118 protein-coding genes, 1 other RNA gene and 1 pseudogene (1 of these 120 cut by a window edge) are annotated in these 230,686 nt (G+C 67.5%); 66 read left to right on the forward strand and 54 right to left on the reverse strand.

Annotation, left to right across the window (positions count from 1 at the left end):
- The 4 genes from KEG57_RS16705 to KEG57_RS16720 form a co-directional block, all read right to left on the reverse strand.
- Positions 1–617, reverse strand: a 617-nt coding sequence (locus KEG57_RS16705; protein WP_272420524.1) for an AMP-binding protein, incomplete at its 3' end; no start/stop codon positions are given.
- A gap of 52 nt (positions 618–669) precedes the next feature.
- Positions 670–1,236, reverse strand: coding sequence for a YcjF family protein (locus KEG57_RS16710; protein ID WP_272420526.1), 567 nt, complete (start codon positions 1,234–1,236; stop codon positions 670–672).
- A 2-nt stretch (positions 1,237–1,238) separates the two neighbouring features.
- The gene (locus KEG57_RS16715; RefSeq protein ID WP_272458599.1) at positions 1,239–2,000 is read right to left on the reverse strand and encodes a thioesterase II family protein; all 762 of its coding nucleotides are present in this window, start codon (positions 1,998–2,000) and stop codon (positions 1,239–1,241) included.
- A gap of 10 nt (positions 2,001–2,010) precedes the next feature.
- On the reverse strand, positions 2,011–2,244 hold the full coding sequence (locus KEG57_RS16720) for an MbtH family protein (RefSeq protein ID WP_272420530.1): 234 nt from the start codon (positions 2,242–2,244) through the stop codon (positions 2,011–2,013).
- Between the two features lie 666 nt (positions 2,245–2,910).
- Between KEG57_RS16720 and KEG57_RS16725 the strand changes: the two genes are divergently transcribed.
- On the forward strand, positions 2,911–4,764 hold the full coding sequence (locus tag KEG57_RS16725; RefSeq protein ID WP_272420532.1) for a multicopper oxidase family protein: 1,854 nt from the start codon (positions 2,911–2,913) through the stop codon (positions 4,762–4,764).
- 11 nt (positions 4,765–4,775) lie between these two features.
- On the opposite strand, the gene KEG57_RS16730 is transcribed toward KEG57_RS16725, so the two are convergent.
- Together KEG57_RS16730 and KEG57_RS16735 are read right to left on the reverse strand one after the other, a co-directional pair.
- The gene (locus KEG57_RS16730; protein ID WP_272458600.1) at positions 4,776–6,224 is read right to left on the reverse strand and encodes an FHA and sigma-54 interaction domain-containing protein; all 1,449 of its coding nucleotides are present in this window, start codon (positions 6,222–6,224) and stop codon (positions 4,776–4,778) included.
- 41 nt (positions 6,225–6,265) lie between these two features.
- The gene (locus tag KEG57_RS16735) at positions 6,266–10,879 is read right to left on the reverse strand and encodes an nSTAND1 domain-containing NTPase (RefSeq protein WP_272458601.1); all 4,614 of its coding nucleotides are present in this window, start codon (positions 10,877–10,879) and stop codon (positions 6,266–6,268) included.
- A gap of 341 nt (positions 10,880–11,220) precedes the next feature.
- Here KEG57_RS16735 and KEG57_RS16740 point away from each other — a divergent pair, with 341 nt between their 5' ends.
- Positions 11,221–11,769 carry a hypothetical protein gene (locus KEG57_RS16740; protein ID WP_272420539.1) on the forward strand — a complete coding sequence of 183 codons (549 nt, stop codon included), beginning with the start codon at positions 11,221–11,223 and terminating at the stop codon, positions 11,767–11,769.
- 19 nt (positions 11,770–11,788) lie between these two features.
- Here KEG57_RS16740 and KEG57_RS16745 read toward each other — a convergent pair whose 3' ends face one another.
- The 5 genes from KEG57_RS16745 to KEG57_RS16765 all read right to left on the reverse strand — a co-directional run bounded on the left by KEG57_RS16745 (position 11,789) and on the right by KEG57_RS16765 (position 24,040).
- Complete coding sequence (locus KEG57_RS16745; protein ID WP_272420540.1) at positions 11,789–14,545, reverse strand: M16 family metallopeptidase; 2,757 nt, start codon at positions 14,543–14,545, stop codon at positions 11,789–11,791.
- A 122-nt stretch (positions 14,546–14,667) separates the two neighbouring features.
- Entirely contained in the window at positions 14,668–15,507 is an 840-nt protein-coding gene (locus tag KEG57_RS16750; RefSeq protein WP_272420542.1) for a CBS domain-containing protein, read from the reverse strand.
- Positions 15,508–15,509: 2 nt separating this feature from the next.
- Positions 15,510–17,879 (reverse strand): nitric-oxide reductase large subunit, encoded by a 2,370-nt coding sequence (locus KEG57_RS16755; protein WP_272420544.1) that lies wholly within the window; start codon positions 17,877–17,879, stop codon positions 15,510–15,512.
- A gap of 270 nt (positions 17,880–18,149) precedes the next feature.
- A complete protein-coding gene (locus tag KEG57_RS16760) occupies positions 18,150–18,530 on the reverse strand; it encodes a response regulator (RefSeq protein WP_272420545.1) in 381 nt (126 codons plus the stop codon).
- Positions 18,527–24,040, reverse strand: coding sequence for an AAA family ATPase (locus KEG57_RS16765; RefSeq protein WP_272420546.1), 5,514 nt, complete (start codon positions 24,038–24,040; stop codon positions 18,527–18,529). Before KEG57_RS16765 ends, KEG57_RS16760 begins: the two co-directional genes overlap by 4 nt.
- 452 nt (positions 24,041–24,492) lie before the next feature.
- On the opposite strand from KEG57_RS16765, the gene KEG57_RS16770 reads away from it, so the two are divergent.
- Positions 24,493–25,074 (forward strand): hypothetical protein, encoded by a 582-nt coding sequence (locus KEG57_RS16770; RefSeq protein WP_272420548.1) that lies wholly within the window; start codon positions 24,493–24,495, stop codon positions 25,072–25,074.
- A 321-nt stretch (positions 25,075–25,395) separates the two neighbouring features.
- On the opposite strand, the gene KEG57_RS16775 is transcribed toward KEG57_RS16770, so the two are convergent.
- The 3 genes from KEG57_RS16775 to KEG57_RS16785 all read right to left on the reverse strand — a co-directional run bounded on the left by KEG57_RS16775 (position 25,396) and on the right by KEG57_RS16785 (position 27,617).
- The gene (locus KEG57_RS16775; RefSeq protein ID WP_272458602.1) at positions 25,396–26,691 is read right to left on the reverse strand and encodes a serine hydrolase; all 1,296 of its coding nucleotides are present in this window, start codon (positions 26,689–26,691) and stop codon (positions 25,396–25,398) included.
- A 130-nt stretch (positions 26,692–26,821) separates the two neighbouring features.
- Positions 26,822–26,980, reverse strand: coding sequence for a hypothetical protein (locus KEG57_RS16780; protein WP_272420552.1), 159 nt, complete (start codon positions 26,978–26,980; stop codon positions 26,822–26,824).
- A 133-nt stretch (positions 26,981–27,113) separates the two neighbouring features.
- Positions 27,114–27,617 (reverse strand): substrate binding domain-containing protein, encoded by a 504-nt coding sequence (locus KEG57_RS16785; RefSeq protein ID WP_272420553.1) that lies wholly within the window; start codon positions 27,615–27,617, stop codon positions 27,114–27,116.
- On the opposite strand from KEG57_RS16785, the gene KEG57_RS16790 reads away from it, so the two are divergent.
- Together KEG57_RS16790 and KEG57_RS55600 are read left to right on the forward strand one after the other, a co-directional pair.
- Positions 27,610–27,936, forward strand: coding sequence for a zinc-binding dehydrogenase (locus KEG57_RS16790; protein WP_272420555.1), 327 nt, complete (start codon positions 27,610–27,612; stop codon positions 27,934–27,936). The two genes, KEG57_RS16785 and KEG57_RS16790, sit on opposite strands and share 8 nt — an antisense overlap.
- The gene (locus tag KEG57_RS55600) at positions 27,933–28,187 is read left to right on the forward strand and encodes a zinc-binding dehydrogenase (RefSeq protein WP_272420557.1); all 255 of its coding nucleotides are present in this window, start codon (positions 27,933–27,935) and stop codon (positions 28,185–28,187) included. Before KEG57_RS16790 ends, KEG57_RS55600 begins: the two co-directional genes overlap by 4 nt.
- A 17-nt stretch (positions 28,188–28,204) precedes the next feature.
- On the opposite strand, the gene pdxR is transcribed toward KEG57_RS55600, so the two are convergent.
- Entirely contained in the window at positions 28,205–29,704 is a 1,500-nt protein-coding gene (gene pdxR / locus KEG57_RS16800; protein ID WP_272458603.1) for a MocR-like pyridoxine biosynthesis transcription factor PdxR, read from the reverse strand.
- Positions 29,705–29,791: 87 nt separating this feature from the next.
- On the opposite strand from pdxR, the gene KEG57_RS16805 reads away from it, so the two are divergent.
- Both KEG57_RS16805 and KEG57_RS16810 read left to right on the forward strand, forming a co-directional pair.
- Positions 29,792–30,250, forward strand: coding sequence for a carboxymuconolactone decarboxylase family protein (locus KEG57_RS16805; protein ID WP_272420561.1), 459 nt, complete (start codon positions 29,792–29,794; stop codon positions 30,248–30,250).
- Positions 30,247–31,050, forward strand: a complete 804-nt coding sequence (locus tag KEG57_RS16810) for an isocitrate lyase/PEP mutase family protein (protein WP_272420562.1) — start codon at positions 30,247–30,249, stop codon at positions 31,048–31,050. The genes KEG57_RS16805 and KEG57_RS16810 overlap by 4 nt, the downstream gene beginning before the upstream one ends.
- 241 nt (positions 31,051–31,291) lie before the next feature.
- On the opposite strand, the gene htpX is transcribed toward KEG57_RS16810, so the two are convergent.
- Complete coding sequence (htpX, locus tag KEG57_RS16815) at positions 31,292–32,251, reverse strand: protease HtpX (RefSeq protein ID WP_272420564.1); 960 nt, start codon at positions 32,249–32,251, stop codon at positions 31,292–31,294.
- Between the two features lie 393 nt (positions 32,252–32,644).
- Between htpX and KEG57_RS16820 the strand changes: the two genes are divergently transcribed.
- Both KEG57_RS16820 and KEG57_RS16825 read left to right on the forward strand, forming a co-directional pair.
- Entirely contained in the window at positions 32,645–34,165 is a 1,521-nt protein-coding gene (locus tag KEG57_RS16820; RefSeq protein ID WP_272458604.1) for a serine/threonine-protein kinase, read from the forward strand.
- Between the two features lie 58 nt (positions 34,166–34,223).
- Positions 34,224–35,546: a PEGA domain-containing protein gene (locus KEG57_RS16825; protein WP_272458605.1), complete on the forward strand. Its 1,323-nt coding sequence runs from the start codon at positions 34,224–34,226 to the stop codon at positions 35,544–35,546.
- A 247-nt stretch (positions 35,547–35,793) separates the two neighbouring features.
- Here KEG57_RS16825 and KEG57_RS16830 read toward each other — a convergent pair whose 3' ends face one another.
- From KEG57_RS16830 to KEG57_RS16860, 7 genes are all read right to left on the reverse strand, one after another.
- Positions 35,794–36,957 (reverse strand): TIGR02281 family clan AA aspartic protease, encoded by a 1,164-nt coding sequence (locus KEG57_RS16830; RefSeq protein ID WP_272458606.1) that lies wholly within the window; start codon positions 36,955–36,957, stop codon positions 35,794–35,796.
- A 70-nt stretch (positions 36,958–37,027) separates the two neighbouring features.
- Complete coding sequence (locus tag KEG57_RS16835) at positions 37,028–39,439, reverse strand: ABC transporter permease (protein ID WP_272458607.1); 2,412 nt, start codon at positions 39,437–39,439, stop codon at positions 37,028–37,030.
- A 44-nt stretch (positions 39,440–39,483) separates the two neighbouring features.
- Positions 39,484–40,230, reverse strand: coding sequence for an ABC transporter ATP-binding protein (locus KEG57_RS16840; protein WP_272420572.1), 747 nt, complete (start codon positions 40,228–40,230; stop codon positions 39,484–39,486).
- 33 nt (positions 40,231–40,263) lie between these two features.
- Positions 40,264–43,365, reverse strand: a complete 3,102-nt coding sequence (locus tag KEG57_RS16845; protein WP_272458608.1) for a type 2 lanthipeptide synthetase LanM family protein — start codon at positions 43,363–43,365, stop codon at positions 40,264–40,266.
- A gap of 119 nt (positions 43,366–43,484) precedes the next feature.
- The gene (locus tag KEG57_RS16850) at positions 43,485–43,688 is read right to left on the reverse strand and encodes a hypothetical protein (RefSeq protein WP_272420576.1); all 204 of its coding nucleotides are present in this window, start codon (positions 43,686–43,688) and stop codon (positions 43,485–43,487) included.
- 654 nt (positions 43,689–44,342) lie between these two features.
- Positions 44,343–44,687 carry a hypothetical protein gene (locus tag KEG57_RS16855; protein ID WP_272420578.1) on the reverse strand — a complete coding sequence of 115 codons (345 nt, stop codon included), beginning with the start codon at positions 44,685–44,687 and terminating at the stop codon, positions 44,343–44,345.
- 213 nt (positions 44,688–44,900) lie between these two features.
- Positions 44,901–46,532: a DEAD/DEAH box helicase gene (locus tag KEG57_RS16860; RefSeq protein ID WP_272420580.1), complete on the reverse strand. Its 1,632-nt coding sequence runs from the start codon at positions 46,530–46,532 to the stop codon at positions 44,901–44,903.
- Positions 46,533–46,808: 276 nt separating this feature from the next.
- Here KEG57_RS16860 and KEG57_RS16865 point away from each other — a divergent pair, with 276 nt between their 5' ends.
- Complete coding sequence (locus tag KEG57_RS16865; protein ID WP_272458609.1) at positions 46,809–47,918, forward strand: AgmX/PglI C-terminal domain-containing protein; 1,110 nt, start codon at positions 46,809–46,811, stop codon at positions 47,916–47,918.
- A gap of 6 nt (positions 47,919–47,924) precedes the next feature.
- Here the strand turns inward: KEG57_RS16865 and KEG57_RS16870 are convergent, their stop codons facing one another.
- From KEG57_RS16870 to KEG57_RS55605, 14 genes and pseudogenes are all read right to left on the reverse strand, one after another.
- Positions 47,925–49,877: an acyl CoA:acetate/3-ketoacid CoA transferase gene (locus tag KEG57_RS16870; RefSeq protein WP_272458610.1), complete on the reverse strand. Its 1,953-nt coding sequence runs from the start codon at positions 49,875–49,877 to the stop codon at positions 47,925–47,927.
- 24 nt (positions 49,878–49,901) lie between these two features.
- Positions 49,902–51,485: a hypothetical protein gene (locus tag KEG57_RS16875; protein ID WP_272458611.1), complete on the reverse strand. Its 1,584-nt coding sequence runs from the start codon at positions 51,483–51,485 to the stop codon at positions 49,902–49,904.
- 56 nt (positions 51,486–51,541) lie between these two features.
- A complete protein-coding gene (locus KEG57_RS16880) occupies positions 51,542–52,891 on the reverse strand; it encodes a GntP family permease (RefSeq protein ID WP_272458612.1) in 1,350 nt (449 codons plus the stop codon).
- A gap of 980 nt (positions 52,892–53,871) precedes the next feature.
- Positions 53,872–54,624 carry a hypothetical protein gene (locus KEG57_RS16885; RefSeq protein WP_272458613.1) on the reverse strand — a complete coding sequence of 251 codons (753 nt, stop codon included), beginning with the start codon at positions 54,622–54,624 and terminating at the stop codon, positions 53,872–53,874.
- Positions 54,625–54,836: 212 nt separating this feature from the next.
- Positions 54,837–55,070, reverse strand: a complete 234-nt coding sequence (locus KEG57_RS16890; RefSeq protein WP_272458614.1) for a hypothetical protein — start codon at positions 55,068–55,070, stop codon at positions 54,837–54,839.
- 52 nt (positions 55,071–55,122) lie between these two features.
- Positions 55,123–55,500, reverse strand: coding sequence for a hypothetical protein (locus tag KEG57_RS16895; RefSeq protein WP_272458615.1), 378 nt, complete (start codon positions 55,498–55,500; stop codon positions 55,123–55,125).
- Positions 55,501–55,553: 53 nt separating this feature from the next.
- Positions 55,554–55,799, reverse strand: a pseudogene (locus KEG57_RS56410) (DUF7668 domain-containing protein); the annotation flags it as partial.
- A gap of 236 nt (positions 55,800–56,035) precedes the next feature.
- On the reverse strand, positions 56,036–56,398 hold the full coding sequence (locus KEG57_RS16900) for a DUF2019 domain-containing protein (protein ID WP_272458616.1): 363 nt from the start codon (positions 56,396–56,398) through the stop codon (positions 56,036–56,038).
- Between the two features lie 120 nt (positions 56,399–56,518).
- Positions 56,519–56,914 (reverse strand): Imm1 family immunity protein, encoded by a 396-nt coding sequence (locus KEG57_RS16905; RefSeq protein ID WP_272458617.1) that lies wholly within the window; start codon positions 56,912–56,914, stop codon positions 56,519–56,521.
- A complete protein-coding gene (locus KEG57_RS16910; RefSeq protein WP_272458618.1) occupies positions 56,911–63,483 on the reverse strand; it encodes an RHS repeat-associated core domain-containing protein in 6,573 nt (2,190 codons plus the stop codon). The genes KEG57_RS16905 and KEG57_RS16910 overlap by 4 nt, the downstream gene beginning before the upstream one ends.
- A gap of 339 nt (positions 63,484–63,822) precedes the next feature.
- Positions 63,823–66,948: an AAA family ATPase gene (locus KEG57_RS16915; RefSeq protein ID WP_272458619.1), complete on the reverse strand. Its 3,126-nt coding sequence runs from the start codon at positions 66,946–66,948 to the stop codon at positions 63,823–63,825.
- A gap of 151 nt (positions 66,949–67,099) precedes the next feature.
- Entirely contained in the window at positions 67,100–68,791 is a 1,692-nt protein-coding gene (locus KEG57_RS16920) for a hypothetical protein (RefSeq protein ID WP_272458620.1), read from the reverse strand.
- Positions 68,792–68,876: 85 nt separating this feature from the next.
- Entirely contained in the window at positions 68,877–72,107 is a 3,231-nt protein-coding gene (locus KEG57_RS16925; RefSeq protein ID WP_272420599.1) for a serine/threonine-protein kinase, read from the reverse strand.
- 78 nt (positions 72,108–72,185) lie between these two features.
- Positions 72,186–74,024 carry a sigma 54-interacting transcriptional regulator gene (locus KEG57_RS55605; protein WP_272458621.1) on the reverse strand — a complete coding sequence of 613 codons (1,839 nt, stop codon included), beginning with the start codon at positions 74,022–74,024 and terminating at the stop codon, positions 72,186–72,188.
- Positions 74,025–74,237: 213 nt separating this feature from the next.
- Between KEG57_RS55605 and KEG57_RS16935 the strand changes: the two genes are divergently transcribed.
- From KEG57_RS16935 to KEG57_RS16975, 9 genes are read left to right on the forward strand one after another with little or no spacing between them, the layout of a single operon-like run.
- On the forward strand, positions 74,238–79,325 hold the full coding sequence (locus KEG57_RS16935) for a non-ribosomal peptide synthetase (protein WP_272458622.1): 5,088 nt from the start codon (positions 74,238–74,240) through the stop codon (positions 79,323–79,325).
- The gene (locus tag KEG57_RS16940) at positions 79,322–81,418 is read left to right on the forward strand and encodes a RiPP maturation radical SAM C-methyltransferase (protein ID WP_272420604.1); all 2,097 of its coding nucleotides are present in this window, start codon (positions 79,322–79,324) and stop codon (positions 81,416–81,418) included. The genes KEG57_RS16935 and KEG57_RS16940 overlap by 4 nt, the downstream gene beginning before the upstream one ends.
- Positions 81,419–81,437: 19 nt before the next feature.
- Positions 81,438–84,923: a non-ribosomal peptide synthetase gene (locus KEG57_RS16945; protein ID WP_272420605.1), complete on the forward strand. Its 3,486-nt coding sequence runs from the start codon at positions 81,438–81,440 to the stop codon at positions 84,921–84,923.
- Entirely contained in the window at positions 84,920–93,526 is an 8,607-nt protein-coding gene (locus KEG57_RS16950; protein WP_272458623.1) for a non-ribosomal peptide synthetase, read from the forward strand. Before KEG57_RS16945 ends, KEG57_RS16950 begins: the two co-directional genes overlap by 4 nt.
- Positions 93,527–93,552: 26 nt before the next feature.
- The gene (locus tag KEG57_RS16955; RefSeq protein ID WP_272420608.1) at positions 93,553–95,289 is read left to right on the forward strand and encodes a carbamoyltransferase family protein; all 1,737 of its coding nucleotides are present in this window, start codon (positions 93,553–93,555) and stop codon (positions 95,287–95,289) included.
- Positions 95,286–97,013 (forward strand): cyclic peptide export ABC transporter, encoded by a 1,728-nt coding sequence (locus KEG57_RS16960; RefSeq protein WP_272458624.1) that lies wholly within the window; start codon positions 95,286–95,288, stop codon positions 97,011–97,013. The genes KEG57_RS16955 and KEG57_RS16960 overlap by 4 nt, the downstream gene beginning before the upstream one ends.
- Positions 97,014–97,015: 2 nt before the next feature.
- On the forward strand, positions 97,016–97,612 hold the full coding sequence (locus tag KEG57_RS16965; protein ID WP_272458625.1) for a YcjF family protein: 597 nt from the start codon (positions 97,016–97,018) through the stop codon (positions 97,610–97,612).
- A gap of 7 nt (positions 97,613–97,619) precedes the next feature.
- Positions 97,620–97,808: a hypothetical protein gene (locus KEG57_RS16970; protein WP_272458626.1), complete on the forward strand. Its 189-nt coding sequence runs from the start codon at positions 97,620–97,622 to the stop codon at positions 97,806–97,808.
- Entirely contained in the window at positions 97,805–98,839 is a 1,035-nt protein-coding gene (locus KEG57_RS16975) for a prohibitin family protein (protein WP_272458627.1), read from the forward strand. Before KEG57_RS16970 ends, KEG57_RS16975 begins: the two co-directional genes overlap by 4 nt.
- Before the next feature lie 346 nt (positions 98,840–99,185).
- Here KEG57_RS16975 and KEG57_RS16980 read toward each other — a convergent pair whose 3' ends face one another.
- From KEG57_RS16980 to KEG57_RS17005, 6 genes are all read right to left on the reverse strand, one after another.
- The gene (locus tag KEG57_RS16980) at positions 99,186–100,679 is read right to left on the reverse strand and encodes a substrate-binding domain-containing protein (RefSeq protein WP_272458628.1); all 1,494 of its coding nucleotides are present in this window, start codon (positions 100,677–100,679) and stop codon (positions 99,186–99,188) included.
- 10 nt (positions 100,680–100,689) lie between these two features.
- The gene (locus tag KEG57_RS16985; RefSeq protein ID WP_272458629.1) at positions 100,690–101,547 is read right to left on the reverse strand and encodes a 50S ribosomal protein L11 methyltransferase; all 858 of its coding nucleotides are present in this window, start codon (positions 101,545–101,547) and stop codon (positions 100,690–100,692) included.
- 10 nt (positions 101,548–101,557) lie between these two features.
- Positions 101,558–103,057: a flavin monoamine oxidase family protein gene (locus KEG57_RS16990; RefSeq protein WP_272458630.1), complete on the reverse strand. Its 1,500-nt coding sequence runs from the start codon at positions 103,055–103,057 to the stop codon at positions 101,558–101,560.
- 45 nt (positions 103,058–103,102) lie between these two features.
- Positions 103,103–104,929, reverse strand: coding sequence for an ABC1 kinase family protein (locus KEG57_RS16995; protein ID WP_272420619.1), 1,827 nt, complete (start codon positions 104,927–104,929; stop codon positions 103,103–103,105).
- A 139-nt stretch (positions 104,930–105,068) separates the two neighbouring features.
- Positions 105,069–105,344, reverse strand: coding sequence for a DUF6200 domain-containing protein (locus tag KEG57_RS17000; protein WP_272420621.1), 276 nt, complete (start codon positions 105,342–105,344; stop codon positions 105,069–105,071).
- A 31-nt stretch (positions 105,345–105,375) separates the two neighbouring features.
- Positions 105,376–105,696, reverse strand: coding sequence for a DUF6312 domain-containing protein (locus KEG57_RS17005; RefSeq protein ID WP_272420622.1), 321 nt, complete (start codon positions 105,694–105,696; stop codon positions 105,376–105,378).
- A 738-nt stretch (positions 105,697–106,434) separates the two neighbouring features.
- Between KEG57_RS17005 and KEG57_RS17010 the strand changes: the two genes are divergently transcribed.
- Genes KEG57_RS17010 through KEG57_RS17025 form a run of 4 tightly spaced genes read left to right on the forward strand, consistent with a single transcriptional unit; the run spans position 106,435 to position 149,807 of the window.
- Positions 106,435–114,171, forward strand: a complete 7,737-nt coding sequence (locus KEG57_RS17010; RefSeq protein WP_272420624.1) for a type I polyketide synthase — start codon at positions 106,435–106,437, stop codon at positions 114,169–114,171.
- Between the two features lie 6 nt (positions 114,172–114,177).
- On the forward strand, positions 114,178–117,624 hold the full coding sequence (locus KEG57_RS17015; RefSeq protein ID WP_272420626.1) for a non-ribosomal peptide synthetase: 3,447 nt from the start codon (positions 114,178–114,180) through the stop codon (positions 117,622–117,624).
- A gap of 15 nt (positions 117,625–117,639) precedes the next feature.
- Positions 117,640–139,248, forward strand: a complete 21,609-nt coding sequence (locus KEG57_RS17020) for a type I polyketide synthase (RefSeq protein WP_272420628.1) — start codon at positions 117,640–117,642, stop codon at positions 139,246–139,248.
- A 14-nt stretch (positions 139,249–139,262) separates the two neighbouring features.
- The gene (locus KEG57_RS17025; protein WP_272420630.1) at positions 139,263–149,807 is read left to right on the forward strand and encodes a non-ribosomal peptide synthetase/type I polyketide synthase; all 10,545 of its coding nucleotides are present in this window, start codon (positions 139,263–139,265) and stop codon (positions 149,805–149,807) included.
- A 30-nt stretch (positions 149,808–149,837) separates the two neighbouring features.
- Here KEG57_RS17025 and KEG57_RS17030 read toward each other — a convergent pair whose 3' ends face one another.
- Together KEG57_RS17030 and KEG57_RS17035 are read right to left on the reverse strand one after the other, a co-directional pair.
- On the reverse strand, positions 149,838–150,716 hold the full coding sequence (locus KEG57_RS17030) for an alpha/beta fold hydrolase (protein WP_272420632.1): 879 nt from the start codon (positions 150,714–150,716) through the stop codon (positions 149,838–149,840).
- 398 nt (positions 150,717–151,114) lie between these two features.
- A complete protein-coding gene (locus tag KEG57_RS17035; protein WP_272420634.1) occupies positions 151,115–151,390 on the reverse strand; it encodes a hypothetical protein in 276 nt (91 codons plus the stop codon).
- Between the two features lie 610 nt (positions 151,391–152,000).
- On the opposite strand from KEG57_RS17035, the gene KEG57_RS17040 reads away from it, so the two are divergent.
- The 32 genes from KEG57_RS17040 (at position 152,001) to KEG57_RS17195 (ending at position 210,687) form a co-directional block, all read left to right on the forward strand.
- Positions 152,001–153,014, forward strand: a complete 1,014-nt coding sequence (locus KEG57_RS17040) for a DUF2169 family type VI secretion system accessory protein (protein ID WP_272420635.1) — start codon at positions 152,001–152,003, stop codon at positions 153,012–153,014.
- Positions 153,004–153,564, forward strand: a complete 561-nt coding sequence (locus tag KEG57_RS17045) for a hypothetical protein (protein ID WP_272420637.1) — start codon at positions 153,004–153,006, stop codon at positions 153,562–153,564. Before KEG57_RS17040 ends, KEG57_RS17045 begins: the two co-directional genes overlap by 11 nt.
- On the forward strand, positions 153,561–155,750 hold the full coding sequence (locus KEG57_RS17050; RefSeq protein WP_272420639.1) for a type VI secretion system Vgr family protein: 2,190 nt from the start codon (positions 153,561–153,563) through the stop codon (positions 155,748–155,750). The genes KEG57_RS17045 and KEG57_RS17050 overlap by 4 nt, the downstream gene beginning before the upstream one ends.
- Entirely contained in the window at positions 155,750–157,945 is a 2,196-nt protein-coding gene (locus KEG57_RS17055) for a type VI secretion system Vgr family protein (RefSeq protein WP_272420641.1), read from the forward strand. The genes KEG57_RS17050 and KEG57_RS17055 overlap by 1 nt, the downstream gene beginning before the upstream one ends.
- On the forward strand, positions 157,942–158,433 hold the full coding sequence (locus KEG57_RS17060; protein WP_272420643.1) for a hypothetical protein: 492 nt from the start codon (positions 157,942–157,944) through the stop codon (positions 158,431–158,433). The genes KEG57_RS17055 and KEG57_RS17060 overlap by 4 nt, the downstream gene beginning before the upstream one ends.
- A gap of 2 nt (positions 158,434–158,435) precedes the next feature.
- Entirely contained in the window at positions 158,436–162,446 is a 4,011-nt protein-coding gene (locus tag KEG57_RS17065) for an RHS repeat-associated core domain-containing protein (protein ID WP_272420645.1), read from the forward strand.
- A 107-nt stretch (positions 162,447–162,553) separates the two neighbouring features.
- Positions 162,554–164,029, forward strand: a complete 1,476-nt coding sequence (locus KEG57_RS17070; protein ID WP_272458631.1) for a hypothetical protein — start codon at positions 162,554–162,556, stop codon at positions 164,027–164,029.
- The gene (gene tssI / locus KEG57_RS17075; protein WP_272420650.1) at positions 164,026–166,563 is read left to right on the forward strand and encodes a type VI secretion system tip protein TssI/VgrG; all 2,538 of its coding nucleotides are present in this window, start codon (positions 164,026–164,028) and stop codon (positions 166,561–166,563) included. The genes KEG57_RS17070 and tssI overlap by 4 nt, the downstream gene beginning before the upstream one ends.
- Positions 166,560–167,579, forward strand: a complete 1,020-nt coding sequence (locus tag KEG57_RS17080) for a hypothetical protein (protein ID WP_272420652.1) — start codon at positions 166,560–166,562, stop codon at positions 167,577–167,579. The genes tssI and KEG57_RS17080 overlap by 4 nt, the downstream gene beginning before the upstream one ends.
- Positions 167,580–167,632: 53 nt before the next feature.
- Positions 167,633–168,904, forward strand: a complete 1,272-nt coding sequence (locus KEG57_RS17085; RefSeq protein WP_272420654.1) for a hypothetical protein — start codon at positions 167,633–167,635, stop codon at positions 168,902–168,904.
- A 16-nt stretch (positions 168,905–168,920) separates the two neighbouring features.
- Positions 168,921–170,267 (forward strand): hypothetical protein, encoded by a 1,347-nt coding sequence (locus KEG57_RS17090; protein ID WP_272420655.1) that lies wholly within the window; start codon positions 168,921–168,923, stop codon positions 170,265–170,267.
- A 1,811-nt stretch (positions 170,268–172,078) separates the two neighbouring features.
- On the forward strand, positions 172,079–172,699 hold the full coding sequence (locus KEG57_RS17095; protein WP_272420657.1) for a Pvc16 family protein: 621 nt from the start codon (positions 172,079–172,081) through the stop codon (positions 172,697–172,699).
- Complete coding sequence (locus KEG57_RS17100) at positions 172,696–173,466, forward strand: hypothetical protein (RefSeq protein ID WP_272420658.1); 771 nt, start codon at positions 172,696–172,698, stop codon at positions 173,464–173,466. The genes KEG57_RS17095 and KEG57_RS17100 overlap by 4 nt, the downstream gene beginning before the upstream one ends.
- Positions 173,467–173,490: 24 nt before the next feature.
- A complete protein-coding gene (locus tag KEG57_RS55610) occupies positions 173,491–175,854 on the forward strand; it encodes a phage tail sheath family protein (RefSeq protein WP_272420661.1) in 2,364 nt (787 codons plus the stop codon).
- A gap of 20 nt (positions 175,855–175,874) precedes the next feature.
- Positions 175,875–176,333: a phage tail protein gene (locus tag KEG57_RS17110; RefSeq protein WP_271926574.1), complete on the forward strand. Its 459-nt coding sequence runs from the start codon at positions 175,875–175,877 to the stop codon at positions 176,331–176,333.
- Positions 176,334–176,410: 77 nt separating this feature from the next.
- Positions 176,411–177,949: a phage tail sheath C-terminal domain-containing protein gene (locus tag KEG57_RS17115; RefSeq protein WP_272420663.1), complete on the forward strand. Its 1,539-nt coding sequence runs from the start codon at positions 176,411–176,413 to the stop codon at positions 177,947–177,949.
- The gene (locus KEG57_RS17120) at positions 177,946–178,437 is read left to right on the forward strand and encodes a phage tail protein (protein ID WP_272420665.1); all 492 of its coding nucleotides are present in this window, start codon (positions 177,946–177,948) and stop codon (positions 178,435–178,437) included. The genes KEG57_RS17115 and KEG57_RS17120 overlap by 4 nt, the downstream gene beginning before the upstream one ends.
- Complete coding sequence (locus KEG57_RS17125; protein WP_272420667.1) at positions 178,434–179,774, forward strand: CIS tube protein; 1,341 nt, start codon at positions 178,434–178,436, stop codon at positions 179,772–179,774. The genes KEG57_RS17120 and KEG57_RS17125 overlap by 4 nt, the downstream gene beginning before the upstream one ends.
- A 2-nt stretch (positions 179,775–179,776) precedes the next feature.
- The gene (locus KEG57_RS17130; protein ID WP_272420669.1) at positions 179,777–179,965 is read left to right on the forward strand and encodes a hypothetical protein; all 189 of its coding nucleotides are present in this window, start codon (positions 179,777–179,779) and stop codon (positions 179,963–179,965) included.
- A 27-nt stretch (positions 179,966–179,992) separates the two neighbouring features.
- Positions 179,993–181,078: a phage late control D family protein gene (locus tag KEG57_RS17135; RefSeq protein ID WP_272420671.1), complete on the forward strand. Its 1,086-nt coding sequence runs from the start codon at positions 179,993–179,995 to the stop codon at positions 181,076–181,078.
- Complete coding sequence (locus KEG57_RS17140) at positions 181,078–181,773, forward strand: phage baseplate assembly protein V (protein ID WP_272420673.1); 696 nt, start codon at positions 181,078–181,080, stop codon at positions 181,771–181,773. Before KEG57_RS17135 ends, KEG57_RS17140 begins: the two co-directional genes overlap by 1 nt.
- Positions 181,767–183,386, forward strand: coding sequence for a hypothetical protein (locus KEG57_RS17145; protein WP_272420675.1), 1,620 nt, complete (start codon positions 181,767–181,769; stop codon positions 183,384–183,386). Before KEG57_RS17140 ends, KEG57_RS17145 begins: the two co-directional genes overlap by 7 nt.
- Complete coding sequence (locus KEG57_RS17150; protein ID WP_272420677.1) at positions 183,383–183,784, forward strand: GPW/gp25 family protein; 402 nt, start codon at positions 183,383–183,385, stop codon at positions 183,782–183,784. Before KEG57_RS17145 ends, KEG57_RS17150 begins: the two co-directional genes overlap by 4 nt.
- A 1-nt stretch (position 183,785) precedes the next feature.
- Positions 183,786–186,152: a putative baseplate assembly protein gene (locus KEG57_RS17155; RefSeq protein ID WP_272420679.1), complete on the forward strand. Its 2,367-nt coding sequence runs from the start codon at positions 183,786–183,788 to the stop codon at positions 186,150–186,152.
- 1 nt (position 186,153) lies between these two features.
- Positions 186,154–188,613: a phage tail protein gene (locus tag KEG57_RS17160; RefSeq protein WP_272420681.1), complete on the forward strand. Its 2,460-nt coding sequence runs from the start codon at positions 186,154–186,156 to the stop codon at positions 188,611–188,613.
- A complete protein-coding gene (locus KEG57_RS17165) occupies positions 188,610–189,560 on the forward strand; it encodes a hypothetical protein (RefSeq protein ID WP_272420682.1) in 951 nt (316 codons plus the stop codon). The genes KEG57_RS17160 and KEG57_RS17165 overlap by 4 nt, the downstream gene beginning before the upstream one ends.
- 21 nt (positions 189,561–189,581) lie before the next feature.
- Positions 189,582–190,871, forward strand: coding sequence for a hypothetical protein (locus KEG57_RS17170; RefSeq protein WP_272420684.1), 1,290 nt, complete (start codon positions 189,582–189,584; stop codon positions 190,869–190,871).
- A gap of 49 nt (positions 190,872–190,920) precedes the next feature.
- Positions 190,921–192,768 carry a hypothetical protein gene (locus KEG57_RS17175; RefSeq protein WP_272420686.1) on the forward strand — a complete coding sequence of 616 codons (1,848 nt, stop codon included), beginning with the start codon at positions 190,921–190,923 and terminating at the stop codon, positions 192,766–192,768.
- 23 nt (positions 192,769–192,791) lie between these two features.
- Positions 192,792–197,240 (forward strand): hypothetical protein, encoded by a 4,449-nt coding sequence (locus KEG57_RS17180; protein ID WP_272420688.1) that lies wholly within the window; start codon positions 192,792–192,794, stop codon positions 197,238–197,240.
- Positions 197,237–198,931 (forward strand): hypothetical protein, encoded by a 1,695-nt coding sequence (locus tag KEG57_RS17185; protein WP_272420690.1) that lies wholly within the window; start codon positions 197,237–197,239, stop codon positions 198,929–198,931. The genes KEG57_RS17180 and KEG57_RS17185 overlap by 4 nt, the downstream gene beginning before the upstream one ends.
- Before the next feature lie 18 nt (positions 198,932–198,949).
- Positions 198,950–209,698, forward strand: a complete 10,749-nt coding sequence (locus KEG57_RS17190; RefSeq protein WP_272420692.1) for a hypothetical protein — start codon at positions 198,950–198,952, stop codon at positions 209,696–209,698.
- Positions 209,677–210,687, forward strand: coding sequence for a hypothetical protein (locus KEG57_RS17195; RefSeq protein ID WP_272420694.1), 1,011 nt, complete (start codon positions 209,677–209,679; stop codon positions 210,685–210,687). Before KEG57_RS17190 ends, KEG57_RS17195 begins: the two co-directional genes overlap by 22 nt.
- A 29-nt stretch (positions 210,688–210,716) precedes the next feature.
- Here the strand turns inward: KEG57_RS17195 and KEG57_RS17200 are convergent, their stop codons facing one another.
- Entirely contained in the window at positions 210,717–211,637 is a 921-nt protein-coding gene (locus KEG57_RS17200) for a pentapeptide repeat-containing protein (RefSeq protein ID WP_272420697.1), read from the reverse strand.
- A 69-nt stretch (positions 211,638–211,706) separates the two neighbouring features.
- On the opposite strand from KEG57_RS17200, the gene KEG57_RS17205 reads away from it, so the two are divergent.
- Positions 211,707–212,663, forward strand: coding sequence for a hypothetical protein (locus KEG57_RS17205; RefSeq protein WP_272420698.1), 957 nt, complete (start codon positions 211,707–211,709; stop codon positions 212,661–212,663).
- Positions 212,664–212,683: 20 nt separating this feature from the next.
- Positions 212,684–214,675 carry an ATP-binding protein gene (locus tag KEG57_RS17210; RefSeq protein ID WP_272420700.1) on the forward strand — a complete coding sequence of 664 codons (1,992 nt, stop codon included), beginning with the start codon at positions 212,684–212,686 and terminating at the stop codon, positions 214,673–214,675.
- Between the two features lie 50 nt (positions 214,676–214,725).
- Here KEG57_RS17210 and KEG57_RS17215 read toward each other — a convergent pair whose 3' ends face one another.
- Positions 214,726–215,139 carry a DUF7478 domain-containing protein gene (locus KEG57_RS17215; protein WP_272420702.1) on the reverse strand — a complete coding sequence of 138 codons (414 nt, stop codon included), beginning with the start codon at positions 215,137–215,139 and terminating at the stop codon, positions 214,726–214,728.
- Between the two features lie 319 nt (positions 215,140–215,458).
- Between KEG57_RS17215 and KEG57_RS17220 the strand changes: the two genes are divergently transcribed.
- Positions 215,459–216,310, forward strand: a complete 852-nt coding sequence (locus KEG57_RS17220; RefSeq protein WP_308215630.1) for a tyrosine-type recombinase/integrase — start codon at positions 215,459–215,461, stop codon at positions 216,308–216,310.
- 20 nt (positions 216,311–216,330) lie between these two features.
- Here KEG57_RS17220 and ssrA read toward each other — a convergent pair.
- Positions 216,331–216,678: a transfer-messenger RNA gene (ssrA, locus tag KEG57_RS17225) on the reverse strand.
- Between the two features lie 308 nt (positions 216,679–216,986).
- Here ssrA and KEG57_RS17230 point away from each other — a divergent pair.
- Entirely contained in the window at positions 216,987–217,262 is a 276-nt protein-coding gene (locus KEG57_RS17230; protein ID WP_272420704.1) for an oxidative damage protection protein, read from the forward strand.
- 22 nt (positions 217,263–217,284) lie between these two features.
- On the opposite strand, the gene KEG57_RS17235 is transcribed toward KEG57_RS17230, so the two are convergent.
- From KEG57_RS17235 to KEG57_RS17245, 3 genes are all read right to left on the reverse strand, one after another.
- Positions 217,285–220,512: a DUF4215 domain-containing protein gene (locus KEG57_RS17235; protein ID WP_272420706.1), complete on the reverse strand. Its 3,228-nt coding sequence runs from the start codon at positions 220,510–220,512 to the stop codon at positions 217,285–217,287.
- Positions 220,513–220,608: 96 nt separating this feature from the next.
- Positions 220,609–221,076 carry a hypothetical protein gene (locus KEG57_RS17240; protein WP_272420707.1) on the reverse strand — a complete coding sequence of 156 codons (468 nt, stop codon included), beginning with the start codon at positions 221,074–221,076 and terminating at the stop codon, positions 220,609–220,611.
- Positions 221,077–221,096: 20 nt separating this feature from the next.
- Complete coding sequence (locus KEG57_RS17245) at positions 221,097–221,870, reverse strand: hypothetical protein (RefSeq protein WP_272420710.1); 774 nt, start codon at positions 221,868–221,870, stop codon at positions 221,097–221,099.
- A 163-nt stretch (positions 221,871–222,033) separates the two neighbouring features.
- On the opposite strand from KEG57_RS17245, the gene KEG57_RS17250 reads away from it, so the two are divergent.
- From KEG57_RS17250 to KEG57_RS17275, 6 genes are all read left to right on the forward strand, one after another.
- Complete coding sequence (locus KEG57_RS17250; protein WP_272420712.1) at positions 222,034–223,161, forward strand: esterase/lipase family protein; 1,128 nt, start codon at positions 222,034–222,036, stop codon at positions 223,159–223,161.
- Positions 223,162–223,477: 316 nt separating this feature from the next.
- Positions 223,478–224,485 carry an STAS domain-containing protein gene (locus KEG57_RS17255; protein ID WP_272458632.1) on the forward strand — a complete coding sequence of 336 codons (1,008 nt, stop codon included), beginning with the start codon at positions 223,478–223,480 and terminating at the stop codon, positions 224,483–224,485.
- Positions 224,476–224,904: an STAS domain-containing protein gene (locus tag KEG57_RS17260; protein WP_272458633.1), complete on the forward strand. Its 429-nt coding sequence runs from the start codon at positions 224,476–224,478 to the stop codon at positions 224,902–224,904. Before KEG57_RS17255 ends, KEG57_RS17260 begins: the two co-directional genes overlap by 10 nt.
- 43 nt (positions 224,905–224,947) lie before the next feature.
- Positions 224,948–225,628, forward strand: a complete 681-nt coding sequence (locus KEG57_RS17265; RefSeq protein WP_272420717.1) for an anti-sigma regulatory factor — start codon at positions 224,948–224,950, stop codon at positions 225,626–225,628.
- 3 nt (positions 225,629–225,631) lie between these two features.
- On the forward strand, positions 225,632–226,201 hold the full coding sequence (locus KEG57_RS17270) for a SpoIIE family protein phosphatase (protein WP_272420719.1): 570 nt from the start codon (positions 225,632–225,634) through the stop codon (positions 226,199–226,201).
- Entirely contained in the window at positions 226,201–226,710 is a 510-nt protein-coding gene (locus KEG57_RS17275; RefSeq protein ID WP_272420720.1) for an ATP-binding protein, read from the forward strand. Before KEG57_RS17270 ends, KEG57_RS17275 begins: the two co-directional genes overlap by 1 nt.
- Positions 226,711–226,715: 5 nt before the next feature.
- Here KEG57_RS17275 and KEG57_RS17280 read toward each other — a convergent pair whose 3' ends face one another.
- Both KEG57_RS17280 and KEG57_RS17285 read right to left on the reverse strand, forming a co-directional pair.
- Positions 226,716–228,413, reverse strand: coding sequence for an SGNH/GDSL hydrolase family protein (locus tag KEG57_RS17280; RefSeq protein WP_272420722.1), 1,698 nt, complete (start codon positions 228,411–228,413; stop codon positions 226,716–226,718).
- 10 nt (positions 228,414–228,423) lie between these two features.
- Positions 228,424–229,932, reverse strand: a complete 1,509-nt coding sequence (locus tag KEG57_RS17285) for an FHA domain-containing protein (RefSeq protein ID WP_272420723.1) — start codon at positions 229,930–229,932, stop codon at positions 228,424–228,426.
- Between the two features lie 48 nt (positions 229,933–229,980).
- Here KEG57_RS17285 and KEG57_RS17290 point away from each other — a divergent pair, with 48 nt between their 5' ends.
- Entirely contained in the window at positions 229,981–230,106 is a 126-nt protein-coding gene (locus tag KEG57_RS17290) for a hypothetical protein (RefSeq protein WP_272420725.1), read from the forward strand.
- On the opposite strand, the gene KEG57_RS17295 is transcribed toward KEG57_RS17290, so the two are convergent.
- On the reverse strand, positions 230,087–230,686 hold the 3' portion of the coding sequence (locus KEG57_RS17295; RefSeq protein WP_272420727.1) for a TIGR00266 family protein. The gene runs 90 nt beyond the window's last position; the window shows 600 of its 690 coding nt (coding positions 91–690); its start codon lies off the right edge, out of view; it ends in the stop codon at positions 230,087–230,089. The two genes, KEG57_RS17290 and KEG57_RS17295, sit on opposite strands and share 20 nt — an antisense overlap.

Here is a 230,686-nt window from a genome sequence, read left to right on the forward strand (position 1 = left end):
GGCGCAACCTGCACGTCGGGGGGCGTGAGCGGTTGCTCGTGCCAAGGAGGCGCGCCGGCATCGAGGTAAACCGTGACAAACTCGTGCGGGGGAAGTCTGCCGTCGAGGCGCTGCTGGGTGAGGAGCACGGCGGGCCGCGCGTCCGTGAGCATGAAGGCGAGCCGCTCGCGGGGATAGCCTGGGTCGAGCGGTACGTACGCGCCGCCCGCCTTGAGAATGGCGAGCAGGCCGACCACCATCTCGAGCGACCGCTCGACGCATAACCCGACGCGTACCTCCGGACCCACGCCGAGCGCGCGCAGGTGGTGGGCCAGCTGATTGGAGCGCTGGTCGAGTTCCCGGTAGGTGAGCTCTTGCTCGGCGAACACCAATGCCACGGCGTCGGGCGTCCGCGCGGCCTGCTCCTCGAAGAGCTCGTGAATGCACTTGCAATCGGGGTACGCCACCGCGGTGTCGTTCCACGCCGCCTGCTGGCGCAGCTCGTCCGGGATGGGCGAGGGCAGGCGCAGATGCGGGTGCACCGGGTCGGCGTGCGTCTCGTTCCACCGCGCCACGAGCCCGCCGTGGCTGCCTGCGTCGTGCTCCCGAAGGTCTCTGCTCTCGTCGTGCATGCTCATCGTAGATTGATTCTCTTGGTATCCATCCGAGCCCGAGGGTCGGCAGGCAGGCCTACGGCTCCTGCTGCATCGCAGCGACCGTCTCCTTGGCCTTCTCCAGCTCCGACCTGAAATGCGACCGCATGGCGTTCGGATCGAAATTGAGAAACGTACCGCCGGTTTCGAAATGCATCACGAATACCTTGCCGAGCGCATGGGTGGTCGCGCCCGCGATGAGCGGCGTGGAGAGGAGCCCGAGAGCCGAGCCGACCACGGGCACGAATTTCGCGAACCCGTATCCGAGTGTGGCTCCCACACCCACGCTCCAGGTGCTCGAGACGAGGGAGCCAAGCAGCGCCTTCGCGACGTCACGGGTGAACTTCACCTCATAGAGGTCGGCGAGCTCCTTCAGCATCTTGAGCTGAATACCTTTGATTGCAACGAGGTCGACGGCGGGCACGGGGAGGACGCCCGCCACGAGCGCCCAGAGGACGTTCCGCCGGAGGATCGCCTCCGCGCGGCGTTCGCGCGCACGCACGTCGTTCGACGGGACCTCCGATTTCGCTTCGACGCCGTCCGCCATGGGCTCGTGCTTGGTGGACGTCTCGGTTCGTTCGTCCTTCGTTGCCTCGCCTGCCATTGTCACGCTCTATGTGCTCCACTCCCCTCGAATGCCTGCACGACCACGCGCAGCACAGCGGCCTCGGAGGAATGAAGGAAGAAGTGGTCTCCCTCGAAGATGCGGAGCGCAAACGGACCTTTCGTGTGTTCGCGCCATCCTTCGAGCTGCGCAGGCTGCACCGTGTCGTCCTTCATGCCCCCGAGCGCGGTCAGCGGAGCATCGAGAGGCTCTGTGGGGACGTGGCGGTAGGACCGGAGGAGCTCGAGGTCCGCCCGGAAAACGGGCAGGACGAGCTCCATGAGCTCCGGCTCGCCGAGGACGCTCGCGGGCGTTCCGCCATGACGTCGGATGCAGGAGAGGATGTAATCGTCGGTCAGCTCGCCGGTGGGTGGGTCGGAATCCGGGCACTGCGCCGCGCGGCGGCCGGAGATGAAGAGGTGCATCGGCGCCCGATAGCCGCGTGCGCGCAGCCAGTGGCAAAGCGCAAATGCGACGAGCCCGCCCATGCTGTGCCCGAACATCACAAAAGGTATGCGACCAGGGGCGAGCGCCTGCCCGAGCGCCTCCACCAGGGGCTCGAGCCTCGTTAGGGGCGCCTCTCGGATTCGCGGCCCTCGACCTGGGAGCTGCGCGGCGACGAGCTCCACGTCGGGCGGCAGCTCCGCGACCCAGGTCCGGAAGACCATTGCATTCGCCCCTGCGTAGGGGAAGCAAAATAGCCGCGCCCGCGGCAACGCCACGGGCCTGGGCCTCCAGAACCACGCGCCCGGGATCGGATCCATTGTCGGTGATTCAGGCTTGCGGCTTGGCTGCGGCAAGAGCCGCGTCCATCTGCTTGCGCAGGCCGAGCGGCCGCATGTCGGTCCAGACCTCCTCGATATACTGGAGGCACTCCGCGCGTTTCCCACGCTTCCCTGCCAGGCGCCAGCCCGCAGGAATCTCCCGGCCAGCGGGCCAGATGGAGTATTGCTCCTCGTGGTTCACGACCACCTCGAAGTAGGCATCTGCGTCGTCGAAGACACTCATCGTGGGTCCTCTTGCTACCCCGGCGTCGCCGAACAGGGCGGTTCACATTGCCGCTGACGGCGAACGTTTGTCTTGCCGCACGCTCGGTTCTGCGGTACCGTCGGCGAGCAGGATCCGGGGGGCGCGTATTTCTATCTAAGCTCTCTTGGGATAGACGTTACGCCCGCGACGTAGCAAGCGAGGTGCCAGCCATGATACGTCTTGCTTGCGTCGGAGATCGGCCTGGCCGCGCGAGGTATTCTGTCCGGACGCACGCTGGCGCGACCGCTGTACCTGTACCTGTAACAGGACCCTGTTACAGGTACAGGTACAGGTACAGTACGCTTCCGTCGGCGACGCTCGGCCGGTAGCCGCCTCCTTCGTGCGCGCACGCTCACCGGCGGGATTGTGTTCTCGTTGGGACAGGTGGCCTGAGCGTTGCAAGGCGTACGCTCGGAGCAGCCACGACGGATCCTCGAGGTGTCCCGCGGCTCGCCATCTCCGATAGATGCCGCTCGTGATTCATGGTCCCCCGGAGTTTCCTCGGGGCATCGTCGACCCTCCGGAGCGCAAACGACGAACCCACAGGGTGAATTCGTGACGTCCCAGAACAAACCTTCATCTTATGAAAATCGGGCCCGTGCCACGCTCACGTTGGATCGGCGCGGCTTTTTGAGCTTGGGCGCCATGTTCGGCGCTGGCCTCTTGCTGCCCGATACCATCGGGTGCAGCTCCGACGACAAGCCACAGACGCCGCAGCCGACGCCGAGCCGAGAGCTCTTCAATCCTGCCACGGTCCGAGCCAAGGACGGCCTTCTCGATATCGAGATGACCATCACCGAGATCCAGGTGACGGTGGGCCAATATACGTTCATGACCCGCGCGTACACGGGCCTCAAAGTCAATGCAGGAGAGGCGAATTTCGAAGGAACGTATACGGGCACGATCCCAGGCCCGAGCATCGAGCTGAGCCCGGGTGATAAGTTCAAGCTCAAGCTCATCAACGGCCTTCCGGACGACGACAGCGCCGTGGACCCCGGCGAGTGTGGCATGACCACCACCGGCGGGCATGGCGGGCACGGCCCGGGCATGCAGAACAACACGACCAACTTCCACACGCACGGTCTGCACGTCGACCCCGGGCCGCCCGGCGATGACGTCTTCTTGGAGATTGGTCCTGGCCAAAGCTACGACTTCGTCTTCGACATCCCCAAGGAACTCGTCATGCCGGATGGGACGATGGCCGATCATCCGGCCGGGACCTACTGGTACCACCCGCACTTCCACGGAGCGACGGCCATCCAGGTGGCAGGCGGCATGGTGGGGGCCCTCATCATCCGCGACGAATGGCAAGACGATCTCGACAAGATGTTTTCTCCCGAGCCCAAGCCGGGGCAGGGCAAGGAGCAGCTCCTGGTCGTCGGCGAGCTCATGCTCCAGACCAAGGATGCATGCACTGGGAAAACCCGCCTCGCGACGTACAAGGAAATGGGCGCGGGCGGCCCATTGCCTGACACCGTCGAGGATTTCTTCTACGTCAACGGCCAGATCAACCCGATCCTTCGCATGCGCCCGAGTGAGGTGCAGCGTCTCCGGGTCCTTCACACGGGCTTCCGTGCTCCGCTGGACATCGCCTTCCTCCGCGTACCGGACGATCAGGTGGACGCCGCGACGTCGTTGCCGAAGCCCGGCTATGATCCTTTCGGCTATTCTTGCGCGAGCAACAATGGGCCGCCCATGCTCAACCGGGACGCGTTGCGGGCGAAGTCGGCCCCCTATTACCAGGTCGCGACGGACGGGATCACCTACGCTGCGCCCCTGAAGATGCCGATGGCCGACGCCGTTTCGGAGATCGAATACGTCGTCCCGCCGGGGGGCCGCGTGGATCTGCTCACCCAATTCGAAGCGGGCACCTACCAGATGGTGGCGCTCGGCTACCTCGACTTCGTCTGCTGGGCGCCGCAGGTCCTCGCCACCGTGATCGTCTCGGGGGAGCCGGACAAGAGCCTCGAGATCCCGCAGGCGCTCACGCCGCCCGCGCTTTACCCGTCATTCGACGACATGGCGAAGCCTGGCAACCAGGTCGAGAATACACGGACGCTCGAGTTCGCCGTGGCCCTCGATGGGCAGGGAGGAGCACACTTCACCATCGACGGCAGGACGTTCTGCGAGACCCGTATCGACCAGTGCATGGCTTTGGGCGCCGTGGAGGAATGGACGATCAAAAACAAGTGGGACATGATGGCAGGAGAGACGGTCCATCCCTTCCACATCCACGTCAACTCGTTCCTCGTGACGTCCATCAACGGGAAGAAACCGGCACAGCCCATCTGGCGCGATACGGTTCTCATCCCCACGAGTGGCATGCAGGGCGTCGACGGTTCCCTCAAGTTCCAGTCGCGCTTCCTGCATTACGAGGGCAAGTACGTGCTGCACTGTCACATCCTGGAGCACGAGGATGAAGGCATGATGCAGCTCCTAGAGGTGAAGAAGGACGCGGCATGCGAGCCGTCGATGGTCGATACGTGCCCGATGCCGTGAATGGGCCACGATCACGCGCGATACGCGTCGATGTCGATCGAGAACCTCTGGATCCAGCGGTGAACTTGGACGCGCGACTTGCCCATGTCGCGCGCCACCCCGCTCACGTTGCCCCTGTGCTTCTCGAGGAGCGCCAGGATGCGCCCGCGCAGCTCGTCCGGCGCCGTGCCCCTCTCCTCCTCGGGCTCGGGCGGCGCGATGGTCTCGTGGCTCGGCGCGAGGAGGTGCGCGCTCTCGAGGTGCGCGCTTTCGAGGTGCACGCTCTCGAGGTGCGCGCTCTCGATGAGCGGCCCGTCCGCGAGCGCGGCCGCGACCCCGAGGGTCTGCGACAGCTCGCGGATGTTGAGCGGCCACCGCTGCTGCACGAGCAACTTGCCGGCCTCCACGGTGAAGCCGAGCTCAGGCGCGCCCGGCACCTTGGAGCGCCGTAGCAGATCGCGGACCAGGATGCCCATGTCCTCGATCCGGTCCCGGAGCGGCGTGAGCATGTGCCGGTGCCCGGAGAGCCGCGCCAGCAAGTCGACCCGGAGCTCGCCCCGGATGGCCATCTTGTCGAGCGGCTTGTGTGTCGCCGCGACGACGCGCAGATCGACCTTGATGGGGCTCGTTCCGCCGACGGGCACGACCTCGCTCTCCTCGAGCACGCGCAAGAGCGCGGCTTGTGCAGGCATCGGGAGATCGCCCACCTCGTCGAGGAAGAGCGTGCCGCCGTTCGCCCTGCGCACGTACCCCGGCTCGTCTCGGATGGCCCCCGTGAACGCGCCCTTGACATGACCAAAGAGCTGGCTCTCGAGCAGCGACGCCGTGAGCGCCCCGCAATTCACGGCGACGAGCGGCCCTGTCCGCCCCGAGAGCGCGTGGACGCCTCCCGCGAGCACCTCTTTGCCCGTGCCCGACTCGCCGAGGAGGAGCACCGGGATGGGCGCGCGCGCGATGCGCATCAGCGTGTCGAGCTCGTCCGCGAGCGGCGGGACGAGCGTGGAGAACCCCCCGACCGCCGGGCTCTCGAGGTCGAGATCCCCAGCGGAGGCAGGCGACGACGGCAAGCCCGCGCGGTAGCGCAGGATGACGTTGCCGAGCTCGATGAAATCACCGTCCTCGAGCGCGACCGTCCGGACGCGTTTGTCATTGACGAACGAGCCGTTCCTCGAGCCCGCGTCCTCGAAGGTCCACCCGTGACCACTCCTGACGAGGCGCGCCTGGGTCTTCGAGATGGTCCCGTCGGGCAACCGCAGGTCGAGCCGCCGCGTGTTCGCCTCGCGGACGCGCGAGGCGACGCGCTCGGGGCCGCGGCCGATGTCGACGACGTCGATCTCCGAGAGGCAATACCGCGCGCCGCCGAGCGCCGGCTGGTCACAATGGAGCACGACGAACAGGAAGGGACGCGCGAGGGGCTGCGCCCTCCGCTCTTCGCGCACGGGGTCCTGGGTGGTACCGAGCGAGATCGGCTTCCGCGTCATGGGTGTGACAGCCTATCACGAGACGGCGGGCGGCCTGGTTTTCACTCGGCGGCGCGCGCCTCCGCGACGCGGCGCTCGCACGCTTGCTGATCCCTCCGGGCCTCGGATTCGGTGACCTGGAGCAGTTCTCTCCGAATCGGCACGGGAATACAATACGAGGTCGCTCTCCAGAGTCGGGCGTCATCAGGGCCGGTGAAGGGCTCCACGGCGCGCCATACCCGGATGACCTTCTCCTCGGAGAGTTGCGCGATGTACTTGCCGTCGGGGCTCCAGTCGGCGCGCACGACGGCGAGGGGAGAGCCCCCGAGCACGAAGGGCTGCCCGGACCCGTCGGCATGAAAGACGCGCACGGTGGTGTCCGCCGACGCGGTGGCGATGTGTGTCCCGTCGGGGCTCATGCTCGCCCACGAAACTGTATCCCCATGCCCGTGGAGGACCCATGGTTGCCCGGAGCCATCGGCGCTCCATACACGCGCGGTCCCGTCGCTGGAGGTCGTGACGACCCGCGCGCCGTCAGACGACCATGAAGCGGAGGTGACGTTCGATTCGTGTCCCCGAAGCGCGAGCGGGGGCGCCGCGGCGTCACGCACGTTCCATATTCGCGCGGCGCTGTCCACGAATGAGGTGATGATGCGCGAGCCGTCCGGGCTCCATTGCACGTCCGGGCTCCAATGCGTGGGGTCGAACCTCGCGCCCTGCTGGCCCAGCAGGACGAGCTCCCCCTCATCGTCGACGTTCCAGAGGTAGACGTTCCCGGTCCCGTCCGTCACGACGATCCGCGTGCCCCCGGGATCGAACGACGCCTGGACGACGCTCTTGGGTTCGAGCGGGGTCCTCGTCTCCGCCAGGAGCGCAGAGCCGTCGCTCGCCCACAAGCGCAGCGTTCCATCGAGGGAAGCGGTGACGATACGGTCGCCCGGCGCGCTCCAATCGACGGTCCAGACCTTTTCCGGGTGGCAGTCGAGGACGACGGGCGAAGAAGGATCGTCGAGGCGCCATACCCGCGCGGTCCCGTCCCGCGACACCGTGACGATTCGCGTGCCGTCGGGACTCCACTTCGCACTCTGGACCTCCTTGGCATGACCGCGCAGGACGACCGGGCTCCCCTCGCCATCCGCGCGCCACACCCGCGCGGTCTCGTCCCGCGAAACCGTGACGATCCGCGCGCCGTCGGGGCTCCACGCCATCGCATTGACGACCTCCGTGTGGCCCTCGAGCACCCTCGGCGCGACGACCTCGTCGAGATCCCAGTACCGAAGCGTCCTGTCGAGCGACGCCGTGAGGAGGTAGCGGCCATCTGGGCTGAAATCCGCCGTGTAAACCCAGTGCTTGTGGCCACGCAATACGATGGGTTGCCCCGCGCCGTCGGCATTCCAGATGCGCGCGGTCTTGTCCTTCGACGCCGAGGCAATGTGCTTGCCGTCGCGGCTCCACGCGACGCTCATGACCTTGTCCTCGTGGCCGTGCAGCGTGAGGCGCTCGGCGCCGCCTGCGGCATCCCAGACGCGCACCGTGGCGTCCTTGCCCGCGGTGGCGATGCGCGCGCCGTCCGGGCTCCAGGACGCCGCGACAACCTCGTCCGTGTGCCCGCGGAGCAGCAGCGGCGCGCCCCAGCCGTCCGCGCTCCACACGCGCACGAGCCCATCCACCGAGGTCGTCACGATGCGCTTGCCATTCGGGCTGAACCGGGCGCTCGTGACGGTTGCCTCGTGCTCGAGCAGGGCGATTTGCCTCCCGTCCGCAGCGCGGAACACCCTCGCGGTCCCGTCCTCCGAAGCCGTCACGACGCGCTGCCCATCCGGGCTCATCTGCACGGAAGTGAGCGCGTCGCCGTGTCCCCGCAACACGAGCGGCTCCCGGGAGCCGTCCGCGTTCCAGATCCGGGCCGTCTTGTCCCCGGACGCCGTGACGATGCGCGTGCCATCCGGGCTCCAAGCGGCGAACATGACGAACGCGTCGTGGCCGCGCAGCGTGGCGAGCCCTTGGGAATCGCCGACAGCCAAAATCTGCGCCGTCTTGTCCCCGGACGCCGTGACGATGCGTGCGCCATCCGGGCTGATGGCCGCCGTGTAGATCGGCTCGCCCCCGTGGAGGCCCGAGACCTCGTCCCGCGCGACGCCGGAGGAGAGCGCATCGCTCACGATCTCGGCCCACTCCTTGGGGATGTCCTCGGGCTCGACCTCGCGTGCGAGCGCGAGCACCAGCGTGGGATCGTCCATCCGCTTGCGCGCCGCGAGCATCCGCGTGGCATTGCGGCCACGCAGCGCCTGGAGCGCGAGCTCGGCGTTCTGCTCCTTGACACGTGCGGCCTCGGCGTCCGCGCGCCGGGCCTGGGCCTGGGCGCGCATGGCCAGGAAAAACACGAGCACCGATACGGTGCCGAGAATCACGAACGCCCCGGCAATCGAGCGCTGACGCCTCCGACGCGCGCGCTCCTGGAGGTCGATCACGGCGAGGAGGTACCGCTCTTCCGCGCGGCCGAGCGGCAAGCCGCGCTCCGCCTCGGGATTCGCGCGCCTTCGTTCATACCATGTCCGCGCCTCCTCGGCGGCGCGGTCCCGCCACAGCAAGCCGGACGCCTCTCCGCCCGCCTGCCATTGCGAGGTGGCGGCACGCAACCGGGCCATGAACTGGGCGTCGGCTGTGCTCTCGTCGAGCCATCCAGCGAGCCTCGGCCAGCGCTCGATCAGCGACTCGTGGACGATCTCCACCGTCACGGCGCCCGGACGGCCGCCGACCTCGAGGAGCAAGAGCCTCGCGCCGCAGAGGTGCTGGACGAGCGCCTCCACCGCGGTGGGATCGTCGGCGAGGGAGGCGAGCTCGGACAAACTCACGATCGCGCGCGTCCGCTCGGGCGTGACGAGGCGCAAAAAGACCGCCTGACAGAGGCGCTGGCTCGGCAGCGAGAGCGCGGCGAAGACGGCGTCGGCGTGGGTCGAAAGCGACCCGATTACCCCGCCGAGCCGCTCGTAGCTCGCTCGCGTCAAGGTCTTCGCCTCCCGATCACGCGCCTCCCAGAGCTCCGCGGCCGCGAACTGCAGGAGCGGGAGTGGCGTCTTGGCGCGCGACAGTTCGCCCAGGATCTCGGCGATCATCGCCTCGTCCTCGAAGCGATGCGCGGCCGCCTCCACCGGGCGCATCAGGGCCTCCCGCAAGCCCTCGCGCCCCATGGGCGGCAGGAGGAAGAGGGCCTGGGTCACCTCGGCCAGGAAATGGGGATCCTCGGCGACGCGGTCGAGGAAATCCGAGCGAATCGTCACGATGACCCGCAGCGGCGACGAGGCGTCGTCCGCCACGCCGAGAAGGCATTGAAGGAACGCGGATCGCTCGCCCGGATCGGAGACGAGCGTATAAAGCTCTTCGAATTGGTCGACGAAAACGAGCGCGCGGCTCCCTGGCCCCCGCGCGCGGCAATGGGCGCGCAGGCGGGCGCCGAGCAGGCCCGGCTCGGCGCGGAGATGGCTGGAGGCCGCGGGGCCGTCCGTTCCGCCTTCGGCGAGCACCTCGGCGAGGGCCTCGCCGAGCGCCGACACGGGGGCGCGGCCCGGGCGCAGGACGAGGACGTCCCAATCCTCGCCGGAATGCTTCAAGGCCGGAATCACGCCGGCGCGCAGAAACGACGATTTCCCAGCGCCGGAGGGGCCCACCACCGTGACGAGCCGCTGACGACGGAGCCGCCCCACGACGGCCGCGATGGCCCGCTCGCGGCCGAAAAAACGGCCCGCGTCCGCCTCCTGGAACGCCGAGAGCCCCGCGAACGGCAGCTCCCCCTCGGCGAGCGCGAGGGGTTTTCCCCCTTCACGCAAGGGCATGAGCGCGGCGAGCAGCTCGTCGGCCGACGCGAATCGCTCCTCCTTTTGCTTGCGCAAGCAGCGGTCGACGACGTCCGAGAGCGCCGAAAGCTCGGGCAGGACGTCGCGGAGCCTGGGCATGGGCGCATTCACGTCGGCGACGCTTTCGAGCCGCTCCCGCGTGAGCGGCGCGAGCGGATGCGCGCCAGAGAGCAGCTCGTACAAGAGGACGCCGACCGCCCAGAGATCGGCGCGCGCGTCGACCTTCTCGCCGCGCCATTGCTCGGGCGCCATGTACGCGAGCGTGCCGCCGTCGCTCGGTTCCAGGCCGTCCCCGCGCCTCGCCAGCCCGAAATCCAGCACTTTGACCCCCCCGGCGTCGAGGATCATGATGTTCTCGGGCTTGAGATCGCGGTGGACGACGTCGCGCTCGTGCGCGGCGACGAGCGCGCGGAGGACCGACATCACGATGTCGAGGGCGAGCCCCTTGGGGAGCACACGGCTCGATCCTCGGGCGCCCGAGGACAGGACGTCCCGCAGCGTGCGGCCCTCGAGGTATTCGAGGACCATGTACGGATGCCCGTCGGTCTCGTCGACATCGTAGATGACCACGATGTTTTCGTGCTTGCAGAGCGCCGTGGCTCGGGCCTCGGCGAGCAAGCGCGAAGTCGCCTGTCCGCGGTCCTGGAGGAGCTTGATGGCGACGAGGCGTCCGAGCTTGGTGTCCCGCGCGAGCAGCACGACCCCCATGCCGCCTTCGCCGAGCTTGCGGATGATCTCGTAGTGCTTGAGGAAGCCGTCGGGCAGAGAGGAGGCCTCGGTGGGCGCGTCTCGCTCGGTGAGCGTGGCGGATGACGCGGCCATCTGCCGCGGGGGCAAGGTCCTCTCGACACGAGCGAAGTCCGCGGTGACGCTCGCTGCCGTCAGGGGACGGGGGCCGCGTTCTACCTCGTCAGGGACCACGGGGCGCATCGGTCGGTCTAGCTAGGTGGCAGCGTGCGCATGACGTGTGTCGCAGCCGTCGTCGGTTCCTTGACGGATCTCGTCTCGGCTATCACTGCTCCGGAGCGTGATCAACTGCCTTGCCGATGGCAGCCTGCGAGCGGAGATGTCGAGTGTACGCCTGCCAGCCGTGATGCTGGACGAATCCAGATGGCGTTGGCCGGTGCGCCAGGGTAGGAAGGCCGCCCAGAGGAGCACGGGATATGAGTCGTGACAAAACGGACGAAGTCGTCGAGCATCTCCGCCGCAATGGTGGGCGCGCCAAGCTTTGGTTTGGCGAGTTCCGGGATCCGAAGCCGCTCGACGCCTCGGCTCTCTCGTCGCTCACGCTGCCCGACGGCCGTCCGCTGCCGCCGAGCCTCTCGACCTGGCTCGCCTACGACGCGACCTGGTTCGGCCTTTTGCCAGGCTCGCCGCCGCGGCTCGCCGCGAAGCCCTTGCGCGACATTCTCATGGACTGGGCGATCGCGAGCGCGCGCGCGATGCCCGAGGGCTACGAAGACCCTTATCCCATGACCAACGAGCAGGTGGTCGAGTCCTGGATCGAGCTCCTGCCCGACCCGGCGATGGCGGACGCGCTCGCCATCGAGCTTCCCGGGGGGGACCAGGACCACATCCTGCTTTTCCACCGCGCCCATCGCGACGGCGAATATCCGATCCTCGGCTGCCACAAGCGTTTCGAGTTCTGGTTCAAATACGAAAGCTTCGGCGACTTCCTGGCGCATTACTTCGGCCTCACGGACCCTGCGTGACGGGCGCGAAAGCGCACGCTTACGGAAAAGCCCCCGCTGCGGCGGCGCGCGTCGGGGCTTCGTCGCCCACGAGCGAGAGGGTCGGGCTCCCCGCGGCGCAGCGCCGGAAGCCTTCCTTGACGTCGTCAGGCGTGACCGACGCGAGCGCGCTTCCATATTGGTCGACCACGCCGAGCGAGACCCCCGTGTGCCGCGCGTCGAGCACGGCCTCCACAATCGCGTCGTTCGTCACATGCGAAAGCACGCGCTGCCGGGCCAGCTTGAGGCGCGCCGCGTCGAGCTCTCCCGGGGCGAGCTTGCCCTCTTCGAGCTCGCGCAGGACGTCGCGTAGCACCACGAGCGCCTCGCCGAGCCGCCCTTGATCCGCGTCCGCGCGAATCGACAAGTGCGCGGCGCCGCCCCAGAGCGTGGCCGCGAAGCCATTCGCCACGTATGTCATGCCCAGGCGGCGCCGCAAGACCGCGTGCAGCCGCGCCTCGGCGAGCTGGGCCATGAGCTCGTAACGCGCCGGCGAGTGGCCTTGCAACGGCGGCAAGAGGCAACCGAAATGGAGCGTGGCACGGGTGGCGCCGGGCCGGTTCGTCACGAAGATCTGTGGCTGCTTTGCGCGTGTTTCGCCGATCTTTGGCAATGCGGGCAGCTTTTGCGCCGGGGCATCGTCCGCCCAGTCCCCGAAGACCTCCTCGATGGCCTTCTCCACCTCCGAGGGAACGACGTCGCCCACCACGGCCAGCACCGCGTTGCGCGGCGCGTGGTGCTGCGTCAGCCACGCCTCGGCCCCTTCGCGCTCCACGCGCAGAAGATCGGCCGGGAGGACGCTATGCGCGAACGGATGAGGCCCGTACAGGCCCTTCCAGAAGTCGATCTCGCCGCGCTTGGCAGGATTGGCGCGGTTATGCTCGAGGTCCGTGGCTGCCGCGCGTGCCTTCAAAAGGAAACTCGAGGGCGGGATCTGCATGGATCGCACGGACCACGCGAGGGCCTGCAGCATGCTGGCCGTGTTGCCCGTGGCCGCGTCGAGCACGTATTCGACTCTCTCCGAGCCGATGCGGCGGCGCAGCGACCCGCCAAACGCGGTCCACGGCTCCGAGGCGGCTTGGCCTGTTTGCATGGCGACATGCGCCTCCGCAGGCGAGGCGGACGTCCGCGGACTGCCGCGCAGGAGCAGCCCCGCGGTGACCACGGGTTTGGAAGAACGAACCCCAATGATCACTTCCAAACCGTTTGGCAAGACATACTGCCGGTAGCCTGCGAACCCCGGCGCACGCGCGATCCGGCGGATTCGCTCCGCGTCCACTTGCACGGGCGTCCGCTCGTCGTCGCGCCCCACTGCGTCGCTACGCGAGGCGGGCGCGGGCCCCGGCGCGCCGCCTTTGGCGGGCACCACGTAGACGGCGCGCGCACGCTTGCGCCCCAGGTATTCCGCGCCGAGCCCGGCGATCTGCCCCTGCTCGGCGCCCGCGAGGTCATTGATGGAGCGCAGATACCACGAGGAAGTGCCCGCGAAATGCGTGCTCCGCGCCATCTCGAGGGCGTGCCCGGCAGGGTGCTCCATTTCGAGCAGCGCGCCGAGGATCGCCTTTCTCTGCTGATTGACGAAGGCGCGCTCCCAGTACGCGGCCTGCACCGTCTGGGGTAGGGGGGCCACCATCTGATCCACCTCGCCGAGGATGCGCCCGAGGCTCGCGGCCGGGTCCGACGCGTTGCGGAGCGGGACCGAGACCAGCAACATCGACGCGTCGCGGCCCTCGATGAGGAGCGTGCCGATGCTCCCGAATTCGTGCACTTCCCTGAAGGTGCGGTCCAGGTACTCGTCGAGCGCGCGTTTGAGCAGCCGGAGCTGCTGCCGCCCGGCGAAGAGGGCACTCGGCAGCGACCAGCCGATCCAGAGCTCGGGCATGGAGACCGGGGCCTCGATCTGCGGGAGCGCGGCGGAGCGCGGCGGCGGCGCGGGCGGCACGGCGGGCTTCGCGGCCTGCGCGCGCGAAGGCGCCCCCGAAGCCGGCGCGGCCGTGAGCTCGCGGGGCAAGATCGTGTGCACGGCCTGCTCGACCTCCTTCAAAGCAACGTCGCCGACGATGACCATCGTGGTGTCATGGGGGCGGTAATGCTGGCGCACGAAGCCTTTGGCGTCGTCGAGGGTCAGGGAGGCGAGGCTCTCCAGGGTGCCGATCGGGGGGCGTGCGTAGGGGTGATCCGCGGGGAAGAGGGCGACCTGCATGGCGCCGAAGACGCGGCCGGCGGGGCCTAGCTCGCTGCGGTCACGCAGCTCCGCGCGCACGATCTCGAGCTCGACCTGGATATCGTCGGGCAAGAGCCCCTCTGTCGGCGCGATCATCCTCGCCCCGGCGAGCCGGAGGAGATCGGGCAACGCATCTGCGGGCCCCATCTCGTAATAGGCGGTGGCATCCAAACTGGTCATCCCGTTCCAGCGCGCCGCGCCGGCCTGCTCGAGCAGCCCTTCGAACGTCGCTTTGCCGTAGGGTCTGGCGCGGTAGGCGAGGTGCTCGACGAAATGGGCGAGGCCCTCCTTTCCCTTCGGATCGCTGCTCGCGCCTGCGCCGATGAAGGTGAATACTCCAACGAACGGCGCGCGCGTGTCCCGCTCGACGAGGACCCGTAGGCCCGAGGGCAGCATGATCTCCACGCCCTCCATCGGAACGGGCGGGATGTGGAGGTTCGCGTGTTCCGGGACGACGGAGGGCCGCTGCTCCACGCAGGCCGGAAGAAGTGCCAGCGCGGCCGCGACGAACCCGGTGCGGAGGAGGTTGTGCATCGGAGGGACAGACTATACGAAAGCTGCCCCTCCTTGAAGCAGGGCGATACGCCCCCCTTCGTTCTCTCGACCCCCCGACCGCCCCGACGAGAACATCCGGTCCCGGCAATGACCGGTCGATGCTAGGCCTTCCGGCCGACGAGCACCGCGAGGACGTCGACGTAGGTGACGATTCCGACGATTCGTTCGGACGTATCCAGGACGCAGATCGCCGTCTGTCGCTCGTCGAGGATCTTGTCGGCGATCTCGAGCACCGAGGCGTCTTGAGGGACGGTCACGACGCCGGTCCGCATGACGGAGCCGACGGTTTTTCCTTCCAGATCGGCCGCGCCGTCTTGGTTCAGCATCGTCGCCGCGTCGCCCACCGAGGCGCGTAGCTCTCGACTGCTGAACATCCCGACGGCACGCCCGACCGCATTGACGACGGGCAGATATCGTAGCTCCGATCGTACGAGGATCTGGATGGCCTCCCGGAGCGCCAGGTCCGTGCTTATCGTCATCACGCGGCGATGCATGATGTCGCGCGCGAGCGGAATGCCGCTCGGGCCTGCCGTGCCCTTGTGCGCCAGGCGCCCGCGTTCGGCGAGGATATCCATGCTCGTCAGGATGCCGACGAGATGTTCGCGCTCGTCGAGGACGGGCAGGCAATCGATGCGGCGAGCCACCATGCGGGCGCTCGCCTCTTCCACGCTCGCCTCCGGGCGCGTCGTCTCGACCGGGGAGGTCATCACGTCGCGCACGACCATGTCGAGCAGGGGCCCGTCCTTCAATCCGAGGATGTCACGATCGCTCAGGATGCCGACGAGCGTTGCGCCGCGCATGACGGGCAGGTGCCGAACGCTCCCCTGGTACATGAGCTGTGCCGCCACGGCCACGCTTTCGGTATCCTGGACCGTCAGCAGCGTGCGCGTCATCAGCTCTTGCACGGGTTTGCCCTCGAATCGCCTTGCTCGTGGCTGCATCGTCAATTCCCTCCCGCGAGCGGCGGCAGGGTAGCGGGCGTGCCGGACAGCTCTTCGGGGTTTTCCGGAGGGGGCGGCAAGCTCGGGGTGGCCGTGGTCTCTTGTGGCGACAGCGACCAACCGGTCCGGAGACCGAGCAAGAAGTATCCGAGGGCGACGATCCCCGCGGCGAAGATCGTATCCCCGAGGACGCGCGACCAGCGGAAGCCGTCCATGAGGGGCGTCTGGAGAAACTCGGCCGAGCGCGCGTACCACATGCCCTTCTCCACGCTGGCGATCGATTGCATGATGCCTACGGGCAAGAGGCTCACGAAGGCCATTGCGGCGAGCCCGATGTTGATGGCCCAGAAAGCGAAGGAGAGCGCGCCTGTCCTCCACACGAACCGCGCCGAAACGCCGCGCAGGCAGAAGAGCATGAGCCCGAACCCGAGCATGCCGTACACCCCGAACATCGCGGTATGCCCGTGCACGGGCGTCGTGTTCAGGCCCTGCATGTAATACAGCGCGATCGGCGGGTTGATCAGGAAGCCGAAGAGGCCCGCGCCGACGAGGTTCCAGAACGCCACGGCCACGAAGAAGTAGATGGGCCATTTGTAGCTCGTGACCCAGGGACGGAGCCCGATCAGGCGGAGATTGCCGTACGCCTCGAATCCAATGAGCGAGAGCGGCACGACCTCGAGCGCGCTGAACACGGCGCCGAGCGCGAGGACGGGCATGGGCGTGCCCGTGAAATAGAGGTGGTGGAAGGTCCCGATCACGCCGCCGCTGAGGAAGACGATGGTCGAGAACAGCACCGCGCGGCTCGCGGAGCCCGGCCGGAGCAGGCCGAGGCGGACGAGGAGGAAGGCGATGATGACGGTCGCGAAGACCTCGAAGAAGCCCTCGACCCAGAGGTGCACCACCCACCAGCGCCAGTATTCGACCATCGAGAGGTGGGAGTGGCGCCCCCACATGAGCCCAGCGGCATAAAACATCGCAATGCCGAGGGACGAGAGCAGGAACAACCCGACCAGGGTCCGCTGTTCGTCACGCCGCGCGAGCGCCGGACGCAGGGCGCGGACCATGAGCACGAGCCAAAGGACGAGCCCCACGAAGAGGAAGATCTGCCAGAATCGGCCGATATCCGTGTATTCGAGGCCCTGGTGCCCGAACCAGAAGCTCGCGTCGAGCCCCATGCGCTGCCGGGTCGAATACCACGTCCCGAAGAGCGAGCCGACGACGATGACGAGGAGGCAGGTGAAGAGAAAATTCACGCCTGCGCGCTGAAAACGTGGCTCCACACCGCCCACGGCCGGCGCCACGAAGAGCCCGGTCGCGAGCCAGGTCGTGGCGATCCAGAAGATGGCGAGCTGGACGTGCCACGTCCGCGTGACGGAATAAGGCAGGATCTCGGCGAGCGGGATGCCATAAAAGCCGGAGCCCTCCACGCCGTAATGCGCGCTCACCGCGCCGAGCCCGACCTGCGCCATGCACAGCGCGGCGGCGACCCAGAAGAACTTGACCGTGGCCCGCATGGAAGGCGTCGGTTCGAGCTGGAGGAGGGGATCCTTGCGGGGGAGGAGCGACGGCGGCGCTTCCTCCTCGTGCCCCTTCGCGGCAAAGTACCAGGACAAACCGCCGATGCCCGCGAGGAGCAGGACGAAGCTCACGATCGACCAGACCACGATCGGCGCGGTCACGCGGTTGCCTACGAGCTCGTCCGGCGGCCAGTTGTTCGTGTAGGAGACGGGCTCGCCGGCGCGCTCGGTCACGCAGGACCAGGAGGCCCAGAAGAAGAAGGCGTTCATCATGCGCCGGCGCTCGGGATCGGGCACGCTGCGAGGCGGGATCGCATAGGCCTCGCGCAGGGAGCCGAGCGTCGGGTCGTCGCCGAACAGGCCATCGTAATGGCTGGCCGTGGCCCGAATGGCGGCGGCGCGGCGGGACGAGACGCGTAGGTCGCCGGTCGCAGGGTCGTACGTGTTCTTTCGTATCTCGGCCTGCACGAGCGCCTCGGTGGCGGCCCGCTTCGGGGCGTCGAGCGCTTCGAAGCTTTGGCCATACTCCGCGCGAGCGATGGACTCGGCCAGGGACGTGCCTTCGCGATGAAGCCAATCCGCGGACCAATCGGGGGCCACGTAACCCCCGTGCCCCCAGATCGAGCCCACTTCCTGGCCCCCCATCGACTGCCAGACGCTCTTGCCGTCCTGGATGTCGTCCAGCGTGAAGAGCACGACGCCATCCTCGGTGATGACGCGTTGTGGCAATGGGGGCGCCTTTTGATGAATCTGCCAACCGAAGAATCCTAGGACCGCGAACGACGCCACGATGACGATCGTGAGCGAGATCCACAACCCTCGGAGGGTGCCCTTCGTGCTTCTTCCTGTTCCCATGCTCGCTTGCTGCCCTCTCCCCCTCCCGACCCGGATGGAATCGTGCCGCTTGCCGAGCAAGGACCATGCTCACGCGTCGGATCCCGGCAAACCATGCGTCCGTCCGCGGGAGCGTCGGGACCCCATCCCATCGAAGGGGCGCGGCGCCCGGGCGCGTGGCGCACGGTTTGCGCGTGTGCGGCAGGGTTTGCGCCACGCGGTGCCTCACGAGGGTCGCGCTGGGCCAAGGCGCTGCCTGTGGCCGTGGAACGCTTTGCTCGCGTCCCGCGGCTATCGCCATTGCGTCATGATTTCCACCAGACGCTCGAGATTGTACGGCTTCTGCAGCACGGGCCGGTCGCGATCGGACTCGCGCAGCCCTGCTTTCCCGTATCCGGTCATGAAGACGAACGGGAGACCCCGCTCGGCGAGGATGTCGGCCACGGCATAGACCTTCTCGCCGGCGATGTTGACGTCCAGCCCCGCCCCATCGATCGCCTCCTCGCGGGCCAACCGAAGCGCGTCCTTCAGGTTCAATGCCGGGCCGATCACCTCGCAGCCGAGGTCGGTCAGGGCGTCTTCGAGGTACGAGGCGATCATGGCTTCATCCTCGACGATGAGGATGCGGAGTCCCTGCAGCACACCCGCGTTCTTGGGATCCAGGTTCGTCATACGGCCACGCGCTCCAGGGGCAGGTCCATCACGCAACGCACGCCCTCGGGCAGGAATTCGAGGTGCACCGCGCTGGCAAGCTGGCGCCCGAGGTCGCGTTCGATCAGGCGCGACCCGAATCCCTTGCGGCGCGGCTCCCGCACCGGCGGCCCGTGCATCTCCTGCCATTCCAGGTGGATCCGCCGCTCGTCCGCGCAGGTGGTCAGGTTCCACGTGACCTTCACGTGGCCGGACGGCAGCGATAATGCTCCGTACTTGGCCGCATTGGTCGACAGTTCGTGGAAGACCATGCCGAGCGTCACCGCCGCCTCCGGGCGGAGGTGCACCTCCTCACCGGTCAGGCTGAAGCGGCCGGCGTCGCCATTGGCGTGCGGCGCCAGCTCGGCGCATACGATGTCGCGGAGGCTGGCGCCCTGCCAGGAGGTCTCGTTCAAGAGGTTGTGCGTCTGGGACAGGGCCAGGAGCCGGGCCACGAAGGCTTCCGTGAAGGCTTTGGGCGACTCTGCCATGCGCAGCGTCTGCCCGGCGATCGCCTGCACGATCACCAGCGTGTTCTTCACCCGATGGTTCAGCTCGTTCAGCAAGATCTTCTGGCGCTCTTCCGCCTGCTTGCGCTCGGTCAAATCGAGGAAAAACGCGACTCCCTCGCTCTCCGACCCCTCGAATCGTGCACCGCCGAGCAGCACCGGGACGCGGCTACCGTCTTTTCGGAAAAACTCTTTCTCGAAAGGCTTGAACTGGCCCGTCAAGCGTATTTCCTCGAGCGCCCGTTCGGTGGCCGCATGAGATTCCGGAGGTGTCATCTTCGCCCAGTCGAGGCTTCCGGAGACCAGATCCTCCCGGCTATAGCCAACGAAGCGCAGAAATGCGTCGTTCGCGTACGTGATCCCGCCATTCAGATCCCAGAACGCGATCCCGATGATGTTGGAGTCCACCAGGCGCCGGATCCGCGCTTCTCTTTCCCGCAGCGCCTGCTCCGCCCGCTTGCGTTCGCTGTTTTCTTGCTGCAGCTGGGTATAGAGGCGGGCATTCTCCAGGGAAATGGCCGACTGGGAGGCCAAAAGCTCCAGCATCGTGATCCGATCGGCGGTGAAGACACGCGGGGTCAGGTTGTTCTCCAGATAGAGCACGCCCACCAGGGTTCCTTGCTTCACGAGGGCGAGGCAAAGCACGGAGCGGGGGCGCCGCTCGCGCACATAGGCGTCGTCCGAGAAGAGGTTGGGCGCGGCAGCGTCGTCGAGGATCACGGTCTCCCGCGTGCGGATCACGTAATGCAGAATGGACGTGGGGAGATCGGCCGGGGTGATGGGCGCCTGGCGCAGCGTGACCTCGACCCGGTCGCGCACGGTGACGACTTCGGCCTCGATGTCGCATTCGGCGCCACGGGGGTGGATCAAAAGGCCCCGCTCGGCGCCCGCGTGTTCGACCGCGATCGACAGCAACGTCTCGAGGAGCCGGTCGAGAACGAGCTCGCCGGAGACGGCCTGCGAGGCCTTGAGCACGGTGGCGAAGTCGATCTCCGAGCACGAGGCGTCGAACCAGGCGGGAGGCTCCGGCGCGCCCCGGTCCTGCTGGCACGGCTGGCATGGATTGCGCCGGTCTGGCGGCTCGGCCTGCAGAGCCGCACCCCAGCGCTCAGGGGATGGGCGGGCGGGCTGCCGGCGCGTCGCCTCGCGCTGGAGGAGCTGCGGGAAGTCTCTCTCCAGGCGCTCCGTGACCCGAAAGGCGCCCCAGCGGGCGTACAGGCGATGCGCCTCGGTCATGTAAGCGCACGCCAGGAATTCCCTGCCGCGGTCGAGGTAATGGCGGGCGCAGAGCTCGCTGGCAAGCGCCGCATCATGCAGGAAACGCCCCTCCCGCGCGGCGGCGATCCCGCTATCGTACAGGGTGCCCGTGCCTTCGCGCCCCTCGACCCGGGCGAGCTCTGCCTGCAGGATCAAGTTGCGGTGGCGGAAGCTCGCTGGGCCGAATTGCGCCCAGAGCTCCACCTTGCGCGCGCATTCCCCGAGCCTCGCGAGGTAAACTTCCCTGAGCGCTGGGGCGGCCGTCTCGGCGGCACGCGAGAAAGAAAGCCCGCCATAAAAATAATAGCACGGGAACACGTGCCATGCCGTCAGCATTCCCAGGCTCTTCGGGTCGGTCGAGTTCCAGATCTCCGCCACCTCCTCGTACGCGCCCTGGAAGATGCCGGCGAGGACGTCGAAGACCTTCACGAAGTAGAGGGACGCCTGGTTGTTGATCCTGCGGGCCTCCTCGGTGACGGCGTCGATGTCCACCCAGCCCCCCGCGTGCGTCCGCTCGCCCTCGGCCGGCGTGCCGAGCTCCTCGGCGACCTGCGCGGCGGCCCCGACCAACCACGTGATCGTATTGAATTTGTCGAGCTTGCAGAGCGGCAGGTACAGCTTCGCCTCCTCGACGATATCGCGCAGGTGCGCCCCGCGGAGCAGGCTGTTCTGGATCGCGTTGCACGTGTTGTAGAACGCCCAGATGTATTGCCCCGTCTCGATGCCGGAGTGGATGCCCTTGCGCAGAGAAGCCTTCGAGTTCTCGTAGGTGTCCTTCCAGTGCTGGACCCACGCGCCCCACATGTTGCACAACATGGACTCGGACTTCTTGTCCGGATGGATCTCGTTGAGGCGGACCGCCGCCCGTCCGAACTCGTACCCCTTGTCGATATCGAGCCTGGCGCACAGGAACGTCCCGAAATTCACGTACGCGTAGATCGAATTCTTCGAGACGCCATGCTCGAGCGTATTCTGCAGGATCCGCATCACCGTGATCCCGAAATTGTTCGTGCCGAGCTGATAGGTGGGCGAGAACATCTCCTGCAGGACATCTTGCAGGACGGCGATCTCGGGATCGTTCAGCGCGGGCAGGTCGACGAGAGATGCAATGGGGCGGTCGCCGATCATGGCGATCGTCCGATCGAACTCGGCGGCGAGCATGCTGTCATCGGGGTAGGGCGGCAAATGGATGTCGAAGGCCTGCAGGGCCGCGAGCCCCTCTTCCAGGGCAGCGGGCAGATCATTCTTGAGGATCTGCACGTTCATTTTCAGGCGCCGCACCTCTGTCCTGTGACGGCGTCCCTTCGCATGATCGAAGCAGCCCGCGAGGGTCGCGAGAGCGTCGTCGTGCCGCTCGCAGAGCGACTCCATCATTCCTTTTTTCGTGTGATAGAGGAATGTCAGCTCGTAATCGGAGGTCCACGCATCCTCGGGCAGCATGGCCATGCCGTGCTCCAGGTACTTCAAAGCCGCGGTGAAGGCCGCCGACTCCTCGGCTCGCCCGGCAGCCTCGAGGTTGAGCTTGGCCGATTGCATGCGCTCTTGCGGGGCTTGGATCAGGTCGCCTGCACTGTTCATGTGATTGACGATGTCGAACAGATTGCGACCCGCGTCGGAATCCAGCTTGCCGAGCAGGAGCTTCGCGATCCGGTAGTGGAACGCCGGTCGGTCTCCCACCGGAATCAGCGAGTACGCTGCCTCCTGGATCTTGTCGTGCGCGAAGCGGTATCGTTCGTCTGCGCTCACGATCAATCCTTCTCCGAGGGCTCTGTCGAGGCTCCCGTACGTCTCTTCGGGAGGGCGCTCGCTGACGGTGTTCAGGACGTCGAGCTCGAACATGTTGCCGATCGCCGAGGCCAGCCGCAGCACCTCCTGCGTCGCCTGCGACAGGCGCCGAATGGTCTCCGCCATGAGGCTGAGGACGTTGTCGGTGTACTCCAGCCTCGCGATTTGTGGCAGGTCCCAGCCCCAGCCCGCATGGGGATCGAAGACGAGCACCTTCGTCTCGTAAAGGTGCCTCATGAACTGCTTCACGAAGAACGGGTTGCCTCCGGTCTTCTTCAGAACCGCGTTCGCGAGCGCGGCTCCATCGGTGGTCTGCAGGCTGTCCTTGATGAGCTCGATCAGGTGGACCAGCCGGAGGGGTTCGAGAACGATGTTCACCACCTCGAGGCCGCTCTTTTGAAGCTCGTCCAGCGCGACGATGAAGGGATGCGTCGGGCTCACTTCGTTGTCGCGATAAGCACCACAAAAGAAGAGCGATTCCATCTCGTCGTTCGCGAGAATGGTCGTGATCAGGCTGAGGCTGGCCGAATCCACCCATTGCAGGTCGTCGATGAACATGGCCAGCGGGTGGGCGTGTCTGGCAAAGACCGACACGAAATTTTGGAAATAACGATTGAATCGATTTTGTGCCTCGAGCGGACCAAGCGCGGGGACGGGCGGTTGCTCGCCGATGATGTGCTTCAAGAACGGGAGCACGTCGCAGATGACCTGCCCGTTGCTCCCGAGGGCGTTCCGGATGGCGTCCCGCCATTTCGTGATTCTATCCTCGCTCTCGGAGAGGAGCTGCTTGATGAGCGAGTCGAATGCCTGCACGATGGCGCTGTAGGGCGTGTCGCGGTTGTGCTGGTCGTATTTCCCGCTGATGTAGTAGCCCTTCTCGCGCGCTAGCGGCTTCAGGATCTCCTGGACGAGCGACGATTTGCCGATGCCCGAATAGCCCGAAACGAGGACGATCGCGCGCTTCCCTTGGAGCACGGCGTCAAACGACTCGATGAGCTTCCGGATGTCCCCTTCACGGCCATAGAGCTTCTGGTGGATCTGGAAGATATCTCTCCTGTCGCGCTGGCCAGGGCCGAACGACCCGATCCTGCCGCTCTGCTCCCATTGCCACCGGCACTCTTCCAGATCGGCCTTCAGACCCTCGGCGCTGTGGTAGCGGTCTTCAGCGTTCTTGCTGAGGAGCTTCATCGTGATGGCCGAGAGCGCGTCGGGCACCTCCGGGTTGATTTCCGAGGGGGGAATCGGCTTCACGGCGATGTGAGCGTGCATCAACTCGAGCGGGTCCATCGCCTCGAACGGCTTTCGCCCGGCGAGCATCTCGTAGAATACGACCCCGAGCGAGTACATGTCGGTGCGGTAATCAACGCTGCGGTTCATGCGACCGGTCTGCTCGGGCGAGGTGTAGGGGAGCACCTCCGAGAGGACGCGGGGGCTGTAGATCTCCTCTTTCTCACGCGTCACGATGGAATCGACACCGAATCCCGTAAGCTTCACCTGTCCTCCCTCGCCGAGCAGGATGTTCGGAGGCCTCACGTCGCCGTGGGTGAGACCGCGCCGGTGGATGTCGGCCAGGGCTTCGGCCATCGAGACGGCGGCGTCGAGGAACGCGCGGATGTCGAGCTTGCCGGGCGTCTTTGCGGACAGCGCCGTGCCCGGGAAATACTCGGTGATGAGCATCAGCCCGTCACCGTGCTCCTCGACATCGTGTACCTTGACGACCCTCTCCGAATCGATGCGCTTGATGATGCCGTAGGTGTGCTTGAAGCGCGTGATGTCGGCGAGCCGTGTGTAATCGGTGTGCAGCATCTTCATCGCCACCTCGACCCCGTCGGCCTCGCGGTAGGCTCGATACGTGGCGGAGCCTGCGCTCTCGCCGGTCTTCGCGGTGACGCGATACCCTTTGAGATGAACCGCCCCTGGTTCCGTCGGAAGGCGTGTCATGGGTATGCCCTCCGCATGCCTGACATCGAGCAGGCGCCACCGCACGCGCGCGGCGGATCGGGCAGGCTCTGGAGAGCTTCGCCACGATGTTCGGAGGCAACCATCCGAGCAGAAGCTGCACGTCGACAGGGGAGGGGAACGGCGAGGCTTGCGAACAACCCGAGCCGCACGGCGCTCGAGACCGTCGCGGCGAGGGCCTGGGGCAGGACCGAACCGGCAATCTGCGGCGCGAGCGCTCTCGGCCGTAGGTGCGACAGTCGGGGCAGATCGGCCGCGACTTCGGATCTCCGAAGTTCCCCCATATAACATGCCTACGAGCGTCCCTCCGCCCTGTCAACGTGATCCCGCGGGTGGGGAAAATCGAGCGATTGCGCCACCTCTGCCGGACGAGTTCGTGAAGTAGGGTCGAAACCCGGACGTCGCAGGCTGCCGGTAATGGTATAAGCGAGTGGATGACTCGCCTGACCATGCTTGCTTTCTTCGCGCTCGCCTTCGGGGCGGGCATCTCCTCTGTGCAAGCCGCGGAGCCACCTCCGGCTCCAGCGGCGTCGCCCGCCGTGCGCGCCGCGCCGACCCCGACACGGATCCGGCGCTGGTATGGGTGGCAAACCCTGATCGGCATCGGCGCGGCCGACACCGTTGCCTTCCCCTTGTCGTGGGTCAAGCTCGCGCTCTTCGGGCCCATCACCTTGGGCTTGCGGGCCTTCGTGCCGCCGATCGTGCACTGGTCACACGGTCACATCGGCAAGGGCTTCGGCAGCCTCGCGCTGAACCTCTGCCTCCCCGCGGCCACGGCCGGGATTGGCTTTGCGCTGGGGCTTAAGTGGGCCGATTATAGTCCGGGCGTCTCGTGGATCTCCGGCGGCTTCATTGGCATTCTGGCCGCTCCTACGATCGATATGGCCGTGCTCTCCACGGAGGAGGTCGAGGTGCCTGCCAAAAGGGCCTCGTCCCCCCTCCTCCCCCGCGTGATGGCCGTCGTGCCCATGGTCGCCGCGGATCGCGTCGGCCTCACCCTGATCGGCCAGCTCTGAAATCGGCGCTCGGCCCCGGAGACGCCGGCCGCCCACGTCGGAGAGACAACCGTCTGGTTTCTGGACGGTCCTGAAACGAGAAGGACTTCGTGTCCTTCGATCTCGTCGTGTGGCCTGGTTCGCCCGTTGCTCCATCCCGGTTCTTCGAAGCGCTCGAGCACCAGCATCCAAGCGGGATGCCGCCCCTCCCGCGGGAGCACCTCCTCACCGCAATCACGTCGGCGAGCGAGGACAGCCCACCTTCTTTTCCACGCTGGTCCATCCACTTCGCCGACCCGGCGAGGTCATGCAACGCGCCGGTCGGCGGCTCCTCGAGCTTCTTCATCGCCCCTGGCGCTCGGCCCGCGCGCCTGCGAGCAGCGCTCGGTAGAGCTCGTAAAAGCGTGCCTCGTCGAGCGGCTCGGTGTGGTTCCACGTCGCGACGATGCAATGGCGGCGTCCGCCTCGTTCTGCCCACGTCGAGAGGTTCAGGATGCCCGGCTCCGAGCCGCCCTTGTAGGCGATCACGTCCCATTCCTTCGGCGAAGCGAGACCGGGATTGAGCCGCGCGACGGGCAGGTCCTTCGTCTTTTCGAGCAGCGTGCACAGGTCGCGCGCCGTGAACATCCATTCGACGTCGAGGGCGCGCGGCCCATCGTGCGCGTAGGCCTCGAGCGACGGCAGGGGGGTCTTCCGGAGCTCGTCCCGCATGGCGCGCCGACCGGCCGGATCGGCCGCGCGGAAGCGCTCGAGCAGCGCGGCGTTTTGCTGTGTCTTGAGCACGAATAGCTCGCGCGTCGTCAGGAGCGGCGTGTTGCCCGGCGCGTGTCTTTCGACCGCGGCGCGGCCGAGCAGGTGGATGAGCGCGTCGGTCGCGGTGTTGTCGCTCTGCGCGATCATCAGCGCGGCGAGCGTGTGCACCGTGAGAGGCGCGCCGTCGGGAAAGCTCTGCAAGATTCCCGTGGGGAGGCTCTTGTCCTCCGGGCGGAGCGTGACGACGCGGTCCCAAGCGAGCTTCTTTCCGTCGATTTGCTCACGCAAAGCGGCGAGCACCGCGAGCTTGAACGCGGAGCCCACCGCGAGCGGCGCGTCCGCTGCGTGCTCGGCCGCGGTCTTGCCGTCCGTCAGGACGAGGACGGACGTTTTCCCGGGAAGCCGGCGTATTTGCGCGAGCGTGGCGTCGAGCGGAGGCGCGACGGTGAGCTCGGGCGCACTGAACCAGAGCGAGGTGATCCGCCCGGACGCGTCGATCGTGATCTTCGTAGGCACCCGGCCCTTCTCGAAGATGGCGACGAAGCCGCCTTCGGTCTTTTCGAGGCCCGTGAGCGCGCCGAGCGACGCTCGCATTTGCGCGACGATCGCGTCGAGCTTCGAGGCCGGCACGGCGTCGGCGAACGACTTCGCGAGCCAGGCCTTGTCCGTCCTCTCCGCGCGGAGGAGCCTCAACAGCGCCTCCTCGGGGGTCTTCGCACCCGTTTCGGCGTTCACAGGCGCCCCGTCGGGATCCGCAGCCGCGACACGTGGCGTGGGCGGCGACGCAGCCTGCACCTCCGGCTCGGGGCAGGTGACGGGTGGCGCCGCGCTCGCGCAGCCGGCGAGCGCGACGGAGACGAGCCAGACGCACCTTCGGAGCACCATGATCACAGGGAAGCATCCCAAGAGCCGATGGGATTGCAAGGGGACATCGCGCGTGTCTCAGGCTGTGAGCGTCGCGTCGGCAGACAGGGCGAGCATCTCCGCGCTCGCTCCGCCTCGCCGCGGCTCATGCTCAGACCTCGATGGTATAGCTGTCGAACCGATACGTGTTCGGCGCTTGGGCTTCGACCTCGCGCGCGGTCTTCGTTCCGAGCTCTTCCTGTTGCTCGTGCTCGTCGAGCTCCTTGCCATCGGTACGTCGAACGAACAAGGCGGGACCAAACGCGGTCATGTGCAGAGCGGTAATCGAGCCGGTCACCGCTCGCAAGGAGACTTTCGCTCATCGCGTCGACCCAGGTGCTCGTCCTCGACGAATGCCGAGAAACGCCCTCATCGAGCTTCGCGAGTTCTTTTTATCGGACGCTTCATTTACGAAAGGACGACGCGACGGTATGCCCCCCCGACCGCCCGGCAGGCGCGAAGAGCTTGGTGACGAACTCGAGGAGGACGGCGACCTTCGGCAGAAGGTGACGGCTTTTCGGGTAGAGGGCGTGAATCGGCCATGTCGTGCCGGGGTGCTTTTCGAGGACGAACACGAGGTCCCCACGCGCGACGGCGTCGTGCGCGAGGAAATCGAAGAGCGCGACGATACCCTTTCCCGCGATCGCAAGCTCGCGGAGCGCTTCCGCGTCGTTCGCGTGGAACGGGCCTCGGATGTCCGCGTTGACCGTACCTTCGTCGGAGGTGAACTGGAAGGGGGCGGGCCGCCCGTCGCGGAGGTATCCGACGCAGTCGTGCCGGGCGAGATCACGCGGGCTCTTGGGGGCGCCGCGCCTCTTCACGTACGACGGCGCGGCGACGTGGACGATCCGGCTCGCGCCGAGCTTCTTCGCGATGAGGTTCGATTCGCCGAGCCGCCCGATGCGCACGAGGACGTCGAGAGAAGGCGGCGTGCGGCCGAAGCTCGGCGCGACCGTGCTCGTCCAGGGCACCGGCGGGGTTTCGCTCTTCGCCGCGCAACTCGCGCTCGCCGAGGGCCTACGCGTCATCGCGACGACGTCGAGCCCCGAAAAAGCCGAGCGCCTGAAGAAACTCGGTGTCACGGACATCATCGACTATCGACAGAACCCGGCGTGGCACGAAGACGTGCTTCGTCTCACCGGCGGCGAAGGTGCCGATCACATCGTCGAGGTCGGCGGTCCCGGGACGCTCTCCCAATCGCTTCAAGCCGTCGCGGAGGCACGGTGAGCCTCATCGGCGTCCTCACCGGTTTTGCCGGCCCGATCGATCCGATGCCCGTGCTCTTCCGCGCCTCGCGCCTCGAAGGTGTGCTCGTCGGCTCGGTGCACACGTTCGAAACGATGAACCGCGCGTTCGAGGCGAAGAAGCTGAGGCCCGTCATCGACGACGTTTTCACGCTCGACCGCGCTTCCGTTGCCCTCGCCAAGATGAAAGCGGCGACCCACTTCGGAAAGATCGTCGTTCGTGTCAACGGATGAAGCGTGAGCGAGCAGCGTCAGGCGCGCCCTCGATCGCGCAAGAGCGGCGCGAGAGCCGCGCTCATGGCCACGACAGCCGCGCGAAGTCTCGCAGGCTTGAACGCGGCGAAACCGAGCAGGAGCCCGCCGCGCTGGAGCGGGCGTATCGCGAGCGCCGAGAGCGGCGTGGCGACCACCGAATGGGCAGCGATCGCAGAGGCAGCGGCGCGGTCGTCCACGCCGGGAGGTAGCCACACGCAGAGAGCGAGGCCGGCATTCGAGCCAATCACCTCGATGGCGCCCCCGAGCTCGGACGTGATCGCCTCGAGCAGCGCGGCGCGTCGTTCGGCATAAAGCTCGCGCATTCGTCGGAGGTGCGATACGAAGTGTCCCTCGCTGATGAACTCGGCGAGCGCCGTTTGCGCGAGCGGCGGCGTGAAGCGATCGAGTACGCTCTTCGCCGTGACGAAGCGGTCGAGCAGCGCGTCCGGCACGATGACATAAGCGAGCCGCAGCGCGGGGGACATCGTTTTGCTGAAGCTCCCCGCGTGAATGACGACCCCCGCGTCATCGAGCCCCTGGAGCGCCGCGAGCGGACGGCCCTCGTAACGGTACTCGCTGTCGTAATCGTCCTCGAAGATCCACGCGCCGTGCGCCGCAGCCCAATCGAGCAGCGCGAGGCGGCGCTCGATGGAAAGCGTGACGCCGAGCGGCGCCTGGTGCGCCGGCGTGACGTACGCGAGGCGCGCGTCCGGCGCACGCTCGATGCCGGCGGCGACGTCGAGCCCGTCTTCGTCGATGGGCAGCGGGACGATCTCCGCACCCAGGCATTCGAGCAGGGGGCGCACGCCCACGTAGCCGGGATCTTCCATCCAGACGCGATCGCCTGGATCGAGGACGAGCCGCGCGGTGATGTCGAGCGCCTGCTGCACGCTGGGCATGACGATCACCTGCTCGGCCGAGCACGAGACGCCCCGCGCGACGCGCAGGTGCTCTGCGATGGCCTCGCGCAGCACGCGCACGCCACGGATGTCGATGTCGGCGAGGCGTGTGCCCACCGCGCGCCGCGCGGCGCGGGTCACCATCCGGCTCCAAGCCTCGTGGGGGAAGACGTCGAGGGCCGGGAGGTGCGCGCGGAAGGGACGGAGCGTGCCGGAACGGCCGAACGGGTTTTTCGATGCGTCGAGCCCTGCACCCCAGCGCGACAGGTGCGGCGCGCGCGGCCGAGCGCGTCGCTTCGCGCCCGGGGGTTTTACCTGGAGCCATGCGTCCGGTAGATCGCTGCTGACGAAGGTGCCGGAGCCATGCCGGCCCACGATGTAGCCCTCCGCCGCGAGCTGCCCGAACGCCGCGACGACCGTGCCGCGCGCGACCCCGAGCTGCTCTGCGAGATCACGCGTCGAGGGCAAGCGGGCGCCGGGCCGGAGGCGTCCTTCGAGGATCGCACCACGAAGCGCGTCGTAGGCTGCGCGGTGCATGGGGACACCGTGCTCGCGAAGGGGGATCGGCAGTTCGGGGACACGCGTGCGGCGGCTCATGGGGGGCGAAGTGGTCCAGCCCGTGGTGGGCAAAGTGGAGCTTCCACGTGGACCACTCCAACGCTACACCCTCGCCAAGGAGAAATCATGAAGCAACGCATCGCCTACCAAGACGTCGCCCCGAAAGCCTTTCGTGCGCTCCTCGCCCTCGCGCAGCACGTGCGTACTTCCGGCCTCGACCACAAGCTCGTCGAGCTCGTCAATCTGCGGGTCTCCCAGATGAACGGATGCGCGTTCTGCATCGACATGCATACGAAGGAGCTTCGCGCTGCCGGGGAGACGGAGCAGCGGCTTTATCTCCTCTCGGCATACCGGGAAGCACCCTTCTATTCCGACCGAGAGCGCGCCGCGCTCGCGTGGGCCGAGGCCGTGACCGAGCTCGGCAAAGACGGCGTGTCGGATGCGGTCTACGAGGAGGCGCGACGACATTTCGGGGAGGCGGAGCTCGTCGAGCTGACGGTGGCCGTGATCCACATCAATGCGTGGAATCGCATGAACGTTCCCTTCCGGATGCCCGCGGGCACCTACACGCCGAGTGCCCGATGAGGCCCCGCGAGAGTGCCGAACGATTCCGCGCCCTGCACGCGGAAGGCCATCTCCTCGTTCTGGCGAACGTCTGGGACGCGGCCTCGGCGCGCGTCGTGGAGGCCGCGGGCGCCGAGGCGATCGCGACGAGCAGCGCCTCGCTTGCCTGGGCGCATGGCTACCCGGACGGCGAACGCCTGCCGCTCGACGCGCTCGTCGCGGCCGTGCGCGAGATTGCCGCGGTCGTGTCGGTGCCGATGACGGTCGATCTCGAGCGTGGCTACTCCGACGATCCCGCCGCTGTCGTCGAGGCGGTGGCGCGGATCGCGGATGCGGGTGCCGTCGGCGTGAACCTCGAAGATCGGTTTGGGCCGCCCGACGTCCTCGCGAACAAGATCCGTGCGTGCAAGCGCGAGGCAAGGATCGCGGACGTGTTCATCAACGCGCGCATCGACGTGTTCATGGGCCGCGGGGCGCCGCCCGAGAACGCGCAGGGCGAGGCGCTTGCGCGCGGGCGTACCTACGCGGACGCGGGAGCGGACGGCCTGTTCGTTCCGAAGGTCACGGCGCCTTCGGCGATCGAAGCCCTGGCGCGCAGCACGCCGCTGCCCCTCAACGTCATGGCCTTGCCGGGACTGCCGAGCGTGCGCGAGCTCAAGGCGTACGGGGTCCGGCGTCTCAGCGCCGGACCCTGGCTGGGCCTCGCGGCGCTCAGCGCGGCACGCCGGGCCTGCGTCGACCTCTTCGAGCACGGCTCGTACGAGAAGCTCTTCGACGCCGACCTCTCCTTCCCGGCGCTGAACGATCTGCTCGCGAGGTGACCTTGGGAGGTCGAGGGACCTGCGCGAACGGTTTCAAGCTCGACCCGGGAGGTCCCGGGACCTGCTTGAACGGAGCGCAACATCGAGCCGGAGGTCCCGGGACCTGCTTCTTCGGGGTCGAAGACCGATGACGGAGGTCGAGGGATCTGTCCGCGCGGCGGAGAGGGGGAAAGGCGCTGGATCGAGCCGGAAACTCCCCCCTCTCAGGTCGGCGCGGCCCGCGCGGAGCTGCTTTGCCCGTTCACACGACGCGGGATCGCCGGGCGTAGGGCTTCTGGTGCTCGCCGCGGGCGCTTCCTTCCGCGGAGAGGAGCCTCTCGATGCGGTCCTCGAGGGGCGGGTGGCTCGAGAAGAGGGCAACCATGCGGCCGCCGCGGATACCGAACGCCTGCATGCTGGTGGGCAAGAGGCTCGGCTCGCCTTGTTGCATGCGGAGCGTGTTCAAGGCGCCGGCCATGGGCTGCTTGCCGACGAGCTCGGCACCGCCATCATCCGCGCGGAACTCGCGACGCCGGCTGAACCAGGCGACGATCAAGCTCGCGAGGATGCCGAACACGATCTGCAAGATGATGCTGCTCACGAAGTAGGCGATGCCTGGACCTCGCTCCTCGCCGTCCTCGGAGCGGCTCAAGAATCGGTCGATGAGGAAGCCCACGACGCGACTCAGGAAGATGACGAACGTGTTCAGCACGCCCTGCAAGAGCGTGAGCGTCACCATGTCTCCGTTGGCGACGTGCGCGATCTCGTGACCGAGCACGGCCTCGACTTCCTTTTGCGGCATGTTCCGCAAGAGGCCCGTGGAGACGGCGACGAGGGCCTTGTCGCGCCGCGCGCCCGTGGCGAAAGCATTCATCTCCGGGCTGTCGTAGACGGCGACCTCGGGCATCCCGATGCCTGCCTCGCGCGCGAGCCTCGCGACGGTCTGCAAAAGCCAGGTTTCCTCGGCGTTACGGGGGACGCCGAGGACCTGCGCGCCGGTGCTCCATTTGGCCATGGTCTTCGACAGGAGGAGCGAGATCAGCGAGCCGCCGAAGCCGATCAGCGCGGCCGTGACGAGCAGCCCTGGCAGGTTGATCCGCACCCCTTGCTGCACGAGGAAGCGCTCGAGGCCGAAAACCTGGGCGAGGATGGCGAGCATGGCCACGACCGCCAGGTTGGTCAATACGAACAGGGCGATCCGGCTGATGAATTTGCCTTTCATTCGTGATCTCCACAATCCGAAAGGACGGGCACGGTAAACCTGTGACGCGTCCGTCCCGGTGCAAGAGGCAAACCGGCGAAGCGCGCCGAAGCTTCCGTGAATGAGACATCGGAAAAACCGTGGTGGGGGCCTTTCACGACCTCCCTCCGGCCATTCGAATCCGGAGTATCGACGGCAATGGCCGGACGCTTGCGTCCCACCAAAGTCAGCGCGCGGCCGCCATGGCCGGGGTATCAACCACGTTCAGGATTTGGTTGTTTGGCAAACAACCATGCGTTCAGTCGTGGCCGTGGCATCGGGCGCTCCCTGCGCAACGAAAATAGCCGGACGACCTGGACATGTGGTACTCGTTGGTACATGGGGCTTGGTCCCGGATACGCGGTTTCGAAGCACGTGAGACTCGTGCGCCTGCTCGGACGGGGCGGCATGGGAAGCGTGTGGATCGCGGACCACCTCGGGTTGAAGACGCAGGTCGCGGTCAAGTTCGTGGCGGACGTGCACGCCAGCGACCCGGCGACCCGAATGCGCTTCCAGCGCGAGGCCACGAGCGCGGCCCAGATCGGGAGCCCGCACATTGTAAATATCCATGATCACGGTGTCACCGGCGACGGGATCCCGTACATGGTCATGGAGCTGCTCGATGGGGAGGACCTGTCGTCGTGCATCAAACGAACAGGCCCGCTGCCTCTCGAGGACGTCGCCAGGATCGTCTCGCAGACCAGCAAGGCGCTCGGCAAGGCCCACCGGCTCGGGATCGTGCATCGCGACATCAAGCCGAGCAACATCTTCCTCCTCGACACGGAGGGCGACATCTTCGTCAAAGTGCTCGACTTCGGCATTGCAAAGCCGGGCGGCGGCGAATCGAGCGACGTGACGAGCACCGGGATGATCGTCGGGACCATCCTCTACGCGAGCCCCGAGCAGCTTCTCAACGCCAAGAGCGTTGATTTCCGCGCGGATCTCTGGTCCCTGGGGGTCGTCGCCTACCGCGCGATGACAGGCAAGCTGCCATTTTCCGACGAGAATGGGATCGGCGCGCTGTTCCTGGCCATGCAAGCGGGGAAGTTCGTTCCGCCGAGCCAGATCGTGAGCACCATCCCGCCCGAGGTCGACGAATGGTGCAAGCGCGCCCTCGCACATGACCCCGCGGCGCGGTTCGCCTCGGCCAGGGAGATGGCGGACGCGCTCTACACCGCCCTCGGCAGGATATCGTCTCCGTCCCTCACGCGTGCTCCCCACAACGGGGCCAGCTCGTCTTCGCGCCACGTCTCCCGTGGAGAATCGACCGGGGCTCCATCCGTCGTCGGAGGCATCGGACGGCGGGACGAGAAGGTAACGGTCGTCGAACACAGCTACAGGCCGTTTTCGTCGGACGGCGAAGCGTCACAAGATTCCTCCGTCCACTCCGTGGCTTCCTCCGCGCATATCGACAAGGATGCGAGCTCCCGTGACGCGGCAAAGGAGCCGAGCTCCCTCGGTGGGCCCGCGTCCGCGATGACGTACGTCGGTGAGGCGGGGACCCGCGGATCGGGGGCGCCCGGACCGGGTCGACGTTGGCCCATGATCGCCGCGGCGGTGGTGAGCCTCCTCGGGGCAGGCGCGCTCGGGTTTGCCTATCTGAAGCCCCCCACGAAGCCGCTCGGCGGGCCGTCGACGCCGGTCATCGAGAATGAACCTTCCGTGACCGCGGCCCCGTCCGCGAGCCCGACCCCAGAGGACAACAAGGCGCCGCCTGTCGTCGAGCCGGCCTCGAGCCGCATGGACATCGCCCCGAATCCGCCTGCGCCAAGCGAGTCCATGTCCAGTGCCTCCGCTCCGAGTGCGTCCGCGCCGGCGGCACGTCCGAAGCCGTCGGCGAGGCCAGGCGGCCCTGAGCGAAGCAATCCGCTACCCGAGAAGGATTATGGTTTCTGAACGGTCGGTGATTTCGCGACGTATCACAAAGGTTCGTGTTTCGAGGGGGGTCGCGTGGTTGTCTCGTGTCGCGGCATTGCTGGTCACCGCGACGCTCCTCGCGCCTTCCCTCGCGCTCGCGGCTGAGCCTTCCTCGGCGGACAAGGAGACGGCGCGCAACCTCATGAAAGAGGGTGACGCGAAGTTTGCCTCGAAGGACTACGCAGGCGCCCTCAAGGCTTATCAGGCGGCGCATGCGATCATGCAGGTTCCGAGCACGGGCCTGCCGCTCGCCAGAGCCCAGATCGAGCGCGGGCTGCTCGTCGAGGCGCGCGATACCTTGTTGCAAGTTTCGCGTCACCCGAAGGACGCGAACGAGCCGGCGGCATTCGTGAAGGCTCGTGAAGAGGCCGCGGATCTCGCGCAAAAGCTCGCGACCCGTATCCCGTCGCTGGTGATCGTCGTGGAGGGCGCTTCGAGCGACGTTGCCGCCGTGGCCGTGGACGGGGCGTCGATTCCCTCCGCGGCGCTCTCCGCGCCACGCAAGGTCAATCCGGGCTCGCATACGGTCACCGCCTCCGCGAGCGGATTTCACGCGGCGAGCGCGACCATCAACGTGAAGGAAGGGGCAAACGAGAAGGTCACGCTCAAGCTCGTCCCGGCCGATGGCAGCAAGCCGCCGCCGGCGCCGAGCTCGCCTGCTCCGGCGATCCAGGGCGGAGGGAAGCTCCGGATCGAGAGCTCCGCACACGAGGGGAACGTCTTCATCGACGGGAAAGCCGTGGGCGCGACGCCGCTGGAGGTGCCGGTCACGGCGGGCGTGCACGAGGTCGAGATCCAATACCCGGGCGGCACGAACGAAAAAAAGCAGGCGACCGTCGACGCCGGCCAGACCGAGCGCGTGGAGTTTCGACCTTCCCCGATGGATGAAGTGGCGCGGTACCGGAAGGGCCTCCATTTCGGCGGGTCGTTCAGTCCCGCGATGGCGGTGTATACCGAAGGCGGCGCGATCATGTTCGGCGCGGCTGCGGGTTTCGTGATGAACATCGGCATCACCCCGATGTTCGATTTCCGGACGGGCGGGACGCTGACGGTCGTGCACCGATTCAACGAGAATCCGGAGTATCAGGCGACCCAGATCTCCGTGGTCGTCCCGGCCATGCTCCGTGTCAACTGGAGCCCGTGGTTCTCGTCGGCTGCGGGGCTCTCGGCTGGATTCGTGGCGGATCTGCAGACGGACCCGGTGCTTTACGGCGCCTCCGTGGGCCCGGAATGGTCGCTCCTGTCCATGTGCGCCGGCGACCGGCGTCAATACGAGATTTCCTTCAGCCAGGGGCTACGGTTCGGCCAGGCCCGAAGAGATTTTCATCAGCTGGTCACGTTCACGTATCTCTCGTTGTGAACGACGACTCGATCCCAAGCTGGTCGCCCTGCTAGAACATCGATCGGTTTGACAACCGCTCGATGTTCTAGCCTTTTCGTCCCGAGGGGGACGCCTCGCGTCCCCCTCTCGTCCGGGCAAAGCCCGGCCGATTCACCCCCCGAGGCGAAAACCGCTTCGCGATCTCGCAGAGCGCCGAACAGTTCGGCGCTCTAGCAGGGCTCAGGGCTCATGCCTCAAGCGAAAACACGCGGACCCTGCGGGCGCCTCAGGGCGTCGGCACCGCGATTTCGATCACCCCATCCGCCTGCTTGAGCTCGAAACGCGACAGGAAGCTCAACCCCAGAAGCCCCTCGACGCCCGCGCCGAGATCGTCGACCACCACCGCCGGCACGCGCTTCGCCGCGAGTTTGTCCACCGCGATGGAGCCAACCAGGATGAAGAGCCCATCCTTTTGCCCGTTCGCCGTCTGCAGCACGACCTTCGGTGCCCCGGCGAGGTGGAGGCCCAGCTTTTCCGCGAGCGCTCGCGGCAGCGTCACGTAGCTCGCCCCGGTATCCACCACGAAGGACGCGGTCTCCTTGTCGTCGAGGCGAACCTTGGCGCGAATCTGGAGCTGGCCCGGCTCCATACGCAGCGCCGCGCGGCCCTCGCCCACGACCGAGCAGCCCCCTTTTTGCAGGAGATCGGCGATGCGCGTCCGGATGCCTGGCGTCCAGGGCGCACGCGAGTGGTGAAAGACGAGTTGCTGCAACGGAAAAGCCGCCTCGCAGGGCTTGCCTTGTTTCTCGTAGACCGTCGCCAGGTTGAGCGGGATGTCGGAAAGCTTCGGGTGGAGCAGGAGCGCCTGGCGGAAATCCTCCGCCGCGCGGTCGAGGTCGCCCTTTTCCTGGTACACCACGCCGCGCCACGCACGATAATGGACTTGATAAGGGTCGGAATTCACGAGCTCCGTCAGATCGGCCGCCGCCGCATCCGCCTCGCCCAGGCGCTGGTGCGCGCGGTAGGTGATGCGCCTCGTCTGGACGTATTCGCCGCATGCGGCGGTAAACGTGGCGGCCCGCGCCACCACCCCGCGGCTGTCGCCGGCCGCGAGCATCGTTTCGAGGAGCTCGAGCGTCTTCGGGCGGTCGCAAGGCTCCTTCTGAAGCTCGCTTTCGAGCTTGTGTACCGTGTTCGAGGCGGCCCCGTAGTCGTAGCGCGGCTGGTAGGTGCGGTAGGCCCAGTAGCCACCGCCCCCGAGCCCGCCCAGCACGACGAGGGCCACGAGGGCGCGTACGAGCGGCGCACGGCGCTGCTTGCGCTTGCAATTGGGGCAAAGGGCCTGCATGCCGTCGAACTGCCGGCAGACCGCGCAGAGGGCCACGAAGCACTGGCTGCACGAGGCCACCGCGGAGCTCCCGGGGTGGGCTTGGCAAACGGGGCGCTGCATGATGCCGTTTTACCGCGAAGACCTTCCGCCGAGCAAGCGTTCGTCGAGCCTATTTCGTCTCGAAGCCCCGCTATTCGTCGACCAGACCCTCGGCCGGGGCAATGCGTGCGGCACGGCGGGAGGGGAACACGCTCGCCAGCATTCCGGCCAGTACCACGAGCGCGGTGACGGCGAGCAGGTTCCACCATGGGATGTCGGTGACGAGGGCAGCTCGTCGACCCACCACGGCGGCGATTCCGAGCAGTCCGTAGGGCAGGCCGATCACGGCGCCCAGCGCGGCACCAAGGAGGGAGATCCCTGCGGCTTCCAGAAGGAGCATCGTGCGTACACCGGCGCGTCGCATGCCGAGCGCTCTCAGCAGGGAGATCTCCCTGGTTCGCTCCAGGACCGAGAGCCGGAGCATGTTGGCCAGGCCGATGACCGCGATCAGGACCGTGACCAGCAGCATTGCGACCGACATGTTGACCAGGATGGAGAGGATATTCGCGATGTCGCCTCGCTCGCTGAGCGCGCCCGAGACCGTGATCGACGGGTCCATGGCCGCGATCGTGTTGGCGCCGGACTGCAGGGCATCACGATCGGCAGACGGAGCCGCGATGGCCCAGACGGTCCGCTGCGTGGACGTGCGCGAGATCGAGGACAGGATGTCCGCTCGCACAATCCCGATGGTCGGGCCGGTGGTATCGGCCCATTTCGAGGCGTATGCGACGAACTCATGGCGCGCCCCGTCCACCACAGCCGTTACGGTGGCTCCCTCGGAGAGGCCGGCTGCCGCGAGGTATCGTCCGGGGAGGAGCATGGCAGGTGGACGGTCGGGCGTGACGGTCGAGAGTTGCGTCATGCCTGCCTCGCGGATTACCTCGCTCGGCGCCCCGAGCAATGTGGTGATCTCCTGTCCGGCGGCGGGAGGTAGCTCGACGGCTGTCTCCGGCAGGGCTGCGGTGATCGAAAGGCCAGGAAGCGACGCGATCGCTCGCACGGTCTCGGCAGAGATGACCGGGGCGTCGGTACGTACGCTGAGGTCCACGGGATAGCGGGTTTGCAGGTCCGCATCGACGGTGGCCTGGCCGCTCTTGGCAGCCACCCCCAAGGCGACGATGAGCGCCGTGCCGAGAACCAGGGCCGTGACGGCGGACCCGGTGCGTTCGGGATTGCAACGAAGATTCGAGCCGGCGATCTCGGCGGCGACACCCAGTCGGTCGAATCCGCGTTCCACCACGGGCAGGAGCAGCATCACCACCCGTCGAAGAGCCGTCAGGATCCCTACCGCCGAGACAAACCCGCCGACCACCACAGGCGCGACGGCGACGGTGCGGATTCCCGCTGCTGCGACCGCCGCTCCGATGATGACCAGGGTCGACGCGAGCACGAACACGACCCGACGGGACTGCCGGGACGGCATGGCATCGGGCGCGGTGCGTAATGCCTGCGCAGGGGGGACGCGGATGGCATGCCGGGCCGGGAACCACGCGGCGATGACCGTGGAGGCCACCCCGATCGCATTGCACGCGAGGAGGGCGAGCGTGTTGATCTGCAGCCCGCCGGCGGCGAGTTTTTGGTACGAGGCTCCGGCGAATCCGAGCAGGACCCCCAATGCCGTGCCGACCACGGAGCCAATCGTGCCGACGATGGTGGCCTCGGCGAGGATCAGGTTTCGGACCTGATTGCGATGCGCACCCAAAAGACGCAGCAGAGCGGTTTGCCTCCTGCGTTGGGTCAGAAGGATGGAGAACGTGTTGGCAATGACCAGGACGGCGGCCAGCAGAGAGAGCAGAGCGAAAGCCAGCATGATGAACGTCAGGGCGTTGGACCCTCCCACGAACCGTCCCGCTGCGGCCGCTGATTGCTCCCGGGCGCTCGACACCTCAACCGGTCCGGGCAAGGCGTTCTCGAGACGTTGGATCGTGGCCTGGAGCTTTGATGGGTCTCGCACGAGGGCCAGGGCAACCGTGGGTGTATCGCCGGCAAAAAAGGCTTCGGCCGCGTAGAAGCGATAGGAGACGCCGACGAGTGGCTGGAATCCGAGCTCCGCAACCCCGGTGATCTTCACGTTCTGCATGGGGGATGCCTTCGAACGCAGCCGGACGGTGTCACCCACGTGGACCCCGAGCTCTGCCAGGGTTTTGTCGTCCGCGACGACCTCAGCGGGCCCGGAGGGCCATCGACCTCCTTCTCGGAGGCGGAACCAGCGAGCCTGTGGGTTCTCCGGCAAGCTCAGCACGTTGGCTGTTCCACGTTGCCTTTGGCCAAACGCTTCCACCGTTCGCGCATAAACCGGATCGACGGTCGCAATGTTGGGCTCGCGGCTGACCTCCCGAAACCAGGACGGGTCCTTGGTTGGGGCCTTGTTTTCGAGGTAAATGTCCGCCTTGGTCAGCGGTGCAGCCGCGGTCAACTGGAGCCCGATGGTCGTTGTCGAGGCAAAGACCGAGGTCGCGACGAGAAACCCGACCCCGAGCGCAATGGCGACGACCACCGCCATGACGCGGGACGGATACGATCGGAGCTGGGCCCATGCGTCAGCGATCAAGGCGTGACCTCCTCGCTCAAGCTCTTCATGGCGGTCAGCACGCTGTCCTGCGCGGGTTTTATGATCTCGTAGCGTAAGTGACCGTCCGCCATGAACAGGACACGGTCCGCGTAGGTTGCGGCCACCGGGTCGTGGGTCACCATGACAATGGTTTGTCCAAGGGTGCGACAGGCGTCTCGCAACCCTGTTAGCAGGGCTCGGCCGGTGGCCAGATCGAGCGCGCCTGTGGGTTCGTCCGCGAAGATGACGGCGGGTCGCGTGAGCAGCGCCCTGGCCACGGCGACCCGCTGTTGCTGTCCGCCGGAGAGCTCACCTGGACGGTGGGACAGTCTGTCCGACAGCCCCAGGGAGCTCACGATCTGATCCAGGAACGGTCGGTCTGGTCTGCGCCCGGAGAGCTTGAGCGGGAGCAGGATGTTCTGCTCGGCGGTCAGGGTCGGCAGCAGGTTGAATGCCTGGAAGATGAAACCTATCCGATCTCGCCGAAGATCCGTGAGCTCTCGGTCGCCGAGGGCTGTGATGTCCCGGCCATCGATTTCCACCTTGCCGCGGGTCGGGGTGTCCAGGCCGGCGAGCAGATGCAGGAGGGTGGTTTTTCCCGATCCCGAGGGGCCCATGATGGCGGTGAACTGCGCCCGCTCGAACCGGGCAGACACGGCGTTCACGGCGTGAACCGCCGTCTCGCCGTTGCCATAGACCTTCGACAGGTTGAAACACTCCATTGCGGCTCGTTCGACGCGCATGACATGCCTCATGGGACAGGTCCTTTTGAAGGATTAGCGACGGGGAGGTTCCAGGAGGAGCACGTGAGGAATTTCCTCCGGCGCAATCATCTGACACAGCGTGAGAAGCGTTCCGGACCATCCGAGCATGAGGCCGGGCACCGTTTGAATTCCCTCCGGCAAACCCGGAGCGTCGCCGACCGTGTGGATGCGCTGCAGCGCGGATTCCCCGAAGCTGTGAGCCAATGGTCGCAGGTCGTCTTCGATGAGGGAGGCCTGGTGCAGCGTCACCCAGTTGCCCAGGGAGCCGTGACAGAGGGAATCATTCGGGGGCAAACCGGCGTCGTGAACGGTCCGAGCGGCCCTCAAGCCAGATCTGCGCAGCTCGTCATCCTTCAGGAGTTTCGAGGCGGCCAGGCGGGCGAGCCCGATCCCGCTCACGCCATGGCACCAGTGAATGGGATACTGGTACCCGTCTCGTCCACGCATCTCCGGCCGGGCGTCAGCCCACCGGTCGAGCCGTGGGTCGAAGAGCCGGTCGTCGAACGCGAGGGCCTCCCGTGCCGCCTGAAGGACCTCCACGTCGTCGAGGAAGGCGCCCGCCCTGGCAAGGGCCCACCCGATTCCGGTCGCTCCGTGGGAGAACCCGCCGAGGAGGACTCGTTCGTCGCCGAAGGCCCAGGCCCGGGAGCCGTCCGAGAGATGCAGGCTGTTCGCGAGCAGGTGCTCCGCCGCCGCGCGTACGCACGCGGAGATGTCCGCATCGTTCTCGAGCGCGGGATGACTGGCCAGGACGGCGCAGACGCCAGCGGAACCGGTGGTGACATCCAGGTACCGGTCGTCGCAGATGCTCCTTTTGAGCTTGCGTATGGCCGCTCTGCACGTGGCTTCCCACGCACGGTCACCGGTGACGGCCGCATAATGGGTCAGCGCATAAAGGAAGCCGGCCACCCCGCTGAACCCGCCCACGGGCAGGGGCGCGGTCCCGACCAGCCAGTCATTGAGGTGATGGTGCACGGGGGTGAGGGCCCTCCGTGCGTACTCCGCCACCCAGGCGTCGGGGACCAGGGTGCTGGCGTAGGTGAGTGCGAGTCCAACGCCCGCAAGGCCGTCGTAGAGTGTGGTGCCCAGGGGGCGGTATTCGAGGCCCTCATTCGTCACGTCGGTCGTCACGCCGATCCAGGTGACGTCTTTTTCACCGACGATCGCGTCTCGGCGTGCCCGCTGAAGCAGGCGCTCGAGCATCCTTCGGGGATTCATCGGGCCGAGCGGAGCAGGGACGCTCGTCCGTGTCGTCGGCCGCTCCTCGGCGGAGGTGGGCCCGGCTGTCGCAGCGGCTATCGATTCGAGGACCATTCGCTCCTGGAATTCGAGGTCTTGCCGAGACAGGTTTGTGATCCGGCTCGACAGGGCGTCGCGGCCGCTGGTCGCAAAGTAGCCCCTCCGGACCTCACGGCCGGCGGAAAGCAGCGATGTGCCGTCCAGCTCTGCGTAGAACAGTGGGATGTCGTGGTCGTGCAGTGCAGACAGCTCGACGGCAATGGCGTCTGCGTCCTCGGGACGTTCTCTGGCCAGGCGCCACAGGCGATTGAGGAGGTTGTCCCGGGAAACACCAGATCGCGCGTACGCGGGCTGGGTCATCTCCTGGAGCAGGAGGGAATAGCTGCGTGTCGGTCGCAGGAGATGGCGGAAGGAGAAGTTCTCCGCTCGGGCGATGACGCGGAGGAGGTCGTCGCGGCGCTCGAGGGCGGCCGCATAAACCGTGCGAAAGCCCTCGGACACGATCTTGGCATTCTTGCGGGCAAACTCCAGCGTCATGCCAGGAGGCTGGTTCCGGGACTTTCCCACCTGTTGCCGCTGGTATTCGATGCGCATGTGGGCCGTGAAGGCGCCGACGATCCGCAGGACGTCCCGGTACACCGCCGGAGCGAGGCCGCCGGTCAGGACACTGACGTCGATCGGCCCCTGATTCTCGATGCAAATGCGCACGGGAAGATACCCCGACCCGAGGACGCTGCCGTTCAGCCTGGCGATGGCATGATCGTTTGCTGTGCTCGAAGATGTTCGAGCATGATTCTGAATGGCGGTTTCGAGGTCCACCGGGACCGGGCATGTCGAGGTGGCAATGACGTTCTCGAGATGGAGGTCGGAGCTGCCGAGGAGGTAAGCGACGCCGGCGCTCGCACCGAGGTTCCGAAGATAGGTTTCGAGGTCTGTTTCGCCGGCCTCGGCATGCGGAATGAATTCCACCCATCCGTAGGAATCCCTGGCGAGGACATTCGGGGCTCGCAGGGTGATGGTGTCGGCGACGGCTGGCGCGAGGCACTCGACGAATTGCTGGTAGAACCGGTAGATCCGGGTGTCTCGGGGCTTGTAGACCACACGCTGCGTGTTCTCGAACTCGAGCAGGACCACCGTCTTCCCGCCGTCGTGGTGGTCGCCGGCGCCCAGCGTGACCCGCGTGATGCGGCCTGGGGCGGGATCCAGCAGGCCGACCCTGGTGAGCTGCGGGAGATCGTCTCGAAGTCTCTTGGTGAGCAGAGTGATCGAATTCGACCACATGCGTCCGATCCGGACGAAATCGCGAGCCAGCAAAGGGTAACGCTCCAGGATTTCTTTTCGGATCGTGCGGGATCTCAGGGCGGAGTCGAAGCGCTCGTACCCTTCCCATCTGGAGAGCTCGGCGAGCAGGCATCGAATGGCCACAGACCCGAGCCTTTGGGCCAGCGCGCTCAACATCTGCGCGCGCGCCGCGTCGGTGAACAGCTCGGCTCCCGCCAGGTCCCGCAGGTGCGCGGAGTGATGGGCCACGACGTCGGCCAGCAGGCCGGCAAATGGCAGCTCGCCAAGCTGCGTGTTCTCAATGACGAGCTCGTCGAGGGGTGGCGGCGATTCGTGGGTCGAGGGGGTATCAAAGAGCAGGGCCATGGCATCGGGGAGCCATGCCAGGGATGCGTGATGAGGTTTGAATGGCCCCCCGTCGAGGATCGAGGCCAGTTCCTGCTCGTGCATACCGATCCTGGCCAGGTAGGAGTGGAACGTGGAATCGTCCAAGAGGTGATTTCCTCGCCACTTCTCGAGCAAGTCCGGACGTCCGGTGCGAGATGCTCCGGCATCGACCGGTCGGCGCTCGACGACGGTAAGCGCCTGTGCCATGGCAACGTGGTCTAGATGTGCCCCCGGGTTCACGTATCTGCTCCTCTGTCCCGATGAATCCCTAAAAGGGTGGGGTGCCCGACCCGGGTCGGCGTCGGACACCCCACGTCACTGCTTCGTCAGCGGCAGGCGCAAACAAGGGTGCCGCACTCGATCGTGAGCGTACAGACCCACCCGCTGCTGCCCGCGTAGGGCTTCGCCGATTGCTCGAACTCCGCGTCGATCTGCGCTTGCAGGGACGGCCCTGCCTTGTCGTCCCATTGCGCTTCGACATCCCAGCGGGGGCTCTTCGCAACGATCACCTTGCCAAACGTTTCGTTCATGATTCTATCCTCCATTCCTTTCTCGGTTGGTGCGTGTGGCATTCCGTGCTCCTCGCGAAATCGCGACATTTCGTGAGGGGCATGGAATGAGGCGCGACGTGGAGCGGCGCATCGGCGAGCAGACCGAGCTCGCGGCTCGTCGCTCATGGCTCGCCTTCTGGCGGCCTCTCGTCCGCTCGCAGCGGCTCCGTAGGCGCACCTCGAAGGTCGAGCTTTGCTGTCGGCGTCGCGCTTCACGCCCACGCAACGCTGGTGCCACGCGGGGGGAGACACCGCGCGCTGGGCCCGCACGTTCACGAAGGTCCGCGAGCGCCACCGACGGCGGCCCCGTGGATCACCGTGGCTTTCGTCGAACCCGGCGCGCCGTCCCAGCGGAAAACGGGGCCCGCGGTAGTCGGATGGGCTGCGCCGGGCACGCTCTGGCGTGCGGGCTCCTTCGAGCAAGGAGTTGCGTCGTCGCGCAAGCTCGTGCCTATGACGCGTGAAGTACCACCCGTATTGTGGGGGGCTTCAGGAAGGCCCCTGAGAGGGTGTTCCCCAGGCTGCTGCGCGGCTCGATGCGTCGGTCGACCTCGAGCCGCTCGCGACGCCTGTGGAACACCCTCTGAGGGGCTTTCTCGTACGACGGAGGCCCGGCGAGGTGCCGGAGGCCGATCAGGCCGGGACGATTTCGGCGACGGGAGGGGTCGACGTATCGTTCGGCATGAGCCGGTAGCGCTTGCCACCGGAGGTGAACGAGCCGTCGTCTGCCGCTGTCGCCTGACGAAGCACATCGAAGGTTTCGTGCGCGATGAGGTACGACGTCGTGCCCGGCGGGACGATGCCCAGCGTCCACTCCGCGTTCGAGATCATGAACTTCTGCTCGGGAGGCCGGAGGCCCTTGGTCACCAGCGCGCCGAGTTCAACGGTGCCGGAGGAGTCGCGCATAAGGACGCGGAGTCTCAGGGTGGCAATGGTTGTGAGGAGTTCTTGGCGCACTGCCGGTGAGGAGACTGTCATATCGCCGATGATGGCATGACCTCCCCGGCAAGTTGAAGAGGATCGAGCACGCGGCGCGAAGGTGCCGCAGCGGGCAAGAGGGCGATGACATAGCTGGATATCACAATTTTAAGGTTTCCATGTGTCGAGGACGTTATCGTATCGACCACGTCGGCAGCGTCCTCGGCCACATCTTCGCCCCCAGTTGGCTGCGTCCTCACCGAAAGAGCCTCGCTAACTTCGCACGACTCGTAAAAATACCTCGAGCCGTAGCGCGTCCGCCCGCGTCCTTGCCCGGGATCCCGCCGGTGCCGGCGCGCTCCGCCAGGCCGCGCCCGCGAGCGCCGAGGCCTGCGACGCGCGACCCATCCGCTGCACCTCGTAATCGACCGCCTCCACCGCCTCCTCGAGACGGCTGAAGCGGGCCATGCTCTCACCGTCGACGAGCACCTCCCAGCGCTTGCCGCGCGCGCCGCGGCACACGACGAGCGCCTCTGCGAGTGTTCCCGATCGACGCTCGAAATGCAGAACGAGCCCGTATTTGCCGAGAGACGCCCATGCGTTGTCGGAGATCGCGCGGACCTCGTCAGAGAGCCCGAGCCCCAGCGGATCGAAGCGCGCGGCGCGGTCCTGGATCTCGCTGAGCGTGATCGCGCCCGCCTCCAGGTCGAATCCTGGATGATCGAAGGCGATGCGCTCCCAGGTGCGCCTCGCCGCGGAGGCGTCGCGGCCCTCGAGGTCCAGGTCCCGCGGCATGCCGAAGAGAGATGGAAGCGTGCAGAGATCCAGGGCGGAAAGATCCACAAAATCGAGGATCAAGCAATCGGTTTTTCCAGGAAATAGACGCGTCCCGCGCCCCACGCATTGCGCGTAGAGCCCCTCGTTCCGCGTGGGGCGGGCCATTGCGACGCAGCTCACGCCAGGATCGTCGAAGCCCTCGGTCAAGACCCCGACGTTGGTGAGCACGATCGTCCGGCCTTTTCGGAAGTCCTCGAGCGCTCTCGCGCGGTCTTCGGGCTTCATGGTGCCGTGGACGATGCCGGCGGGGACACCGAGGGCGTTGAGCGCGTAGCAGAGGTTTCGCGCGTGGCTCACGGTCACGCAGAAGGCGATGGTGCGCCGGTCGCGCGCGAGCTCCTGGATCGCGCGGGCCACGAGAGCGTTGCGTTCCTCGATGTCCACGGCGAGCGCGAGCTCGTCCTCGGCGAAGTCGAGACCCTCGCCCGAGAGGCGCGAGAGGTCGGCGGTGGTGGCGATGCGATAGCCGGAGAGCCGCACGAGATAACCTTGCTCGATGAGCTCCGGCAATGTCTTCGCATAAACGATGCGCTCGAAGACCGTGTCGAGGCCCTGGCCGTCGCCGCGGGTGGTGGTGGCCGTGAAGCCGAGCAAGGTGCCATTCCAGTCGGAATCGAATGCTCCGAGGCGGCGGAGGACGCGGAGGTTGTCGTCGGCGGCGGCGTGGTGGCATTCGTCGTAGATGACGAGCCCGAGGTCGCGGCCGGCGAGGAGGTTGGAAAGGCGCGCGTCGTGAAGCGAGCGGATCGAGGCGACGATGACCTTGGCATCACGCGGCGCGCGGCGCGTGGCTTGCTCCACGGCGACGATGGCCTCGCCGGCGAGGGCGCGGTGGATCTTGTCGCGGGCCTGCTCGACGAGCTCTTCCCGATGCGCGAGCACGAGGACGCCGCGGCGCGCGAGGCGAGAAAGTTCGGCGAAGATGACGGTTTTACCGGCGCCGGTCGGGAGGCAGACGACCATGCGGCGCAGGCCCGCGCGCCGGGCGGAGAGGACGGCGCTCACCGCTTCGCGCTGGTAGGGGCGGAGCGAGGGCGCAGGCGATGTCGCGGGCGGGGGAGGGGTCATGCGCAAGGCGGCGAGTGTAAAAGAATTTTTCGCGAAAGGTCTCGGGATCGGCCCGTTTTCCGTCTTGCCAGCAAGCCGCACATAAGGAACCCTGCGCGAGCCTTGCGGATCGAGATCATGAAGTCCACGAACATCGTTTGCCGCTCGAGGGGGCGGGCCTCGAGCCTACCGTGGTTCGCAGCGCTCGCATGTGCCGCATCGGTCGCCAGTTGCACGCAGGCACCGCCGCAGACGCGGCAGGAGGCGGTGTCTCCTTCACCCGCACCCGCGAACGTTGTGGCACCACCACCCACCGTTCCCGAGGTTCACGTCGATGGTCCGCGTATCCGCGTCGCCCTGAAGGAGATCCGCCTGGACGACGCGACCATTCCTTGGGACCCCGCGCTCTTCCGCGACCGGCTGCACAAGATCGACCCGCTCTTCGAGACCCTGCGAGAGCTTCGCAAGACCGAGCTCGACCGGCAAACGCCAGGTGAATGCGTTTTCGAGGCAGAACCCGATGTCCCTTTCATGGCGGTGGCCAGTGCCATTTTGACGAGCGCATTTGCTGGCTGTTCCGTGGCTTGGGTATCGACCGACGCGGGGTGGCTGAAGCTGCGGACGCCCATTCCACAGCCTCCCGGTGCGCCCTCGACCCCCGAGAGCAGGGTTCCCTCGCGCCGGCAGATCGCGCTGCACCTCGGCTCCGCGCAGCTCGAGCTCACCATCTTCGCTGTCGTGCCGCCCGCCTCGGGCACAGGCCGAGAGCAGCTCGAGCAAGTGCTGAGCCGGAAGGTATCACGAGGGACGTCGGAAGCCCGTGAGCTCGGCAGCGCGCTCGTCGGGGCCTGCCAGGAGGGCCCGCGTCCATGTCCAGCAGGCCTGTGGTTGACCGCAGACGCGGACGTGCTCTTTCGCGGCGCTGCGGGCGCACTCGGGGCGATCGTCAATGCGCAAAAAGGAGCACCCGCCGGCGATGGCGGGGCCGCGGAGGTCTTGGTGAGCTTTCGCCCCCATGGCGCTGGGCCCCTCGATCAGCGCCCGCCTGCCATCCGGCTTGGAGCCACCGAGGTATCCGGCCGTCTCGCGCCGGAAGAGATCCAGCGCGTCGTTCGCGGCAGCTTCGGCGGATTCCGGGCCTGCTACGAGGAGGGGTTGAAGCGCAATCCCAATCTGGAGGGGCTTGTGAACGTGCGTTTCGTGATCGGAAAGGACGGTCGCGTCACGCAAGCGGCTTCCTCCCCAGCGTCTCCCGCGACCCCGGAAGGCCAGGCGCCGCCCTCGCGGATGCCTGACGAGAAGGTCGTCGCTTGCATTGTCGGAGCGTTCGAGAAGCTTGTTTTTCCTGCGCCGGAAGGGGGGATCGTGACCGTGATGTATCCCATCAACTTCTCCCCGGGGAACTGAGCGCGCTCAGCGCGGCGCCTTCTGCTCCGCCTCCAGGAACTGGCTGGCTTCATCGCGGGTCTCGAAGATGTGCGGCGCGACGCCACGCCGGGTCAGCGCATCCCCGAGCTTCATGCGCAGAAACACGCTCGTCGTGTAGCGCGAGACGGTGTTGTAATAGCGGTCCATCAGATAGCGGACCATCCGCGCGTAGTCGTCCGCGACGTCCTCCGGCATCTCGAACGTATCGTAGTTGACGATGACATCCACCCGCCGGCCGATGGTCCTGCAGCGCCGCTCCACGCTCTGCCGCACCACCTCGACGTCCCTCCGGCTGCGTACCTGCATGCCGGCGAAGTTCAAGAACAACGTCCCGCGTTTGTCGTCGTAATGGATCCGCTCCTCCATGCTGAGGTGCAGGAACTCGGCGCGGAGGGCGAGGGGCTCCGCCTGGAAGATGCGCTCGTCCATGAGCGCTGGCCCCTCCGGCGGCAGGAGCGGTCGGAAGGCCATGTGCGCCAGGATATCGTCCTCCAGGTCCACGCCCGGCGCGATCTCTGTGAGCAAAAGGCCATCGTCGGTCAAGCGCAGCACGCAGCGCTCCGTCACGTAAAGCACCTGCTGCCCTCGCTTGGCCCCATAGGGTCCGCTGAAGGTCACCTGCTCCACGTGCTCCAGGAGCTTCTTGTGCCGACCCTCGCGCAGGATACGCAGCACGCCATTGCCGACGGCCACCTCCAGCCCGTCGCTCGTGAACGTCCCCAGGAAGACAACCTTGCGCGCATTCTGGCTGATGTTGATGAACCCACCCGCCCCGGCCAGCCGCCCATTGAAGCGGCTCACGTTCACGTTGCCTTGCCGATCGCATTGCGCCATGCCGAGAAATGCGACGTCCAGGCCCCCGCCATCATAAAAGTCGAATTGCTGGTGCTGCTGGATCAACGCCTGCGTGTTCACGGCCGCGCCGAAATCCAGCCCGCTCGCCGGGATCCCGCCGATCACCCCCGGCTCCGTCGTCAGCGTGACCAGCTCGAGCACCCGCTCCTCGTGCGCCACCGATGCCACGCCCTCCGGCATGCCGATTCCCAGGTTCACCACCGAGCCCACCGAGAGCTCGAACGCAGCGCGGCGCGCGATGACCTTGCGCGCATCGAGCGGCATGCTCACCACGGCGTCCGGCGGGACGCGCAGCTCGGACGCGAAGGCCGGGCTATAGGCGGTGGCGTAGGTCTGCATGTGGTTCTGCGGCGCGGCCACCACGACGCAATCGACCAGGATGCCTGGGATTTGCACCTGCCGCGGGTGCAGCGTGCCCGAGGCGGCCACCCGCTCGACCTGCACGATGACGATGCCGCCACTGTTCTTCGCCGCCATGGCCATGGAGAGGCCGTCGAGCACGAGCGACTCGCGCTCCATCGTGATATTGCCCTCGGGATCGGCCGTGGTGCCGCGCAGGAAGGCGACGTGGATGGGGAATGACTTGTAGTGAAGCCACTCCTCGCCGTTCAGCGTGATGAGCTCGACGAGGTCCTCGACGGTTCGCGGGTTGATCTTGCCGCCCGATTGCCGGGGATCCACGAACGTCGACAGCCCGACCTTGCTGAATACGCCCGGCCGCTTGCCGGCGATCTCGCGATAAAGCTGCGAGATACAGCCCTGGGGAAGGTTGTAGGCCTCGATCTTGTCGTGCAAGGCCAGGCGGCTGAGCTTCGGCACGAGGCCCCAGTGGCCACCGATCACGCGGCGCAAGAGCCCCTCGTGCCCCAGGCGGTTCAGCCCGCGCTCCTTGCCGTCACCCTGGCCGGCGGCGAAGACGAGGGTCAGATCACGCGGCGCGGAGGTGGCGAGGAAACGCCGCTCCAGGGCCGCGAGTAGCTCGTCGGGCGTGCCGTTTCCCACGAAACCCGCGTTGGCCAGGGTGTCCCCGTCACGGAGCAGGGTCGCAGCTTCATCAGCGGATACGATCTTGTTCTTTGTCATGGCGCATCCCCGCGTATCCAGCGGCTAAAAGAAGAGAAAGCCCGTGAGCTGTGCCGCTTCGTTGCTGGCCTTCACCCCGTCGGCGTATACGTCATCGATATGCGCGTAGTCCAGGCCAAAGCGCACCGCCGGCGAGGGGTCGACGAAGAAGCCGACCTCGTAGAAGCTCTCGTGATCGCGCACCTTGGCGGGGTTCGGATAGGAGCCGGCGTCGTGCAGCTGCGAGCGCGAGACGTTGGCGAAGAGCGCCACGCGGCCGCCCATGAAGGGCGGGTAATACTCCACGCCCACGAGAAACGTGGTCCAGCGCGGCAGGCGTAGCTCCCCGTTCGCGTCATAGACGGCCAATCCCGCGTCCACCGTCGAGGTATACACCGGCGCCGGCGTCGCCCCGGTGGGGTTCGGCAGCGCGGCGTGGCTCACGCCCCCGTTCAGGCCGGTGTACATGTCGTTGATCGAGCGACCGGTGACGAACTCGCCGACCAGAGAGAGGGAGTTGTCCTTCTTGTCCTTTTTTGCCGGGACGATGGGTAGATAAGCGCTGGCGGCGAAGCCCATCCCCGTCGCGGTGCGCGAGCCGAGGGGTTTTTCTGCAAATTCCGGCACGCGGAAATAGCGGAGATCTCCCGAGAGCCCAATGGAGGCGGCGGTCAGGGCGGTGGACGTCAGATAACCCGTGTGCCAGCCGGTCCATTTGTTGAATACCAGCCGCACGCCAGCCTGGCCCTCTGGGACGGCGCTGTCGCGCGCCGGTGGCCGCACGGCTGCGGCGGCGATCTCGACGTTGACGGGCTCGGTCTTGAACGTGTGCGAGAGGCGGAGCTGTATCGTGCGGGAGAAGAGCTCGCCCACGAGGCCGGGCCATTGCACGATGGCGGGGAAATAGTGCGGCTGCCAGCCGAAGAGATCCCAGTAGTGCCCGAACATGACGTCGACGATCGGCGTCTCCATCTTCAGGAAGGCGTGGCGGATGCGCAGGTTCGCATTGACGTAGAAGCCGTTTTCCGAGATCGTCGAGCCCACCGTGCCCGTGGGACCCAGGAAATCGGTCTCGATCACGCCGCTCACGCGCAGGTTCGGCAGCGGCGGCGCCTGGATGCGCAGGCCAATGCGGGTGTCGCGAATGGTGGCCTGAAAGCGTCCGTGCTGGCCGGCGTAGGTATCGGGGCGGGCCACCGGGAAGTTGCTGCTGAAGTCGGGGAAGCTCTGGGTCGAGTGGTACATCATGTCGGCCTGGACGTACCCGTAGAGGGTCGTCTTCCAGCCGGCGAACGTAATGGTGGGGCTGCTTTCGGCGCGCGCGGCCGCGAGGTCATTGAGATCCTTCTTCGCAGCCTCGTATTCCTGGGGCGAGATGAGGCCTTTGTCGGCCAGGATGCGCAGGGTGGTGAGGCCGAAGACCGGCTTGGGCGCGGGCCTCGGCGCGGGCGCCTGTGACGGCGGCGCGGGGACGAGCTTCGTCGGGACACTCGCCGGATTCGTATCCACCACGCCGCCCGGGGGCGCGGGCGGCGCGGGCGCGGGCGCGGAAGCCGCGGCCAGGGCGTCCCGGCCGAGCGTGGCGAGGACGCAAAGGGTGAGGAAATGCAGACCGGTCGCGATGCGCATGGCAAGACGCTCCTTCGAGGGGTCCGAGGGGGGCGCAGCGCGCGCCCGGCGGTCCATCAGTAGATGTGAAACGTGTAATAGAAGGCGATGACCACGAAGACGGCCGCGGTCTTGATGAGGGTCATGGCGAAGATGTCGCCGTAGGATTGGCGGTGGCTCAGTCCGGTGACGGCGAGCAGCGTGATGACCGCGCCGTTGTGCGGAAGCGTATCCATCCCGCCGCTGGCCATGGAGGCGACGCGGTGCAGGACCTCGGGAGGGATCCCCATTTGCGTGGCCTGCTCCAGGTATTGCTTGCCCATGGCCGCCAGGGCGATACCCATGCCGCCGGACGCCGAGCCGGTGATGCCGGCGAGGGTGGTGGTGGTGATGGCCTCGTTGAGCAGGGGATTGTGGATGGCCTGCGCCATGGCCCCGCTGATGGCGCGGAAGCCCGGCAATGCGGCGATGACCCCGCCGAAGCCATACTCGGAGGCGGTGTTGAAGGCCGCCAAAAGCGCGCCGCCCACGGCCACGGTGGCCGCCTTGGCAAAGGGCTCGCGCACGCGGGCGAACGCGGTGATGACGATGGCGCCGATGCCGACGAGCAACGCGCCCTCGACGGCCCACAGCGCGATGAGCTTGGAGGTATCGAGCGCCGCGACGTCCTTCACGCCGACGGCCGCGAAATCGAAGCTCGGCCCGTAGACGTTCGGCAAGAGGCGCGTGAAGACGAGATTGAGCACACCCACCAGCACGAGCGGCAGGAACGCGACCAGCGGATGGATCGATTTCTCGTCGGCCTTCGCGGGCTCGCCCTCCTCCGCGCCGAAGCCCTCCCCGCGGTCCTGGGCCTTCTTGCGCTGGTAGGTCAGGTAAGCCATGCCCGCGGTGAAGACGAAGATCGCGCCGACCAGGCCGAGCCAGGGGGCGGCCCAGGTCGTGGTCTTGAAGAAGCTGGTGGGGATGATGTTCTGGATCTGCGGCGAGCCGGGCAGGGCATCCATGGTGAAGGTGAAGGAGCCCAGCGCGATGGTGCCCGGAATGAGGCGCTTGGGAATGTTGGCGGCCTTGAACAGCTCCAAAGCGAAGGGATACACCGCGAATGCGGCCACGAAGAGAGAGACGCCGCCGTACGTCAAGAGGGCGCAGACGACGACCACGGCGAGGATGGCGTTGTTCTTGCCAATGAGGCGGGTGACGCGCTGGGTGATGGCCCGCGCGAAACCTGAGATTTCGATGAGCTTGCCGAACAGAGCCCCCAGGAGAAAAACAGGGAAGTAGGGCTTGAGAAACCCCGCCAGCTTCTCCATGTAGATGCCCGAGAAGAAGGCCGGGACGAGGGACGGGCTCACGCAGACGACGGCCAGCAAGGCGGCGACGGGCGCGAACAGGATCACGCTGAAGCCGCGGTAGGCCACGAACATGAGGAAACACAGGGCAGCAAGGGTCGTGAGGACGTCCATCGAGTGACCTCCGCGAGGGCCGCGTCCCCACGGGCAAGGGGGGCGTCGCGGGCTGCATGTTCGGCGATGGGGCCCCGGTGACCAAGTGACACCGACTTATTTGGCGGACCGCGGCGAGAGGGCGCGCCGAAAAAACAACTTACATGTGCAGGTAAGATCCGACCGCGCGCCAAAGGGCGTTCATCATCAGAGAAGGGGCTTCGCCCCCTCCGCATGACGGCGGAGAAGCTTTGCAGGCGTTTGAGGTGGCTTCCGCATCATCGCCGAGAGCGCTTGCAGGTGCTCGAGTCGACGCCGGCATGACGTTCGGTCGGTCTTGCCGCTCCATGGGTGCTCGCCCCGACGCCGCGGAGCCCCTTCTCTCAGAGGGTGTTCCACAGACGTCGCCGGCCCCAGAACCTCACCCCCCCGACCCCCTCTCCGCGCGGCGGCTGACCATTGGCCTCATCTGGCGCCTCTGTCAGGGACGGCTGGGAGGCGGTCGAACCTCGCAGAGCCTCGGGCGCATCCCATCGCGCCCTCGGCGAGGTCCGTTTTGGCCGAGCCGGGCCTCGCCGAGGCTCCGTCGCGACGCGCCTGGACCTCGCGGAGGCCTGGCTGTCGTGAGCCGGACCTCGCCGAGGCTCCGTCGCGACGCGCCTGGACCTCACGGAGGCCTGGCTTGGCCGAGCCGGACCTCGGCGAGGCCTGGTCGCGACGAGCCTGGACCTCCCGGAGGCCCGGCTGTTCCGAACGGGACCTTCACGGAGGCCCGGCTGTTGCGACCCGAAGCTCGGCGAGGCCTGGCCGCGACGAGGCTGGACCTCACGGAGGCCCGGCTGGCCCGAATTGAACCTTCACGAGGCCTGGCCGCGACGAGGCTGGACCTCACGGAGGCCCGGCTGGCCCGAACCGAACCTTCACGAGTCCTGGCCGCGACGCGCCGCGACCTCTCGGAGGGCCTACGCCTCCGCGGATGAAGCTCCATCGGGGGGTGAGCCGGCCGCCTCGCCGCTCTTCGCCTGGCGAGCGCGCGCGGCGTGGCGGGCGGCGGCCCGCTGCTCGTCGAGCTGGACCTCGTAGGCGCCGAGGAGCTCCTTCTGGATTACCGGATTTTTATCGTAATCGAGCATGACCTGCGCGGCGAACAGCTTGAATGCCTCGTGCCACGCGGCGCTGAGGCGCTCCTCCGCTTTGCCGGCGGGGCCCGCCTCCTGCCCGATGACGCGGCCATAAAGATCGATATGAGCGAGCAGGTGATCGACGGCCGGCCGTAGCCCCTGCGCGTCGACCGCGGCGGCGACCTCGGGCTCGTTCAGCGCGTTGCGCACGTCGCACAGGGCGCGCCATTCGAGGTCCATGCGGCGGCGAATGAAATCCGTGCCATTGGGGAAGACGCGGGTACGAATGAGACGAAGACGCGAGAGCGCCTCGCGCTGCGCGGGGCCGAGGGGGACGACGCTATCGAGGAGCGCGCGTTCGTCGTCGGCGCGGGCGCGATCGAACGCGGTGATGACGGTATCGGTCGCGCGATCGACGACGCCGGGGGTGGGCCCCGAGAAAGCGCGGAGGTCGAGGGTCACGGCGACGACGGCCTGCCCGCGCGCGAGCGTCGTCGGCGTGAGCGGTGTGGGCCTCGGCGCGGCGAGCCCGGCCGCGATGGCATTGCCGACGTTGAGCTGACGATCGACATCCAGGCGAGGCAATTCGAGCATGCGAGGGACCTCCGAGGGGGGCGCGAGAGGGCGCGCGATTGGGGGGCGGAGTGTCGGCCGGGCGCGCGGGGGGCGTCAAGGGGAAAGGTGAGGGGGCTGCGGGGAAAAGGGTTCTTCGATGGCGCAGGGAAGGGCGGGATCGGGTCGGGGCCGCGTCAGCCGGCGGCGGCTTCGTGGAGGGGTACGCTCGGGCGAGCGTGGAGGCGTCGAGGCTACCCGAGGGCGCGTTCGATGAGGCGCACCAGTTCACCAGGCTCGCCCGCGAGGAGCGCGTCGAACAACGGAATCGGGCTCGAATCCAGCATCACGTCCGGCGGAAACACGCCAAACGGGTCGTCCGTCCCCGGCCCGGACGGGTGCGGGATCTCCACCGTCGGCAGACCGACGCTCGCCGCGCCCCTGCTCCCCGTCGTGTCCACATCCGTCGCCGGCGCCTCATGTTGCACGGCGCTCTGCCCCGAGCGGCGAACGCCGACGGGGCACACGCGTCAACCGCGGTCAGCCGCCAACATCAGAGAAATCGTCGACGAACCGCTCGGCAGAGTACATGGCCCGCCATCCGCCACTCCCCATGTACCAGCCCGCCAGTTCGCCTAGGCCCTCCTCGGTCAAATCGACCTCGCGCCCGCTGCTGCTTACGTACTTCAGTCGCAACAAGCCCTGATCAATCGCCTGAAGGACGCCAAAAACGGCCTCGTCCACCGCATCGGGGACCACGACGCGAATGTCTGATGATGTCGCATCGAGCGCCCTCCATCTGTGCGCCGCCGGAGATCCCGCCTGGGGTTGAAGGAGTGCATCGCAATTGCGTATGGCGACATCCCTAACTTGCTGCACGAGCTTCCTGGCAAATTCCTCGATCTCAGGAGTAGGCATCTCATCGTCCCCACGGAATGCGAGTCGGGCCCGACCGACCTGAAACCGAATCACTACAACACGTGTAGGTCGCTGATCTCCAAGCGATACTTGTCGCCTTCCTTCGTTGCGACTAACGAAAGAGTGAGGTCGCTTCGTCCCTCCTCGGCAGTCCAAAGCGGCACGTCCAGAGAAGACTTCGTCGAATCCAGGTCGTTTGGATAGATATCTATCAAGGGCACTGCTTCATCAGGCAACGGCACCAGCGTTCGTCCGTAGTCACGAATCGCCGACAGTAGCTCTGAAGCTGATAGACGCCCCGCACGACCGTCCGTTTCGACTCACCGAATCGTCCACGGGCGAGGTCCGCCACAAGATCACGAATCGCAGCAAGAAGGTCTCGGTCCATGCTCGCTCCTATCGACTGCCCGGAACTCGAGTGGGCGTGGTGGGCGTCACGCCGATTGACCTGAAGTATTCATCGGCACGTTCGATCGCCGATCGGGCTTCAGCTGGAGACAAGCCACCGCGTCTCAGTGCCTTAGGCGGCCATCTCTCATGCGGGATCCAGCGCCCACGTTCCCTCCTCCCACCTCTTGATGGCCTGCGAAGCCTCGAAGGCGATCAGGCCGGAGCCCTTCGCTGCTTCCCGCAGCACTTCCATCGATTCGGTCGTCCGATGGCGCAGCAGGTACGCGGCGGCCATCACGCGGACGTCAGGCCGTTCGTGCGCCAACAGCGCAGCCAAGGCGTCCCGGCCAGCATCCCCTATCGCGCGGAGCTTCCGGAATGTCGCCATGTACCGCTTTGCATGCTTGTTCCCCGTGCGGTGGTCGCCCTGCCAGATCGCATCGGTCTGCTTCGCGACATCCTCGGCGAACTGTTCCACCAGCACCCGCATATCCGGCCGCTTCACCATAGCCCCGCCCTAATGTTCTCGATCGCCTGCAACCCGAACGCCCTCTGGGCTTCGAACGATTGGGTACTCAACCACTGACGAACTGTGAGAGTATCCCCGGCATACGCCGGAGCTGTTGGATCACTGCCTCTCCCAACGAAGGCTTGGCTCAAGCCGCAAATCAAGAAGGAACGTTCGCGCCGCCGTACGTGCCTGTTCCTGGTCGACAATCTGCGCCGCAGGGTAGTCGCCTTCTTGACCGCCCGCATTTAGCAGCACCATGCCATTCGTGGAATCTGTACTCAACAAGTTCCAAAACTCGCAGTTGTCGAAGGTCGCATAGACGATGTAACGCCCCGAACCGCCCCCGATCGCTAGGTGCTGCTCGCCTGGGCCTTGGACGGTCACGATCGTGTACGTTTTCGCGTCAAGTCGTCGAATAGCCTTGTCTACGTCGTCCCAAGACGGTCGGTCAACGTGCCACTCGTCATTCAGTACTCCATGCCATTTGTCGCCGTGAATCGAGAGCGCGCTCATGGGCGGATCACCTGCGTTCCCTGCGGGGTGATGACTTCCAGTTCCTCAAGACCAAGCTGACGTGCGAGCCCGCGGACTCCTCCATTGGGTCCGCACGCCGGGCATAGCGCGCGGTCGACGTACAGCGTCCCACGCCCGCCGCTCGCTCCGGCATTCGCAGCCTGCTGAAACGCATCTGCCTCCGCGTGTGTCCGCGTAATCGCGTTGACCCGCAAACTGACATGTTGTCCATGCGCATTGATGCCGTAGAAACTGCGGCCACCTACGTCGAGACGAGCAAGGGAGCCTTCACCTTGTGCAAGTCCCAACTCGCCGCGGAACCGTGCAAGGCTGTCCAGACCACCTACGCCCCCTGCGACATTCGGCCCCCGTCGCAGGGCCCTGCTACCAAGCAGCGCGATATCATCCTCCGGCCCGGGGGTCAACACCGCGCCCAGCATCAGCGTCCCCTCGAAGAAGAGCCGCCCCGCGGCCTGCTCCCTCGGGTCGCGCAGGACTGGATCCCCGATCTGCGGCCGCAGCAGAATCACCTCCCGCTCCGGCCCGAGCAGGAGCGACAAATCCCGCCCGATCCCGCCCTCCTCCTCCACGACGAACGCCGTCCGCCCGCCGCCCGGGCCGCCCGCGAGGAGCTGCTCGAAGAGCGGAATCGGACTCGAATCCAGCATCACGTCCGGCGGATACACGCCAAACGGATCATCCGTCCCCGGCCCGGACGGGTGCGGGATCTCCACCGTCGGCAGACCGACGCTCGCCGCGCCCTTGCTCCCCGTCGTATCCACGTCCGTCGCGGGCGCCCCCGCGCCGACCCCGGGCGGATCGATTTCGTGCGCGAGCAGCCGACGCACCTCCTGCCCCGCCAGAAACCACGCGCTCGGCCGAATGTGATCCTCCGGCAACGGCACGTCCGGATACCCCGGCTGCTGCACGACCCCCGTCGCCGGCGCGAACCCCGTCGGATCGACGAACGAAAGCGGGTTGTTGACGACGTAGCTGTATCGGTTGTGACTCTGCCCGTCGAATACGTCCGCGATCACGGGATCGGTCGTCAAGAACCTCCCGAGCCGCGGATCGAACATCCGGCCCTTCATGTTCACGAGCCCGAGCTCGTCGTCGCCCTCGTGCCCCGTGAAACCCTTCGTCGTCTTGCTCGTGAACGAGGCCGGCGGCGGCAGCCCCCATACCTGGTTTCTCCGCTGCCCGAACGGGTCATAGCTGCGCCGCTCCTCCACCCCCGCGGCGCTCGTGATGGCATCGATCGAACCCAGATGGTCGACGTGGAGATACCGCGTGCCCGGCTCCGCTCCGCCACGCGTGACGACCGCGACGACCCGCTCCGGGGAGTGCACGTAATACCGGTGCTCCGTCGCCGCGGAGCCCATCGCGGTGACGCGCTCGTAGAGATCGCCGAAATAAAGCGTCTCCTCGGTTGGCGTCGTCTTGCGGATGCGTTTTTGATCGCCGTCGTAGCCGAACGTCGTCGTGTCCGCGCCCTGCGTGATGGCCCTCGGCAGATCGAAATGCGTATAGCTGACGGTCATCCCGCCGGGTCGGGTCACCTGGTTGCCCACGGCGTCGTAGCCATACCCCCCGCCACCCGCGGCCGTGACCGCATGCGGATGCTTCGCGTCGCCGTACGTGAGCGCGCCGAGGTCGGACTTGAACGTCAGGTTCCCATTCGGCGCGTAATCGTAACTCTCCACGCAGGGCGCGAGCGGGTTCTCCGCGGCGCTGAAGTAGGCGCACGTGAGGCGCGAGAGCGCGTCGTATCGAAACCGCTCCGTCTTGTGCTGCGGCTGGAGCGCGTCGGTGCGGCTCGTGAGGTTGAGGAGCGCGTCGTAGTCGTAACCGAGGTCCTGGACCTCGGTCGCCCCGAGCTGCGTGGTGATGCTCCGGAGCCTCCCCTTGTCGGCGAAATAGCTTCGATCGGTTACGGCGCCATTGCCGAAGACCTCGCGTCGATACCGGCCCGCGTCGTCGACGTGCGTCAGCCGCCAGTACTCCGCGCCCGTCAGGCCGTCGCGCACGCCGACGACGTGCCCGTGCGCATCGAATTCGTGGCGCACGATGAACGGAGCCGCGCCGTTCGGGGCCGGGTACGTGACGGCATCGATTCGGCTGAATTCGTCATACCCGAAGGTGGCCGAAAGGAGCTCGCTCTCCCCCTGGACGGTGAGCGCGACGCTTCGGGTGCGACCGCGAGTGTCGTATTCATACGCCTTCTCCCCGTCGGGGCTCTCGACCTTGTGGAGCTTGCCGATTCCGTTCGGCGCCGTGTCCCATGTAAAGGTCGTTTCGAGGATCTCCACGCCCTTCTGGTCCGTGCGGGATGTCTCGCGGCCGAGCTCGTCGTAATCGAAGGTCGAGACCCGACCGAGCGCATCAGTTATCGAGAGCAGATCGCCGAAGCCGTCGTGCACCTCGATCGTCGTGCCCCGGTCCGGATCCTCGCGCTTCCGGACGCGCCCGAGCGCGTCGCGCGTCATGCGCATCAGCGCGCCGCCCGGATCCGTCACGGTATGAAGCGCCCCGAAGGGACCGTAGGTATACGTCGTGGTCCCGTTCTTTGCGTCCTTCACCGTCTTCGGTCGGCCGAGCGGATCGTTCGTGACGACCGTCGACTGGAGGTGAGGATCGAGGGTCTCGATCGCCAGGCCCTTGTAGCTGGTCCTCGTTGTCGCGCCCCAGGGCGCCCTGTGCAGCACCTCGCGCCCCAGCATGTCGAATTCGTATTCGTCGAAGAGGAGCTCGGCGTCGGGCGTGTCCTCGCTCGTCGGCACTGAACGCCTCGCGACCTTCCCGCTGAGTCGATCGTATTCGATCACCTGCGTCACGCGGGGCGAGCTGCCCGCCTGCTCGGGCGTATCCGGCGCGTGTGTGACAACTCGGACGGGGCGGGCGAGACGATCCAAGGAGGCGGTATCGTCTGCGCCGCCGCTCGTCGTGGTTCGCTCCGTCACGCGCCACGCGTCCCCCTCTCGCTCCCGCGAGAGCGTGATCCGCGTCGTCGTGCCGTCCGGCCGCTCCTCCAGCGTTCGCCGGCCGAAGCCGTCGTGCGTCCACTTCGTGACGAGCCCATTCGGATCCGTGAGCTTCGCGAGCACGCCGAGCCCGGGATCGAATTCGACGCGCGTCGTATGGCCTGCCGCGTTCGTGTAGCTCTCGGGGAAGATGCCCTCCGGATCGAGCTCGATATGCACCGAACGATGGTGCCCATACGCGTCGTCGGCGGCGACATCCGTCACGTTGCCGAATTCGTCCCGTTCGAGGACGACCAAGAGCCGCGTCTCGGGGCTGCCATCGCCTGTCTCCGTCGATTCGGCGCGGACCTCGCCGTAGGGCGTGTTCGTGCGCGTGACCTTCAGACATTGCGACAGGTTCAACGCCGCGCTGCATTCCTCCTGGGTCTCGAGCTGCCCGAGCACCCAGCGCTCGGTGTCGTTCTCGAACGTGCGTTTCACGCGCAGGGTGAGATCGACGCCGGCTGTCTTGCGCTCGAATTCGAGCACGTTGCCGAACGCGTCGAAAGAAGTGACGGCCTCTGTCGTGTCGGTGAGGAGCGTGGCGCCGCCGTTCTCGACCTCCTCGACGCGACGCGCGCGGCGCTCGGTGATCAGGGTAAAGTACGTCTTGCCGTCGTTCGTCGGGACGAAGGTGGGCGTCATCTCGACGAGGAACCTCTCGACCCGGGAGGGATCGGAGGCGCCTGCGAGGGCCGGATACCAGCGCCATTGCTGCTTCGGTCGCCCCGCGAAGGGAAAGACCGTCCCGCTGGCCGTCTCGAAGTACGTCATGTTGTCATAAAACACCGCCTCCCCGGCGCCGGTCTCGACGTCGGTGAGGATCCGCTTCGCGAACCCGAGCCCCCCGAGCCCGAGCCGATGATACCGGCCGTCTTCGTACCGGACGCGAAAATGCCTCTGGCCGCCCTGGCCATCGCTCACGGCATAAGCGCTCACCACACGGCGAGGACCCACGGCACAACGCCGCGGATAGCCGCAATCGTTCGTTGGGTCGGCATGCGATCGATACAGATATGTCTCCAGGGCGGGATCGTTCGCCGTGGCGCCGTTCGTGATCCATTCGTCGGTCAAATGTCCGTACGAGAGGCCGATGCTCGGCACGAAGGCCGGCTCGCCGGGATCGTGGTCATTCATTCCATCGGAGACGCCCACGAGGACATCCTGATCGGCCGCGCGGCTCTGGAAGATATTGAACACGCCGCCGAGCAGGAGCACCACGTCCGCGGCACCGTCCCCATTGACGTCGCCGACGCGCGGGCCGCGAGGATCGGCGAGCGTGACGGCATCCCCGAGCAGGGCCTCGAACGGAATTTCCGCATCGATGGGCGTGAACGTCGGCGCATTTCGAGCGCCGGTCGCCCGGAGGACGAACCAGGCCGGAAGCGTGCTCGATACGTTCGGCATCACGCCGGCAGGGATGGGCATCAAGAGATCGGTCCGGCCGTCGCCGTCGTGATCGAGCGGCACGGCCAAGTGGAAGAATGAATCTTGCTCGCCGATGCCGTCCCATTCGAGGCTCTCCTCGGGCGTTTTCTGGAACGTCGGTCCCGTATTGAGGTACGTGCGGAGGAGGTGGTCCGGCCATCCTGATTGCACCGCGTCGGGCAGCCGATCGCCATTGACGTCGAGAAACACGACGCGGCCGCCGGCCCGCTGGATGGGCAGCTTCGTGTCGAAGACCTCGAAGCTTCCATCACGAAGGCGGGTCAGCGCTTTGTAGGTCGACAAGGGGATCTCGGACGTCCCGCCGAATTTGGCCACCCTCGGCGCCACGAGCTCGACCTTGCGGTCGGCGTCGAGGTCCACCGTGTAGAGATGCATGTCGCACGGAGCCCCGGCGAGCGGCTCGATCCGCTTGCCCTCGGGCTCGAATCCGGCGGGCGTGGAGCCCTCCGCCGGCCTCCAGAGTTGCGCTGTCCACACGGTCACGCCGGGGACGTCCGTCGCGTCGGTGCTGTGATCCTCGCATTGGATTCGATCCAGGACGCCGTCGCCGTCGAGATCGGCGAGATGAACGGAGCCTCCCGGGCTCGTGAGCATCGGAGGCGGAGGCGCTGCCCCGAGCGGAAAAGGTCGGGTTATGCCGGTATCGTGGAGATCGAACGTTTGATCGGGCCGGGAAAGGAGCACCGTTTCATGGACCAAGCGACCATGAACGTCGTGGAGCAGGACGTCGGCCAGGCCATCCTGATTGTAGTCGATGGTCGTCCCGAGCTCCGGCTGGATGAGCGAGGGATCCGACGGTCCTTCGGGATCCGCGACGATGTCCCATTCTTGAGAGAACGCGAGCGTCGGCTCGGCGAAGTATTGCGGAGACGTCGCGGCCCCGCCGTTCTTGGCGACGAGCCATTCCGTGATCGGATTCTGCGGCGTGCTCAGCGCCGCGTTCGTGTCTGGAATCACGAGCTCGTCGAGCCCGTCGCCATTCATGTCGAAGAGCATCGGGCTCGCCCGCCTGGACGTGGGCGCCGCGATGTTCGTCTCGATCCTCTCGAATCCGGGCGCGTCACTCCTGTATTGAAAATGCGTGGGTGGCTTGCAAACCCCATCGCCACCGCACTCCTCGACCTCCGTCAAGAGCGTCCGCCCGGTCGTCTCCGAGAGGGTGTAGCGGAGGCCATAACGGCGAACCAGCGTGTCGCCGCCGATCATTCGGATTTCGTCGAGCCGGAGCGAGCTTTGCAGGGCCATGCCGCCCGAGAAATGCGTGCGCACGTCGACCGGGTCCTTCGTCCCATACGTGAGCACGACTGCGCGGGACGCCGGTGCCCCTTCGAAGCTGGTATACCGAACCTCGTCCAGTGCGTATTCGGCGGTGTACCCGTCCGCCTCGGCGAAGCAATAACCATACGTCATCGCGTTGCCGCGGCCGTCCTTGACCTTCGTCGCGAGCCACGCGCGGGGGACGCCGCCCTGTGCGAGTGGCTTGCCGCCGTCGCCCTTCCCGTATTCGATCACGAGCCCGGTGGGCAGAAACGCCTCGAAGAAGAGCGCGCTCTCGGAGGCGCCTCCTTTCGGGAAATGCCCCACGACCTTGACACGCGTGTCCGGGAGCGTCCGATACTCGACGGTCGCCGCTCCCTCGTCCACGGGGATGAGGCGATTTCCGTCGAGACAGAGCGCGTCGCGCGTGTCGTAACGGACGCCGCGGATCTCACCATCGATCGCGAAGTTCCGCGGGCATCGCGTGATAGCGGAGGGCCCTCGCAACGAAAAGCCCATACCAAGGACGCCGTTCTCACCCCCGCTGTCGTACACGAGCGCCATTTCAGGCTCGACGCCCGCGCGGCCCGGTACGGTCTCCAGGGGGATCACGAGCGCCGCGTCGCCCGTGCTCGTGACGGAGAATGTGCTTGGAATTGTGCCGGCCGCGAGGATCTCGGGCTCGGACGCGGCCGTGGACGGAATCGAGAGGACCGGATGCTGGGGTCGGCATGCAATGGGACCCGGCGCAGAAGGAGGGATGCTGCCATTCCCGCAGGTGCAGCCTTGCGCGATGACGAAAAGGACGAGCAGCCAGGACAGGTGCACGAAGACCCAGCGCATGACAGCCAGTCCACATGTGGCTGGTCATCCCGTCAAGGCCAACATGGGGCCAGCGATGACATGGATGGTCCGGTCGGCGAGTTTTCGGGTGGCCGCCGCGCGGGCCGCGCTGGTGCCGTGCGTGCGTCCTGCGGCTTTGCAAAGGACGCATCGCGGCCTTTGCATCACGGGTCCAGCGCTTGCGCTGGCGCGGGCCTTTGGGCGCGTAGCCCCCGCCGGGTCCGGGGCAGCGCCCCGGCGCTACGGCTGCCCGATGAGACCAATGCTCAGACGGTGTGGAGAGGGAGGGTTGGGGTGGGTGAGGTCCGGAAGTCGAGCGGATGCCTGTGGAACACCCGCTCAGGCGGCCGGTTTGGCGGGGCGCGGCCGGCTCGCGTCCCCGCCGAGGACGCAAAGCGAGACGCCCGCGGAGAGCCGCCAGCCCTGGGGCGTGGTCTCCACGACCTCGCGCCCGGGCAAGAGCTCCTGCAGGGCGCGTCGCAGGCGTGTGATGGCCACGTAAATGGTGTTGCGATGGCGCAGGGGATGGTACTCGCGGCCCCCCCAGACCTCGTAGAAGAGGCGCTCGGCGCTGTAGACGCCGTCGTTGGGTGCGAGATGCGCCAGGAGCGCGCAGAGGATCGGCCGGCCAGTCACCTGATCCTCGCGTCCTGGTGCGCGGATCACGGTGCGCCGTAGGTCGACGACCAGATCATGGTGGCCGAGGGCCCGGTTTGCGCCCTCGGGGGCCGCGGGGCTGTGGGGAGCCGCCACGACCTCGGCCGGCGGCAGCAGCCCGAGCGCCCGCAAGAGCGCGGCGATCCCCGGGGGACACGGCTCCGCGTCCGCCGGGAGCGACCGCGCCGCGGCCGTCCACGAGAGGAGGCGCCCCTCCAGGCTCTCTGCAGGGCGATGCCCCGTCCTCGTCGCGTCCATGCGCCGCAGCGCCGCCGAGAGCTCCGCCCGCGCCCGCCGCTCGTCGCCGCGCCGCCGATACAGCGCCACCGCCACGAGCGGCGCCCACGGGAGCGCATGCCCGTGCCGCTCGCTGAGCGCCTGGGCGAGCCCGAGGTGCTCCTCCGCCTCGCCAAGCAGCGCCGCGGCCGCTTCGCCCTCGGCCCGAACCCCGAGCGCCAGAAGCGCCGCCGCCCTCACGAGCGCCGCCTGGGCCTGCGGCTGCCTGCGCCCGCGCGCCTCGTAGTAGACCTGCGCCCGCTCGGCCCGCTCGTCGGCGCCGGCTGCGTTGCCGCAGAGCAGCAGCACCTCCGCGGCTGTCAGATCGACCTCGCGCCCCGCCTCGGCACCCTGTTGCCGCGAAAGGCTCGCCGCCCGGTCGAGGGCCGAGAGCGCCGCCTCCGACTCTCCGCGCAGGGCGTGGAGCTGGGCCCGCAGCGCTTCCGCCTGCGCCTGCACCAAGGCCGGTGCCTCCGGCGGCATGACCAGCAGGGCCTCCGCCTCCTTCCATCGAAGCGCCCCGAGGTGCACCCGCGCCTTGAGCACCGCGCAGTGCGGCGCGAGGCTCGCGAGCCCCCCGTCCGCCACCATCTGCGCCGCGCGACACGCTGCCGCATGCGCCCCCTCCAGGTCACCCAGCCCGAGCAGCGTGAGCCCCAGGCAATGGCTGGCCACGGCCGCCGGCAGGAGGTCGCCGTGCGAGAGCAAGTAGCGGTGCGCCTCGTCCAGCGCGGCGCGCGCCTCGAGCAGCTCGCCACGCGCGTGGTGCACGAGGCCGCGGAAGAGCGCCGACGCCGGGGCCGGCAGCGCCGACGTCGCCGACTCGTGCAATTGCAAGCGCTTGAGCAGCGCCGCCGCGGCATCCACCTCGTCACAGGCACAGCGGGCGAACAGCTCCAGCATGGTGAGCTGGGCGCGCTCGTGCTCTGCCCCCTTCCCGCTCGCCGTGCCCCCCGCGGCCTCGGCCGCCGTGCTCGCGCCCTCTTCGAACCGCCCTTCGGTCAAGAAAGAAAGCGCCCACACCCATCCGATGCGCGCCTGGTCTTCCGGCGCCAGCGCGCCGTGTTCCGCGAGCGCCGCGCCGAGCCTGCCCCGCGCCGCCGCCCCCTCGCCGCGCAGGGCCTGCACGCACGCCCGCTGCAGCGCGACGCCGAGTTTTTCGCGCGGGTCCTTTGCCGCCCCGAGCGCCTCGTCGAGCAGCGCCGCAGCGCGGTCGAGCGCCCCGGTACGCCGCGCGATCGCCGCCGAGAGCCGAAGGTAGCGGGCCGCATGCGGGGGCCGCCGCCCCTCGGCGCCGAGCTCATCGAGCAGAGCGCGCGCCTCGGCCACGCGGGCGTGGCGCAGCAGGATCGTCGCCGTGTGCAACACCACGGCCTGCCGCTGCTCCGGCAGGGCCTTCTGCAGCACCGACAGCATCGGCAGCGCGAGATGATCGAGCGCGGCGCGGGCCATCGGGCGGGCATGGCGATCGAGCGCCTCCCAGGCCCGGGTGGGCTCGCCCGCGTCGAGAAGGAGCTGCGCCGCCTCCACCACGTCCAGCGAGACGTCCGCGGCCCGATCCGCTGGGGCTGCATCGGCCCGCCTCAAGAGGAGCTGCGCCGCGTCGCGCCTCGCCTCCGCGATCTCCTCCGGCGCCGCTGCGCGTCGCAGCGCCTCGCGGATGAGGTCGTGCACCATGATGACGCCGCGATCGACGTCGATGAGGAAGCGCCGCGACAGCTCCCACAGCGCCTCCTCGCCCGGCAGATCCGCGGGCGAGAGCCGCCCGCGCACGTGGCGCGCCAAAAGCAGCGTGCGTCGTAGCGCCGGGGACAGCTCCCGCAGGGCGGCGGCCAGCGAGTCGCCGTCGCGGCGCGGGGCGTAGCGCAGGTCCGACAGCTCGCGCCGCACATAAAAGGGGCTGCCCCCGGAACGCGCGAGCACCTCGGCCGGATCGGGCGAGCTGAGACCGAGGACGTGGCTGAGGTTCGCCACCAGGGTCTCGGTGGCCTCGCGGCTGAGCGGCGGCAGTCGGCATATCACCGGCGGCGGGGTGCCTTCGGGCAGCAGGAGCTCCAGACGGGAAGCGACGAAGAGCCGGCTGCGGGAGACGTGCCGGGCCAGGTAGCCGAGCACCTCGGCCGTGGCCTCGGCGTCGAGGTGGTGGACGTCGTCGATGAAGACCAGCGCGGGGCGGGCGGACAGGGCCCGCGCCACGGCGGAGAGGTCGTCGGCGAGGCTCTCGTGGGGCTCGGAGGCGGCCACGGAGAGGCGTAGCCGCAGCACGGAGAGCAGGTGCTCCCAGCGCAGACCTGCGCGTGCGGCGAGCGCGATCGTCGAGGCGCGGCGCAGGGCGGGCAGGGAGCGCGCCTCCTCGACGATCTTGTAAACGAACTCGCTCTTGCCGATGCCGGCGACGCCGTAGACGAGGAACAACGGCTCGCGCGGGAGCAGGGCGCGCACGCGCGACAGCTCCGCCTCCCGCCCCACGAAATCGGTCACCGCGCGTGGGAAGGGAAGTGCGTCATAACGCGACGTCTCCGCCGTGCGCATGTCTCATGAATTGTGAACCAGAAGAGTGTGCCGTTCGTCAAGGCCATTCCCGAGCCCGCGCAGGCGCAGCCGCCATTTTCCTACCTGTTTGACGCGCATTGCCGCGGTGCGTCTCTGCCGCTTCGCCGGGTACCTCGCGCGGAGCCAGCGTTCAGAAATCGATCATCGCCGCGTCGAGCACGTCGTTTTTGGGGTCGGTCGCCACTGTGCCCGAGGGCTTCGGCGCGGTTCCGTCCTTCACCCAGGCCACGAGTGCGTCGAAGGCCCGCTCCACGTAGGGCTGCATGGGCGTGAACAGGTCGGCGGCGCCCTCCTCGCCGGGGGTCCCGTCGAAGTCGAAATCGATCGCCCCGTCCGAGTGAAGGTCCACGTGCCCCCCGTATGCGATCACGTAGAGGCGGTGCATCTCGGGCGAGCCATATTTTTCGACCGCGGCCTTGTAGGCCACGCCGTGCGCGTCGAGCCCAAGGAGCGCATCCGCGTCGCCGTGCAGGCTGATGAGCGGCACGGAGAACTCGCCCGTGTTCGCGTTCGCGAGCGCATACCCGACGCTCTCCTCCGTCCAGCCGCCGTCCGGGGCCTGCGGGATCCACGTGTAGAACGGCGGCGGATCCACGGCGTTCGGCTGGAAGGTGCTGTAGGCGCTGCTCGCGGCGAGGTCGTGGCCGAAGAGCTCCGCCCGGTAATAGTATGCGGTGAAATTGAAGTACCCGATCCCCTTGAACGAGGGCACCTGGGCCTTGAGCGCGTCGAAGAGCGTGTTGTACGCGCCCCAGATCGGAGCCGAGGCCGGCGTGAAGCCCGCGGCCGTCATCTCTGCGTGCGCGGCCGAGAACGGCGGGCTCTCCAGGTACGCCTGCGGAGTCGTCAGCGTCGCCGGATCGTAGGCCCAGCGCATCACGAGCGCCGCGCGTTCGTTCGTACTGACGAGGTGGTTTGCCTTGGCGTACTCCGCGGGCGTCACTTTGCCATTCCCGTCGGTGTCGAGCACCCGCGCGTCGGGCCAGTAGGCGCCTGACCAGTCGACCCCGCCATCGAAAAGGCGCGCCTCGCCCGCCTTCACGCGCGCCGCATCGATCTCGAGCGCGCGCCGCACCTGGTAGCCGCCGTTCGAGAGCCCGGCCGCGAAGATCCGCGCTGGCTTCTTGCAAGCGACCTTTTCGAGTCGGCCCGAGGCCCACGACGCCATGTCGAGCATCATCGCGCCCCAATGCCGCGTCGGGTGCGTCTTCGAGAGGAGCGTCGCATTGCCATCGGCCCCGCCGTTCGTCTGGCCCTTGTTGCCCGACACGTACGCGTAGCCGCGCCGGAGGATCCACGGCGCGATCGTCCCGTCGCTCGCGAATTCATTGCGCGTCCCGGGCGTGCCCGCCACGACGAGCTCGCCGTTCCAGTTCGTGGGAACCTTGAGCACGATCTCCTGGCGCCGCTCGCCGTCGCTCCCGGCCACGACGAGCGTGCCCGTGATCTCGAGCCCGGCGATGTCGTCCTTCGGCAGTAGCTTTTGCGAGTGGAGGACGGTCGATTGGACCTTCTTGACCTTCGCCTGCTCCTCGGGGGACAACGCGTCGAACTCGGGCGTCCCGGCCTTGAGCGTCCAGTAGGTGATGTGCGCGAGGCCTCCGTCGCCGCCGCCCGCGTACTCTTTGCGGGTCGCCCCCTCGAGCCCCTCCTCGAGCCCCGCGAGGCCCGTCGCTGGCGTACAGGTCGGACCCGCGTCGCATTCGGCGCCCTGGCAGGTCGGGTTGGGGTTCGTGTTCTGCGGTGGATCGTTGCTGCAACCGGCGACAAGCAGCGCGAGCGATGCGAGGAAGAGTGGGGTGCGAAGAGCGATGGTTTTCATGGGGGCGGCGCGAGCGTAACAAGGCGCGCTGCACGTGAGAACTCCCCACGGCTGCTGGGTGGCTATCTCTCGAAGCAGTCGCCCCTCACCGCAACGTCTGCGCCTCCCCGAGCGCTTTCCCATGTGCACGTTCGATCAGCGGATTCGCCCGAACGGCTGCCTCGAAGGCCTCGACCGCCGACCTCGCCGCTTCCCTCCTGCCGGACGCCTCCTTCGTCGCCCTCGCCCGCGCGAGCAAGAGGCGCCCGCGGGAGGCCAGGGCGCGCGCATCTCGGGGGTTTTTGGCGAGCGCCCGATCGACCATCACGAGGCCTGCGCGGACATCCTCCCCCGGATCCTTCTTTTGCGAGACATGCCACTCGGCCGCGAGTGCATACGATTCCGCTACCACCGCGAGAGGCGCCGGATCCACGAGCTTGTCGGTCATCCACGTTTTCAGCGGGGCCCGGACCGCCTCGAACGTGGCGTTCGTCGCCTTCCCTTGGGATACCGCATGCCGCGCCGCCACGAGCTCCACGTGCGCGGCCCCCACGGCGATCTCGAGCTTGTGGGGAGAGCGCACGGTCGCCTCGCGCAATGCAGCCCTCGCCCTGGCGACGGGCTCCTTCGGATCAGCGCCCTCACCGAGTTGCTCCTCGGCCCTCAGCGTCGCGACGAGCCCGGTCATTGCGGCCAGCGTCACGCTATCCGGTGCCTCCTCGCGCAAGATGCGAAGCTCCTCGTCCGCTCTTTCGAGCGTCTCACGCAGAGGACCACCGGTCGCGAGGGCATGGCGGGTCATGGCGAGGAAAGCGCGCGCCCGCAGCTCCGTGAGCCCGCCGTACGCCGGGTTTCGCGCCTTGGCCGTGGAAAGGGCGCCGAGCGACGCTTCGAGCCATTTCATCGGCGACTGGCCTCGATCGAGCTCTTGCTCTGCGCGCTCCAGGTAAATCTGCGCGCGCTTGTCGTGCGCCATGACGTCGCGCGGGCGCACCGCGAGCACCGCGTCGAGGGCACGCTCGGCGCTCTCGATCCTCGGTGCGACGTCGATCCCGCGTCTGCGCTCATCCATGGCGCGCAGGTGGTACACGTACGCCGCCGAGTCGTGCAGCGTCGGATCGTGCTCGAAGATGCCCCGCGCCTCGTCGTAAAGGCGGTCGGCGCGATCGAGCGCCGAGGTGGCGTCCTCTCCCCGGTCGAGCAGCACGATGGCTCGCGCCCGCAATGCGGTGCCGAGCGCGCCGTACGCGATGAGGCCCTTGGCGGACAGGTGCATTGCATCCTCGGCGATGCGAATCGCCTCGTCGGCAATGGATGGCAAATCGCCGGGCGGAGCGTCGGAACGCGCCGCGCCAAACGCGTAAAGCGAATACAATGCGGCACGCGCGGCATGGGCTCGGCTGCTCGATGGGTCCACGAGAACGAGCCGATCGCACGCCGCGCGGCCCGCCTCGAAAAAGGGGCGTGTCGAGGCTTCCTTGCCGAACGCCGCGTACATGAGACGTGTCCGCGCCCCGCACACGGCCTGGAGGACGCGCGGGTCGCTGCGGGCGATGTTCTCCGCCGCGGCGTAGGCCTCGAGCGCGGCGTTCATTCCCGCGTGCATCTTCTCCCACCAATCGTGCTCCCCGCTCGACCAGTGCCGCGAAGCGATTTCGACGAGCGCGTCCGCCTCGAGCTGCTTGGCCTCGTAGAGCAAGGGGGCGCGCAAGAAGGCCTCGCGGGCCTTCTCGACAGCCTCTTCGTGGCGCCCCTCGTGATACGCCACGAGTGCCGCGGCATACGCGGGATGCTGGATGCGCGCCGGCTCGGCCGCGCGCAGACGCGCGAGCGCGGGCGTGTAGTAGCGTGCTTTGAGCCCCTCGGCCTCGGCATTCTTTTGCTCCTCCGCGACGAACGATTCGGAGCGAAGCCGAAAGTATGTCCCGAGCTGCGCAAGCGCGAGGGCATACCCGAGCTCGGGCGATGCATATCCAGCCGCCTCGGCCTGCTCGAGGTGCATGCACGCCTGCTCCTCCTCGCCGAGCGCGAGGTATGCCTTGCCGAGCGCGTATTGCACCGTCCCTTCGGAAGCGGCGCCAACCTTGGCGACGTGGTGCTCGAGGGACCTGATTCGCTCGCGCACCACGGCCCGCTCCCGCTCGATGTCGTGCGGCGGCATCTGGTAGGCCGTGCGCATGAAAAGCTCCATGTCCGTGAGGAGCCGCCCAATGTCCTGCGCGAGCTCCGCCTGCGCCGCGGCCTCGCCCTGCTCACGCACGTGCACGCCGCCCGATCCGAGCACCAAAAAGCCGAGCGCCAGGGCACTCGCGCGCGCGTGCTTCCGGGCCTTGCGGCGCAGCGCGGCCCCGAGCCCCGCGCGCCTCGCCTCCGGCACCTCGCCATTGAGGAACCGCGCGAGATCCTTGGCGAGCGCTCCGGCCGAGGCATACCTCCGCGCCGGATTGCGCTCGAGGCATTTCATGACGATCGCCTCGAGCTCACGTGACACGCCCTTCGCCACGTCTCTCAGGGTAGGGGGGTCCTCGTGGGACAGACGCGCGAGAATCCGGAACGGATGATCATCGACGTAAGGCGGCCTGCCCGCGATCGCGTCGTACAGCGTCGCCCCGAGACCATAGACGTCCACGCGCGGATCGACGACGCGCGACGATCCGCAAGCGGCCACCTCGGGAGCCATATATGCAGGTGTACCGAGGCTCGGAGACAACGTGTGCTCCGAGCCTCGTTCGACCTCGCGCGCGAGGCCGAAGTCCACGACGTAGGGCCGGAACGAGCCGTCCTCGCGCGCCTCGACGAGGATGTTGCCGGGCTTGAGATCGCGGTGCACGAGCCCACGCGCGTGCGCGGCTTGCACCGCGTTCGCGACCTTCTGCACGAGCTCGATGAGCTGGCGGAGGCTCATGTGGCGCCGAACGCTGGCGAGCGGCTCGCCATTGACGAGCTGCATCACGATGAACGGCTCGCCCTCGGCTTCGCCGACCTCGTACACGCGACAGATGTGATCATGCTCGACACGGGCCTGCGCCTGTGCCTCTGCGAGGAAGCGAACCCAGGATGCGGAATCGCTTTCCTTGAGGAGCTTCAAGGCCACGTCGCGCCCGAGGCGTGGATCCCGCGCGCGGAACACCACGCCCATGCCCCCGGCGCCGATGCGGCGGATGTCCTGGTAGCGAGCATGGAGCGCGAGCGGGACGGTGTCCCGGCGTGGCGTGCTGGGAACGACCGCTGCCGACATCGTGGTGGGCACGGGCAGCGTGGCGTCGAACACGAGATCCAGCCTGCACGTGGAGGCGTCGTCCGCCCGTATTTCCTCCAAGCGCTGCGAGCTCACCATGACAGAACGTTACGTTACCATGGGCCGGATGGCACGGCGGTATTTTTCGTTCTGGACGGACATGTAATGTTGCCCTCCCTACGCGTCCCTGCACCGCAACCCGAAGCGCTCCACGCGCCTGCGCATCATGATGCGCGTGATTCCGAGCAGCCGCGCTGCCTCCGACAGGTTACCCCGCGCCATGGCGAGCGCCTCCTCCACGAGCGCGCGCTCCGTCGGCTCGAGGGCTGCGAAGCGCGCCGCCAGCGATCCACTCGGCGGCGCTGACGCGGGCTCTGGCGGCGAGAGCATCCGGCCGAGGTTCGCGCTCAGGTCGTCGAGCTCCACGACGGCCCCTTCTGCCTGGACGACCGCGCGCTCGACCTCATTGCGCAGTTCCCGCACGTTTCCTGGCCACGGGTATGCCAAGAGCGCCGCGCGCGTCGCCGCCGAGAAGCCCGTGATCCGCTTGCCCACGTTGAGCGCCGCGGCCTCGAGGAACGTCTGCGCGAGCAGCTCGATGTCGGCCCCGCGCTCCCGGAGCGGCGGCACCTCGATGTCGAGGACGTTCAGGCGATAATAAAGGTCCTCGCGGAAGCGCCCCGCGGCGATCTCCTGGCGCAGGTCCTTGTGGGTGGCCGCGAAGACGCGCACGTCGACGCGGATCGGTGCCTCGGCGCCGAGCGGCAGGACCTCCCCCTCCTGCAGCGCGCGCAGCACCTTGGCCTGCGCCGAGAGGCCGAGATCGCCAATCTCGTCGAGGAAAAGCGTCCCTCCATCCGCGAGCGTGAACTGACCCCGCCGCTGCTGGGCCGCGCCCGTAAAGGCCCCCTTCTCGTAGCCGAAAAGCGTGCCCTCGATCATCGTCTCGGGGATGGCCGCGCAGTTGACGACGACGAACGGCCGACGCGCCCGCGGAGACGCCGCGCAGAGGGCCCGTGCCACGAGCTCCTTGCCTGTGCCGCTTTCGCCTCGAATCAGCACGTTCGCCGCCTTTGCCGCGGCGCTCTTGGCGATCTGGGCTCGAAGCTTCTGGATCGGCGGGCTCTGACCGAGGAGCTCCTGGAGCGGCCCTTTCCCCGAGGCCGCCTCGGCGAGCGCGTTCGCACGCTGGAGCCGCTCCGCGCCGTCGAGCGCAGCGGCGAGCATCCGTGCGAAGGCGGTCAAAAAATCGAGATCTTCCTCCCCAAAACGTGCTTCATGGCCCCGATCGTCGACATACACGAAGCCCATCACGCGACCCGCGATCTCGAGCGGGGCGCCCATCGCCGACAGGATGCCCTGCCGTGTCAGCGTACGCGGCGCCTTCCGCTCTCGACCATCTCGCACGATGACCGCCTCACGACGCACGAGCATCGCCTGTAGCATCGTGCGACTCACGACAATTTGTTCCGTCGCGGGTCCGTGGGTCGGCGTCCGTGTGACGCGTCGAAGCACGTCGCGCCCTGGCCCCTCGACGAGCGCCGCCATCACACGCTCCCCTCCGACGAGCTCGAGCACGGCTTCGAGCATGTGGCCGAGGAGGGCCTCCGGATCTTCCAGGGTGCGGATCGCCCGCGTCACCTCGTAGAGCAACGCGAGCCGCTTGCTCGGTCGACCGATCTCCAGGGTCTCGTCGTTCTGCGCCGTCCGGACGAGCACGATTTCGGCGCCTTCCTGCTCTTGAAAGACGAGCCGCACCGTCCCGATGTCGATCACGTCGCCTTGGGTGAGCCGGGCCTCTTTGACGCGCACACCGTTGACGAAGGTGCCGTTGGCGGAGCCGAGATCCCGGACCCACCAGCCCTCGGCATCGGGCTCGAAGCGCGCGTGTCGGCGCGAGACCTGCTGATACCGGAGGGGCAACTCGCTCTCGGCGTCCCGCCCCGCGACGAGCGACGCTCGAAGCTCGATCGCGACGGGGCCTTGTCCGGGCTCGAAGGTGACAAGCTGAGGCACGAGAGTCACGATGCCAGAGCCGTTGTGGGCATGTCGAGGGTTCTGGCCCCCCGAGTCGGCTCGCTTGACAGGAAAGGATCGAACGAGCCGCTCCGGACTCGATCATCCGAGCCAGATGGCTCGATCGAGCCGGCCCGATGTTCCGCGTGGGGCGCATGGAACTCCGGCCCTTCCAGCGGCTCGCGAGGCGCGCTACGCTTCGTGGCACGAGGCATGCATATTCAGTCGTGGGCCATTGCTTTCGAATTGAACCGTCCAGGGCTGATCGTGGGTCGGAACGACACGGCGGCGGAGACGAACCACGCAGCTGGTGTGCACGAGCTATTCGAAGCATGTGTCGCCCGATCACCCGACTCCATTGCGGTCGTGTTCGGGAGCGAGAGGCTGAGCTACAGCGAGCTCGATGGTCGGGCGAATGCGCTCGCACATCACCTGCGATCCCTGGGTGTCGGGCCGGGGGACCTGGTCGGGCTTTACGTCGAGCGGTCCCTCGAGATGGTCGTCGGGCTCCTTTCGATCCTGAAAGCGGGTGGCGTGTACATGCCGCTCGACCCCGCGTATCCAGCGGAGCGGCTCTCGTTCATGCTCGCGGACGCGCAGGTCGACGTGTTGCTCACGCAGCCGAACCTGGCCTCACGCCTGCCATTGCGATCGGCGCGCGTCGTTTTTCTCGAACCGGCACGCGCGACCGCGTCCGAGAGCCCAAAAACCTCTCGGGGCGCGCCTTCGGATCTCGCATACCTCATTTACACCTCGGGCACGACGGGCGAGCCAAAAGGCGTCATGGTCACCCGTGGCAGTTTGTCGTATTATGCGAGGACGCTCGCGTCCACGCTCGGGATCACGACCGAGGATCGGTATCTCCACACCGCATCGATCGCGTTCTCGTCCTCGGTACGCCAATTCCTGCTCCCTCTCGTGTGCGGCGCGACGCTCGTGATCGCGACGTCCGACCAGCGGCGTTCGCCGAGGGAGTTATGGGCGGCGGTGGAGCGGCACGGGGTCACCGTGATGGACCTAGTTCCATCGCACTGGAGGAGCTTGAACTTCGTGCTGTCGGAGGTCGACCCGGCCACGCGAACGCGCCTCGTCGCGCCCCACCTTCGCCTGGTCCTGTCCGCGAGTGAAGCGCTCTCCTCCGATGTTGCTCGCGCTTTCCGCGCGCTCGCCGGGCCTCGGGTCGAGCTCGTGAACATGTTCGGCCATACCGAGACGACCGGCATCGTGGCGACCCATCGCATCACGGACGAAGACATGCACGCGCGGGGCGTGCCGCTCGGCAAACCGCTGCCGGGCGCGACGGTGCACGTGCTCGATGCCGACCTCCAACCTTTGCCCGTCGGCGTCGAGGGGGAGGTGTACGTCGGCGGTCCGGGTGTCGCGCGGGGATACCTGAATCGCCCGGAGCTCACACGAGGGCGATTCTTGCCAGACCCATTCCGCGAGGAGCCCGAGGCGCGTCTCTACCGCACCGGCGACCTCGGCCGCATTCTTCCCGACGGCGACCTCGAATACCTCGGCCGAATCGATCATCAGGTCAAGATTCGCGGATTTCGCGTCGAGCTGACCGAGATCGAATCGGTGCTCGGGCTGCACCCGTCCGTCCGTGCGTGCGTGGCCGCGGCGCGAGAGGATGTCCCGGGTGACCCGCGCGTCGTGGCGTATGTGGTGCCCGTCGAGGGCCCTCCTGCGACGCATTCCTTGCGCGAGCATCTCCGCGCGAAGCTGCCCGAGTACATGGTCCCTTCCGCCATCGTCCTGCTCTCCGCGCTCCCGATGACGCCCCATGGCAAGGTGGACCGCAAGGCGCTGCCGCCGCCCGCAGACGAGGACGTCTTGCGGCCCCGGGCCTATGTCGCGCCTGTGACGAAGACGGAGCAGAGGCTTGCCCGGCTTTGGGCCGAAGTCCTCGGGATCGACCGCGTGGGCCTGCACGATGACGTCTTCGATCTCGGCGCCCATTCGCTCAGCGCGACCCGCGTCGCGAGCCGCATCGCGTCGATCCTGGGCATCGAGATCCCGCTCCGCGCTCTCTTCGAGGCGCGCACGCTCGAAGCGCAGGCGCGCCTCGTCGACGCCGCGGGAGACGCGACGGGGAGCGATCCGATTGCGCGGGCCGATCGTTCGACGCGATTGCCACTCTCGTTTGCCCAGCAGCGGCTCTGGTTCCTCGATCGCCTGAGCCCCGGCTCGGCGCGCTACAATATCCCGATGGCTCTGCGCCTCGGCCGGACGCTCGACGTGAAGGCGTTGCAGGCGGCCCTCGACTGGCTCGTCGCGCGGCACGAGATCCTGCGCACGACGCTGCGCGAGGACGAGGCCGGGCCCTTTGCATGCATCGCCGCGGTGGGCGAAGTGGCCCTCTCCGTCGAGAGCGCCCCCGACGAGCAGGCGCTCCACGCGCGCATTGCGGAGCATGCGCAGAGGCCCTTCGACCTGTCGAGCGGCCCGATGCTGCGGGCCACGTCGTATTCGCTCGGCGACGACGATCATGTCCTCCTCCTCGAGGTGCATCACGTCGCCTTCGACGGCTGGTCGACGAACATCGTGATGCGCGAGCTCGCGCACGCCTACACGGCATTCTCCACCGGACGAGCGCCAACGCTCCCGGCCCCGAAGATCGATTATGTGGATTTCGCGGTATGGCAACGGCGATGGCTCACGGGCGACGCCCTCGAGCGCCGCCTGTCCTACTGGAGGGAAAACCTCGCGGGCGCGCCGACGCTCGAGCTACCGACGGATCACCCGAGGCCGGCCGTGTCCTCCGGGCGCGGCGCGTGGCTGCCCGTTCAATTCGACGGAGCGCTGAGCGCAGGGATCGACGCGCTCGCCCGTACCACGGCCGTGACGCCGTTCATGCTGCTGCTCGCGGCGTTTGCCGCCGTGCTCTCGCGCCATGCCGGCCAGGATGACGTGGTCATCGGCAGCCCCATCGCAAACCGCAATCGCGAAGACCTCGAAGATCTCATCGGGTTCTTCGTCAATACGCTCGCGCTCCGCGTCGACCTCTCCGGCAATCCGACCATCGAGGATCTCCTGCGGCGGGTCCGTCGCGCGACGCTCGACGGATACACGCACCAGGACGTGCCCTTCGAGACGGTCGTCGACGCGCTCCACGTGCCACGCGACGCGAGCCGTACGCCGCTCTTCCAGGTCATGTTCGTTCTGCAGGGAGCGACCGTGGACGCGCCGAGCATGGGCGAGCTCTCCGTCGAGCCTTGGCCCGTCGAGCGGAGGAGCGCGAGGTTCGATCTGACGCTTTCCCTGGAGCGGGCGCCGGACGGGTACCGAGGCGGCATCGAGTACTCCGTCGATCTCTTCGAATGCAGCACCGTCCGGCGCCTCGCGAGCCATTTGCAGCGATGTCTCGCCTCGATCGTCGACGCGCCCGCGTCGCGCGTCTCCGATCTCGACCTCCTCACGCCGGACGAGCGCCGGACGCTCCTCGTCGAGTGGAATGACGCGGCGGCGAGGGCGCCTCACGCCGCGAGCGTGCACGAGCTCTTCGAAACGTGGGTGGCGAAGACGCCCGACGCCGTCGCCGTGGAGCACGAGGACGAGGCCGTCTCCTATGCCGAGCTCCATACGCGGGCACTCCGCCTGGCTCACCACCTGCAATCGCTCGGCGTCGACCGAGAGACCCTGGTCGGGCTCTGCCTCCCGCCCTCGATCGAGCGTATCGTGTCGGTCCTCGGGATCCTTGCGGCGGGCGGCGCTTACCTGCCGCTCGATCCGTCCTATCCGCCGGAGCGGCTCGCCTTCATGCTGAACGACGCAGGGCCTCCGATTGTCCTGACAGACGACCGGAGCCGCGCGCGGCTCGCCGGCTATCGCGGACAAACCGTCTGCCTTCCCGTGGAGTCATGCGAAATCGCCACCGCGCGCGCGGAAAAACTTTCGACGCAGGCCCGGCCGAGGGATCTCGCATACGTCATTTACACCTCGGGCTCGACGGGCAAACCCAAGGGCGTGCTCGTGGAGCATCGAGGGCTCACCAACGCCATCGAGGCTGCCATCCGCATGTTCGAGGTGACGCCGGCCGATCGCGTGCTGCAGCTCGCCTCGCTGAGCTTTGATGTCTCGAACCTCGAAATTTGGATGGCGCTCGCGGCGGGCGCGACGCTTTGCCTCGGCGCTGGCGAGGATCTCGCGCCTGGCGAGCCCTTGCAACGGTTCCTCGCTCGCAGGCGAATCACGATCCTCTCCCTCACGCCGTCCGCGCTCGGGGCCCTTCCCGTCGCCCATCTCCCCGCATTGCGGCTCCTCAACCTGGGAGGTGAAACGTGCGCCCCGGAGCTCGCGCGCGCGTGGCGAAGGCAGGGGCGCCGCATCGTCAATTCCTACGGCCCCACGGAGGCGACCATCTGGTCGACCGCGATGTCGATCCGCGATCCCCACGAGCCGACCCTGATCGGCCGTCCCATCCCGAACACGCAGGTGTATATCCTGGACAAACACGCTCAACTCTCGCCGATGGGCACACCGGGCGAGTTATGCGTGGGCGGCGCGGGCGTCGCGCGCGGGTATCTGAACCGGCCCGCGCTCACCGAGGAGCGGTTCGTGCCGAATCCGTTCGGGGAAGGCAAGCTCTACCGGACGGGTGATCGCGCGCGTCATCGCGAGGACGGCACACTCGAGTTCCTCGGCCGTTTCGATCGTCAGGTCAAGATCCGCGGGTTCCGCGTCGAGCTCGGCGAGATCGAGGCGGCCCTCTTGACCCACACCGGCCTGCGGGAGGCAGCGGTTCTCGTCCGCGAGGATAAGCCCGGCGACGCCCGACTCGTGGCCTACGTCGTCCCGAGCGCGCCGGAACGAGCGTGGAGCGACGAGGCACTCGAAGCCGGCAAGGAGCTCCGGCGGCACCTCGAGGCGCGCCTTCCCGATTTCATGGTGCCGTCCGCCATCGTCCTGCTCTCCGCGCTCCCGCTCGGCCCCAATGGCAAGCTCGACGTCGAGGCGCTCCCGGCGCCTTCTCGCGAGGACCGCGGTCCGTCGAACGCGCTCGTCGCGCCGCGGAGCCCCACAGAGGCCGCGATTGCGGACATCTGGCGAGGCGTCCTCTGCCTCTCCGCGGTCGGCGTGCACGACGACTTCTTCGCGCTCGGGGGCCATTCGCTCCTCGCGACGCAGGTCATCGCCCGTATCCGCGTGACACTCGGCGTGAATCTCTCGCTCCGATCGCTCTTCGACGAGCCGACCGTCGCTGGGATGGCTGCCCGCATCGAGGCGCTCGAGCTCGCGCGCGCCCTCGAGCCCTCGCGGACCACGCCTCATTCAGGTCAAGAGGAGATTTCGCTGTGAAGAGCCTGGCGACGACAGCCGAGCCGTACGAGATCAAGCTCATCAACATGCCGTTTGCGGCGGAGCACCTGCCGTCGCTTGCCCTCACCCAGATACGGTCCGTCTTGCGGCGCGAGTTCGGCGCGCGCGTGCGGGTCGAGATCTGCTATCTGAATCTCGACGTTTCGCGCCGGATCGGGGCCATTTATCACGAAATCGAGGACTCGATGGAGCACCTCCACACGGGCCTCGGCGATTGGCTCTTCCGCAAGAGCGCGTTCCCTGATGCGGACGACAACGTGGACGAGTACTTCCGGCGCTGCTATCCACGGCGTACGCCGGAGGTGCAATCGCTCCGGGCGCGGATCCTGCCGCTGCGCGCGGAGCTCGACGCCATTCTGGAAGAGCTGCTCGATCAGCACCGGCTCCACGAGGCCGATCTCGTCGGCTTCACCTCGATCTTCATCCAGAACATGGCGAGCCTCGCCATGGCGCGCAAGATCAAGGCGCGCGCTCCGCATGTCGTCACGGTGATGGGCGGACCGAACTGCGAATACCCCATGGGCGCGGTGCTGGTCGAGGAGGCGCCGCAAATCGATTTCGCGTTTTCCGGGCCCGGCCTGAAAAGCTTCGCGGGGTTCGTCCGGAACCTCCTCGACGGCGAGCAGGAGGCCTGCCACCGCATCCACGGGGTCATCTCGCGCGACAACCTCGGCGCGTTCGTTCCGGAGGAGGACAAGCTCCTGCTCGCGGACGATCTCGTGCGCTCCGGCGCGTTTTTCCCGTCGAAACGCGTCAAGCGGCTCGACCTCGTGACGGACGCGGCGCGTGCCGCATCCGGGCCGGCCTGCCGCGCGCCGCGCCTGCAGCAGGTCGGCGAGGAGCTGCCGCTCGATTACGACGTCGAGCTCGATTACGACGACTACCTCGATGCGTTCGAGCGAAACCGGCCGCCGCACGCCGAGAAGGCAACGCTGCTCGTGGAGACGTCGCGCGGCTGCTGGTGGGGCGAGCGGTCGCATTGCACCTTCTGCGGCCTGAACGATCTCACGCTGGGGTACCGGGCGATGGCGGCGGATCAGGCGGTCCAGCAGTTCGAGCGACTCTTCCGGTACGCCGATCGGGCGTCACGATTGATGGCCGTTGATGTCATCATCCCGAAGAGCTTCCTCGACGACATGCTTCCCCGGCTGAAGACGCCGGACACGATGGAGATCTTTTACGAGGCGAAGAGCGATCTGACGGAGGAGAACGTCGCGGCGATGGCCCAGGCGCGCGTCCTTACGATCCAGCCCGGCGTGGAGGCGCTCGCGACGTCGACGCTGAAGCTCATCAAGAAAGGCAGCACGGTCTTCCAGAACATCATGCTGCTCAAGCGCTGCGTGATGTACGGCATCTTCCCGGCCTGGAACCTGCTGCTCGGCATTCCTCGCTCGGACGAGGAGATGTATCGCAGGTACGCGGCCATCATCCCGCTCTTTTCGCACCTGCCGCCGCCGTCGGACGCACTCCAGGTGCGTTTTGATCGGTTCAGCCCCTACTTCACGAACGCCGAGGAGTACGGGCTCCGGCTCGCGCCCATGGAACATTATGCCATGATTTACCCGTTCGGCCCCAGCAAACTTCGGGACATGGCGTACTTTTTCCGCGACGAGAACTTCGAGGCGCCCTATTTCGTGCACCTGGCGCAATGGTTCACGATGATCAAGGACCTCGTCGCGACCTGGAGGGATCGCTGGCCGGAGAAGGATCCGGAGGGGCGCGCCGAGCTCTACGCGGCGAGGCGCGGCGACGAGCTCGTGATCCACGATTCGCGCTCGGGCCGGGCGGTGGAGCACGTCATCGCGCCCTCGACCTGGTCCGTGCTCCTTTCGTTCGACAAACCCGCGCCCCTCGAGCGCGCGGCAGCGGAGGTGCGCCGAGCGCTGCCCGACGTCGACATGGACCGGGAGATGGAGTTCCTCGTGAACAAGGGGCTCCTGTTCCAGGAGGGCGAGCGATACTTGAGCCTTGTCCTGCCGGGGCGCGCGCCGCTCCGCCCGGAGGAGGATCTCCGCCGCGGGTGGGGATCCGTTTCCCAGCAATCGGAGCTCCGGACGGTGATCACGCTCTGACCCGCGAGCAATGGAGACCATGGATACCTTGATCGCGCTCCTCGCGGACGTCCGGAAAAAGAACATCAAGCTCTGGGTGGACGGCGCGGACCTGCGCGTCTCCGCACCGCCCGGCGCCCTCACGCCGGAGCTCATCGGTGTCCTCAAGGCGAAGAAGCCGGAGCTCATCGAGCTCCTGCGCGCGTCCGCGGCGTCGCCCTCGGCTGGCGGGCCGGTCCCCGTGCCTCGCGGCGGGCCGCTGCCGGCCACGTTCGGGCAGCAACAACTCTGGGTCCTCGATCAGCTCGGGTATCGCTCCGTGTACTCCGTGCCCCTCGCCGTCGAGCTCGTCGGCAAGCTCGACGAAGGCGTGCTCGGGCGCGCGCTCGACGAGATCGCCCGGCGCCACGAGGGCCTGCGAACCACGTTTGTCCAGGTAGAAGGCGAGCTCCGCCAAGTCATCCGCGACCCGGCGAGTGTCCCCGTGGCGAAGCTCGACCTGCGGGCGCTCGAGCCGGCCGCGCGAAAGGCGGCCCTCGACGACGCGATCGCCGCCGAGCGGGACCGGCCCTTCGATCTGGCCGAGGGGCCGCTGCTGCGTGCCCTCTCGATCAGGACTGGCGAGGACCGCTTCGTCCTGATGCTGACGCTGCACCACATCGCCTCCGATGGCTGGTCCATCGGGGTGCTCACGCGCGAGCTCTCGGCCCTCTACGCCGCGTTCGCCTCCGGAGCGCCGACGCCCTTGCCGGAGCTCTCCGTCCAGATGGCCGACATCGCGGTCTGGCAGAGGGAGCGACTGCGAGGCGAGGCGCTCGAGCGCTCGCTGCGGTTCTGGCGAGAGCGGCTCGAAGGCGCGCCGACGCTGCTCGATCTACCCATCGCGAGGGAGCAGAGCCCCGAGGAGGCGCTTCCCATCGAGCCGCGTGGTGCCCGGCTCGACTTCCGCATCGACGCGGAGACGACGCGGGGCCTTTCTCGGCTCGCCGAGGAGAGGGGCGCGACCCTGTTCATGACGCTGATGGCGGCCTTCCAGGTCTTGCTCGCGCGTGTCAGCGGGCAGGACGACGTGCTCGTCGGCACACCCGCCGCGGGTCGCACGCACCAGGCGCTCGAGCCGATGATCGGCTACTTCGTCAACACGCTCGTGCTGCGCGCCGAGCTCGGCGACGACCCGACGTTCGCGGACTTTCTCTCGCGTGCGAAACCGCACATGGTCGCAGCGTACGAACATCAGGACACGCCCTTCGAGCGCCTGGTCGAAGCGCTCGGGGCCCCGCGGATCCCGCGGCGCAACCCGCTCGTGCAGGTGCTCTTCGCGCTCCAGAATGCCGTCCGGATCGACCTCTCCCTCCCAGGAATCGAGGCCACGCCGATCGAGGTGCCGACGCGGGCGGCGCGCATGGATCTCGAGGTCGACGTCCTGCCGGTCGGCGATCACCTGGAGGGGTATTGGGTCTACGATCGTGACCGCTTCGATCGCGCGGCGATGGAGCGGATGGTGGCGCAGTTCCGGACCTTGCTCGAGGGGATCGCGGCGGACCCAGGCAAGCGGATCGGAGCGCTGCCTCTCCTGCCGCCGGAGGAGCGACATCGGATCCTGGTCGAGTGGAACGACACGGCCGCCGACCTGCCCCAGGAAGGCGCGGTGATCCGGCTCTTCGAGGCGCAGGCGGCGCGGACGCCGGAAGCGATGGCCGTGGTCCACGACGCGCGGACCTTCCGGCAGGGGCTCACCTACCGCGCGCTGAACGACCAGGCGAACGCGCTCGCACGCCACCTCGTGGCCCTGGGCGTCGGGCCCGAGACGCTGGTCGGCCTCTTCACGGATCGGTCGGTCTCGATGGTGGTCGGGATGCTCGCCGTGCACAAGGCCGGTGGCGCGTACGTGCCGCTCGACCCTGCGCTCCCGCCGGACCGCCTGGCGTTCCTCCTCGCGGACACCCGCGCGCCCGTCGTGCTCACCCAGGCGCACCTCGCATCTCGCTTGCCCATGGGTGAGGCGCGTGTCGTCGTTCTGGACGACGCGACTGCCTTCGCGGCCGAGCCCACGCACGACCTCGGGAACGACGTGGCCCCCGGCCATTTGGCGTACGTCATGTACACCTCGGGCTCGACCGGGGAGCCCAAGGGCGTCTTGATCGAGCACCACGCGCTCGTGGCGCACACGACCCAGTACGTCCGTTTTCACGGCCTCACGCCCTCGGATCGGGTGCTCGCGCTCGCCGCGTTTCACTTCGATGCTTCGGTGGAGCAAATCTTCCCGGCGCTCGTCGCGGGCGCCTGCGTGATCCTGCCGGACTGGGAGCTCGAGCCGCGTGCCTTCTCGCAGAAGCTCGCCGAGCTCGAGGTGACGCTCCTCGACACCTCGGGCGCGCATTGGCGAGGGCTGGTGGATGCATGGCTGGAGACGCCGGCGCTCGCCGAACGTCTGCGTCTACGTAGCTTGATCGTCGGCGGCGATGTCATGCCGGTGGAGGTCGTACCGCGGTGGCGACGAACGGCGCTTTCGACGCGGACGCGGCTCTTCAACGTCTACGGCCCGACCGAGGCCACGGTCGCGGCCACCGTGTACGAGGTGCCCCGCGATTTCGATGCTCGGCTGCCGCGCATCCCCATCGGCATGCCGCTCGCGAACCGCACAGCGTACGTGCTCGACCCGAACCTTCAGCCCGTACCGATCGGCGTGCCGGGGGAGCTTTTCCTCGGCGGGATCGGACCTGCCCGCGGCTACCTGAATCAGCCGTCGCTGACCGCGGAGAGGTTTGTCGCCGTCGCGTCGCTGCCGTTCGTCGCGGAGCTCTCTCCGGCGGCACGACGAGGTCGGGTCTACCGGACGGGGGATCGATGCCGGTGGCGACCGGACGGCACGCTCGATTTCCTGGGCCGAACGGACAACCAGGTCAAGATCCGCGGCTATCGTGTCGAGCTCGGCGAGATCGAAGCCGAGCTCCGGCGGCACCCGTCCCTCCGCGACGCCGTGGTCGTCGTCCACGAGACGAAGGGGCATCGTTCCCTCGTGGCCTACGTCGTCCCGGAGGGCATCGCGGAGGACGATCTCGATCGGGAGCTCGGCGGCGCCTTGCGACGAACGTTGCCCGAGCACATGGTGCCTTCTCGATTCCTTGCGCTCGCGGAGATCCCGCGCGTCACGACGAGCGGCAAGGTCGACCGGGCGGCGCTGCCCGACCCGGCGAAGGTCGGCGTCGCGCGTGATCAGACCTTGCCGCGCACCCCGACGGAAGAGCAGGTCGCCGCCATCTTCTGCGAGGTCCTGAAGCTTTCGCACGTGAACATTCACGACAGCTTCTTCGACATCGGCGGACACTCGCTGCTCGCGACCCAGCTCGTCCTGCGCGTCAACCGCGCGTTCTCGCTGCACTTGCCGCTCCAGGCCGTCTTCGAGAACAGCACGGTCGTCGAGCTCTCCGCGTCGATCGATCGCACGAGGCTCGCGCAGGACCTGCTCGCTTCGGGAGGCGTGGGCGCCGAGGGCGCGGGACGAGGGGAAGAGGGCGAGTTGTGAGCGCTGTCGAAGCGCTCCTCGGCGAGCTTCACGGGCTCGGCGTGCGGTTCTGGATCGAGGAGGACCGCCTGCGTTTCCGGGCCCCCGAGGGGGCGCTGACGCCGGCCTTGCGCGAGGCGATGGCCGCGCACAAGGGCGAGATCCGTTCGTTCCTCCTGCGGGGATGGAGCCGCAAGGACCAGAGCCTCCCGCTCGAGCCGGCCTCGCGGCAAGGCCCGCTGCCGCTCACCTTTGGCCAGCAGCGACTCTGGTTCCTCGACCAGATGGGCAGCGGCACGGCCTACAACATGCCGCTCTCCATGCGCTTCGAGGGCCCGCTCGACATCGACGCGCTCTCGCGCAGTTTGTCCGAGATCGTGCGCCGCCACGAGAGCCTGCGCACGACGTTCGTCGCCCGGGGCGGCGAGCCCGCGCAGGTGATACGGCCGCCGCAGGCGATGGCTCCGCCCCTCGTCGACCTGTGCCACCTCTCCGCCGCCGAGCAGGATGCCGAGGTCGCGCGGCGTGTGCAGGCCGAGGGGCAGAGGCTCTTCGACCTCGCGTCCGACATACTGCTCCGCGCCTCTTTGCTCCGGCTCGCCGAGGGGCCCGAGCCCGTCCACGTCCTGCTCTCGACCATGCACCACATCGCCTCGGACGGCTGGTCCATGGGCGTCTTCTTTCGCGAGCTCGAGATCCTCTATCGGTCGTTTGTCGAGGGACGGGCGTCGCCGCTCCCGGACCTCCACCTCCAGGTCGCCGACGTCGCGGTCTGGCAGCGCCGCGTGCTCACGCCCGCGGTCCTCGCGCCGCACATCGCGTACTGGAAGAACATGCTCGACGGCGCGCCGGCCGTCCTCGAGCTGCCCGCCGATCGCCCCCGGCAGGCGGCGAGCGCATCGCCATGCGGGCTCTTCCGCTTTCGGATCGAGCCGGAGCTGACCTCCGCCCTGCGCGCGCTCGGGCAGGACGCGGGCGCGACGCTTTTCATGACGCTGCTCGCCGCCTTCCAGGTGCTCCTTGCACGGTGCTCTGGCCTGGACGACGTCGTCGTCGGCACGCCCATCGCCGGCCGCAATCGGCAGGAGCTCGAGCCGCTCATCGGACTCTTCGTGAACAGCCTCCCCATGCGGGCGGACATCTCCGACGATCCGACCTTCCTCGATCACCTCGGCCGCGTGAAACAAATCACGCAAGATGCCTACGCGCACCAGGATCTGCCCTTCGACAAACTCGTCGAGGCGCTCTCGTCCGAGAGGAGCGCGAGCCATCATCCCGTGTATCAGGTCGCGTTCGCCCTGCACAACACGCCGCGGGGCGCGTTCTCGCTGCCGGGTCTCCGGACGACGCCGCTTCACGTGCAATCGCAGCAGGCGCGCCTCGATCTGGAGATTCACCTGGACGAACGGGACGGCGGGCTCGACGGGCTCCTGTTCTACGACACCGGCCTCTTCGACGCGGCCACCGTCGAGCCGATGATCGACCGATTTCGCGTGCTGCTCGAGGGGATCGTGGCCGATCCGCGGAGGCGGGTGGGGGACCTTCCGCTCCTCGGCGAGGCCGAGCGGCGCCGCGTGCTCGTGGAGGGCAACGAGACGGCGGCGGCGTACCCGGACGCGCTCTCGGCGCACGAGCTCATCGAGGCGCAGGCGCGGCGCACGCCCGACGCGATCGCCGTGCTCTTCGACGGTGGGGACGCGCCGCAGACGCTCACGTACCGCGCCCTCGTCGAGCGCGCGCACGCGCTCGCGCATCACCTGCGAGCGCGCGGGATCAGGAGGGGACAGATCGTGGGGATCTGCCTCGATCCGTCCCTCGATCGGGTGGTGGGCCTCCTCGGCATCCTCGCGGCGGGCGGCGCGTACCTACCGCTCGATCCGGCGTACCCGCGCGAGCGACTGGGCTTCATGCTCGAGGACGCGCGGCCCGAGGTTGTCGTGACACACACCTCGCTCGTCGAGAAGATACCGGCGAGCGGCATACGGTTCGTCTGTCTGGATCGAGACGCGTCCGCGCTCGAGGCGGCGCCACGCGGTCGTCCCGAGAGCGGTGTTCGTCCGGACGATCTCGCGTACGTCATCTACACGTCGGGCACGACGGGCAAGCCGAAGGGCGTGCTCCTTTCGCACCGGGGGCTCGTCAACGTCGCCGAGGCCCAGCGTCGCATCTTCGAGCTCGGGGCGGGCGACCGGGTGCCTCAGCTCGCGCCGCTCGGCTTCGACGCCGCCACGTTCGAGATCTGGCTCGCGCTCGCGTCGGGCGCGACCCTCTGCCTCGGCCCGCGGGAGGACGTTTTACCTGGCGAACCCTTGGGGCGATTCCTGTCGCGTCATCGCATCTCGATGGCGACGCTCACACCCTCGGCGCTCGCGGCCCTGCCCGTCGCAGATTTGCCGGCACTCCGCACGATCGCGGTCGCGGGCGAGGCGTGCACGCCCGCGCTCGTCGAGGCGTGGGCCCGCGGGCGTCGCTTCTTCAACCTGTACGGCCCCACCGAAGCGACGATCTGGTCCACCGCGAATCCTTGTGCCGAGCCCGCCGACGCGACGCGCATCGGGCGCCCGATCCCGAACACGCAGGTCTACGTGCTCGACCGCCGACAGAAGCTCGTACCCTTCGGCACGCCGGGCGAGCTCTACATCGGCGGCGTGGGCGTCGCGCGCGGCTACCTGCATCGGCCCGAGCTCACGAACGAGCGCTTCGTCCCGAACCCCTTCGGCGAAGGGAAGCTCTACCGGACCGGGGACCTCGTTCGACGCCGCGCCGAGGGCCACCTCGAGTTTCTGGGGCGCGTCGACGATCAGGTGAAGATCCGCGGCCATCGCATCGAGCTCGGCGAGATCGAGGCGGCCGTCGGATCGCACCCCGCAGTGCGGGAGGCCGTGGTCGTCGCGCGAGAGGACCGGCCCGGCGACAAGCGCCTCGTCGCGTACGTGGTCCCCGCGTCGAGCGACGTCGAGGCGCAAGCGAGCCACGTCGAGCAATGGCGAAGCCTGTACGAGGAGACGTACGGACAAACCGCCGATGTGGTGGATCCGACCTTCGACATCCGCGGCTGGAGCGACAGCTACACCGGCGCGCCGATCCCCGCCGAGGCAATGCACGAGTGGGTCGAGGCGACCGTCGCCGACGTGCGCGCGCTCGCGCCCCGTCGCGTGCTCGAGATCGGCTGCGGCTCGGGGCTCTTGCTGTTCCGGCTCGCGCCGACGTGCGCGTGCTACCTCGGGACGGACCTCTCTGGCGAGGCCGTGGCTCGGCTCGAGCGCGTGCGGCGGACCATGAAGGGGCTCGAAGGCGTCACGGTCGAGCAGCGCGCGGCCGACGACTTCCAGGGCATCCCGGAAGGCGCGTTCGATGTCGTGCTCATCAACTCGGTCGTGCAGTACTTCCCGAGCGTCGAGTACCTGATCCGCGTGCTCGAGGGCGCGACGCGGGCGGTGAGGCCGGGCGGCGCGATCTACCTCGGCGACGTGCGCAATCACGCGCTCTTTTCGGCGTATCACGCATCCGTGCAGCGTCATCGCGCGCCGGACGACCTCGATCGCGCCGGGCTCGCGGCGCTCGTCGAGCAGCGCATGCTCGACGAGGAAGAGCTCTTGATCGACCCTGCGTTTTTCCTGGCGCTCTCGGCGCGCCTGCCGCAGATCGGCGCGGCGGAGGTTCGCGTCAAGCGCGGGCGTCATTCCAACGAGCTGACCCGCTTCCGTTATCAGGTCGTCCTGCGCATCGGCAGCGGCGCGGCCCCTCCTTTCGCGCCTGCCGAACATGACGTTCGCTGGGCGGGTTTCTCCGTTGCGTCGCTCCACCGGCACCTCGCCGAGGCGCTTCCGGCCTCCATCGTCGTTCGCGATGTCCCCGACGCGCGCGTCGAGGACGACGTGCGGACAGTCGCGTGGCTCGTCGGCGCGCACGAGGATCGCGTCTCCCACCTGCGACAAACGCTCTCCCAGGCGCGCGACGGCGTCGATCCCGAGGCCTTGTGGTCGCTCGCGGACGAACTCGGTTATACCGCGCAGATCGGCCCTTCCGCGTCGGGCACGCCGGGCGCAATGGACGTGGTGTTCTGGCAGCGCGATGCGGACAAACCCACGTCGGATCCGGCTCTCTCCACGAGGGCTGCGGCGCGGCCGTGGCATACGTACACGAATAACCCTCTGCGCGGGAAGATTCACCGGCGCCTCTGGCCCCGGCTCGCCGAGCACCTCCGCGCCACGTTGCCCGAGGTCATGATCCCCGCGGCATGGGTGACGCTCGACGCGCTGCCGCTCACGCCGAACGGCAAGGTGAACCGCAGGGCCCTGCCGCCACCCGTTTCGTTATCGTTTTCGCAGGAAGCCGCCGGGGCGCTCCCACGCACGCCCACGCAGGAGATCCTTGCCGGGATCTGGCGCGAGGTGCTCGGCCTCTCGGCGGTGGGCATTCACGACCGCTTCTTCGATCTCGGCGGCCATTCGCTGCTGCTCACCCAGGTCGCGGCACGGGCGCGCAAAGCATTCGAGCGCGAGTTGCCCCTTTCGATCCTCTTCGAGCACACGACGATCGCGGCCCTTGCCGCGTGGATGGACGCGGGCGCGGCGCCGCCCGGCGCTCCTCTCGTGGCGAGCGAAACGCCCGTCCTCCGCCCCGCGCCGCGTAATGGCGCATTGCCGCTTTCGGCCGCCCAGGAACGACTTTGGTTCTTGAACGAGCTGCAAGGCAGCGACGCCGCCTACAACATGCCCATGGCGTTCCGCGTCTCGGGGCCGCTCGACGTTGCGGCCCTCGAGCGGAGCCTCGCCGAGATCGTGCGGCGCCATGAGAGCCTGCGAACGAACATCGTCACCGTGGCGGATCAGCCCACGCAGATCATCCGTCATGCCGATTTTCGCCTTTCCGTGCTGGACCTTCGCTCGGCCTTCGAGCGAGCGCGCGAAGCGACCGCGCTCCGCCTCACGGCCGAAGAGGCCGCGCGCCCGTTCGACCTGGCGAACGATCCGCTGTTCCGCGCGACGCTCCTCCGTTTGCACGGCGAAACCGAGCATATCTTGCTCGTCGTTGTGCACCACGTCGTCTCGGACGGCGGGTCCATGGGGATCCTCGTCCGCGAGCTCGAGGCGCTCTACGACGCGTTTCGCGCGGGTTTGCCCTCACCGCTCCTCGAACCGTCGATTCAATATGCCGACTTCGCCGTATGGCAGCGGGCGTGTATCTCGTCGGGGCGAATGGCCGAGGAGCTTGCCTACTGGAAGCGAAAGCTCGAAGGCGCGCCCCCTTCGCCGAGCTTGCCGCGAAGCGGTCCGCGGCCCGAGCGGCCGTCGTCGCGCGGAGCCGCCGCGTCGCTCACGCTGCCCGCGTCCCTCCACCGGAGGCTCCGCGCCTTCAGCCAAAAGCAGGACGTGACGCTCTTCGTCACCCTGCTCGCCGCCTTCGAGCTCTTGCTCGCTCGTTTGTCTAGGCAATACGATGTCGTCGTGGGGACGCCGGTTGCCCATCGAAACCGGGTCGAGCTGGAAGGGGTGTTCGGCCTCTTCCTGAACTCGCTCGTGCTCCGCACGGATCTCTCCGGGAGCCCCACGTTCGCCACGCTCGTGCAGCGCGTCCGGCGCACGACGGTCGAGGCGTTCGCGCATCAGGACCTTCCCTTCGAGAAACTCGTCGCTGAGCTCTCGCCGTCGCGCGACCTCCGCCAGAGCCCGTTCTTCCAGGTCCTGTTCAACATGGTGCCGGCGGAGGCGAAGACGCCGAGGCTCACGGGCGTCGAGGTCTCGGGCGTGACCGGGCTCGGAGACGAGCCGGCGAAGTTCGACCTCTCGCTCTACGTCTCCGATGCCCGGGACGAGCTCGAAATGCGGGCGGTGTACAAGGCCGACCTCTTCGCCGCCGATACGATCGCGCACGTGCTCGAACAGTTCCGGCACCTGCTGGCGCAGGTCTGCGACGATCCGACGCGCCCCATCGATGCGTTCTCGCTCGTCACGCCCTCGATGCAGGCCGTGCTCCCGGACATGTCGCTCCCCCTGCCCGAGCGGCCCATCGAGCCCGTCCCGGCGCGGGTTGCACGCATCGCTGCGGAGGCGCCGGATCGGCGCGCCCTTGCGCGAGGAGGCGCGGCGTGGTCCTACCGAGAGCTCGTGGATCAGGCGGCCGGTGTCGTCGGCGCATTGGAGCAGGCCGGAATCGAGCCGGGCCGGGCCGTGGCGGTTTCGGGGCCACGCTCCTTCGGTCTGATCGCCGCCATGCTCGGCGTCCTCGCCGCCGGCGGCGCGCTCCTCCTGCTCGATCCTCGCCTCTCGCCAGGGCGCCGCGAGGGGATGCTCACGCAGGCCGGCGCGCGCCACGCCATCGTCGTTGTACCAGAAGGACAAGCGCCGGCCTGGCAGCCCCCCGAGGGGATCTTCGTCGTGAACCTGGACCCGGACCGGGGTTTGTCCCCGGCATCGCTCGCGGCGCGGCCGACGGCCTTCCCCGCGCTCGCGCCCGACGCGCCGGCGTACATCTTCTTCACGTCCGGCACGACGGGCACCCCCAAGGGTGTCGTCGGCCTCCACAAGGGCCTCGCGCATTTCTTGCAATGGCAAGGACAAACCTTCGGGATCGGCCCGGACGACCGCGCGGCGCAGCTCACGGCCCTCTCGTTCGACGTCGTCCTGCGCGACGTCTTCGTCGCGCTGGTGAGTGGAGGCACGCTCGTCCTGCCTCCGGACGACGATCCCATGGACGGGCGCCGCCTCTTCGAATGGCTCGAGCGGGAGTCGATCACGCTGCTGCATTCGGTACCCTCCCTCGCCCAGGCCTGGCTCGCGGACGCGCCGGAGGGCCGCGCCATCTCCGGGCTTCGGTATGCGTTTTTCGCAGGCGAGCCGCTCACCGACGCGCTCGTCCTCCGCTTTCGCGAGCGCGCCCCGGGCTGCCAGATCATCAACCTCTACGGCCCCACCGAGACCACGCTGGCCAAATGCGCCCACGTCGTGCCTCCCGTCCCGCGTCCGGGCGTGCAGCCGGTCGGATTTCCACTGCCGGACACCCAGGCGCTCGTGCTCCGCGGCGACGAGCTCTGCGGCGCCTTCGAGCCCGGGGAGATCGTGATTCGCACGCCCTTCCGCACGCGGGGCTATCTCCACGACCCCGACGAGCAGGCGCGACGATTCCAGCGCAATCCGCGCACGGACGATCCGAACGATTGCCTCTATCGCACCGGCGATATTGGCAGGTATCGCCTCGACGGCTCGCTCGACATCCTCGGCCGGACCGATGATCAGGTGAAGATCCGGGGCGTGCGTGTCGAGCTCCGGGGCATCGAGGCGACGCTTTGCCGGCACCCTGACGTGGCGCAGGCCGTCGTCGTGGCCGAGGGCGAGGGGATCGAGAGGCGGCTCGTCGCGTATGTCGTCCCCCGGGGCGACGAGGCGCGCGGCCGACGAATTCGCCCGGATGGCTCCGCCCTTCGGAAGCATCTCCTCGAGACACTGGCCGATTCCATCGTCCCAAGTGCCTTCGTTTGGCTCGATGAGCTTCCCCTGCTGCCAAACGGCAAGGTCGACCGGAGGGCGCTGCCGCGATCGGGCGCGGAGACAACGAGAGGGCAGGGGGGCGTCGATCCGCGCAAGGCCGAAGAACGAATGCTCGTGCGCCTCTGGGAAGAGGTGCTCGGCAAGGGCCCCATCGGCGTCCGGGACAACTTCTTCGATCTCGGCGGACACTCCCTCCTCGCTGTTCGGCTCCTCTCGAAGCAGAAGGATCTGTTTGGCCAGACAATCCCCGTGTCGGTGTTCTTCCAGCATCCGACCATCGAGGAGATGGCCCGCCTGCTCGGGAGCCCGCCGGAGGTCGACGTCTGGGCGCCGCTCGTCGCGATTCAACCGCGCGGCGAGAGGCGGCCCATCTTCTGCGTCCCCGGGGGCCACGGCAACGTGCATTACCTGTCCCTGCTCTCCCACCATCTCGGCAAGGACCAGCCGTTTTTCGCGCTCCAGTCGGTTGGACTGTCTGGAAAAACCTCACCTCACACGACGATGGATCCGATGGTCGAGCGTTACGTCGACGAGATCCGCGCCATTCAGCCTCGTGGTCCGTACTCTCTTTTGGGTCATTCCTTCGGCGGAAAGGTCGTCTTCGCCATGGCGCAGCACCTTCATGCCATGGGCGAGCGGTCGCGTGTGGTCGTGCTCGACTCGATTCCGCCCGGCGCGCGGCACATGCCGGAGCGCGCGTGGGACGAGGTCGATGTCATCCACGAGATCATCACGGGTTTCGAGGAGCTTGGCGAGGGGAGCGTGGACGTCTCTCACGCCGAGCTCGCAGCGATGACCTCGGACGAGCGGCTCGCATTCTTCCAGCGCCACCTGGAGAGGATCAGCCTGCTCCCGCCGGGCTCGGACATTGCCGAGGCGCGCGGGCAGGTGAACGTCTACCAGGCATCGAAGCGTTTGGTCTACGAGCCGAACCATCCGGCGCCGATCCCGCTCCTCTATCTCGCCGCCGAGGAGAGCGGCGCCGAGATCGCCGAGCGCAAAGTGGCGGGGTTCTCGAAGCTCGTCCCGGTGACGGCGAGGGTCGTCCCCGGAGGTCACGTGACGATGCTGCGGGAGCCTCACGTGCGAACACTGGCCAGCGTGCTTTCGGAGTACTTCACGGACGCCGGGTAGGTCGAATTCCTCGGTTGGAGCTCATCATGTACGTGCTGGGAATCAATGCGGCATATCACGAATCGGCGGCTTGCCTGCTCCAGGATGGCAAGGTCGTCGCGGCGATCGAGGAAGAACGCCTCTCGCGCCGGAAGCACGGCAAGACCGCCGAACCTTCGAATGGCCACGAGCTGCCGCGGTTCGCGATCCAGCATTGCCTCGACGCGGCGGGCATCACGCTCCGGGACGTCTCGTGGGTCGGCTACTCGCTCGATCCTCGCGCGCGCCTTGCGAACAAGGACATCGCGGATCGGGTCCTCCCGGGCGGATGGGGGAGCACGGAGGGCGAGCAGCTCTTCTTCGACCTCCTGCAGCGGGTGCCCGCGGAGCTCCGCGCCATGGGAATGACCGGGGAACTCAAATGGGTGGGCCACCACCTCGCGCACGCTGCGTCGGCGTTTTATCCCTCCGGGTTTGGCGAGGCGGCCATTCTCTGCGTGGACGGGATCGGCGAGCTCGGATCGACGCTCTTCGCATACGGCAGCGGGACCCGCATGGAGGCGCTCGACGAGATCGGATACCCCTCCTCCCTTGGCTTCCTTTGGGAAAAACTCTCCAAGTTCCTGGGGTTCTCCGAGTACGACGCGTGCAAGGTCATGGGCCTCGCGTCCTACGGCGATCCCGCGCGCTACCTGCCGCACTTCGAGCGCCTCCTCTCGCTCGCGCCAGAGGGGCGCTTCGCGCTCGACGGGGACACGCTCTGCTTCCGGGTCGAGGAGTATCAGCTGCTCGAGGCGATGTTCCAGATCCACGCGCGCAAGAAGGGCGAGCCCGTCCTCGCCGCGCACGAGCACATCGCCGCGGCGCTCCAGGAGATCACGAACCGCGCGATCACGCACATGATGCTCCACCTCGCGAGGCGCACGAGATCAAAAAACCTTTGCATGGCCGGGGGCGTCGCGCTCAACTGCGTCGCGAATCGCATCGCCTTCGAGGCGAGCCCTTTCGAAAGGCTCTACGTCCAGCCGGCCGCGCACGACGCGGGCACGGCGCTCGGCGCGGCGCTCTACATCTGGCACGGCATGCTTTCCCACCCCGAGCGATCTCCCCTTCGCCACGCCTACACGGGGCCGAGCTTCGACGACGACGCCATCGAGCGCGCCCTCGCGAGCTCCGGGCTCGTCTACGAGCGCGTTGCCGACATCGAGCGGAAGGTCGCCGAGCTCATCGCCGGCGGCGACATCGTCGGCTGGTTCCAGGGCGCCATGGAGTACGGCCCGCGCGCCCTCGGCAATCGCAGCCTGCTCGCGGATCCGCGCTCCCCCACGATGAAGGAGGTGCTGAACGACCGCGTGAAGCACCGCGAGCCGTTCCGCCCCTTCGCGCCGAGCGTGCTCGTCGAGGAGGCCGGGCGATGGTTCTGCATCGGGAAAAGCGCTGACGCCTCCGATTTCATGCTGATCGCCTATCCTGCCCGACCCGAGCAGCGGGAGCGCATCCCCGCCGTCGTGCACGTCGACGGCACGAGCCGCGTGCAGACCGTCCGCCGCGAGACGAATCCTCGGTATCACAAGCTCATCTCCGCCTTCCAGGCCATCACGGGCGTGCCCATGCTGCTCAACACGTCGTTCAACGACAGCGAGCCGATTGTCTGCACGCCCGAGCATGCGATCGAGACGTTCAAGGGGACGCGCATCGACGCGCTCGCCATCGGCGACTTTCTGGTCGACGCGCGAAAGCAACCATCGAATCGGCCGAGCGGGCCGAACGGCAGGGCACATTGAGAACCAGGGTCACGGGCATCGGGGGGAGCCCCGCGGGCACGAACGTCATCGGCTTCATCTTCCGGGAAGCCGCCGATGAACGCCCGAAGCTGCTCATCGCCGCGACGGGCGCCGGCATCTCGAACACGCTGGTGGTTACGCTCGTCGGTTTCGTCGCGCAATCACCGGACGACGTGGGCATCGAGATCTTCTTGCTCTTTGCCCTGGCCGTCGTCGTGTACGTATTCGGCGCTCGCTACGTCTTCCACCGGATGACGGATATCGTCGAGGAGATCCTGTTCCGGCTGAAGAGCCGCATCGTCGAGAAGATCGAGCGCGCCGAGCTCGCCGGCCTCGAGCGCCTCGGCACGGCCGAGATCTACGATCGCATCACGGAGAACGCCACGCTCATCTCGAACGCCGCGGGCGTCGTCACGAACGTGATGCAGCAGATCCTGATCTTCGTGTTCGCGGTGCTCTACGTCGCGTGGCTCTCGCTGCCGGCGTTCGTGCTCGTCGCGTTCCTCGTCGCGGTGGGCCTCACGCTCTATTTCACGCGCTCGGAAGGGATGACCCCGCTCCTCCGCGAGCTCGCGCGGACGCGTATCGCATTCCTCGACAGCCTCACCGATCTCTTGCGGGGCTTCAAGGAGACCAAGCTGGGACGCGCGCGCAGCGTCGAGATTCGCGCCGACATCGACGCGACATCGGCGTCGCTCCGCGACGTCTCGCGCAAGGCCAATCACCTCTTCGACGAGAATTTCATCCTCGTGGGCTGCACGCAGTTCGCGCTCCTCGGCGCGCTGGTGTTCGTTTTGCCCCGACACGTCACGATCGAGGGGGCCACCCTCTCGAAGCTCGTCACCGCCGCGATGTTCCTCTGGGGCCCGCTCCAGGCTGCGGTCAGCGGTTATCCTGCGTATGTCCGGTCAAACCATGCCGTCAAGGACATCCTCGCGCTCGAGGAGAAACTCGACGCTGCCGCGGACGCCGCGCGCGTCGAGCAAGCCGAGGACCCGTGGAAGGGCAAGCCGGGCGTGATCGCGATGAGGGACGTCGAGTACGCGTACGCCGGGACGAACGGCGACGCATCCTTCCGCATCGGCCCGATCGATCTCTCCATCGAGCCCGGGGAGATCGTCTTCATCGTCGGAGGCAATGGCAGCGGAAAATCCACCCTGCTCAAGGTCCTGACGGGGCTGTATCCGGCGACCGCGGGCGTGCTCCGCGCGGGCGACGAGCGCGTGCGCCCCGAGAACGTGGCCTCGTACCGCGAGACGATCTCCGCGATCTTCTCGGACTTTCATCTGTTCTCGAGGGTGTACGGTCTGCTCGGCGTCGACGAAGCACACGTGCGTCGCCTCCTCGTCGAGATGCAGCTCGAAGGCAAGACGGATTTCCAGAAGGACCGGTTCACCAAGCGCGAGCTGTCCACCGGCCAGAGAAAGCGCCTGGCCATGATCGTCGCGCTCCTCGAGGACCGGCCCATCTGCGTTTTCGACGAGTGGGCCGCCGATCAGGACCCGGAGTTTCGCAAGCACTTCTACGACGAGCTCCTCCCGTCCCTCAAACGGCGCGGCAAGACGGTGATCGCCGTCAGCCACGACGATCGATATTTTCATTGCGCCGATCGCGTCGTTACGATGGACTACGGGAAGATTCGCACCATCGAACACGCGGCCCCGGCGCCCTCCCGCAGCAGCATTCCCTCCTCGAACGAATCGACAAGCGAAGCGAGGTCATGACCATGACAACCGAGAAGCCGCAAGCCAAAGACGACAAGGACGAGCCGAAGGTCGAGACGAAGGAGGAGCCCAAGCCGGCCGCCAAGGAGGCGCCCAAGCCGGCCGCCGAGACGGTCTCGCGTATCGGTCGCGCCGAGGCCATCATCCGGCGTAACGTGCTCTGGTCGCTCGGCGCGGGTGTCGTACCCATTCCGTTCGTCGACACGCTCGCCGTGTCGGGCGTGCAGATCAAGATGCTCGCCGAGCTCTCGGAGCTCTACGAGGTCGGCTTCAAGGAGGACGCCGCCAAAAAGGTCGTCGGCGCGCTGCTCTCGAGCCTCGGCGGCACGGCGCTCGGCGCGGCGATCGGCGCGAGCTTCGCGAAGCTCATTCCTGGCGTGGGGACGGCGCTCGGGATCGTCACCGTGCCGCTCATCGCGGGCGCGTTCACGCACGCGACGGGCAAGGTCTTCATGATGCATTTCGAGTCGGGCGGCACGCTCCTCGATTTCGACCCGCAAGCGATGCGCGCCTACTTCAAGCAAGAGTTCGAGAAGGCGAAAGAGACCGTTGCGAAGGTGCAGGAGGAGGAACGCGCGAAGTCGGGCAAGGCGAGCTGAGCGAAGCATGGAGCTCGAGCCGCTCTTCAAGTATGGTTTGCCCTTCCTCACGGCGTTTGCCGTAGGGCTGCTCGGGAGGACGCGGCGTATCGGGTTCTGGGGCGGCGTCGTCGCCTCGATCCTGCTAACACCGCTCGGAGGTTTTCTCGTGACGCTGATATCCGGCCCGAGGCGCATCAAGGTGAAGAAGACATGATCCAGGAAGCGCGCCCCGAGAGCGACGAGCAGCGTGAACGCAGCGTGCGAATCCGCTTCCTGACATGGCTGCAGAAGGTCCAGTTCTACGCCTACACGACGCTCGTCCTCGTGCTGCTCGCGCTCGGCTTCTTGTGGCCGCGCATTTTCATCAGCGTCCCGGCCGGCAGCCACGCCGTCATGTACCGTTTCTTCAAGGGCGGCACGGTGACGAACCGCGTATGGCCCGAGGGGCTCAACGTCATCCCGCCCTGGGACACCCTGACCATTTACGAGACGCGCCTCCAGGAAAAGACGCTCGAGTTCGACGTCCTCAGCGAGGAGGGGCTCGACCTCGGCGTCAAGGTCTCGATCCGGTATCGCCCCAACAAGGAGATGCTCGGGTTTTTGCACCAGGACATCGGGACGGAGTACTTCAACCGGCTCATCAAGCCCGAGGTCGAGTCGCACGTGCGACGCACCTTTGGCTCGAGGCCCGCGCACGAGATCTACTCGAGTAAGCGCGACGTGCTCCAGGAGCTCGGGCAGATCCCGGTCCTCGGCAGGCTCGAGGAGGACGGCGCGGCCTTGAGCTCCCGCCCTTACGTGGTCATCCAGGAGCTCAAGCTCGTCGATATCGATCTGCCGGTCATCGTCGAGCAGGCGATCGCAGACAAGTACAAGCAGGAGCAGCTCATGCTCGAGTACCGCTACAAGCTCGAGCGCGAGGAGAACGAGGCGGAACGAAAGCGCACGGAAGCGGCGGGCATTCGCGATTACAACCTCATCGTCGCCAAGGTGAACCCCGATCTCTTGCGCTGGCGGAGCATCGACGCCACGCTCGAGCTCGCGAAATCGGAGAACAGCAAGGTCGTCGTTCTCGGCGGAGGCCAGGGCGCGCAGATGCTTCTCAATGTCGACGCGGCGATGGGCGGAGCCCCCGCAGGCGCTGCCGCGGCCGCGCATGACGAGAAGCCCAAAGCCGAGCCGCCCGCGCCCGCCCCGCCTCCCGCAGCGGCGCCGGCGCCGCCGCCCGAGCCCGTCAAACCTTGACGGCTTCGCGGGTGGGAGGCGCTTCGCTGGGGCGTTGCCCCAGGCCCCACCCGGGGCTATCCGCCCCGGGACCCGGGACCAGCGCAAGCGCTGGACCTTTTGTCGATGAACTGCGCGATGCGCAGTTCATCGAACAGGCCACGTCAAGACCAGCTACGACCCTGCCAAGCAAGACAGCCGCGCTGGCAACGCCGTCCCTGGTCTTGCCACCGGCCTCTGGAAGAACCGCGCATCGCGCGGTTCTTCCAACCCGAGTCCAGGGCTTGCCCTGGTTCGGGTCCAGGGGCGAAGAGCCCCTGGTCGGGTCCGGGGTGAAACCCCGGCGACACGCCCTCGGAACACTCTCTCAGTTCCGGCCCGTCGCGTCCTGCCAGAGCCGCACGAGCTCGTGCACGACCTCGCCGTCCGCGCGCGGCGGCTCGTTCACGACGGTGTCGAACGTCACGCCATACCGCCGGAAGCGCAGGAAGGCGTTCTTCTCCGAGTCGTGATCACGAATGGATACCGAGGGGCTCGCCGGGCGAAACCCGTGTTCGATCGCCGCCTTCTGCGTCTCCGTGCTGAGGAGGTAATCGATCCACTTCCTCGCGGCGACCTTCCGCGCGTCGGTCAGGTTTCGCTCGAGGTCGAGGAACACGACCGGGTGCTGGTTCATGATCGTCGGCTCTGGGTAGAGGACGCGCAGGCCCGGCATGGCGCTGGCGAACCGGTCGAACCGGTCGAAGACATCAAACGTGAGGTGCTCGTAGGTCACGACGGCGTCATACCGGGACGTGCCCACGTTGAAGATCGTATCGGTGAGCAGATGCGCCGAGTCCGGCGCCGGATCCAGGCCCGCCTCGCATCGGCGCAGCCACGCGCCGAGCGCCTGCTTTTGCTCGGCGAATGCGCGCTCGAAATCGAGAACGCCCTGCTCCGTGGAGCGCTGTCGCTCGCCCGGGGGCAGCACGTAATCGAATGCCATGAGGTAGAGCGCCTCGAGTCCCGACGCCGATCGCGTCGGAGAGGTATGACCGAACTTCATGCGGCCCCAGGATCGCATTTGCGCGATCGTGGGAAAGGGAGCGCGATACACGAGCGCCTCTTCCTCGGGCTTCGGCTCGGCGTCCTTCTTTCGCGCGGGGGCCTTCGTGGGGAGGGGGACGAGCGGGTTGTACCAGTCGATCCATTTCCCCGGCACCATGTCCTCGATGGCCATTCCAGCGAGGGTAGGGTTTGTCGGGACGACGGGACACAGGAGCTCGACCCAGGGCCCGGTCTTCGGGGGCCGGGCCTTCGAGACGGCCTCGACGACTTGCCGCCGGTCGTCCCAGATCAGCACGACGAGGGGGGAGCGAGCGATGGACGTCTGTTCGGAGGTCTGGAAGAGCGGTTTGCCCTGACCCTTCTCCTTCCTCCAGCGCACGTCGAGGTATCGCAGGATGAGTTCGTCGGCGGGCGCCCATAACGTGGGCGCCTGCTCTCCGGCGAGGATCGCGTTGGCCGAATCGATGTCGCCCATGGCCGTGATCTTCACCTGGATGTTCGGGCAGAGCTTCGCGAAGCGATTGGCGGCCTCCTCGATCCACGCCGTCTTGTCGTTGCTGTAGAGCATGCTGATCACCTCCGGGCGCCCGTCCCGCGTCACGGGACCACAGAGGTCGGTCTGCGTGCCGGTGGTGGTCTTCACGTCGACGATGAGAGGCGTCTCGACGTGCTGCATGCGGAGCTGATCACGCACGAACCCGGATCCGAGCGCCCCGAGGATCCCGACGACCACGAGGAGCCCGAGCGTGTCGCGCCACCCAAAGGGCCCCATCGCGCTCGGCGCGAGGCTGGGTTTGTCGCTTCGACTTGCCACTTCGGAAAGTCTACAGCACGATCTCCGTGGCGGGAAGATCCCAGATGTCGTCGTAGATCTTCTTCGCGGTCTCGACGCGGAGATCGCGCGGCCCCTTTTCGTAATGGATGACGCAGAGGTGGAGGTGGGTCACTCCATCTCGTCGCGCCATCTCTCGCAGCGCGTCGACCGCGTCGACCGGGCCCATGTCCTTCGCGGCGAGCCGATCCATGATCGCGTCGAACGTCATCGTGACGGCATTTCGCACGATCCGCGTCTGCCCCGCGAGGTGCGTCCGCGCGAGCTCGACGAGCAACGTCGGCTCCTCGGCGTCTCCCGGCGCCGCGGTCACGATCTGCGCGTGCCCGCCGTCGGCGAGGTGCGCGTCGAGGCCGCGGAAGAGCTTGGCGAGGAAATCGAGCCCGTAAGGCCCGGCGGCGGAGTGATAGAAATACGCCATGCCCGGCGGCGTGGGCTCGAACGGCGGGTTCGACAGGATGTAATCGAACGTCCGCCCCTCCACGGGGCGGAAGATCTGCTCATTTCCGTCGAGGATCGCGAGGTTGTCCGCGACGCCGTTCATCATCGCATTGAAGCCGGCGAAGATCTTGGCGCGTGGATTGATTTCGAGACCGGTCACCCGCTTCGCCCCTGCGCGCAGGGCCCCGATCGAAAGGACGCCCGAGCCGAGGCCGATCTCGAGCACCTCGGCGCCCTGGATCTTGTCGCGCAGGAGCTCGTCCAGGAAGAACTGCTGCTCGGCGAAGAGCGGGAAGACCTGATCGATGGCGCGGTAATCGAGCCGATCCGTGACGACGTGAAGACCGTCGATGACGTTCAGCCGCTTGTCGGCGAGCGCGCTTCGGACAAGGAGATCGATCGCGTGCATGCTCGATGCTTCATCCGCTCGACGTTGCCGGCGCGGGGATGACCCCGCGTTCACGCAAGGCCGTCGCCACCTCGGCGGCGGCCCGCTCTCCGGAGCGAACCGCGCCTTCCATGCTCCCATCGTGTTCGAGCGACGTATCCGAGCCGGCCCAGTGAATCCGGCCCACGGGGTCACGCAACGCCGCGCCGTATTTGCTGAGCACGCCCGGCCTGAGCGGCGAAGCACATCCGCTCGACCACGGTTCGCTCAACCAGTCCATGTCGACGACATTGATCGCCTCTCGTGCCTCGTCGCCGAAGAAGTCGAGCAGCGCGTCGACGACCGCTTCTCTTCGCGCTCGCAGGCTCGCCGGCAGCTCTTCCCCTGCGCCGAACGCCACGAGAATGCCCGGCGCGCCCGACGAGGGCGTGTTGTCGAAGATGAAATCGACGACGCTGCCATCCCCGACCCCGATCCCGTTGAGCCCGTTCGCGCGCCAGAAAGGCTTCTCGTACACGATATGCACCTTGTAGTCCGGGGAGCCGCTCCATTGGCGAATGAGCTCCTTCTTCGGCTTGGGCAAGGACGGCTCGAAGTCGATTCGACGAGCATCCGCGGGCATCATCGCGACCACGACACGATGGCACTCGATGGAGAGGCGCTCCGTCTCGACGCGCAGCGGCCCCGAGGGCTCGTCGACGATCCGGGTCACCGGCGAACCGAGGAGCACACGATCCCCGAGGAGCTCGGCCATCTTCAGGGAGAGCTGCTGCGATCCTCCGACGAACACCTTGGGAATCTCGCGAGAAATGGCCATCAGGTTTTCGAGTCCGCCCTGGGCCTTGACCGCCGCGACGAACCGCAGGAGCGAGATCTCCTCGGGGCCGCATCCGAACGTCCAGTCGATGGCCATCTCGACGTCGCGTCTTCCCCACACGGTCGTCGAATTTTCCGAGAGCCAGTTGAACATCGAGATGGAATCGTACTCCGCCGCGCGTGGCGCATTCCACGGAGCCCCGTCCGGCAGCTCGGCCCCCATTGCTTCGAGCTTGTCCCGTAGGCCTCTCAATTCTCGCATCTCGGCGCGCGAGAAGAGCCGCCCAGCGCCTGCGATGCGGACCCCGTCGAAGAGGAAAATGGGGCTTCCTCTGCCCTCGGACACGTCCACCGCGCTCACGCCGAGCTCCTCTGCGAGCGCGAGGATTCGTGTGTGATTGGGTCTGACCCAGCTTCCGCCCCCGTCGACGAAGACGCCCGGCGCGGCCTCCTGGCTGATGGTCAAGCCTCCGACCCGGTTGCGTGCCTCGAGCACCATGACCGAGCCGGCGCCCGCCTTGAGGAGCTCCCGCGCCGTGACGAGCCCGGACAAACCAGCGCCGATGACCACGACGTCCGCGGTCCGCTTCTCGAGGGGTGCGGACCGGGAGCACCCGCGTTGTCCGCAACCCACGAGCATGCTGCCCGCGGCGAGAGCCGTGCCACGAAGGAGCTCCCTTCGCGTCAACGGCAGAGGCTTCGAAAAATTACGCACGGTATGCCTCATCTCCTCACCCATGCCACGGATCGGCGACGCGTGTCACACGAACGGGTTCGTGCCCACGCCGGTGACACCGAGGACCTTCACGAGCTTTCGCAAGTTCTGGAGCAGGTAGAACGAGAGCACGATGACGACGAGCCACATGCCGGGGGAGAGGTGTGGCATCGAGCTGAAGACGTCCCGCACCGGGAGCTGCGCGAGCGCCTTCGTCCCCACATCGTGCTGCTTCGACAGGTAACGCGCGACGACGAGCACCGTCGCGATGAGGCCGATGTTCAGGGCGGTGGTAAGCAGGGCCTTGCCCACCTCGGCGGCCTTCGAGATCTGCGCCTGGAAGTTCATGGCGCGCTTGCGGATGAGCTCGCCCTGAAAGATGAGGTTTTCGCCGACGCCGGCGGGCAATCGCATCAAGTCGCCGATGGTGTTGGCGAGGGCCTCGCGGCTGTGCTTCGACCGGACGAACTTCGCCCTTCGCTGGTTGAGCCGCTGGAAATGGCGGCGCGTCAGCTTGAAGAAGTTGACCTCGGGGATCAAGAACTTGAGCGACGCGTCGAGCGCCGCGCTGCTCCGCATCAATCGCAGGAGCCCCCAGTTCGGCGGGACCTTGTACGTGCCGAATATCGCGGCGAGCCGAACGTTCGCGCCCGTCAGCGCCCGCTGCTCGTAGGGAATGCCTTTGACGTCGGTGAGCGCCTCCCAGCCCTCGAGCTCGCGCACGACCTCCGAGCGCATCTTCTCGATATCGACGTTGGGCACTCCTGGGACCATGGTCAGGTTCACGTCGAAGAACTTCGAGAAGTCACGCAGGGCCACGTACCGGATCGCGATCCTGTATTTCTCGAGAAACCCCTTGTCGAGGACGCTGACCGAGCCGAAGTCGATGAACGCGATCCGGCTGTTCTTGAGCAACATGATGTTGCCGGGATGAAGATCGCCGTGGGCCAGGTTGTCCTCGAGGGCCTGCATCAGGAAGCTGAGGAACAGGCGCTCGCCGAGCTTCTTGGTCCTGACGTTGTTCTCCTTGCGCCATTGCTTGGCCCTCTTGGGTTCGTCGATGAGCGAGTGGATGTAATCCGACATGAGCACGCCATCGATGAACTCCATGACGAGCACTCGCTTGGAGCAATAACGCGAGTAGACCCGGGGAACATAGATCTTGTCCTGCTTCAAGGTGCGTCGCATGCGGCGCATCGCGGCGGCCTCGATGCGATAGTCGACCTCGTCGGCGAGGGTCCCCTGGAGCTTCTGGAACATCTCGTCCCATCTCCCCCAGGGCATAAAGCGGATAAGCTTGAGGAAGTTTAGATACCCGGCGAAGATGTCGAGGTCGTTGCGGAAAGAGTCGATGATGCCGGGGCGCTGGACCTTGATGGCCACCTTCTTTCCGGTCTCCCGGAGGCGCGCCACGTGGACCTGGCCGATCGATGCCGCGGCGAGCGGGACGACGTCGAACTCGCGGAAGACGTCCTTGATCGAGCAGTTGAGCTCCTGTTCGATGATCTGAACGGCGACGTCCCCAGGGAACCCGACCGCTCGATCGTGAAGCGCGGCGAGTTCGTCACAGAATATCTTGGGGAAGATATCACGGCGCATGGCCATGATCTGCGCGGCCTTGATCCACAAGCCGCCAAGCCGCTCCGCCGATTCCCGGACGAGCTGCGCGAGTCGCAGGGGCGTGTACTTGCCGCCCGGACCCGCGGGCTTCCGGATGCGCGCCATCACGAGGTGCCATACGACACGGAGGCACAGCCAGAAGATGAAGAGGAGCCGGTAGCGCACCGGGCTGGTGGCCTTTCGGGCCCCCACGCGGCTGCGGTGGACGTTGCCCAGCTCGAGTGGTGTCGGAATGAGCTTCTTTTTCAGCATGGGCCTTCGTGATATCGCGCGACGCAAGAGACTCTGTAGAGACCGCCCGCCCGCAAATAGAGCCACGTTATGGGGCGACGGAAACAAGAGGGAGCCGATCAACGCTTCGATCGGCTCCCGGGCAATGAGCCCTCAGCTATCAGCCAAGGCCCCACATCTTGCCGTACTTCGTATTCTTCTTCTCACGGATGACGATGACGACCGGCTGCGCGCCGGCCGGGATCGCCTTGGCGTCCCTCGCCTCCTGCAGGACCTCCTGGATGCGGTCCATCAGCCGGTTCGGCTTGCCGCGGCGCAGCTTCTTGACGAGCTTGCGCTTCTTCTTGCCCATGTCGATGACGATCGGCTCTGCGGCCGATGCGGTGGATCCGGCCGATGCGGCCGGCTTCGTATTCGTCACGGTTTCGGTTGCCATGATGTTCTCCGTTATCCGGTCGATGCGTTGGTCAGAAGAGCGAGCTCAGCTTGAAGCTCTTGCGGCCCTTTTTGCTTGACCGGAAGACGTTCTTCGAAAGGTCCTTCAGCCAGCCGTTCTTCTTCTTGCGGTTCGAGCGATCGTGGCGGGCCAAGTAGTCGTCGAGACCGGACCGATTCGCTTTCGCGGCCCGTCGCGTCACCTTCTCGAGGAACTTGGAGCTCTTCGAGAGCTTCTTCCGCTTCCGCCTGCGGCCCGCCACGAGCTGCAGGGAATTCGAGGCGGCGCCGGGGGTGCCGGCCTGTTGCGGGATGACGATCCGCTTGATGCCTTTGATTCGCCTGATTTCCATGATTTACCTCCGACAGTGACGAGGGACGGCTCAGGTCGAAGCCCCCTCGCGAGCGCGCATCGTAGTGAAGCGCATCTAGAAATGTCCACAGGAAAAGCGGTATCACACACGAGCCCGGGACCTGGCTCTCCCGAGGTCCCTCAACATGCAGGGTCGTCCAGACGAGTGGATCGATCGAACCACCCCGATGTGCGTGCGTCCGATGTGTACCAACATGTTGAATTTTAAGCGAAAATTCGGCTTTAAGGCACCTGCCTCGTCCCGGTCTTCGCCCGATTTCTGTCCATGGCTCACCTGAGCCCATTGGATCATACGATCCATGGCGCCTGGGTTGATTGCGGAGCCCAGACCTCACCCCCGACGTCGATTGCGGGATCCAGTCCTCACCCTCCCCATGGCAGATTCGATGGATCCTGCGCGGGTTCTGGCTCGTTGCGCACCACGCGCCGTCCCGGCGAGATTTTTGCTTGCCACTCGCGCGCCATTGTTCTAAATGTGCCGCTGACCATCGAACCTGTATTCGGAGTCAGGGTGGTCGTGGTAGCAGCGTTTTGGCGGGAGCCCCGAGGGGCAGGGTTAGCATAAATACTTTCGCTTTCGGCGAAGCAGTCTCATCCGTGCGGAGTGATTCTCGCCGCCCGTCGCCGCGGTTGCGCGGTATGGCGAAGCTCCATCCACGTGCTCAATGGGCGTCAGCGGGCGAGCTCGAGCTCCAGGAAACATAGGTAAGGAGACACGATGGACATGGAGGACCTCCGCAGCTGGTTGATGCAACGGGTGGCTGCCAAACGGGGGGCATCGCCCGACTCGATCGACGTGCACGAGCCGTTCAGCCGCCATGGCCTGGACTCGATGGATATGACCCGGATCGTGGCGGACCTCGGGCGCAAGCTCGGGCGTCCTCTCGCTCCAACGCTCGCCTGGGAGTATCCGACGCTCGCGGCCCTTCTCGGTTACCTGGCCGGCGATCGGGGAAAAGAGCCCGTCGCGCCGCGGCTCGCCGCGCGTAGCGGGGTGGCGGCGAAGGAGCCGATGGCGATCGTCGGGATGGCCTGCCGGTTCCCCCGAGCTTCGGATCCCGCCTCGTTCTTCCGGATGCTTTGCTCGGGCGTGGACGCGATCTCCGAAGTGCCCAGGGATCGATGGGACATCGACGCGCTGTACGACAGAGACGTCAGCGCGCCCGGGAAAATGTCGACGAAATGGGCCGGATTTCTGGACCAGGTCGACCAGTTCGATCCCCAGTTCTTCGGTATCTCCCCGCGAGAAGCGATGGAGATGGACCCGCAGCAGAGGCTCGTGCTGGAGCTCGCGTGGGAGGCGCTCGAGAGCGCCGGCATCCCACCGCGCTCGCTCGAAGATAGCCGGACGGGCGTCTTCATGGGCGCGATGTGGCACGACTACGCCGACATCCCGGACGACCGGCGCATCGCCATGACCCAGCATTCGGCGACGGGACAGGACCTCAGCATCATTCCGGCCCGCGTGTCGTATACGCTCGGTCTCCGTGGGCCCAGCATTGCCTTCAATACAGCCTGCTCCTCGTCGCTCGTCGCCGTTCACCATGCACGCCGCAGCCTGGAGCTCGGCGAATGCGATCTCGCGCTCGCGGGCGGCGTGAACCTCTTGCTCTCACCGGAGAGCACGGTGGCGATGTCGAAGTTCGGCGCCATGGCGCCCGACGGGCGATCGAAGGCCTTCGACGCACGGGCGAACGGTTACGTTCGGGGCGAAGGCGGCGGCGTCGTCGTGCTGAAGCCCCTCTCACGCGCCCTCGCCGATGGCGACACCATCCATTGCATCCTGCTCGGCAGCGCGATGAACAATGACGGCGCGAGCAATGGATTGACGGCGCCGAGCCCGAAAGCGCAGGAGCTCGTCCTCCACGACGCGTATGCGGACGCGGGGATCGACGCGCGCGATGTTCACTTCGTCGAGACGCACGGGACGGGCACCATGCTCGGCGATCCCATCGAGGCGGGTGCGATCGGAGCCGTGCTCGGGGCGGGGCGCTCCCCGGACAGGCCGCTCCGGCTCGGTGCGGTGAAGACGAACATCGGTCACCTCGAGGCAGCCGCAGGAATCGCCGGGCTCGTCAAGACGGCGCTCTCGTTGCGAAATGGCGTGGTCCCGCCGAACCTCCATTTTCAATCGCCAAACCCGCACATCGATTTCGAATCTCTTCGCCTCGCGGTGCCGACCACCGTCGAGCCGTGGCCCGAGCACGGGGGTCGCCGGCTGGCCGGCGTGAGTGGCTTCGGGTTCGGCGGAACGAATTGCCATGTCGTCCTCGAAGGCGGCATGACGATTGCGCAGAGGCTCGGCCGCGTTCGTCCCAGGGTCGCGCCGGTGTTCGTCTTTGGCGGACAGGGCTCACAATGGCTGCGAATGGGGATGGACCTCCTCGTCGAGCCTGCGTTTCGAGCCGCAATCGAGCGCTGCGACGTGGCGATGCGTCCTCATCTGGAGGGCTCCCTCCTCGATGTGCTACTCTCGCAAGACGCAGGGTGGCTCGAGGAGACCCCGAAGGTGCAACCGGCCATTTTCGCGGTGCAGGTCGCCCTTGCGTCGCTCGTGCGGTCGCTCGGCGTCGAGCCCTGCGCGGTGGTGGGACAGAGCATGGGCGAGGTCGCCGCCGCGCACGTGGCCGGTTGCCTCGACCTCGACGACGCCGCGCGCGTCATCTGTGTACGGAGCAAGCTCGTCACGCAGGCGTCGGGCAAGGGGGCGATGGCCGTCGTCGAGCTCCCGATGGCTGCCGCGCAGCGGGCGCTCGAGGGCCGCGGCGACAGCGTGTCCATTGCCGTGAGCAGCAGCCCGAGCGCGACCGTGCTTTCGGGGGACGAAGCGGCGCTCGAGGCATTGATCACGGAGCTCGAGCGGGACGGCGTCACTTGCCGGCGAATCAAGGTCGACTACGCATCCCACAGCCGCGAGATGGATTCGCTCCTGCCTTCTCTCGCCGAGGCGCTCGAGGGGTTGTCGCCGCGCTCCGGCGCGATTCCGTTCTACTCCACGGTGACGGGGAACCGCATCGACGGCGCGGCGCTCGACGCGGCTTACTGGTGCAGGAACCTCCGCGAACCCGTGCTCTTCGCGGAGACGACGTCGCTCCTCCTCCGGCAGGGACACGAGACCTTCCTCGACCTCGACCCGCATCCCTTGCTCGTGCGTCCGATCGAGCAATGTTCCGCGGAATTGGGTCTGTCCGGGCTTACCCTGCCGACCATGCGTCGAGACGAGCGGAGCCATGCCGTGCTCTCCGAATCGCTTGCCGCGCTGGGTCCGCGCGAGCCCGAGGAGCTGCGTGACCGCGGAAGGTCCCAGGTCTTGCCGCTGTCGGCGCACACCGCGTCGGCGCTCCGCGATCATGCGAGAAGGATGGGAGAGCATATCCGCAAGACGCCGGACGTCGAGCTCTCGGACATCGCATTCACGTCGAGCGTCCGGCGGAGCCACCTCGCACATCGCCTCGCCATCGTGGGCAATTCGAGGGACGAGATCGCGGAGACGCTCGAGGCCTTCGGGCGCGGGGAGGAACCGACGGCCATCGCGCACGGTACCTCGCCGCTGTCGGCGCCGAAGGTGGCTTTCGTGTTCCCCGGTCAAGGCTCGCAGTGGGTGGGCATGGGCAGGCAGCTCCTCGCGGAGGAGCCGGTGTTTCGCGAGACGATCGAGGCCTGTGACGCCGCGCTCCGGCCCGAGTGCGACCTTTCGGTCGTGGACGAGCTCCGCGCCGAAGAGGCGAGATCGCGGCTCGCCGAGGGCAGCGTGGTGCAACCGGTGCTGTTCGCCGTCGAAGTGGCGCTCGCGGCGCTCTGGAGGTCCTGGGGCGTCGTGCCGGACGCCGTGGTGGGCCATAGCATGGGCGAAGTCGCGGCCGCTTACGTGGCCGGCGCGCTCTCGCTCGAGGATGCTGCGGCGGTCATCGGTCGCCGAAGTCGGCTGATGAGCACCATGAGCGGGAACGGCGCGGTGGCGCTGGTGGAGCTCGCGTTGCCGGACGCGGAGCGGGCGCTCGTCGGATACGAAACGCGCCTCGGCGTGGCCGGGAGCAATGGCCCGCGCTCGACGGTGATCGCCGGTGAGACCGAAGCGCTCGCGGAGGTTCTCGCGAGGCTCGAGGAGAAAGAGGTATTTTTCCGACGCGTGAAAATGGACGTCGCGTCCCATAGCCCGCAGATGGAGCCGCTGCGAGGCGAGCTCGTCGCGGCCCTCGCCGGCCTTTCTCCGAGAAAGGCGAGCATCCCGATGCGCTCGACCGTGACCTGTGCACCGGTTTCGGGCGACGAGCTGGGTGCCGACTACTGGGCCGAGAACATGCGCAAGCCCGTACTCTTCTCCCAGGCCACACGAGAGCTCATTCGGGAGGGGTACACGATCTTCCTGGAAATGAGCCCTCACCCGATTCTGGTTCCCTCGGTGGAGGAGAACCTCCGCGAGAGCGGAACGAAAGGTGTGGCGCTGGCTTCGCTGTACCGGCAAGCCGACGAGCGGCAGAGCCTGCTTCAATCCCTGGGGAGGCTCTTCGTGCATGGCCGCGCCATCGATTGGAGGCGAACCCATCCGGAGGGCGGGCGCGTGGTGGAGCTGCCGACCTATCCGTGGCAACGCGAGCGATTCTGGATCGAGCCCAATCGGGCGCCCGTCACGCACACGCGGAGGCGCACGGAGAGCGGGAAGGGACGCTTCGAGCACCCGCTCCTCGGGTCGCGGCTTCTCGTGTCATCGGCGCAAAACGACGAGCATTGGTGGGAACAGACTCTCGGCGTGGGGGTCACGCCGTATCTCCGTGATCATCGGGTGCAAGCGTCCGTCGTTTTCCCCGGGGCAGGGTACCTGGAGATGGCGCTCGCCGCGGGTCGAGAGAAACTCGGCGCAGCCAAGCTGGTTCTAGAAGACGTGACGTTCGAGCAGATGCTCGTGCTCGGGGACGACGACAGCGAACGAATCGCGCAGGTGGTGTTGACCGACACGGGCGCGGGGCGATGCTCGTTCCGGATCGCGAGCCGCGAGCCGGAGGATTCCCATTTCACGCGCCACGCGCGAGGCGTGATGCGCATCGACGGCGGGAGCCCGGACTCCGCGCGACAGGTGGAGAAGCCGGAGAGCCTCGGGCAGCGGTTCTCGAGCCGTCTTTCTGCCGCCGAGCATTATGCGCAGATGTCCGCGCGACGGCTCGATTATGGTCCGGCTTTCCAGGCGCTCGCCGAGCTGCGGACGGCGGAGGACCAGGCGCTCGGTCGTGTCGAGCTGCCCGACATCGTGGATGATCACGGGTACATTCTGCATCCGTCCTTGCTCGATGCTTGCTTGCAGAGCGCGATGAGCTTCCTCGCGACGACCGCGGATGCCGTGACGTACGTGCCCGTGGGCATTGCGCGGCTCACCGTTCACGCGCGGCCGTCACGAAAGGCATGGGTCGTGGTGACGAAGGTCGCGGGGCATTGCGATCTTTGGATCGTCGACGAGAATGGCCGCGCCCTGGTCGAGATCGAGGGGCTCCGAGCGCAACCCCTCGAAGCGGCCTCGTCGTCGACGAAGGATCCGCTCGAGGGATGCGTACACGAGATCGCCTGGAGGCACGTCGAGCCTCAGCCTCCCGCGCGTTTGCCGGAGGGGGGCGCGTGGCTCCTGCTCATGGATCGAAGCGGCGTGGGCGCCTCGCTCGAAACGGAGCTCAGCGCTGCCGGACGATCCTGCGTGCGTGTCTTCCCGGGCTCTTCGTATGCTCGCATCGAGCCGGATCTCTACACAATCGATCCGGCGAACGCGGACGACTACCGAAGATTGCTTCGAGATGCGTTCGGCGCCGAAAGAGTTTGTCTCGGCGCCGTTCACCTCGCGAGCCTCGACGCCGCGTCGCCGGACGCGACAACGCTGGAGACGCTCTCGGCGGGCCTTGCGCGCGGGAGCGTGAGCGCGTTGTATTTGGCGCAGGCGCTCCTCCGGAATGATTTTCGGTCGCCGCCGCGGCTCTTCCTGGTCACGCGCGGGGCGCAGGCCGTGCGCGCGGGCGAGCCGGTCTCGGTGGGGCAGGCGCCGCTCATCGGGCTCGCGAGGACCCTCGTCCTCGAGCACCCCGAGCTGCCCTGCACGTCGATTGATCTCGCCGCGACAGCGAGCGAACGAGATGGCGAGCTCTTGCGGCGTGAGCTCCTGGCCAAGGGCGGCGGGGATCAAGTCGCGTGGCGGGACGAAGAGCGGTACGTCGCGGAGCTCGTTCGGGGAACGTTCGAGCCTGGCGAGCACGCCTCTCTCGGTGCACGCAAGGTTCCCGCGCAAGACAAACCTTTCCAGCTACGAATTCAATCGCCAGGTGTGCTCGAGCGGCTCTCGCTGCACGAGGCTCGTGCGCTCGTTCCTGGTCCCGGGGAGGTGCTCGTCGAGGTGGAGGCGGCCGGCCTGAATTTCCGGGACGTCCTGCTCGCCATGGGCGTGCTGCCGGACGATGCGGCGGGGGCCGATGGGCAGGGACCGCGGCTCGGCCTCGAATGCGCGGGGCGGGTGGTCGCCGTGGGCGAAGGCGTCACGCAGTGGTCCGTCGGCCAGGAGGTTCTCGGGTTCGGCGTGCGTACATTCAGCTCCCACGTGCTCGCGCGGAGCGAGCATATCGTAGCGAAATCGACGCGGTTTTCGTGGGCGGAGGCGGCGACGCTGCCCGCTGTCTTCGCGACCGCCTATTATGCGCTCGTTCGCATCGGCCGCCTGCGGCGAGGCGAGCGGGTGTTGATCCACGCAGGCGCGGGCGGGGTGGGGCTCGCGGCGATCCAGCTCGCGAAGCATGTCGGCGCGGAGATCTTCGCGACCGCGGGGAGCGAGGAGAAACGTGCTTACCTTCGCTCGATCGGCGTGGATCACGTGTTCGATTCACGCTCGCTCGCTTTCGTCGACGAGATCAAGCAGATCACGCGCGGAGAGGGTGTGGACGTCGTCCTGAACTCCCTCTCGGGGGAGTTCATCCCGGCGAGCCTGTCCTTGCTCCGTGATTACGGGCGATTCGTCGAGATCGGGAAGCGGGACTATTACGAAGACAAACCGCTCGGCCTCCGACCGTTCCTGCGGAGTTTGTCGTTCTCCCTCGTGGACTTGCTCGCGCTCTTGGCGCAGCAGCCGGAGGAGATCGGCGCGCTCCTTCAAGAACTCATGGAGATGTTCGAGGCGCTCGCGCTCGCGCCGCTGCCCGTGCGAACGTTCCCGGCCTCGCGTGCCGCCGAGGCATTCCAGTACATGGCGCAAGCGAAGCACATCGGCAAACTCGCGATTGCGATGAAGGATCCGGAAGCCCGGATCGTTCCGGCGTCCGCGGAGCCCGTTTCGATCCGCGGGGACCGGACGTACTTGATCACCGGTGGGCTCGGGGGGCTCGGGCTCTCTCTGGCGCGCGGGCTCGTCGATCGAGGCGCAAGGCACGTTGCCCTGGTCGGGCGTAGAAACCCAGGTCGAGAGGCGCAGGAGGCGATCGCCGCTATGGAGACGAGCGGCGCGAAGATCCTCGTCGTGTCGGCGGACGTATCACGCCGCGAGGAAGCGGAGCGGGTCTTCGGCCTGCTGGACGCGCAGATGCCGAAGCTCGCAGGGATCGTCCACGCCGCCGCGGTTCTCGACGACCGCACGTTGCTCGAGCAAACCGAGCAGAGCTTCCGGAGCGTCTTCGCGCCGAAGGCGCTTGGGGCTTGGAATCTGCACGCGCTCTCCGAGGGCCAGGACCTCGACTTCTTCATCCTGTACTCGTCGATCGCGGCGCTCCTCGGTTCGCCCGGACAATCCAACTATACGGCGTCCAATGCGATGCTCGATGCGCTCGCGCATGAGCGGCAGCGCCGGGGCCTCTGTGGGATGAGCATTCAGTGGGGCCCGTTCTCCGAGGTTGGCCTCGCGACGGCGGATGACAGCCGCGGCAAGCGGCTCGAATCTCGCGGCATGGCCAGCCTGACGCCCCGGGAGGGGCTGCTCGCGCTCGAGCGCCTGCTCGCTCACCCGCGCGCGAACGTGAGCGTCGTCCGATTCGACGCGCAGCGATGGGTCGAGTTTTACCCGGATGCAGCCCGATCCTCGTACCTCGGCGCGTTGCTCGCGGCGGGGTCTCGCGACGAGAGGGCGAGCTCCGACAGGTCCCGGGATCTGCGCGCGGCGATCGCGGGAGCGAACCACGATGAGGGGCTCGCGTTGCTCGAGGGGTTCTTGGCGCGGGAGATGGGCCACGTGCTCCGCATCGATTCGTCCAAAATCGAGCGGAACGCGTCCTTCCATCACCTCGGGCTCGACTCGTTGATGAAGCTGGAGCTCCGGAATCGCATTCGAACGGGCCTCGATTTCGAGCCCTCGATCGTGGCGCTCAGCCGATACGACGACATCGGCTCGCTCGCGACATACCTGCACCAGCAGGTCTCTCTCGCGCGCCTGCTCGAGGGCGCGCAGGCGAAGGCTTCGAATGCCGACGCGGAAGAAGAGCTCGAGACCATCACGTTCTGAGGCGACATGAGCATCCATCAACTCGTCCACGAGCTCGCGCAACTTGGCATCAAGATCTCCGTCAGCGGGGAACAACTGCAGGTCCAGGCCCCGAAAGGGGCCTTGACCCCCGCGCTGCGCGAGCGAATTGCTCAGAACAAATCGGATCTCCTGGCGCTGCTTCGAGAGGGACCCCTCGAGGCGCGAGGCGAGGAGCAGGCGGGCATCGAGCCCGCACTGGAGGACCGCTTCCTCCCGTTTCCGCTCACCGACATCCAGAAGGCATACTGGCTCGGTCGAACGGGCGCCTTCACCGTACCCACCGGCATTCACCTGTACCGCGAGTACGACTGCACTGATCTCGACGTCGAGCGCCTTCGTCACGCGTTCAGCAAGGTCGTCGAGCGGCATGACATGCTGCGGGCTCACACCCTGCCCGACATGCTCCAGATCGTCGAGCCCGATCTCCATGGTGATATCGAGGTCGAAGACCTGCGCAGGTTCAGCCCTGTCGAGCGCGAGGCGAGGCTCTCGGAGATACGGGCGGCGATGTCCCACCGGATCTACGATACCGATCACGCCCCCCTTCATCACCTCGTCGCCGTGCGCCTCGACGAGCGCGTGACGCGCCTCATCGTCAGCATCGACGCCATCAACGTCGATGGTGGCAGCTTCGCCATCGTCTTCAAGGAGATGGTGTTTTTCTACGAGCACCCCGACGCGTCGCTCCCCCCGATCGAGCTCACCTATCGCGATTACGTGCTCGCGCTGGAGTCGCGCAAGCTCCTCCCCGCGTACCAGCGATCTCTCGAGTTCTGGCAGAAGCGCGCCGCGGACATCGCGCCCGCGCCGGCATTGCCTGTCGCCCGAGATCCGTCGACCCTCGACAAGGTCCGATTCGAGCACATGTCGGCGCACTTCGACACCGATTCATGGTCGCGGCTCCAGCGACGCGCGAGCGCGGCGAAGGTGTCGGTTTCCGTGGTCTGCTTGACGGCATACGCCGAGGTGCTCGGCCGCTTCGGATCGAACGGGCGGCTCACGGTCAACGTGACGCTCTTCAATCGCTTGCCCGTGCACCCGGCGATCGACACCATCATCGGTGATTTCACGTCGATGCTCCTCATCACCGTCGATACGTCGACGCGACAGACCTTCGCGGAGCGCGCGCTCTCGGTGCAGCAAAACCTCTGGGAGGCCATGGAGCATCGCGAGGTGAGCGGCATCGACGTGCAGCGGGAGGTCGCGCGCGCCCGCGGCGAGCATCGAGGCGCTCTCTTCCCCGTGGTGTTCACGAGCCTGCAGAACCAGAAAATCGAAGGACTCCACGCCCTCGACAAGATTGGCAAGATGGTCTACGGGATCACGCAGACCCCGCAGCTCGTCCTGGATCAGCAGCTATGGCAGCTCGACGGGGATGCGAGGGTCATCTGGGACGTCGTCTCGGGCGTTTTTCCGGACGGCTTCGTCCAGGAGATGTTCGATGCATACACGGGCCTCCTGCGCCGCCTCGCCGATGAGGATGCGGCCTGGGACGCCTACGATTTCGATCTCTTGCCGGCAGCGCAGAAGGCGCGCCGCGAGGCGGTGAATGCAACGAGCGCCGGCCCGCCTCCGGAGGATCTGCTCCACGAGCTTTTCGAGCGGCAGGTGGATCAGGCGCCGGACAAACCCGCCCTCGTGACATCGAGCCGGGTGCTGACGTACGCGGAGCTCGACCGCCGCGCCAATCGACTCGCGCGGGAGCTGCGCGCTCGGGGCGTCACGCCCGACCAGCTCGTCCCGATCGTCATGGAGAAAGGTTGGGAGCAGGTCGTCGCGGTCTTCGGCGTGCTCAAGGCGGGGGGGGCGTATGTCCCCCTCGACGTGGCGGGTTCGGAGGAGCGTCTCGCGCGCATGATCGAGGATAGTCAGGCGCGGATCGTCCTGACGCAGCCGAAGTACGCAAACCGCACGTGGGGAAATGGGCTCGAAGTGCTCGTCGTGGACGATCGGGCGCTCGAAGACGAGGACGCGCGGCGGCTCCCCTCCGCGCAGAGCCCGCGCAGCCTGGCGTATGTCCTTTATACGTCGGGGTCCACGGGGCAGCCCAAGGGGGCCATGATCGAGCACCGCTCCGTGACCAACCGAATGAGCGAGGTCAAGGAGCGCTTCGGCCTCGTCCCGGAGGATCGTGCGATCGCATTGACGGCGCTGCATCACGACCTTTCGGTGTTCGACATCTTCTGTGTGCTCGGCATGGTGGGCGGGACGATCGTCCTGCCCGACGCGGACAAGACGCGAGACCCCGGGCATTGGGCCGATCTCGTGCAGGAGCACGGGGTCACGCTGTGGAACTCGGTTCCCGCGTTCATGCAAATGCTCGTCGAGTATGCCGAGGGGAACACGAGCTTGCCCCTCTCCATGCTCGCCTCGCTGCGCTGGGTGATCTTCTCGGGCGATTTCATCCCCGTCGATCTGCCCGACCGGCTTCGCTCGCTGGTCCCCGGCATCACGATCATCGGCTCCGGCGGTCCGACGGAGACCACGGTCTGGGACATCTGTTACCCGATGGGCGATATCGACCCGGCGTGGAAGAGCATTCCATACGGGCGTCCCATGCGCGCCGCCACGTATCATATCCTGGACGAGGGGCTCCGCGAGCGTCCGGACTGGGTGCCGGGCGAAATGTACATCGGCGGCGTGGGGCTCGCGCGCGGCTACTGGCGAGACGAGGCTAAGACGCGCGAGCGCTTCATCGTTCACCCCGTGACGGGAGAGCGCCTCTACAGGTCGGGCGATCTCGGCCGTTGGCTCCCCGATGGCAATATCGAGATCCTCGGGCGTGCGGACTTCCAGGTCAAGATTCGCGGCTATCGCGTCGAGCTCGGCGAGGTCGAGGCCGCCATCGAAGCGCATCCGGACGTGGCGGACGCGGTCGTGCTGGCGCTCGGAGAGAAGGCCGTGGACAAACGTCTCTGCGCGTATGTCGTGCAGCGGGCAGGGGAGCGATCGGAAGGAGCGCTTTCCGAGGTCATGCGAGCCTTCCTTTCGCACCGGTTGCCCGAGTACATGATCCCCGGCGCGTTCGTCGAGCTCGACGCGATGCCGTTGACGTCCAATGGGAAGGTCGATCGCAAGGCGCTCCTCGCGCTGCAACCGGAGGCGCCGAAGCCGCGTACCGGCGAAGGCGCGGCACCGCAAAACGCGCTCGAAGAGAGCCTCGTGAGCATCGCGCAGGAGGTCTTCGGCATTCCCGAGATCCGCGTGGATCAGAACTTTTTCGAGGCGGGGGCGACCTCCCTTCAGATCATCATCCTGGCCAAACGCGTCCGGAAGGTCCTTGGCCGCGAGATCCCGGTCACCCTTCTGTTTCAATCGCCGAACGTCGGGGCGCTCGCCGCGACCCTGGCCGTGCCCGAGGCCCAGGCCGTATCTCAGAACAAGGCCCTCGAGCGCGCCGAGGCGCGCCGCAGGGCCCGCGCGCGCCGCTGAGCAGAGAGTCGAGCAATGAAAGAGAACGAGATGGACGTCCCGGAGGGGGCGATCGCGATCATTGGCATGGCGGGCCGCTTTCCCGGCGCGCCGGACCTCGACCGGTTCTGGCAGAACCTGCGCGACGGCGTACGGGGCATATCGTTCGTGGCGGAGGACATGCGTCCGTCCTTCGCGAGCTCCCCGAACTACGTGCCGGCCGGGGGGTACCTCGAGGACGTGGACCTCTTCGACGCGTCCTTCTTCGAGATCAGCCGCCGCGAGGCGGAGCTCTTGGATCCCCAGCGCCGTATCTTCCTCGAATGCGCCTGGGAGGCGCTCGAGAATGCCGGCATCGATCCGTTCGTCCACGAGGGGGCCATCGGCGTCTATGCAGGCGCGAGCCCCAGCTCGTATCTCTCGCTCCAGATCGATCCGAATCATTTCGCGAGGGATTTCGAGCTCCTCATCTCGAACGACAAGGATTACGTTCCATCCTACGTCGGCTACAAGCTGAACCTGCGTGGTCCCTGCGTCGCCATCCAGACGGCGTGCTCGACGTCGCTCGTGGCGGTGCACGTGGCCTGCGCCAGCCTGCTCGCGCGTGAATGCGACGTCGCGCTGGCCGGTGGCGTGACCGTGCGGCTCCCTCAAGGCCTGGGTTATAACTACGAAGAGGGCTTCATCCTGTCGCCCGACGGCCATTGCAGGACCTTCGACGCGAATGGCAAGGGGACGCTCACCGGCAACGGGGCAGGCGTCGTCGTGCTGAAGCGTCTCGAGGACGCGATCGCGGACGGGGATCACATCCGCGCCGTCATCCGCGGCAGCGCGATCAACAATGACGGCTCCTCGAAGGTCGGTTTCACGGCGCCCAGCGTGGTCGGTCAGGTGCAAGTGATCGCCGAGGCGCTCGCCGTCGCGGACGTGGATCCGAGCACGATCCAGTACATCGAGGCCCACGGTACCGCGACGTCCCTCGGCGACGCGATCGAAGTGGCGGCGCTGAAGCAGGCATTCAGCGATGCGGCCAAGCATACGATCGCGCTCGGCGCGCTCAAGGCGAGCGTGGGCCATACCGAATCGGCGGCGGGCGTCGGTGGGCTGATCAAGACCGTCCTCGCGATGGAGCACGGTCGGATCCCGGCACACCCGGATTTCGAGGTGCCAAACCCCGAGCTCGGGCTCGAGGATAGCCCATTTTATGTCCGTCGAGAAGCGCACGAATGGATCGCGGACGATGGGCCGCGTCGCGCGGGGGTGAGCTCGTTCGGCATTGGCGGCACGAATGCCCATGTCGTCCTGGAAGAGGCACCTGCGACCCCGGAAATGGCAGAGGCGCCCGAGGCCAAGGTCGTGCTCTTGCCGCTTTCGGCGAAGAGCCCGGCCGCACTCGAGGCCATGGCTCGTTCGTACGCCACGTTTCTCGGCGATTCCGATGCGGATCTCCACGATATCGCGTTCACGGCGGGCGCGAGGCGTCGGCACCACCCGGTACGCCTCGCCGTTACGGGCGATTCGAAGGCGTCGCTCGCAGAGGCACTCGCGGCGTATGCACGGGGCGATGTGCCACCGTCCGTCGTCACGGGCGCGGCCGCCGCGTCGGCGCCCAAGGTGGTGTTCGTTTTCCCGGGGCAAGGGTCGCAATGGGTGGGGATGGGGCGGGCGTTATTGAAGGACGAACCCGCCTTCCGCGAGGCGCTTTCGGCATGCGATGCGGCCATCCGGCGTGAGGCCGGATTCTCGGTCCTCGCGGAGCTTGCGGCGGACGAAAGCGCATCGCGGCTCGGGGAGATCGACGTCGTCCAGCCCGTCCTGTTCGCGATCGAGGTCGCTCTCGCGGCGCTCTGGCGCTCGTTTGGCGTGGAGCCTTCGGCCGTCGTGGGGCACAGCATGGGCGAGGTCGCGGCGGCGTACGTCGCGGGGGCGCTGTCGCTCCCGGATGCTGCCAGGATCATTTGCCGGCGCAGCAAGCTCCTGCGGAAGGTGAGCGGCCAGGGAGCCATGGCTCTCGTGGAGCTGCCGATGGCCGAGGCGGAGCAGGCTTTGGCGGCGCACGCGGGACGGCTCAGCGTGGCGGTGAGCAATGGTCCACGCTCCACCGTCATCGCGGGTGACCCTGCGGCGCTCGAGGAAGTCCTCGCGGAGCTGTCGGCCAGGCAGGTTTTCTGCCGGCGGGTCAAGGTGGACGTGGCGTCGCACAGCCCGCAGATGGATCCCTTGCGCCCCGAATTGCTGCGCGCGCTCGGAGGGCTGCGGCCGAAAGACGCGGCGATCCCGATGCGCTCGACCGTGACCGGCGCGTCTCTCTCGGGCAACGAGCTCAACGCGGCCTACTGGGTCGACAACCTACGCAAGCCCGTGAGGTTTTCCGACGTCACGCAATCTCTGATTGCCGAGGGACACACGGTGTTCCTCGAAATGAGCCCGCACCCGATCCTGCTACCCGCGGTCGAGGAGAACCTGAGCGAGCGCGGTGCGCGCGGCGCCGCGATTGCGTCGCTGCGACGTCACGCAGACGAACGCGCGAGCCTCCTCGAGTCGCTCGGGAAGCTCTACGTGCAGGGGTATTCTATCGACTGGAAGCGCACGTCTTCCGGCGGTGGACGCGTCGTCACGTTGCCCGCGTATCCCTGGCAGCGGGAGCGCTTCTGGCGGGAGCCGGAGCAGTCTCGAGAATCCTCCGCGTCGACGACCGTCGCCTCGGCTCCGAGCCCGAAGGCCGCGATCCGCCCCATGCCTCGATTGCACGAGATGGTGTGGCAAGACGCACCCTTGCGGAGCGCGCGCGCCGGCGTGGGCTCATGGCTCCTCGTGCATGGGGGCGGAGGCGCGGTCCATAAGGTCGAGGCGCGCCTTCGGCAAGCGGGCATCACGTGCCAGACCGTCGACCTCTCGCGGGGGAGCGACGCGGTGGCATCGACGCTCGAACAAGCTCGCGGCCTCACGGGGGTGGTTTGTCTGTGGAATGCGCTGCCATTGGCGGACGGCGCCTCTCCGGCTGCGCAGGCCGAGAGCGCCTGCATCGAGGCGCTGCATTTCGTCCGGCGGCTTTGCCAGCGGATGGGCGAGATCCCCTCGCGTCTCCTCTGGGTGACGGAGGGCGCGAACGCCGTGTCCGTGGGCGATCACGTCTCGCCCCATCAAGCCGCCCTCTTCGGACTCGGTCGCGCGATCATGAAGGAGCGCCCCGAGCTCGGGTGCATTCTCGTCGACGTGGAGCCTTTGGCCGATGATATCGGCGAGCGAATCTACCTCGAGCTCGAAAGGAACGACGACGAGGATCAGGTCGCCTGGCGAAAAGGGGTTCGGCGTGCGGCTCGGCTTGCGCCGGCGCGGCCTGCGGATACGCACGCGGCTGCCGCGCGCATTGCGCCGGAGAGCACGGTGCTGGTCACGGGCGGCCTGGGAGCGCTCGGGCTGCGGGTAGCGCAATGGCTCTGGGACGAGCATCGGGTTTCTCATCTCGTGCTCGTGGGTCGGAGTGAGCCCACCGGGGACAAACTCGAAGCCATCGAGGCCTTGCGTGCGTCCGGCGCGCGGGTGACGGTGGCGCGCGCGGACGTCGCGGACGCGACGCACGTCGATGCGCTCCTGCGCCTCGTTCCGCCCGAGCTCCCGCTACGGGGCGTCATTCATTCCGCGGCCGTGTTGGAGGATGGCCTCATCGAGAACCAGGACGATGGGCGATTCCGACGGGTGCTCGCGCCGAAGATGCGGGGCGCGTGGAATTTGCACGAAGCGACGCGTGATCTCGCGCTGGATTTCTTCGTCCTTTTCTCTTCGGCAGGATCGATCCTCGGCGGCAGCGGACAGACGAATTATTGCGCCGCCAATGCATTTTTGGATGGCCTCGCGCACGCGCGCAAGGCCGCGGGGCGCCCGGCGATATCCTTGAACTGGGGTCCCTTCGAGGAGATCGGGCTCGCTGCCGCCCTCGGCGCCCAGCAGAAGACGCGCTTCCAGCGCGAAGGCCTGGGGATGCTGACGCCCCGCGACGGGCTCGCGCTGCTCGGACAGGCGCTCGGCCGAAGCGAGGCGCAGCTCGGCGCGCTCTCGATCGATCTGGACGGGCTCACCCAAGGTTTGGCTGGACGAGCGCTGCCGCCGCTCTTCCGTGCCTTCGCCGCGCCCAGCCCCGCGCGGAGCGAGAAGCAATCCGACGAGGGCTTTCGAGCGCGGCTCGCGGGGCTTTCCCCGGAGGCGCGCCGCGCAGAGGTGGAGGCCGCGGTGCGGGCCGACGTGGCGCGTGTCCTCTCGCTCGGTTCCGCCGAGAAGGTGCCGCTCGATCGTCCCCTCCGCGAGCTCGGGCTCGATTCGTTGATGGCGCTCGAGCTGCGCAACAGGCTCGCGGCGCGCGTCGAGGCGAGGCTATCGGCCACGATCGTATTCGATCATCCCACGGTGCAGGCATTGTCTCGTTTCCTGCTGACCGAGGTGATGAAGCTCGGGGAGGAGGTCGCCCCGGCTCGCGCGGCGACCCCTATCGTCGCGGAGGACGATCCGATTGCCATCGTCGGGATCGGTTGTCGCTTCCCGGGCGGCGTATCAGGGCCCGAGAGCTTCTGGGAGCTGCTCCAGCGAGGTGACGACGTCATCCGTGAGGTTCCGAGGGATCGATGGAACATCGACGATTACTACGATCCCGATCCCGACGCCCGCGGCAAGATGATGAGTCGCTGGGGCGGATTCATCGAGGGTGTCGATACCTTCGACCCGCTTTTCTTCGAGATTTCGCCTCGCGAAGCGGAAGGGATGGATCCGCAGGCGAGGCTCCTGCTCGAAGTGAGCTTCGAGGCGCTGGAGCGCGCGGGACGGACGCAGCCGGAGCTCATGGGGAGCGATACGGGCGTCTTCGTGGGCGTATCGCTGCACGATTACGAATGGATGGCACGGCAGGCCAACGAGCACCCCGAGACGTATGTCACGCTCGGCACGGCGCATAGCATGGCCGTCGCCCGGCTGTCGTACTGGCTGGGCCTCCGAGGGCCGAACATGCCCGTGGACACGGCGTGCTCGTCCTCGCTCGTCGCGATTCACCTCGCGTGCCAGGCGCTTCGTGCAGGTGAATGCTCGCTCGCGCTGGCCGGCGGTGTCAACCTGATGCTGACGCCCGACCATTCGATCGCCCTCAGCAGGACGCGGGCGATGTCGCCGACGGGTCGATGCAGGAGTTTCTCGGCCGACGCGGACGGGTTTGTCCGGAGCGATGGCTGCGGCGTCCTCGTGCTCGAGCGTCTCTCGGATGCGATTCGTCGTGGCGATCGCGTGCTCGCCGTGATTCGCGGAACGGCGATCAACCAGGATGGCCGGAGCAATGGTCCGACGGCGCCGAACGGACCGGCGCAGGAGGACGTGATCCGTCGCGCGCTCGCGCAGGCTGGGCTCGCGCCCGCTGCCGTCGATTATGTCGAGGCGCACGGCACGGGGACCCTGCTCGGGGATCCGATCGAGGTGCAGGCGCTCGGCCGGGTGCTCAGCGAGGGACGCGCGGAAGCCGAGCCAGTCATTCTCGGATCGGTCAAGTCGAACATCGGGCACACGGAGGCGGCCTCCGGCGTCGCCGGGCTCATCAAGGCCGTGCTTTCGCTCCAGCACGGAACGATCCCGCGCAGCATTCACTGCGACACGTTGAACCCCCACATTCCCTGGGAAAACCTGCCCGTGAAGGTCGCCACGGAAGTCACTTCGTGGCCCGCGCGTGGCGCGCGACGGATCGCAGGCGTCAGTGCGTTTGGTTTGAGCGGGACGAACGCGCATGCCGTGCTCGAGGAGGCGCCCCCGTCGCCGAAGAATGTCATCACCGCAGCGCCGGCGAAGGTACTCCTTCCCATTTCGTCGCACGACCCCGTGGCGCTCTCGTCCCTCGCAAGTGCATACGCCGATCACCTCACCGAGGACGGCGAGGGCGCGGCTGCTTCGCTTCACGACGTCGCATTCTCCGCGAGCACGCGGCGGGTACACCGTGAGCATCGTATCGCGGTCATTGGGGGCACGCGGGAGGACATCGCGGAGGGCTTGCGTGCGGCTGCCCGAGGGGAAACCAGCCCGAACGTCCACACAGGGCGCATTCGTGGCGATTCGATCGGCGGTCCGGTCTTCGTCTTCTCCGGGCAGGGCTCACAATGGGCCGGCATGGCGCGCGGGATGTTCGACGAGCAGCCCGTGTTCCGCGAGTCGATCCTGGCTTGTGATGCGCTCGTCCAGCGCCACGGGGGTTTTTCTCTCGTCGATGCGCTTTTCGCGCCGGAGGATACCTCGCGTATCCACGAGACCGAGGTGGCACAGCCGGCGATCTTCGCGGTCGAGGTCGCGCTCACCGCGCTGCTTCGCTCGTGGGGCGTCGTTCCGAGCGCCGTGATCGGTCACAGCGTCGGCGAGCTCGCGGCGGCCCACGTCTCCGGCGCGCTCGACCTCGAGGAGGCCGTGCGGATCGTTTGCCTGCGCGCCCGAATCATGCAACGCGCCACGGGGCTCGGGAAGATGCTCGCCGTCTCGATCGGCGCGGCGGACGGGCTCGTGCTCTTGCGAGGTCATGAGGATCGCGTGGGGATCGCGGCGATCAACGACCCGGGCTCGATCGTGCTCGCGGGGGACGAGGCGACGCTCACGGAGCTCATGCACGAGCTCACGGCGCGGTCCGTATCCTCACGGTGGCTGCGCGTCAATTACGCGTTTCATTCACCGCAGATGGGGCCGCTCGCCGACGATCTTCTCGCGACGCTCGGGGCCGTGAAGACGGTGCACGGCCCGCACATGATCGCCATGTACAGCACGGTCTCGGGCGAGCGCGTGGAGGGGGGCACGCTCGACGCCGCCTACTGGGCGGCAAACGTCCGATCGACGGTGAGCTTCGTGCGGGCCCTGGAGTCTGCGGCGGCCGCGGGCCATTGCAGTTTCGTGGAAGTCGGGCCCCATCCGGTGCTGACGCAGAATATCGAGCAGTTCCTCTCCGCTCGCAACATCGAAGGTCGGGTCGTTCCGACGTTGCGGCGCGGAAAGGACGCGAACGAGTGCCTGCTCTCGACGGTCGCGTCTCTGTATGTTGGCGGCGACGTGAACGATCTCGGACGATTGTATCCCCATGGTGGATCGCTTTCGGAGCTGCCGAGCTATCGATGGAATCGGAAGCGATACTGGATCGACCGAGGGCAAACGCAACTGGGCAGGCGCGGCGCGCGTTCGACCGGGCATCCGCTCCTCGGCGCTCAGGTTCACGCGGCACAAGCAAACGCCGTTTTCGAGGCCGTGCTCGCGATCGAGACGACGCCCTACTTGTCGGACCACAGGGTCTTCGGCCGTCCCGTCGTTCCCGGGACGGCGCTGCTCGAGCTGGCTCGCGCCGCGGCGGAGGTGGTGCTGGGGGAAGGCGCGTATCTGCGTGTCGAGGGCCTGACGATCCAGTCGCCTCTCGTATTGCCCGAGCAAGGCGCGGTGCGGGTGCAGGTGTCGATCTCGGACGCAGAGGGCGAAGCGGGGGCGGTCGCCATCCATGGTCAGTCCCTGTCGGCGCAGCCCGGCGAAGCGTGGACCGAGCACGCGAGCGGGCGCTTCACCAGGATAGCCCCTCCCGAGGCGCCGAGGCATTCGGCGTTGTCGGCCATTCGCTCGCGCTGCATGATTCCCGTCGACACGGTTCGGCTCTACGAAAGCTTCAGCGCGCGAGGGGTCGACTACGGCCCCGCCTTCCGGGGGATTCGAGAGATCCATCGCGGCGAGGGAGAATCGCTCGCGCTCCTGGAGCTGCCGGAGAGCGCAGGTGACGTGGGGGAGAGCCATGCTTGTCACCCGGCATTGCTGGACGCCGCACTCCAGACGATCGGAGCGGCGTTCTCCTTGTCGGACGACAGCGCGTACCTGCCCTTCGAGCTGGGTACGTTTTCTTTGTGGAAGCGCGTCCCGGCGTCGGTCTTCGTGCACGCCACGGCGAGAACGCCCGAAACATCCCGCGGCGAGGTGCTGACCGGGGATGTCGTGCTGCTCGACGCGGGAGGGGAGCACGTTCTTTCGATCGAGAGCATCAGCTTCAAGCGCGCTGACGCCGCGGCCATGCCAGCCCCGAAGCGTCACACGCGAGAGGAATGGCTCTACGAACTGACCTGGCCGGAAAAACCACTGCCGTCGAGCTCGGAGCGCCCGGCGAGCGAGGCGCAGGCTGGCGAGTGGCTGCTGGTCGGGGCCGATAGCACGCTCGCGCGCGGGCTCGCGGAGCGCTTGCAGGCCGCGGGCGCGTCATCGCGATTCGTGGACATCGGTGCGAGAGACGCGTTCGGGGCTGCGATCGAGGGTGCGCTCGAATCGAGACCGTCCAACGTCGTGTTCCTGTGGGATTCGCAGGAAGGTGCCCCCGGATCGCTCTCGCCGTCGGAGCGGTCCGAAGACGCAAGCATTGCCCTGTTGAGCCTCGTGCAGTCGCTTCTCGGAGCTGACGGCGCGACGCCGCGCTTGACGCTGGTCACGGTGGGCGCGCATGCGGCGGCGCCATTCGAGTCCGTGGATATGGTCGCGACATCGCTCTGGGGCCTCGGTCGCACCATCATGGAGGAGCGTCCGGAGCTCGGCTGCCGGCTCGTCGACCTCGATCCCCATGGCCGCGATTCGCTCTCCGCGTTGTGGGCGGAGCTCGCGGCGAGCGACGGCGAGACGCAGGTGCTGTGGCGCGGCGCGACACGTCATGTGGCGCGTCTCTCGCGCGTTGCGGATCGGAAGCGATTCGAGATCCCGGATGCGCCGTCGTATCGCCTGGAGATCGCCCAAAAGGGCATGCTCGATCGACTGCACCTCGTGCCTGCCGAGCGGAGCGCGCCCGCGCCGGGTGAAATCGAGATCGAGGTGAAGGCCACCGGGCTGAATTTCCGCGACGTGATCCGGGCGCTCGGAATGGATCCGGCCGAGGGCGTCGAGATGGGCGGCGAGTGCGCCGGGATCGTCTCGGCCGTCGGCGAGGGCGTGACGGGTTTCTCGGTGGGCGACCCCGTGATGGCCATCGTGCGGGGCGCGTTCCGGCGATATACGACCGTGGACGCGCGCTTCGCGCATGCGCCGCCGGCGGGGTTGTCCCTCGAGCAGTCCGCGGCGATTCCGATCGTGTTCTTGACGGCGTGGTATGGCCTGCGCGAGCTCGGTCGCCTCGAGGCCGGCCAGAGCGTTCTCATCCATGCGGCGGCGGGCGGCGTCGGCATGGCGGCGGTGCAGATCGCGCAATGGATCGGCGCGCGGGTCTTCGCGACCGCGAGCCCGTCGAAATGGGATGTCGTGCGCGCGATGGGCGTCGAGCACGTGGAGAGCTCGCGCTCCCTCGCTTTCGCGGACGCGTTCCGGGCGGTGAGTGACGGGTTCGACGTCGTGCTCGATTCCCTCGCCGGCGCGTTCGTGGATGCGGGGCTCTCGCTGACGCGGTCCGGCGGGCGATTCCTCGAAATGGGCAAGACGGACATCCGATCGGCGGAGGACGTGGCTCGACGTCACCCTGGCGTCGAGTACCGCGCCTTCGACCTCTTCGAGGCAGGCCCGGATCGGATCCAGGAGATGTTCCGGCTCGTGGTCGACGGGTTTGTCCGAGGGCACCTCCGCCCCCTGCCGGTGCGCGTTTTTCCGATTGAACAGGCGGAATCGGCGTTCCGGTTCATGGCGCAGGCGCGTCACATTGGCAAGATCGTCGTATTGCCCGCGCCGAGGCGCGATGCCATCGCTCCGGGCGGAGCCGTGCTCATCAGCGGCGGCCTGGGAGCTCTTGGCCTCGCTGTGGCACGATGGTTGTGGGAGGAGCATCACGTCTCGCACCTCGTGCTGCTCGGCCGGAGCGCTCCTTCTGGCGAGCGATTGCAAGCCGTGGAGGCGCTGCGTGCCGCAGGTGCACGTGTGACGGTGGCGCAGGCCGACGTGGCGGACATCGAGGCGCTACGGCGTGTCCTCGATGAAATGCCCCCGGAGCTCCCCCTGCGGGGCGTGATTCACGCGGCGGGCGAGGTCCACGACGCCGTGATCGCCCGACAAACCCCCGCGTCGTTCGGGCAGGTGTTCCGGGCCAAGGTGCGCGGTGCGTGGAACCTCCACGAGGTGACACGAGGCATGGGCCTCGATTTCTTCGTGCTGTTCTCCTCGGGCGCTTCGCTCATCGGCTCTGCGGGGCAAGGCAACTATGCCGCTGCGAATGCGTTCCTGGACGGGCTCGCGCATGCGCGGCGCGCCGAGGGGCTCGCGGCCCAGAGCTTGAACTGGGGCCCCTGGAGCGGAGGAGGGATGGCCGACGCGCTGGGGGACATCCAGCGGGCGCGCTACCGGCGGCTCGGCGTCGGGGCGATCTCCCCGTCCGAGGGCGTTGCGCTCCTCGGCGAGGCGCTCTCGATGGCGGCTCCGCAGCTCGGTATCCTGCCTCTCGACCTGCGCGCGCTCGGAGAATCGCTGGGGCGTGAGATTCCCGCTCTCTGGCGATTGCTCGTGAAGGCGAGGTCGAGCCAGCCTTCGCCTCGAGCACTCGAGGGATGGGCGCAGAAGCTTTCGCTCCTTTCCGCGGAGGCGCGCACGTCGGAAGTGGAGGCAATGGTGCGTCGCGAGGCGGCTCGCGTGCTCTCGCTCGCGTCCGAGGACGAGATTGTCGACAACCGGCCGCTCCAGGAGCTCGGGCTCGATTCTCTGATGGCAGTCGAGCTGCGAAATGCGCTCGCGAAGCGCGTTGGTCAGGCCCTCCCGGCGACGCTCCTGTTCGATCATCCCACCGTTCGCGAGCTCGGTCGGTACTTGCTCGACAAGAAGCTCGCCATCGCAGCGCCCGCCTCGGCGGTCGTGGCCGCGCCGCGCCCCCGTGATGCCGCCGATTCCATCGCGATTGTAGGAATGAGCTGCCGGTTCCCGGGCGCGCCTGATCCCGAGGCATTCTGGCAATTGCTCGTGGACGAGGTCGATGCGATTCGGACCGTGCCCGGCTCGCGCTGGGACGTCGATGCTCTTTATGATCCGGACCCCGACGCCGCAGGGAAGATGACGACGCGTTGGGGCGGATTTCTCGACGATATCGATCGATTCGATCCCCTGTTCTTCGGGATCTCGCCCCGCGAGGCCGCGAGCATCGATCCCCAGCAGCGGCTCCTTCTGGAAACGACGTGGGAGGCCTTGGAAAGCGCTGGGATCGTTCCCGACGATCTGTGGGGAAGCTCGACAGGTGTTTATGTCGGGATCTGCGGTAACGACTACCAGGCGATGACCCTGGCCCAAGGCGCGGAGCGGCTCGACGCGTATTCGCTGCTCGGATCGGCGCACAGCGCCAGCGTGGGTCGCTTGTCGTATTGGCTCGGGCTCAAGGGGCCGAACCTCGCCGTGGATACGGCGTGCTCGTCCGCGCTCGTGGCCGTGCACCTCGCTTGCCAGGCGCTCCGCGTCGGCGAATGCACGCTCGCCGTAGCGGGTGGCGTCAATCTGATGCTGAACCCCGATGTCACGGTCTACTTCAGTCGCTTGCGAGCCATGTCGCCGACGGGTCGATGCCACGCGTTCTCGGCGGACGCCGATGGGTATGTCCGCTCCGAGGGTTGTGGCGTGGTCGTGCTGAAGCGGCTCGGCGACGCGCTGCGGGACGGCGATTCCATCCTCGCGGTGATACGTGGCTCGTCGATCAACCAGGATGGTCGGAGCCAGGGGCTGACGGCGCCCAATGGTCCGTCGCAGGAGGCGGTGATCACGCAGGCCCTCGCGCAGGCGAACGTCAGCCCGTCCTCCGTGCAATATGTCGAGGCCCATGGCACGGGCACGCCGCTCGGTGATCCCATCGAGGTGCAGGCGCTCGGCGCTGTGCTGGCCGAGGGGCGGACGTCTTCCGATCCGGTGATCGTCGGGTCGGTCAAATCGAATATCGGGCACACGGAGGGGGCTGCCGGCGTCGCCAGCATGATCAAGGTCGTGCTGTCGCTCCAGCACCAGAGTATCCCGCGGTCGTTGCATTTCACGGCGCCGAACCCGCACATTCCCTGGTCCGAGCTGCCGCTCAAGGTCGCGTCGGAAGCGACGCCGTGGAAGCCCAATGGAAGGCCACGGATCGCCGGCGTGAGCTCGTTCGGGTTCAGTGGAACGAACGCACACGTCGTGATCGAGGAGGCCCCCCGACGCGAGGCTCTCCCTGCGTCGCGCGACGACGCGCCGGCGTATCTTCTCACGCTATCGGCCAAGAGCCCTGCGTCCCTCGCCATGGCGGCGCGCGACCACGCCGAGTACTTGTCGCAAACGGACGCGCCGCTCGCGGATATCGTTTACACTGCGTCCGCGCGGCGCGCTCATCACGAGCACAGGCTCTCGGCCGCCGGCAGGACGAAGGCCGAGCTCTCCGAGCTCCTGCATGCATTCGTGCGTGGGGAGGCTCCCTCCAGCGTCTCGCTGGGGCGTGCCCCGAGCACCGCGTCGAAGGTCGTCTTCGTGTTCTCCGGGCAGGGTTCGCAGTGGTCCGGCATGGCCATGGGCTTGCTGCAGCAATCGGCTGCATTCCGCCGGGCGCTCGAGGAGTGCGACGCGGCTCTCCGTCCGCATACGGGCTTCTCGGTGATCGACGAACTCTCCTCGCCTCCCGAGCGTTCACGCCTCGATCAGACGTTCGTGGCGCAACCTGTGCTCTTCGCGTACGAGGTCGCCCTCGCTGCGCTCTATTCGAGCCTGGGCGTCACGCCAGATCTGGTCATTGGCCACAGCGTCGGCGAGATCGTTGCCGCGCACGTCGCGGGAATCCTGGATCTCGGGGCGGCCGCACGTCTGGTTGCCATTCGAGGTTCGATCATGCAGCGGGCCACCGATCGAGGTCGAATGGTCGCGGTCTCGCTCTCTGAGGCAGACGCTCGCGCGGCGCTCGCCGGTCATGAAGATCGGGTCGGGATCGCGGCCGTCAACGATCCGGAGCAGGTGGTCCTCTCCGGAGATGCGGCGCTCCTCGAGCAGATCGTCGCGTCGCTCTCGGCGCGCGCGGTGAAATGCCGTGATTTGCGGGTGAAATACGCGTTCCATAGCCCGCTCATGGCCGACCTCGAGGTCGAGCTGGAAGAGGCGCTCGGCGCCCTGTCCTGCCGCAAAGCAGCGATCGGGATGATCAGCACCGTGACGGGCGCCGCGGTGGACTGGGAGGAGCTCACTGCCGCCTACTGGCGCAGGAACATGCGACAGACGGTCCGGTTTGCCGAAGCCATATCGGCTGCGTCGGCGGGAGGGCACGACCTCTTCCTGGAGGTGGGCGCTCACCCCGTCCTGTCGTCGAACGTGGCGCGCTGCCTGGCGGAGAATACGAAGGCCCAACCGATCGCGGCCGTGCGCAAGGATGATGAGCATTTGCGGCACGTGCTCTCGGCGGTGGGCGCGCTCCATGCAGCGGGAGCCCATGTCGACTGGAAGCGGATGTATGCGCAGGGCGGACGGCTCGTCGCATTGCCCAAGTACCCCTGGCAGCGGGAGAGGTACTGGATCGACACCGCAGCCGATGCTCATGCGCTCACGCGAATCGATGCGGCTCGAACCGGCCATCCATGGCTCGGCGCGCAGCTGTCCCTCGCGGGCGAGCAAACCGTGTTTCAGGGCGAGGTGAGCCTCTCCGCCGCACCGTATCTCGGAGATCACAGGGTCCTCGGCGAGGTTCTGCTTCCCGGTACCGCGCTCGTCGAGCTCGCGCGCGCGGCGGCTGCGCAGCATTTCCGAACGCAGCGCGTCCGGATCACGGATCTCGTCCTGGAGGCACCGATGCTCCTCGCGTCGAGCAAGGCTCGACCGATGCAGGTCACATTGGCGGAACGTGCGGGGCTCCTCGAGGCGACCATCCATAGCCGAGCGAGCGCCTCCGCGCAGTCCGGCGCATGGACGACGCACGCGAAGGGAGTCGCACGCCCGCTCGACGAGGCTGCAGAAGTGCCTTTCGTGGATCTGGACGCCGTGCGTGCTCGTTGCCGCGAGGTCATTGCGCCGGAGGAAGCTTATGAGGCCCTCGCGCAGGTAGGCCTCGCGTATGGCCCGGCGTTCCGTGCCATGAGGGAGCTTCACCGAGGTCCTCGGGAGGCATTGTCGCACGTCGTTCTCGACGCGGCGATGGTGCCCCCCGGAGACGCGTATGGTTTGCATCCCGTCTTGCTCGACGCGGCTCTCCATACTCTGTTCGGCTTACTCGAGATCTCCGCCGTCGACACGCACGTGCCGTTCGCGTTCGGAGAAATCGACGTGTTCGGGACCGGGGCGACGGAGGCCTACGTACACGTCCAGGCGACACGTGGTCCCGAGACGAGCGGCGCGAGCCTGGAAGCCACGGTGACGCTGATGGGCCGCGAAGGTCGCGTATTCGCTGTCCTCTCGCGCCTGAGGCTGCGGCGGGTGACGCACGCTGCGCTGCAGGCAGCCATCGGGGAGCAATCGCCCGAAGACAGCATGTTCGTCGTGCGCTGGTCCCCTCGGCCCATCCAGCCATCCGCAAAAGAGATCGCGGGGACGTGGCTCGCGATCGGGCAAAACGCATCGGTCGTCGACGAGATTGCTTCACGCATTCGTGCGTCGGGGGCGAACTGCCTCGCCAGGACCGTGGACGAGTTCACCCGCGGCAATGGCGACGCACGTGATGCCTCGATCAACGTGCCGATCGACGGCGTCGTGTGCTCCTGGGGAGGGGCTTCGGCGCGAGATGACGGGAGGTCCGCGGCGGAGCGGGCGCAGAGCAATACGATCGACGCGCTGCATGTTTTGCAGACGCTCCTGCGACGCGAGCAGATGCCGCGACGCCTGATCTGGGTGACGGAGAGGGCGCAGTCGACCGCAGCCGGTGACCCCATTTCGATCGTGCAGGCGCCGCTCTGGGGCCTCGTCCGCGTATTCGCAAAGGAGTATCCGGACGTTCATTGCACGCTCGTCGACCTGGAGGAGGCGACCGTCGGCGAGGTCGACGCGATGCTGGGAGAGATTCACAGCACCGATCGCGAATCGGAGGTCGCATATCGAGGAGGTCAGCGTTTCGCCGCGCGGATCGTCCGTGCGCAGGCAACGCACGGGCAAGGCAGCGCCGAGATCGGCTGGAAGGAGGGGACCATTCTCATCACCGGCGGTCTCGGAGCGCTGGGGCTCTGGGTCGCTCGCTGGGCGTGGGAGGCGCACGGAGCCGCGCACCTCCTGCTCGTGGGTCGGAGTGAACCGACGGCCGCACAGCTGGAGGAAATCGAGCGTCTTCGTGCCGAGGGCGCGCATGTCACGGTCATGCGCGCGGATGTCTCAGAGGGGCCCTCCGTTCAGGCGCTCGTCGATTCCATCCCCGCGGCGTGGCCGCTGCGAGGCATCGTGCATGCTGCGGGCGTGCTCGACGACGCGCCGATCCTCGACCAGACCGCTGCGCGTCTAGAGAAGGTCATGGCGCCGAAGGTCCTCGGCGCCTGGAACCTGCACGAGGCAACCCGGGGCCACAAGCTCGATTTCTTCGTGTCGTTCTCGTCCGCGACGTCGCTCTTTGGCACGCCGGGGCAGGGAAACTATGCGGCAGCCAACGCGTTCGTCGACGCGCTCGCGCACCACCGTCGTGCCGAGGGGCTCTCCACCCAAGCGTATCACTGGGGTCCGTTTGCCGATCGCGGCATGGCGGCGAACCTGCCCGAAGCGCAAAAAACACGGCTCGCGCGCATGGGCATACGAATGCTGGAATCGAAACGGGGGCTCGCGCTGTTCGGGCGCGCGCTCGCACACCCCGAGGCGGAGCTCCTGTTGATGCCGATCGATGTCACGGCGCTGGGGGCGTACTGGGGCGCCGAGCCGGAGAAGCCCTGGAGCGACTTGCTCGCGACGGCCGTGGGGCAGGCGCCGCGGCGCAACGGGCCTCTGCCGGTCGAGCGGACTTCGGCGCTCGATTCGACGGTCCCCGCCCAGGAGGATATCGAGGCGATGGTGCGCGCAGCCGTCGCGAGAGTCATGTCGCTGGAACAGGCATCCATTGCCGTCGATCGACCCCTCCAGGAGTTCGGGCTCAACTCGCTCATGGCCGTGGAGCTGCGAAACGCGCTGTCGAAGCGGATCGGCAAGCCATTGCCTGCGACGCTCGTCTTCGATTACCCGACTGTGGGCGCGCTCGCGCGTTATTTGCTAGAAATGACGCGTGCCCCGGCTGCTCGGGTCGTGGCGGCGCCGCCGAAAGCCACCGCACGACCTGAGGAACCCATTGCCATCATCGGGTTCGGTTGCAGGTACCCTGGCGGTGTCCACGACGGCGAAACGTTCTGGCGATTGCTGTCCGATGGCGTCGATGCGATCGGCGAGGTGCCGAAGGAGCGCTGGGACATCGACGAATATTTCGACCCCGATCCGTCCGTGCCCGGGAAGATCGTGACACGCATGGGTGGTTTCTTGCGGGAAATCGACCAGTTCGACCCGCAATTCTTCGGCATCTCGCCGCGAGAAGCGGAGCGGATGGATCCCCAGCAGCGATTGCTGCTCGAGACGAGCTTCGAGGCGCTCGAGAATGCAGGAATCGCCCCGGAGACGTTGATGGGGCGGGACGCAGGCGTATTCGTGGGGCTCATGTACCATGACTATGCAGGGATGACCGGCGGCGCGCCCGAGGAGCTCGACGGCTACATGGGGACCGGAAACGCCGGCAGCATCGCGTCCGGACGTCTCTCGTATTTGCTCGGCCTCCGCGGACCGAGCCTGACGCTCGATACGGCGTGCTCCTCCTCGCTCGTGGCCATTCACCTCGCGTGCCGCAGCCTCCGCTCCGGGGAATCCAGCATGGCGCTCGCGGGCGGCGTCGCCGTGATGTTGACGCCTTCGACCTTCATCGAATTCAGCCGCCTCGGAGGCCTCGCGCGGGACGGGCGCTGCAAGACCTTCTCCGCCTCCGCCGACGGCGTCGCGTGGAGCGAGGGCTGCGGAATGCTGGCGCTCAAACGATTGTCCGACGCGGAGCGCGACGGCGATCCGATCCTCGCGATCATTCGCGGGTCGGCGGTGAACCAGGACGGAAAGAGCCAAGGGCTGACGGCGCCGAATGGCCCCTCGCAGGAGCAAGTCATCCGGCGCGCCTTCGCCGACGCAGGCATCGACCCCGGCGCCGTGGATTACGTCGAGACGCACGGGACCGGCACGACCCTCGGAGATCCGATCGAGGCGAGCGCGCTCGGCGCCGTGCTCCGTGATGTCAGGACGCACGATGATCCGGTGATCATTGGCTCACTCAAGTCCAACATCGGGCACACGCAGTCGGCGGCTGGCGTGGGCGGCGTCATCAAGACGCTGCTCGCCATGCGCCACGGCGAGATCCCGAGGAGCCTGCACTTCTCGGCGCCGAGCCCGCACATCGCCTGGTCGGAGCTGCCATTGAAGGTGGCATCGGAGGCAATCCCCTGGAAGCCCGGCCGGAAGAAGCGGATTGCCGGCGTGAGCTCGTTCGGCTTCAGCGGCACCAACGCCCACGTCGTCCTGGAGGAAGCGCCGCCCCGCGTGGCTCCGCCGCCGTCGAGCAGCGCACCGCGGACCTATCTCCTGCCGCTGTCGGCGAAGAGCAGCGCGGCGCTCACGGCGACTGCGCGCATGTACAGCGATTACCTCGCAAGGGCCGAGGAGGACCTGGAAGCCATCGCGTACACCGCGAGCACGCGGCGCTCCCAGCACGAGCATCGGCTCGCCGTGGTGGGCGAGACGAAGCAGGAGATCGCTGCGATCCTCGGCGGCTTCGTTCGCGGCGAGAGCCCTGCGGGGCTCTGCCAGGGGCGCGCGAGCGCCACGCCGCCCAAGGTGGTCTTCGTTTTTCCGGGCCAGGGGTCGCAATGGCTGGGGATGGGGCGAGAGCTCCTCGAAAAGGAGCCCGCATTCCGCGAGGCCCTGTCGACCTGGGACGCGGCGATCCGGCATGAAGCGGGATTCTCCGTCATCGACGAGCTCCTGCGGGACGAGGCGACCTCGCGATTGGGTGAAATCGACGTGCTGCAGCCGGTGCTCGTCGCCGTCGAGGTCGCGCTCGCGTCTCTGTGGAGATCGTGGGGCATCGAGCCCGCCGCGGTCGTGGGTCATAGCATGGGCGAGGTCGCGGCGGCGTTCGTCGCGGGGATGCTTTCCCTCGAAGACGCGGCTGCGGTGATTTGCCGTCGGAGCCGACTCATGCGGAAGCTGAGCGGAACCGGCGCGATGGCTCTCGTGGAGCTCGCGCTCGACGACGTGGAGAACGCGCTCGAGGGCTTCGAGGACGCATTGAGCGTCGCAGCGAGCAACGGGCCGCGCTCGACGGTGATCTCCGGAGAGCAGGGGGCTCTCGCAGAGCTTTTGGCCAAGCTCGATCAGCGAGGCGTATTCCACCGCAAGGTCAAGGTCGACGTTGCGTCCCACAGCCCGCAGATGGATCAACTGCGGGACGATCTCCTGGCCCAGCTCGCGGGGGTCCGTCCGAGGGCGGGTCGTGTACCGATGTTGTCGACGGTCAGCCGCGCACACTTGCAGGGCGAGGAGCTCGTGGCTGCGTATTGGGCGGACAATCTGCGCAAGCCGGTGCTCTTCTCGCAGGTGGTCTCGCATTGGATCGCGGAGGGACACACGACGTTCCTCGAAATGAGCCCGCATCCGATCTTGCTCACCTCCGTCGAGGAGAATCTGCGCGCATCCAACACGAGCGGGCAGACCCTCGCGTCGCTGCGCCGTGGTCAAGACGAACGGAAGAGCCTGCTCGCGTCGCTCGGCGCGCTCCATACGCAAGGGTTGCCGATCGCATGGCGGCAATTCCATCCGGGAGAAGGACGCGTCGCAGCGCTTCCCACCTATCCGTGGCAGCACGCGCGATACTGGATGAAGGCGCCGGACGCGACACCGCGGCGGGGTCGGCAGAAGCCGGGGCACGAGCACGAGCTCTTGGGCAAAGGCAAGAGCATCGCTGGATTGCCCCGACTGCGCATCTTCGAGAGCTCGATGCGACTCGAGACGGCTCCCAGCTATCTCGAAGATCACCGTGTCGGCGACGATGTCGTCTTCCCGGCGGCTGGATACGTGGAAATGGTCTTCGCGGCGGCGCATGCGTCGTATGGGGAATCGCCCGTCTCCATCGAGGGACTCTCGATCGATCAAATGCTCGCGTTGCCGCCGGATACGGAGACGTCCCTGCAGGTCACGCTCGATCAGGAGAGCGGCGGAGCCTCCGTCCTTGTCGCGAGCCGCGTGGATGCCGACACCGATTGGCGAACCCACGCGACGGGGCGATTGGTCGTGACCGCGGCGCCGGACGAGGCGCCGCGCCTCGAGGAGCGGCCTGCTTCGCTTCGGGCCCGGCTCGACGGGACTTGCTCGTCGGAAGAGCATTACGAGTGGCTTGCCGGTGTTGGCCTTCCCTATGGGCCGGCCTTCCAGGGAGTCGTCGATATCGCGAGGGGCGAAGGCCTCGCGCTCGGCCGCGTGCGGCTGCCGGGTGACCTGTCGACCGGCGCATATCGGGTCCACCCGGCCCTGCTCGACGCCTGCCTCCAGGTATCCGCGGGGCTCTTCGATTCTCGGTCCACCGCGTCTACCGCATCGCGATCGCTTCATGTGCCCGTGGGGGCCTCGTCGATCCGGCTTCACGCGCGGCCGACGCGGGAGGTGTGGGTGCTGGCGCAACCGTCCGGGGAGCAAGATCCGGAGACGCGCGAACGCGTCGTCGATCTGCGAATCGTCGACGACGAGGGCCGCGTCTTGCTGGACATCCGCGCGCTCCGGCTTCGACCGCTCCATGTGCGCCACCGCGTGCGACACGAGAGTGACGAATGGATGCTCGACATCGCATGGCGTCGAGCGGAACCACCCGCGGACCCGGCGTTCTCTTCGAGTGGCACGTGGCTCGTCTTCGGGGATCGCGGGGGAATGGCCGCGCGGCTCGCCGAGGCGCTTGCTGCGAAGGGACAGCGCTGCGTGCGGGTCGTGTCGGGTGATCGCTTCGCCAAGATCGGCGAGGACATTTACAGCATCGATGTTTCGAGTCGAAACGATCACGAGAGTATTGTCGTGGACGTCCTCGGCGACGGAAAGGATTGTCGCGGCGTCCTGCACCTCTTCGGCCTCGACGCGGCGCCGTTCGAGCTCGCCACGCCGGAGAGCCTCGTCACCGACCTCGACCATGGGCCCACGAGCGTCGTCCATCTTGCTCGGGCGTTGCTGGCAATGGGGTATCGCGACATGCCGCGTCTCTGCCTCGTCACACGCGGCGCGCAAGGCGTGGGCGACGACCCGGCAGCCATCTCCGTGTCCCAGGCGCCGATCTGGGGCCTCGGGCGGACCCTCGCGCTCGAGCACGGCGAGCTGAAGTGCAAGATGATCGATCTCCCGGTCGAAGGAAGCGAGGACGAGGTCGCCCTCCTCCTTCGTGAGGCGGCGACGCACGATCAAGAGAATCAGGTCGCCCTGCGACGCGAGGGGCGATACGTGGCCCGGGTCGCGCGAGCCCAGCGAGATACCGCGGGGGCTTCACCCCTCGTCCTTACGAGCGAGGGCGATTATGTGATCACGGGCGGCCTCGGTGGGCTCGGTCTCTCGCTCGCGCAGTGGATGGTGGACAAGGGCGCGCGGCACATCGTCCTCGTGGGGCGGCGCGGCCCGGATGAGCGTGCTGCGGCGGCCATCGAAGCGATGAACAAGACGGGAGCGAACATCCGCACCGTCGCCGCCGACGTATCGCGGCGGGAAGATGTCGATCGATTGCTCGAGACGGTCGCGCGCGAGGGGCGACCGCTGAAGGGAATCGTCCATGCCGCGGCGGTGCTCGACGATCACACGATCCTCGAGCTCTCGAGCGAAAACTTCCGCCGCGTTTTCGGCCCCAAGGCGCTCGGTGCATTCCACTTGCACCACGCGACGAAGCACACGCCGCTGGATTTCTTCATCCTGTACTCGTCTGCGGCGTCGCTCTTCGGCTCGCCGGGGCAGGGGAACTATACCGCGGCCAATGCGTTCCTCGACGCGCTCGCCCACCACAGGATGCGAAATGGCCTCACGGCGCTCGACATCCAGTGGGGCGCTTTCGCGGAAGTCGGGCTGGCCGCGGCAGAAGGCATCCGAGGGGCTCGCCTCTCGGCGCGCGGCTCGCAGAGCCTCACGATCGCAGAGGGTTTCACGGCGCTCGAGAGGCTCTTCGAGCGCCCGTCGGGTGTCATCGGCGTGGTGAAATTCGATATCCGGCAATGGCTCGAGTTCTACCCGCGGGCCGCGGGGATGCCTTTCTTCGACGCCTTGCGCGACGAGCAGGGTAAGGAGCCGGGGCCGCGGATCGCCGCGGGGGCGCTGCGCAAGCGCCTGCAGGAGGCTGCCGCGGCCGAGAGGGCTTCACTCCTCGTCGAGTATCTACGGAGCGAGCTGTCGAGCGTGCTTCGTGTCGACGCGTCCGCCGTCGATCCTGCGGCGCCGATGCAATCGATGGGCGTCGATTCGCTCACGAGCCTCGAGCTCCGGAACCGCATCGAGGCGGGCCTCGAGGTGCGGCTCTCCGCGACGATCTTCTTCACGTACCCGACCGCGCTCGCGCTCGCGGAGCACCTGCTCGGCGCAGCTCTCGGCCCGGCCGAGGTGGCGCCGGCGGGCGCAGGAGCGTCGGCGCCGTCCGACGAACCGGCGCACGTGGAGCGAGCGAGCATAGGACGGTTGACTGAGCAGGAAACGGAAGCGGCGATCGAGGCGGAACTCGCTGCGCTCGAGGACGACGATCTATGAGCACCGATCGCAAAGTGGACGATAAGGCTAGCGACGGCGAGGAGTTGTCCCCCTTGCAGCGCGCGCTCCTCGGCTTGAGGAAAGCGCGGGCGAAGATCGATGCGCTCGAGCGATCAAGATCGGAGCCGATCGCCGTCATTGGCATGGCGTGCCGCTTCCCCGGCGGAGCAAACACCCCCGAGGCGTTTTTCGACCTGCTCGACGCGGGAATCGATGCCGTCGGCGAAGTCCCCGCCGGGCGCTTCCGCGTCGATTCGAGCGAGGATGGTGCAGAGGATGCCGCCGCGCGGGCGATGCGGTGGGGCGCATTCCTGAAGGACGACGTCAGCCTCTTCGATACATCGTTCTTCAACATCTCTCCACGCGAAGCGCAGGCCCTGGATCCGCAGCAGCGCCTGCTCCTGGAGCTCGCGTGGGAGGCGCTCGAGAATGCGGCACAGGTGCCGGAACACCTCGGCGGGAGCAGGACCGGGGTGTTTCTCGGCATCATGAACACCGATTATGCCTCGCTCTGCATGCAGCTCCCTCCGGACGCGCAGGACATGTACGTGGCGACGGGCAATGGGCATTGCTTCCCCGCTGGCCGGCTCTCGTTCGCGCTGGGACTCGTCGGGCCGAGCTTCGTCGTGGATACGGCGTGCTCGTCTTCGCTCGTCGCGCTGCACCTCGCCGTCCGGAGCTTGCGCAGCGGTGAGTGCTCACTCGCGCTCGCGGGCGGAGTGAACCTCATGCTCACGCCGTTCGCCTCGCGTGCGTCCGCCAAGCTCGGCGCGCTCTCCCCGGACGGGAAATGCCGCAGCTTCGACGCGAGCGCGAACGGCTTCGTACGAGGCGAAGGGGGTGCCGTCGTCGTATTGAAGCGGCTCTCGGATGCCGAGCGAGATCGCGACCCGATCCTCGCCGTGATTCGCGGTTCGGCCGTGAACCAGGACGGTCGGTCGACCGGATTGACCACGCCGAACGTGCTCTCGCAAGAGGCTCTGATAAGGCAAGCGCTCGAGGACGCTCGTATCGGCCCGGAGCGGATAGGGTACGTCGAGACGCACGGCACGGGGACGCCTCTCGGTGATCCCATCGAATTCGAGGCCTTGCGCGCGGTTTACGGCAAACCTCGCGAGGACGGCTCTCCGCTCGTCCTCGGCGCCGTGAAGACCAATATCGGACATCTCGAGGCTGGCGCCGGTGTGGCTGGGCTCGTCAAGGCCATCCTCTGCCTCGGGCGGGGGACCATCCCGAAAAACCTTCATTTCGAGACGCTGAACCCTCGGATATCGACCCAGGGGACACCGTTTGTCCTGCCACGCACGGCCCTCCCGTGGAAGGCAGAGAACGACTTGCGCGTCGCAGCGGTGAGCTCGTTCGGAATGAGCGGGACGAACGCGCACGTCATTCTCGAGGAGGCGCCGCGCAAGGAAGGTGCCGGGACCGCGCCACAGGCTCGATCCTGCTTCGTCCTTCCCATCTCGGGCAAGAGCCCGGAAGCTCTGACGACGCTTGCGGGAGCTCATGCCGAGCACCTCGCGAAGACGAGCGCTGACATCGCCGACATCGTGTACAGCGCGAGCGCACGGCGGGGCCACCACGAGGAGCGGCTCGCCGTGGTGGGCCGCAACAAGGAGGAGATGGCGACTGCGCTTGCTTCCTTCTCTCGCGGCGACATGCCCGAAAAAGCTTGGCGTGGAAAGGCGCCGAGCGTTCCGCCCAAGGTGGCGTTCGTCTTTCCAGGCCAAGGTTCGCAATGGGCCGGCATGGGACGCAGGCTCATGCAGGAGGAGCCAGTCTTTCGACGGGCGATGGAGGAATGCGACGCGCTCTTTCGGCAGGAGATGGGGCTCTCCGTGATCGAGGAGATCTCGCGTCCTGCTGAGGTCTCGCGTATTGGCGATACGCTGGTGACGCAGCCGGCCCTCTTCGCGATCGAATCGGCGCTCGCTTCCCTGCTGGAATCGTGGGGGATTACACCCGACATCGTGATCGGGCACAGCGTGGGCGAGCTTGTCGCGGCCCGTGTCGCCGGGATCCTGGAGCTGAACGAGGCGGTGCGGCTCTGCGCGCGGCGCGCGCGTGTGATGCAAAGCGCGACGGGGCACGGAAAAATGGTGCTCTGCGCGACGACGGTGGCCGAGGCGGAGGAGGCCATTGCGGGGCTCTCGGATCGGGTTGGTATTGCTGCGATCAACCACTCGAAATCCGTGGTGCTTTCAGGGGACGTCGCGGCCATGGGCGAGGTGACGGCGCGGCTCGAGGCGCGCGGGATCCATTGCCGGCCTCTGAGGACCAACGTGGCATTTCACAGCCCGCAGATGGAGCCCCTGCGTGCCGAGCTGCTTCGTGAGCTGGGGCAGGTCGCGGCGCGGCGCGGCGCGATTCCGATGATCAGCACCGTGAAGGGTGAAGTCACGCCGGGAGAGCGCATGGATGCCGCCTACTGGGGTGACAATCTGCGCAATACGGTCCAGTTTGCGCCAGCCGTGACCGCGGCGCTCGCAGCTCACGCCCGCCTGTTCGTGGAGGTAGGTCCCCATCCGACCTTGTCCCTGGACATCACGCAGATCCTCGAGTCCTCGAAGATCAGCGGGGCCTCCGTTTCTACGTTGCGGCGTGGCGAGGACGATCACGAGCGCATACTCTCCGCGCTGGCATCGTTGTACACGCAGGGTTGCAGGGTCTCCTGGGCGCAGGTGTATTCCGCGGGGGGGAGCGTCGTGTCCCTGCCGAATCATCCCTTCACACGTGCTCGCCATTGGCTACCGACCGTGGATGGTGGTGCGCCCACGAAACGCAGCGGGCATCCGCTCGTCGGTGAGCCCATTGCATCGGCCGCCCGCCCCGAGGAGCTCGTGTTCGAGACGCGCGTCGATGTCGGGTCCACGCCGTGGCTCGCCGATCACCGCGTCATGGGCGACATCGTATTTCCAGCGGCGGCCTATGTGGAGATGGCGCTTGCCGGAGGGTCCGCGCGCGGCGAGAAGGACGCCTGCGCCATCGAGCGTCTCGAGATCGAGGCGCCGCTCGTGCTGACCGAAGGGGAAGGTTGCACATTGCAGCTCGTTCTGACCAGCGAAGGACCCTCCGAACGGTCCTTCCTGATCGCGAGCCGCGCTCGCGAAGGAGCCGCGTGGGTCGTGCACGCCAGGGGCAAGCTCCTCCGTGTGACGAAGCGCCAGCACGAAAGGACATCGGGAGAAGCGATCGCCCGGAGGCTCAATTCCTCGGGGGGTGTCTCGCCCGAGGATCATTACAGCCGCGTCGCGGCGGCCGGCATTCAATATGGCCCGGCCTTCCAGGGCTTGAAGGAAATCGTCACGGTCGAGGGGGAGGTTCTCGGACGCGTGAAGTTGCCCGAGGGTATGCTCGACGCGCGGTACCGCGTCCACCCCGCGCTCCTCGACGCCTGTTTTCAGATTCTCGGGGGTCTATTCGGCGAGGCGTCGGGCGAGCAGCTCTATTTGCCTGTCGGCATCGAGCGAATCGAGCTCGAAGGCCGCCCGGGCCGGGAGGTTTGGGTATCCGGCAGGTTGCGTGGCGCGGCCCGCGCGGGCGACGAAGAGCGCGTGGTGGATCTGTCGATCGAGAGCTCCGACGGGCGGAAGATCGCAGACATCGTGGGCTTTCGTGTGCGGAGAATGCCGGGCGCGGAGCGGCGTGACGAGCTCGAGCAGTGCTTGATGGACGTCGCATGGCGCCCCTCCGAAATGGATGACCAGCCGCGTTCGCCGACGGGCACCTGGATGGTGTTCGCGGACGACGGCGGCACGGCGGATGCGCTTCTTGGTGCCCTTTCGACGACGGCGGAGCGCTGCATTCGTATCGGGAAAGCCCTTGCATACGAATCGACGGGCGCGGACTCGTACCGGATCAACCCGGAAAACGAGGATGACTACCGCCGCGTCATTCATGACGCGCTGGGCGATCGCGGGCAGTGCCATGGCGTCGTCCACCTGTTCTCCCTCGACGAGGATCGGCCGCTCGACCCGGCGGTGGACCTCACGCTTGCCCTGTCGCGCGCGAGCGTGAGCGCGACGAACGTCGTGAAGGCGCTCGCGCATCGAAACGCGGAGCACGCGCCGCGACTCTTCCTGGTCACGCGCGGCGCGCAGGCGGTCCTCGAAGGAGAGCACGTTTCCCTGTCACAAGCGCCCTTGTGGGGCGTCGGGCGCACCATTGTCCTCGAGCATCCGGACCTCCGCTGCACCTGCATCGATCTGGACATTGCGGGTCGAGACGACGACGCGACCAGCCTCTCGCGCGCGCTCGCGCAATGCGGCCAGGAGCACCAGGTGGCGATGCGCGGCGCTCGGCGTCACGTCGCCAGGATCGTTCACGGTCGATTCGATGCACCCGGCGACCCGCCGTCCGGTCGAGCCCATGTGCTTGCGAAGGGGCGCCCATTCCGGCTGGAATCGGAGAAGCCTGGCTACCTGGAGAACCTTGCGCTTCATGCCTCGCGGCGCATGCCGCCCGGTCATGGCGAGGTGGAGATCGAGGTGGAGGCGGCGGCGCTCAACTTCATCGATATCCTCAAGGCCATGGGCACGTATCCGGGGCTCGGTCCAGGCAGGGTCGCGCTCGGAGGCGAATGCTCGGGGCGTGTGGTGTCCGTGGGCGAGGGGGTCTCGGGCTTGGAAATCGGACAGGAGGTGATTGCGCTGGCGCCTGCGGCCTGCGCGTCGCACGTCACGACCTACGCGCGTTACGTGGCACCAAAACCGCCCTCCATGAGCTTCGCCGAGGCGGCGGCCGTGCCTCTGGTGTTCATGACCGCGTGGTATGCGATCCACGACCTTGGCAGGGCGCGCAAGGGTGAGAGCATTTTGATTCACTCCGCGACCGGCGGCACGGGGCTCGCGGCCATTCAGGTGTCGCGGATGCTCGGGCTGCGGATCTTCGCGACGGCGGGGAGCGAATCGAAACGAAGCCACCTGCGGTCCATGGGTATCGAGCACGTCATGGATTCCCGTTCGCTCTCGTTCGCGGAGGAGATTCTCCGCGTCACCGAGGGACGAGGCGTCGATCTGGTGCTCAACTCGCTCACGGGCGATGCGCTCGTCAAGAGCCTCGAAGTTCTGGCATCTTATGGCCGTTTCCTGGAGATTGGGAAGCGCGACATCTACGAGAATCGCAAGATCGGACTTCTTCCGTTCCGAAAGGCAATCTCGTACAGCGCCGTGGATCTCGCGGGCATGTCGGCAGAGCGGCCCGATCTGTTCGCGTCCCTCCTGGAAGACGTGACGCGGCACTTCGTGGAAGGACGGTTCGAGCCGCTGCCGGTCACGTCGTTTGTCGCATCCGATGCGGAGAGCGCGTTCCGCCTCATGGCGCAGGCGAAGCACATGGGAAAGATCGTGCTTTCGATGAAGGATGCGCAGGCGCGCGTCTTCCTCCCCGGGTCGTCGCGGCCCATTTCGGTTGGAGCGGACGGCACGTACTTGATCACCGGCGGACTCGGTGGACTCGGGTTGTCGCTCGCGCGGTGGCTCGTCGAAAAGGGTGCGAGGCACCTCGTGCTCGTCGGGCGCAAAGGGCCTTCGGGGGATGCGTTCGAAGCCATCCGCGCCATGGAGCAGGCGGGAGCCCGGGTCGAGTGTGCTCGAGCGGACGTGTCGCGCCGGGAGGATGTCGATCGCGTGTTCGCGTCCATCGACGCCCGATTCCCGTCGCTGCGCGGCGTCGTGCATGCGGCTGCAGTGCTCGACGATCATTCCTTGCTCGAGCTCGGCGAGGCCGAGTTCCGCGGCGTCTTTGGCCCCAAGGCTTGCGGGGCGCATCATCTGCACACGGCGACGCTGGAGCGCGACCTCGACTTCTTCGTCATGTACTCCTCCGCGGCGTCGCTTTTCGGCTCCGCGGGACAGGCGAACTATGCGGCGGCCAATGCATTCCTGGACGCGCTCGCTCACGAGCGGTCCCGCATGGGGCTGCCTGCGATGAGCATTCAATGGGGAGCGTTCTCCGAGGTCGGTATGGCGGCGGCGACGGAGCGGCGCAAGGACCACCTCGGCGCCCTCGGCGCGATGACGCTGTCGCCCGCCGAAGGCCTCTCGTTGATGGAGAAGCTCTTCGCGCATCCGAGGCCGGTCGTGGGCGTGGTGCGGATGGATGTCGAGCGCATTTCCCAGGCGAACCATCCGGCGCTCGCATCGGGCTATTTCGCTGAATTCCTGGGCGGCGCGCGGAGCGAGACAGGCGCGCCCGGCGCCGGCGGGGGTTTGCGTGAGCGCGTCCGGGCGGCGCGGGGAGACGAGCGCAGGCGCCTCGTCGAGGAATACGTCGTCGAGCAGCTCTCCCGCGTGCTCCGCCTCGATCCTTCGCGCTTCGACGAGCACGCGCCTTTGAAGGAACTCGGCGTCGACTCGCTGATGAGCCTCGAGCTGCGCAATCGAGTAAACGCAGGTCTCGGGCTCGATCTCGGGGCCACGATCCTGCTCACGCATCCCGACATCGCTGCCGTCTGCGAGACGATTCTCGGCAAGCTCGGCGCCGATGCCGCCGGAGATGCGAGCACGGCGCTCGCCGCAGCGCCGTCGAGGACCGAACCCACGACGGAGGCGTGGTCGCCCCTTTCCCACAACCAGCGCGCCTTGTGGTTCCTTCATCGCGCGGCGCCCGGGAGCACGGTCTACAACGTCGGCTCAGCGCTGCGCGTCCGGGGCTCTCTCGACGTGAACGCGCTGAAGAATGCATTCCACCAGGTCGTCATGCGACATCCGGTGCTGCGTTCGACCTACACGATGCATGACGGCGACGTGGTTCGTCACGTCGATCCGCGGGGCGCTGTTCGGTTCGAGGACATCGATGCCGCGTCGTGGACCGAGGAAGAGCTCTCCGCTCGGCTTCGAGCAGCGGCGCAGAAGCCCATCGATCTCGAGCTTGGCCCGGCGCTCACCGTGACCATCTTCCGCCGCGCCGTCGATGAATGCGTGCTGTTCATTGATTCACACCACATCGGGCTCGATCTCTGGTCGTTCGCCATCGTTCACGAGGAGCTCTGGTCGCTCTACACGGCGGGCCTCACCGGAAAGAAGGCGAATCTTCCAATCGTCACCCATGATTACGACGATTTCGTCCGCTGGCAGTCGAGGATGCTCGAGAGCGCGGAAGGGGAGAAGCACTTCGCCTACTGGAGAGACGAGCTCCGCGGGGATATCGAGCCTCTCCGGCTGCCTGCGGATCGGCCTCGTCCTCCCGTGCTGTCCTATCGTGGCTCGTCCCATGCGTTCACGTTCCCGAAGGAGGTCGAGGAGCGGCTCCGTGCGCTGGCGCGCGCCGAAGGAACAACGTTGTTCGCCGTTCTCCTGGCGGCGTTTCAGGTATTCCTTCACCGCTGGTCCGGGCAAAATGACATCCTCGTCGGCTCCCCCGCGGCAGGTCGAAGCCTCGCGCAGTGGAGCTCGGTGGTTGGATACTTCGTCAATCCGATCGTGCTGCGCGCGAGCTTCCGCGACGATCCGAGCTTCCGCGCGGCGCTCGGCGAAATCCATCGAACGGTCCTCTCCGCGCTCGAGCATCAGGACTATCCGTTCTCGCACCTCGTCGAACGACTCGCTGTGTCGCGGGATCCTGCGTACTCGCCCGTGTTTCAGGCGATGTTCGCACTCGAGCAGTCGCACCGCGGAAGCGACGAGGCCGCGCTGGTGCTCGGGGAAGGTGGCGCGCGTGTCGCGCTCGGACCGCTCGAGGGGGAATCGATTGCGCTCGAAGATCGCGGGGCGCCCGTCGACCTCGCGCTGCTTGTGGCAGACACGGGCCATGGCCTGTCGGCGTCACTTCGGTACAACACGGACATCTTCGATCGGGGTACGATTGCCCGGTTCGCAATGGGCATCTCGACGTTGTTCGCCGCCATCGTCGAGGGGCCGGGGCGCAGGGTGTCCGAATACCCGCTTCTATCGCCGGACGAGCAGAGAAAGCTCCTCGTGGACTGGAACGACACCGACGCGAGCTTCGCGAGGGGAGCCTGTCTGCACGAGGTATTCGAGGAGCATGCGAAGGCCCATCCCGAGGTCCTCGCGATTGTCTCCGGTGAAGAGCGGCTTTCTTATCACGAGGTGAACAGGAGGGCGAATCGCCTCGCACATCGGCTGCGCAGGATGGGCGTCGGGCGCGATTCGACGGTCGGGCTTTGCCTGCCTCGATCGAGCGCTTTGCTCGTCTCCATCATCGCCGTGCTCAAGGCTGGCGGTGCGTATCTGCCCCTGGATCCGTCGCTTCCACGCGAGCGACTCGCGTTCATGATCGAGGACGCATCGGTACGGGCTCTGGTGACCGCGTCCACGCACGTGCAGGCGCTCTCCGGCAGCCCCGTGCCCGCGGTGCTGCTCGACACCGATGCCGGGGCGCTCGAAGCTGAAAGCGACGCCGATCCGGAGAACCTCACCGATCCGGATCGCGCAGCCTACGTGATCTATACCTCCGGGTCGACGGGCAAGCCGAAGGGCGTCCTTTGCCATCACATCGGTATCACGAACCTCATCGCTCACTTCCAGCGCAAAGCGACGCTCGCGCCCGGCGACGCCCATTCCTTCTGGAGCAGCCTAAGCTTCGACGCGTCGGTATTCGAGATCTTCTCGGCGTTCCTGTGCGCGGGGACGATTCACATCCCGCCCGAGGAAGTTCGCCTCGTCCCGGCGGCATTCATGGACTGGCTTCGCGCGCGGGACGTCCGCGGCGCGTACATCCCGCCGTTCATGATCGACGAGACGCTCGCGGCCTTGGAGTCCGGTCGCGGGCCTACGTCCCTTCGCCGCCTGATGGTCGGGGTGGAGCCCATCCCCGAGCGGACACTCGCGCGCATCGCGGAGAAGACGCCGGGGTTACGCATCGTGAACTCGTATGGCCCCACGGAGGCGGCGGTCATTGCTTGCACGTACGATATCGACGCTTCTGTCGGCTCGGATCGGCCGGCGCCGATCGGGCGACCCATTCAGAACATGCGCGCCTACGTCCTCGACCGACGAATGCAGCCCGCCCCCATCGGCGTTCCTGGAGAGCTCCATGTCGCTGGTATCGGCGTGGCGCGCGGATACGTGAATCGACCGGAACTGTCGGTCGAGCGCTTCCTCACCGATCCGTTCTCGCCCCACGGCACGGATCGAATGTACCGGACCGGAGACATCGCGCGGTGGCGCGCCGATGGCAATCTCGAGTTCCTCGGTCGATCGGACCATCAGGTGAAGGTGCGCGGCTACAGGATCGAGCTCGGGGAGATCGAGAGCGCTCTCGCCCGGCACCCGTTGCTCGACGAAGTCGCCGTCATCGTGCGGGCGGATCAGGCCGGAGAAAAGCGAATCGTCGCGTACACCGTTCTGCGGGAGGGTGCGCAGCCGATCCCGGCGAGCGATCTCCGGACGTACCTCACGAGGACGCTGCCCGATTACATGGTGCCATCGATCTTCGTCTCGCTCGATGCCATGCCGCGGACGGCGAGCGACAAGATCGATCGCGGCGCGCTGCCCGACGTGGATCCTGGCGGCGCCGATCCGCACGGCACGCACGTCGAGCCTCGGGACGGCGTCGAGCTCGACCTGATCCGGGTATGGGAGGACGTCTTGTCGGTCCCGCGTGTCGGCATTCACGACGACTTCTTCACGCTCGGCGGACATTCCCTCCTGGCGGTTTCGCTCATGACGGCGGTGGAGCGCCAATTCGGTCTCAAATTGCCCATCGCGGCGCTCCTCCAGGCGCCGACGCCCGCGGCGCTGGCGCAGCGCATCCGCGATCGTTCCGCGCCCGGGCCCTGGTCGCCGGCCGTGACCATTCAACCCAGAGGTCGTGGGCGCCCGTTCTTCTTCGTCCACCCCATCGTGGGCACGGTCATGGTGTACGTGCCGCTCGCGCGCCTTCTCGGGACGGACAGACCCTTTTATGGTCTCCAGGCGTCAGGCCTCCTCGACGATCTCGCGCCATTGAACAGCGTCGAGGCGCTGGCCGAGCGTTATGTCGAGGCGATCCGGGCGATCCAGCCGGAGGGCCCCTATCTGCTCGGTGGATGGTCGTTCGGCGGGCTGGTCGCCATCGAGATGGCGGCGCAGCTCGTGGAGCAAGGGCAGGAGGTGTCTTTCCTCGCGGTGCTGGATACCGCCTCGCCGGATACCTTGCAGGACGAGGCGCCGATGAATTCTCTCGATACGCTGCTGAGGATGGCCGAGGGGCTCGGCGGTCCGATCGCGAGCGCCGAGCTCGACGGGCTCGACGCTGAGCAACGTGTCGCCCATGTATTCGAGCGCATTCGCGCCCTGGAGATCTTTCCGGCGGAGCTTGGAGTCGAGAGGCTCCTCACCCACATCGACGCGCATCTCTCCGCGGGATTGCGGTACCGGCCGCGGCTTCCCTGCCGTATGGACTTGTTTCGCGCGACGGAAAGTGCGGGAAACAGCGGTCAGCACACGTCGCATTTCGGTGATGCGTGGCGGGCGTATTCGTCTCGCCCGGTAGAGTGCCACGACGTGCCCGGGACGCACTACACGCTGGTGCGCGAGCCCCATGTGACGGTCCTTGCCGAGCGCTTGCGAGGATGTCTGAACGCAGTGGATCCGCCGCAGGTCGGGGAGGGCACGTGAGAAGGTGAATCAACGGGCCGGGCCATTCTTTCAGGCCCGTACCGGAGCAGGGAAGAGCTCGTCCAGGATTTCCGGGACATGCTCGACGCTGGCGAGGTGACCACCGCCACCCCAGACGATGAGGCGACTCCCAGGCACGGCGCACGCCATGTTCTGCGCGAGCGAGTAGGGTGCGTTGTGATCCTGGTCTCCGTGCCAGAAGATGATGGGAACACGAACATTCTCCAGAAGAAACTGCCATGGAAGGACGACGAGAAGTTGCTCCGTGGCGAATCCGCGAAGGCCTTGACGGAAGGATTCGCGGACCTCGTCCTTCAAAAATTGCATGAAAGGGCCATCCGCAAGGATCTTTGCGTCGCTGGGCGGCATCATCGCAGCCATGCGATGGAAAAATGAGTCTGCCAGTCGCGTGGTGTAAATGAGCGCCGAGATCGCGGCAAGCGCATAGCTGGCGACGTGCAAGCTGCGCAAGAGCCGGTATGGCAATCGATTGGCAGGTATCATCTCGGCGAACACCGATGCATTGGATAGTTCACCGATACCACTCGCGATTCCGGCCCGGATGACGCGGCCTGGAAGGTCGTGCGCCACTGCGGCTGCATAGGGCCCCCCGCCGGAGATCCCGAGGACCGTGAAGCGCTCCCAGCCGAGATGGTCGGCGAGCGCCGCGATGTCCTTGGGGTAATCAACGATGCGCCTCCTCGGCTGGTAATCCGAGAGCCCAACGCCGGGGCGATCCGGACAGACGACAGCCACATGTCTTTCGACCGCGACGTCGTGAAATGTGACGCCGATCCTCCGGCAGCTGGGCAACCCGTGAAAAAGAAACAATGGGGTGCCGGCAGGATCGCCATAGATGTCGAACGCTTGCTTGCGTCCGTCCGCGAGTGTCATGGTCTTGTCGAGCATGGAGAGTGCCCAGGGGCAAGAGGCGTTCCTCTCCACGCTTGGCGATTGCATTGGTAGAGTGTGCGGATTTCACGCGGCCGATCCAGGAGGAATGGAGCAACATCTGCGCGCCGTATGCGTGGTTTGCACATGGGGCGAGGAAGTCGCTCGAAATAGCGAATGGTGTTCTTTCTCACTTTGGTAAACAAGCCGACTGTGCATCAAACGCGGCCACGTGCGTGTTCTCGATTCGAACTCGACCGGTCTCGAGTACCCCAGGTACGAGTACCGCCGGGCGTGGTTGTAGAACCGCTCGAGGTAGTCACCGCTCGACGCCATCGCGGCATCCCTCGTCGGGTCGTGCGTTGCGTCGACCAGCTCGGTCTTGAGGGGCGCCAGAAGCTCCTGCGACGGCGTTGTCATAAGTCGCCGGCGCGGCTCATGCTAGCGGCGATGCCGCGCTCACGCAGCACCTGCCGGTCGTCGTCGCTGGCGTAGGGGCTGCCGCGGTCGGAGTGGTGTGCCGGTCTGCGTGCGCGCAGCGCCCGCTCGAGGGCTTCGAGCGCGAGGACGCGGTCGTTCGGCTCGTTCATCGCAAGCCCACGGTCCTTGGCGTTCTTTTCGAGGAGCTTGAGCACGACACCGTAGACAACGTCCGCGTCAGAGCGCCCGGCCGGGGCCTTTTCTTGGCGCATCGGCGCAGTGTGCCTTGAGGTAATGGCCGTACGAGAAGCTGTCATCGACGACATCTCCAGGCGCTGCGGCAATCCGTGCCAATGGGCAGGCCAGGGCTACGCGTGTATCCGCCCCCGTGACGACCCCCTCTCCACCGTGGTGCGATGTCCCTCGCGTGCGAATGCATCCACACCATCGGACGTGCGAAAGGTTCTGCCACTCTCGCATGACGTTCCTTCTTTGCGCGAACGGCCAGCTCTTCGGGATTCCGACGGTACCATCGACGACAGAGCTGCGAATCAGAAGCCGCCCTGCCACGAGGTCGACGTCGTTTCACCGAAGCGCGAGCATCATTGGTCTTTGCGCATGTATACACGCAACCCGCTTGCTCTGGACCGGAGCGACCTTCCGCCCCTGCTCCCGCCGGGCCGTTCTTGTGCTCCACGACCACGTCGATCATTCAACATTCTTTGGTCACACATGCGGCCGAGGCGTAGGGCTCGAGGCGGCCGATTACGTCCGTCTTTCACGTCGCCAACCTGCTGCCCACCGCAAGATCTGGTTGACACTCTCTTGCGGTTCGCACATAGGTGGAGTTGTGAGGTAGCATCTACCCTTATCTTGATCACCATGGCACGCAATCACGGCTTTTCGAATGCCTCCCGCCTGGCAGCCGATGCTGTGCCTTATCGTTCATCCTCGGGCGGGACCGCCGTCATCGCCCTGGTCAAGGCGACCTTCGTCGTGCCCCAGCCCGGCGCGCCAGCTGTGCTCCAAGACGCGCAGCCCGCCGTGCGCATCAACGAGGTGCTCGTGGACCCCGACGCCCCCTCGCGCGGCGAGGAGAGCAGCATCCGCTATCCGAGCGATATCGGTCTGAAGAAGCCCGGAGCCGATCTCCTCATCGTGGGGGACGCGGTGCCTCGGACGAAGGCCAGGGCCGCGGACGTCGCAGTCCGTGCGAAAGGGCGCACGGTGACGCTGCGCGTCCATGGCGACCGGGCCTTCGTGTGGAGCCCCATGGGCCTGGGCATGAGCGTGGCCGCGATGTTCGAGAGGGCTCCGGTGACGTACGAGCGGGCGTACGGCGGTCGTTCAGCGGACGGCACGCTGGTGGACTGGCGCAATCCGGTGGGGCGGGGTGTACACCGGAACGAGCGCGAGCTCGACGGCAAGCTCGCCCCGTGCATCGAGGACCCCGGCGTCTCTTATCGCGCCGGCCAGGACTATCTGCCGTACGGATTCGGCGCCCTCGCGACCCACTGGACAGAGCGCAAGCGTCACGCCGGGACCTTCGATGCCGGCTGGCAACGCACGCGCATGCCGCTCCCGCCCGAGGACTTTTTGGACGCATTCTTTCACGTCGCACCGCCGGCGCTCCGCTTCGAGGAGCCTTTTTCGCCGGGCGATCCCGTCGCCGTGCTCGGGATGAGCGAGGCGGGATTGTTCAACTTCACGGTCCCGCGGCTCGTCGTGAAGGTCTTCGAGAAACGCGAGGACGGCAAGACCATCGAGCACCGCCCCCGCGCAGACCTGCTCCTCGTGGAGCCTGAACGCTCGACGTTCGAGCTAACATTTCGAGAAGTCCTGCGCGTCGGTCGCGGTCCGGGTCGATTACGGGAGGTGCGCGTCGATGTGGATTGATGGCTCGGGTCCTCAGACCCTCCCGAGTGCGCTCGGCGGCGGCGTCGAGGGGGTCGATTTCCGCAAATTCGTGTTGCTCGTCGCGGCGCACATGGATGCCATCGATATGACCGAGGCCTTCGAGGTCGCGAACGTGGCTCCCGACGTGTGGGCGCGGGCTCAGCCCGTGTGGGAGCGCCGCCTCCTCGACGCGCTCGAGAGCGACGAGGGCACGACGATTGCGGAGATCCACGACGCCGCGCTCGGCGACGGGCTTCTGCGCTGGGAGCGCCGCCTCCCGCCGCTCGACGAAGAGGTGAGCGCGTACATGGCCCTCGAGCGTCACCTCGCGACCCTCGCGGATCCCGCCGCGTGGCTCGCAGCCATTGGCCTGCTCCCGACCGATCTCGTCCGGCTCGCACACCTATGGCGAAGGCGTTTCGCCGAGGACGAGGTGCTGCGCGCGCGGGCCGCCGAGGCTGCCCTGGAGACCTCACCCCCCGTCGCGCGTGTCGTGCGCGGACAGGCGCGCCTGCGACGGGCCCTGCCGCTGGATCGAGAGACGCCATGAGCGAAGTCGTTGCGCTTTTCTGCGACGCATTCGGTGAAAACCGCGTCCTGTCCGTGTCGGGTCGGGAGGCCATGGACGAGTTATCCGTATGGCGCGTGGAGGTCGTCAGCGACGACGGCGAGATCGACGTCGAAGCGCTCCTCGACCAGGAGGCCGCGGTAGGCCTTACCGATTCGGTCGGGAACGTCCGCCAGATCCCGTTGATCGTGGACGAGGCGGCCTACATCGGCATGGAGCGGATAGGGCACCGCTACGAGATCATTCTGAAATCGCGCCTCTCGTCGCTCGTGATACGTCGCGGATACCGCGTCTTTCAGGACAAAACGACGCAAGAGATCGTGGACGAGCTGCTGCGCGCGGCCGGCGCCACCGACGTGAAATGGCGCATCGGCGGGCAATACGCGAAGCGAGCGTACACCGTCCAGTACGGCGAATCCGAGTGGGATTTCCTCGCGCGGCTGCTCGGCGAAGAGGGCATTCACGTCTGGTTCGACGAGCTGGACGAGCGCCCGACGATCCTCTTCGGGGACGGCAACACGTCGCACGACGGGATCGAGGGGGGCGCTTTCTTGCCCTTCGAAGATCCGGGGGGGCTCGTCACGAGCCCGGCGGCGATCACCCATCTCACGGCGATATGGTCCACGACACCGACGAGAGCCCAGGTGCGCGACTATTCGCCCGAGCACCCGGATGTCCTCGTGGAGGGAACGGCGGGGGAGGGCGCGGCGGAATATTACGAGTATCCAGCGCGCCTGTCGATCACCGATTCCGCTGCTCCACGCGCCGCGGTGCGGCTCGAGCAGCTCGCGCGATTCGCGCACCGCCTGGAGGCGAAGAGCAGCAATCTGAGGCTGCGGCCCGGCCGCGTCGTGCAGATCGCAGGCGCGGCGGATGCGTGGTTCGACGGCAAGTTCCTCGTCGTGTCCGTGGAGCACGAGGCGCGCCCGCCGAGCCGCGACGAGGCGGCTGCCCGCGCGTACGCGAACCGGGCCCTCCTGGTGCCCTTCCGAGAGGAGCGCTATTTCCGCCCCGCAATCCCGTCCGCCCGCCCTGCCGTCGACGGCCTCGACACGGCCGTGGTGACGGGTCCCTCCGGCCAGGAAATCCACGTCGATGGCCTCGGGCAAGCGAAGGTGCGTTTCCGCTGGGACCGCTCGGGCATCACCGATGATCGCTCCTCCTGCTGGGTCCGCTCCATCCAGGCCCCGATGTCCAATTCGATGGCCTTGCCGCGCGTGGGCTGGGAGGTACCGATCGCCTACGAGAATGGGGATCCGGATCGACCGCTCTTGCTTGGGCGTGTCTACAACGGTGGCGCGAAGAGCCCTTATCCGCAGCCGGCGCACAAGGCCACGACGACCTTTCAGACCGCCACGTCGCCTTCCGATGGAACGACCCACGAGCTGCGGATGGGCGACGACGCGGGCGCGATGGAGATGTTCGTGCATGCGACGCGCGATCAGACGACGACCGTCGGCGGGAGCAACGAGACGACGGTGGCCTCCAACCGCAGCGACGACGTGAAAAAGAGCCGGGAGACGACCGTCGAGTCAGCGCAGAGCACATCGGTGGGGGGCAATCAATCGGTCACGGTGGGCGCCAACTGCAACGTGGCCGTCACCGGCAGCCGATCGCAAGTCGTCGCTGGAAACGAGGAGATAGGGCTCGTCGGCTCGCAGACCACGCAGGTGGAGGGCACGTACACGGAGCTGATTGGTGGTTTTTATGGCCTCCGTTGCAATGCCTCCAATACCAAGGTGCAAGGAGCGTTCTCGCAGATGATCGGCGGCGCGCTGAGCACCACGTCGGGCCTCGGGACCAACCAGTCCGTCGCGGCGGCGCGCGGCGAGCGGGTGGGCGGGCTGCGCGCGTATACGGCGGCTTCGGTCTATGCCGATACGACGCGCGGGGCGAAGAGCGTCACGGCGGGCGCCGCGACGGACAATGCCGGCACCCACATCGCGTGCGTGGCGACGGCGAGCGGAAGCATCAACGTCGGCGGCGTGGCTGCATTCAACGCTGGAGGGACCCTGGTGGTGGACGCGGCGTCGATCGATTTCCGTGCCGCCAGCCTCACGGCCAACGGCGGATCGATCATGAAGCTCCAGGGCGCGCTGAAGGCGTCGGGGAAGCTCGTGATGGACGGCGCGAAGACCAAGGTGAAGCGAACGACGGAGGTGGAGTGATGGCGGCTCCGTTCCGGCTCTCCGTGAAAGGCGGGCGCGACGATCTGCCGGTCCTGTCCTTCGAGGGGCGCGAGATCATCCACTGGCAGCGCCGTTTCTCGGTACTTGTCGACGCGACGACGGCAGAGAGCCAGGTCGTGCAGATCGATCCCGAAGAGTGGATCGGCAAACCCGCGACGCTCCACCTCGGAGGCACGGGGAGCTCGGATCTGGAGCGCTCGATCGCCGGGATTGTCGAGGAGGTGGGAGCGCGCGGGTTCGGCTACGAGCTGGTCATTGCCGCGGCGACGCACACGCTCGCGCTGTCGCGTGATTTCCGGGTCTTCGTGGAGGAAGACGCCGTGGCGATCGCGACGAAGCTCCTCGAGGAAGCGGGTCTCGAAGTCGACGTGCGGGTCCTCCGGGCCTTGCCGAAGCGGCGCCAATGCGTGCAGTCGTTCGAGACCTCGCTCGATTTCATCCTGCGCATCCTGGCCGACGAGGGCATCGCCCTCTGGATGTCCGGCGATCCCGACGCGGAGAATGTTGTGCTGGGGGATCACGAAAATGCCCCCTCGCCACTTCCGGGCGGCGCCTCGATCCGGTTCATGGCGGACGGAGATGCCGCGCTCGTGGGCGAAGAATGCGTTCTGGCGGCGCGCATCTCGTCGGCGCGCAGCCCCGAGGTGGTGAGCCTCGTGGACTATGACGAGGCAAAACCGGAGCTCGATCAGACGGTGCAGGCGGGCAGCGGCAGCTCCTACGAGCATTTCGAGTATCCCGGCGGCTACCGCGATCCCTCGGTGGGGCGAGAGCTCGCGGGTATTCGCCGGAGCGAGCTTCGGAGCCGTGCGCGCGTGCTGACGGGCCGGACGAGCTCGCGGCGCCTGTGCGTGGGTCACGTCCTCGAGCTGACCGATGCGCCGCGCACCTCGATGAACGGGCGCTGGCTCGTGGTGGAGCTCGAGCACCGGGGCCGCTCTCCGAGAAACGGCGGTTTGGCAGAGCGAACGTATGAAGCCGCCTTCCGCGCTGTGCCTGCGGACCTGGCATATCGGCCTGCGCGGCTCGGGTGTCCGGGGCTCGGCGGCGTGCAGACGATGGACATCACGGGCGCGAGCGGCGCGGAGATCCACACCGATGAGCAGAGCCGCATCAAAGCGAAGTTCCGGTGGGACCGCAGGAGCGCGGCTGACGATCGCGCGAGCGCCTGGATCCGGCCGATGCAGCCGCTGCTCTCGGGAGGCTTTCTTCTGCCGCGCGCGGGCTGGGAGGTGCTCGCGGGTTTCATGTCCGCGCCCACGACGACGGGCGACACGCCGGTCGAGCTCGGCCGCCTTGCGAACGGATCGGCCGTGCCGCCCGAGGCGATGCCCGATCAAAAGGTACGATCGTGCTTCGGGAGCGCGACCACGCCGGGCGGCGGCAGCGCGAACGTGCTGCGAACGGATGATACCGCGGGAAACGAGGGATTTTTACGCAATGCCTCGCGTGATTTCAATGATCGGACCGAGAACGACCGGGTGCTAGAGGTCACGGCGGATGACACGAACGAGGTGGGAGCCAACCACATGGTGACGGTGGGCATCGAGGACAAGGTCGTGGTGCTCGGGGCGCAAACGACGTCGATCGGAGGCAATCGCGAGGTGACCTCGGTGGGCTCGCACAACGTCGCGGCAGCAGCGGAGTCCGTGGTCATCGGCGGCCTGCGCAAGTTCATGGTAGGCGGCGATTACCAGACGAAATGCGCGACGCTGGCGCGCGTCGTCGGAGCGGCGGAGGAAGTGGTTGCAATCCAGGGAATCAACCGCCACGTGACGGGGGCTTCGAGCGTGAGCGTGGGGGGGACCTGGGCCGAGGTCGGCGGGCTCTCGAGCGCGCAGAGCGTCCTCGGTCGGAGCTCGCTCGTGGCGGGCGGAGCGCTCACGGTCCAAGCGAAGAATGCGGTCGTGAACGCGAGTGTGCTCACCGAGAGCTATGCGAGCTATGCAGGAACGGCGGGAGGTGCAATCACGTATGCGTGGGCGTCGGGGCGCGTGAAGGTGGGCGGAGCACTCACGATGAAAGGCGCCGGCGTGCTGTTCAAGGCGACGTCGAAGATCACGATCAAGGCCGGTGGGGTGACGATCACGCTCACGTCGGGGGCCATCAAGGTGAAAGGCAAGGTCGACGGGGGCGCGGCGAGCGTGGTCACCGGAGAACAGGAGATCGGATGAAGGCGAGAGTGCCGGCGACGAGCCGCAAGGGGGAGTCGAAGGTGATCCCCATCCAGCGCGAGCGGCGAGGAGCGCGGTCCTCGCAGAAACGAGCCGGATTGCTGGGGCCGGGCGCGCACATTGGCGAGGTCGAAGCGCGCGAGGGGGGCGGGTATCGCGTGCGCCTCGCATGCGGTCGCGAGGTGACCGTCACTGTGGGGCCGGGTGTGGAAGAGGCGCTCGTGGAAGAAGCAATGCGCGAACGCCGGCCCGTCATCGTGGCGGATGGCGTTGAGGGGGCATGCATCTTCGGTGCGCTCCAGACGCGGGCCGCGCGTGCGCCGCAGCCGGAGCTCGTGCTCGAAGCCGAAAAGCGCCTCGTGCTTCGCGTCGGGCGAGCGCGCGTGGAGCTTCTGGCAGACGGCACGGTGCGCATTTCGGGGCAGGCCGCGACGCTCGACATGCCGCGAGCGATCCGGCTGCTCTCGGCCCTGACCGAGATCCCGTGATCATGAGCACGAACGCTGGCAAGAAAAACGTCGCCCACCGGGGTAGCAATCACGGTTGCGTCACGCCCCCCGTGCCGAGCCTGGTGAGTCCGCCGGCGCCGCCGGCGCCGACGCCGTTCCCCTACGTGGGTCGCTCCGCCAATGCGAAGAAGACCAAGAGCAAGCTCAAGGTCGCTAGCAAGCCAGTGCTCGTGGTGGGCTCGACGATGAAGCTCGATCCGCCGGCGAATCAGCCTGCGCAGACCGGCGGCGGCGATTTGCTGACGCACGCGACGTTCAACATCGGCGTGATGACGAGCGGCTCGAGCGGCTTCAAGGTCTCGGGCAAACCCATCTGCTGCACGGGCGATACCGTGGCCACCAACGTGATGATGGACGAGGCGAGAGCCAGCCAGGCGACGGTGCCGCTGCTGGAAGGCGCGGACATCGATACCACGGTCAAGTCCATCCTGAGAAACGTTCGCCGGGAGGAGAAAAAGAAGAAGGCGCTCCCGGCGCAGCCCGCAAAGCAGCCGAAATGGAAGAGCGATCCGGTCGACGTCGCCACCTGCTACGTCGGCGATCGCGCCGTCGATCTCGAGCTCCCCGGTCCGATCCCTCTCGTATGGGAGCGGCGCTATTCATCGGGATTCGCGAAGGAGCGCACGGCGCTCGGGCGGGGCGGCTGGACGCTCTCGCTCGATCAGCGGCTCGAGCCGGTGGGAGGTTCGTTTCGGCTGCGCAACCGAGATGGGCGCTGGGTCGAGTTCGGGGCGCTCGGCGCGGACCAGGCGACCTTCCATCACGGCGAGCGGCTCACGCTCGAGCGTCGCAGCAAGCGCGAGATCGTCGTGCGCGACCACGTCACACGCCTTTTGCATGTTTTCGCGCCGGGCCCTGGCAGCGCGTGGCTCTTGATGGCAATCGAGACGTCGCGCGGGCAGAGCGTCCGGTTCACGTATGAAGGCGAGCGTCTCGTTCGCGTGGACGACAGCGTGGGTCGCGAGCTCCGCATCACGACCGACGGCGAGGCGCGCATCGTTCGCGTCGAGGTCTGGGCGGCGAATCCCTCGGGGGAAGGGCCAGCGCGCTTGCGGACCCATTTCAGCTACACCTATCATCCGGAGGGTGAGCTCGCGTCGGCCATGGACGCGCTCGGTCACGCGGAGGGATACGTCTATGACGGGCAGCACCGCATGATCGAGCACACGTGGCGGAGCGGCATCACGTTCCGCTACGAATACGACGAAGAGCGCGGCACGTGCATTCGGGCCTGGGGTGACGGAGGGCTGCAGGAGGTGCGGCTCGAGCAGGACGTAGATGCCCGGCAGACGGTCACCCACACGACGGAAGAGCCGCGGCGCTATACCTGGAACGATCAGGGGCTCGTGATCCGCGAGGAGACGCTGGATGGCGCGCTGATCGAGGCGAACGAGTACGACGCCGATCAATACTTGCTGGCGCGCGCCAATGGAGCGGGCCACAAGATCGAGCGCGCGTACGATGAGCGCGGCAACCTCGTCAAGGAGGTCGACCCTGCGGGCAACGTGACGACCTACGAGCATTCGGACGATCTCCTGATCCGCTCAGTCGATCCCGAGGGGAACGAGACCCGCTTTCAGTATGACGCGCACGGCGCGCTGATCGGCCTCACGTCCACGACCGGAGTCACGTTCCGTATCGAACGCGACCGTGAAGGGCGCGCGGTGGCGATCATCGGCCCGGAAGGCGCCCTGGAGCGGCTCGCGTACGACGCTCACCACAACCTCGTGAGCCGTGCATTGCACGGCCGCGGCATCTTCCGCACGACCTACGACGCGCTGGGTCGCCTCGTCGGTGGAATCGATCCAGCGGGCGGACAGACGATCATCGAGAATGACGCGTGCGGTCGCGTGCTCCGCGTGACGTATCCGGACGGCTCGCAGGTCATGTACGAGCGCGATTGCGAGGGGCAGGTGACGCGCTTCATGGATCAGCTCGGCGCCGTGACGCGCTTCGAGTATCAAGGGACCGGCGTGCTGGCACGCACCACCAGCGCGGACGGGCAGTTCTCGCGTTTTCGTTACGATCTGGACGAGCGCCGGACGAGCATCGAGAATCCACGCGCCGAGCGGTACGAGTTCGAGTACGACCGCGTGGGTCGCGTCGTGCGCGAGACGGCGTTCGACGGGAGGACCACCACGTACCGTCGAAACGCGGCGGGCCGTATTTCACGGATTGATTACGCGAACGGCGATTTTCGCGAATTCTCGTACGACGCGCTCGGCAACGTCGTCGAAGATCGCACCGCGGACAGCAAGATCGTCTTCGAGCGCGACGCGCTCGGGAGGATCATGAAAGCCACGTTGTCGGAGTACTCGGGCGACGTGGTGGTGGAGGTGGAGCGGGACGCGTTCGGGCGCATCGTGAAAGAGATCCAGGATGGCCGCCCGATCTTGTTCGAATACGACGCGATGGGGCAGCGCACGGCGCGCACCTTGCCGGACGGCGCGCGCACGGAATACCGCTACGACGAACACGGGGATCTGCTGTCGGCGGCGCACGGGGGCGTGGACGTGCGCATCTTTCGCGATGCGCACGGTCGAGAGCGCGAGCGCAGATTCGGCAGCGATGTCGTTGCGAAGACGGGTTACGATGCGGGCGGGAACGTCATGCAGGTGGACGTCCGCGCGCATCTACGCGCAGGCGAGCCGTCGCCCCGCGCCTCCGTGAGCCGCGTCTACACCCGTGATTCCGCGGGTTTGCCGACATCGATCGAAGACGCCGCATGGGGGCGAACGACGATCGTGCACGACGCGATGAAGCGACTCGTTCGGATGCGCTCGCCCGTACTCACCGAGACCTTCGTGTACGAGACGACGGGATCCGTGCGCGGCGCATCGTCGACGAGCGAGGAAGCTCCGACCGCCTGGCGCATGGGCATGGGCAATCGACTCCTGCGCGCTGGCGGCACGAGCTACGAGGACGACGATCGCGGCGCGCGGATGGAGAAACGGGATGCCGGCGGCGCCTCGACGTATTACGGCTGGGATGCGCGCGGCCGCCTGCGCGAGGTCGTCGCGCCGTACGGCGCGAAGGTGCGCTTTTATTACGACGCTTTCGGGCGTCGCGTGCGCAAGCACGTCATTGCGCCCGTCGCCGGCACGTTCGCGGATGCCCTCGCGCGCATGAAGGAGCGCGGTGATTCTGCATTGCCGTCGGTGCGGGTGGTACGATTTCTTTGGGACGATCATGCCCTCTGCGAGGAGCGGGACAGCGGCCGCGAAGACGGCGCCGGCCGGCGTGTCTTCGTGCACGAACCGGGCACGCTCACGCCTCTCTTGCACGCCGAGCGCGGGGAGGTATTCCTTTGCGTGACCACGCCCATGGGCGTGCCGGCCGAGCTCGTGGATCAACGCGGACGCGTGGCCTGGCGCGCCTTCGCTTCCGCGTGGGGAAGAATCGAAAAGGTGCAGCGCGACTTCGACACCGACGTGGAGAGCCCGTTCCGGTTGCTCGGCCAGTACGCGGATCCCGAGACCGGCCTCGCATACATGCAATTTCGCTATTTCGATCCGGATACGGCTCGATTCTTGAGCTCGGATCCGATCGATCTGATCGGCGGTGACAATCTCTTCGCCTACCCGGGGTCGCCCTTCGCCGTGGTGGATCCGCTGGGCCTCGCGGACGATCCGTGGCATCCCCACACCGCGACGGAGGACGACGTCATCTCGAAAGGCGTTCACTTCAACACGGCCGATCGGAGGGGCAACCCCCTGCCGGAGGTCAAAGTGACGACCGACGCGCAGGGGAACATCGTCTTTCAGGGCGCATTCAATCCCGACGGCGCGCACGAGGAGCGGCAGCGCGACAGGGCTGTGCAGCTCTCGGAAGAGAAGTTCAAATCGGACGCGACGTGGCGGTTGCGCCTGCAGAAAGCCGCGCGTGAGGCGAAGGAGAGCCTGTTCAAGAACTTCAATCGCAAGGACCGCGCGCAGGAGGCAAAGAAGGTCGAGCGCGCGATCCGGAACATCACCAAGTGCAAGAGGGCGTGATGGACGAGCGAGACGCACGGCGAGCAGCCTTCCATTCGGCGCCCCTCTGGAGGCTCCGGCGGCGCATCGATGATCCGAAGGCGCCGCGCGCACTGCACGATTGTCTGTTGAACGCCCGTCTGGAGGATTGGTTCCGCGAATGCCGCCTCGGTCCGGTCGGGATTGGCAGTGCGGTCTCCGAGGCCCTCGAGGTGATCGGGCAACCCCGCGCTCGATGCTCGGACCTCTTCTATCCCGGGTTGACATTGCTCGTCGCTGCGGATCGCGACACCCTCGCCGGGTTTCGCCTGGCGCTGCGCGAGGAAGAGCCCCTGATCCCCTTCGTCGACCTGGAGAGGTGGAGAGCCATTTCCAAGGAGGAAGCGGAGCGCTCTTTCGGCCTCGAGCTCACCGATGTCTCCTCCTACGACAATTCGACCACCTGGGGACGCTCGGAGGCGACGTCCGTCGGCGTCGTCAAGCAACAGATCCTCTTCGACGAGAACGGACACGCGGCAGAGGTCGAGGTGGTTGCTCCGGACTTTCTCGACCTCAGCGACGATGCCTTTCACGAGCACGCTCGCAAGCGGCTGCCCGAGTTCTTGAAGGCAGCCTTGCTCGAGGAATGGGTTCGCGAACGGAAGCTCGGGCCGATCGCGCTCGGCGCACCCTCCCTCGAGGCCTCGACCCTCTTCGGCAGCGCCGAGCAGGGGCGTCCGTCCTTGCATTATCCCGGATTGCTGGTGAAGCTCACGGCGGATCGAGCGCGTGTGCGGGGATTCTCCGTCGCTCTGCGAGAGGATCGGCAACTCGTCCTGTTCGCGGATCTCGAGAAATGGCGCTCGATGTCCATCGAGGACGCCCAGCGCTCCTTCGGGCTCATCCGGAAGGATTGGCCGACGCCGCACGGCATCTCCACGCTGGAGCTCGAAACGCCGAGCGAGGTCGGCTTCGTTCGGCTCGTGCTCTTTTTCTCGTGGTATCGACGGCGTTCTCGCCTGGAGAGCATCCACGTCTCCGTGAAGGAGCGGCGCGTCCCGCCTGGAATGGCTGCCCCACCCATTTCTTCGCCTCCCGAACGAATGAACACGTATCTGCCCAGGGTCTACGAACCACCGCAGAGTCCGACGGGAGAGCGTCTGCTCGACTGGCTCTTGGAGGGGCGGCTCGGCCCGCTGCCGGTCGGGAGCCGGCTCGATGACGTGATCAAATTCTTTGGAGAGCCCTGGTCCCGTTCCTCCCCGGGCATCGATCCCCCCATTCTCAAGTATCCCGCGCTCGAGGTCTTCGCCTCGTCGGATCACGCGCATCTCGCGGGATTCCATATCGAGCCGGGCGACGTCGAGGAGGCCGTGCCCTACGACGATCTCGAATTATGGCAATGCATGTCGGTCGAGGACGCCGAGAAGCTGATCGGGCAAGGATGGGAGCGGAGCGTGCTGGAACACGGCGGCAAGGAATCCATCATCCTCTCTCGCTGGTTGCCGAGCCCGCTCGGAAGGATGCGGCGATCGATCCACTTCGAAGACGACATCGTCACAGCCGTCGGGCTACTCGCCGGTCAGTCTGGACCCTCCACGAACGATGAGGACAACTCACCATGAGGACCGTGGAGATGCGCGTCGAGGGTGTGACCTACCCCGCCGCGAGGCTCGTCCTCGACACCGCCGTGGGCGAGGCGCATCGCGCGCGCATTCGCCTTTTCCTGCAAACGCCGCAGGATCCTCGCGCCTGGCTCGATAGCCCCGCCGCGGTGCGTATCCGGGGGCCACACGGCGAGCGCACGATGCACGGTTTCATCGCGCAGATCTCCGCGGTCGCGAGCGCCGATCCGGGGGCCGCTCGAGAATGCGAGGTGCTCCTCACTTCGCATTGCCAGAGGCTCGAGCTGCGCCATCGCTCCCGCGTTTTTCGCCGCAAGACGGTGCCGCAGATCATCGAGCAGGTGCTCGCCGACGTCGGGGTCACCGGAGAGCAGTTCGGCAAGGAGCTGCTGGAGGAGCACGCCGAGCGCGAGCACACCGTGCAGTACGACGAGACGGATGCGGCTTTCGTGCGGCGCCTCTGCGAGCGCGAGGGGCTCTGGTTTCGCCATGACGAGCAGGATGGATTCGATAGGTTCGTCCTGTGCGACTCCTCCACGACGACGGACGAAGCGCCCGGCGGCGCTGTGCGGCTCGTCGATACCCACGCCCTCGGCGCGGAAGACCGCATTGCGTGGAGCGCGAGCGCGCGGCGCAAGCGCCGGCCGGGCAAGGTCGTCGTGCGCGATTACAACGTGGCCAATCCCCGCGTGCAGCTCGAAGGAAAGTGCGAGGATGGGCTCGACACGGAGAGGGCGATCGAGGTCTACGCGGCGCCTGCGGGGTTTCTGGACGAGGCGGGAGGTGAGCTGCGGGCGCGCCTGCTTGCGGAAAGCTTGCGCGCGGATGCCTCGACCATCGTCCTGGAGACATCGGCGCTCGACATCGCGGCGGGCAAGTTCTTCGAGATCCAGAGCGATCTCGCGACGGGCACGGCGATTCCCGAGGGAAAATACTTCGCCACACGGACACACCTCGAATGGACGGCAGGGGAGGGGCGCTTCACCGCGCGCGTGTGGGCCATTCCGCGTGATCGTGTCTATCGGCTCCCGCACGTCACGCCGCGTCCGCGCATCCACGGCGTTCAGCCGGCGTTCGTGACGTGTGCTCCGGGCGAGGAGATTCACACCGACGAGCTCGGACGCGTGCACGTGCGATTCTCGTGGGACCGCGAGGCCCCGAACGATCACACGGCCAGCCTGCCGATCCGCGTGATGCAGCCGAACATGCCGGGCTCCATGCTCGTTCCGCGCGTCGGCTGGGAGGTGCAGGTCGCCTTCGAGGACGGGGATCCCGAGCGACCCTACGTGCTCGGGCGGGTCTACAATGGCCGGAATTTACCGCCGTTTCCGCTCCCCGCGAACAAGACCATCACGACCATTGGCACGGCCAGCTCCCCTGGGGGAGGCCAGACGAACATGGTGCGGTTCGACGACGGCGCCGGGCGCCAGCACCTCGTATGGACGGCCGGCTTCGGGATGACGACGACCGTCGCGAACGACATGCTCAATCAGACGGTGGGCTTCGAATCGGTCCACGTGAAGGGGAACCAGAGCTTTACCATCGGCGGCCATCAGACGATTTCCGTGCAGAATGCAGCCCTCGTCGGTGCGGCGTCGCAATCGCTCACCGTCGGCGGCAACCAGACCATCACGATCAAGGCGACGGGCTCGACGACGGTCGCGTCGGAGTCGGTCGCCATCGGCGGTGCGCTCATCGAGCTCGTGGGCAATCCCAAGGATGGGCTCGCCAGCTTCGCCGAGTCGGCCGCGCTCGCGGGCGTCGGGAGCATCCCGGTGGTGGGCGCGGCGCTGACCCGTGGCTACAACATCGGGAAGGCGCTCGGGCAAGGCTATGCGCGCGGCGGAATGGAGGGGCTGCTGCAAGCCGCCGGGCAGACGGCGATCAACGAAATCGCTAGCGCGATCCCCGGCGGGGATGCAATCGTCGCCGCAGCTGACCCGATGGGATTGACCCCATGGTCGCAGCGCGCGCAGGATCGCTGCGGGGCGCAGGCGGCAGGCGGCGGTTCGGGCGGTTCGAGCGGAAGCGGCGCGGACGGGGCAGCTGCGGCCGCAGGCCACCGCAATACCCTCGTGGACGGCGTGATGACGGAGTCCATCGGAGCGCTGCTCGGGATGCAGACGCCCAGCACGATCAACTGGACCACCCTCGGAGCGTCGACGTTTGCCATTGGTGGCAGCCACACGACGAGCGCGGTGCGCATCAGCAGGCTCACGGCAGGCGCGTCGCGCGACACGTCGGCGACCATTGCCGTCACCGCCGCGCAGGCCATCGGGCGCAACGTGACCGGAGCGCACACGCGGCGCGTCGCGGGCGCCTACACCGCCAATGCGGGCGCGGGCTTTCTATTACAGGCCAAGGGGTCGATGTCCATTCAAGTCGGGGGCCCGGCGACGCTCGAGGGGAGCAAGGTCGTATTCGAGGTTCCGGGCGCGAGCGTGATCGTGCACGGCAGCGGGGTCACGCTCGCGGCAGCGAGCATCACGATCAACGGCAAGACCGTGAAGAGCGGCAAGGAGAGCGTGGGATGACCGATCTCGCCATCGTCGCGTCCGCGCTCGTCAGCCCACTCGGTCGAACGGCGGAGGAGCACGCATTCCTTCTGCGTGCTGAAGCGGCGCCGCTGGCAACGGGAGCCTTCGTCGACGACGACGAGACATTCCTCCCGGTCTTCTCGTGCCCATGGATCGGCGCGGATCGCCCCCTGAGCTCGCGGCTCCGCATCCTGGGCCTCCAGGCCGCGAGCACGGCGCTCCGCGGCGTGCCGGACGAAGTGCGGCCCTCCCGTGTCCTGCTCGTCCACGCGGCGGACCGTCCTGGTTTTCGAGAGAGCGACGTCGCTCCGCTGCGATCCACATTGAAGGCCGCGGTGCGCAATCCCGACATCGTCACATTCCGCGGCGACGCGGGGACCATGTCCGCGCTCGAAGCCGCGAGAGCCGAGCTTCGGTCCGAAGGCTCCGTGCTGGTACTCGCGGTGGATTCGTACGTGGCGCTTCGCGCGATCGATGCATGGTCCGCGTCTCGCTTCGATCCATGGGGAGCGAATCTCGGTCCGATCGGCGAGGCCGCAGTGGCGTTCGTGCTGGTGACGCGAGAGCGCGCCCACAGGCTCGGATTGTCCACGGAGGGCACCTTCGTGCACGCGGCGACCACGAGCGGGAGCGCGCGTGACGACAACGACGTCGACGAAGACGGCGCGGCGCTTTCGTCGCTTCTCGCAAATCTGCCCATGAATGGGGGGCGTTTTGGTCTGGCGCTTGGTCCGGCCGACGTCGATCCGCTCCGGCGGCGCGAGTGGGAGCTCGCATTCGCGCGGCAGAACGCTCGTTTCGAGATCGATGCAGAGGTCGTGAGCGCAGAGAGCGTCCTCGGGCGCGTGGGGGCGGCTTCCGGCGCGCTGCACCTCGCCCTCGGCGCCGCGATGCGAAAGCATGCGGCATACCGGGTCGATCGGGCCTCGCCGCCTCGCGGTGAGCACGCGCTCGCGTGGGCGACGTCTCCCGATGGTTTGCGGGGTGTCGCCGTCGTTCGGGGGGGCTCGTGAAAGCGGCGCCTCGCATGGCCTCTCGCGAGCCACGGCTGTGGACGCCCGCTCCGTTGCTTTCGAGCATTGAAGTCGCCGAGCCTGCGCTCGCGCCGGCGCCTCCGTCCGAGGGGCTTCGCGTGAAAATCGTGGCCGATCGGGCGGCGTCCGTGCGGCTCCGCGAAGTGCGCCAGTTTCAAATCGCCGGTTGCCTCGAGCGCGCCGAAGTCCTCGCCCGTGATCGCTATGAAGGCCCGATGGATCAGCGCGACGAGGTCGAGCGCCGCTTGCTTGCGCAAATCGATGCGGCAGCGGTTCTCGGTATGCGCGTCCCCGATATTCTGGCGTTCTGGGAAGGGAACGATCCCGACCCCGAGGTGGCGTGGTGCACGGCATTCTTGCTCGCCTCGTGGGACGAGCCCGGCGCGCGACCGGCGCTCTCGACGTGGCTGCAATCGCTGCGCGAGGCGCCTTTCTCCGCGTGGCTCGCGGCGACCGATGCGCTCTCGGCATCGTCGCACCCAGAGCTCTTCGATATGCTCGCCGAATCGCGAACGAGCTCCTCCAGCATCCTGCGTGCGACGGCGATCGACGTGCTCTCGCAACGCCAGATCTCACCGAAAGGCGCGGGCATACCCATACCTGGGACCGACCCGTACCTCATGCTGGCGGCGCTTCGTGCGGCCACCCGCTCCCCTGACATCGCTCCCCAGCCGTTGCTCGACGCCCCATTCCTCGTTGCGACGGACCCGGACATCCTGCGGGAAGAGGCGCGCACGCGCCTCATCCTCGGCGACCTCCGGCCGGTGACGAACCTCCATGCTCGGGTCGACGATATGCCGGAGAGCGCCGCTTCTCTCGCGGTGGAGAACCTTGCGCTCGCCGGCGACGAGTCGCTCGTGGGGGCCGCGCAGGCGTTGATTGCGCGGCTCCCGACCTCGGAGGCGCTCATCGAAGCGCTCGGACGGTTCGGCGTGCCGGAGCTGCTCCACGGCGCATTGCGCGCTCTCGAGGAGCCGGAGCTGGCGGCGACCGCGTGGGAAGCGCTCGTCACGGCATTCGGCGCGCAGGTCCCTGAAACGGAGCCCGATCCGCACGGGGCGTGGAAGAAGGTGCTCGCGCGGTTCGCCGAGAGAGGCGGCCGTCATCGCGGCGGCCTGCCATGGTCGCCGGAAGCTGCGGTCGCCGAGGCTCGACGACCGGAGCACTCGGTGCGAGCGAGGCGCGTGCGGCTCGACGAGATTGCGGCGCGTACGGGCAGCCGATTGGCGGGCGATCCCGCGCGCTGGGGTGCGCTCGGGCAGGATGTGTGGCGCAACCTCCCGAGGGGCCTGCGCCGCGACTGACATCGTGGAGACGATCATGCCGAAAGAGACCGCGACGATCCCGCTCTCCGCATTCGCCAAGGTTCACGCCGCGCGCTCTGCCGGGCACTCGCTCGCACGCGCGCTCTCGTGGGCGGAGGTCGCGCCCGAGCAGTGGTCCGCGGCAGAGGCTGCCTGGAATGAACGCCTCGTGGAGAGCGCAGCGGGCGATTGCTCCCTACTCGTCGCCTACGACACGCACGTGCTTCGCGTGGCGGATTTGCTTGCCCCACGGATCGAGCCGCTCGAGAGCGACATCGTGGCATGGACGCAGTTTTCCCGTCACCTCGCTGCCGCGGTGGATCCCGACGTGTTCCTCGCGGCGTGCGGCATCCAAATGGCCGATGTCATGCGGCTGCAACGTGCATGGGCCGGGAAACGGGGCGCCGATCCCTCTCTCGCAACCCAGGCTCTCCAGGCTGCGCACGCGCCGCTCGAGCCCGTCCCGGCGCTGCGCGTGGAGCCGCGGGTCATTGGTGACGATGTGCGCCAGGGGGCGGTGACTCCCTCCCAGGCGAGGCCTCCGGCGGATCAACGTCGGACGCCCGTCCCGCCGGTATTCGATCCGAATAGCGCACGAGCAGCGCACGAAGTCTCGGCCCCACCGCCGCTCGTAAAGGCAATCCCTGTGGTGGCTCCGGCGCCTCCGAGCCTGGAAACGACCCTGACCCTCACGGGGTCGTTCGTCGCTGCGGACGTGCACCGAAGGAATCCCTTGCCCTTCGACCCAGCCGCTCCGTCCGCAATTTCGCGCGTGGAGGAGAAAAAGCAGGAGCCGGGCGACATGCGTTCGGGTGCGAACAAGACGACCGAATTCACGGAAGTGGATCGATTGAACGAGGCGCTGCGGGAACCGGTGCCTTTCCGTCGCCCGGCACAGGGCCCGCAGGCAGCCCCACGGATCGTGTTCTCGGCCGAGGCCCATGCGTTGCCGAACAAGCCGCCTCCGGCGGGCGCGCAGAACCCGGCGCCCGCTCACCGCGACCCCTTGGAGAGCACGGTGGATCTGTCGACCGTCTTGGACCCGATGAGAGGGGAAAAGCCAGCCACGCCCTTCGAGCGGCCTGGGGCCGGCAAGCCGATGCCGGTGCCCGCCGCGCAGCCCGGTTCGAGCACCCCACCCAATACGCCGACATTGACGCTCGAACGATATGCATCCCTCTGCGTCGAGCTCACTGCAGCGCCGGGGCACGCGCAGGCGGTTGCGTGGCGGTACGGGCTCACGCATGAGCAGTGGAAGAAAGTCAATGCCTACTGGCAAGGGCGCATGGCGAGCGAGCCGGACGTGCGGGCTGCGTGGGAGAGGGCGTGTGTGACGTATCGGGATTGGCTCATGCGCAGGTGAGCCCCGGCAACCCCGCGGCCGACGACGTGAACTCTTCGTGCCGATGGAGCACTGGGGGGTCGAGGAGGAGAGGGCGCCGCCGGCGATCGCGCCGAAGGGTGGCACGAGCGTACCGAGGGCGGCGAAGAGATTCGCCCGGCACCCGTTGAGAGGCAAGCTCCCATCGTGGCTGCTGCGCCGCCGCCGGCGGTGCAACTCGACCAGACAAATGCCTGTGCAGTTCGTCATGCCCGGCCCTCCGCTGCTGTTTCAGGCAGCAGCGCATGAGTGGACCGGCCCTCCGCGCGAGTGGCGCGTAACGCGCGGCGCGGGCTCTCTCGGCCACATCCGCCCTCGGAGAAACCGTCTTACGCCCTTCGAGCGGCCATCACCGAGCGCTCCGGCGTCTTCGCCAGCCGAATCTCCGTCGGCGCCGCAACCGTCGACGAATGCGGGGCAGGCGCCTTCACCGCTGACGTTCGAGCAATACGTGTCGCTTTGCGTGGAGTTCGAGGCTGCGCCCGCACAGGCCCCCGAGATCACGTCGAGATACGGACTCACGCGGGGGAGACGTTGTGTGACGTTCGGGCGAGTCTGCTGGAACTGACCGGAATCATTGGGGGTTGTTCCTGCTGGGTGGCCCCGTCGTCCCTCTGAAGTCCGCTAAATTTCGCCGGCGTTCGTGATGTCTGGGCACGATTTGGGGCACGGTCGGGGGACCCTGAGCGGGGGTGTTGGCGTAGATGAAGTGTAGGTGCGTCAGTGGCGTCTCGATGAATGACGACCCGACCCCCGAAGTTCAGATCCGCTTGGCCGACCCGCTTGGGATCCGATTGGGCGGTCTTTGACACGCGCCTTCGAGCTCCCTGGGCCGAAGGCCCGGTGATGGTCCGATTCCGTGCCCGCAGCGCTGGCAGCGCCGTCGGGTGCGCGTTGAATGCAGGAATGGCGGCGCGGATTCACGAGGAGCAGGAAAGTTACGCTCGGGTCGTCCGGCGGGAGGTCGAGAGGGCGCGAAATCGTGACGGGTGGACTGATTCCGGAGGCGCAGGGCGCACGGGACGCGGACGGGTCCCTCGCGCCTCGGGGATCGGGGGACGCGAGGCCCTTTCGGGTCCCTTGCGCCCCGAGGCGAGGGGCAGGCGTGGCGTCGACGGGGAGCGTGCTTCGCGGGGCGCCGGCGCAGCGACACCCGTCCGCCGGTTCATAACCGGAAGGAATGCCCCGCAGCGGACATGAGGATGATGAGGTGCGTAGAGGAGCGCGCGGCGCGCAAGACGAATTCCAGGAACATGGAGTGCCCGCCGAGGCTTACAAGAGGAGACAGAGGTTCGGGCGAAGGGCAGCCACGTCAATGGCAAAAAGGGTGCCGCCCGCCCGCGCCGCGCCGCGCCGTTCGGGAGACGCGTCATCCAGCAGTGCGTCCTTTTCGGTTCGCATTGGAAGACATGCGAAGCAGCTACCCATGGCGCGCGCCCATATAAGGAGAAGTGCTGGCGTACTCGTGTTCGCACTTTCGACGTCCGAAAGATAAGTGTTGACATCGAATCCCAAATCCATGATAAGGTGCACGGGCGTCCGGGGACTCCTTGAGTATTCTTAGAACGGCCGATCCCCGGCGTTGACGCCGGGAGACGTCTGCGCGCCCCGTGAGCGCGACGTCGAGCATAGCAGGCAGTCGAGAAGCGCCGCGAGCGCCCTGGATCCAGGGAGGCGGACGCAGGAATACTCCGGTATTCCGCGGACGACGACCGACGATCCAGGGCGCGCAGCACGTTCATCGACTGCCTGCTGGTGCAACCGAAGGTACCCGTGCCGGAGGAATGCGGTTCGTGGCGAGCTTTTATGCCATTCATTCCGTCGCCGATTCGCTGGCGTCGTACCTGAGGTACGCGTATCAGGCGGATCAGGCGAAGCCCGAGCACTCGTCGCTCCTGCCGAGCTGCGATTTCGCCGTCCTGTCGAGCGGTGAAATGGGCGATGTGGGCGAAGGCGAAGACGCGCCCGTCAAGCCGCGGGTGTCGCTCTACATGTACCGAGCGACGGTCAACGAGCACCTCAGAAATCAGCCGCTCGGAGCGAGGCCCTCCGACGCGCCGCCCCCGCTCGCGCTCGATCTGCATTTCCTACTCACGGTGTGGTCCGACAAGGTCGAGGACGAGCTCAGGATCATGGGGTGGACGATGCTGAAGCTGCACACCCACCAGATCCTCGGCGCCTCCGATCTCACGGAGGAAGGCAAATTCGGGCCGGACGAGGTCATCCACGTGATCCCCGCCGAGCTCTCGAACGAAGATCTGATGCGCATCTGGGACGCGATCCGGCGCCCCTACTGCCTCAGCGCCTCGTACATCGCGCGCGTCGTGCGCCTCGAGGATCTCGGAACGTACGATCCGGCCAAACCCGTCCTCGCGCGGCGCTTCGAGGTCCAGGGCAAGGGAGGTGGCTCGTGATCGTCGAGCTCGTCGACGACCGCGTGCTCGGCGCGATCCGCTTCCTCGATGCGGAGACGGGATTGCCGATCCTGAGTCCTCTCTCCGTCGCCGGGGAGGGAATACGCTTCGTCGCGAATCGCTCGGGCATGTTCGTGATCACCCGCGCGCGCACGGGCGCCGCGAGCATCGATGCCGAGCTCGCGGCGTTCACGGGCTCCTTTCAAGCGCCGCCCGGCGCGCCGGCGCATGGATCCGTCGCGCTCGAGTTCACGGTCGCCGATCCCGGCGGGCGGTACCTCTCGCGTGTCGGCACCGTGCACCTGCCGCGCAGCCAATCGAATGCCGCGTTTTCGCCCGTCGAGTACCTCCTCTATCCATCCCCCATCGCGCGCCCCGTCGCGGTGACGACGAGCGTGCGGCTGTCGATCTCGTACGACGACGGGGAGAAGGTCGCGGGCGCGATCGTGGAGGTCTCCGTGCCCGTCGACGAAAACGTCACGCGTGTCGGCCGCGGCTTGTCCGACGCGCGCGGCGAGGCGATCGTCTTCGTGCCGCGTATCCCCGTCGTCCGATGGGGAGAGGACACGAGCGGGGCCGTCGCGACGGCTCCTTTCGAGGGAGAGGCGCGCGTCTACCTCGCGAAGGCGGGCTACGCGCCGCTTTATCCCGACGAGCGCGACGAGAACAACGCGACGCTCGCTTGGCAGGGGGCCATCGAGCTCGTCTCGGGTCGAGAGCACCGGCTCGATCCCATTACCATTTCGACGAACCCACCTACACCTTGATCCATCCTCGAAGGAGGGGCCCTCGTGCCTGAATACCTCGCGCCTGCAGTATACGTGGAAGAGACGAGCTTCCGCTCCAAATCCATCGAAGGGGTGAGCACCAGCACCACTGGCTTCGCTGGGCCCGCGCGCAAGGGCCCGGTCGGCGAGCCCGAGCTCGTCACGAGCTTCGCCGATTTCGCGCGGCTCTTCGGCGGGCTCGCCGATCTCGATCTCGGCCAGGGCGTCGATCCCCTGAATTACCTCGCGCACGCCGTGCGCGCCTATTTCAACGAGGGAGGCGGCAGGCTCTACGTCGCCCGCGTCTTCGGCGGTGATCCGGAGACGGACGGGATCGCGAGCCTCACCTTCGCGGTGGGGGGTCACAACGTGACGCTCGCGGCACGCTTCCCCGGCAGCACGGGCAATGGCAAGTTCGTCTTCCGCGGCGTGAGGACGCCGGCCGCCGATGCGGCGCTCGCCGGCGCCTCCGAGGGGACGATCGCGGTCGTCACCGCGAACGCGTCGCCCGCGGCCGCGAAGGCCGACACGGCGCTCGGACCGACGTTCGACTTGAAGAACCTCACCACCCTCGAGCTCATCGCCGAGGCGAACAACGTCGCCACACCGAAGACCATCACGTTCAAGGGCAAATCGGCCGAGGTCACGTCGGATACGGTGGGCACGCCCGGGAACGTGACGATCGCCAATGGTGAGGCGCTCGTCATCGAGATCGGCGATCTCGAGCAGACGATCCCCCTCACGACCGGCACCTCGCTCGAGGCGATCGCCATCGAGATCAACAAGAGCCTGCGCGGCGGGTATGCGTTCGTGTCCGGCGCGACGCTCGTCCTCGGCACGGACGCGGCGGGCACGGGCGCTCGGATCGAGGTGAAATCGTCTCCCGCGACGATCGCGTTCACCACGCCGCTCAAGGACAATGCGAACGACACGGCGAACAACAACATCCCCGACATCCACGCGGTCGGGGTGAGCGACATCCAGGCCCGCATCAATGCGGAGAACCTCGCCGTCAAGGTGTTCATCGACAAGGACGGCAAACTCACGTTCGCCACGACGGCGACCGGCTCGAAGGCAAAGATCACGGTGGAGGGGACGGGGACCGCGAACGCCGCGCTCGGCTTCGACACCCAGGCCAACACGGTGGGCGAGGGCGACGGCAGCGCGACCGATCTGTTCTTCAAGAAGCTCGCGAATGGAAACTGGGCGGACGCGGACGGCAATACGAGCACGGCCGCGCAGCTGCTCGCGCAGGGGGATGTGTCCCTCTTGTCGCTCTCGCTCACGACGATCGACGCCGACGGCGACGAGACGACGTACGAAAACCTCGCGGTCGACAAGGCGCACCCGCGCTTCATCGGCAACGTCCTCCCACCGGACGCGAAGAGCCGCGCGGATCACCTCGGGCGCCTCTTCTCGGTGACGGTCTCGACGAACGTCGATACGTTCGATCTCTTGACGGCGCTGTTCGCGAACAGCGGCGTGCGGCAGCTCGCGGGCGGAGACGACGGCGGCGAGCCCGTCACGGCGAGCTACGCGAAGGGCTTCGCGGCGCTCGGCGGCGTCGAGGACATCTCGATCATCGCGGCCCCTGGCTCGTCGGCGTACACGGACGCGCACGGCATTCGGACCGAGCTCATCGCCGCGGCGGAGACGAGGCGCACCTACCGGATCGCGGTCGTCGATCCGCCGAAGGGCCTCACGATTTCGGAGGTCCAGACGCTCCGCGCGAAGCACGACTCGACGCGCGCGGCGCTTTATTACCCCTGGGTCGTCGTACCGAACCCGCTCGCGAGGCCCGGCAGCACGGACCCGCGCGAACTCGTGCTCCCCCCGTCCGGCTTCGTTTGCGGCATCTATGCCCGCAGCGACGTCGAGCGAGGCGTGTGGAAGGCGCCCGCGAACGAGGTCGTCCGGAGCGCGCTCCGCTTCGACACCGACGTGAATTTTGCGGAGCAGGAGGTCTTGAACCCGATCGGGATCAATTGCCTGCGTTACCTCTCCGGCCGCGGATACCGCGTCTGGGGCGCGCGCACGATGAGCTCGGATCCCGAGTGGAAATACGTCAACGTGCGCCGCTACTTCAACTACATCGAGCGCTCGATCGACGTCGGGACGCAATGGGCCGTCTTCGAGCCGAACGGCGAGCGGCTCTGGGCGAACGTACGCGAGACGATCGGCAGCTTCCTCTACAACGAGTGGCGCTCGGGCGCGCTGCTCGGCGCGGACGCGAAGCAGGCCTATTTCGTCCGCTGCGATCGCAGCACGATGACGCAGAACGACCTCGACAATGGCAGGCTCATCTGCCTCGTCGGCGTGGCCGTCGTCAAGCCCGCCGAGTTCGTCATCTTCCGGATCGGCCAGAAGACCGCCGACGCGGGCAACTGACGAGGAGAACGTAGATCGCCATGAGCACGAGCAAGCGACCGCCCTACGGGGCATTCAATTTCACGGTCTCAATCGACGGGAGCGACGCGTTCGGCGGGTTCTCGGACGTCTCCGGGCTCAACACCGAGTTCACGATGGCCGAGTACCGCGAGGGCAGCGACCCGGACAACCACGTCCGCAAGGTGCCCGGCATCTACAAGACGGGCGACGTCACGCTCAAGCGCGGCATCGTCGATTCCAGGGCGTTCTGGGACTGGATCGCCGACATCCGCAAGCGCGGGCCGCTCGGCCGCAAGGAGGTGCTCATCACGCTGCTCGACGAGGCACGCAAGCCCGTCCAGGCGTGGAAGCTCCTCAACGTGACCCCCATGAAATACACGGGGCCGACGCTCGCAGCGAAGGGCGGCGGCGACGTGGCCATGGAGGAGATCGTCCTCTCGGCCGAGGACATTCAAATGGGCTTCCCTGACGTCACCTGATCGACGGGGCTACGCGCGTGATGAACCGGCTCGTCTTCGATAGCGCCCCTCGGGCTCCCGCGAGGGGCAGTGCGCGAATGGATGTGGCCCTCTTCGTGGGGTTCGCCGAGCGCCGCGCCGATGTGCCCGTCGCGGCCTCGATCAAGCGCTGGCTCGAGGAGGCCGGTTGGACGCGCGGGCCTTACAAGCGAGACGACGAGGAGAATCCCACGCTCGTCGACGTGCCGGTGCCGATCGATCGATGGGAAACCTTCGATCGGCATTTCGCGTGGGATCGTCGCGACGGACTCTCGGCGCCGCGTGCCGGGACGTACCTCGGCGCCGCCGTCCGCTCGTTCTTCGCGCAAGGGGGGCGGGCGTGTTACGTCGTCGCGCTCGCCCCACCGAAATGGTCCGAGGGGAGCCAGAGTGACCGTTTGACGCACCTCGCGGAGCTGCTCCCCGGCGTGGGCGTGTCATTCGACGCGTCTCCCGTCGATCGGGCGCTCTGGAGGGGCGCGGCGCACGTGCTCGGTTTGCCCGACGTCTCGCTGCTCTGCTTGCCCGACCTCGCGGCGCTCTGCGCGGCCGACGTCGTTCCCCCGGCGCCGCCGGTGGTGCCTTCGGGCGCGCCCGAGGTCTTCGTGGAATGCTCGACGCCAGAGGCGTCTTCGACCTTCACCATGTCGCCGCCCGCCGCGGGCGTGCCTCGCTGCAATGCATTGGGGTACGACGCGTGGGCCACGTTCGTCGCGCGCGCGGGGGCGATGCTGGCGCGCCACGCGCGCGAGGTCGAGCTCGTCGCGGCGCTGCCCATTCCGCTCCGCGACGAGGATACCGCGCTCGCCGAGGAGGACCTGCACGCGTTTTTGCTCACGTCCGGCGGCGAGGGCGGCGCGTGGGCGCTCCTTCCTCGGATCGAGAGCTCATTCGTTCAAATCGTGTATCCGTGGGTGAAGACGCCGGCGTCGGCGCTCTTGCCCGGCGGCGTCGAGAGCCCCGACGCCGTGCTCGCGGGCGTGCTCGCGCGGAATGCCCTCGCGCGCGGCACGTTCCGCAGCGCGATGGGCGCGGAGCTCGCCGACGTATTCCAAATTTTCCCATTGCTCGAGCGCAGCGCGATCGCGTCGCGGCCGCGGGCTTCGATGCTCGGGCCGGTGACGAAGGGCGGGCACACGAAGCGCGCGCTCGACGTGCCGCTCGTCGACCGCATTTCGCTCCTCGGCACGACGCCTTCGGGCCTGCGGCTGCTCTCGGACGTCACGACCTCGCCGGACGAGGCATATCGTCAGGGCGGGCTGCAGAGGCTCGTCTCGGTGCTCACGCGCGCGTTGCGCGACGTCGGCGCCGCCATCGTGTTCGAGCCGGCCAATATGCAGACACGCGCGCGCATCGTGCGGCGTATCGAGGGGATCGTCACGCGGCTCTGGGAGCTCGGCGCGCTCCGCGGCGCGGCGCCGGAGGAGGCGTTTTCCGTGCGCTGCGACGATACCACGACGACGCAGGCCGACGTCGACGCGGGGCGCCTCGTGGCCGAGATCGAGTTTTCCCCGGCGCACGCGATCGAGCGCATTCGCGTGACATTGACGCTGCGCGAGGACGGCGCCGCGTCGCTCGGGAGGAGGGAGGCGCCGTGACGACGAAAGCGCCGTTCTTGCGACCGCCGATGTACGCGTTCCGGTTCGAGCTCGCGTTCGATCCGGAGCCGTTCAAGCGGCCGAAAGGCGAGACCGTCGGCTCGTTCGCCGAGTGCACCGGGCTCGAGGCCACGATGGAGCCGAAGGTGATCAAGGCGGGCGGGAACAATTATGGCGGAAAGCAGCTCGCCGGCCCCGTCACGTTCGCCACGGTGGTGCTCCGGCGCGGCATCTCGCGCGGCGGGCAGCTCTTCAAATGGTTTCACCGCGTGGCGAGCGGCGATTACGGTCATCGGTGTGGCGTGACGATCACCGTCTTCCCGCCCGACGGGGACAGCGAGCCGCTCCTCTGGAAGCTCTCGCGCGCCATGCCGGTGAAATTCAAGGCCGCCGATCTGAATGCGAGGGCCACCGAGGTGGGCATCGAGGAGCTGCACCTCGTCCACGAGGGGCTCACGCTCGAGCTCGGCAAGGGAGGCGGCAAGTGAGCGATCCGAAGCGAGCCCAGTTCGTGGTCAAGCGAGCTGGCGGCAAGAAGCAGACGATCGACGTCGATTTCAATCCGGCGTCGCTCCAGCTCACGATGGAGACCAAGCTCGCCCAGAGCAAGGACAAGAAGCTCGGCAAGCAGCAGGTCGTCAACGAGAGCACCTCGAAGCTCTCGATGGAGCTCGTGTTCGATACGACGGCCACGGGGGCGAACGTCTGCGACAAGACCGAGCAGGTCGCGCGCATGCTCGGCGACACGAAGGGCAGCCCCCCGCCCGAGGTCCTGTTTTCCTGGGGCGCATTCGCGTTCACGGGCCTCGTGGATTCGTACAAGGAGACGATCGAGTTTTTCTCGGCCGACGGCGTCCCGCTCCGCTCGACGGTCGCGCTCGGGATGACGAGCAAGAAGGACGTCTTCAATCGCGGCCCGGACGGCCTCAAGGCGGGCAAATGGGCCGGATCCTCGTCGATGGAGAAGGGCGCGACGGAGACGCCGCGCGCGCCGGGGCAATCGACGACGGACGCGGGCACGGAGGGCGGCGATCCGAACGCCGGCCGGGCGATCGCGGAGCAAAATAGCGAGGAAAACATGCGTTTTCCCGAGTCGGACACGCTCACCGTGGACGACGCGGCCCCGCTCGCGCCGCCCGTCCCGTTCGCCGAGGGGGGATCCGGCGCGGGGTTCGGTGCGTCGGCGGAGCTCGGATTCGGGATATCGGCCGAGTTCGGGATATCGGCCGAGTTTGGTATTGGTGTCTCGGCCGATTTCGGCGTGTCGGCCGAGTTCGGCCTCGGCGTCTCGGCCGATTTTGGGATCTCTGCCGATTTCGGCGGAGGAGGAGGTTCGTCCGGGATCGGGGGCTCCTCGGGTGGCGGCGTGCCCGGAGGTCTTGGTTCGTCGGCGGGGGGCACGAGCCGCCCCAGAGGTGCGTCGGCGGGACCCTCGCGTTCGTCCGGGGGCAGGACGCTCGGCGCCGTCGGGGCCGCGGGGCCGCGCGCGAGGCTCTCCGGCGGCGCTGCCGCCGGCGCGACGCGGGGGACGCGAAGTGGACTGCCCGGCCAAACCTCCGCCGCCGCAGGCGGTCCGGCCCGCGGGAGCCGCGCGTCGGCGGGCGTCCCGGCGACCCAGGGCGCTTTTGATGGCATTCACACGCCTTCCCCCGGGCAGGGGGCCGCGCGGAGGCCGCGGCTCGATCCTTCGCGGCTGCTCCCGTCGTCCGAGCCGGGAACGGAGCGCGTCGACGAGGACGCGGTGTTCGAGATCGGGGGCAAGCTCGTGGCCGGCGCGCCGCGGCTCGGCGGCGCGAAGAGGCGCGTTCGATTCGACGAGGAATGAGCATGCGCATATCGATCGACAAGGTGGTGGGCAGCGTCGTCCAGGGCCCCGGCGATGGCTCCGGCGGCGAGCTATCGAGCCCGCGCGACGCCGCGCCCGAGGAGGGCGCGCTGGTCGAGGAGCGCATCGACGAGATCGAGCGCGAGCTCCGCATTCGCGCCGCGCGGCGAGCGCGTCGCTGTGCCGATTGAAAGGTCCCCGGGCGAGCACGAACGACCATGGCCGAGACGAACCTCACCGAAGAAGACATCAACCGCGTGCGGCCGACCGTGCGGGTCTCCGGCAAGGCCTCCGACGGGGTGACGAGGCTCTTGTCGAGCATGCGCATGGAGGAATCCGAGGGCGGGATGTCGTCGCTCGAGTTGCGCCTGCTCAATGCCGCGCGCTTCGAGGACGGCGAGGTCGAGCTCGCCTTCGAGGACGAGGCCACGATCCGGCACGGCGTCGAGATCGCGGTTTATGCGGGTGACGAGCTGAGCCCGCAGGAGATCTTCCGCGGCCTCGTCACGGGGCTCGAGGGGACGTTCGAGGTCGGTGTGGCGCCGGAGCTCTTCGTGCTCGCGGAGGATGCGCTCCAGCGGGCGCGCTTGTCGAGGCGAACCCGCGTGATCGAGGACGCGCGCATCGATTCGATCGCGAAGGAACTCGCCTCGCGCATCGGCCTCGATCCCGCCGTGAAAGGTTTCACGGAGTCGCTCGGCACGCAGGTGCAGCTCGACGAGACGGACCTCGCATTCCTGCGGCGCATGCTCGCCGCGCGTGACGGCGACGTGCAGGTGGTGGGCAAAGAGCTGCACGTCTCGCCGCGCAAGGACGTCCGCCGCGGCGTGCTCGAGCTCATGCTCGGCCGCACGCTGCGCCGCGCGCGCGTCACGGCCGATCTGGCGCATCAGGTCACCGAGGTGACCGTGGGCGGCTGGGACGCGGTCGCGGGCCGGAGGGTCGAGGGCAGCGGCACAGGGACGAACCTCGGGCCCGGCGCGGGGCGGCGCGGATCGGCGCTGCTCGAGGCCGCCGTGGGCGCGCGAATCGAGCACCTGCGCGACGTGCCTGCGACGACGGACGACGAGGCGCGCGCGATTGCGGAGGCGAGCTTCGATCGCCGGGCGCGCCGGTTCGTCTGCGTCGACGCGACGGCTGAGGGCAACCCTGCGCTGCGCGTGGGCACGCACGTCCGCCTCATCGGCCTCGGCCCGCGGTTCGACAATACGTACGTCGTCGTGCGGGCCCAGCACCGCTTCGACGTCGAGCGCGGGTACGAGATCGATTTCGAGGCCGAATGCGCCTTCCTGGGAGGACCGTGATGCAAGCCCCCGAAGCCCCTCGAACCCCGAGCCTCGGCGCGCTCCACGGGACCTATCTCGGCCGCGTCGTCGACGTCGCCGACCCGGAAAACCTCGCGCGGGTAAAGGTTCGGCTCACGACGACGTCGCCGGGCGTCGGTGATACCGACGCCGCGGTGTGGGCCCGCGTCGCGGTCCCGTTCGCCGGGGGCGGTCGGGGCGCGTTTTTCCTGCCAGACGTCGACGACGAGGTCGCGGTCGTGTTCGTCAATGGGGATCCGCGCCAGCCGCTCGTCGTGGGTGGGCTCTGGAGCGGCTCGGCGAAGGCGCCGGACGAGCTCGGCGGCAATCGCGTCGATCGGTGGACGATCACCGGAAAGCGGGGCAGCCGCGTCGCGATCGTCGAGGCGGCGGACGGGCAGGCGACGGTGACGATCAGCACGCCCGGCGGCGAATCGATCACCGTCGAGCAGACGAGCGGCGGCCGTATCGTCGTCGAGGCGGCGAACAACAAGATCACCCTCGACACAAAGGGCGTGACGGTCGACGCGGCCCAGAAGGTGACGGTCAACGGCGCCCAGGTCGAGGTCAATGCGGCCGACGTCAAGGTCAACGCCGTGATGTCGACGTTCTCGGGCATCGTAAAATGCGACGTCCTCCAGGCGGTGACCGTCGTCGCCAATACCTACACGCCGGGAGCTGGGAACGTATGGTAGCGCATCCGGTTTCATTGCGAGGGCTCGGGTTCGACGGGCGGACGGGGGATCCGCTCCCCGCCGAAGGGGGCCGTCCGGTGCTCGTCGAGCGAACGGACGACGATTTCGTCGTGGCTCTCCTCGCGGAGCTCGCGACCGCCGAGGGGCGCAAGGCGATCGCGAAGGCGACGCGGAGCGCGGGCGAGCCCGTCACGTCCCTCTCGCTGCTTCAGCCCGTTCACCGCTCGTTTTACCTCGCGGTGTTCGAGGTCGTCTGCGAGGTGTTCGGCGAACCTCGCCTCGATCCGAAGCAGATCGACTCCGCGGGCCTCGTGCTGCGGCGCGTGAACAAATCGGGCGCGCGCGAGGGGTGGATGCGCAAGAATGGGCAGGCGGTCGGCTGGGTCGAGCTCGGCCCGGAGGAGCTCGATCGGGACCCGGATCCCGCGCGCCGGAAATCGCCCCACGCGGCCGGCAATGCCGAGATCGAGGCTCGGCTCGCCTCGACCCTCGGCGCGCCCGATCCGCTCGAGGAGGCGACGACCCTGCTCTTCGTCGCGCCGCCGAACGTCTGCGCCGCGGTGGGAAAAACCATTCTTTATGGGCTCGTGCCCCTCGCCAGCAGCGAGTTCGCGAGGACGAACCTGGCCCCGCCGAAATACGACGAGGGCGAGATCCGCGACATGCTCTCGCCTTATTTCGTCGTCTCGCCCTCCGCGCCGAGCTTGCGCGGGCTCGCGGGTAAAACATTCACGCGCAAATGGCGCGAGGAGCTCGCGGAGGACAAGACGTTCCTCGCCGAGGCGGGGGGCGACAAGGCGCTCGCCGAGACGCTCAGGAACACCGCCGTCGCGACGCTCGAGCGATTCGTGATCATGCTGCGCGGCCTCTCCGCCGTGTTCGATGCATTCGAGAATCCGAGCATGAAGAAAGCGCTCGATGGCGTGCTCCTGCCCTACAAGGGCGAGGCCAAAGGGCGCCCCGCGGGCAAGACGCTCGCGGACGCCGCGGAAGTGTTCGTTCATGACAAGCGCAACCAATCGTTCGTGATGCCCGCGTCGTGGCCGGCGATCACGCAGGCGCAGGCGGCGACGATCGCGGCCGCTGCGTCGCTCGCGTCGCAGAAGCGCGTCGCCGCGATCGCGCCGCGGCGGGGGCGCTTCGACGACATCGACGCGACGTACGAGATCCAGGCGTTCGTCCGGGTGAAGCGCGACGACGGGTGCCCGCCGAAGCTTTCGTTTTGCGCAGCGCCGAGCCGCGGCTTCCGCGTGGCGCCCTGGTACGAGAATGGCAACCTGCCGCCGATCCAGGTCGCGCTGCCGCCCATCGACAAGGACAACATCAAGAAGTTTTTGCCGAACGTGGCCTTCCGCGTCCCGAAGAACATCTTCGACATGCTCGCGAAGAACAAGCCCGAGGATTTCCTCGACGGGAAGGCGAAGGAGGGCGGCGGCGGGATCGACTGGATCTGCGGGTTCAACATCCCGATCATCACGCTCTGCGCGTTCCTCGTGCTGAACATCTTCATCGGGCTCTTCAACATCGTCTTCTTCTGGATTGCATTCATCAAGATATGCATCCCGGTGCCGAAGAGCCTCACCCAGGGCCTGCCGAAAGGGATGACGTCATGACCAGCCGCGCCTCGCCCCCGCGCCCGCCGGTGGGTTTTCCCTTGCTCGCCGTGCCCGACGACGCGGGCGAACTGCATTTCCCCACGCTCGAGGAGAGCGTGCGCCAGGCGATTCAGATCATCCTGCGCACGCGCCCGGGCGAGCAGCTCATGCGCCCGGCGTTCGGCGCGGGGCTCGAGAGCTTCGTGGGCGAGCCGAGCACGCTCGCCACGCGGCGCCGCATCCGCGACACCATCGCCGATGCGCTCGCCCGCTGGGAAGACCGCATCGACGTCGAGCGCATCGACGTCGTTGACGTGGACAGCGCGCCCGCGGAGGTCCGCGTGGAGATCGTCTACCGCCTGCGCCGCACGGGTCTCGTGCAATCGCTCGGGCTGACCATGGATCTCGGAGGATAGGATGCCGATCGTCCCTCCCCGCCTCGATGACCGCAGTTTTGAGGATCTCGTCGACGAGCTCGTCGCGCGCATCCCGGGGCATACCCCGGAATGGACGCACCCGCGGGTCGGAGATCCAGGGCGGACGCTGCTCGAGCTCTTCGCCTGGCTCGCGGATACGATTCTTTATCGCGCGAACCTGATCCCGGAGCGGCAGCGGCTCGCCTTCTTGCGCCTGCTCGGCATCCGGATGCGGCCCGCCGCCGCCGCGACGGGGCTCGTCGCCGTGCGATACCCGGAGAGCGAGCGAAAGCTCCAGCCGACCGTGGTCCTGCGCCCGCTCGCGACGGTGAAGGGGCCGGCCACGTTCGAGACGCGCGCCGAGCTCACCGTGCCCCACGTCTTCGGCGAGGTGTATTGCAAACGCCCGCTCACCGACGACGAGCGCACCGGAATGGCGAAGCTCCTGCCGGGGCTCAGGCGCGTGTATGGCCTCGACGCGAACGAGACGGCGTCGTTTTACAAGACGACCCCGGTTTTTCCGGGCGGCGCCGCCGAGCCGGCGGGGTTCGATCTCGCCACGCGCGCGGTGGATCGATGCCTCTGGATCGCGCTCCTCGCGCCGAAGGTGGATCCGGTGCCGCCCCAGACGTCGGCCGCAGCCGCGGCGGCCGCGGTGACAGCGCTGCGCGAGGATTTCGAGGGCAAGACGACCGGAGCGCCGCGCGTCCTCTCCGTGGGCATTGCTCCGGCGATCGTGGTCCCGGAGCTCTTCGAAGACATCGGCCCCCGCGCCCGCGTCCCGCACACGTGGGAAATCATCGTGCAATCGCCGGCTGGAGCCGAGCCGACGTATCAGAGGCTCGCCGTCGCGCGCGACACGACGATGGGTTTGACCCGCACGGGCGTCGTAGAGCTCGTCATGCCCGGGGGCGGGATCGACGTGCCTGCCGACGACGTGCGAAAAGATCTACATGCGGGCGTCGGCGACAGGCCGCCGCGGCTCGACGATCCGGACAGGGCCTCGCGGCTCGTCGCGTGGATCCGGCTCCGGCCGACCGCGCGCGTCGAATCGCTCGCGCTCGCGTGGGCCTCGGTGCACGCCGTCGAGATCGAGCACCGCACGACCGCAACGGGCGTCGTGATCGGAGAGAGCAACGGCACGGCCGACCAAGAAATGCGTTTACCTTCGCGCTCCGTCGAGGAAGACTCGCTCGAAATCGAGGTCGAGGAGCCCGGGCTCGGATACCGGGGTTGGCAGAGGATCGACGATCTCGTTTTCGCGGGCCGCGACGACGTCGTTTTCGAGCTCGACGCCGAGGCGGGCACCATTCGATTCGGCGACGGCGCGCGTGGCCGTATCCCGGGCTCCGGGATGCGCGTGCGCGTCGCGCGGGCGAGGGCCGGCGGCGGGAGCGCGGGCAACCTGCCGCCCGGCACGTTGAAGGAGATCGACGCATTCACGGTGACGGGCGTGCGTCCAGGCAAACTCGAGGTATTGCAGCGGCTGGCGACGACGGGCGGGAAAAATGCCGAGACCCTGGCCGAGGCCGAGCGGCGCATCCCCGCGACGTTGCGCCACGGCGAGCGCGCGGTGACGGCCGACGATTATCGCAGGCTCGCGGCGGAGACCCCGGGCGTGACGCTCGGCCGCGTCGAGGTGCTGCCGCGATTCAAGCCTCACCAGCGCCGCGAGGACGTGCCGGGCGTCGTCTCCGTGATGGCGTTGCCCTTCTCGGGCTCGTTACGCGCGCCGAACCCGCGGGCCGATCGGCCCATGCTCGAGGCCGTGCACGCGCACCTCGACGCGCGCCGCCCGCTTGCGGGCGAGCTCTACGTGATCGGATGCGAATACGTCCCCGTGGGGGTCGGCGTCGGCATCACGATACGCGAGGGGTTCGGTCGCGAGGCGGTCATCAATGCGGTGCGCGAGATCCTCGGTCGTTTCTTGTGGCCGCTCCCGCCGGGAGGGCCCAATGGCGCGGGCTGGCCCATTGCGCGGTCGGTGCGGGACCGTGAAATCGAGGTCGTCGTCGCGCAGGTCCCGGGCGTCGAGACGATCCTCGGCGTGCGCCTCTTCAGCGCCGGGGCGCTCGTGAAGCTCCCGCCGCGCGGCGACGGATCGATGGGCGCTGCCCGTTACGAGCGCGTATTGACGCCGAGAGGCAGCGCCGCGCAGAGCTCCGCGTCCGCCGAGGCGCAGCGCTTCGTCGCGCTCGAGGGCGGGGGCGCGCCGGTCGAGCTCGTCCTCCGGCCCTGGCAGCTGCCCGAATTGCTCGGCGTCGTCGTCGACGCGGACGGCGCGGTGCCGACGGATCTGCATGCGAGCCCCGATCCTTTCGCGGGCGAGCGTGGGATCGCGGTGCCGGTCGTGCCGGAGGTGTGCTGACATGGATGCGAACAAGCAGCGCTTCTGGATGCTCGCGGAGCGCGCTCGCTTTTCGCCCGCGACCCAGCAAGACGAGCATCGGATCCGTTTCGAGGACGAGCGTCGCGCCTTGCGCCTGCAGAGCGTGCTCGCGGATCCGCCGTGGCGGGATGCCAATCAAATCGTTGCTCCGGGCATCATCCTTCCGTACCTGACGAACGTGCCGGCATCGATCGATCGATTCGGCACGTGGGCGTATTTCGACGGCGTCAACGTCGTCGCGGCCGGTGCGGGGCCCGAGCCGCACGTGATCCTGGATTCGGCGGCGCTCCTTCCGTACGGCAACGTCACCGACGTGGCGATCGGCTACGACGACATCCTTTATGTCGCGGCCGGCGGAAACGTCGTATTGCTGGACCTACGCCGCCGGTTCGCCCCGGTGCAGCTCTCGACCCCGGGTTTTTCGGCGTGGCGGCTCGCGGCGCACCCGGCGGGCGGCTGCGTCGCCCTCTCGGGGCCGATCGCGCCGGGGCAGCTTCAACCGACGCCGATTCCCTCGTCGATGAGCGCCCGCTTCGCGCGGGTCGTGGGGCGCCCCCTGCCTTTCGTGCCCCCGGAGGCTCCGCCGGGGGTCTTCGAGCCGAGCGAGAGAAACCCGAATCCGCCCGAGATTTCGATGCAATCGCTGGGACTCTTCCAGGGCATACACCCGGCCGCGGTCGCCGTGAGCCCGGGCGGGCGAGTCGCCGTCGTCTGCTGGCGACAGCCGGCGCAGGATGGGACGATCGCTCCCGCGGAGCTGCGGTTCGTCGGGGAAAACGGTCTCGGCGACGCGATCCCGCTCCAGGGGCTCTCCCGCCCGACGAGCTTCACGTGGCTCGCGGAGGGTACAATCGCCGTGATCTTCCGCGTCTCCGAGGGCACGATGCTCGGCGGCAAGGCCGTCGCGCTCGCCTATTCGATCGGAAAAGATGGCGAGCCCGCGGTGCCGCTCGGCGATTATTATCCACTGCCGCCGAAGACGGCTCATTTTTTGCACTCGGTGTCCTCTCCGCCTCATTACGATCCCGGTGCAGGCGAGCCTCCGGCGCCCTTCCACCAGGTCTCGTTTCCCTCCTATGCGACGAGCGGCGAGATGGAGAACGCGATGGGCGACGGCGTCCCGCCGATCGACGCGGGGGAGCCGGGCGCGACGTGGCACCGCATCTACCTCGAGGCCTGCTTGCCCGTGCGCACGGGCGTCCGCGTCTTTCTAGCCGCGACGAATACGCTCGAGCGCCCGTCTCGGGAGGACGCGGGCGCGTGGTACGAGCACCTTTTCGGCGACGTCGAGCCTCGATCGAATGCGCCCGACGTGCCGCGGGGCGCGTGGGTGCCCGCGGCCTCCGAGTTGCCCTTCCACGAGGGCCTCTTGTCGGGCGACATCGAGCCGGAGCGGAGGGGGCTCTTCACCGCGCTCGTCCAGCGCAGCAACAGGCGCGTGCGCTCGCTCCGGGGCCGTTATCTCTGGGTGCGCATCGAGCTCGTCGGCGACGGCCGCGCGACGCCCGAGGTCGCCGCGTTGAGGATGTATGGCCCCCGTTTTTCCTACTTGAACCAATACCTGCCCGAGCTCTATCGGGAGGAGATCTTCGGCGAGGAGGCCGACGCGTCTCTGGCGCGCGCGACGCCCGCGGATTTTTTGGAGCGTTTCCTCGGGATCGTCGAGGGCGTGCTCACCCCGATCGAGGATCGCGTGGCGAGCGCTTTCATGCTCACCGATCCACGCAAAGCGCCGGGGGAATCGCTCGAATGGCTCGCGAGCTTCATCGGCCTGAGCTTCGATCCGCTGGTCCCGGAGGCGCGGCGCCGGCGCCTGCTCACGGCAGCGCCTCGCATTCGGCCCTGGCGCGGGACGCTCCGGGGTTTGTCGCTCGCGCTCGATGCGGTCACGGACGGCGCCGTCGCCCGGGGAGCGCTCGTCATCGTCGAGGATTTCAGGCTCCGGCGTACGTTCTCGACGATCCTCGGGGCGAACCTCGACACGGAGGACGACCCGCTCCTGCCGGGGCTCGTCGAGAGCGGTAATTCCTATGTGGGGGATACGCTGTTTCTGGGCGCCGAGGGGCAAAAGGAGTTCCTCGCGCTCTTCGGCGAGGGAATCGAGCGGACGGCCGCGGAGCACGAGGCCGTGGAGGCCTTTTTCGAGAGGCTCGCGCATCGCGTGACGATCCTCGTCCACGAGGCGCTCCCCCCGGCCGACATCGCGCTCGTGCGGCGCTTGGCCGAGCTCGAAGCGCCTGCGCACGTGCGTGTCTCCGTCGCGAGGGCGAGCCACCCGTTCATGGTCGGCATTGCCTCGCTCGTGGGCGTCGACAGCTTCCTCGGCGCGCCGGTTTTACCGGGCTCGGTGCGTGTCGGTCGGAGCGCGCTCGGGGTGCGTGACGTCCTCGCCCGTTTGCCCAGCCTGGATCCTAGATTGGAAGGAGGAGATTCGCAATGAGCACGCCGAAGGATCCCCTGCTCGAGGCGGAGGCGCCTGATCGCGTCCATTACGCGACGGGCGTGTTGCTCGATGCCGCGGATTTCGTGGCCGAGCAGTCGTACCATCGCGGCCGGCTCGCGCGGGCGCTCGCGTATCTGCACGGATTCGGGACGGTGGCGGGCCTCTTGGTGCACCACAAGCCGCCCGTGAACGGCAGCGCGGAGGAGCTCGAGGTGAAGCCCGGGATCGCACTCGATCCCCTCGGGCGGCTCGTCGAGGTGCCCCGAGCCGCGTGCGTGCGCGTGAAGCGCTGGTACGAGGGGCACGACGAGGATGTCTTCAATGGATCGGTCGTGCGTACGGACGGCAATTACGGGATCGGGCCGGCGACGGGAGATCCGTACCTCGCGCGCGGCGTCGTGGCCGACGTCTTCCTCCGCTTCTCGAGCCAGCCGCGCGGAAAAACCCCGGCGCTCGCGGCGGGCCCGTTCGACGCGACAGACGCCGTCCAGCCGGCGCGAATGAGGGACGGATACGAGCTCCGATGGGTGCTGCGCACCGAAAACACCGTGCCGCCCGTCCCCGTGGCGCCGTGGCCTCTGCCCGAGGGCGGCGTGCCATTCACCAATCCCGCAGATCCGAGCGATCTCGTGCAGCGCCGCAGGAACGTGCGAGACACGATCCTCTCGTCCTGGCATGACAACCGCGAGGCGCAGCTCGAGGCGATTCGGAAGGACACGTTCTTGCCCGAATCGATGCGCAAGGATCCGGATACGGTGGACGGAGATCCCGACCCGGCGTGGATCCTGCTCGCTCGGGTCGTCATCGGTATCACGGCAGGGCAAACCGAGACGGCCGACGACGGTACGTCGCGGCCGCTCCGGAATGGCACGGTCTTCGTGGACAAAGAGCACAGGCCTTTCTCGTTGTCCGCGGCGGCACTCTCTTGGTGGTTGGGATTCTGAGGAGCGACCGAGGAGATGGCGATGTCCTTCGATCCGACGAATGTCCCCGCGCGGGGCACCCTTTCGAGCGAGGATGCGGGAGCGCTGCTCGCGAAGGGCGCGCTCGTTGCCGACGACAGGCGCGTGCGCTCGACCTATTTCGACGGCCGGTTCCTGACCGCCAAGGATCTCACGCGCGACCAGGTCCATTTCCTCACGCGCCAGGCCGATCTCGGGCGCGCCATCGGCGGCGGCGTCGTGAGCGGCCTCGTCGTCGACATGGGCACGGTCCGCGGCCGCTCGGATGGAACGATCAAGATTTCGCGCGGGCACGGGCTCACGCTGGGAGGCGAGATCGTCGTGCTCGGCAAGGACGTGACCCTGCGCGTCGACGGAATCCCCGAAATGCAGCAGATCGACGCGGCGCTCGGGCTCGCGCGCATCCCGAATGCGCCGACGCGCACGCGCACGGGCCTCTACGTCCTCGCGCTCCGGCCGGTCGAATACACGACGAACCCCGTCGCGTCCTATCCGACGTCGCTCGACGGCGGGCGGTCGACGCACGACGCGGACATCGTCGAGGCCGTCGCGATCACGCTCTTGCCTTATCCCGAGCGCATCGCGACGGGCACGCTCGACGAGCGCCGGAGCCGCGCGGCCCACGCGATCTTCGTGGAGCGCGCGCGCCCGGGCACGCGCGAGGATGCGCTCGCGCTCGCGCTCGTCGCGCTCGATCACGGGGCCCTGCAATGGATCGATTCGTTCCTCGTCCGCCGCGAGGTCGCCCAGGAGCAAGGCAACATCCTCGGCGTCAGCGGCCCGTCGCGACCGCTGCGAGAGGCGCACCTGCTCCAATACGACGCGCACCTCTCCGACGTCCTCGAGGCGCGCGCGCTCATGGGTCGCGGGCAGTCTTTCCCGGCGATCGACCATTTCCTCGCGTTGCCCCCGGCGGGGCGCTTGCCGCTCGCGGCGGTCGACGTCACTGCCGGTAAGCAGTGGTTTTTCCCGCCCGAGGTCGAGGTGTCGCTCTCGGTCGTGCCGGACGACGAGCTCGGCGCGGTGCTCGACGAGGCCGCGCACTTGCCGCCCATCGATTTGAGGCTGCAGGGCGTGGCGCTCGAGGGCGCGAGCGTGATCGTGCTCATCCCGGTGCCGCGCGCGCAGATGGACGAAATGATCGCGACGCTCGGGCCCGCGGATCTCGCCACGACGCCGCAGAACCAGGCCGCGTGGGCGGCCGCGATCGCGCAGACGTCGGGCGGATCGTTGTGGTTCGTCCGTCGAAAGAATTTCACGCCCAAGGGAGTGCTGCATTTCCCCTACAGTTGAACCGAACGCGCGAGCCCCGTTTCGAGCTTCAGGAGCCCAGGAAATGGCGATGTCCTCCAATCCGACGACGGTCCCGGCGCGATACAACATCCCGAGCACGCTCGCGCGCACCCTCGCGAAAGACGGCGCGCTCGTCGCGGACGATCGGCGCGTGCGCTCGTCCTATTTCGACGGCCGCTTCCTCACTGCGAAAGATCTCACCCGCGATCAGGCGCATTTTGCGACCCGGCAGGCCGATCTCGCGCGGGGCGTCGGAGGCGGCGTCGTCCGGGGGCTGCGCGTCTACCCAGGGATCACCTCGCACGTGCCCGATGGGACGATCAAGATTGACCGCGGGCACGGCATCACGCCGGGCGGCGAAATCGTGGTCCTCGGCGAGGACCTCACGCTCCGGCTCGACGCCGTGCCCGATATCGAGAGGCTCGACGCAGCGTTCGGGATCTCGCGCATCCCGAGCGCGCCGGCCCGCCACCGCACCGGGCTTTATGTCCTCGCGCTCCGCCCGGTCGAATACACGGCGAACCCCGTGGCGCAATACCCCGCGTCGCTCGAGGAGGGGCGCGTCGCGCACGACGCCGATGTCGTCGAGGCGGTCGCGATCACGCTCATCCCGTTCCCGGAGCGCGCCGCGAGCGGATCGCTCGAGGACCGCAGGCACCGCGCCGTGCACGCGATCTTCGTGAGGGGAGCCTCGCCCGGGGCCCGTGAGGACGTCCTGCCCATCGCGATGGTGGCGCTCGATCACGGCGTCTTGCAATGGATCGATCCCTACCTCGTGCGCCGCGAGGTGGTCGTCGAACGGACGCACGTGCTCGGGGCCGGGAGGCCTTCGCGGGCGCAGCGCGAGGCGCACCTGCTGCAATACGACGCGCACATCTCCGAAGTCTTCGGCGCCAGCGTCGATCAGGCCCAGAGCGGGCCGATAGCCGCGACCGAGCGTTTCCTGGCATTGCCGCCGGTCGGGCGCATCCCGAAGGCGTCGATCGACATCACGGGAGGCAAGCAACACTTCTTTCCGCCGGAGATCGAGGTGTCGATCGGCGGCGTACCGGAGGACGAGCTCCCGGCGGTGCTCGACGAATGCATGCTGATGCCGCCGATCGATCTGACGCAAGGGAGCGAGTCGCTCGAAGGGACGAGCGTGATCATCCTCGTGCCGGTGCCCCGCGAGGCGATGATCTTCACCGGCGCGTATTCGCTCAGGGACCTGGCGTCTGCGAGCGCCAACGCGGCGATCTGGCTCTCGGTGATCCAGTCTGCCCCCTCCGAGACGGTTTGGTACGTGCGGCGGAAGAATTTCCTCTCGGCCTCGGCGCTCGGTGAGCTCGAAATGCCGGGGTACAACCCCGATGCCATCCCGCCACCACCGCCGGACCTGGTCGGGCCCGCGTGGGCTTTCATCTCGACCTACCTCTCCGATCTGCAGCTCCTGGAGAATTACGAGATAAAAATCGTGACCCTCCAGAACGGCGAGTTCGACGAGGACCTCGTGCTCGCCGTCGCCGCCTTGCTCGAGCTCCACGCGAACGCCACGCGCGTCTTGCGCTGGGGGCTCGTGGGCGAGCTGTTCGCCCCTGCAGATTCACTCGCAGACCCGGCGGTGGTCGGGCCGAGGTTCGCCACGCTCGACGCGGGGGCGCTGTCCGATATCGAAAGCGCCGTCGAGGGGTCGACGCTCGGGGTCACGGGCGCATCGGCCAAGGGCTTTGCCACGTGCCTGTGCGTCCCCGAAATCGTGCGCCACGTGAAGGGGGATACCCAGGGGGACGGTCTCACGAGGATCGGGGAGTTCCTCGACGGCAACTCGAGCGGGGACCAGATCGCGGTCCTCCTGAAAAACTACTTCCATCCGAACACGATCCGGATCACCGGGCCGTCGGGGACCACCCGGCGCTGAGACCTGAAGGGTAAACCTGCACCATGCGCGTCCGACCCATCGCAATGCCGTTCGACGGCGAGCACGCCGTCGCAGTGGAACCCCAAATGGCGCCCGCCGTGGAAGCGGGGTGGCGCGCGCGTTCGAATCTATATACCGGACGAACCCTGACCCACACCACGCTCGCGAGCGATCAAGTCGCGCGCGAGGGGCGGCTCGCCATCGCCGGTCAATGGGTCACGCCCGGCGTCGTCGCGGGGCTCGACGTGCGTTTTTCGCTCGTCGCCGAGAATAAAATGGTCAACGGCACCGAGACCACCGTCATGGTCTCGTACGTCGAGGTGAGCCCGGGCCGAGGCCTCACCGCGAGGGGCGAGGACGTCGTCGTGCCCCGCAAGATGCGCGTGAAGTCGATCGACGTGATCCAGCGCAGTCAGGCGTTCTTCCAGCCGCCCACGTCCGATGGATGGCCCGCCGGGAGCTTTCATGCAGGGGTGCTCGTATTGCGGCCGGTCGTCTGGGAGCGCAAGGATCCGGTCCCCTTCGATCTGGACCCGGAGGATTACGCATTCGAGGATCTACGCATCGTCGAGGGCTGCGAGCTGCTCCTGCACCCGTGGCCGTGGGTGCCCGCCGCGTCGACGCGCAACAGGATCGCCTGGCAGGTCTTCGAGAAGGAGCGCGCGCTCATGCCGGGCGAGGTTTTGCCGTGGGAGATCGAAGGCGTGCCAATCGGGCTCGTCTCCTTGCTCCCCGGATCGGAGACCGGCCACCCTCTCTTTTTCGATCGGCACTCGGTGGTTCGTCGCGGCGGCGTCCCGCGGGCGCGCACCCGGCTCTTCGGCGGAGGAAGCGCGCGGCTCTGGCAGGCGCGCGTCGAGCAGTTCGGCGACGAGATCGCGTCGCTCGATCCCTCGAGATTCGATGACAAAACGGCCATTCACGATTTCCGGTGGCTGCCCCCCTTCGGTGTGTTGCCCAGGGCCGCGATAGACTTCATTCAGTTGAATAGCGAGGGCGCCCCGTGGTTTCTGCAATGGCAAAAGCAGTTCTTTTCCGGCAACTTCTACGTCGAGGTCGCTCCGGTGCCCATCGAGCAGCTCGACGGGATCCTCGCCGCGTGCGCGTCGCTGGCGCCTCTCGATACGAAGGAGGCTGCTCGCGTCCGCTTGCTCGTACCCGTGACCGAGCGTGATTACGAGCCAGGGCTGCTCCAGCCCGAGTTCGTGTCGCCAGCGTTCGGAGAGGCCATCGGAAATGGGCTCACCCGCCTCTCGGAGTGGCTGTGGCGCAGGGATTACGTGCGCGAGCGGCAGACGGTCCTGCTCGACTCGCTCGAGGGTAAAAAGACCGATCGGTTCCCATCGGTCGACGCGGGCGCCATTGCGGACGAGCCGGAGCCCTCGTATCCCGAAGCGTATCCCGAGAAGGCATACGGCACCGACGGCGACCTGATCCCCGCCCTCGAAGAGGCGCTCGCAGCGCGATGGCTCGACGGCACGTGGGAAGATCCTCGGACCCTCAAGGACAAGATCCACGACGTCGCCGACATCTCGCTCGCGCGCGCCGCAGACGGGGCGCTCGAGGGGCTCGTCGCCAGCGGTATCGGCGCGTATTGGATCCGCCGTGACTCCATAGGCTATCGAGTGGCGGCCTTGCCCTTCGGATCGAACGAAACGATGTCCCGCGCGGCCGCCGTGAATACGGGGGGCCCGCACGTGGATCTGTTTGGCATTGTTGCTTTCAATGGGCAGCAAGGCCAGCTCCGCCGCTGGCGCTGGTCGAGCACGCTCGGGCGATACGAGATGAGCACGGTCTACACCGGGTTCAATCCCACGGCCTCGCTCGCGGCCGTATCCCTCGGCAATGGGTACGCTGCCGTCTTCGTCGTGAGCGGCAACGATCTCCATTGTATCGTTCAGAGCCTGTCCAGCAACCTGAACGTGCTCGTCGCGTCGCGGCAGCTGCCCAGCTCGCAGGTGTTCACCGGCTCCGTCTCGGCGATCTTCCACGAGGGGAAAGCCTATGTCTTCGCGAGCGTCTACGATGGCACCACGAAGCTCACCTGGTATTCGGCAACCATCAGCACCGCCCCTCCATCCGTCGCGTGGTCGGCGCAGGCCGTGAACGCCGCCGTCGAGCCGATGTCGACGAAGAGCATCGGCCTCGTCGCCACGAATTCGTCGAGGATCGACGTCGTCGTGAACCAGGACGACAGGCCCATGATGCGCGGATGGCTCGAGAACAACATTTTTCAGGGTTTCGAGCAGGTGACCGAGGACAACATCATCGGCTCGTTCGCGGTCACGCAGCGGCGCGAGGGGTTCCTCGATCTCATTTATCACGACAGGTCGAACAGTAGGATCGTTCATCGGTTGCTCGGCGGGGCGAATTCGCGCGTGATCGCCGCGTGGGACCACAATGACGCGCTCGTCCTCGACGCCGTGCGCACGCCCGAAGGCGGGTTCGAGGTGATCGACGCCCTCCAGCCGCCGACCGGCGGTCCGTACTCCCTCCATCATTACGTGAAGAAAGCGGATGACGCGCGCCAGATGATCGCGCAGAAGGGCCTCCAGGGGCTCGTCGCGGAGATCGATCAGAAGAGGCAAAAGGTCGAGGATTTCATCGAGAGCGGGTTCCTCCGCGTCCAGAGCGAGGTCCAGCGCGCGAGGCAGCTCATGATCACGGGGACGACCGAGGCGAGCCGGCTCGCGGTGTCGCCGGTCCTCGGCGTCGCCATGGGGCAGAGCCCGGCCGCCACGCGATACGATCTTGAAGGTCTCTTCCGCCGCACGCGATCGCGCAGCGAGCGCCGAAAGCTCAGCCTGCCCGACGCGGTGGAGGCGCTCTCGGACGCGGCCAACACCAAGGCCGACATCCTCGGCAGCGTCGCGTGGCTCGTCCGCGAATACGATCTCGACACGACGAAGCTCGTCATCCGAGGCCTCGCGTACCTCGAGGGGGAGCAAGTGGTGTTGGCCCAGAAAAACGGCGAACCGACGAAGGTCGTCCTGCGCGAGGACATACCCCTCGAGCTCGTGTATTGGTCGAACAGCGTAGTCCAGTCGGTGATGACCCGGATCAAGGCCGAGGTGGAGCGCATCCCGACCACGCTCGTCCACAACATGCTTTCGTGGGCCGAAGGCGATTACTTCCGGGCTGCGGTGGAGCTCCACGAGCATTCGCTCGCGCTCCTGCGCGATCTCGAGCGGGTGGCGGGGGGGCTCGTCGACGTGGCCGAGTATTACGAGAAGGTCAAAGCGAAGATCGAGGAGTTCGTGAAGGAGGCCGGCGTGCGCCTCCAGGAAATCGAAGGCGAGGTGGCCGAGGCGCGGGTCGACATCACCGCCGCGCGCGCGCTGCTCGCCGAGGAAACGATTCGCGTCGACGGGGTCAATGCGCGGCGCCTGGACGTCTTGCAGAATCGAGTGCCGTATTTCGTGTACCACCGGCCCCGCGGCATCGACCCCGCGGCAGAGATGCCCGCGGTCGATCTCATCCCCGGATCACTCGGGGCCATCCTGCCCGCGGCCTTCGCGACGACGGTCGAGCCGCCGGACGATCTGCGCGAGCTTCTCGATCTCTTGCGCGACGCGCCGATCGGCTGGTTCACGCAGGGTCCGGTGATCCTGCGGGATTTGGACAAACTCGACATCCTCCGGCGCGCGCTGCTCATGGCGCGGGCGCGCGCGGGCGTGGCGCCCGAGCGGGTATTCGTCGCGGTGAGCCCCGCCGCCGTGAAGCTCACGGGGATGTGGAACGCGTGGTCAGGGGCGATCAAAAACAAACGCGTCGCGTCGGCGGGTTACGTCATTCGCCCGAAAGAGGAGCAGAGCCTGAGGGATCTGCGGCGCGCCGCGGAGGAGATCGTTTCGCTCGGCGATCTGGCCTCGGGAGAGCACGGCGGGCCTCGCGTGGCCCGGCGCGCGGCCGAGGAGCTCGAGCACATCGCACGCGTCGCGACGAGCGTTTATCTGCGCTTTGGCAAGGTGCCGGCGACCTTGCGGCTCGCGTGGTCGGAGGTCATGGGGCCCTACGATCCGGCCGTGGGCCTGCGGAGCCTCGCTGCATTGCCGCGATGGGACGAGGTCGACGTCGTCCTGCGGCTCCACTTGCAGGCGCTCGTCGATTGGCTCTTCTCGCGCGTGAATGCGGCCGAGCCCGAGGCGATGGGCCTGATGAACGACATCGTGCGCGCGGCGCTCCTGCTCGCGAGCCACGTGCCCGTGGATCGGCTCGTGTCGGGCCCGGTGGCGAAAGACGTGCTCGCGAAAGTCGGCGGGCTCTTCGAGGTGACCGTGGACGCGGAGCGGCTGCGCGCGGGGATGCACGCCATCGTCGCGGTCGAGTCGAATACGGTGCAAGGGGTCGTGGAGGATCTCGGCCCGAATGCGGCATTCGTGCGCGTCATTCGCGCGACCGCTTCGGCCGTGCAGATCCCGAAGGGCGCGACGGTCACGTTCTCCGAGCCGTCCTCGGGGGCGAACACGTGACGGTGGAGGCGCTGCGGCGTGTGGGGACCTTGCGCCTCCAGGCGAGGCGCGAGGAGCTCGTGCGCCGCGGCGCGCTTTTGTTCGAGGACGCGCTCCGGACGGCTTCATTACCGGGGGCAGGGCCGGGGCGGGTGCTCCTCTTGCGTTGGCTCGATATCGGCGTGATACGAGCCGACATGCCGCCCGCGAGCGTGGCGCTCGCGCTCGAGCAGCGGGTGCGCGCACTCGTGTCGTCGGCGGTACACGGCGAAGAGCCCGGTGCCGAGCGCGCGGAGGTGGTGTTTTTTCGCGACGAAATCGAGCCCTTCGTGGCGCTCGCGCGGCGCTTGGGCCGAGGCGGGCGCGCGGACGCGTGGTTTTGGCCGCACGCGGCACCGGGGTTCGTCCCGGGGATGGGTCGCGAAGAAGCGCTGCGATTTGCGCTGCGGGGCGTGATGGAGACCGGCGCGGGGCCACTCGCGGCGGCGGCGCTCGTCGAGGCACTTTTTTCGACGCGCGGGGCGCTCGAGCCGCTGCTCTTCGTTTTGCGATGGCAGGAGGGATCGGCGCTCGTACGGTCGCTCGGAGGGATGACGGCCGAGGCGCGTCCGTTCGTCCAGACAGACTCGATGAATGCGGCCGCGCCTTCGATACGCACGAAATCGTTTCGCGAGACCATCGCTCGGTTCGCCGCGAGCTGGGGGCCGAGCGACGCGCGATCGGTATGGCTCACGGCGATGTTTTTGTTGATCGAGGAGCCCGGTCGAATCGCGGATCCGCGCCTTGCAGAGCGCGCGGCGGCGGTCGCGACGGCGATCGTCGCGACGAACGGAGACCCGCAGGAGCGAGGGCAAACCACGACGAAGGACGAGGCCGTGGCAGAGTCGCCACTCGCAGCGCCGGCGCCCGCGGGCGAGGTTGTCGAAACGAACTCGGCGGGAGGGCGTGTCGAATTCAAAGGGAAACCCGCGCGAGACGCCGCCGAGGAGACGGACGGAGCGAGCGTGGGCGTCGCGGGCGAACCCCGCCCGGAAAAACCCCGCCCGGGCGGACCTCGTGAAGGGGGTGGGTTGTCCGAAGCTTCGCCGAGGGGCGTTTCCGACGAACCCGCCGCGGCCGCGCGGATCGCGGGCCTTTCGGGATTCGCGAAGGGAGCACTTGTCGGGAAAGTTTCACCCGACACGGCGGACGAAGAGCCCTGGGCGACGGGGGGCTGGGGCGACGGAATTCTGCGGCCTACGGTGGTCGGCGGCTTGTCTTTCTTGATTCCGGTGCTCGAGCAAATCGGAATTTCGGCGCGGCTCGAGGCCGATCCGCGCCTCTTCGACGTCGGGCTCGCGGCGCGCTTCTTCGTCAGTGTCGCTCGTCGTTTCGGCGCGCCTGCCGAAGATGCCGCGTTCCTCGCGCTCGGCGGCGATCGCGTGGACGCAAGCTTCGAAGATCCGGCGCTCGGGGAGGAGGTCGAGAGGCTCGTGCGCGAGCTCCTGCTCGAGGCGCGGAGGTTTTGCCGGAGAAACCTCCGGCTCGGGCTACGCGACTTGGTCTGCCGCCCGGGCCGCATCGGGTCGACGCGCACGCACATCGACGTCGTCTTCGATCTGGAAGCGGTCGACATCCGCGTGAGGCGAGCGGGGCTCGATCTGGATCCGGGATGGGTGCCTTGGCTCGGCCGGGTGGTGAGGTATCATTATCTGCACGGCGCAGACGCGTGAAGGGGAGCCCGGGAAGACATGCCACCCCAATTCGCACAGAGCCCGACGAAGACCGAAAAGAGCGCCGCGCCTTCTCCGCGCAGCAAGTCCGCCGAGCCTTCCGGCAAGGCCGGCCTGCCGGCGTATTTGGCCAAGCACGTCGAGGACCCCGCGAAGCAAAAGGAGCGCGAGCGGCTCGAGGAGCTCGACGCCGCCGTCACCTCGGCGGAGTGGAGGGCGTGCGCGGGTGATCTCATGGTCTGGGACGCGGATCCGCTGCCGCCCGGGCCGAGCCCGAAGGATTTTCGGAGCGCCGCGTATGATCTGAAATGGAAGGGCGCGGCCGGCGACGCCCCGCTCGCCGCCTTCCTCGAGGCATTGCCGCCGGAGCGTGCGCCCCACAAGGAGGCGCTCGCCGCGGCGACGAAGGATCACGCGGCCGACATCAAATACGTGACGACGCTCGATCAAGCCATCGCGCAGTTCACATCCGGCGGCTCCGCGGCGAATGTGTCGTCCGCGTTCCTCGGCGCCTATCTGCCGATCAGCCCCGACGGCAGGCGGAACATGCAGGCCGACCCCTCGCGGCTCACCGCGCTCCGCAGCTTCACGCCCAAAGCGACGCGGAGCGAGACGGCGGAGATCCGCGAGGCGGCGCGCGTCGCGATGCTGCAAAAGCTCGAGGCGCCAGTCACCTCGGCGATCGGCGCGCCGGAGAGCGAGAAAAAGGAGCGCGAGGAGATCGAGGCGGCGTACAAGGAGCTGCACAAGAAGATCGACGTCGCGCTCGGGAAAGCGCCGCCGTCGAAGAAGCGCGCGGAGCGGAAGCTCGAGGAGAAGCAGCTCGCCACGATCAAAGAGCTCGTCCAGGCCGCGAAGCCGAAGGTGCGTGATCGCCTCTATGCCGACGCGTCCCTGATGGCGAAGCTCAGGCAATACACGAGCGCCACGCAGATGGACGGCCTCGTCGCGGAGCTCGATCAGACGAGCGCCGTCATCAATCGGATGATGCAGGCCCGGATGGCCGCGGCGGGATCGCCCGACAAGGCCGTGATCGACGCGCTCGCGTCGTATTGCACCGAGCATTCGGGGGAGACGGGCCGGGCCGCGCGCGATCGGCTGATGCGCGATCAGCGCTTTCACGCGGCCTTGCGCCCGCCGATTTCGACGCCCGCCCGCCGGAGGGCGCTGCGCCTCGTCGAGAGCGGAATCGACGAGCCCACGCCGCTCGACGGCGTCCATGCGGCGGTCGCCGCGAGCAACTCCGTCGATCTCGGCGCGGCGCTCGCGAAGCTCCTTTCGGATCGCGAAACGCTCCTCGAGCTCCGGTTCGATCTCAAATTTCACCATGCAATGCTCTCGTTCCAGGGCACGGTCACGGTGGATGGCCTCACGGCTCGCCCGTACGACCTCTGCCTGCAGGCCTGGGGTTTGTCCGGGGTATTCAAGTTGCCCGGTTCCCCCGACGCGCAGGTGCAGGAGAACGTCAGCGACAACGCGGACCCGCCTTCGCAGAAGGAGCTCGACGAGCTCTACGAGACGGTGTTTTACCCGAAGATCGACGAGCTATACGCCCAGCTCGATACGTGGACGTACGTATCCGACAGCAACGTGCTCGGCATCCTGCACGGGTTTCAGGCCGACGTCGCGAAGGAGCCTCACGTCACGATCGTACGGCGCGGAAAGATCGCGCCGGGGCCGAAGTTCCTGGAGCTCTACGAGCAAAAGCACGGCGCAGGGCTGCGCGCGAAGATCAACGCGGGGATCGACGCGGGGGCGAACCTCGCCGAATGCGAGCGCGTGCTCGGGATCCGGCGCGACTCGGCGGCGACGGACGCCGCGCAAGGAAAGGATCTCGCCGGCCCCCGAAAAGCCGCCGGCCTCGAGCAGGCGCTGCGCGAGGTGCTCGCGGACGACAAGCCGGTCACGCTCTGGATCCACGAGTGCGCGCAGAAAATATACGACGAGGTCAACGAATTCTCGTACGCCGATAGCAGCGATATCGAAACCGCATTCAACGAGCTGAAATCGCACGTCACGGACGCGAAGCTCAAAGAGGTTGGTGACCTGACGGGCAAGGGGCCGCCCAATTTGTACGTGCTGCACGAGGCGGCCTATCAAGAGCTCGGCGGGTCGCTGAGCGTCGATATCACGAAGAGGACCACGCCAGAGGAGAGGGCAAGCGCGCTCGCCGCCGTCGGCATGAACCAGGAGGCCATCGACCAGCGCACATACGGCGACGACACGACCGCGCAGCGCCGCGGCATGCTCGAGGCAGCACGGAAAAAGGCCGCGGGCGAGCTCTTTTCATTGCTCGAGCGGGCCGCCCCGCACAACTTGCAGGCCATCGGGCAGAAATACGCGGAGGCGAGGGCGCCGAAGCCCGAGAACCTGCCCCCGAACAAGGAGGGGGACGCGGACCCCGACGCAGCGGCGGAGCTCGAGAAGTTTTACCGCGCGGAGTATGGCATCACGGTCGCGCATCATTTCGTGATGACCGCCGAGCGCGTCGCGAACAACCCTTACCTGTCGCAAGGAAAGAAAAAGGAGCAGCTCCTCACTGAAATGGGCGGACCCGTCGAGGGCGCGCCGATCGCGGTCGCCGCCGACGAACTCGCGATCAAGGACAGGTTCTCGGTCTCCCCGGAGTTCAGCGAGGAGACGGCGGAGCAGATCGCCTCGGAAATCCAGGCCGAGCTCAAGCAACCCTTCCCGCGAGCTCAGATCATCGGCGACAAACTCGCAGGGTACCTGCCCGAGGAGCAGCGCCTCATCCAGGCCCATTTCCGCAAGGTGAGCGGAGGGCTGGACATACGGTTCTTCGTGCAATCCCACCAGGCGAAGCGGATGCCGCAGGGCCAGGGAGGGCTGCAAGGCAGCCGCGCCGAGGTGGAGCGATTGCTCGAGCTGACCGAGAAGGGCAAGAGCTCGTTCGTGGTCAAGCTACGTATCTTCGCCGAGGCAGGCGACGTGGACGCGATTTTCCGCGCGATCGAGAGCGCCAAGCCGGAGGACAGGAGCGCGGCGCTCGCCGACGGGCGGACGATGGCGGCGCTGCGAGGCGCCGGCCGTGACGTCGAGTGGAATCGAATCTACAAGGGTTTGACGAATCAGGCCGACATCGTCGACATCATGGAGTCGCGCGCCCACGGCAAGGGCGGCATCTCGGGGCTCTTCAGCTTCACGCACGAAGAGGGGATGCGCAACGACATCCGCGCGTACATGCGCCGGCGAAAAGCCGCGCTCGTGAAGGAGGTCGACGCGGACGAGGCGTTCCAGAAGAGGTCGAAGGAAGAAAAAGGGGCGGAGATCATGCGGCGCATGCGCGAGGAGTGCGTGCGCACGTTCGCGGATCCGAACCTGCGAGCGATCATCGACGGGGAGCTCTCGGGCGCCGAGATGTCCGAGATCCAATCGATGGTCCTGCACGGCGGCGAGGCGGCGCCCGGCGATCTCGTGCTCACGGGGAGCGATTGGAGCGACGCAGACGGGGCCATTTTGCCGAAGCTCCGCACGCTGTCCGACGCGGATCGGGCGCGATTGCGCAAGGATCCCGAGTTTTTGACGAAGCTCGGGGACATGCTCGACGATCCGAGCGAGATGCGGCAGGCGATGAACATCCTCTATGGCACGACTGCCGAAAACCCGGCGGAGGGCGGAGAGGATCACCTGTCGGCGCTCGAGGCAAAGTCGCGCCCCTATCCGACGTATTACGCCGGCCAGGGGGGCAAACCCGCTGGGGGGACCTCGCCGGGCGCACGAGGAGCACCCCGCCGCGCGGACGCGCAGGAGATCCTCGATCACCTGGTGCAGCTGTCTCCGGAGCAACTCCGGGCCTTGCTCGCCGACGCGTCGCTCGTCGAGCAGGTGCGCAAGGCTTGCGGCCACGACGCTGCTCGGCTCGAGATGATCGAGCGGATCCTCGATTTCGACATCGAATCGACCGGCGCGCCGGACCCAATCGCGGGCGCGAACGACGCGATGGCGAAGGCCAAGGCGCGGCTGCGCGTGATCGAGCACCAAGCGAAAACGGGGCTCGCCGCGGCGTCGATGATGTCCTGGAATGCGACGCTCCGGCAAGCGCAGGCCGTTTACCGGACGGAATGCAAGATCGAGCAAAAGGATGAAAAGAAGCCGGCGGGCGAGCCGAAGAAGGAAGAAGCAAAGCCCGCCGCGCCCTCGACGAAGACGGACGGCAACAAAAAGGAGAAGACGTACGGGGACGACGATCTCTTCGCGAAGGTAGGCACGACGTCCAAGGCGGAGAATACCGCGGCGCGCGGTCGGGTATGGAAAGAAGTCAAAAACGAGGTGACGGAGAACCTCGCGAAATCGGGCAGCGGTACGCCGTCCGACGTGAACGCGGGCGACGTGATTGGCAGGGCGGTGCTCGGAGAAGAGGATCCCACCGACGCGTACTTCAAGGAGCAGCTGGGGATCGACGACGACGAGGAGGGAATGCTGGCCGCGGTGCGCGGGGCCTCGAACGAGCACTTGATCCACGAATGGACCTCGGTCACCCGCGCGAAGCCGCCGCCCGGCGGGAGCGCGGAAGATACGCTCCAGGCGAAATACGACGCGTGGGTCGCGGCGCGCAAGGGGGAGGAGACGGCCGAGAAAGAGGAGGCCGAGAAAAACAAACCCAAAGGGCCCGAGGCGAGCACGCCGCCGACGAGCGACGAGCTTCCAAAGCCGAACGATACGAGCGCAGCCGCCAAGGCGGCCGAAGGGCCCAAAGGCCCCGACGGGAATGCCGCGCCGCCGCCCGCCCCGGCCCAAAGCGTGCCCGGGGTCAACGAAAAGGCCGCGCCCGAGCCGGAGCCGGAAAAGCCACCGGAGCCCTACCACACGCGCACCCTCGTGGCGCGCGCGGTCTTCGCGGGTCACGTCATCGACGTCTCGAAGAGCTTCGACGATCTCGTCCTGAAACATACCGGCGGCGCCTTCGCGGACGACGCCGAATACACGGACGAGGACAGGAAAAAGCGGCGCGCTCGAGACAACAAAGAATACACCGACCTACGCAAGCTCGTGCGGGACCGCATCCCGGGGCTGCCGTCCGCGATCATCGCGTCGGCGATCGGCGCGCCGCACGAGGGCGCGAACCCCGCAGAGCAAAAGGCGGAGCTCGCGCTCATCCAGGGGCCGACGCGCGCCGCGACGACGCAGTTCGAGTTTTTCCAGGACGATTACAAGCTTCAGCGGACCCGCGACGGCACGAGCGATGCGGGCTTCGATCTCCAGGCGTCTTTCGGCGTGAGCGGCGGCTCCCTCGACATCGCGAACGAGGAATACCGGGCCGCGCTGCGCAAGGCGCGCGTCACGCAAAAAGAAAAAGGCGAGCTCTACGGCGACGTCACCGAGACGGAGGCCGAGGAGGAGATCGCGCCGGCCGCGGAGCGCGCCAAAGAGGCGCTGCAGGAGTTCCGGCAAGCGAAGGCGAAGGTCGCAAACATCGCCGCGACCGTGGTGAGCACGCTCGTGGCCGCGGTCGTGACGGTATTGACCGCGGGCGCGGCTGGCCCGCTCATGGTGGCGCTCGCGGGCGCGCTCGTCGGCGCGAGCTCGGCGGCGGCGGGCGCGCTCGTGCACGAGGCGATCGAGGGCAGCGATTACGAGCTCGGAAACGAGGGGCTCAAATCGATCGCGACGGACGCGGTGATGGGCGCGGTGACGGCGCTCGGCGGATACTGGGCGCGGAGCGCGATCGCGAGGATCGCCGAGACGCGCAAGATGGCAGGGGCCCTCTCGTCAATCCAGAAATCCATCAAGGAGATGCCGCCAGCGACGCGGTTCTTGATCGAAGCTGCGGAGCAGGGCGTTTACGGGGCCGCCGATACAGCGCTCAATGGACTCACAGGGAGCGCGGCGGCGCTCTTGAACCCGTTTGATCTGGTCAAACACGGGCTCAACGAGGGATGGCAGCGAAACCTGAAGGCGGCGAAGGAGCGTTTGGCCTCGGTGCCCGGCGAGGCCTGGCACGCGTTCGTCACGGGCGCGCTCCAGCATTCGCTCTCGCAGGGCGCAGGTAAGCTCGGGGAGAAGGCGCGGAAGAAGCTCAAGCTGCCGGAGAAGGCTCACCCGCCGCCGGCGCCCGTGCCCGCGGGCAAACCTGGCGACGTGAATCGGTTCGTCGCCGCAGCGTCGCCGAAAGGAAAGGCCGCGCGCGCGCAGGCGATCGCGATGATGCGCGGCAACGTGGAGCAGGCGCCGCTCCAGGCGCTCGTCGAGCTGATGACGAGCGAGGAGACCTACAGGAGCAGCGGGAACATCGGCGACAGGTACCTCGAGCACCTCGGCGGTGGTTTGTCGCAAGGGATCAAAGATACGTGGATGTTCCACCACCGCGAGCGGCTCCTCGCGACGCGGAGGGTGAAGCGCGCGGACGAATTGCTCACGAAGCGCGGCCTGAAGCCCGAAGAGGGCAAGGGCGATACGGGCAGTCCATATCGCACGAACCCGAAAGACGACGCGGGCGGCCCGAGGATGACCCCGGCCGAGCACGAATCGTACATGATGCACGCGCTGCGCGGCCAGCGCAACGCGGAGGCATTGCCAGGTCGCGCCGAGGACCTCGCGGTCGCAGATCCGGAGATCTGGCTGCGGCAGCACCGGGCCGACGTCGCCGAGCGTCACGAGAGCGTGATCGCGAGGGCGAGGGACTCGTACGATGAAGCACGCAAGGAGGGCCGGAAGGAGACGGTCGAGGAGCACCTCGACGCGCTCGCCGTTCAAGAATACCAGGCGCTCGTCCAGGCGAGGCACGGCGAGCCCGGCGTCTCGTTCGAGGATTTCGCCGACGCGATTCACGACTCCTACCGGCGGCAGAAGCAGGACCGCGGGGAAGAGCGGGTGCGCGACGCGGAGAAGAGGCTCGAAAATCATCCAGACCTGATGACGGACGCCGAGCGAGCGGCCTATCTCGAGCACGTCCGGCGCGATGAAGACCTCGACTTCGCGCATTGGAGCGGGAACGCCGCGGTGCCCAAGCCGGAGGCCTGGCTGGGCAAGCACCAGAAGGAGGTCATCGATCGCGTCGACAAGGCGATCGCCGAGGCGGACGCGCGCGCGAAGAAGGCCCGCGACGAGGGCCAAATCGAGCAGACGTCGCTCGAGCAAATGGCGCTCGAAGTTTACAGAGCGCTGGCCCGCGCAAATCACGGCGTGGCCGGGGTCGATCCAGCTTCGCTTCTGGCCTACATGAAGGCGCGTGGGGCGCGGCACGCGGGGCGCAACGAGCACGAGCGGAGGCTCGCGCACGGGCTCGCGCCGGGCTCCGTCGGGGCGCTCGTGAAAATGGGCGCGGACGCCCTCGTGGCCGCAGGGATCAAAGGAACCGTCGAGATTTACGTGACGGGCGCCGGGGCCGTGAAGCCGGGCAAACCACCGCCGATCCAGGAGCTCACGTTCGAGCACGGAGACACGCTCGAGGTCGTGATCGTGGTCAAGCCGGACCCCTCGGCGCCCAAACCCACGCCCGAGCAAATGGCGTTCGTCGCGCAGGCGATGAGCGCGGTCGAGGTCCAGGGGCGCAAGCACGTCGAGAAACCCAGTGACATTCGACCCGGCGACAGGTTCACGAAGATCGCCGTGAAGGCACGGGCCGTCGCGGAACCCGAGTTTTACGCGGAGACGACGAAGAAAGGCGCGCCGAACGAGCCGCTCGCGCTGGGCGAAAAGGGCGCGCCGCGGGCCCCCTTCCGGATCGATGGCGTATCGCCGCAATATCGGCCCCCGCCCGCGAGCGCGAAGGGCCATGGAGAGCTCACGCCGCGCGAGATTTATGACAAACACGGGCCTTTGCGCACGCCCGAGCAGGCCTTGAAGGCCATGAAGGAGGTCAAGAACTGGGCGGACCTCAAGGCGGCCTTCAAGAACGATCCGGCGAGCGCGCAGGCCATCGTCGACGCGCGAGAGATGTGGGTCGACGCGACCCTGAAGGCCCTCGGCAAAAAATACGGCGTCGAGCTGCGCGCCGTGGGGAGCACGACGCTCGTCTCCGATTACGATTTGCAGCTCTTCGCCAAGCACCTCGTCGCCGAGGGAAAGGCGGGCGCGGAGAAACACCACAACGTCGCCGAGATGGTGGCGGAGTTCAACAAGAAGGCGCGCGAGGTTTTTGGCGCCGAGTCGGGCACGACGCTCGACACGAACGTCTACGATTACGGCGAGGCGATGCACCTGGCGTCCGGGTACGCGCCCGATTTTCTCGGGAACGACACGCAGGTCCGCCACGAGAACGACCGGCTGCAGGACATCATGTCCCTCGCGAAGGTCCGCCGGTACATCGGGTCGGACGTGCAAGAGAAAGGGCTCTCTCGGCAGGAGGCGCAAAAACGAGCCGAGGAGGCGTGGAACGAATACACCAAAAAAGAGCTCGAGCTCGCGCCGCCGGAGATGCGGAGCGAGATCGCAGCCCGGATGCAGGAGGCACAGAAGCGGTTCCTGGACGCCGAAGCCAAAATCGACGCGCGCGCGGCGAAGATCGAGGCGGATGCGAAGGCGGACGGGTCGGAACACGCGGGGACGGCGGACGTCCGGCTGCGCGCGGCGAACGAGCTCTACGCCGAGGCGCTGGGCAAAGTCGACGCGTGGCGAAGGGAGCGCGACGCCGCGCTCGAAGCGCTGGCGAAGGACCCGAACAACGACGAGCTGCGCAGTTCCGTCGACGAGTTGACCCTTCGAATCCGCACGCAAATGGCCGTGGCGGCGCTCTACGCCAACGAGGTCTACAACAGCGAAGGCGCGGTTTTGCACGTCGTCGGGGGGCAGGCCGGAGAGGGCAAGACGCTCAGCGATGCCCACATGATCCAATCGATGCGCGAGCAGTTCGGCGACGCGCTGAAGGACCTCTCGCCCGACCATTACGGATCGGAGCCCGACCGCGCAGCGGTGCAGACATCGAAATACCTCGGCCGCTACCTCGAAAGCCTCCGCCACCTCGAGATCCCCAAGCTGCTCGACGGCGCGGCGGGCACGCTCGGGCCGGAGCGCGTCGCGGAGTTCAAGGCGATCATCGCTGCATTGGAGGCCATCCACGGACTCAAGTCGATGCGCTCCGATCCCACGACGTTCGACGAGGCCGCGATCGAGGCGGCGCTCCGCAAGCAGCCCATGAAAGAGCTCGTCGGTTCCGACGGGAAGCTCGACGTCGCGGCGCTGCGTCGCGTTTTGATCGACCTCACGCAGGCGGCGACGGCATTGGCGCGAGGAAAAGCCGCAGAGAAGGCTCCGCCGCCAGGCACGGAAAACGAGGGCGTGGGCGGCACGTACGGGAAGGACGTCTACGAGGGCAAGGGGAGCGTCAACAACGACAAGCTCACGGATTGGGCCAAGAAGACCGCGCAATCGGGGCGCGAGCTCGTGCACAAGAGCCAGATCGTCGATGCGCCGGACGGCCTGAAGCTCGCCGTGCCCCACCCAGACGATCCCTCGAAGACCATTCTCGTCGAGGTGACGCTCGAGGCGGTCGCCGTGCTGCCGCCCGGGCCTCACGAAGAGAATGGCGTCGACGAATCGGGCCCCGGACGCGTCATCGTGAAATACGAAGGCGGAAAGTGGACCGCGCACGTCCTCGTGCGACGCCGCCTCCACCCCAACCAGGAAGTCCCGCACGTGCTCGTGCACGAGCTGTCCGAGGTCGCCGACATCGTGTACAAGCACCCGGAGGCGTCCGAGGAGACCATTCGGAAGGAACAGCAAGCGAAGGTGTGGAAGAGAGGCAGCACGGAGACCGACATGACCGCGCACGATCGCGCGGCCGTCGAGGAGCTCGTGTCGCTGCACGATGGGATACCGAAGAAGGAGCGGAACATCGAGACGATCCGCGGCAGCCTGGATGCGAACGAGCAGCTCCTCGCCGCCGACCGCGTCGAGCTCGACAAGTTGAAAAAGACGGCAGGAGCCGACACCGCCAAGATCCAGGAGCTCGAAAATGAGATAAATAAGAGAGAGAAGGGCATCGTCTCGCAGAAAAATACTCTCAAAGAAAAAGAGGACGAGCTTCGTCCCCTGGTCGCTCGGCGTGGCCGGATGCTCGAGGCCATGGGGCTACGCGACCCGGCCGACCTGCCGAAGAAGCTCGAGCTCTTGCGAAAGGCGGGGGTGCCCGACGAACTCGTGGAGCGAATTCACGACGACCTGGCGCTGCCCGTCCAGCAGAGGGAGGCGGATGCCGCATACCGGCGTTACGAGGCGGGGCCGCGGCCGCAGGCAGGGACGGTCTTCTTGGATGCGCACGTCATGCAGCACCTGATGTACCCCAGGGACCTCCACAAGACCGAGGAATTGTGGACGGAGCGCGGGCTCTCGGGAGGACACGACGACAAACGGGTCAAAGAATGGCTCGCGCACCGGCCCGAGATCGAACTGGTCCATATCAAGAGCAAAACACTCCCGGACGGCACCGGCGTGCATCTGTACGAGCAATATCGCTGGAAGGGCCCGGGCGAGGTGCCGACGAAACCGGACGAGCGGCCGGGCGGTTCGATGTGCGACATGTCCAAATGGATGAAGGCCGACCAACCCAAGACGACCGCAGACGATCTGGCCGCCGTCCTGCGCCTCGGCGAGGATGCGCTGGTGGCATGGCATGCGAGCGTGAAGCCCAGAGACGACAACGATCGATTCGGGCGCGACAAGGACGGCAAAGGCACGGCTGCGACGAAAGACGGCGTCGAGCTCGGCGGGTACTACGAGGCGGTGCCCCCGAATGCGCCGGCGACGGCCTACCAGTTCATCCTGAACACCGTATACTTGGACGCACGATGGTTCTTAAAGACGACCTGACGCTGGACGTGGACGGCTTGCGGCTCCGCTTGAAGCAGACCGAGGCAGGGCCGCTGCTCGCCACGGACCATCCACGCGACGACCCGCGCTCGACGCTGGCGTACGTCGTGAACACTGCACTCACGGGAGGCTGGTCCGACCTCGAAGAATCGATCATGCAGCGCCGGGGCACGAACGTCCCCCAGGCGATGGGCGCCACGCCCGTGCGCCCCGAGGACGTCGCGTACGCGGACCGGTTGAACTGGCGCAACCTCGGCGGGAGGACGCTCGACGATACGGATGCATTCATCATCGGGACGACGTTCACCAGCGCCGACATGATCATGCCGGGCAAGACCCTTCTCCGGATCCTGCGCAAGCTCGGTGAGCTCCGAGGACAGCGGCCGCCGTCGGGAGAAGCCGAGCCCGAGGCGCCCCCCACCCCCACGGAGCCGCCGTTTTCCCTGCTCACGGGCAGCACGGCGATCGAGCTCGACGAGCGGGCCGCGGAGCTCGACATGGTGGCGCGCAAGACCCCGAAGACGCCCCGGGACGAGGGGACGGAGCTGGGCGGGCGGACGTGCTTGCTCATCGAAATGGATGCCGCGGGCCTGTTCGAGGAGGGCGGCGAAGAGGAAAAACGTCAATGGCTCGTCGAGGCTCGATTGACGGCGCTCCTCGGGTATTACGACGCCGGTGTGGCGCTCCTTCGCTACCTGCGGGATCCGGCGCGCAAGAGGTACATTCCGGACGCGCCCGAAGGCGAGGGGGTGCTCGACGCGTGGGTGTCGATCGATTGGTTTCGCCTGGGCATACCGACGCCGCCCTCGATGAAACCCGTGAATTGGCTCGGCTTCTGCGAGCGCACGTTGCGGGAGGCCGAACCCGATCCGAGCGAGGACGAGGGGGAGGTCTACACGACGATCGGGAGCGAGAGATACCATATCGAATGGCGCAGGGACGTCCGTAGGCCTGCCGTCCTCCGCGCTTCCGTGGTGGTGCGATCTTGACCGCGCCGGCGCGCCGCCGATCCTCGTCGTCACCTCCCGGTGACGTCCTCGAAGACGGGCGGCTCGCCGCCGAGGGCGTCGAGGTGGGCGCCTTCGAGCTTCGCGCGCCGGAACGTGACGGCGCGCATCGTGGCGTTCGTGAATCGAGCGCCGCGGAGGTTGGTCTCGAGGAACTCGACGCTCTCGAGCGTGGCGCCCGTGAAATCGGCTTCCGGAAGCGCGGCGAGAATGGGGGCGATCTGGCTCCACGAAGAGCCGCGGAACGAGGCGCCTCGACCGGCGATGCGCTGGAGCCCCGAGCCCACGATCTTCGTCCGCTCGAACGTCGCGGCGTCGACGAGCGCGTCGTCCATGTCGATGCGGAGGAGCTCGGAGCCCGTGAAATCGGCGCCCGTGAGGCGAGCCTTCGTGAAATTGGCGTAGCGGATGACGGTGCCCGTGCAGCGTACCCTTTCGAGGTTCGCGCCCGAGAGCCCCACATCATCGAGGTTCGCCCCCGAGAGATCGGCGTCCGAGAGCCTGGCCTTGCCGAGCTCCATCTCGTGCAGGTCGGCCCCGGCGAGGTTCGCGCCCGAGAGATCGACGAGGACGAAGTGCAGAATCTCGGGGCGGCGGCGATTGAATGCATCGATGTCGTCCCAGAGGAGGCGGAGGAGCTCGACGCGCTCGAGCTGGCCCGGATCGTCGTCGGCCGCCCGGAGGCCCGTGAGATCGGCGCCCTCGAGCCTCGACATCGTGAGCAACATGGCGCGCACGCGCGCGCCGGCGAGCCGCGCTCCCGTCAGATCCACCCCGGAAAGGCGAGCGGCCGCGAGATCGCGCCCCGCGAGATCCGCGCCCCGAAGATTGATGCGTACTCCGGGCGCGAGCTTTTCCCTCTGCGCGTTGAATTCGGCCACATCACGCAACAAGAGCTCGAGCCACGCGTCGCGATCGTTCGGAGAGAGCATGTACGCTCCTCTATCACCACCGCGGGCAGGCGCCCAGACGTGGAATGAATGGGCCTCGGAGATCTCCACATGTCCCCGTCGAACGTGACCTCCATCGAGCGAGCCGGCGAGCGCGCGGCCCGCTTCTCCCTCGCCGCCACGAGCATCGGCCTCGATGTGCGGCCGATCGTGCCCGCGCTCGTCGCGCTCGCGCCCGAGCTCGAGCGCTGCTTTGCCGTACGCGTCGCGTCCGGGCTCGCGTCGATCGCCCTCGTCACGCGCGGCGATCCGGCGGACGGGAGCGGGTTCGGCGAGCGGCTCGGCGATCTCTTCGCGGCGATCGGGGCCGGCGGTGATGTTTCGCCGCCCGCGACGAGCGGGCTCGAAGAGCACGGCGGACCCGTCGCGGTCACGATCGGGCTCGACGACGAGGGGGTTTCGCTCGCGATCGAAAAGAGGAGCACGCCGGGGGGATTCAGCCTCGCGACCGCGCTTGGCATGCTGCTCGGCGGTGGTTGCGCGGGTTTGTCCACGGGGGCCGCCTCTTCGCTGCTCGATCTCGGCGCCCATTGGAAGACGAGCGCCGACGCCGTGTCCGATGAAATGGATCCCCGGGGTCGCCATGGCCGGATGGCGTTCGTCCTGCGCGCCGATCGGCCGCTCGACGACGGCGCGAGGCGCGTCGAGGGCGTGATGCGCGCCCTCGGCGTCACCGAGCCGCAGCGGAGGTGGTTCGTCAAGACGTACGGCGCGCTCGCGGCGCCCGGAAGGGCCATTTCCGCGCGGCTCGTGGCGAGCCCGGAGGGGCTCTCGCGCGAGGTCGGCGTCGAGTACCGTGCGGTCCCGATCGAGGACGTGGTCAAGGTGTGGACGACGTTCGACCCTCTGCCCGCGCTCGGCACGCGCCTCGGCGCGATCGCCGGAGCGCTGAACGTCGAGCGCGCGGCCGCTTTCGAGGTTCATTTTCGTTCGACGGAGCCGCCCGGCCTCTCGGTCACGTTCGACATCGGCGCCGAGCCCTCGAGCCTCGCAAGCATCACGCCCTGACGAACTCCACGAGATCTGCGATGAGCAAATCCACCACCTCGGACCAGCTCCTCGTTTCCCAGCCGACGGCGACGACGACCTCGGGGTTGTCGCTCCGAACCTTCGCGCTCGCGGCCGTGGCGCGGACGACGCTCTCGGGCAACGTGAACGCGGGAGTCGAGGCCACGGTCTTGCGGAATCATCTCACGGCGGCCGTCGCGCCGACGGGCTCGTGGAGGACTTCGCTCGCCGCGTACCTCGAAGCACCGGCGCCGGCCGATCGACCGCTGCTCGATCTCTCGCGAGCGCTCGGTTCGTCGCTGGTCGAGGCGCTCACGATCGCGCTCGCTGCCGCGGTCGACGAGGATCCACTGGTGGGGCGGCTCGTCGCGCACGCGCTCGGGCGCGCGGACACGGCGAGGCCGACGCTCGGGCTCGTCGCAGAGGCGTTCGCCGAGGCGACGAGCGAGGGTGCGCGCGCGCTGGACATCATCCTCACGGGCGCGGCGCTCTCGAGTGGGCTGCTCGAGCTGCGCGACGAGGCCGCGCCGCTGCCGGAGCGGGCGCTCGTGGTGCCTTTGCCGCTCGTCCTCGCGTTCGCGGGGCGAGATCAGGTTTTTCCCGGAACGATGATCGGCCTCGGCCGGTTGTCCGCCGTCCCGCTGCACCCGTCGCTGCATGAGGAGGCGCGGTCACACGCGCGGGCGCTCGCGGCGGCAGGGCCGGCGCGGCGCGCGCTCGTCCTTCGCGCGTCGCCGGGCGCGGAGGGGCGCACGATCGCGACCGTGATCGCCGCGGAGCTCGGGGGCCGCGCGGCGTTCGTCGAGACGGACCGGACCGCGGGGCTCGGGCCGTGGCTCTTTTCGAGGCGGCTCTTGCCCGTGTTCTGCTTCGATCTCGCGCCCGGCGAGCGCAAGCAGATACCGGTGATCGCCCATTACGGAGGCCCAGTCCTCGTCCTCTGCGGGTCCGACGGCCATATCGACGGGCGCGAGCTCTCGCCGCTCGAATTCACGCCGGCGCGGCCCTCGCGGGCCGAGCGCGAGCCGCTCTGGAGGGATGCGATCGGCGGGGACGAGCTCGCGCAGAAGCTCGCGATCACGCACCGCCACCGGGCCGGGCGCATCGCCGAGATAGGCCGCATCGCCCGTCACCACGCGACGCTGTGCGGTCGGGAAAAACCACTCGAAGAGGACGTGCTCGCGGCAAGCCGGACGAGCGAAGGCGGCGGGCTCGGCGCGCTGGCGCAGCCGATCGCGGACTCCATCGGCGACGACGCGCTCGTGCTCGGGGAGGCATTACGCACGGAGCTGCGCGTCCTCTTGCTTCGATGCCGCAGCCGCGACGAGCTCGCCGAGGGGCTCGGTCCTTCGGCGCGCGCGCGTTATCAGGCGGGCCTGCGGGCGCTCTTCATCGGGCCGTCCGGCACGGGAAAGACGCTGGCGGCGGCCTGGATCGCCACGCAACTCGCGTTGCCGCTGTTCCGCGTCGATCTCGCGTCCGTCACGAGCAAATACATCGGCGAGACCGAGAAAAACCTCGCGCAGCTCTTCGCGCGCGCGGAGGAGACGGAGGTGGTGTTGCTGTTCGACGAGGCCGACGCGCTCTTCGGCAAGCGCACCGACGTCCGCGACGCGAACGACAGGTTCGCCAATGCGCAGACGAATTACCTCCTGCAGCGCATCGAGTCGTTCGACGGGATCGCCATCCTCACGAGCAATGCGAAGAGCCGGCTCGACGCGGCGTTCGCGCGCCGGCTCGACGCGATCATCGAGTTCCCGCTGCCGGGGCCGGAGGAGCGGCGCGCGCTCTGGCTCGCGCACCTCGGCGGGGCGCACCGGATCGCGCCGCGGGACCTGAATCGCCTGGCGGCCGCGGTGGATCTATCGGGCGGGCACATCCGCAACGTGGTGCTGACGGCGGCCGTGCTGGCGCGCGAGGAGAAAAGGCCCATCGAGATGGCGGATGTCGTTTGCGGCCTCGCGGGCGAATATCGCAAGCTCGGCCGCTCCGTGCCGGCGGAGTTCCGGTAGGTCACAGCGGGCGCGGCCCGGCGCGCCTCCCGCGACGAACGACCGAGGCGTCACCGGCACACGAACGGAATCGGATCCCCGGTCGCGTTGCACTCCAGATCCGCGTTGCACCCCGTGGGCTTGCACAGGCCGTTCGTGCAGACGAAGTTGTCTTCGTCGCGCGTCGGCGGCGCGCCCAGGGTCACGCAATCGGCTGCGACGCTGCACTTGCGTACGCAAATCTTCAAGAGGTGGTCGGCGAACTTCGCGCACACCAGGTCGGGCTCGCCGAGGGCATTGATGCATTCTTGGTCGGAGCCACAACCCACGTCCCGGCACATCCCATCGATGCAGGCGAAGTTGTCGGCGTCCTTGGTCGCAGGGGCGCCCGGATGGAAACAATCGTTCACCGAGGTGCACGGCGTGTAGCAGCGGTTGCCGGGGAACGGGTCCGGGCTCGGCGCGCACACCGACGTGAGGGTCAAGGTCACGTCTCGCGCTCGAGAGGTTCACGATGAGCGTGAGACGTAGAAAGTGGCGCGATCCGGAGACGGGCGTGACCAAGGAATGCTGGATGATCGACGTGATGGTGGAGCACAAGGACGGCCGGCGGGAGCGGGGGCGGAGGGTCGCCCCGGTCCAGAACAAGCAGGCCGCCGAGCAGTACGAGCGCGACCTGCGCGCCGAGCTGCTCATGGGCTCCTCCAAGGTCGAGAAGGAGGGGGTGGAGGAGGCCCCGCGGTTCGAGGCATTCGCCGGGGAGTTCCTCGCGACGTACGCGAAAACAACAATAAGCCGAGCGAGGTGCGGTCGAAGGATGCAATCCTCCGGGTGCATCTCGTGCCTGCATTCGGCAAGCTGCGCCTCGATGCAATCGGACCGAAGGAGGTCGAGACCTACAAGGCCCGAAAGCTCAGGGAGGGATTGTCACCGAAATCGGTGAACAACCACCTCACAGTTCTGCGTCGGCTGCTCGCGCTGGCCGTGGAATGGGGGAAGCTCCGGACGGTGCCAGTCATTCGTTGGCTTCGCGTTCCGGAACAGCCTTTCGATTTCCTGAGGTTCGAGGAGGCCGCCAGGCTCGTCAGCGCAGCGGACTTGTCGTTATGGCACACGATGATCGTCGTGGGCCTGCAGCAGGGCGAGCTCCTCGCGCTTCGGTGGGAGGACGTCGACCTTGCGGCCGGGCGGCTGCTCGTTCGCCGCTCCGTCGTCGATGGCATCGTCGGAACTCCGAAGAACGGAAAGGGCAGGGAAGTGCCGCTCGGGGAGGAGGTGCTCCGCATCCTCAAGGCATTCCGCCACCTCCGCGGACCGCTCGTCTTCTGCGCAGAGGATGGCCGCATGCTGAAGAAGGGCGAGTGCAAGCACCCGCTCTGGCGAGCGTGCCGTCGCGCCGACCTACGTCGGATCGGCTGGCACGTGCTCCGTCACACCTTCGCGAGCCACCTCGCCATGAAGGGGGTCGCCCTCAAGGCGATCCAGGAGCTCCTCGGCCACGCGACGATCGAGATGACGATGCGCTACGCGCACCTGTCCCCGGACGTCCGCCGTGGTGCCGTCAAGCTCCTCGACGGTCCCCCGACGCCCGACGAGGGCGCCGTGCAAGCTCACGGCACATACACGGCACATGAGCGGAGGCTGAAGCAAAAATAGCGAGGTTTCCCGAAGAAATTGAGTGGAGGCGCCGGGAATCGAACCCGGGTCCGCAAGGCCTACAGTTCACCTTCGTTCACGTGCGTAGTCGCCGTATCCCCTGCGACTGGGTCCGCGGATTCGGCCGCGACCTATCCCTCGCTGTTCTCGACCACGCTATCGAGGGCACCCTCGCGCGGTCCAGCCCTCGTGGTTGACACCCTTCGGATACCAGGACGATCTCTCCGTCGGGCGGCTATCGTCGGTTCTTAGGCCGCGAGAGCGTATGCGTTGTCGTTCGCACGTATAACGTCCCGCTTGATAGGCGGTGCAGGAGCCGCCAGCACGCAGATGAACCTTCGGTCCCCACGTCGAAGCCGATCGCCCCCTCGTGGTGACCTCGGACCTTCGAGAGGTCCGAGCCACGAAAGCATAGGACACCACCCTTTGACGTCAACCCCTCCGTTGGGCGCCCTAGGGGTTTCGCTCGGGCGAGCTCGGCTCGCGCCCCGACCCCGGCCTCCTTTTGCGAGGCTTCCGTCGTGTTTGGGGCTCGCGACCGGGGCCGTCAACGTCTTCGTCGGTTCGGCGCGCCCCTCGACGACCTTTCGGGGCTCGACTAGACGGAGAGGGGCCCCCAGGGTGGCGCCGGACGGGCGCACTTGGCCGGGTCAGGGCTCTTCCCAGCGAGGTCGACATGTCGAGGATGGTGCAGTGCGTGAAGCTCGGTCAGGAGGCGGAAGGGCTGGAGAAGCCGCCCTTCAAGGGGGCCCTTGGCCAGCGCGTGTTCGATAACGTCTCCAAGCAGGCGTGGAGGATGTGGCTCGAGCACTCGAAGATGCTCATCAACGAGTTTCGCCTCGACCTCATGAGTGAGCACGGTCAGCGCATCTGGATGACCGAGTGCGAGAAGTACTTCTTCGGCGAGGGCGCCGCGCTCCCGCCCGACTTCAAGCCCGAAGAGAGCAAGTAGCCGCACGGGAGCGAGGCGCGGATCACTGGAGCTTCCAGACCGCGCCGTTCGCGACCGTCGCTGTCTCCACGAAGTAGAGCGTCTTCGTCGCTCGGTCGAACGTCATCGCGAAGTCCGTCGTGTCGCCGAGCGTCGAGATGCTCGGGATGTGCGTGAACGAAGGGCCTGCCGGATCCACGACCGCGTGGATGAACCCGCCGTTCGATCGCACGTAGAGGTGCTGCGGCGTGACGAGGTCGTCGATCTCCACGTTCGTGCAGAGCGTGCTCGTGTCGATCGTCGCGAGCTTCGTCGCCGCGCTCGTGAAGGACGCGCGTGGGATGCGGTAGACGCCTTCGCTCGACGTGCCCACGGTTCTTCCTGCCACGTAGACGAACTGCGTGTCGGCCGCGAGGCCCACCACGTAGTCGACGCTCGTGTTCGTCCCGAGGTGCACGGGCGCGCTCGGCGCCGTCGGCGAGAACGAGTAGAAGTCTGTCTTCCCCGACGTGTTTTGCGTCGCGAGCAGCAGGTTCGTCCCGTCGAACGTGACCGCGTAGGAGCCCGAGCTCGCGGGGTACGAGGGCGTGAGATCCCAGGTCGTGGGACCCCACGTCGTGCCGTTCAGGATGCGGAAGAGGCGGCTCGCGCTGGTCGTCGTCGTGCTGTCGACGCTGAAGAGCTGGCCGTTCGCGAACGTGAGATCGTAGCCGAGATGCGTCGTCGTGAGGCCGTCGGCCGTGCCTCGCTGGACGGCTTGCGCGCCGCCTGCGATCGGGAACTGGAAGACCTTGCTCGTGCCGCCGACGAAGATCTCCGTGCCGCTCACCGCCATGCCGTAGGTCGACGACGCCGTCGAGGGGAACGTGACGCCCAGCGGAACCGGCGTCTTCACGCCGCTGTAGACGATGTCCGTGATCGCGAGCGACGTGATGGTGCCGCCCACGGGGACCGCGACGTAGAACTTCGTGCCCGGCGGGTAGACGCCGCCGAGGCTCGCGAGCGGGCTCGACGGACCGCAGAAGATCTGCTGGTTGCTTGCGTCGAAGAGCGCGATCGTGCCCACGGGATCCCCTTGCAGGGCCAGGGCGCCGTTCTGCACGGTGTAGACGTACCAGTGCACGTTCACGCCGGCGGAGAAGCAGCTCGGCGGATCGAGCCGCATCGTCGAGGTCGGGTTGATGGGGACCGTGCCTGCCGTGAGGAGGGGCTCCGCCGTCCCCCAGCTCTCGCCGGGGCCGGGGTTGATCTCGCGGATCTTCACGGTCGCGCCGTTGAAGTCCTGGCTCGTCGCCTCGGTGCTCACCCAGACGTAGAGCGGGCCCTGGGGCGCGGGCATCGTGATGTTGTGCGTGTCGGCGTTCGCGCGGCAGTTGTACGAGACCTTCGTCGGTGACTCGGGATCACACTCGTTCAGGACCTCGACGTTGAGCGCGCTCTGCGTGAGGACCGGATCGAGGTTCTCGACCTCGACCTGCAGGATGCTCGTGGGCGAGGATTTGTCGTACTCGATGACCGCGTCGACGCCGTGGATGTCGCCGTAGGTGGTGTGGTTGTCGCACGAGATCGAGCCCGGCTCGCCCCAGGTCGCGGCCATGTCGAAGGCGTTCACGGTGTCGGGGAGCGCCCAGACGTGCGGGTCTTCGGGCTGCGCGGGGGGCGTGTAGTTCGCGCTCGCCGTCGTGTACGGCGCGAAGCAGCCCTCGCCTTCTGCGGCCGCGGGATCGATCTCCTCGATCGTCACCGTGACGGGCGGGAAGGGGGTGCCGGTGGCATTCTTTGCGATCCAAACGAAATAGGTGCCGGGTGGGCCGTCGACGTTGGCGCCCCACATCTGCTTATACCAGAGGCATTTCTCCGACACGGCGAGCGTGGGGTCGCACGTGCCGCTCATGATCTCGATGTCGAGCAGCGCGCTCGCGGTGGTCTGCGGGGTGCGCGCCTCGACGTGCAGGAGTTTGCCGCCGTTCGCGAGGTCCGGGGACGTCTTCACGTACTTGATGACCGCGTCCGGGCCGATGCCGTTCGGGTCGCAGGCGAACGCGCCGTCGGTCGTCGTGACGCTGGCCTCAGCGAGGGACCATCGGTGCAGGTTGCCGATGACGAGCGCGTTGGCTTGCGTGAGGGGCTGGGCGCAGGAGTCGCCCGAGGGCGCCTGGCAGGAGGGCAGGCAGCCGTCGTCGGTCGCGGTGTTGCCGTCGTCGCAGGCCTCGCTCCCCGCGGCGATGCCGTCGCCGCAGCTCGTCGCGCACGCGCTCGGCGTGCCCGTGCAGGTCCAGCCGGGCTCGGCGGCGCAGGTGTCGCTGCAGCCGTCGTTCGCCGCGGCGTTGCCGTCGTCGCAGCTCTCCGCGCCGACCTTTTGCCCGTCACCGCAGATGCCGGCGCATGCGCTCGGCGCGCTGCCCGTGCAGGTCCATCCAGCCTCGATCACGCAGGCTTCGCTGCAGCCGTCGCTCGCCGCGGTATTGCCGTCGTCGCAGGCCTCGCTCCCCGCGGAGATGCCGTCGCCGCAGGTGGTCGCGCACGCGCTCGGCGCGCCCGTGCAGGTCCAGCCGGGGACCAGGGCGCACGCGTCGCAGCCGTCGTTCGGCACGGGGTTCGCGTCGTCGCAGGCCTCGGCGCCTGCAGGAATGCCGTCGCCGCAGCTCGTCGCGCAGGCGCTTGGCATACCGTTGCAGGTCCAACCAAGATCGACGGCGCACGTGCTGTCGCAGCCGTCGTTCGGGGCCATGTTGCCGTCGTCGCAGGCCTCGGCGCCCGCGGGAATGCCGTCGCCGCAGAGCGTGCTGCACGTGCTTGGCGCGCCGGCGCAGACGAATCCGGGCTCGACGACGCACTGATCGTCGCACCCGTCGGATGCCGTGGTGTTGCCGTCGTCGCAGCCCTCCGCGCTCTCGACGGCGCCATCTCCGCAGACCGCGCTCGCGCCGCCCGAACCGCCCGCGCCGCCGGCTCCCCCTGCGCCCCCGATTCCGCCCGCGCCGCCGGCTCCCCCTGCGCCGCCGATGCCGCCCGCGCCGCCGCTTCCCCCTGCGCCACCCGCGCCGCCTTGGCCGCCCGAACCACCGATCCCGCCCGAACCTCCGGTCCCGCCGACGCCACCGGTCCCGCCCGAACCGCCCGTGCCGCCGATGCCGCCGGCTCCGCCCGATCCTGGGCCGCTGTTGCTCGAGCTCGTCGTGCCCGATCCTTCGGGCCCCTCGTCTCCGCACGCGACGAGCAAGGCCGCCGTCGCGAGCGTCACCATCGACATCCAGCGTGTTCGTTTCATGGGACAAACCCCAGAACCTGTGGCCGGTCCGTCCGGCGTCCCACTATCGGACAAACCGCTACGTGTTCAGAACAAATTCGTGCGGTGCGCCGCGGCTCACGGCGGGAAGTCGAACGCGCGCACCATGTCCGCGCCGACGGCGTGGCAATCGGTGCAGATCGACGGCGCGCCCGAGTAAAGCGACTCCCCCTCGGGGCTCCATTCCACGAAGAACCACGCGCCCCCGCGCTTCTCCATCGCGGCCACGATGTGCGGGCTGCCGTCGTCGTCGAAGCCGTCCTTCACGAGGAGCGCGCCGTCGGGCCATGCCGTGATCTTCGGGCCAAGGAGTGCGCCCGCGACCACGTCGTTCATGAAAATCTCCACCGACGTCCCGTGCCGCGCGCTCGAACTTTTCCGCGTCTCGTAGCCCGGCGCGCGCTCCCACGTGCGGTACTTCGCGTCCTTTATCCGCGTCCAGAGCTCGTCGGCGCCGTCCGGATCGTCGTCCTGCCGGCAGCCGATCGACAGTGCAGCGAGGAGCGTCATCGCCGCGATCCCAAGCACGTTCACGAGCCTCGACATGAAAGCCTCCCCGTCGTCATTCACGGCAACTTCGGCGGCGGCGGAAGCGCGCCCCCGCGGCGCACGAACGCCACGATCGCCTTCCCCAGCGCCTTTTGCGCCTTCTCGCACTTCGGGTTCGCCTGACCCGCCGACATACCTTTGCACTCCTTCTTGTGCTCGGCGGCGCGGGTCGCGATCTTCTCGTCCTCGAGCAGCGCTTGCTGCACGTCGTCGTCGAGCTTGCGCCACGGGATCTCGGCGTGGAGCGGCTCGGGCGGCACGCGCATCCGGATCTCCTCGGCCTGGAGCGAGGCGCAGCTCCCGTTCCAGCGCAGCACGTCGTAGCTGCCGCCGCTCGCGCCGCTCACGACCATGCCGCCGGTGTTCGGCGTTCGCTTCACGAGGATGATCACCTCCTCCTCGAACTCGAGCTTGCTGCTCGCAGACGGCCCTCCGGAGGCGTCCCACGCCTCGGTCGCGCGGGCCAGATATCCGCGCACCCATGGCGTCCCCTTGCCGAACAGGGCGAGCGCCATCTCCGGCATCCCCGCGGCGCAGAGGCGTTGCACGAACGCGCTCGGAGGCACGCAGAGGTCCGAGCCCTCGTTCGCGCACGCCGTGGGGAACGCGACGGGCGCCTCCTTCGGCGCATCGAGGCCGTCGCCGACGTCGGCCTTGGGCGCGGGCTTCTCTTGGGACGCGTCTTTCGCGGGCTCGGCCGATCCGCCGCAGCCGGAGAGGGCGATCGTGAGCGAGGCGGCGCCGAGGACGGAACACCAAGCGCGGCGGCGCGTGGGGGCGGGGAAGGACACGTGCATACGCTCCAAGCTATCCGAACGTCCGGTGCGTCGGGGCGCAAAGTCGGTGCGTCGCCGGGGTGGAAGCGCGTCTTCCCAGGGGCGCGCATCCTTGACGCGACGAGATCGTCGTTCGACGCTGTTCGTGCCGCCTTCTCACGCCTTCGGAGGGATGGATATGCGCTTGCTCGACCGGATGCTCGCCGCGCACGCGTGGCCAACGTGCGCGCTCGTTTTGATGGGCCTCGCCGCCGCGTGTGGTTCGAGCGGAGAAACCACGTCGAGCGGGCTTCTGTCCGGTGGCCACGGGGGGAGCGGCGGCGTGCTCACGGGCGTGGGCGTGGGCGGCTCGGGCGGGGCGTCGTCCGTGTCGTCATCGAGTTCCAGCGGCGAAGGCGGCTCGGGCGGGGGCGAGGTGAAGCTCGGGCCGCCCTATCCGATCGTGCTCTCGCACGGATTCTTTGGGTTCGAAGATTTCGCTGGGGCCGGTTTCGCGACCTATTTCTACGAGGTCAAAGATCACCTCGCGTCGCAGGGCGAGGTCCTCGTGTTCACGCCGGCGGTCGATCCGTTCAACACCTCGGACTTTCGCGGCGCGCAGCTCGTCGAGCACATCGAGCAGATCCTCGCGATCACCGGCCACGAGAAGGTCAACATCATCGGCCACTCGCAGGGCGGGCTCGACGCCCGCGTCGCGGCGAATCTCCGACCCGACCTCGTGGCCAGCGTGGTCACGGTGGCGACGCCCCACGGCGGATCGCGCGTCGCGGACATCGCGCTCGATCTCGTGAGTGATCCGGCCGCGCAGGACGTCGTGAGTGATCTGCTCGAGATCATCGGCGCGCCGCTCTACGACGAGTTCGGCGAGCAGACGAACGTATGGAAGCCCCTCGAGCTCTTCAGCCAGCCCGGGATCACCGCCTTCAACAAGGCGCACCTGGACGAGCCCGGCGTGTTTTACGCCTCGATCGCGGGCCGCACGGACCTGCACCTCGGCGGCGACATCTGCGACGCCGACGTCTCGCTGCCGTTCATCGCCGAGTGGCAAGGAAAGCTCGACACGGTGGATCCGCTGCTCTCGGTCTTCGAGACGATCCTCGACGGAGGCTTCGGCGATCCGTATCCGAACGACGGGCTCGTGCGCGTCGTCGATTCGAAGCGCGGCGAGTTTTGGGGCTGCTTGCCCGTCGATCACCTCGACGAGGTCGGCCAGCTCTTCGGCGACTCGGCCGGCATCGGCAACGGCTGGAAGCACAAAGTCTTCTACGCCGACGTGGTGGCCGAGCTGCGCAAGCGCGGATTTTAGCCGCAACGCGCAGAGCACGATCGGAACAGCGTAGCAGTTTTCCGGCGGCCCCAGCGCGTCGGCGCGCGCTATCGAAGAGGACGACGTGGACGAAAGCGGCGATCAGTTGACGCTTCTTCGTCTTCTTCCGCGGATCGTTTCCCGTACTCGTTCCCTTGTTTGGGGCGAACTTGTGTTCGGGTGCGGTTTCCCACAGCTCGCCGTGACGGCGAAGATCCTTTTCGCGTGCACGTGCCGGCAGCAGTCGTCTTCCGATTGCGGTTCGTGTATATCCTGAGCGTCTGCGCGTGCGTCGTCGGCTCCGTCGGAGGCGAGTTTGGAAGAGGGTAACCAAGGTTCGGAGATCGAGCGGCTGAAGGCCGAATTGGCGGCCCTTCAGCAGAAGCTCGAGGAGCGTGAGCGCTCCGAAGCCGCCCTGCGCACGGAGAACGAGGCCCTGCGCACGCTCTTCCGGCAGCTCCCGGTCGCGGTGTGGGCGACGGACCACGAAGGCAACGTGACCATGGGCAACCCCGAGGCCGATCGGCTCCTCGGGGTCCCCGAGACGGCGCCCACGGCTCCGCCCGTGGAAGAGTGGGGCGAAGGCGCCATCTACCTGCACGCCGACAAGAACACGCCTTATTCGCTGGAGGAGCTGCCGCACACGCGCGCGCTCCGCGGCGAGTCCGTCCGGACGGCCGAGCTCTTCTTCCGCAACGGCAACGTGCCCGACGGCGTGTGGCTCGAGGTCCACGCGGCGCCGCTGCGCGACGCTTCCGGCAAGCAGACGGGCGCGGTTTCGGTGTTCATCGACAGCGAGGCGCGCAAGAACTTCGAGGAAGAGGTCGCGCTGCGCAACAAGGAGCTCGTCGCCAGCGAGTCGGAGAAGTCGGAGCTCATCGCGCGGCTCAGGATGGCCGTGCAGGAGCTCTCGACCCCGATCCTGACGCTCTGGGAGGACGTGCTCGCGCTCCCCGTGATCGGCGTGGTCGATTCACGGCGCAGCGCCGAGATGATGGAGCGGCTGCTCGACGAGATCGTGCGCAGTCAGTCGCGATTCGTCATCATCGATCTCACGGGCGTCGAGGTGATCGACACCTCGACCGCCGATCACTTCATGAAGCTGGTCAAGGCCGTCGGGCTGATCGGCGCGCGTTGCGTGCTGACCGGTATCCGGCCCGCGGTCGCGCAAACGTTGGTCGATCTCGACGTCAACTTCGGCCAGCTCGAGACGTTGCGAAATTTGAAGCACGGGCTTCGCTACTGTCTGCGGTGGCTCGATGCCGAGGATACCGGGCAGAACGCGGTGAGCGAGGGCGAGGCCAGGAGGGCCCGATGGTCATGATGATGGAAACGCAGCGGATCCCGATCGTACGCCTGTCTGGAAAGTTGATCGTATCGATCCAGACCGCGCTTTCGGACACCGTGGTGGATCGGCTGCAGCAAGACGTCGCGGCCGCTTGCGAGAAGGGTGACGCGCGCGGGCTCGTCGTGGACGTCTCCGGCGTCGACGTGCTCGACAGCTACATCACGCGCAGCCTGCGTGACCTCGCGGTCATGGCGAGGCTGATGGGCGTGGAGACCGTGGTCTGCGGCCTCCGGCCCGCCGTCGCGATGACGCTCGTCGAGATGGGCATGGAGCTGCCCGGCGTGCGCACGGCGCTGAACCTCGATCGCGCGCTCGCGCTGCTCGATTCACTCCAGCCCGAGGGGCTGCCGCACGACCTCGCCGGCGAAGGGGACGAGTGGGAGGGCGAGGCGTGACCATCGTCTCTCGGACGACGCGGTGGAGGAGGAGGCGCGATCGATGAACGAGGTCGCGGGGGAAATCCTCGCCATCTTGCGGCGGTACCTCTCGGAGCCGACGAGCCGGTCGCTCCTCACGTCCGCCGCCAGACGAGCGAACGTGAGGCTCGAGGTGCTGGTGCGCTCCGAGATCCCGCAGCTCGTCCAGCAGCTCGGTCCGGGCTTGAACATCTTCTTGCAGGAGCCGGAGAAGCTCCAGAACTGCAAGAGTCTGCTCGCGCTCGTGGCCGTGGAGAACGCTCCATCGATCCCCATGGAGTCCCAGCCGCAGCAGGCCGAGTCGCGCCCCGATGGCATCAGCGTCCCGATCCGCGCCGAGCACGACGTCGTTCGTGCCCGCACGCTCGGCAAGGACATGGCCAAGCAGCTCGGGTTCTCCGAGGTCGTCCAGACGAAGGTCGCGACGGCCGTCTCCGAACTCGCGCGCAACATCTTCCAGTACGCAGGGACCGGCGAAATCCGGATCCGGCGGATCGAAGGTAAGAAGCGCGGCATCGAGGTCGTGGCCCGCGATCAAGGGCCTGGGATCTCCGATCCGGCGCTGATCCTCAGCGGCGCCTATCGCTCGAAATGGGGTATGGGCGCGGGCCTCCGCGGCACCAAGCGGCTCGTCGACGAGTTCGAGCTCGACACGCATCCCGGCCTCGGCACCACGGTCCGCATCCGAAAGTACGCCGAGTAGCCCGTGGATATAGGCACGGCAGAGCGCCCCGCAGATGGGGAAACCGTCTGCGGCGACGCACACCTCATCCTGGAGCGAAAGCCCCGCACGCTTATCCTCGTCGCCGACGGCCTCGGCCACGGCCCCCACGCGGCGCTCGCCGCCTCGACGCTTTGCAAGTACATCGAAGAGCACGCCGAAGAGCCGCTCGAGATGCTCCTGCGCGGCGCCGACAGGGCCGTGGCCAGCACGCGCGGCGCCGCGGTGATGCTCGCTCGCGTCGACATGCAGACGGCGACGCTCGACGTCGCAGGCGTCGGCAACGTCGCGCTCCGCTCGTGGAGCAAGGAGAAGATCCAGCCGCTGCCCGCGCGCGGCGTGCTCGGCCGTGGCATTCGCCACGTGCGGATCTTCCGTTACGGCCTCGTGCACGGCGACATGTTCGCGCTCTACACGGACGGCATCTCCGGCAGCTTCGACATCGATCAGGTCAAACACCAGAGCGCCACGGCAATCGCTCGCTCGGTCCTCGAGGGCTATCGCAAATCCCACGACGACGCGACGTGCGTGGTCGTGCGCTACCTGGATCGCTGATGTCGAAGGTGCCCGCGATCGTGCCCGAGCCGCTCTCGTTCGACATCGGCAACGAGCACGACCGCTTCTGGTGCGCCGCCGAGGGGCGAAGGTACGCCGCCGTGATCGGCTTCGACGCCAAGGCCCAGGGCGAGGTTGCGATCTGCATCGCCGAGCTCGTCTCGAACGTCGCCAAGTTCGCGGGGCAAGGCACGCTCGCGCTCTCGACGGTGACCGAGCCGCGTCTCGGCATCCGTATCGTCGTCGAGGACGCGGGCCCCGGCATCGACAACCCCGCGAGCGTGTTCGAGGACGGTTTTTCCGAGGGGCGCAGGCTCGAACCGGGCACGCAAAGGCGCAGCGGGCAGGGGCTCGGCGTCGGGCTCGGCGCCGTGGCGCGCATGATGAGCCACGTCGAGATGGAGAACGTGCCGAGCCGCGGCTTGCGGGTCGTCTGCCTCAAGTGGCTCGATCCGCCGCGCGGCGGATCCGGCCCGTACCCGGCCTCGGGGCCGAGCAGCGCGCGGTAGCTCGCTCAGCGAGGCGCCGCGCGTCCGCCGCCCCGCGCGAGGAAGGCCTCGTAGCCTTCCATCAACGCGAGGTAGATCCAGCCGCCGAGCACCTCGGCGCCGGCGCTCGACGGGTGCGCGAGATCGGCCCCGCCGAGGCCACGCTGCACCCACACGCCCATCGAGCCGAGCCCACCCATCGCGCTCAGCGTGTCCCAGTATCCGCAGCCGACCTCGGCCGCGACCTTGCGCTGGATCGCCGCGAGCTTCGGCACGACGGGGCGGCTCGAGTAGCCCGAGCCCTTCTTGTCGGCGCGATCCATCGGCCCGATGAGCAAGCACGAGCCCTGCGGCAGCGCCGCGCGTACCTGCACGAGCACGGCCTTCATCGTGGACTCGTACTGATCGAGCGGGAAGAGCTCGCCGTCCTCGCTCTCGTTCATGCCGTACTGGAAGACGGTCAGCGCAGGATCACGTGTCTTCAATTGCTCGGCGAAATGCGCGTCGTCGCTCTTGTCGAGGAAGCGGATGCGGCAGCCCTGGATGCCGATCGCGTCGAGCACGGCGCCGGGAACGTCGCGCTCCATGGTCACGCCGAACGCGCGCACGCCGGGCCCCTCGGCGCGCACTTCGAGCTCGTGCGGGCCGTCGGGGACCTCGTAGACGCGATGCCGCGACGCCGACGCCTCCGCGCGCGTGTCGATGGTCTCGCGCGGCGCGCCGTCGATGCTCACGGTCATCGGCGCGCCGCCTTCATGCTCGAGGTAACTCACGGCGAAGCGCGAGACGGCGCGGCCGAAGGTGCCGGTCTTCGTGGTCGAGAAGCGCGAGAACGCGCCCTTGCCCTGCGCGCGGAACGACACGCCGCCGAGGCCGTAAAAGCCGTCCTTCGCGTAGGGGCCGACGACGCGACTGACTTGCCAGCCAGGCGCCGCGAAGCGCACGACGTCGTTGTGGAAGTAGCCGGGCCAGGCGTTCGCCATGAGCATGAAGCCATGGCCCGCGTCGCCGAAGCGGCGCTGGAGCTTGCGGCGCAGCGTCGCCGTGACGAAGTCGCTCGCGACGATCGAGTCGCCGAAGTAGGTGACGCGCGCGATCGCCTTTGGCTCCTTGCGCTCGACGGCGGCGAGACGGCCGTAAAACGCGGCGAGCGCGTGGCCCGAGGGATCCTCGATTGATCGCGGGGGTTTTCCAGTCTCGGTGGTGCTCGCCGCGGGCACGATCTCGGCTGCGGCGGGCGGGAGCGCGACCTCCTCGGGCTGGCGCAGCTCGGCCTGCTCCGTCGTTTCCATCGCGAGCGCCGTCTCGCCGACGGAGGCCGTGGGCTCGGGCGCGGGCGACACCGCGACGAGGCCTGCGCCCTCGGGCAACGGCGTGAGCAGGCGCAGGCGCGCGAGCGACGGGGAGAAGTAGGGGATGGCCACGAGCGTGGCGAGCGTCATGAGCGCGATCGCGGCCTGCGAGTGCAGTCCGTTGATGCGCGGCGCCTCGGGTTCGTCGGTCGTCGTGGCGGGCCGCGCTGCCGCCTCCGGGGGCGAAGGCGCGACGCGGGGCGCGTCCTTGGCCTGCGGGGCGTCCTTGGCCTGCGGCGCCTTTGGCGGCGCTTCCTGCGGCGCAGGGGCCGCCTTCGGCGTCGCCTCGGGCGCTCGTGCGTTCGGGGGGGACTTCTTGGCTTGTGCGCGCGGCGAGGCTTGTGCCGCGCGGCGCCGACGACGACCGGTCATCGGCGCGTGCTCAGCCGCCCTGCTTTTGCTTGAGCATCGCGATTGCGCGGTCCTTGCAGGCCGTGTCGCGCTGGTGCCTGCAGATCGCGATGAGCATCTTGATGTCCGCTTCGCTCGCCTTGCCGGACCAGACCTTCGGCTCGAGGCCCTTGCGGATCGCGGCCTCGTCGAACTGTCCGGGCGGAGGCGGCGCGGTCTGCGTCGGCGCCGCCGGCTCCGACGACTTCACCGGCGCAGTGCCCGTGCTGCCCGTGGTGCCGCCGCCGTTGAAGCTCCCGCCGCCGTTGTTTGGCGGGACGTACACGCCGCCGCCGTTGTTCGGCGTGGGTGCCGTCGGCTCGGGGCCGGCGAGGGCGTGGAGCTGATCGGCGGCCTTCTTGCGCTGATCCGCGCTCACGCTCGGCGTCGAGGCGATCTGCTGCAGGATGCGCTTCTTCTCGGTGACGTCCTCGAGCTGATCGGCCTTGCTGAACATCCAGTCGGCCCACTTCGACTCGATGTCCTTGAACGGCTGGCTCTCGCGGACGGGGGAGTTGTCGTTGATGGCCTGGAGCTTCGTGTGCGCGCGATCGAAATCCTTCGCGTCGACGAGCTCCTTGGCTTCCTTCAGGACTTGCGCCTCGAAGGCGCTCATCTCCGGCGTCTCGACGGTGTTCGTCGTGGTCGTGGTCGTGGTCCGCGTCATCCCGACGATCACGCCGATCACCCCGAGGCCCACGACCGCGCCGATGCCGATGAGCTTGCCGAGGCTCGGGCCACGCGGCGGCGGCGCGGGCGTGCCCACGCTCGTCGCGACGTTGTCGAACGAGCCCATCGGCCGCATGGCCTGGCCGTCGACGCCGAGGCCCATGCCGGCGCGGAAGATCTTGCCCGCGCCAACGAAGCGCAGGCGCACGTCGCCGAGCTCGAGCGCGTCGCCCGCCTCGAGGATGCCGCGCTTCAGCTCCACGCCGTTGATGCGGATGCCGTTCGCGCTGCCCTTGTCGATGATCTCGTAGCGGCCGTTGCCGAGCGCGATGAGCTCGGCGTGCAGGCGGCTGACGGAGCTGTGGTTGATCGAGATCGTCGCCTCTTCGGCGCGGCCGATCGTGAAGTGCTCGCGATCGAGCGGGTACTCGGCGCCCGGGTTTGGCCCGACGACCACGACCAGGCGGTTCGGCCTCTGATGGACCGGCACCTGCGCGAGCGCGCCTTGCTGCGCGGTCGGGTCCGGGGTCGGAACGACCTTCGACTCGTCGACCAGCTCGATCCGGTAGTCCCCGAGCTGGATGACGTCGCCGCCGTTGATCGCCTGTTCCCCGACGACACGGACGCCGTTGACGAAGGTCCCGTTGTAGCTCGACGGATCGGAGATCGACCATCCCTGGCCGTTCCGCTTGAGCTGCGCGTGTTTACGCGAGACGTTGCGGTCGGTCAGGCGAATCGAGTTACCTTCGCCGCGTCCGAGCCCGTACTCGTCGTGGGCGAGAGGGAGTACGGTCTGTTTCCCCTCGTCGTCCTCGATCGTTAGCTTCCACATAGACGGGTTGCCGCGAGGCGTGGCTCGACGGATAGAGGTACTTTACCGATGGATCCCCGCCGAACGCAATGCTCGTTTGTGGACGGGGGAAAGGGGTTCTCGGGCGAGGTGCGCGACGAGACCATCGTGTTCTCGGGCCTCGTCGCGCGCACGTTCAACCCGATTTGGCTTTGACCGGGCGATACGGGTGCAGGAAGGATGCGAGCGAGCTCGGGTTGCGCGTCTGGAGCCAGAGGCGGCCCTGACCCTGGAAGTTGCACACGAGGCCTTCACCACCGAGGAAGAGGCTCTTCAAGCCGCCGACCTTGCTGATGTTGTACTGGAGGCCCTGCGTGAACGCGACCATGTGCGTGTTGTCGCAGATGTAGCCGTAGTACTGCTGGCCGATGTCGAGCACGTGCGCGCCGCCGTAGCAGTTGAACCAGAGATAACCCTGGCCGTACGCGCGGATGAGGAAGAGGCCGCCCGAGAAGAAGCCCTTCGCGCCTTGCCACTTCGTGTCGAGCGTGACGCCCGGCGTGGAGGCGAGGTAGGCGCCGGATTGCAGGAAGAGCTCCATGCCCGGCTGCATCGTGATGCACACGATCGCGCCCTCGGGCGCGGGCGCGAACCACATGCTCTGCCCCGGCGCCGTCGCCGTGAACGTGTTCTGGAAGAGGCTCTCGCCGCCGAGGAGCTTGCGCTTGAGGGCACCGCCGATGCCGCCCTGCAAGCTCGTCTTCATCTCGATGCCCGTGTCGCGCGCGACCATCGC

This window comes from Polyangium jinanense (assembly GCF_028435365.1).

Coding starts and splice junctions, on each gene's coding strand:
- KEG57_RS16910 (WP_272458618.1), bottom strand. CDS start 63,483: ATGCGCTGGGTCTTCGTGCACCTGTCCTGGCTGCTCGTCCTTTTCGTC.
- tssI (WP_272420650.1), top strand. CDS start 164,026: ATGAGGACCGTGGAGATGCGCGTCGAGGGTGTGACCTACCCCGCCGCG.
- KEG57_RS16720 (WP_272420530.1), bottom strand. CDS start 2,244: ATGAGTGTCTTCGACGACGCAGATGCCTACTTCGAGGTGGTCGTGAAC.
- KEG57_RS16770 (WP_272420548.1), top strand. CDS start 24,493: ATGACTCGCCTGACCATGCTTGCTTTCTTCGCGCTCGCCTTCGGGGCG.
- KEG57_RS17170 (WP_272420684.1), top strand. CDS start 189,582: ATGTCCTTCGATCCGACGAATGTCCCCGCGCGGGGCACCCTTTCGAGC.
- KEG57_RS17060 (WP_272420643.1), top strand. CDS start 157,942: ATGAAGGCGAGAGTGCCGGCGACGAGCCGCAAGGGGGAGTCGAAGGTG.
- KEG57_RS17280 (WP_272420722.1), bottom strand. CDS start 228,413: ATGACCGGTCGTCGTCGGCGCCGCGCGGCACAAGCCTCGCCGCGCGCA.
- KEG57_RS17230 (WP_272420704.1), top strand. CDS start 216,987: ATGTCGAGGATGGTGCAGTGCGTGAAGCTCGGTCAGGAGGCGGAAGGG.
- KEG57_RS16975 (WP_272458627.1), top strand. CDS start 97,805: ATGATCCAGGAAGCGCGCCCCGAGAGCGACGAGCAGCGTGAACGCAGC.
- KEG57_RS16955 (WP_272420608.1), top strand. CDS start 93,553: ATGTACGTGCTGGGAATCAATGCGGCATATCACGAATCGGCGGCTTGC.
- KEG57_RS16735 (WP_272458601.1), bottom strand. CDS start 10,879: ATGGCCGCGTCATCCGCCACGCTCACCGAGCGAGACGCGCCCACCGAG.
- KEG57_RS16845 (WP_272458608.1), bottom strand. CDS start 43,365: ATGGCACAGGCGCTTACCGTCGTCGAGCGCCGACCGGTCGATGCCGGA.
- KEG57_RS16750 (WP_272420542.1), bottom strand. CDS start 15,507: ATGCAGCCACGAGCAAGGCGATTCGAGGGCAAACCCGTGCAAGAGCTG.
- KEG57_RS16920 (WP_272458620.1), bottom strand. CDS start 68,791: ATGAAAACCATCGCTCTTCGCACCCCACTCTTCCTCGCATCGCTCGCG.
- KEG57_RS17250 (WP_272420712.1), top strand. CDS start 222,034: ATGCGCTTGCTCGACCGGATGCTCGCCGCGCACGCGTGGCCAACGTGC.
- KEG57_RS16740 (WP_272420539.1), top strand. CDS start 11,221: ATGAGTCGTGACAAAACGGACGAAGTCGTCGAGCATCTCCGCCGCAAT.
- KEG57_RS17005 (WP_272420622.1), bottom strand. CDS start 105,696: ATGGAAATCAGGCGAATCAAAGGCATCAAGCGGATCGTCATCCCGCAA.
- KEG57_RS16755 (WP_272420544.1), bottom strand. CDS start 17,879: ATGGGAACAGGAAGAAGCACGAAGGGCACCCTCCGAGGGTTGTGGATC.
- KEG57_RS16915 (WP_272458619.1), bottom strand. CDS start 66,948: ATGCGCACGGCGGAGACGTCGCGTTATGACGCACTTCCCTTCCCACGC.
- KEG57_RS16805 (WP_272420561.1), top strand. CDS start 29,792: ATGAAGCAACGCATCGCCTACCAAGACGTCGCCCCGAAAGCCTTTCGT.
- KEG57_RS16745 (WP_272420540.1), bottom strand. CDS start 14,545: ATGCACAACCTCCTCCGCACCGGGTTCGTCGCGGCCGCGCTGGCACTT.
- KEG57_RS17080 (WP_272420652.1), top strand. CDS start 166,560: ATGACCGATCTCGCCATCGTCGCGTCCGCGCTCGTCAGCCCACTCGGT.
- KEG57_RS16885 (WP_272458613.1), bottom strand. CDS start 54,624: ATGCTCGAATTGCCTCGCCTGGATGTCGATCGTCAGCTCAACGTCGGC.
- KEG57_RS16860 (WP_272420580.1), bottom strand. CDS start 46,532: ATGACCCCTCCCCCGCCCGCGACATCGCCTGCGCCCTCGCTCCGCCCC.
- KEG57_RS17260 (WP_272458633.1), top strand. CDS start 224,476: ATGGTCATGATGATGGAAACGCAGCGGATCCCGATCGTACGCCTGTCT.
- KEG57_RS16970 (WP_272458626.1), top strand. CDS start 97,620: ATGGAGCTCGAGCCGCTCTTCAAGTATGGTTTGCCCTTCCTCACGGCG.
- KEG57_RS16725 (WP_272420532.1), top strand. CDS start 2,911: ATGTTCGGCGCTGGCCTCTTGCTGCCCGATACCATCGGGTGCAGCTCC.
- KEG57_RS17175 (WP_272420686.1), top strand. CDS start 190,921: ATGTCCTCCAATCCGACGACGGTCCCGGCGCGATACAACATCCCGAGC.
- KEG57_RS16715 (WP_272458599.1), bottom strand. CDS start 2,000: ATGGATCCGATCCCGGGCGCGTGGTTCTGGAGGCCCAGGCCCGTGGCG.
- KEG57_RS17135 (WP_272420671.1), top strand. CDS start 179,993: ATGGCCGAGACGAACCTCACCGAAGAAGACATCAACCGCGTGCGGCCG.
- KEG57_RS16880 (WP_272458612.1), bottom strand. CDS start 52,891: ATGTTCGTGGCCTACCGCGGCTTCAGCGTGATCCTGTTCGCGCCCGTC.
- KEG57_RS17050 (WP_272420639.1), top strand. CDS start 153,561: ATGAGCGAAGTCGTTGCGCTTTTCTGCGACGCATTCGGTGAAAACCGC.
- KEG57_RS17065 (WP_272420645.1), top strand. CDS start 158,436: ATGAGCACGAACGCTGGCAAGAAAAACGTCGCCCACCGGGGTAGCAAT.
- KEG57_RS16775 (WP_272458602.1), bottom strand. CDS start 26,691: ATGGTGCTCCGAAGGTGCGTCTGGCTCGTCTCCGTCGCGCTCGCCGGC.
- KEG57_RS17010 (WP_272420624.1), top strand. CDS start 106,435: ATGGACATGGAGGACCTCCGCAGCTGGTTGATGCAACGGGTGGCTGCC.
- htpX (WP_272420564.1), bottom strand. CDS start 32,251: ATGAAAGGCAAATTCATCAGCCGGATCGCCCTGTTCGTATTGACCAAC.
- KEG57_RS16760 (WP_272420545.1), bottom strand. CDS start 18,530: ATGACGAACCTGGATCCCAAGAACGCGGGTGTGCTGCAGGGACTCCGC.
- KEG57_RS17210 (WP_272420700.1), top strand. CDS start 212,684: ATGAGCAAATCCACCACCTCGGACCAGCTCCTCGTTTCCCAGCCGACG.
- KEG57_RS17275 (WP_272420720.1), top strand. CDS start 226,201: ATGTCGAAGGTGCCCGCGATCGTGCCCGAGCCGCTCTCGTTCGACATC.
- KEG57_RS16810 (WP_272420562.1), top strand. CDS start 30,247: ATGAGGCCCCGCGAGAGTGCCGAACGATTCCGCGCCCTGCACGCGGAA.
- KEG57_RS17115 (WP_272420663.1), top strand. CDS start 176,411: ATGGATGTGGCCCTCTTCGTGGGGTTCGCCGAGCGCCGCGCCGATGTG.
- KEG57_RS17180 (WP_272420688.1), top strand. CDS start 192,792: ATGCGCGTCCGACCCATCGCAATGCCGTTCGACGGCGAGCACGCCGTC.
- KEG57_RS16985 (WP_272458629.1), bottom strand. CDS start 101,547: ATGCACGCGATCGATCTCCTTGTCCGAAGCGCGCTCGCCGACAAGCGG.
- KEG57_RS16830 (WP_272458606.1), bottom strand. CDS start 36,957: ATGCAGCGCCCCGTTTGCCAAGCCCACCCCGGGAGCTCCGCGGTGGCC.
- KEG57_RS16965 (WP_272458625.1), top strand. CDS start 97,016: ATGACAACCGAGAAGCCGCAAGCCAAAGACGACAAGGACGAGCCGAAG.
- KEG57_RS17015 (WP_272420626.1), top strand. CDS start 114,178: ATGAGCATCCATCAACTCGTCCACGAGCTCGCGCAACTTGGCATCAAG.
- KEG57_RS17110 (WP_271926574.1), top strand. CDS start 175,875: ATGAGCACGAGCAAGCGACCGCCCTACGGGGCATTCAATTTCACGGTC.
- KEG57_RS16935 (WP_272458622.1), top strand. CDS start 74,238: ATGCATATTCAGTCGTGGGCCATTGCTTTCGAATTGAACCGTCCAGGG.
- KEG57_RS16945 (WP_272420605.1), top strand. CDS start 81,438: ATGGATACCTTGATCGCGCTCCTCGCGGACGTCCGGAAAAAGAACATC.
- KEG57_RS17165 (WP_272420682.1), top strand. CDS start 188,610: ATGAGCACGCCGAAGGATCCCCTGCTCGAGGCGGAGGCGCCTGATCGC.
- KEG57_RS17140 (WP_272420673.1), top strand. CDS start 181,078: ATGCAAGCCCCCGAAGCCCCTCGAACCCCGAGCCTCGGCGCGCTCCAC.
- KEG57_RS17160 (WP_272420681.1), top strand. CDS start 186,154: ATGGATGCGAACAAGCAGCGCTTCTGGATGCTCGCGGAGCGCGCTCGC.
- KEG57_RS17150 (WP_272420677.1), top strand. CDS start 183,383: ATGACCAGCCGCGCCTCGCCCCCGCGCCCGCCGGTGGGTTTTCCCTTG.
- KEG57_RS16855 (WP_272420578.1), bottom strand. CDS start 44,687: ATGACAGTCTCCTCACCGGCAGTGCGCCAAGAACTCCTCACAACCATT.
- KEG57_RS16895 (WP_272458615.1), bottom strand. CDS start 55,500: ATGCCTACTCCTGAGATCGAGGAATTTGCCAGGAAGCTCGTGCAGCAA.
- KEG57_RS17030 (WP_272420632.1), bottom strand. CDS start 150,716: ATGCTCGACAAGACCATGACACTCGCGGACGGACGCAAGCAAGCGTTC.
- KEG57_RS17055 (WP_272420641.1), top strand. CDS start 155,750: ATGGCGGCTCCGTTCCGGCTCTCCGTGAAAGGCGGGCGCGACGATCTG.
- KEG57_RS17205 (WP_272420698.1), top strand. CDS start 211,707: ATGTCCCCGTCGAACGTGACCTCCATCGAGCGAGCCGGCGAGCGCGCG.
- KEG57_RS17035 (WP_272420634.1), bottom strand. CDS start 151,390: ATGCGCCAAGAAAAGGCCCCGGCCGGGCGCTCTGACGCGGACGTTGTC.
- KEG57_RS16710 (WP_272420526.1), bottom strand. CDS start 1,236: ATGGCAGGCGAGGCAACGAAGGACGAACGAACCGAGACGTCCACCAAG.
- KEG57_RS17285 (WP_272420723.1), bottom strand. CDS start 229,932: ATGTGGAAGCTAACGATCGAGGACGACGAGGGGAAACAGACCGTACTC.
- KEG57_RS16875 (WP_272458611.1), bottom strand. CDS start 51,485: ATGCGCATCGCGACCGGTCTGCATTTCCTCACCCTTTGCGTCCTCGCC.
- KEG57_RS17240 (WP_272420707.1), bottom strand. CDS start 221,076: ATGTCGAGGCTCGTGAACGTGCTTGGGATCGCGGCGATGACGCTCCTC.
- KEG57_RS17130 (WP_272420669.1), top strand. CDS start 179,777: ATGCGCATATCGATCGACAAGGTGGTGGGCAGCGTCGTCCAGGGCCCC.
- KEG57_RS16850 (WP_272420576.1), bottom strand. CDS start 43,688: ATGAACGAAACGTTTGGCAAGGTGATCGTTGCGAAGAGCCCCCGCTGG.
- KEG57_RS16905 (WP_272458617.1), bottom strand. CDS start 56,914: ATGAGCGCGCTCTCGATTCACGGCGACAAATGGCATGGAGTACTGAAT.
- KEG57_RS16765 (WP_272420546.1), bottom strand. CDS start 24,040: ATGACACGCCTTCCGACGGAACCAGGGGCGGTTCATCTCAAAGGGTAT.
- KEG57_RS17195 (WP_272420694.1), top strand. CDS start 209,677: ATGGTTCTTAAAGACGACCTGACGCTGGACGTGGACGGCTTGCGGCTC.
- KEG57_RS16925 (WP_272420599.1), bottom strand. CDS start 72,107: ATGGTGAGCTCGCAGCGCTTGGAGGAAATACGGGCGGACGACGCCTCC.
- KEG57_RS17200 (WP_272420697.1), bottom strand. CDS start 211,637: ATGCTCTCTCCGAACGATCGCGACGCGTGGCTCGAGCTCTTGTTGCGT.
- KEG57_RS17290 (WP_272420725.1), top strand. CDS start 229,981: ATGGATCCCCGCCGAACGCAATGCTCGTTTGTGGACGGGGGAAAGGGG.
- KEG57_RS17155 (WP_272420679.1), top strand. CDS start 183,786: ATGCCGATCGTCCCTCCCCGCCTCGATGACCGCAGTTTTGAGGATCTC.
- KEG57_RS16900 (WP_272458616.1), bottom strand. CDS start 56,398: ATGGTGAAGCGGCCGGATATGCGGGTGCTGGTGGAACAGTTCGCCGAG.
- KEG57_RS16835 (WP_272458607.1), bottom strand. CDS start 39,439: ATGGCGGTGGTCGTCGCCATTGCGCTCGGGGTCGGGTTTCTCGTCGCG.
- KEG57_RS17145 (WP_272420675.1), top strand. CDS start 181,767: ATGGTAGCGCATCCGGTTTCATTGCGAGGGCTCGGGTTCGACGGGCGG.
- KEG57_RS16780 (WP_272420552.1), bottom strand. CDS start 26,980: ATGACCGCGTTTGGTCCCGCCTTGTTCGTTCGACGTACCGATGGCAAG.
- KEG57_RS16730 (WP_272458600.1), bottom strand. CDS start 6,224: ATGACGCGGAAGCCGATCTCGCTCGGTACCACCCAGGACCCCGTGCGC.
- KEG57_RS17235 (WP_272420706.1), bottom strand. CDS start 220,512: ATGAAACGAACACGCTGGATGTCGATGGTGACGCTCGCGACGGCGGCC.
- KEG57_RS17265 (WP_272420717.1), top strand. CDS start 224,948: ATGAACGAGGTCGCGGGGGAAATCCTCGCCATCTTGCGGCGGTACCTC.
- KEG57_RS17040 (WP_272420635.1), top strand. CDS start 152,001: ATGGCACGCAATCACGGCTTTTCGAATGCCTCCCGCCTGGCAGCCGAT.
- KEG57_RS17000 (WP_272420621.1), bottom strand. CDS start 105,344: ATGGCAACCGAAACCGTGACGAATACGAAGCCGGCCGCATCGGCCGGA.
- pdxR (WP_272458603.1), bottom strand. CDS start 29,704: ATGAGCCGCCGCACGCGTGTCCCCGAACTGCCGATCCCCCTTCGCGAG.
- KEG57_RS17045 (WP_272420637.1), top strand. CDS start 153,004: ATGTGGATTGATGGCTCGGGTCCTCAGACCCTCCCGAGTGCGCTCGGC.
- KEG57_RS17190 (WP_272420692.1), top strand. CDS start 198,950: ATGCCACCCCAATTCGCACAGAGCCCGACGAAGACCGAAAAGAGCGCC.
- KEG57_RS16870 (WP_272458610.1), bottom strand. CDS start 49,877: ATGACAAAGAACAAGATCGTATCCGCTGATGAAGCTGCGACCCTGCTC.
- KEG57_RS17090 (WP_272420655.1), top strand. CDS start 168,921: ATGCCGAAAGAGACCGCGACGATCCCGCTCTCCGCATTCGCCAAGGTT.
- KEG57_RS16790 (WP_272420555.1), top strand. CDS start 27,610: ATGCGCACGAGGACGTCGAGAGAAGGCGGCGTGCGGCCGAAGCTCGGC.
- KEG57_RS16840 (WP_272420572.1), bottom strand. CDS start 40,230: ATGCGCGTCGAACGAGCCGCAATGGAGTGTTTCAACCTGTCGAAGGTC.
- KEG57_RS17020 (WP_272420628.1), top strand. CDS start 117,640: ATGAAAGAGAACGAGATGGACGTCCCGGAGGGGGCGATCGCGATCATT.
- KEG57_RS16995 (WP_272420619.1), bottom strand. CDS start 104,929: ATGCTGAAAAAGAAGCTCATTCCGACACCACTCGAGCTGGGCAACGTC.